This is a genomic window from Rhizobium leguminosarum (assembly GCF_002953715.1).
Lineage (GTDB): Bacteria > Pseudomonadota > Alphaproteobacteria > Rhizobiales > Rhizobiaceae > Rhizobium > Rhizobium leguminosarum_V.
On record NZ_CP025013.1, the window covers coordinates 285164 to 514106 of the forward strand.

At 59.9% G+C, this 228943-nt stretch carries 216 protein-coding genes and 7 pseudogenes (2 of these 223 cut by a window edge); 116 read left to right on the forward strand and 107 right to left on the reverse strand.

All coding sequences use genetic code 11. The features are described 5' to 3' along the window. The 6 genes from CUJ84_RS25625 to CUJ84_RS25650 all read left to right on the forward strand — a co-directional run. Window positions 1-695, forward strand: the 3' portion of a protein-coding gene (locus CUJ84_RS25625) for a hydrolase (protein WP_105008517.1). The gene continues 160 nt to the left of window position 1, outside the view; only the last 695 of its 855 coding nucleotides appear in the window; its start codon lies off the left edge, out of view; it ends in the stop codon at window positions 693-695. Beyond that, on the forward strand, window positions 692-2302 hold the full coding sequence (gene ggt, locus CUJ84_RS25630; RefSeq protein WP_105008518.1) for a gamma-glutamyltransferase: 1611 nt from the start codon (window positions 692-694) through the stop codon (window positions 2300-2302). The genes CUJ84_RS25625 and ggt overlap by 4 nt, the downstream gene beginning before the upstream one ends. A gap of 130 nt (window positions 2303-2432) precedes the next feature. Beyond that, window positions 2433-3407 (forward strand): ABC transporter permease, encoded by a 975-nt coding sequence (locus CUJ84_RS25635; RefSeq protein ID WP_105008519.1) that lies wholly within the window; start codon window positions 2433-2435, stop codon window positions 3405-3407. Window positions 3408-3411: 4 nt separating this feature from the next. Continuing rightward, the gene (locus CUJ84_RS25640) at window positions 3412-4326 is read left to right on the forward strand and encodes an ABC transporter permease (protein WP_105008520.1); all 915 of its coding nucleotides are present in this window, start codon (window positions 3412-3414) and stop codon (window positions 4324-4326) included. Beyond that, window positions 4323-5300 (forward strand): ABC transporter ATP-binding protein, encoded by a 978-nt coding sequence (locus tag CUJ84_RS25645; RefSeq protein ID WP_105008521.1) that lies wholly within the window; start codon window positions 4323-4325, stop codon window positions 5298-5300. The genes CUJ84_RS25640 and CUJ84_RS25645 overlap by 4 nt, the downstream gene beginning before the upstream one ends. Continuing rightward, window positions 5297-6304, forward strand: a complete 1008-nt coding sequence (locus tag CUJ84_RS25650) for an ABC transporter ATP-binding protein (protein ID WP_199788851.1) — start codon at window positions 5297-5299, stop codon at window positions 6302-6304. Before CUJ84_RS25645 ends, CUJ84_RS25650 begins: the two co-directional genes overlap by 4 nt. 50 nt (window positions 6305-6354) lie before the next feature. Here CUJ84_RS25650 and CUJ84_RS25655 read toward each other — a convergent pair whose 3' ends face one another. Next, window positions 6355-6780: a CBS domain-containing protein gene (locus CUJ84_RS25655; protein ID WP_017957358.1), complete on the reverse strand. Its 426-nt coding sequence runs from the start codon at window positions 6778-6780 to the stop codon at window positions 6355-6357. A gap of 332 nt (window positions 6781-7112) precedes the next feature. After that, window positions 7113-8162, reverse strand: a complete 1050-nt coding sequence (locus CUJ84_RS25665) for an AI-2E family transporter (protein WP_105008522.1) — start codon at window positions 8160-8162, stop codon at window positions 7113-7115. Window positions 8163-8693: 531 nt separating this feature from the next. Here CUJ84_RS25665 and CUJ84_RS25675 point away from each other — a divergent pair. Then, complete coding sequence (locus tag CUJ84_RS25675) at window positions 8694-9368, forward strand: L,D-transpeptidase (RefSeq protein WP_024321578.1); 675 nt, start codon at window positions 8694-8696, stop codon at window positions 9366-9368. 14 nt (window positions 9369-9382) lie between these two features. Beyond that, complete coding sequence (locus tag CUJ84_RS25680) at window positions 9383-9919, forward strand: OmpA family protein (protein ID WP_105009164.1); 537 nt, start codon at window positions 9383-9385, stop codon at window positions 9917-9919. Between the two features lie 94 nt (window positions 9920-10013). On the opposite strand, the gene CUJ84_RS25685 is transcribed toward CUJ84_RS25680, so the two are convergent. Next, window positions 10014-12476, reverse strand: coding sequence for a beta-glucosidase (locus CUJ84_RS25685; protein WP_105008523.1), 2463 nt, complete (start codon window positions 12474-12476; stop codon window positions 10014-10016). A 203-nt stretch (window positions 12477-12679) separates the two neighbouring features. On the opposite strand from CUJ84_RS25685, the gene CUJ84_RS25690 reads away from it, so the two are divergent. Then, the gene (locus CUJ84_RS25690) at window positions 12680-13318 is read left to right on the forward strand and encodes a TetR/AcrR family transcriptional regulator (protein WP_105008524.1); all 639 of its coding nucleotides are present in this window, start codon (window positions 12680-12682) and stop codon (window positions 13316-13318) included. 69 nt (window positions 13319-13387) lie between these two features. On the opposite strand, the gene CUJ84_RS25695 is transcribed toward CUJ84_RS25690, so the two are convergent. Further along, window positions 13388-16414, reverse strand: coding sequence for an alpha-mannosidase (locus CUJ84_RS25695; RefSeq protein WP_105008525.1), 3027 nt, complete (start codon window positions 16412-16414; stop codon window positions 13388-13390). 237 nt (window positions 16415-16651) lie between these two features. Between CUJ84_RS25695 and CUJ84_RS25700 the strand changes: the two genes are divergently transcribed. Continuing rightward, window positions 16652-17791 carry an ROK family transcriptional regulator gene (locus tag CUJ84_RS25700; RefSeq protein WP_105008526.1) on the forward strand — a complete coding sequence of 380 codons (1140 nt, stop codon included), beginning with the start codon at window positions 16652-16654 and terminating at the stop codon, window positions 17789-17791. Window positions 17792-17802: 11 nt separating this feature from the next. Here CUJ84_RS25700 and CUJ84_RS25705 read toward each other — a convergent pair whose 3' ends face one another. Next, complete coding sequence (locus tag CUJ84_RS25705) at window positions 17803-18849, reverse strand: Gfo/Idh/MocA family protein (RefSeq protein ID WP_105009165.1); 1047 nt, start codon at window positions 18847-18849, stop codon at window positions 17803-17805. Between the two features lie 364 nt (window positions 18850-19213). On the opposite strand from CUJ84_RS25705, the gene CUJ84_RS25710 reads away from it, so the two are divergent. The 6 genes from CUJ84_RS25710 (at window position 19214) to CUJ84_RS25735 (ending at window position 25705) form a co-directional block, all read left to right on the forward strand. Continuing rightward, window positions 19214-20512, forward strand: a complete 1299-nt coding sequence (locus CUJ84_RS25710) for an extracellular solute-binding protein (protein WP_105008527.1) — start codon at window positions 19214-19216, stop codon at window positions 20510-20512. 147 nt (window positions 20513-20659) lie between these two features. Then, window positions 20660-21589 (forward strand): carbohydrate ABC transporter permease, encoded by a 930-nt coding sequence (locus CUJ84_RS25715; protein ID WP_020047456.1) that lies wholly within the window; start codon window positions 20660-20662, stop codon window positions 21587-21589. Beyond that, window positions 21586-22428 carry a carbohydrate ABC transporter permease gene (locus CUJ84_RS25720; protein WP_003562327.1) on the forward strand — a complete coding sequence of 281 codons (843 nt, stop codon included), beginning with the start codon at window positions 21586-21588 and terminating at the stop codon, window positions 22426-22428. Before CUJ84_RS25715 ends, CUJ84_RS25720 begins: the two co-directional genes overlap by 4 nt. A 35-nt stretch (window positions 22429-22463) precedes the next feature. Next, window positions 22464-23702 carry an ROK family transcriptional regulator gene (locus CUJ84_RS25725; RefSeq protein WP_105008528.1) on the forward strand — a complete coding sequence of 413 codons (1239 nt, stop codon included), beginning with the start codon at window positions 22464-22466 and terminating at the stop codon, window positions 23700-23702. A gap of 64 nt (window positions 23703-23766) precedes the next feature. After that, on the forward strand, window positions 23767-24621 hold the full coding sequence (locus tag CUJ84_RS25730; RefSeq protein ID WP_105008529.1) for a sugar phosphate isomerase/epimerase family protein: 855 nt from the start codon (window positions 23767-23769) through the stop codon (window positions 24619-24621). 22 nt (window positions 24622-24643) lie between these two features. Next, window positions 24644-25705 carry an ABC transporter ATP-binding protein gene (locus CUJ84_RS25735; RefSeq protein ID WP_105008530.1) on the forward strand — a complete coding sequence of 354 codons (1062 nt, stop codon included), beginning with the start codon at window positions 24644-24646 and terminating at the stop codon, window positions 25703-25705. A gap of 107 nt (window positions 25706-25812) precedes the next feature. On the opposite strand, the gene CUJ84_RS25740 is transcribed toward CUJ84_RS25735, so the two are convergent. From CUJ84_RS25740 to CUJ84_RS25750, 3 genes are all read right to left on the reverse strand, one after another. Then, window positions 25813-27618: a methyl-accepting chemotaxis protein gene (locus CUJ84_RS25740; RefSeq protein WP_105008531.1), complete on the reverse strand. Its 1806-nt coding sequence runs from the start codon at window positions 27616-27618 to the stop codon at window positions 25813-25815. A gap of 10 nt (window positions 27619-27628) precedes the next feature. Continuing rightward, window positions 27629-28615 carry a cytochrome-c peroxidase gene (locus tag CUJ84_RS25745; protein WP_105008532.1) on the reverse strand — a complete coding sequence of 329 codons (987 nt, stop codon included), beginning with the start codon at window positions 28613-28615 and terminating at the stop codon, window positions 27629-27631. A gap of 376 nt (window positions 28616-28991) precedes the next feature. Continuing rightward, window positions 28992-29465, reverse strand: a complete 474-nt coding sequence (locus tag CUJ84_RS25750) for a ProQ/FINO family protein (RefSeq protein ID WP_105008533.1) — start codon at window positions 29463-29465, stop codon at window positions 28992-28994. Between the two features lie 277 nt (window positions 29466-29742). On the opposite strand from CUJ84_RS25750, the gene panC reads away from it, so the two are divergent. Together panC and panB are read left to right on the forward strand one after the other, a co-directional pair. Further along, window positions 29743-30618, forward strand: coding sequence for a pantoate--beta-alanine ligase (gene panC / locus CUJ84_RS25755; protein WP_105008534.1), 876 nt, complete (start codon window positions 29743-29745; stop codon window positions 30616-30618). After that, complete coding sequence (gene panB / locus CUJ84_RS25760; RefSeq protein ID WP_105008535.1) at window positions 30615-31436, forward strand: 3-methyl-2-oxobutanoate hydroxymethyltransferase; 822 nt, start codon at window positions 30615-30617, stop codon at window positions 31434-31436. Before panC ends, panB begins: the two co-directional genes overlap by 4 nt. Window positions 31437-31457: 21 nt before the next feature. Here the strand turns inward: panB and CUJ84_RS25765 are convergent, their stop codons facing one another. Beyond that, window positions 31458-32372 (reverse strand): hydrogen peroxide-inducible genes activator, encoded by a 915-nt coding sequence (locus CUJ84_RS25765; protein WP_105008536.1) that lies wholly within the window; start codon window positions 32370-32372, stop codon window positions 31458-31460. 143 nt (window positions 32373-32515) lie between these two features. Here CUJ84_RS25765 and katG point away from each other — a divergent pair, with 143 nt between their 5' ends. Next, a complete protein-coding gene (gene katG / locus CUJ84_RS25770) occupies window positions 32516-34705 on the forward strand; it encodes a catalase/peroxidase HPI (protein ID WP_105008537.1) in 2190 nt (729 codons plus the stop codon). 261 nt (window positions 34706-34966) lie between these two features. On the opposite strand, the gene CUJ84_RS25775 is transcribed toward katG, so the two are convergent. Continuing rightward, the gene (locus tag CUJ84_RS25775; RefSeq protein WP_105008538.1) at window positions 34967-35524 is read right to left on the reverse strand and encodes a DUF3299 domain-containing protein; all 558 of its coding nucleotides are present in this window, start codon (window positions 35522-35524) and stop codon (window positions 34967-34969) included. Window positions 35525-35795: 271 nt separating this feature from the next. Then, a complete protein-coding gene (locus tag CUJ84_RS25780) occupies window positions 35796-36254 on the reverse strand; it encodes an SgcJ/EcaC family oxidoreductase (RefSeq protein ID WP_105008539.1) in 459 nt (152 codons plus the stop codon). 192 nt (window positions 36255-36446) lie between these two features. Here CUJ84_RS25780 and CUJ84_RS25785 point away from each other — a divergent pair, with 192 nt between their 5' ends. From CUJ84_RS25785 to CUJ84_RS25800, 4 genes are all read left to right on the forward strand, one after another. Continuing rightward, window positions 36447-37574, forward strand: a complete 1128-nt coding sequence (locus CUJ84_RS25785; protein WP_105009166.1) for a sensor histidine kinase — start codon at window positions 36447-36449, stop codon at window positions 37572-37574. Beyond that, window positions 37571-38233: a response regulator gene (locus tag CUJ84_RS25790; RefSeq protein ID WP_105008540.1), complete on the forward strand. Its 663-nt coding sequence runs from the start codon at window positions 37571-37573 to the stop codon at window positions 38231-38233. The genes CUJ84_RS25785 and CUJ84_RS25790 overlap by 4 nt, the downstream gene beginning before the upstream one ends. Next, window positions 38230-40182 (forward strand): sensor histidine kinase, encoded by a 1953-nt coding sequence (locus CUJ84_RS25795; protein ID WP_105008541.1) that lies wholly within the window; start codon window positions 38230-38232, stop codon window positions 40180-40182. Before CUJ84_RS25790 ends, CUJ84_RS25795 begins: the two co-directional genes overlap by 4 nt. Window positions 40183-40249: 67 nt before the next feature. Beyond that, complete coding sequence (locus CUJ84_RS25800; RefSeq protein ID WP_105008542.1) at window positions 40250-40717, forward strand: response regulator; 468 nt, start codon at window positions 40250-40252, stop codon at window positions 40715-40717. Window positions 40718-40879: 162 nt separating this feature from the next. Here the strand turns inward: CUJ84_RS25800 and CUJ84_RS25805 are convergent, their stop codons facing one another. Beyond that, entirely contained in the window at window positions 40880-41347 is a 468-nt protein-coding gene (locus tag CUJ84_RS25805; RefSeq protein WP_105008543.1) for a nuclear transport factor 2 family protein, read from the reverse strand. Between the two features lie 137 nt (window positions 41348-41484). On the opposite strand from CUJ84_RS25805, the gene CUJ84_RS25810 reads away from it, so the two are divergent. Then, window positions 41485-41856 (forward strand): winged helix-turn-helix transcriptional regulator, encoded by a 372-nt coding sequence (locus CUJ84_RS25810; protein WP_105008544.1) that lies wholly within the window; start codon window positions 41485-41487, stop codon window positions 41854-41856. Between the two features lie 12 nt (window positions 41857-41868). Here the strand turns inward: CUJ84_RS25810 and CUJ84_RS25815 are convergent, their stop codons facing one another. Next, window positions 41869-42843 (reverse strand): zinc-dependent alcohol dehydrogenase family protein, encoded by a 975-nt coding sequence (locus CUJ84_RS25815; protein ID WP_105008545.1) that lies wholly within the window; start codon window positions 42841-42843, stop codon window positions 41869-41871. Window positions 42844-42896: 53 nt separating this feature from the next. On the opposite strand from CUJ84_RS25815, the gene CUJ84_RS25820 reads away from it, so the two are divergent. From CUJ84_RS25820 to CUJ84_RS25830, 3 genes are read left to right on the forward strand one after another with little or no spacing between them, the layout of a single operon-like run. Next, the gene (locus tag CUJ84_RS25820; RefSeq protein WP_105008546.1) at window positions 42897-43313 is read left to right on the forward strand and encodes an acyl-CoA thioesterase; all 417 of its coding nucleotides are present in this window, start codon (window positions 42897-42899) and stop codon (window positions 43311-43313) included. A gap of 29 nt (window positions 43314-43342) precedes the next feature. Beyond that, window positions 43343-44872, forward strand: coding sequence for a class I adenylate-forming enzyme family protein (locus CUJ84_RS25825; protein ID WP_105008547.1), 1530 nt, complete (start codon window positions 43343-43345; stop codon window positions 44870-44872). Then, a complete protein-coding gene (locus tag CUJ84_RS25830; protein ID WP_105008548.1) occupies window positions 44850-46052 on the forward strand; it encodes a thiolase family protein in 1203 nt (400 codons plus the stop codon). Before CUJ84_RS25825 ends, CUJ84_RS25830 begins: the two co-directional genes overlap by 23 nt. A 20-nt stretch (window positions 46053-46072) precedes the next feature. On the opposite strand, the gene CUJ84_RS25835 is transcribed toward CUJ84_RS25830, so the two are convergent. Continuing rightward, on the reverse strand, window positions 46073-46531 hold the full coding sequence (locus CUJ84_RS25835) for a carboxymuconolactone decarboxylase family protein (RefSeq protein WP_033183044.1): 459 nt from the start codon (window positions 46529-46531) through the stop codon (window positions 46073-46075). 395 nt (window positions 46532-46926) lie between these two features. On the opposite strand from CUJ84_RS25835, the gene CUJ84_RS25840 reads away from it, so the two are divergent. Both CUJ84_RS25840 and CUJ84_RS25845 read left to right on the forward strand, forming a co-directional pair. Continuing rightward, the gene (locus tag CUJ84_RS25840) at window positions 46927-47691 is read left to right on the forward strand and encodes an SDR family oxidoreductase (RefSeq protein ID WP_105008549.1); all 765 of its coding nucleotides are present in this window, start codon (window positions 46927-46929) and stop codon (window positions 47689-47691) included. Window positions 47692-47734: 43 nt separating this feature from the next. Continuing rightward, window positions 47735-48148: a cupin domain-containing protein gene (locus CUJ84_RS25845; RefSeq protein ID WP_105008550.1), complete on the forward strand. Its 414-nt coding sequence runs from the start codon at window positions 47735-47737 to the stop codon at window positions 48146-48148. 49 nt (window positions 48149-48197) lie between these two features. Here CUJ84_RS25845 and CUJ84_RS25850 read toward each other — a convergent pair whose 3' ends face one another. The 20 genes from CUJ84_RS25850 to oiaX all read right to left on the reverse strand — a co-directional run bounded on the left by CUJ84_RS25850 (window position 48198) and on the right by oiaX (window position 74174). Next, complete coding sequence (locus tag CUJ84_RS25850; RefSeq protein ID WP_105008551.1) at window positions 48198-49481, reverse strand: cystathionine gamma-synthase family protein; 1284 nt, start codon at window positions 49479-49481, stop codon at window positions 48198-48200. A 73-nt stretch (window positions 49482-49554) separates the two neighbouring features. After that, window positions 49555-50634, reverse strand: a complete 1080-nt coding sequence (locus CUJ84_RS25855) for a YihY/virulence factor BrkB family protein (RefSeq protein WP_105009167.1) — start codon at window positions 50632-50634, stop codon at window positions 49555-49557. A gap of 3280 nt (window positions 50635-53914) precedes the next feature. Further along, complete coding sequence (locus CUJ84_RS25870; protein WP_105008554.1) at window positions 53915-54826, reverse strand: protein-L-isoaspartate O-methyltransferase family protein; 912 nt, start codon at window positions 54824-54826, stop codon at window positions 53915-53917. 258 nt (window positions 54827-55084) lie between these two features. After that, window positions 55085-55594 carry a GNAT family N-acetyltransferase gene (locus tag CUJ84_RS25875; RefSeq protein ID WP_105008555.1) on the reverse strand — a complete coding sequence of 170 codons (510 nt, stop codon included), beginning with the start codon at window positions 55592-55594 and terminating at the stop codon, window positions 55085-55087. A gap of 123 nt (window positions 55595-55717) precedes the next feature. Further along, on the reverse strand, window positions 55718-56788 hold the full coding sequence (locus CUJ84_RS25880; protein WP_105008556.1) for an ABC transporter ATP-binding protein: 1071 nt from the start codon (window positions 56786-56788) through the stop codon (window positions 55718-55720). A gap of 20 nt (window positions 56789-56808) precedes the next feature. After that, on the reverse strand, window positions 56809-58329 hold the full coding sequence (locus CUJ84_RS25885; RefSeq protein WP_105008557.1) for a DUF5060 domain-containing protein: 1521 nt from the start codon (window positions 58327-58329) through the stop codon (window positions 56809-56811). A gap of 33 nt (window positions 58330-58362) precedes the next feature. Next, on the reverse strand, window positions 58363-59247 hold the full coding sequence (locus tag CUJ84_RS25890) for a carbohydrate ABC transporter permease (RefSeq protein WP_199788852.1): 885 nt from the start codon (window positions 59245-59247) through the stop codon (window positions 58363-58365). Beyond that, the gene (locus tag CUJ84_RS25895; RefSeq protein ID WP_027686177.1) at window positions 59244-60143 is read right to left on the reverse strand and encodes a carbohydrate ABC transporter permease; all 900 of its coding nucleotides are present in this window, start codon (window positions 60141-60143) and stop codon (window positions 59244-59246) included. Before CUJ84_RS25895 ends, CUJ84_RS25890 begins: the two co-directional genes overlap by 4 nt. Window positions 60144-60336: 193 nt before the next feature. Further along, a complete protein-coding gene (locus CUJ84_RS25900) occupies window positions 60337-61590 on the reverse strand; it encodes an ABC transporter substrate-binding protein (RefSeq protein ID WP_105008558.1) in 1254 nt (417 codons plus the stop codon). A gap of 71 nt (window positions 61591-61661) precedes the next feature. Continuing rightward, window positions 61662-62306, reverse strand: a complete 645-nt coding sequence (gene dhaL, locus CUJ84_RS25905) for a dihydroxyacetone kinase subunit DhaL (protein ID WP_105008559.1) — start codon at window positions 62304-62306, stop codon at window positions 61662-61664. 3 nt (window positions 62307-62309) lie between these two features. Continuing rightward, window positions 62310-63314 (reverse strand): dihydroxyacetone kinase subunit DhaK, encoded by a 1005-nt coding sequence (locus CUJ84_RS25910; RefSeq protein WP_105009169.1) that lies wholly within the window; start codon window positions 63312-63314, stop codon window positions 62310-62312. A gap of 56 nt (window positions 63315-63370) precedes the next feature. Further along, window positions 63371-65251, reverse strand: coding sequence for a D-apionate lactonase (gene apnL / locus CUJ84_RS25915; RefSeq protein ID WP_105008560.1), 1881 nt, complete (start codon window positions 65249-65251; stop codon window positions 63371-63373). Then, window positions 65248-66282 carry a Gfo/Idh/MocA family protein gene (locus CUJ84_RS25920; protein WP_105008561.1) on the reverse strand — a complete coding sequence of 345 codons (1035 nt, stop codon included), beginning with the start codon at window positions 66280-66282 and terminating at the stop codon, window positions 65248-65250. Before CUJ84_RS25920 ends, apnL begins: the two co-directional genes overlap by 4 nt. Window position 66283: 1 nt before the next feature. After that, complete coding sequence (locus CUJ84_RS25925) at window positions 66284-67348, reverse strand: ABC transporter permease (protein ID WP_105008562.1); 1065 nt, start codon at window positions 67346-67348, stop codon at window positions 66284-66286. Continuing rightward, the gene (locus CUJ84_RS25930; RefSeq protein ID WP_105008563.1) at window positions 67345-68895 is read right to left on the reverse strand and encodes a sugar ABC transporter ATP-binding protein; all 1551 of its coding nucleotides are present in this window, start codon (window positions 68893-68895) and stop codon (window positions 67345-67347) included. The genes CUJ84_RS25925 and CUJ84_RS25930 overlap by 4 nt, the downstream gene beginning before the upstream one ends. Further along, window positions 68892-69536 (reverse strand): DUF2291 family protein, encoded by a 645-nt coding sequence (locus CUJ84_RS25935; protein ID WP_105008564.1) that lies wholly within the window; start codon window positions 69534-69536, stop codon window positions 68892-68894. Before CUJ84_RS25935 ends, CUJ84_RS25930 begins: the two co-directional genes overlap by 4 nt. A 73-nt stretch (window positions 69537-69609) precedes the next feature. Next, window positions 69610-70551, reverse strand: coding sequence for a D-ribose ABC transporter substrate-binding protein (locus tag CUJ84_RS25940; protein WP_105009170.1), 942 nt, complete (start codon window positions 70549-70551; stop codon window positions 69610-69612). 75 nt (window positions 70552-70626) lie between these two features. Then, complete coding sequence (locus CUJ84_RS25945; RefSeq protein WP_025396970.1) at window positions 70627-71454, reverse strand: phosphogluconate dehydrogenase C-terminal domain-containing protein; 828 nt, start codon at window positions 71452-71454, stop codon at window positions 70627-70629. Between the two features lie 120 nt (window positions 71455-71574). Continuing rightward, the gene (locus tag CUJ84_RS25950; protein WP_105009171.1) at window positions 71575-72912 is read right to left on the reverse strand and encodes a four-carbon acid sugar kinase family protein; all 1338 of its coding nucleotides are present in this window, start codon (window positions 72910-72912) and stop codon (window positions 71575-71577) included. A 5-nt stretch (window positions 72913-72917) separates the two neighbouring features. Beyond that, window positions 72918-74174 (reverse strand): 3-oxo-isoapionate-4-phosphate decarboxylase OiaX, encoded by a 1257-nt coding sequence (oiaX, locus tag CUJ84_RS25955; RefSeq protein ID WP_105008565.1) that lies wholly within the window; start codon window positions 74172-74174, stop codon window positions 72918-72920. Window positions 74175-74352: 178 nt separating this feature from the next. Between oiaX and CUJ84_RS25960 the strand changes: the two genes are divergently transcribed. Both CUJ84_RS25960 and CUJ84_RS25965 read left to right on the forward strand, forming a co-directional pair. Beyond that, entirely contained in the window at window positions 74353-75057 is a 705-nt protein-coding gene (locus CUJ84_RS25960; protein ID WP_105008566.1) for a transcriptional regulator NanR, read from the forward strand. Window positions 75058-75224: 167 nt separating this feature from the next. Next, window positions 75225-75545 carry a hypothetical protein gene (locus tag CUJ84_RS25965; RefSeq protein WP_105008567.1) on the forward strand — a complete coding sequence of 107 codons (321 nt, stop codon included), beginning with the start codon at window positions 75225-75227 and terminating at the stop codon, window positions 75543-75545. 57 nt (window positions 75546-75602) lie between these two features. Here the strand turns inward: CUJ84_RS25965 and CUJ84_RS39395 are convergent. Then, a pseudogene (locus tag CUJ84_RS39395) lies at window positions 75603-76076 on the reverse strand (transposase). 366 nt (window positions 76077-76442) lie between these two features. Between CUJ84_RS39395 and CUJ84_RS25975 the strand changes: the two are divergent. From CUJ84_RS25975 to CUJ84_RS26015, 9 genes are all read left to right on the forward strand, one after another. Further along, entirely contained in the window at window positions 76443-77516 is a 1074-nt protein-coding gene (locus CUJ84_RS25975) for a nucleotidyltransferase family protein (protein ID WP_105008569.1), read from the forward strand. 403 nt (window positions 77517-77919) lie between these two features. Next, window positions 77920-78678 (forward strand): FadR/GntR family transcriptional regulator, encoded by a 759-nt coding sequence (locus tag CUJ84_RS25980; RefSeq protein WP_105008570.1) that lies wholly within the window; start codon window positions 77920-77922, stop codon window positions 78676-78678. A gap of 23 nt (window positions 78679-78701) precedes the next feature. Beyond that, window positions 78702-79676, forward strand: a complete 975-nt coding sequence (locus CUJ84_RS25985; RefSeq protein WP_105008571.1) for a sialic acid TRAP transporter substrate-binding protein SiaP — start codon at window positions 78702-78704, stop codon at window positions 79674-79676. A gap of 117 nt (window positions 79677-79793) precedes the next feature. After that, window positions 79794-80366 carry a TRAP transporter small permease gene (locus CUJ84_RS25990; protein ID WP_105008572.1) on the forward strand — a complete coding sequence of 191 codons (573 nt, stop codon included), beginning with the start codon at window positions 79794-79796 and terminating at the stop codon, window positions 80364-80366. A gap of 4 nt (window positions 80367-80370) precedes the next feature. Continuing rightward, window positions 80371-81777, forward strand: a complete 1407-nt coding sequence (locus tag CUJ84_RS25995) for a TRAP transporter large permease (RefSeq protein ID WP_024322044.1) — start codon at window positions 80371-80373, stop codon at window positions 81775-81777. A gap of 10 nt (window positions 81778-81787) precedes the next feature. Beyond that, window positions 81788-82822 carry an L-idonate 5-dehydrogenase gene (locus CUJ84_RS26000; RefSeq protein WP_105009172.1) on the forward strand — a complete coding sequence of 345 codons (1035 nt, stop codon included), beginning with the start codon at window positions 81788-81790 and terminating at the stop codon, window positions 82820-82822. A gap of 221 nt (window positions 82823-83043) precedes the next feature. Beyond that, window positions 83044-83751 (forward strand): GntR family transcriptional regulator, encoded by a 708-nt coding sequence (locus tag CUJ84_RS26005; RefSeq protein ID WP_105008573.1) that lies wholly within the window; start codon window positions 83044-83046, stop codon window positions 83749-83751. A gap of 48 nt (window positions 83752-83799) precedes the next feature. Continuing rightward, a complete protein-coding gene (locus CUJ84_RS26010) occupies window positions 83800-84687 on the forward strand; it encodes a dihydrodipicolinate synthase family protein (RefSeq protein WP_105008574.1) in 888 nt (295 codons plus the stop codon). 1 nt (window position 84688) lies between these two features. After that, on the forward strand, window positions 84689-86035 hold the full coding sequence (locus CUJ84_RS26015; protein ID WP_105008575.1) for an NAD(P)/FAD-dependent oxidoreductase: 1347 nt from the start codon (window positions 84689-84691) through the stop codon (window positions 86033-86035). 94 nt (window positions 86036-86129) lie between these two features. Here the strand turns inward: CUJ84_RS26015 and CUJ84_RS26020 are convergent, their stop codons facing one another. Further along, complete coding sequence (locus CUJ84_RS26020) at window positions 86130-86594, reverse strand: Lrp/AsnC family transcriptional regulator (RefSeq protein ID WP_003550368.1); 465 nt, start codon at window positions 86592-86594, stop codon at window positions 86130-86132. A 128-nt stretch (window positions 86595-86722) separates the two neighbouring features. Here CUJ84_RS26020 and alr point away from each other — a divergent pair, with 128 nt between their 5' ends. The 3 genes from alr to CUJ84_RS26035 all read left to right on the forward strand — a co-directional run bounded on the left by alr (window position 86723) and on the right by CUJ84_RS26035 (window position 90236). Continuing rightward, window positions 86723-87856 carry an alanine racemase gene (alr, locus tag CUJ84_RS26025; protein WP_105008576.1) on the forward strand — a complete coding sequence of 378 codons (1134 nt, stop codon included), beginning with the start codon at window positions 86723-86725 and terminating at the stop codon, window positions 87854-87856. Between the two features lie 29 nt (window positions 87857-87885). After that, complete coding sequence (locus tag CUJ84_RS26030; RefSeq protein WP_105008577.1) at window positions 87886-89136, forward strand: D-amino acid dehydrogenase; 1251 nt, start codon at window positions 87886-87888, stop codon at window positions 89134-89136. Window positions 89137-89213: 77 nt separating this feature from the next. After that, window positions 89214-90236, forward strand: coding sequence for a helix-turn-helix transcriptional regulator (locus CUJ84_RS26035; protein WP_105008578.1), 1023 nt, complete (start codon window positions 89214-89216; stop codon window positions 90234-90236). A gap of 21 nt (window positions 90237-90257) precedes the next feature. Here CUJ84_RS26035 and CUJ84_RS26040 read toward each other — a convergent pair whose 3' ends face one another. From CUJ84_RS26040 to CUJ84_RS26050, 3 genes are read right to left on the reverse strand one after another with little or no spacing between them, the layout of a single operon-like run. Beyond that, on the reverse strand, window positions 90258-91418 hold the full coding sequence (locus CUJ84_RS26040; RefSeq protein ID WP_105008579.1) for a M20 aminoacylase family protein: 1161 nt from the start codon (window positions 91416-91418) through the stop codon (window positions 90258-90260). Next, window positions 91415-92662, reverse strand: coding sequence for a Zn-dependent hydrolase (locus CUJ84_RS26045; RefSeq protein ID WP_105008580.1), 1248 nt, complete (start codon window positions 92660-92662; stop codon window positions 91415-91417). Before CUJ84_RS26045 ends, CUJ84_RS26040 begins: the two co-directional genes overlap by 4 nt. Next, the gene (locus tag CUJ84_RS26050) at window positions 92659-93870 is read right to left on the reverse strand and encodes a diaminopropionate ammonia-lyase (protein ID WP_105008581.1); all 1212 of its coding nucleotides are present in this window, start codon (window positions 93868-93870) and stop codon (window positions 92659-92661) included. The genes CUJ84_RS26045 and CUJ84_RS26050 overlap by 4 nt, the downstream gene beginning before the upstream one ends. A gap of 180 nt (window positions 93871-94050) precedes the next feature. Here CUJ84_RS26050 and CUJ84_RS26055 point away from each other — a divergent pair, with 180 nt between their 5' ends. Further along, complete coding sequence (locus tag CUJ84_RS26055) at window positions 94051-94458, forward strand: Lrp/AsnC family transcriptional regulator (protein ID WP_245457600.1); 408 nt, start codon at window positions 94051-94053, stop codon at window positions 94456-94458. Window positions 94459-94499: 41 nt separating this feature from the next. Here CUJ84_RS26055 and CUJ84_RS26060 read toward each other — a convergent pair whose 3' ends face one another. Beyond that, window positions 94500-95834, reverse strand: a complete 1335-nt coding sequence (locus CUJ84_RS26060; RefSeq protein ID WP_105008583.1) for an aspartate aminotransferase family protein — start codon at window positions 95832-95834, stop codon at window positions 94500-94502. Between the two features lie 143 nt (window positions 95835-95977). Here CUJ84_RS26060 and CUJ84_RS26065 point away from each other — a divergent pair, with 143 nt between their 5' ends. Then, window positions 95978-96526 carry a cupin domain-containing protein gene (locus CUJ84_RS26065; protein WP_105008584.1) on the forward strand — a complete coding sequence of 183 codons (549 nt, stop codon included), beginning with the start codon at window positions 95978-95980 and terminating at the stop codon, window positions 96524-96526. Here the strand turns inward: CUJ84_RS26065 and CUJ84_RS26070 are convergent. Both CUJ84_RS26070 and CUJ84_RS26075 read right to left on the reverse strand, forming a co-directional pair. Beyond that, on the reverse strand, window positions 96523-97305 hold the full coding sequence (locus CUJ84_RS26070) for a pyrroline-5-carboxylate reductase (protein WP_105008585.1): 783 nt from the start codon (window positions 97303-97305) through the stop codon (window positions 96523-96525). The two genes, CUJ84_RS26065 and CUJ84_RS26070, sit on opposite strands and share 4 nt — an antisense overlap. 4 nt (window positions 97306-97309) lie before the next feature. Next, window positions 97310-98029 carry a GntR family transcriptional regulator gene (locus CUJ84_RS26075; protein ID WP_105008586.1) on the reverse strand — a complete coding sequence of 240 codons (720 nt, stop codon included), beginning with the start codon at window positions 98027-98029 and terminating at the stop codon, window positions 97310-97312. 198 nt (window positions 98030-98227) lie between these two features. Here CUJ84_RS26075 and CUJ84_RS26080 point away from each other — a divergent pair, with 198 nt between their 5' ends. From CUJ84_RS26080 to CUJ84_RS26125, 10 genes are all read left to right on the forward strand, one after another. Further along, window positions 98228-99061 carry a substrate-binding periplasmic protein gene (locus tag CUJ84_RS26080; RefSeq protein ID WP_105009173.1) on the forward strand — a complete coding sequence of 278 codons (834 nt, stop codon included), beginning with the start codon at window positions 98228-98230 and terminating at the stop codon, window positions 99059-99061. A gap of 62 nt (window positions 99062-99123) precedes the next feature. Next, window positions 99124-99906: an amino acid ABC transporter ATP-binding protein gene (locus CUJ84_RS26085; RefSeq protein WP_105008587.1), complete on the forward strand. Its 783-nt coding sequence runs from the start codon at window positions 99124-99126 to the stop codon at window positions 99904-99906. Window positions 99907-99933: 27 nt separating this feature from the next. Then, window positions 99934-100596, forward strand: a complete 663-nt coding sequence (locus tag CUJ84_RS26090; protein WP_105008588.1) for an amino acid ABC transporter permease — start codon at window positions 99934-99936, stop codon at window positions 100594-100596. Between the two features lie 9 nt (window positions 100597-100605). After that, complete coding sequence (locus CUJ84_RS26095; RefSeq protein ID WP_105008589.1) at window positions 100606-101271, forward strand: amino acid ABC transporter permease; 666 nt, start codon at window positions 100606-100608, stop codon at window positions 101269-101271. Window positions 101272-101302: 31 nt separating this feature from the next. Next, the gene (dapA, locus tag CUJ84_RS26100) at window positions 101303-102181 is read left to right on the forward strand and encodes a 4-hydroxy-tetrahydrodipicolinate synthase (RefSeq protein WP_105008590.1); all 879 of its coding nucleotides are present in this window, start codon (window positions 101303-101305) and stop codon (window positions 102179-102181) included. A gap of 70 nt (window positions 102182-102251) precedes the next feature. Continuing rightward, window positions 102252-103490: an NAD(P)/FAD-dependent oxidoreductase gene (locus CUJ84_RS26105; RefSeq protein ID WP_245457586.1), complete on the forward strand. Its 1239-nt coding sequence runs from the start codon at window positions 102252-102254 to the stop codon at window positions 103488-103490. Window positions 103491-103523: 33 nt separating this feature from the next. Then, window positions 103524-105014 (forward strand): aldehyde dehydrogenase family protein, encoded by a 1491-nt coding sequence (locus CUJ84_RS26110; protein ID WP_105008592.1) that lies wholly within the window; start codon window positions 103524-103526, stop codon window positions 105012-105014. Continuing rightward, a complete protein-coding gene (locus CUJ84_RS26115) occupies window positions 105011-106045 on the forward strand; it encodes a proline racemase family protein (RefSeq protein WP_105008593.1) in 1035 nt (344 codons plus the stop codon). The genes CUJ84_RS26110 and CUJ84_RS26115 overlap by 4 nt, the downstream gene beginning before the upstream one ends. 9 nt (window positions 106046-106054) lie before the next feature. Beyond that, the gene (locus CUJ84_RS26120) at window positions 106055-106819 is read left to right on the forward strand and encodes an SDR family NAD(P)-dependent oxidoreductase (protein WP_105008594.1); all 765 of its coding nucleotides are present in this window, start codon (window positions 106055-106057) and stop codon (window positions 106817-106819) included. Window positions 106820-106890: 71 nt separating this feature from the next. Next, complete coding sequence (locus CUJ84_RS26125; RefSeq protein WP_105008595.1) at window positions 106891-107646, forward strand: SDR family NAD(P)-dependent oxidoreductase; 756 nt, start codon at window positions 106891-106893, stop codon at window positions 107644-107646. A gap of 103 nt (window positions 107647-107749) precedes the next feature. Here CUJ84_RS26125 and CUJ84_RS26130 read toward each other — a convergent pair whose 3' ends face one another. From CUJ84_RS26130 to CUJ84_RS26140, 3 genes are read right to left on the reverse strand one after another with little or no spacing between them, the layout of a single operon-like run. Beyond that, the gene (locus CUJ84_RS26130) at window positions 107750-108334 is read right to left on the reverse strand and encodes a TadE/TadG family type IV pilus assembly protein (RefSeq protein ID WP_105008596.1); all 585 of its coding nucleotides are present in this window, start codon (window positions 108332-108334) and stop codon (window positions 107750-107752) included. 1 nt (window position 108335) lies between these two features. Further along, entirely contained in the window at window positions 108336-108866 is a 531-nt protein-coding gene (locus tag CUJ84_RS26135) for a TadE/TadG family type IV pilus assembly protein (RefSeq protein ID WP_105008597.1), read from the reverse strand. Then, entirely contained in the window at window positions 108863-110224 is a 1362-nt protein-coding gene (locus tag CUJ84_RS26140; protein WP_105008598.1) for a TadE/TadG family type IV pilus assembly protein, read from the reverse strand. Before CUJ84_RS26140 ends, CUJ84_RS26135 begins: the two co-directional genes overlap by 4 nt. A gap of 548 nt (window positions 110225-110772) precedes the next feature. On the opposite strand from CUJ84_RS26140, the gene CUJ84_RS26145 reads away from it, so the two are divergent. Beyond that, window positions 110773-111771, forward strand: coding sequence for an ABC transporter substrate-binding protein (locus CUJ84_RS26145; protein WP_105008599.1), 999 nt, complete (start codon window positions 110773-110775; stop codon window positions 111769-111771). A gap of 7 nt (window positions 111772-111778) precedes the next feature. Continuing rightward, window positions 111779-113530 carry an adenylate/guanylate cyclase domain-containing protein gene (locus tag CUJ84_RS26150; RefSeq protein ID WP_105008600.1) on the forward strand — a complete coding sequence of 584 codons (1752 nt, stop codon included), beginning with the start codon at window positions 111779-111781 and terminating at the stop codon, window positions 113528-113530. A gap of 172 nt (window positions 113531-113702) precedes the next feature. Here CUJ84_RS26150 and CUJ84_RS26155 read toward each other — a convergent pair whose 3' ends face one another. After that, window positions 113703-114056, reverse strand: a complete 354-nt coding sequence (locus CUJ84_RS26155; protein WP_105008601.1) for a MarR family transcriptional regulator — start codon at window positions 114054-114056, stop codon at window positions 113703-113705. Between the two features lie 91 nt (window positions 114057-114147). Between CUJ84_RS26155 and CUJ84_RS26160 the strand changes: the two genes are divergently transcribed. From CUJ84_RS26160 to virB11, 13 genes are read left to right on the forward strand one after another with little or no spacing between them, the layout of a single operon-like run. Next, window positions 114148-114687 carry a hypothetical protein gene (locus CUJ84_RS26160; protein WP_105008602.1) on the forward strand — a complete coding sequence of 180 codons (540 nt, stop codon included), beginning with the start codon at window positions 114148-114150 and terminating at the stop codon, window positions 114685-114687. Between the two features lie 3 nt (window positions 114688-114690). Beyond that, complete coding sequence (locus CUJ84_RS26165) at window positions 114691-115353, forward strand: lytic transglycosylase domain-containing protein (RefSeq protein ID WP_105008603.1); 663 nt, start codon at window positions 114691-114693, stop codon at window positions 115351-115353. Beyond that, entirely contained in the window at window positions 115350-115649 is a 300-nt protein-coding gene (locus CUJ84_RS26170) for a TrbC/VirB2 family protein (protein ID WP_105008604.1), read from the forward strand. The genes CUJ84_RS26165 and CUJ84_RS26170 overlap by 4 nt, the downstream gene beginning before the upstream one ends. Window positions 115650-115654: 5 nt before the next feature. Beyond that, window positions 115655-115993, forward strand: coding sequence for a type IV secretion system protein VirB3 (locus CUJ84_RS26175; RefSeq protein WP_105008605.1), 339 nt, complete (start codon window positions 115655-115657; stop codon window positions 115991-115993). Beyond that, complete coding sequence (locus CUJ84_RS26180) at window positions 115986-118352, forward strand: VirB4 family type IV secretion/conjugal transfer ATPase (protein ID WP_105008606.1); 2367 nt, start codon at window positions 115986-115988, stop codon at window positions 118350-118352. Before CUJ84_RS26175 ends, CUJ84_RS26180 begins: the two co-directional genes overlap by 8 nt. Next, window positions 118352-119050: a P-type DNA transfer protein VirB5 gene (gene virB5 / locus CUJ84_RS26185; RefSeq protein ID WP_105008607.1), complete on the forward strand. Its 699-nt coding sequence runs from the start codon at window positions 118352-118354 to the stop codon at window positions 119048-119050. The genes CUJ84_RS26180 and virB5 overlap by 1 nt, the downstream gene beginning before the upstream one ends. Next, window positions 119047-119280 carry an EexN family lipoprotein gene (locus CUJ84_RS26190; RefSeq protein ID WP_105008608.1) on the forward strand — a complete coding sequence of 78 codons (234 nt, stop codon included), beginning with the start codon at window positions 119047-119049 and terminating at the stop codon, window positions 119278-119280. The genes virB5 and CUJ84_RS26190 overlap by 4 nt, the downstream gene beginning before the upstream one ends. 3 nt (window positions 119281-119283) lie before the next feature. Beyond that, window positions 119284-120204 (forward strand): type IV secretion system protein, encoded by a 921-nt coding sequence (locus CUJ84_RS26195; RefSeq protein ID WP_105008609.1) that lies wholly within the window; start codon window positions 119284-119286, stop codon window positions 120202-120204. A 52-nt stretch (window positions 120205-120256) separates the two neighbouring features. Further along, window positions 120257-120538 carry a hypothetical protein gene (locus tag CUJ84_RS26200; RefSeq protein WP_105008610.1) on the forward strand — a complete coding sequence of 94 codons (282 nt, stop codon included), beginning with the start codon at window positions 120257-120259 and terminating at the stop codon, window positions 120536-120538. A 1-nt stretch (window position 120539) separates the two neighbouring features. Next, the gene (locus CUJ84_RS26205; RefSeq protein ID WP_105008611.1) at window positions 120540-121211 is read left to right on the forward strand and encodes a virB8 family protein; all 672 of its coding nucleotides are present in this window, start codon (window positions 120540-120542) and stop codon (window positions 121209-121211) included. Window positions 121212-121237: 26 nt separating this feature from the next. Beyond that, complete coding sequence (gene virB9, locus CUJ84_RS26210) at window positions 121238-122065, forward strand: P-type conjugative transfer protein VirB9 (RefSeq protein WP_432444920.1); 828 nt, start codon at window positions 121238-121240, stop codon at window positions 122063-122065. A 9-nt stretch (window positions 122066-122074) separates the two neighbouring features. Then, window positions 122075-123247, forward strand: a complete 1173-nt coding sequence (gene virB10, locus CUJ84_RS26215; RefSeq protein WP_105008613.1) for a type IV secretion system protein VirB10 — start codon at window positions 122075-122077, stop codon at window positions 123245-123247. 8 nt (window positions 123248-123255) lie between these two features. Further along, complete coding sequence (gene virB11, locus CUJ84_RS26220) at window positions 123256-124296, forward strand: P-type DNA transfer ATPase VirB11 (RefSeq protein ID WP_105008614.1); 1041 nt, start codon at window positions 123256-123258, stop codon at window positions 124294-124296. 187 nt (window positions 124297-124483) lie between these two features. Here the strand turns inward: virB11 and CUJ84_RS26230 are convergent, their stop codons facing one another. After that, window positions 124484-125515: a hypothetical protein gene (locus tag CUJ84_RS26230; protein WP_105008616.1), complete on the reverse strand. Its 1032-nt coding sequence runs from the start codon at window positions 125513-125515 to the stop codon at window positions 124484-124486. Further along, window positions 125505-127169, reverse strand: a complete 1665-nt coding sequence (locus tag CUJ84_RS26235) for an HsdM family class I SAM-dependent methyltransferase (RefSeq protein WP_105008617.1) — start codon at window positions 127167-127169, stop codon at window positions 125505-125507. Before CUJ84_RS26235 ends, CUJ84_RS26230 begins: the two co-directional genes overlap by 11 nt. Before the next feature lie 285 nt (window positions 127170-127454). On the opposite strand from CUJ84_RS26235, the pseudogene CUJ84_RS26240 reads away from it, so the two are divergent. Continuing rightward, window positions 127455-127985 (forward strand): annotated as a pseudogene (locus CUJ84_RS26240) (ATPase, T2SS/T4P/T4SS family); the annotation flags it as partial. Between the two features lie 141 nt (window positions 127986-128126). On the opposite strand, the gene CUJ84_RS26245 reads toward CUJ84_RS26240, so the two are convergent. Next, complete coding sequence (locus tag CUJ84_RS26245; protein ID WP_105008618.1) at window positions 128127-129053, reverse strand: nucleotidyltransferase and HEPN domain-containing protein; 927 nt, start codon at window positions 129051-129053, stop codon at window positions 128127-128129. A gap of 365 nt (window positions 129054-129418) precedes the next feature. On the opposite strand from CUJ84_RS26245, the gene CUJ84_RS26250 reads away from it, so the two are divergent. The 3 genes from CUJ84_RS26250 (at window position 129419) to CUJ84_RS26260 (ending at window position 135230) form a co-directional block, all read left to right on the forward strand. Next, entirely contained in the window at window positions 129419-130558 is a 1140-nt protein-coding gene (locus CUJ84_RS26250) for an RHE_PE00001 family protein (RefSeq protein WP_105008619.1), read from the forward strand. 655 nt (window positions 130559-131213) lie between these two features. Then, window positions 131214-131609, forward strand: a complete 396-nt coding sequence (locus tag CUJ84_RS38845; RefSeq protein WP_245457587.1) for a hypothetical protein — start codon at window positions 131214-131216, stop codon at window positions 131607-131609. 243 nt (window positions 131610-131852) lie between these two features. Then, window positions 131853-135230 carry a DEAD/DEAH box helicase gene (locus CUJ84_RS26260; RefSeq protein ID WP_105009174.1) on the forward strand — a complete coding sequence of 1126 codons (3378 nt, stop codon included), beginning with the start codon at window positions 131853-131855 and terminating at the stop codon, window positions 135228-135230. A gap of 211 nt (window positions 135231-135441) precedes the next feature. On the opposite strand, the gene CUJ84_RS26265 is transcribed toward CUJ84_RS26260, so the two are convergent. From CUJ84_RS26265 to CUJ84_RS26290, 6 genes are all read right to left on the reverse strand, one after another. Next, window positions 135442-136434, reverse strand: coding sequence for a hypothetical protein (locus CUJ84_RS26265; protein ID WP_158686961.1), 993 nt, complete (start codon window positions 136432-136434; stop codon window positions 135442-135444). Window positions 136435-136552: 118 nt separating this feature from the next. Beyond that, window positions 136553-137278 (reverse strand): WbqC family protein, encoded by a 726-nt coding sequence (locus CUJ84_RS26270; RefSeq protein ID WP_105008621.1) that lies wholly within the window; start codon window positions 137276-137278, stop codon window positions 136553-136555. Window positions 137279-137298: 20 nt separating this feature from the next. Further along, the gene (locus tag CUJ84_RS26275; protein ID WP_158686963.1) at window positions 137299-137958 is read right to left on the reverse strand and encodes a class I SAM-dependent methyltransferase; all 660 of its coding nucleotides are present in this window, start codon (window positions 137956-137958) and stop codon (window positions 137299-137301) included. Next, on the reverse strand, window positions 137955-138707 hold the full coding sequence (locus tag CUJ84_RS38035; protein WP_130773849.1) for an alpha/beta hydrolase: 753 nt from the start codon (window positions 138705-138707) through the stop codon (window positions 137955-137957). Before CUJ84_RS38035 ends, CUJ84_RS26275 begins: the two co-directional genes overlap by 4 nt. Before the next feature lie 27 nt (window positions 138708-138734). Next, the gene (locus tag CUJ84_RS26285; RefSeq protein WP_105008624.1) at window positions 138735-139559 is read right to left on the reverse strand and encodes a hypothetical protein; all 825 of its coding nucleotides are present in this window, start codon (window positions 139557-139559) and stop codon (window positions 138735-138737) included. Between the two features lie 141 nt (window positions 139560-139700). After that, window positions 139701-140456 (reverse strand): sugar phosphate nucleotidyltransferase, encoded by a 756-nt coding sequence (locus tag CUJ84_RS26290; RefSeq protein ID WP_158686964.1) that lies wholly within the window; start codon window positions 140454-140456, stop codon window positions 139701-139703. 181 nt (window positions 140457-140637) lie between these two features. On the opposite strand from CUJ84_RS26290, the gene CUJ84_RS26295 reads away from it, so the two are divergent. The 11 genes and pseudogenes from CUJ84_RS26295 to CUJ84_RS26340 all read left to right on the forward strand — a co-directional run bounded on the left by CUJ84_RS26295 (window position 140638) and on the right by CUJ84_RS26340 (window position 150129). Beyond that, window positions 140638-141105, forward strand: coding sequence for an NUDIX hydrolase (locus tag CUJ84_RS26295; RefSeq protein ID WP_105008626.1), 468 nt, complete (start codon window positions 140638-140640; stop codon window positions 141103-141105). A 237-nt stretch (window positions 141106-141342) separates the two neighbouring features. Continuing rightward, window positions 141343-142407, forward strand: a complete 1065-nt coding sequence (locus tag CUJ84_RS26300; RefSeq protein WP_158686965.1) for a DEAD/DEAH box helicase — start codon at window positions 141343-141345, stop codon at window positions 142405-142407. 43 nt (window positions 142408-142450) lie between these two features. After that, window positions 142451-143529: pseudogene (locus CUJ84_RS26305) on the forward strand (IS3-like element ISRle4 family transposase); the annotation flags it as partial. Between the two features lie 7 nt (window positions 143530-143536). Continuing rightward, a complete protein-coding gene (locus CUJ84_RS38850; protein WP_105008628.1) occupies window positions 143537-143977 on the forward strand; it encodes an RHS repeat-associated core domain-containing protein in 441 nt (146 codons plus the stop codon). Further along, complete coding sequence (locus tag CUJ84_RS26315) at window positions 143974-144918, forward strand: transglutaminase family protein (RefSeq protein ID WP_105008629.1); 945 nt, start codon at window positions 143974-143976, stop codon at window positions 144916-144918. The genes CUJ84_RS38850 and CUJ84_RS26315 overlap by 4 nt, the downstream gene beginning before the upstream one ends. A gap of 27 nt (window positions 144919-144945) precedes the next feature. Continuing rightward, the gene (locus tag CUJ84_RS26320) at window positions 144946-145728 is read left to right on the forward strand and encodes a hypothetical protein (protein WP_105008630.1); all 783 of its coding nucleotides are present in this window, start codon (window positions 144946-144948) and stop codon (window positions 145726-145728) included. Between the two features lie 20 nt (window positions 145729-145748). Next, entirely contained in the window at window positions 145749-146288 is a 540-nt protein-coding gene (locus CUJ84_RS26325) for a hypothetical protein (protein ID WP_105008631.1), read from the forward strand. 154 nt (window positions 146289-146442) lie between these two features. Continuing rightward, on the forward strand, window positions 146443-146979 hold the full coding sequence (locus tag CUJ84_RS38415) for a hypothetical protein (RefSeq protein WP_199788854.1): 537 nt from the start codon (window positions 146443-146445) through the stop codon (window positions 146977-146979). After that, complete coding sequence (locus tag CUJ84_RS38045; protein ID WP_158686966.1) at window positions 146976-147125, forward strand: hypothetical protein; 150 nt, start codon at window positions 146976-146978, stop codon at window positions 147123-147125. The genes CUJ84_RS38415 and CUJ84_RS38045 overlap by 4 nt, the downstream gene beginning before the upstream one ends. 90 nt (window positions 147126-147215) lie before the next feature. After that, window positions 147216-149666: an RHS repeat-associated core domain-containing protein gene (locus tag CUJ84_RS26335; RefSeq protein ID WP_105008633.1), complete on the forward strand. Its 2451-nt coding sequence runs from the start codon at window positions 147216-147218 to the stop codon at window positions 149664-149666. 1 nt (window position 149667) lies between these two features. Then, window positions 149668-150129 (forward strand): hypothetical protein, encoded by a 462-nt coding sequence (locus CUJ84_RS26340; RefSeq protein WP_105008634.1) that lies wholly within the window; start codon window positions 149668-149670, stop codon window positions 150127-150129. Between the two features lie 199 nt (window positions 150130-150328). Here the strand turns inward: CUJ84_RS26340 and CUJ84_RS39400 are convergent. Both CUJ84_RS39400 and CUJ84_RS26345 read right to left on the reverse strand, forming a co-directional pair. Beyond that, window positions 150329-150405: pseudogene (locus CUJ84_RS39400) on the reverse strand (IS6 family transposase); the annotation flags it as partial. Between the two features lie 309 nt (window positions 150406-150714). After that, entirely contained in the window at window positions 150715-151779 is a 1065-nt protein-coding gene (locus CUJ84_RS26345; RefSeq protein WP_105008635.1) for a LacI family DNA-binding transcriptional regulator, read from the reverse strand. A 159-nt stretch (window positions 151780-151938) separates the two neighbouring features. Between CUJ84_RS26345 and CUJ84_RS26350 the strand changes: the two genes are divergently transcribed. From CUJ84_RS26350 to CUJ84_RS26395, 10 genes are all read left to right on the forward strand, one after another. Continuing rightward, window positions 151939-153189, forward strand: coding sequence for an ABC transporter substrate-binding protein (locus CUJ84_RS26350; RefSeq protein WP_105008636.1), 1251 nt, complete (start codon window positions 151939-151941; stop codon window positions 153187-153189). Between the two features lie 3 nt (window positions 153190-153192). Beyond that, window positions 153193-154104: a carbohydrate ABC transporter permease gene (locus CUJ84_RS26355; RefSeq protein WP_245457588.1), complete on the forward strand. Its 912-nt coding sequence runs from the start codon at window positions 153193-153195 to the stop codon at window positions 154102-154104. Continuing rightward, a complete protein-coding gene (locus CUJ84_RS26360; RefSeq protein WP_105008637.1) occupies window positions 154104-154934 on the forward strand; it encodes a carbohydrate ABC transporter permease in 831 nt (276 codons plus the stop codon). The genes CUJ84_RS26355 and CUJ84_RS26360 overlap by 1 nt, the downstream gene beginning before the upstream one ends. Before the next feature lie 11 nt (window positions 154935-154945). Then, window positions 154946-156019 (forward strand): Gfo/Idh/MocA family protein, encoded by a 1074-nt coding sequence (locus CUJ84_RS26365; protein WP_105008638.1) that lies wholly within the window; start codon window positions 154946-154948, stop codon window positions 156017-156019. A 7-nt stretch (window positions 156020-156026) separates the two neighbouring features. After that, window positions 156027-157109, forward strand: a complete 1083-nt coding sequence (locus CUJ84_RS26370) for an ABC transporter ATP-binding protein (RefSeq protein WP_105008639.1) — start codon at window positions 156027-156029, stop codon at window positions 157107-157109. Beyond that, window positions 157106-157864 (forward strand): sugar phosphate isomerase/epimerase family protein, encoded by a 759-nt coding sequence (locus CUJ84_RS26375; RefSeq protein ID WP_105008640.1) that lies wholly within the window; start codon window positions 157106-157108, stop codon window positions 157862-157864. Before CUJ84_RS26370 ends, CUJ84_RS26375 begins: the two co-directional genes overlap by 4 nt. A 79-nt stretch (window positions 157865-157943) precedes the next feature. Further along, window positions 157944-158996: a sugar phosphate isomerase/epimerase family protein gene (locus CUJ84_RS26380; protein ID WP_105008641.1), complete on the forward strand. Its 1053-nt coding sequence runs from the start codon at window positions 157944-157946 to the stop codon at window positions 158994-158996. A gap of 194 nt (window positions 158997-159190) precedes the next feature. Continuing rightward, on the forward strand, window positions 159191-160378 hold the full coding sequence (locus tag CUJ84_RS26385) for a Gfo/Idh/MocA family protein (RefSeq protein WP_105008642.1): 1188 nt from the start codon (window positions 159191-159193) through the stop codon (window positions 160376-160378). Between the two features lie 177 nt (window positions 160379-160555). Further along, window positions 160556-160864, forward strand: a complete 309-nt coding sequence (locus CUJ84_RS26390) for a type II toxin-antitoxin system RelB/DinJ family antitoxin (RefSeq protein WP_062578764.1) — start codon at window positions 160556-160558, stop codon at window positions 160862-160864. Continuing rightward, complete coding sequence (locus tag CUJ84_RS26395; protein WP_081929559.1) at window positions 160861-161154, forward strand: type II toxin-antitoxin system mRNA interferase toxin, RelE/StbE family; 294 nt, start codon at window positions 160861-160863, stop codon at window positions 161152-161154. Before CUJ84_RS26390 ends, CUJ84_RS26395 begins: the two co-directional genes overlap by 4 nt. A 73-nt stretch (window positions 161155-161227) precedes the next feature. On the opposite strand, the gene CUJ84_RS26400 is transcribed toward CUJ84_RS26395, so the two are convergent. The 4 genes and pseudogenes from CUJ84_RS26400 to CUJ84_RS38855 all read right to left on the reverse strand — a co-directional run. After that, window positions 161228-161836, reverse strand: coding sequence for a J domain-containing protein (locus CUJ84_RS26400; RefSeq protein WP_105008643.1), 609 nt, complete (start codon window positions 161834-161836; stop codon window positions 161228-161230). Between the two features lie 160 nt (window positions 161837-161996). Beyond that, entirely contained in the window at window positions 161997-162176 is a 180-nt protein-coding gene (locus CUJ84_RS26405; RefSeq protein WP_105008644.1) for a hypothetical protein, read from the reverse strand. Window positions 162177-162327: 151 nt separating this feature from the next. Continuing rightward, complete coding sequence (locus CUJ84_RS26410) at window positions 162328-162783, reverse strand: GNAT family N-acetyltransferase (protein WP_105008645.1); 456 nt, start codon at window positions 162781-162783, stop codon at window positions 162328-162330. A 151-nt stretch (window positions 162784-162934) separates the two neighbouring features. Beyond that, window positions 162935-163159: pseudogene (locus CUJ84_RS38855) on the reverse strand (carbon-nitrogen hydrolase family protein); the annotation flags it as partial. A gap of 228 nt (window positions 163160-163387) precedes the next feature. Between CUJ84_RS38855 and CUJ84_RS26420 the strand changes: the two are divergent. Beyond that, entirely contained in the window at window positions 163388-163687 is a 300-nt protein-coding gene (locus CUJ84_RS26420) for a RidA family protein (protein WP_233943358.1), read from the forward strand. Window positions 163688-163820: 133 nt separating this feature from the next. On the opposite strand, the gene CUJ84_RS26425 is transcribed toward CUJ84_RS26420, so the two are convergent. Next, a complete protein-coding gene (locus CUJ84_RS26425) occupies window positions 163821-164624 on the reverse strand; it encodes an AraC family transcriptional regulator (RefSeq protein WP_105008647.1) in 804 nt (267 codons plus the stop codon). A gap of 203 nt (window positions 164625-164827) precedes the next feature. On the opposite strand from CUJ84_RS26425, the gene CUJ84_RS26430 reads away from it, so the two are divergent. The 3 genes from CUJ84_RS26430 to CUJ84_RS26445 all read left to right on the forward strand — a co-directional run bounded on the left by CUJ84_RS26430 (window position 164828) and on the right by CUJ84_RS26445 (window position 168881). Further along, window positions 164828-165895: an IS110 family transposase gene (locus CUJ84_RS26430; protein WP_105009176.1), complete on the forward strand. Its 1068-nt coding sequence runs from the start codon at window positions 164828-164830 to the stop codon at window positions 165893-165895. 273 nt (window positions 165896-166168) lie between these two features. After that, complete coding sequence (locus CUJ84_RS26440; RefSeq protein WP_105008648.1) at window positions 166169-167113, forward strand: NmrA family NAD(P)-binding protein; 945 nt, start codon at window positions 166169-166171, stop codon at window positions 167111-167113. Between the two features lie 580 nt (window positions 167114-167693). Continuing rightward, window positions 167694-168881: a Fic family protein gene (locus CUJ84_RS26445; protein WP_202033030.1), complete on the forward strand. Its 1188-nt coding sequence runs from the start codon at window positions 167694-167696 to the stop codon at window positions 168879-168881. A gap of 192 nt (window positions 168882-169073) precedes the next feature. On the opposite strand, the pseudogene CUJ84_RS38860 reads toward CUJ84_RS26445, so the two are convergent. The 12 genes and pseudogenes from CUJ84_RS38860 to CUJ84_RS26510 all read right to left on the reverse strand — a co-directional run. After that, window positions 169074-169325 (reverse strand): annotated as a pseudogene (locus CUJ84_RS38860) (SDR family NAD(P)-dependent oxidoreductase); the annotation flags it as partial. Window positions 169326-169401: 76 nt separating this feature from the next. Further along, window positions 169402-169782: pseudogene (locus CUJ84_RS38865) on the reverse strand (LysR family transcriptional regulator); the annotation flags it as partial. Window positions 169783-169805: 23 nt separating this feature from the next. Continuing rightward, window positions 169806-170579 carry an SDR family oxidoreductase gene (locus tag CUJ84_RS26465; RefSeq protein ID WP_105008649.1) on the reverse strand — a complete coding sequence of 258 codons (774 nt, stop codon included), beginning with the start codon at window positions 170577-170579 and terminating at the stop codon, window positions 169806-169808. Between the two features lie 34 nt (window positions 170580-170613). Then, complete coding sequence (locus CUJ84_RS26470) at window positions 170614-171408, reverse strand: SDR family NAD(P)-dependent oxidoreductase (protein WP_105008650.1); 795 nt, start codon at window positions 171406-171408, stop codon at window positions 170614-170616. A gap of 164 nt (window positions 171409-171572) precedes the next feature. Then, the gene (locus tag CUJ84_RS26475; protein WP_105008651.1) at window positions 171573-172463 is read right to left on the reverse strand and encodes a LysR family transcriptional regulator; all 891 of its coding nucleotides are present in this window, start codon (window positions 172461-172463) and stop codon (window positions 171573-171575) included. Window positions 172464-172578: 115 nt separating this feature from the next. Continuing rightward, window positions 172579-173283, reverse strand: coding sequence for an IS6 family transposase (locus tag CUJ84_RS26480; protein ID WP_105008652.1), 705 nt, complete (start codon window positions 173281-173283; stop codon window positions 172579-172581). A gap of 70 nt (window positions 173284-173353) precedes the next feature. Then, a complete protein-coding gene (locus CUJ84_RS26485; RefSeq protein ID WP_105008653.1) occupies window positions 173354-173605 on the reverse strand; it encodes an ROK family protein in 252 nt (83 codons plus the stop codon). Window positions 173606-173627: 22 nt separating this feature from the next. Then, window positions 173628-174431: an ABC transporter permease gene (locus CUJ84_RS26490; protein ID WP_245457589.1), complete on the reverse strand. Its 804-nt coding sequence runs from the start codon at window positions 174429-174431 to the stop codon at window positions 173628-173630. Between the two features lie 9 nt (window positions 174432-174440). Beyond that, window positions 174441-175628, reverse strand: a complete 1188-nt coding sequence (locus CUJ84_RS26495) for an ABC transporter permease (RefSeq protein WP_105008654.1) — start codon at window positions 175626-175628, stop codon at window positions 174441-174443. 71 nt (window positions 175629-175699) lie between these two features. Continuing rightward, window positions 175700-176740: an ABC transporter substrate-binding protein gene (locus CUJ84_RS26500; protein WP_105009179.1), complete on the reverse strand. Its 1041-nt coding sequence runs from the start codon at window positions 176738-176740 to the stop codon at window positions 175700-175702. 37 nt (window positions 176741-176777) lie between these two features. Continuing rightward, a complete protein-coding gene (locus CUJ84_RS26505) occupies window positions 176778-177884 on the reverse strand; it encodes an ABC transporter ATP-binding protein (protein WP_105008655.1) in 1107 nt (368 codons plus the stop codon). After that, window positions 177884-179254 (reverse strand): aminotransferase, encoded by a 1371-nt coding sequence (locus tag CUJ84_RS26510; protein WP_245457590.1) that lies wholly within the window; start codon window positions 179252-179254, stop codon window positions 177884-177886. The genes CUJ84_RS26505 and CUJ84_RS26510 overlap by 1 nt, the downstream gene beginning before the upstream one ends. Window positions 179255-179448: 194 nt before the next feature. On the opposite strand from CUJ84_RS26510, the gene CUJ84_RS26515 reads away from it, so the two are divergent. Continuing rightward, window positions 179449-180249, forward strand: coding sequence for an IclR family transcriptional regulator (locus CUJ84_RS26515; RefSeq protein WP_105008657.1), 801 nt, complete (start codon window positions 179449-179451; stop codon window positions 180247-180249). Between the two features lie 40 nt (window positions 180250-180289). Here the strand turns inward: CUJ84_RS26515 and CUJ84_RS26520 are convergent, their stop codons facing one another. The 17 genes from CUJ84_RS26520 to CUJ84_RS26600 form a co-directional block, all read right to left on the reverse strand. Then, entirely contained in the window at window positions 180290-181159 is an 870-nt protein-coding gene (locus CUJ84_RS26520) for an amidohydrolase family protein (RefSeq protein ID WP_105008658.1), read from the reverse strand. A 62-nt stretch (window positions 181160-181221) separates the two neighbouring features. Further along, a complete protein-coding gene (locus CUJ84_RS26525) occupies window positions 181222-181566 on the reverse strand; it encodes a RidA family protein (RefSeq protein WP_105008659.1) in 345 nt (114 codons plus the stop codon). A gap of 17 nt (window positions 181567-181583) precedes the next feature. Beyond that, window positions 181584-181907, reverse strand: a complete 324-nt coding sequence (locus tag CUJ84_RS26530) for a hypothetical protein (RefSeq protein WP_105008660.1) — start codon at window positions 181905-181907, stop codon at window positions 181584-181586. 55 nt (window positions 181908-181962) lie between these two features. Then, the gene (locus tag CUJ84_RS26535; protein ID WP_105008661.1) at window positions 181963-183390 is read right to left on the reverse strand and encodes an NAD-dependent succinate-semialdehyde dehydrogenase; all 1428 of its coding nucleotides are present in this window, start codon (window positions 183388-183390) and stop codon (window positions 181963-181965) included. Between the two features lie 29 nt (window positions 183391-183419). Further along, on the reverse strand, window positions 183420-183752 hold the full coding sequence (locus CUJ84_RS26540; RefSeq protein ID WP_105009180.1) for a cupin domain-containing protein: 333 nt from the start codon (window positions 183750-183752) through the stop codon (window positions 183420-183422). Between the two features lie 22 nt (window positions 183753-183774). Then, the gene (locus CUJ84_RS26545) at window positions 183775-184470 is read right to left on the reverse strand and encodes an HpcH/HpaI aldolase family protein (RefSeq protein ID WP_245457591.1); all 696 of its coding nucleotides are present in this window, start codon (window positions 184468-184470) and stop codon (window positions 183775-183777) included. Window positions 184471-184526: 56 nt separating this feature from the next. Then, on the reverse strand, window positions 184527-185444 hold the full coding sequence (locus CUJ84_RS26550; protein ID WP_105008663.1) for a DUF6282 family protein: 918 nt from the start codon (window positions 185442-185444) through the stop codon (window positions 184527-184529). A gap of 23 nt (window positions 185445-185467) precedes the next feature. Next, window positions 185468-186511 carry a dihydroorotate dehydrogenase gene (locus tag CUJ84_RS26555; protein WP_105008664.1) on the reverse strand — a complete coding sequence of 348 codons (1044 nt, stop codon included), beginning with the start codon at window positions 186509-186511 and terminating at the stop codon, window positions 185468-185470. Window positions 186512-186834: 323 nt separating this feature from the next. Further along, entirely contained in the window at window positions 186835-187959 is a 1125-nt protein-coding gene (locus CUJ84_RS26560) for an ABC transporter substrate-binding protein (protein ID WP_105008665.1), read from the reverse strand. A 166-nt stretch (window positions 187960-188125) separates the two neighbouring features. Continuing rightward, window positions 188126-188704 carry a YceI family protein gene (locus tag CUJ84_RS26565; RefSeq protein ID WP_105008666.1) on the reverse strand — a complete coding sequence of 193 codons (579 nt, stop codon included), beginning with the start codon at window positions 188702-188704 and terminating at the stop codon, window positions 188126-188128. A 44-nt stretch (window positions 188705-188748) separates the two neighbouring features. Then, a complete protein-coding gene (locus CUJ84_RS26570; protein ID WP_245457592.1) occupies window positions 188749-189804 on the reverse strand; it encodes a hypothetical protein in 1056 nt (351 codons plus the stop codon). A 65-nt stretch (window positions 189805-189869) separates the two neighbouring features. Then, a complete protein-coding gene (locus CUJ84_RS26575; RefSeq protein ID WP_105008668.1) occupies window positions 189870-190679 on the reverse strand; it encodes an ABC transporter permease in 810 nt (269 codons plus the stop codon). A gap of 9 nt (window positions 190680-190688) precedes the next feature. After that, window positions 190689-191894, reverse strand: a complete 1206-nt coding sequence (locus tag CUJ84_RS26580) for an ABC transporter permease (RefSeq protein ID WP_105008669.1) — start codon at window positions 191892-191894, stop codon at window positions 190689-190691. Between the two features lie 112 nt (window positions 191895-192006). Beyond that, a complete protein-coding gene (locus CUJ84_RS26585) occupies window positions 192007-193047 on the reverse strand; it encodes an ABC transporter substrate-binding protein (protein WP_105008670.1) in 1041 nt (346 codons plus the stop codon). Between the two features lie 76 nt (window positions 193048-193123). Then, entirely contained in the window at window positions 193124-194239 is a 1116-nt protein-coding gene (locus tag CUJ84_RS26590; RefSeq protein WP_105008671.1) for an ABC transporter ATP-binding protein, read from the reverse strand. Between the two features lie 112 nt (window positions 194240-194351). After that, a complete protein-coding gene (locus tag CUJ84_RS26595) occupies window positions 194352-194735 on the reverse strand; it encodes a carboxymuconolactone decarboxylase family protein (protein WP_003577023.1) in 384 nt (127 codons plus the stop codon). Next, on the reverse strand, window positions 194735-195658 hold the full coding sequence (locus CUJ84_RS26600) for a fumarylacetoacetate hydrolase family protein (RefSeq protein WP_105008672.1): 924 nt from the start codon (window positions 195656-195658) through the stop codon (window positions 194735-194737). Before CUJ84_RS26600 ends, CUJ84_RS26595 begins: the two co-directional genes overlap by 1 nt. A 179-nt stretch (window positions 195659-195837) precedes the next feature. On the opposite strand from CUJ84_RS26600, the gene CUJ84_RS26605 reads away from it, so the two are divergent. Next, on the forward strand, window positions 195838-196542 hold the full coding sequence (locus tag CUJ84_RS26605; RefSeq protein ID WP_245457594.1) for an IclR family transcriptional regulator: 705 nt from the start codon (window positions 195838-195840) through the stop codon (window positions 196540-196542). A gap of 47 nt (window positions 196543-196589) precedes the next feature. On the opposite strand, the gene CUJ84_RS26610 is transcribed toward CUJ84_RS26605, so the two are convergent. Then, a complete protein-coding gene (locus tag CUJ84_RS26610; RefSeq protein ID WP_003577030.1) occupies window positions 196590-197177 on the reverse strand; it encodes a VOC family protein in 588 nt (195 codons plus the stop codon). 126 nt (window positions 197178-197303) lie between these two features. Between CUJ84_RS26610 and CUJ84_RS26615 the strand changes: the two genes are divergently transcribed. Continuing rightward, window positions 197304-197867, forward strand: a complete 564-nt coding sequence (locus CUJ84_RS26615; protein ID WP_105008674.1) for an NADPH-dependent FMN reductase — start codon at window positions 197304-197306, stop codon at window positions 197865-197867. Between the two features lie 99 nt (window positions 197868-197966). Here CUJ84_RS26615 and hpaI read toward each other — a convergent pair whose 3' ends face one another. The 7 genes from hpaI to CUJ84_RS26650 all read right to left on the reverse strand — a co-directional run bounded on the left by hpaI (window position 197967) and on the right by CUJ84_RS26650 (window position 204979). Next, a complete protein-coding gene (gene hpaI / locus CUJ84_RS26620; RefSeq protein WP_105008675.1) occupies window positions 197967-198779 on the reverse strand; it encodes a 4-hydroxy-2-oxoheptanedioate aldolase in 813 nt (270 codons plus the stop codon). Window positions 198780-198790: 11 nt separating this feature from the next. Then, window positions 198791-199594: a 2-oxo-hept-4-ene-1,7-dioate hydratase gene (gene hpaH, locus CUJ84_RS26625; protein ID WP_003577036.1), complete on the reverse strand. Its 804-nt coding sequence runs from the start codon at window positions 199592-199594 to the stop codon at window positions 198791-198793. Window positions 199595-199596: 2 nt separating this feature from the next. Then, window positions 199597-200466 (reverse strand): fumarylacetoacetate hydrolase family protein, encoded by an 870-nt coding sequence (locus CUJ84_RS26630; protein WP_105008676.1) that lies wholly within the window; start codon window positions 200464-200466, stop codon window positions 199597-199599. Window positions 200467-200486: 20 nt separating this feature from the next. Continuing rightward, complete coding sequence (gabD, locus tag CUJ84_RS26635; RefSeq protein ID WP_105008677.1) at window positions 200487-201941, reverse strand: NADP-dependent succinate-semialdehyde dehydrogenase; 1455 nt, start codon at window positions 201939-201941, stop codon at window positions 200487-200489. Between the two features lie 65 nt (window positions 201942-202006). After that, window positions 202007-202987 carry a 3,4-dihydroxyphenylacetate 2,3-dioxygenase gene (gene hpaD, locus CUJ84_RS26640; RefSeq protein WP_105008678.1) on the reverse strand — a complete coding sequence of 327 codons (981 nt, stop codon included), beginning with the start codon at window positions 202985-202987 and terminating at the stop codon, window positions 202007-202009. 38 nt (window positions 202988-203025) lie between these two features. Continuing rightward, entirely contained in the window at window positions 203026-204543 is a 1518-nt protein-coding gene (hpaE, locus tag CUJ84_RS26645; RefSeq protein ID WP_105008679.1) for a 5-carboxymethyl-2-hydroxymuconate semialdehyde dehydrogenase, read from the reverse strand. 43 nt (window positions 204544-204586) lie between these two features. Then, window positions 204587-204979 (reverse strand): 5-carboxymethyl-2-hydroxymuconate Delta-isomerase, encoded by a 393-nt coding sequence (locus CUJ84_RS26650; protein ID WP_018073566.1) that lies wholly within the window; start codon window positions 204977-204979, stop codon window positions 204587-204589. 122 nt (window positions 204980-205101) lie between these two features. Between CUJ84_RS26650 and hpaR the strand changes: the two genes are divergently transcribed. After that, a complete protein-coding gene (gene hpaR, locus CUJ84_RS26655) occupies window positions 205102-205575 on the forward strand; it encodes a homoprotocatechuate degradation operon regulator HpaR (RefSeq protein ID WP_020397623.1) in 474 nt (157 codons plus the stop codon). Between the two features lie 14 nt (window positions 205576-205589). Here hpaR and CUJ84_RS26660 read toward each other — a convergent pair whose 3' ends face one another. From CUJ84_RS26660 to CUJ84_RS26685, 6 genes are read right to left on the reverse strand one after another with little or no spacing between them, the layout of a single operon-like run. Continuing rightward, on the reverse strand, window positions 205590-206603 hold the full coding sequence (locus CUJ84_RS26660; RefSeq protein WP_105009181.1) for a phosphotransferase enzyme family protein: 1014 nt from the start codon (window positions 206601-206603) through the stop codon (window positions 205590-205592). Window positions 206604-206611: 8 nt separating this feature from the next. Next, a complete protein-coding gene (locus tag CUJ84_RS26665) occupies window positions 206612-207895 on the reverse strand; it encodes an aspartate aminotransferase family protein (protein ID WP_105008680.1) in 1284 nt (427 codons plus the stop codon). Window position 207896: 1 nt separating this feature from the next. After that, window positions 207897-209258, reverse strand: a complete 1362-nt coding sequence (locus CUJ84_RS26670; RefSeq protein ID WP_105008681.1) for an aspartate aminotransferase family protein — start codon at window positions 209256-209258, stop codon at window positions 207897-207899. 17 nt (window positions 209259-209275) lie between these two features. Further along, entirely contained in the window at window positions 209276-209926 is a 651-nt protein-coding gene (locus tag CUJ84_RS26675; protein ID WP_105008682.1) for an HAD family hydrolase, read from the reverse strand. After that, complete coding sequence (locus CUJ84_RS26680) at window positions 209923-211194, reverse strand: Tm-1-like ATP-binding domain-containing protein (RefSeq protein WP_105008683.1); 1272 nt, start codon at window positions 211192-211194, stop codon at window positions 209923-209925. The genes CUJ84_RS26675 and CUJ84_RS26680 overlap by 4 nt, the downstream gene beginning before the upstream one ends. Next, a complete protein-coding gene (locus CUJ84_RS26685; protein ID WP_105008684.1) occupies window positions 211195-211980 on the reverse strand; it encodes an IclR family transcriptional regulator in 786 nt (261 codons plus the stop codon). 323 nt (window positions 211981-212303) lie between these two features. On the opposite strand from CUJ84_RS26685, the gene CUJ84_RS26690 reads away from it, so the two are divergent. After that, window positions 212304-213755, forward strand: a complete 1452-nt coding sequence (locus tag CUJ84_RS26690) for an APC family permease (RefSeq protein ID WP_105008685.1) — start codon at window positions 212304-212306, stop codon at window positions 213753-213755. Between the two features lie 58 nt (window positions 213756-213813). Continuing rightward, window positions 213814-215292, forward strand: coding sequence for an aldehyde dehydrogenase (locus tag CUJ84_RS26695; protein WP_105008686.1), 1479 nt, complete (start codon window positions 213814-213816; stop codon window positions 215290-215292). A gap of 121 nt (window positions 215293-215413) precedes the next feature. On the opposite strand, the gene CUJ84_RS26700 is transcribed toward CUJ84_RS26695, so the two are convergent. Further along, window positions 215414-215926: a flavin reductase gene (locus tag CUJ84_RS26700; protein WP_105008687.1), complete on the reverse strand. Its 513-nt coding sequence runs from the start codon at window positions 215924-215926 to the stop codon at window positions 215414-215416. Window positions 215927-215935: 9 nt separating this feature from the next. Continuing rightward, window positions 215936-217498: a 4-hydroxyphenylacetate 3-hydroxylase N-terminal domain-containing protein gene (locus tag CUJ84_RS26705; protein WP_105008688.1), complete on the reverse strand. Its 1563-nt coding sequence runs from the start codon at window positions 217496-217498 to the stop codon at window positions 215936-215938. Between the two features lie 53 nt (window positions 217499-217551). Between CUJ84_RS26705 and CUJ84_RS26710 the strand changes: the two genes are divergently transcribed. The 11 genes from CUJ84_RS26710 to CUJ84_RS26760 all read left to right on the forward strand — a co-directional run. After that, window positions 217552-218487: a helix-turn-helix domain-containing protein gene (locus CUJ84_RS26710; protein ID WP_105008689.1), complete on the forward strand. Its 936-nt coding sequence runs from the start codon at window positions 217552-217554 to the stop codon at window positions 218485-218487. Between the two features lie 170 nt (window positions 218488-218657). Then, window positions 218658-219602, forward strand: coding sequence for a helix-turn-helix domain-containing protein (locus CUJ84_RS26715; protein WP_432444921.1), 945 nt, complete (start codon window positions 218658-218660; stop codon window positions 219600-219602). 126 nt (window positions 219603-219728) lie between these two features. Further along, on the forward strand, window positions 219729-221135 hold the full coding sequence (locus tag CUJ84_RS26720; protein ID WP_105008691.1) for an aldehyde dehydrogenase family protein: 1407 nt from the start codon (window positions 219729-219731) through the stop codon (window positions 221133-221135). Between the two features lie 3 nt (window positions 221136-221138). Continuing rightward, window positions 221139-222734, forward strand: coding sequence for a GMC family oxidoreductase (locus CUJ84_RS26725; RefSeq protein WP_105008692.1), 1596 nt, complete (start codon window positions 221139-221141; stop codon window positions 222732-222734). 69 nt (window positions 222735-222803) lie between these two features. Beyond that, window positions 222804-224060, forward strand: a complete 1257-nt coding sequence (locus CUJ84_RS26730) for an ABC transporter substrate-binding protein (protein WP_105008693.1) — start codon at window positions 222804-222806, stop codon at window positions 224058-224060. Window positions 224061-224144: 84 nt separating this feature from the next. Next, window positions 224145-225011: a branched-chain amino acid ABC transporter permease gene (locus CUJ84_RS26735; RefSeq protein WP_105008694.1), complete on the forward strand. Its 867-nt coding sequence runs from the start codon at window positions 224145-224147 to the stop codon at window positions 225009-225011. After that, window positions 225008-226045, forward strand: a complete 1038-nt coding sequence (locus CUJ84_RS26740) for a branched-chain amino acid ABC transporter permease (protein WP_199788855.1) — start codon at window positions 225008-225010, stop codon at window positions 226043-226045. Before CUJ84_RS26735 ends, CUJ84_RS26740 begins: the two co-directional genes overlap by 4 nt. Continuing rightward, the gene (locus tag CUJ84_RS26745; RefSeq protein WP_105008695.1) at window positions 226042-226746 is read left to right on the forward strand and encodes an ABC transporter ATP-binding protein; all 705 of its coding nucleotides are present in this window, start codon (window positions 226042-226044) and stop codon (window positions 226744-226746) included. The genes CUJ84_RS26740 and CUJ84_RS26745 overlap by 4 nt, the downstream gene beginning before the upstream one ends. Next, on the forward strand, window positions 226746-227465 hold the full coding sequence (locus CUJ84_RS26750; RefSeq protein WP_105008696.1) for an ABC transporter ATP-binding protein: 720 nt from the start codon (window positions 226746-226748) through the stop codon (window positions 227463-227465). Before CUJ84_RS26745 ends, CUJ84_RS26750 begins: the two co-directional genes overlap by 1 nt. A 15-nt stretch (window positions 227466-227480) precedes the next feature. Then, window positions 227481-228197: an SDR family NAD(P)-dependent oxidoreductase gene (locus CUJ84_RS26755; protein ID WP_105008697.1), complete on the forward strand. Its 717-nt coding sequence runs from the start codon at window positions 227481-227483 to the stop codon at window positions 228195-228197. A 10-nt stretch (window positions 228198-228207) separates the two neighbouring features. Then, window positions 228208-228943, forward strand: partial view of a helix-turn-helix domain-containing protein gene (locus CUJ84_RS26760; protein ID WP_105008698.1) — the 5' portion only. It continues 203 nt past the right edge of the window; only the first 736 of its 939 coding nucleotides appear in the window; its start codon is at window positions 228208-228210; its stop codon lies off the right edge, out of view.

Sequence of the window (228943 nt, forward strand, 5' to 3'; positions counted from 1 at the left end):
CGGTCCACGGCACCGGGCGCACATCGGCCATCGACTTCCGCGACGGTTTTGCCGAATTCGGGCTCTACAACGACTGCGCCGTCCTTTGCCCGATTTTCCCGGTTGGCGTTCTCGGCGATGGTGCGCGTTCAGGCTACAAGTTTCTTGAGGAAGGCGACATCCGTTACGATCAGGTCGTCCTTGCCATGGTCGCGGAGATGGCCGACAAATACCGCCAGGACTGGTCCAAATTCGCCATGTTCGGCTTCTCCGGCGGCGGGCATTTCGTGCACCGTTTCACCATCCTGCATTCGGAAAAGCTCTGGGCGGCATCGATCGGCGCACCTGGTTCCGTCACCCTTCTGGATCCGACGCGCGACTGGTGGGTTGGCATTCGGGATCTGGAGGCGCGCTTCGGCAAGGCCTTCCGGCCCGAAGACCTCGCCAAGGTGCCGGTGCACATGATCGTCGGCGATGCCGATCTGGAGACCTGGGAAATCACCCACAAGCCGGGTGGCAAATATTATATGGATGGCGCAAACGACGCCGGCAAAACGCGGCCGGAGCGTCTTGCCGCCCTGGCGAGCTCATTCCGCAATGCGGGTGTCGATGTGACGTTCGATCGTGTTCCGGGCGTCTCTCACGACCGGATGAAAGTTCTGGGCTACGTCAAGGCCTTCCTGGCAAAGGTGCTGGAGGGCCGTCGCGCGAAATGAGAAATGCAACGATCGTAGCGCCTCAGCCGGAGGCAGTCGAAGCCGGCGCGGAAGTTCTCGAACGCGGCGGCAATGCCATCGACGCAGCACTCGCCTGCGCTTTCGTCCAAGGGGTGGTCGACCCGCAGATGGCCGGCATCGGCGGCTTCGGCTCGATGCATGTCTACATGCCGAAAAAGGGCGTGCACGAGATCCTCGAATTTTATGCGCGCGCGCCGTTGAAGGCTGCGCCTGACATGTGGCTCGACAAGATCAAGCACCAGAGCCGCGACGGCTTCGGCTACGTGCTTGAAGGCAATATTTCCGATATCGGCTATCTTGCCGTCTGCACCCCCGGCTCGCTCAAGGGCTATGAGACCGCGCTGCGCGACTACGGCACCTTCGATTGGGCCGATCTCATCAAGCCGGCTATCCGCCCTGCCCGCAACGGTTTCATGATCCGAAACCACATGCACTGGTATTGGGCCAAGGACCAGTCGAATGACGGTTTTGCCAACACGCTCGACAAGCTGCGATTTTCTGAAACGGGCCGGAGAACCTATTTCCACGACGACGGCACGCTCAAGAATGTCGGCGATCTGCTCGTCAACAAGGACATGGCAGAGACCCTCGAACGCATCGCGCGAAGTGGCGGCTCGGACATCTTCTATCACGGCGAACTGGCCGAACAGATCGCCGACGATTTCAAGACACATGGCGGCCTGATCGATCGGCAGGATCTGGCGCGTTACGAATTGTCGAAGGTAGAGCCGGTTTGGGGCGACTACCGCGACAACCGCATCGCCACCTCACCTCCGCCAGGCTCGGGCTTCCCGATGCTGGAACTCCTGCATATCATGGAGCAGTTCGATGTCGGCTCGCTGCAGCATGGCAGCGCCGAACATGTTCGCATCCTGTTCGAAGCCATGAAGCGGATGACGATCGACAAGGACGCGCATATGGGCGATCCCGCCTATGTCGACGTGCCCTATGAAAAGCTGCTGTCGAAAGAGCATGCAAAGGCGCATGCCCGCGCGATCAAGGCGGGCGAGATCGCCAACGTATCGCGGCTTGATGGGTCGCAGCGCGACACAACCCACATCTCGGTGATCGACAAGGACGGCAATGCCGTCGCGATGACCCACACCCTCGGCAGTCCCTCGGGCGCGATCACGGACGGCCTCGGCTTCATGTATAATGGCACGATGAGCCGCTTTAATCCGCTTCCGGGCAAGCCCGGCTCCATCGCGCCCGGCAAGCGGCGTCCCAGCTCGGCGGCTCCGACGATCGTCTTCAAGGGTGACGAGCCCAGCATCGTCATCGGAGCGCCAGGCGGCAGCTATATCGCGCCGGCCGTTGCGCAATGCCTGATGAACATGATCGATTTCGACATGTCCGTGCTCGAAGCCGTCTCGGCGCCGAGGATCGTAGGGGTGTCAAACACGATCGACATCTGCAATCGCATTCGACACTCTGTCGAAGACGATCTGCGGGCGCAGGGCTACCAGGTGGCGCGGTCGCCGCAGACATATGCGTTCGCCGCAGTCCACGCGATCAAGATTGAAGGCGGCATCTCGAAAGGCGCGGCCGATCCGCAGCGCGACGGCATGGCGATCTCCGTCGCCTAAAGCATGTCGCGCAAAAGTGCGCAGCGGTTTTGCGACAACGACATGCGTAAAAACAAAGACGTCGATTCAAAATGTTACAGTGTCCTTTGCGGCTCTCGAAAAGACGCACGGCGCTGTAGGGAGAGGTTCAATGGTCACATCCATTATCAGGCGGTTGATACAGGCGCTGTTCGTCGTTGTCGCGATGACGATCATTGTCTTCATCGGCGTCAATGTGATCGGCAACCCGGTCGACATCCTCATCAACCCGGACGCCAATCAGGCGGAGCGGGCACTCGTCATCGCACATTACGGTCTGGATCAGCCGCTGTGGAAACAGTATCTGCTGTTTCTCCAGGGACTTCTGCACGGGGACTTCGGCAACAGCTTCGTTTATGGGCGGCCGGCGCTGGGTCTGATCCTCGAACGTCTCCCGGCGACGCTCGAACTGGCGATCACGGCTCTTGTCATTGCGCTGCTGTTCGGCTTGCCGCTTGGGCTGTATGCAGGGCTCTACCCCAATCGGATCTCCTCCAAGCTCATCATGAGCGGCTCAATTCTGGGCTTCTCGCTTCCGACCTTCTGGGTCGGTCTCATGCTGATCATGGTGTTTTCCGTCGAGCTCGGCTGGTTGCCGACAAATGGCCGCGGCCCAACGCGGGAACTGCTTGGCGCACAATGGTCGTTTCTGACCGGGGACGGCATCAGGCATCTTCTATTGCCGGCCTTCAACCTGGCTCTGTTCAAGACGTCACTCATTCTTCGGCTGACCCGCGCCGGTGTACAGGAGGTCCTTCCCCAGGACTATGTGAAGTTTGCCCGCGCCAAGGGATTGCGAGAGCGGCGGATCATTTCCGTGCACGTTCTCAAGAACCTGATGATCCCGGTGGTGACCATCATCGGGCTCGAGTTCGGCTCACTGATCGCCTTTTCGGTCGTCACCGAAAGCATCTTTGCGTGGCCGGGCATGGGCAAGCTCATCATCGACTCGATCAACCTTCTCGATCGCCCGGTCATCGTCGCCTACCTGATGATGATGGTGCTGCTCTTCGTCGTCCTCAATTTCATCATCGATATTTGTTATACCCTTCTGGATCCGCGGGTCCGGCTGGAAGGAAAGGCTTGACCCCATGGCCGAACCACAAACGCAAGACACCAGCGCTCCAGCGCCCGAACCCAGTCGTCTGTCGAAAGGGATCGCGGATTTCTTCAGCTCTCCGGCAGCCGCGATCGCCTTCCTCACGCTGGTGATCATCTGTTGCCTCGCGCTGTTTGCGCCATGGATCTCTCCGCAAAATCCCTATGACTTGATGCAGCTCGACATCATGGATGGACGGCTGCCGCCGGGGTCCGAATCCATGACCGGGCTCGTCTATCACCTCGGTACCGACAGCCAGGGCCGCGATATCCTGTCCGGCATCCTCTATGGCCTGCGCACCTCTTTGCTGGTGGGCGTTCTGTCGGCTTTCGCTGCTGCCATCATCGGAACCTCAGCCGGATTGTTTGCGGCTTACGTGGGAGGGCGCACGGAAACCGCGATGATGCGGCTCGTCGATCTGCAGCTCTCGTTTCCCACCATATTGATGGCGCTCATGATGCTCGCCGTGCTCGGCAAGGGCGTACCCAACGTCGTGATCGCACTGATCATCGCCGAATGGGCGACCTATGCCCGCACGGTGCGCGGCACCGCTCTGGTCGAGCGCGAGAAGGAATATATCGAGGCGGCCCGGATGCTGCGCCTGCCCGGATGGCGCATCCTCTTCAGGCACCTGCTACCGAATTGTCTTGCGCCGGTCATCGTCATCGCCACGATGCAGATCGCCCGGGCAATCGGCCTCGAAGCAACCTTGTCCTTCCTCGGTCTCGGTGCATCCGTGACCGAACCCTCGCTCGGCATGCTGATCTCGACGGGCTACCAGTATCTTCTGACAGGCCTTTACTGGATCAGCTTCTTCCCCGGCATTGCGCTTCTGGTCACGATCGCGGCGATCAATCTCGTCGGCGACCGGCTGCGCGATGTCCTCAACCCGAGGAACATGTCATGACCCCATTGCTGCAAGTGAGCAATCTCGTCACCGAATTCGGCGGCGGCAGGGGACGCCCCAGCCTTTGCGCCGTCAACGATGTGTCGTTCACGGTGGAGCGCGGCAAGGTCCTTGGTCTTGTGGGAGAATCCGGATCCGGAAAGTCGGTGACCGGCTTCTCGATCATGCGGCTCCTCGACAAGCCCGGCCGGGTTGTCGGCGGCAGGGTCATCTTCGACGGCGCCGACATCGCGAGATATTCGGACGAAGAGATGCGGCAGCTGCGCGGCAAGCGGATCGCCATGGTATTCCAGGATCCGATGATGACGCTCAATCCGGTCCTGACGGTCGGAACGCAGATGGTGGAAGCCGTCCAGGCGCACGAGCGAGTCTCGAAGGATGCCGCCCGGCAGCGGGCGCGGGATGCTTTGGCGCTGGTCGGAATACCAAGCCCTGAAGAAAGGCTTGCCGCCTATCCGCATCAGTTTTCCGGCGGAATGCGCCAGCGCGTGGCGATTGCCATCGCGCTTCTTCACAAACCGGACCTCATCATCGCCGATGAACCGACAACGGCGCTTGATGTGACGATCCAGAGCCAGATTATTTCCGAATTCCAGAAGCTCACCGAAGAGGGAAATACGGCGGTGATCTGGATCACCCACGATCTGGCGATCGTCTCAAGATTGGCCGACGAGATCGCCGTCATGTATGCCGGCCGCCTCGTCGAGACCGGACCGGTGGGCAAGGTTCTGACCGATCCTCACCATCCCTACACGGCCGGTCTGATCGCTTCCGTTCCTTCGCAAAACAGACGCGGAGAGCCCCTTCACCAGATCCGCGGCATGACGCCGGCGATCAACCGCCTCCCACAGGGATGCAGTTTTCGTACGCGCTGTGATCGGGCAACCGATGGCTGTCTGGTCATGCCGGCGCTCATGCCGGAAGGCGATCGCTCCTTCCGCTGCATTCATCCCGTAACGAAAGAGATAGCATGATGACCACGACCGCCATGCCCCTGATCGAAGCGAGGAACGTGTCGCAGCGCTTCGGAGCCAAACCCGACCTCGCCGCCAAGATCGCGCTCAAGCTCAAGCTGGCCAAACCGGCGCCTGTCGTTCACGCGCTTGATAATGTCAGCCTCAGCATCCGGCCCGGAGAGGTTGTCGGCCTTGTCGGTGAAAGCGGCTGCGGGAAGTCGACGCTCGGCCGCGCCATTGCAGGGATCACCTCGCCAAGCCAGGGCCACATTCTCTGGAAGGGGATGGACCGAAGCGCCATGTCGAAAGGCGAGCAGCATCAGTTTGGTCTCGCCAGCCAGATGATTTTCCAGAATGCGATGGCGGCTCTCAATCCGAGGATGACCGTCGAGCAGCTTATTTGGGAGGCGCCTCGAACGCATGGGCTTGCCCGCTCGACGGAACGCGATGCCTATGTCGACAGATATTTGATGCTGGCCGGTTTCGACCCGGCCATGAAAAAGCGATACCCGCACCAGTTTTCCGGTGGCCAGCGGCAGCGTGTCAATATTGCCCGCGCGCTCGCCGTGCAGCCGAAATTCCTCGTCTGTGACGAAAGCGTCGCCGCACTCGACGTTTCCATCCAGGCCCAGGTCATCAACCTGTTCATGGAACTTCGTGACAAGCTCGACCTGACCTATTTGTTCGTCAGCCATGATCTCGGCGTCGTGGAACATATTTCCGACCGCGTTGCGATCATGTATCTCGGCCGCATCGTCGAAGAAGCACCCGTCGAGGAGGTTTTCAGGCGGCCCAATCATCCTTACACGAAAGCGCTCTTGGCCGAGGTGCCGCGCATCGAACCCGGCAAGCGACAGTTCAAACCCGTCGATGGCGAACTCCCCAGCCCGATAAACCCGCCCAAAGGCTGTCACTTCCATCCGAGATGCCCGTTTGCGATGGACCGCTGTTATATGGAAGCGCCGGTGAAAAAGGAAATTGCACCGGGGCACTTGTCGGCTTGCCACCTCAACGATGAATGATCTCAAACGATAGGATCGCTGATTGCTTCAGGCCTAAAATCATCCCTGTTCTAATGTGCATGAGCGCCGCCCGGACGGGACACTTTTTTCAACCCGGCTCCCGCTGCAGCGGTGTCCGCCAGGGACGCATCGCCGAGCGAGATGACGCCGGTTAGGCGTTTGTCACGATTGACGACGGGAAGGCGGCGGACCTGGACCTGCCCCATATTGCGGGTCACGTCGTCGACATCTTCGTCTTCGAAACAATATTTGACATCGCGCGACATGACTTCGCGCACCTTTGCATCGCCCCCGAGTCCGTCGGCAAGCCCGCGCACGACGAGATCGCGGTCGGTGATCGTTCCGACGAGCCGGTCGTTGTCGCCGACCGGCAGGAAGCCGATCTGCCTGTCGGCCATGCATCTCGCGATTTCGGCTATCGTCTGATTAGGGTTGGCGATTTCTACATCGCGCGACATGATCTCTGACACTTTCATGGTCTTTCCTCCTGCTTGTGCGGTTAGCGGAACGTCAAACGTTGCGGTGAGAGTCGTTCCGAAAGGAGGCGGCTCCATTTATGCCCGCTCCTCCTGGTCACTCCTCGACCCATCTTCAACGGGGCTTATCAGGATCCGACCTGAGGGCCTGGACTTCTGCCGGCAGTCCGTGGCGCACTTTCCGCACCTTGCTCGGATCACTATAGTAACATAGGCCCCGAAAACCGACCTTACGGTTGGCGTCGATTGAACATGATGATGGTTCGAATCTATCAAACCAGCCAGGGAGACGAAAGTTCCGGAAGCCATCGTTAATTGCTCCGGCCGCATCGTCAGGAATCCGACGTGCCCTCCTCCTCCACGAATATCCCCCAAGCGGCGATGAAGAGAGCGGCTATCAGCGGCCCGATCACGAAACCATTGATGCCTAGTAGAGAAATGCCGCCAATGGTGGAAATGAGGACAACATAGTCGGGAAGCTTGGTCTCCCTGCCGACCAGGCGCGGCCGCAGAAGATTATCGACAAGACCGATGACGAGGGCGCCGACCGCAACCAGCACAATCGCCTTCACCCAAAAGCCGGCCAGGGCCAGGTAAATGGCCGTGGGCACCCAGATCAATGCAGCGCCGACCGCAGGCAGCAGCGACAGGAAGCTCATCAGTACGCCCCAAAGAAGGGCTGGCTCGACGCCGAGGGCCCAAAAGGCGATCCCGCCGATCGAACCCTGGATGATGGCGATGATAATATTGCCTCGCACGGTCGCGTGAACGACCGAAGTGAATTTGGAGGTGAAGCGAAGGGTATGGGCATCGCTGAGAGGCAGCGCTCGTCTGATGGCGCGGGCAACGGCGCGCCCATCCCGGAACATGAAGAATAGGAGATAGAGCATCACGCCGAAGGTGACGAAGAACCGCAGGGTGTTCTGACCGAGGCTCAAGGCGCGTCCGGCAAAAAAACCGCCGCCCTGCATCAATGCCGAGGAAACGCGGTCCTGAAACGTATCGACGCCATTCAGCTCGATGCTCCGGAGCCAGTCGCGGAGGAACAAGGGCAATGCTTCCTGCAGATTATGAATAAAGCTCCGGACGTCGATCTCGCCGCTGTCCATACGTTGATAGAGATGGTTGCCCTGCTGGACGAGTGAACTGAGGACGATCAGCCCGGGAATGATCACGACGCAGAGACAGATCAACACAGAGAGCGCTGCAGCAAGGTTTCCCCGCCCACCCAGCCGAGCCTCCATACGGGCGTGAAGCGGGAAGAAGATGATAGCGAGGACGACTGCCCAGAATATCGCCGAATAGAACGGTAGCACGACGGCGACGAACGCAATGGTCACGAGGACCAGAAGCACATAGAAACTGACACGCTGAAGGAGCATTCGATCGTTCCGCTTCGAGACCGCGATGATGGTAGCACAGATGCGGCGGCAGCGCGGGGCCTCCCCTCCACCCTAACGGCGCGATAACGCAGGCGCCGTCTCGCGTGATTTCACCGAACTGGCATATCGATTGGCTTTGCAGGAAGCATCCGGGGCGATCGTCAGATTGCTGAAAGGTGTCGGGCATTTGCCCCATCATGTGGTCCCTGCCGTGGCGCGACGGATGCTTGGTGATCTTGTGGAGGCATCCGCACAAGAAACGGAACTCCCGCGTGTGAGGAGCATCGGCTCGTAGGCGGTTGCGGAAGCGCCATCTCGCAAAGAGTACATGCCGGACTTCAGAGGAGATGAATCCCCGGCCCTTTAATTCGAAGCGCCGCGGCATTCCAGAGCAACGATGGGGCAATACCAGACACAGGAGGCCCGCGACCCGATCTCTGCCTTTAGGGTGGAGATGATTTTTCTATTGTGGCAAATGAAAAATCTGATTTACTGACGCTTCGCTGCTTGGCTTTAAGGGGGATATTGCCGATGCCGTGGACACGCAGAAATATTGTGCTTGGTGGATTGGCGTTACTTGGCGCCGGTGCAGTCCGGAAACCGGCATTCGCCGCCGCGTCTTCCTTTTTCGACGGCACCATCGTCGACAATGGCGTGACGTTCCGAAGAACCAACTTCGCCAAGATCGACAAGAAGTGGCACCGCCAGGTCGTCAAATATTTCAGCAGCGAGCCGATCGGCACCGTCGTCGTCGATACGAGGCACCATTTCCTCTACGTGATCATGGAGAACAAGACGGCCATCCGCTACGGCGTCGGCGTCGGCCGCGAGGGCTTCAAATGGTTTGGCCGCGCGACGATCGACAGCAAATCGCTTTGGCCGCGCTGGACGCCGCCGCCTGAGATGCGCAAGCGCCATCCCGAACTGCCCGAATTCGTGGCGGGAGGCTCACCGAAAAATCCACTCGGTCCCCGCGCCATGTATCTGCATCGCGACGGCGTCGACACCGGCTATCGCTTCCACGGCACGCTGGAGCCGTGGAGCATCGGCAAGGATGCGTCGAGCGGCTGTATCCGCATGTTCAATGAAGACGCCATCGATCTTTACCAGCGTTGCCCGATCGGCACCGCGGTGCAGGTTCTGCCGCATATTGCCGATCAGGCTGAGAATGCCGCGCAGGTCAGCCAAACAACTCCGGTCGAATGAGGAATATCACCCTGATGTCTGCTCCGACCGGATATGTGAGGCGCCTTGCCGGCGCAGCCATGCTCCTGGCGCTCGCCGCCTGCAGCACCACCGATATCGCCTCCGTGGAAGAACCTGCTGCGGCGCCGATGACCGGCCAGACCAACGATCCGGCGCCTGGTTTCGAGAATGTTGCGATGGGCAGCGAAGAGGATTTCATCCTCAATGTCGGCCGGCGGATCTACTTCAAGCAGGATTCCGCAACACTCGATTCTGTCGCCATGGCAACATTGGATAACCAAGCCGCCTGGCTCAACAAGAACCCGTCCTGGCTGCTCAAGCTGCAGGGATTTGCCGACGATTCCGGCTCCGCATCCAAGATGGAGACGCTGTCGCAGAAGCGCGCCGATGCCGCGATGGCCTATCTCGCCTCGAAGGGCGTGGAGGCCAGGCGCATGTGGGCCAAGGGCTACGGCAACGACCGCGAAGTCCGCGATTGCACGGAGCGCTCTTGCAAGGTCCAGAACAGGCGCGTCGTCTCCAATCTGCGCGCTCAGCCCGACGCGGTCTGATCGCAGATCGAACCACTCAACGCTTGGCGCGGACGCGCCAAGCGCTATCGGCCGGGCTCAGCTCGAATACGACATGGATCTCGCTAGCCTGCGTTTAATACGAAGGTGGCAGTACATATTCGAGTGGTGACGGCAGATCGATGATGAACCTGATATCCGCGGCATTCGACGCCACAATCAGCTGGTAATCGCCGGGTTCGGCGCGGAAGGCCCCGGCCTCGATGTCGAAATAAGCGAGATCGCGCGGCAGGATCTTCATTTCGGCCGTCCCAGTCTCACCGGGCAGCAGCGAAAGCTTTGCGAAGGCGCGCAGTTCCTTGTCCGGCCGCTCCACCCTGGATTTTGGCGAACGCACATAGAGCTGGACCAGTTCCGATCCGGCCCGATCACCGATATTGGTCAGATCGATGCTGACAGTCAGGCCCTCGGTACCCATGTCGCTCGCCGACAGGCGCGGCTCACCCCAGCTGAAGCGCGTATATCCAAGGCCGAAACCGAAGGGGAAGAGCGGCTCGACAGCGCGTGTATCGTGGTGACGGTAGCCGACGAACACGCCTTCGGCATAGCGCACATGCCCATCCTTGCCGGGATAAACGGCTGTATCGCCCGTCATGGCGGAATTGTCGGCAAGCGCCTTCGGGAATGTCTGCGGCAGGCGCCCACCGGGCTCGACATCGCCGAACAGGACATCGGCAACGGCATTGCCCAGCTCCTGCCCGGGATACCAGATCTGTAGCACGGCGCGAACCTTGCCGAGCCAGGGCATTTCTAGCGGACCGCCGGTCTGCAGCACGACCACGGTGTTGGCGTTGACGGCCGCAACCCGCTCGATCAGTTCCTCCTGCCGGCCCGGAAGCCGCATGTCGGGCAGGTCCAAGCCCTCGGTGTCCCATTCGCCGTCGCGGCCGACGAAGAGAAGCGCCACATCGGCATTCAGCGCCGTTTCGACGGCGTCCTCGATATCGGCCTCGCCCAAGGGCTTTTCGACGCCGAACCGAATGGCCGTGAGGTTGATCCCCTCCCCGTTCGCCACCGGCGGATCGTACTCGACGGTGACGGCATGGGCTCGGCCCGCATCGAGCGCCACCGTGCCGCGCTGTTCGTCATTGGCCGTGCCGAAATAGTTTTCGCCGCGTGTCCAGCGGTCATGGCCGTCGACGGTGAGCCTGCCATCGACGAAGAGCCGGGCCAGTCCGGCATTGGTCATGCCGAAGACATGATCGCCGCTCTCCTCCGGCACGAATTGCATCGTCATCCGTGCCGAGAAATCGGTGGGGTCGAGCTCGGTCGACGGCAGCTCGAACCAGAAGAACTCACCCTTGTCGACGGTCTCGACATGAAGCGGATTGCCCCGGCAACCGCGCCCCTTGAAATATTCGACGGTGATCTTTCCCTTGGCCACCTCGATCAGACGGTTATGGCGGCAGCCGACGGCGTGGCTGACGCTGTTGGCATTGGAAAGGGCGGCTCGAATGCCTTCGAGTGGGCTGACCGTATAATGCGCCGCGATCTGCGCGCTGCCGCCGCCCATGACACGCGCGCTCGCGGCGTTGGGTCCGATGACGGCGATCCGGTCGAGCGATGCCTTGGCAAGCGGCAGCATGCCATCGTTCTTCAAAAGGACCGCGCCTTCCGCGCCGAGACGCCGGATCAGCGCTCGGTCTTCCGGCAGGTCGACCGCCTGCTCCGTGAGGTCGGGCCTCTTCTCGAACGCGCCGACCCGCTCGAGCAGCAGCAGGATCCGCCGCGCCGCCGCCCGCACCGTGGCGGCTTCGACGCTGCCCTCGCGCACGGCCGCAACCAGCTTCTCGCCGCGCTCGCGCGCCGGGCCGGGCATTTCGAGATCGAGACCGGCATTGATCGTCTCGGCCGTCGAATGCGAACCGAACCAGTCGGACATGACGATCCCGTCGAATCCCCATTCCTCGCGCAGCACCTTGGTCAGCAGCCACTCATGCTCGCTGGTATAGGTGCCGTTGAGGCGGTTATAGGAGGACATGACGGCCATCACGCCAGCGCGCCGGACGGCCTGTTCGAAGGGCGGAAAGTAGATTTCGCGCAGCGTCCGCTCGTCGATATCGGAAGACATGGTCTGCCGCTCGATCTCGGATTCGTTGCCGGCGAAGTGCTTGATCGTCGCCGCGATCCCCTGGCTCTGCACGCCTTTGATATAGGCGACCGCGAGTTCCGCGGTCAGCATCGGATCCTCGGAATAACATTCGAAATTTCGCCCGTTGAGCCCGGAACGATGGATATTCACCGTGGGCGCGAGCAGTACGGCGGCACCCTTGCTCTTCGCTTGGCGGGCAAGCGCCACACCCATGCGCTCGACCAGGTCGGGATTCCATGTGGCGCCGAGCGCTATGGCAGTGGGAAAGCAGGTCGCCTTGACGCCGCCGACCAGCGAACCCGCGCCGCGGGCGCCATTCGGGCCGTCCGTCACCTTGATCTTCGGCACATCAAGACGCTCAACGGGAACCGTCGTCCAGAAGTCGGCGCCGGACAGCAGGGAGACCTGCTCCTCGAGCGTCATCTTGTCGAGAATGGAATCGATCATGCAAACCTCCCCTTCAATCGAATTTCGGGTGCCGCGAAGTATTGCCGGAGCGTGCGCGGTGCTAACTCCTCCGGCGGCAAACGCGAACTTCTCAGCGCGTAAGGCAGCTCTTAAACCTACCGATTACTCGGTATTTTTAAGATGTCAACTGGCGAAGCCTGATGTATGGATAAAGAGCGCCGGAGAAACCGGCGGGAGAGACGATGGCAGAGTTTTCCGAATCGATGACCGGACAGGACGAAAAGCGACGACGCAGATCCCGCAAGGGCGAGGCGCGCCGCGCGGAGATCCTGACGGCTGCGATGCGGCGCTTCGCCGAAGACGGCTACCAGAATGCCGCCATCGGCGATGTGGCCCGCGACGTCGGCCTGTCGCTGCCCGGCCTGCTGCACCATTTCCCGACCAAGGTCGATCTGCTGCTCGCCATTCTGGACAAGCGCGATCTCGAAAGCGAAAGCTTCATCGGGCCCTATCGTTCCGATCTCCGCGGCCTGCTCAAGGGCATGGTCGAGGTCTTCCGCCGCAACGCGGAAATGGTCGAGGTCATCAGGGCTTTCGCCATCCTGAATGCCGAGAGCCTCATGAAGGATCACCCGGCCAAGGCATGGTTTCTCGATCGCGCCACTCAGCTGCAGAATGACATCGCCGCGACCTTCGAAGAGGCCGTCGCCGATGACTCGATCGACGGCGAGATTGATGGCAGGGCGATGGCGGCCGAACTGATCGCCGTGATGGACGGCCTTCAGATGCTCTGGCTGCGCGATCCCGCCCGCTTCGATATGGTCGGCGGGTTGGAAGCCTATATCAGCCGCCTGCTGGTGAGCCTTGGTTTAGAGGGCTGAATTGAGTTGAGCGCCGCGGATCATTCCGCGGCACCGAAGTGAAAGAGAGCCGTCGGCCAAGACATAGCCTCAGGCTTTCTTCAGCTTCCAGGTCCGGATTTCGAACGGCATGATGTCGGCAGGTCCCTTTCGCTCCATCGGCTCTTCGAGAATGTTCAGCGGCTGGGATGCTGCCCATCCGGAAGGCAGGCCGAGGGAGAGGTTACCGCGCCGGCCGGCCGGTTCGTAAAGGCGCAGGATGAGACCATCGCCCTCTTCCGCCGGCTTCAGGCCTGAGAACGCGACGGGGATGCCGGTGACCGCAAGCGGCGCAAAAGTGCCGGCGGAGAGGCCGCTGGCTTCGGCTGAGACGAGCGGTTGGTTGAGATCGATCGCCTCGTCGAGAACGCCGCCTTCATGCCAGGTGCCTTCATGCGGCATCAGTGCATAGGTGAAGCTCTGTTCACCTTCGTCGGCCAGCGGATCCGGATAGATCGGCCCGCGCACGAGGCTCATGCCGATCACATTGCCACGGGCGCTATGGCCGTATTTGGCATTGTTGAGCAGCGCGACCCCGAAGTCCGGCTCGCTGATATCGACGAAGCGATGCGCGACGGCCTCGAACATCGCCTGCTCCCAGGACGTATTCGTGTGCGTTGCCCGCTCGACGATGCCGAAGGCGCATTCGAAGGTCGCCTTGCGGGCCTGCGCGGCGACCGGGTTCAGGGTTCGAAGCAGTGTGCGGCGATCATGCCAGTCGATCGTCGTTTCGATGTCGAGCCGCCTGGCGTTGGCCGTCAGCACATAGGTCTGCGTAACGCTCGAATTCCGGTAGCGGTAAACGACGCGGATCGCCGCGCGGTGCGGCCCGTCTTCAACGAGGGTGATACTCTCAGGCGCATCGAGGCGGACGGCCTTTTCGGCATAATCCGCATCGATGTCCCAGGCGTCCCAGTTGCGCGGCTTGTCGGCCGGATAGACCCAGAGCTGATTTGCCGAGCCGTCGACCGCTTCCCGGCCCGTTGCCTTGTGAAGCAGGCTCGAAACCGCCCCGTCCTTGCCGATGGCGACCGAGAGGTGGTCGTTTTCGAGACGGTCGGGGCCTGCCTTCAGCCCGCCTGCCGGCCTGAGCGAGCCCTTGTCGAAGACCGCGACGGACAAGGGGGCAACGAGATCCGCGGCCGCGACGACCGTGCCGTCGGAGAGCGTTGCGCTGAGCGGCCTGGCCGCAAGAGACGGATTGACGACGACGAGGGCATCGCCAACCCCGCCCTTCGGTAGCTTGGCCGACAGCGCCTGCAATGATTTTGCCTGCTCGGCCTTGGCATGGTCGATGACGCCGCCCAGTTCCTGCTCTGCATCCTGATAGACTTCACGGATGCTCGAGCCCGGCAGAATGTCGTGAAATTCGTTCTTCAGCACCACGCGCCAATCCGCTTCGAGGTTTCGGGGCCTGTCTGCTCCAAGCATATGCGCCAGCGAAGCGATGGTTTCGGCGGTGATCAGCGCACGTTCGGCCTGGCGATGTTTGCGCTTGACGCCGCTTTGCGACGTCAGCGTGGCGCGGTGCAGTTCGAGATAGATTTCACCGTCCCACACCGGAAGGTTCTTTTCCCCAGCGGTGCGGTGCGCCTGCTCGTAATAGCTTTTGACGGTGCCCCAGCGTGCCTGCGGGATCGCCGGGAAATCGCGCAACTGCACCTCGCGCTCGACCATTTCCGGCGTGACGCCGCCGCCGCCATCGCCGTAACCGACGGCCAGCAGCGAGGTATCGTGTTGCGTCTTGCCGCGGAAATTCTTCCATGTCGGCACGTAGCAATCGGCTTGCACGAAGCCGTTGTAACCCTGCATCGGATTGTCGAACGTATGGGTCAGCACCTGGCTGCCATCGAGACCCTTCCACCAGAAGAGATCGGAGGGGATATGGTTGGTCTCGCTCCAGTTGACCTTGATCGTGAAGAAGCTGTCGATGCCACCCTGTCTCAGGATCTGAGGCAGCGCGCCGGAGAAGCCGAAGCAATCCGGCAGCCAGCAGACCGTATGGCGCGTCCCGAAGGTCTTTTCGAAATAACGCTGGCCATAGAGAACCTGACGGGCGAGGCTTTCGCCGGTCGGCATGTTCGTGTCGGGCTCCACCCACATGCCGCCGACGGTTTCCCACTTTCCGTCCGTGACCTTCTTCTTGATGCGATCGAGAAGCTTCGGGTCTTCCTCTTCCATCTGCGCGTAATAATGGGCGGTCGATTGATTGAAGCGGAAATCGTCAGAACGCTCCATCAGCGAGAGGGCCGTATTGAAGGTGCGCCGCATTTTCCGCCGCGTCTCGCGATAGGGCCAAAGCCAGGCGAGATCGATATGCGCATGGCCCGTCAGCAGCAGTTCTCCATTCGGCGGGAAGCGCTTCTGCAGCTCCTTCAACCGCGCCGTCAGAGCCTCGAAGGCCGTGGCTGCCGAGCCGCTCTGCTCTTCCGTGAGGCCCGCCGGATTTGCCTCAAGCTCCGGCAGTTCCCAGATCTTCTGCTGCATGACGGCGCCGGATGTGCGGGAGATATAAGCCGCCGTATCCGACGGCCAATCGAGACTGCGCAACGCGTGCTCGGCGGCATCCATCAGATGCGGCACGACTTCATGCTCGCCGAGCACCTCGATTGCCTCGGCAACCTGCTTCAACAGAAGATGCAGGCGGTGAGCGGGACCGTCGAGCCAGATAAACCGGGCCTTGTTGAGCCTCGGAGCGCGATTGGGCTCGCCGAACGGAAACCGGGCGACGGTTTCCGTTGCGATCGAAAAGCGGTGACCCTTCACCGGGAATTCTTGATGATAGGGATCGAGACCGAATGTTTCGGTCTCACCGTCGGGATAGCTCAGCGTAATCAGGCTCTCGCCGCCGAGATCGAGCTGCAGGCGAATATCTGCCAGAGGCCACGCCTCCGGCGCTTCAGCGGTCACGGCGAATTGCACCATCCCCTGGCGGTGCGGCCAATTCTGCTGATGTGCGATCGGCTCGCCCTCGAAAGTCCAGCCGTCGATCGCAGCGCTTTGTCGATCTCGCCAATGAGCCAACTCGGCAATGCGAACTTTGAGACGATCGAGGCGCTGGGCAATGGTCAGAGGCATGGCTTATCCTGTTTAAAATCGACGGCTGACAATTTTGTCGTCAAGCTTTTGGGGCCGTGGTCATGGTTTTGGGGGAGATGACGCGACCGACATCGCGACTTGCCCGGTCCCGCTCCTCCAACAGTCCCGATGCTCTTAGATTAAGTAACTTTGATTTGGCGTCAAGTCCGTAAGAAATTCATTGCGGCAGACGATGGCGTGATACAAAAGCGTCGTATAGCTCTAAGGACGGCGACTATGCGGTATCTTCGATCAGGGCCGCGTCGGCTTCAAACCCAGGACACAGGCGCTCCGCGCGCCAAAACAGTCGGCCTGCGGTCCGGTGAAATCGCCGATCGAAATATTCGCGTCATTTTGGAAGCCATCCGCCGCCACGGCCCGCTGACGCGGATGGAGCTTGGCCGGCATTGCGGCCTGACCGGCCCGGGGATTACCAATATTCTTCGTCGATTGGCCGAAGAGAAGCTTGTCACCTCCAACCGCCGCAACGGGCTCAGCGGCGGTGCGAGCGCCTCCGAGTTTGCCTTGCGCCCGGAAGGCGCTTTCTCGATCGGCGTCAAGCTTCGCCAGAGGCGCGGCGAGGCCGTGCTCATCGATCTCAGCGGCCAGGTGCATGACCGGGTCTATTTCGGCCTGGACCCCGCAGACAAGGTCAAGCTGGTGCACACGGCCGTCAGGGACATGGTCGATCGCCATGCCGCCATGCCGATCATCGGCCTTGGCATCGCCGCCAACGACTGGACGGACGCTCAAAGCGATCAGATCGCCGCGATGTCGACGATCGCGCGTCCTTATGTCGAGAACGAGTGTACGGCGAGCCTTCTCGCCGAACGCACGATCGGCAGCTCCGGCAGGGAAGGCGGGCTTGCGATGATCATTATCGACGACGACGTTCAGGCAGGCTTTCTCATTCGCGGTATTCCCTATTCCGGCGTGCATGGTCGGGCAGGCAGCATCGGCGAAATGCTGACCGGCCCGGACAATGTCCAGCTGAACACCGTCGTTGGTTTCGAGTCGCTGCGATCACGGATCGGCGACCAGGCATTCACCGACCTGCTGAAGGGCGAGGAAATCTCCTCGCCGTCACTGTCGCAATGGATACGGGAAGCCGCTGGCCATCTGCTCGACCCGATCATCGCCATGGCTGGATTCCTCGCTCCGAGCGTCGTCATGATCGGCAGCGATCTGCCGCAGGGCGTGATCGAAGCGCTGATCCATCAGCTTTCCATCGAGCGGCGCGACACGTCGACGAGACCGTTGCTGACCCCCTGGATTTCGCCGATGAAACCCGCGAGCTTCAGCGGTGGCGGCGTTGCGCTCGGCGCCGCCCTCCTGCCCTTCCTCAACACTTTGCTGCTGCCGCCAGCTTCGGCTTAATGCATGTTGCCTCAGCCGAGCGCTTCATCGGTGTGGCTGAGATCGGAGGCCAACGCCTTGTCCAGGACTTTCTGGATATTGGCCGCCCGCCGGAACGAGGGTTCCTGGGTCCTGCCCGCCCGCACGGCCTGGACGAAACGCTGATAGTTCGTCTCGACCGGATCGAAGGGGACGTCACGCCACGTCGCGGTGTGCACGTCTTCTCCAAGGCAGGCGCGAAGTGTCGATTTTCCGGTATCGTAGATCATCTCGATCGAGCCGGTTTCGCCATAGACCCTGAGGCGCAGCTGATCCATCTGTCCGGCCGCCGTGCGCGTCGCCTGGATCGTCCCGATCGCTCCGCCGGTGAAATCGACATTCATCGTAAAGCTGTCATTCGCATCAAGATCATATTCGCCGATCTTGTGTCCGGGCGCCTTGTCGAAGGTCTTCAGCCGCGCGAAGACATGAGCAACGTCGAGGCCGGAGCCGTAGGATGCGAAATCGACGATGTGAATTCCGATATCGCCGAGCGCGCCGTTGGATCCATGCTTCTTGCTCAGCCGCCACAGCCATTTGCTTTCGCTCTTCCAGTCGCCCCAGTGACGACCGACCAGCCAGCTTTGCAGATGCGACGCCTCGACATGGCGCACTTGCCCGATTTCGCCGGCGAGAACCATCTGCCGGCCTTTCTGAAGGGCAGGCGAATTGCGATAGGTGAAATTGACCATGCCGACCTTGCCGGATCGCTCGATGGCCTCGGTCATTTCCATGGCCTTGATCGCATCGGTGGCGAGCGGTTTCTCGCAGAAGACGTGCTTGCCGGCTGCGATCGCCTGTAGCGTCGTCGGGTGGTGAATGCGGTCCGGCGTGACATTTGCGACAGCGTCGAATTCGCCCCAGGCGAGAGCTTCCTCAAGGGTCGTGAAATGGTTGGCGATGCCATGTTCGGTGCAAAAGGCCGCGAGCCTTTCCGGGACGACATCGACGCCGCCCACGACGCTGACGCCTTCAATCGCCTTGAAGTTGGCGGCATGCTGGTTGGCCATGCCGCCGGTACCGAGAATGAGTAAACGCATCTTATCCTCCATAGAATTAACTCCCCCGCCGCAGTTCAGCCAGGGCAAAACCGCACTCACGCCACCGCGGCCATCCGCGATTGCCTCGTGCTCTTCTTCAGGAAAATTGCGGTGGGTGCGCCGCGCGGGACGCTCCATCACTTTCATGGCGCAGATCCTTTTCCGGAAATCGATCTCGATTTTCCGGAACTGTGCGCTAGCTGCTGTTGATTGTCGCCAGCATCTCAACCTCCCAGGTCTGGCCTTCCAAGCTGTGGCTTGACATCAAATCAAAGTAACTTAATCTAATTAATGCAGCACGGAAATGAGGAGAGGTCAACCGACCGCCAGGCTGTATCCGTTCAAAATGGGGAGGAGACCCATCATGAAGAGCGCCACCGTCAGCGCATTTGCGCTGAGCACCATGTTATTTTCAGCATCTACTTCATTTGCCCAGGAACTTGCCACGAAGGACAGGATCGGCCTTGCCGATGCGCCGAAGTCCCTCGTCGTCCGTTTGACGAACGACAGTCCCAACAATTCGGATCCGGCGATCGCCGAGGGCTATCAGAAGCTCTTCGTCGATTTCATCAAGAAGCATCCGGACTGGAAATTGCAGATGCAATTCATGTCCTCTGACATCGGCACCGAACAGGCCAAGATGCTGGAGCAGGCCAAGGCCGGCAACGCGCCTGACTGCGCTGCTGTCGACTCCTTCGTCCTCTCGCAGTTCATGGTCAATCATGTTCTTGCGGACTTCACGCCGTATTTTTCGAAGGAGGAAGTGGATGACCTTTTCCCCTTCATCCGCAGCGGCATCACGGATAAGGACCAGACGGTCCGTGCCTGGTGGTGGGATACGGACCTTCGCGTGCTCTACCGCAACAAGTCGATCGTTGCGGAGGCGCCGCAGACATGGGACGACCTGAAAAAGGCCGCGCTCGCCTCCACCAAGGAAGGCATGGAGGGCGTTCTCTTCAATGGTGGGCGCTGGGAAGGGACGACATTCGACTGGCTCGCGAATTATTGGGCGCTCGGCGGCAAGCTCGTCGACGACTCGGGCAAGCCAGTATTCGGCGAAGGCGAGAACAAGGAGAAATTCCTGAAGGCGCTGAATTATTTCAAGGATCTCGTCGATTCCGGCGCCGCGCCCAAGCGCGTCAGCACGATCGCGAATTACGACGATATGAACGCTGCGGCCGCAGCGGCGACGACGGCTCTCTTCATCGGCGGCAATTGGCAATATGCGCAGCTGAAGGCCACGCTCGACGAGGACGAGTTCAACAACTGGACCTTCTCGCCGATCCCCGGCCCCAGCGCCGATCAGCGTTCGACCGGCACCGGCGGCTGGACGATCGCCTCCTTCAGCAAGGACAAGGACAAGGTCGAGATGTGCGCCAACCTCGCCCGCGAGGTCTATATGGGGCCGGCAAACGCGCTGCAGCAGCAGTTGCCGACCAGGAAATCGCTGTTCGACAAATATGAGGTCTTTTCCACCGAAGCCAACAAGACCTTCGCCAAGGCTCTGGTCGACGGACAGGCACGCCCGGGTGTGCCGATCTATCCTGAAATCTCCAACCAGATCCAGATCATGATGGGCGACGTGCTTTCGGGGACCAAAAAGCCGGAAGACGCTTTGAATGCTGCCTTCAACGCGGCGCTGGAGGCTTACAAGCGTCTCTAGTGCTTCTGAGCGTGACGGCGCCTGCTCCCAGGCGCCGTCGACCTACAGTGCCGCGCGTCTCTTCAGACGCGCAAAGGACGCTGTAAGACTTTGAATCTGCGCATCGTGCTTTCCGATGCGCTAGCGAAACCCCGGACAGAGAAGCTAATGAGCCCCATTGCCATCGAGGCCGACAGCCCGCCTCAAAGCAGAACGTTCATGCGCCGTTTTGCCGGTGCGCCCCTGCCCTGGATCATGCCTGTGATCGTCGTCATCGGCATCTTCTATCTTTATCCTGTCATCGACGTTTTCAGGCTTTCATTCACCAATGCCACGCTGATCGGCGACAACCAGGATTATACGCTGGGGTCGATCACCAATGCGTTGAGCTCGCCGCAGCTGCCCGACATTTTATGGGCGACCCTCATCTTTGTCGGCGGCAGCGTCATCGGTCAGCAGATCTTAGGTCTTGCGGTGGCTGTTGTGGTCATCCGCGGCGAAAAGCGCGGCCTGTTCGGCACCACCATCCTCAGAACGACGGCGCTGGTTGCCTGGGTCGTCCCCGGAATTGCCGGCGGCATCATCTGGCAGATGCTCTTTTCCGAAGCGCCTTATGGCGCGCTGAACAGCATTCTCAGGCTGATGCACATGCCGACGGTCGCGTGGCTCTCGGACCCTGCTATTGCGCCGTGGTCCACCCTCATCTCCAACATATGGCGCGGCACCGCATTTTCGATGGTCGTCATGTATGCGGCGCTGAAGTCGATCGATCCCTCGCTCTATGAAGCGGCCGAGGTCGACGGCGCGACGGCATCGCAGCAGTTTTTCTTCGTCACGCTTCCGCAACTGCGCGCGGCGATCCTGGTCAATATGATCCTCATTACGATCCAGACGGTGAATACCTTCGATGCGATCATCACGCTGACGGGCGGCGGTCCGGGGCGTGCGACCGAGGTCATCTCACTCTACGTCTTCAATATCGTCTTTAGAAACTACGACCTGTCCGGCGGCAGCGTGCTCTCCGTGCTCATGCTGATCATCAGCCTCGGGCTTGCCTTCATCTACGCGTCGTTCCTGCCGAAGGAGGAAGAGCAATGAGCGGACGGACCGGAACGCGGCTCGGCGATGCGATGAGCTATCTGTTCATGCTGATAATGTTCGTGTTCTTCGCCGGCCCCCTCACCTATCTCCTGTCGATGGCAATGCGTGACAAGCGCGAGATCTATCGCGGCGCTGCGCGATATATTCCAAACAATCCCACCATCGATAACTTCATCACCGTTTTGAACAACAGCTACTTTCCGATCTATCTCTGGAACGGTCTCAAGCTTGCCGCCCTCAGCGGACTGGGCGTCCTGATCGTCGCACTGCCCGCGGCTTACGCCTTTTCCCGATTTCAGTTCCGGGGCAAGGGCCTGTCGATGATGGGGCTGCTTCTCTTCCAGATGATCTCGCCGCTCGTCATCATGGTGCCGCTCTATCGCTACATGAACCGACTCGGCCTGCTGGATACGCATTTTGCCGTCGTTATGGTCTACATCGCGCTGGGCGTTCCGCTGGCGACCTGGCTGTTGAAGAGCACGGTCGACGGCATCCCGCGCAGCCTCGACGAAGCGGCCATGATCGACGGCTGCAACAGGTTTTCCGTCTTCTGGCGCATCGTTCTACCATTGTCGGCGCCGGGCATAGCCTCGGTCTTCATCATCACGGTGATTGCCGGCTGGTCGCAATTTCTGGTGCCTTTTCTGTTGCTCACGAAAAATGATCTGATGCCGATCGGCGTCGGGATCTTTAACTTCCGCGGCATGCAAACCGACTCGTCCATACAGCTGCTTGCCGCCGCCTGCCTGATCGCGGTCGTTCCGGCGATCGTCGCCTTCCTGTCACTCCAGCGGCTGATCCTCGGTGCGATGACCAGCGGCGCGGTCAAGGGATGAGCGGTTCAGTCTATGCGCACGGAAGGATTTCGAGCATGAACCAGACACTCGGCGCCAGGCTGTCCCCGGATCTGACCGGCGCCAATGTCGAAGATGCAGGCGAGCACAACAGGGCCGTCGTCCTGCGCTGCATTCATCGCCAGGCGCCGATTTCGCGCGCCGAAATTGCCAGGCGGACGGGTTTTACCAAACCGGCAATCGCCCGGATCGTCGATCGCCTGCTGGACGAGGGGCTGATCATGGAAGCCCGCCGGCGGCACGGGTTGAGAGGCCAGCCGGCAATCGAACTCGAAATCAATCCGGATGCCTGTTTTGCCATCGGCATCAACATCGATCGCGACCATCTGACAATCCTGGCCGTCGATGCCGTCGGCAATGTCCGCGCCCGCGTGCATCACGAGAAACGTTTCATCCTGCCGACGGAATTCCTGCAGCTCACGGCCGATGCTATTTCGCATTTCCAGCGCAGCCGGCTCATCGACGACGCGCGCCTCGCCGGCATCGGTCTGGCGATGCCGGATTGGCTTGGCGAGATTTCGCTCCTCGGCAAGCCCAAGACCTATCAGGAGTGGACGGCATTCGATGTGCGCGCAGCACTGGAAAACCTGACGCAGCATCCCGTCTTCATCGAAAACGAAGCCAATGCCGCCGCCCTTGCCGAACTCGATTACGGACTGGGCGCTGAAAGCAGCAGCTTCTTCTACATCGCCATCAATCCTTGCCCGGGTGGCGGCCTCGTGCTCGACGGCAACGGTCATCGTGGCGCCATGGGCCTCAGCGGCGAAATCGGCTGGCTTCCGATCGCCGACGGCGGGGACGGCAAGGCCCATAAGGTCCAGCTCCTCGGCGAGATATTCTCGCTGTTCTTCCTCTATGATTTCCTCGCGCAGCACGGCGTCGAGGTGAGTGTTCCGCACGATCTCCTGACGTTGGATGCGCATGGCAGGCGCCTCGTTTCGCAGTGGCTGAAGGAAATGAGCGCGCATCTGGCAGTCGCCGTCAAGCATATCGGCATGATCGTCGACCCCGACGCCGTCCTCGTCGGCGGCAGACTGCCGATCCGCATTGTCGATGAATTGCTTCGCTACGTGCACGAGCATCTGGATGCCGAGGATACCAGTCTCCCCTCGCTTCATCGCGCTTCGCTCGGAGAGGATGCCTCGGCCATGGGGGCGGCGGCCATGCCGATGGCAGCAGCCCTGATGCTCGCATCGGCGGACGCTGCGCAGCGCACACGTTCGCCACTCAAGAACATGGATCGCCTGAACAGTTGAAACGGCCGGCAAGGCCCACGGATTTTGGTGAAGAACGGATTTTGGTGAAGATGGGAGGATTTTGGTGAGGATCGGCTTTTACACCTCGACATTCAACGATCGCCCCCTGGAGGAAGTGGTGGATTTCGCCGCATCGGCAGGTTTCGACGCAATCGAGATCGATGTCGGCGGCCATATCAAGACGCCCGATCGGGTGGAGGCCGCCGTTGCGCTCGCACGCAGCCGCGACCTCTTCGTGTCGTCGATCACCTATTTCGGCAATCAGCTCGATGCTGACCGCGCAAAGCGTGAGGCACTTCGGGCGAAGACCGCCGAGTTTGCCGGCGCGATCGGTGAGGCGGGTGTGCCAATCTTTGTGATCTTCCCAGGCCGGGACGACACCGCAAGCGACGAAGCCAACTATGATGACTTCGCCGATTTCGCCAACGGGCTGATCGCGCAGACACAATCCCAAGGCCTGACCTTTGCAATCGAGAACTGGCCGGGTCCGAAGGATAATTTCATTGGGACGACGCCAAGAGGCTGGCAGGAGCTCTTTCAGAGGATCAAGGATCCTCGCTTCGGGCTGGAATTCGATCCCTCGCATCTCATTCGCATTGGCGTCGATCCCTACCAGGCGATGGAGGCGGTGAAGGATCGCATTGCCATCCTTCACGCCAAGGACACTGCAATCGATCCGGAGAGCTTGCAGGCCGTCGGCTATCACAGCAAGGGCTGGTGGCAGTACAAGCTGCCGGGGCTCGGCCTGATCGATTGGCCGCGTTTCCTGCGCCAGGCTCGCGGGGCTGGCTTCGACGGTACGCTGTCGATCGAACATGAGGATGCCGCCTATGGCTGGCCGGGCAAGGACTTAGCCGCGCGCAAACAGGGCGAGCGCCTCGGCCTCGATTATTTGAGAAATGTCCTGAGCGGACTTTGATAGCGATTTCGGGAGGACTGTAATGGCCCATGTTTCGGTCAACAATGCGCGCAAGGATTACGGCGCGTTCAAAGCCATCAAAGGCGTATCAGTCGACATCGGTGACGGCGAGTTCGTCGTTCTGGTCGGCCCCTCGGGCTGCGGCAAATCCACGCTTTTGAGGATGATTGCGGGCCTCGAGGGCATCACCTCGGGGCAGATCCAGATTGGCAAGCATATTGTCAACGAGCTTGCGCCCAAGGACCGGGACATCGCCATGGTGTTCCAGAATTATGCGCTCTACCCGCATATGACAGTTGCGAAGAACATGGGGTTTTCGCTGCGGCTGAAACGAATGCCGCGGACGGAGATCGATCAGCGGGTCGGCAACGCCGCGAAGATTCTCGGCCTCGAAAGTCTCCTGGAGAGATATCCGAAGCAGCTATCGGGCGGCCAGAGACAGCGCGTGGCGATGGGGCGGGCAATCGTGCGGGACCCGGCCGTCTTTCTCTTCGACGAGCCCCTGTCGAACCTCGATGCCAAGCTCAGGGTGCAGATGCGCTCGGAGATCAAGGAACTGCATCAACGGCTGCAGACGACGACCATCTATGTCACTCACGACCAGATCGAAGCCATGACCATGGCCGACAAGATCGTCGTCATGAAGGACGGTCTGATCGAGCAGTCGGGTTCTCCGTTGGAATTGTACGATCGTCCGAACAACCTTTTCGTCGCCGGATTTATCGGCTCTCCGGCAATGAATTTCATCAGCGGCACCATGACGGAAGATGGGTTTCGAACCGCCGATGGCCTGCTCCTGCCGAGCGAGCGCCGTCCGCCTGAAGCCGTGACCTACGGTATTCGTCCCGAGCATCTCCGGTTGGACCCGGGCGGTATCGAGGTAACAACGGTGGTCGTCGAGCCCACCGGTTCGGAAACGCTGCTCATCGCCCGGCTGGGAACGCAGACGCTCACTTGCGTTTTCAGGGACCGGATCAGGGCAGCCCCCGGCGAGGTGCTGAGGATCGCGCCAATCCACGATGCGGTTCATCTGTTTGCCGGAGACGAGCAGCGGATCACATCAGGCGAAGCCCCGTTGAACTGACCCGGCCGATTGCCCCTCCCCTTCGGCCGGCGCCAGCCGGGGGCGCGTTTTCCGCGCCCCCGGCCCCGAAAGCTCTCAGTCCTGCACGGCCGGTTTTCGCGCTCAGTTCAGGCTGCGTCGCGATACGTTCGGGTGTCGGGCTGCGCCACGCCCAATTCGAACTGCGTGACCAGTTCGCGCAGGCGCTCGGCCTCGCTGGCGAGCGTGATGCTGGCTGCTGTGGTTTCCTCCACCATCGAGGCGTTCTGCTGGGTCACCTGGTCGAGCTGGCCCATCGCCGAATTGACCTCCGACAGGTTCGTCGCCTGTTCCCGCGCCGAGGCCGCCAGCGCTTCCATGCGCTGATTGATATCGGTGATGAAGCGGCCGATGTCGCCAAGTGCAGCGCCGGTGTGGCTGACCAGTTCGACGCCGCTGGCGACGTTGGCGGATGCCCGTCCGATCAGGTCCTTGATCTCCCTGGCGGCCTGGGCCGAGCGTTGGGCGAGTTCCCGCACTTCCTGGGCGACGACGGCGAAACCCTTGCCGGCTTCGCCGGCGCGGGCGGCCTCGACGCCGGCATTGAGCGCCAGCAAATTGGTCTGGAAGGCAATTTGATCGATGACGCCGATGATGTTGTTGATCTGCTTGGAGGATTCCTGGATCTGATCCATGGCCTCGACCGTCTGGGCCACCACCTTGCCTGATGCCATGGCGCTGCGATTGGCGTCGTCGGCGACGCCGCGAGCCTCTTTGGCGATCTCGAAAGCTTCCGTGACTTTGGCGGTGACGGCGCTCAGCGCCGCGGCGGTCTGTTCGAGTGTCGCCGCCTGTCGCTCGGTGCGACCGGAGAGTTCGTTGGAGCCGTTGCTGATCTCGCGAGTGCCTGAATTGATGATCGATACACTTTCGGAAACGGAAAGGAGCGTGTCGCCGAGTTGCTTGACGGAGGCGTTGAAGTCATGCCTGAGTGGTTCGAATTCCGGTGCGAACGCGTCTGCCAACTTGACGGCGAGATCGCCCTGGGCGAGCCGCTTCAGCCCGGCGGCAAGGCCCGACGTGGCGACCGTCAGCCGCTCTGCCGCGCTTAGCTCTGCCTGCTCCTGGTCTGCCAACCGGTTTGCTTCCGCCAGGCGACGGTTCTCCTCGGCCTCGCTTTCGAGCTGGGCGCGGGCGATGGCGTTCTGACGGAAGACTTCCACCGAACCGGCCATCAGGCCGATTTCGTCGCGGCGCCCGGCATAGGGGATCACCTTATCCGTCTCGCCGGCTGCGAGTTCCTGCATGGACTGGGTGATACGCTGGATCGGGCGCGACACATGCCGGGCGATGGCGATGAGAATGCCGAGGCCGACGATCGCGGCAATGCCTGCCAATGCCAATTCAGTTTCGATCTTCGATTCCAGCGCGCTGCCGGCGGCGGCGACGCTCTCGGTTGCTATTTTGTCGACAATCGCGTTGACGGCGGCAATCCCGGTCAGGATCGCCTGCTGCGAGCGCGCCAGCTTTTCGGTTGTCGGGACTTCGTCCGCCTGTTGCAGCCCGAGACTGATCCTGACGTCTTTTTCCCAGGCATCATGGGCCTGGCGGAGCGACCGCACGCCGTCGGTCAGCGAACCGGCGAGATCGACGCTGCCAAGCTCGTTGAGCGACTGCACCAGCGCGCCGTTGCTCTCTTCGAACTCAGCCTTGATCTCAGCCGCCGGGACGAAGTTCGTCATCGACAGCACCCGGTCCACCACGGAGGTCGCTTCCTTGAACTGCTGTTCGATATGGGCGGAGGCTATCTTGGCGTTCACCGCCTCCTGCACCACCACTGCGACCTGGGTCTGGCCGACGATCGCCTGGTAGCCGATCAGGAATGCGCTGCCGAAGCCGACGACGATCGTGACCACCATCGGAGCGAGAATCTGCATGCGTATGGAGAGTTTCATTGCCTGCACCTCAGTTCGGCAGCGTCGGCAGGGGGATGTCTTGCTTTTCGGCGGTCAGAGTTCCCAAGAACGCGATCAGATCTTTGCTCTCCTGGTCCGTCAGCAAGAAGGGCGACATCGCCCGATCGAGCGACGGACGGCTGACGCCGCCGCTTTCATAATGGACGATCACCTCGTCCATGCTCTTCAGGCTGCCGTCATGCATATAGGGGCCGCGGTAGAGCGTGTTGCGCAGGCCCGGCGTCTTGAATGCATATTTGTTGTCAGGGCTGCTTGCATCGATCTTGTAGCGGCCGATATCGTCGCTCGGCAAGCCAATGTCATGGAACTTGTTGTCGGTGAAGTTCCAGCCCGTGTGGCAGGAGGAACAGCCGGCGGTGCCGGTGAACAGCTCGAAGCCCCGTTTGGCGCTGTCGGAGACCGCCTTCTCGTCGCCGTCCACCCAGCGGTCGAAAGGCGACCAGTTGGAAACCACTGTCCGCTCATAGGTGGCGATCGCCGTCAGCATCGTCTCCTTGGTGACACCCTTGTCAGGGAATACCTCGTCGAACCACTTCTTGTAGTCAGGTATACCCTGCATTTCGGTCACGGCGGTGTCGAGCTTGCCGTTCATTTCGGCGGCAGCCGTGATCGGACCTGCTGCCTGCTCCTCCAGGTTCGGCGCGCGGCCATCCCAGAAGAAGGGCGAGACCCAGGCAACATTCAGGACCGTCGGCGCCTGACGCGCGAGCGCGGTATTGGCCGCGCCGATCGGCGTCGTCACCGGTGTCTCAAAGCCGAAGGAAGGGTTATGACAGCTGGCGCAGGTCATGTTCTTGTTGCCGGAAAGCCGCGGGTCGAAGAACAGCATCTTGCCGAGCGTCGCCAACTGAGGGGAGTAGGCTGTCACGCCCTCGAAAGGGACTGTCAGCGGCCGCTTATACGCGGAAAGATCGGCGGCCGCGCCAGGCTGGACGACGGCCAATGCGAGTAAGGAAGCTGCAATCAGGAAACGCATCGTTCTAGCAAGTCCGAACTTGGTTCTGGATTATGCTAAAATTAGCGTCATTACGTTAATTCTATGTAAAGCAATCAATACTTGAGTTATGCGCGAAAGTTTGAGAGCTAACGTGACGCGGGCGGATATTAATCGCTGCGAAGTACAATATAGGGCTCCTATTAAATTGCCCTCGTGGATGACGATCACGGTACCGGCCTTGCTTGGCGCACTCACGAACGGCCGAGCAAATGTCGAAATATGAGGCTTTGAGGAGATCGACCAGCTGGAACCAACGAAACGGTCTATGGCGAACCCGGAAAGTTCTTCGAACCATCACGCAGCAGGATTGTGCAAACGACTTCAAGGTTGCTGGTGAGCAAAACTCATCCCCGCTCTAGCTGACGGCGTTCCTTTTGCCGAGGAGGGCTGCGCGGATCTGTTCGCTTTTGCTCAACGAGGGAGGAGGGACCGGTGGTGTCGGCTCTGGCGCGTCGGCTTTGCCGGTGGTCTGCTTGAGGCTCAGGAAGCGCTTTTGCGCGACCAGCCGGTCTTCGGACGACAGTGGTTCGACGGGTTCGCCGTCAAGGCCGTGGCGCATGGAATCGGGCTGGGCGCTGGCGAAATAGTAGCGTCGGCCGTGGACATAGGCCGCGGTCGCCCGCCGCAGCGTCGTGACGCCGGCATCGGGCTTCAGGAGCGGGCGGAGTTCATTGAAAAGGCCGACGGCAAAAGGAAGGACCGGATCCCCCGCCTTGGCCGGAAGGACGCCGACCGGCCGGATCAACAGCATGTTGATCGCGTTTGCCTTTTCCACGTCGAGCTCGGTTGCCGCAATCGGTCCGCGGCTGATCTTCCAGGGCTTGTCCATGCGTCCTCCATGTAACGTCCATAGCGACCGACTGTGATGGTATCTTGACGGACAGCGCGAGTAACGGAAGTCGCATATCGTCGGTTCCACTGCAAGCCGGTGGGACGCGGTACTGCCGCCGTGTGGCAAAAAGCCGTTACCCCCAGCGCTGCTACAGCCCGGCGTCCTCGGCTGCCGTCGCATCTAATCGTTTTTATCGAGAAATATGCATTGACCTGCCGCATCGATTACACTTCATATCCGCGCCCAAGATGGAGTGACCGGCCGGGGAGGATATATGCGGGTTTTCTCGAGCATTGACGAGCTGCGCCATACGCTCGATGCACTGAGGCGGCAGGGGCGGACCGTCGGCCTCGTCCCGACGATGGGCTATCTCCATGCCGGTCACATGGAACTTGTCTCGCGCGCTCGCGCCGAAAACGACATTGTCGTCGTCTCGATTTTCGTCAATCCATTGCAGTTCGGCCCAGCGGAAGACCTCAGCAAATATCCGCGCGATCTGGAACGCGACGCCGCCATGCTGAGGCAAGCCGGCGTCAATTTCCTTTTTTCGCCTGGCGTCGAGGACATGTATTCCCGCCCGATGCTTGCTGTCGTTGACGTTCCCGATCTCGGGCGCGAACTCGAAGGGGCGGTACGGCCGGGGCATTTTGCCGGCGTCGCCACTGTCGTCTGCAAGCTTTTCAACATCGTCCAGCCGCAGACCGCCTATTTCGGAGAGAAGGATTACCAGCAAGTCGTCATCATCAAGCGCATGGTGGACGATCTGGCTGTGCCGGTGCGCGTGATAGCAGTGCCGACGGTCAGGGATAGCGACGGTCTCGCATTGTCGTCGCGCAACGTCTATCTCAGCGAGGCGGAGCGGCGTGCCGCGGTGATCGTCCCTCAGACGCTTGACGAGGCGGAGCGTCTGGTTGCCGGCGGCCTTACCGATCCGGGGGAACTCGAGGCAAAGCTCACGGCATTTCTCAATCGCGAACCTCTGGCAAAGCCGGAGGTCGTCGCTGTCAGGGATGCTTCGACGCTGCAGCCGGTCACTTCGATCGCAGACCCTGTCGTTGTGGCGCTCTTCGTTCGGGTTGGCTCGACACGGCTTCTCGACAATAGGGTTATCGGCGGGCGGGGCTTGCCAGGAAAGGGAGTGATCAGATGAGCGCGGCCGGAATTCAGAAGCGCCTGACACCAGCGCGCATCTCAGCCATGAAGGGCGGCAAGCCGATCGTCTGCCTGACCGCCTATACGACGCCGATGGCGCGGCTGCTCGATGAGCATTGCGACCTCCTGCTGGTCGGGGACTCGCTCGGCATGGTGCTCTACGGGATGGAGAGCACCATCGGCGTCACGCTCGATATGATGATCGCGCACGGTAAGGCGGTGATGCGCGGCGTCGACAAGGCCTGCGTCGTTGTCGACATGCCGTTCGGCACCTATCAGGAATCGAAGGAGATCGCGTTCCGCAACGCTGTCCGCATCCTGCAGGAAACCGGCTGCGATGCCATCAAGCTCGAGGGCGGCGAGGAGATGGCCGAGACCATTGCCTTTCTGACGAAGCGGGGGGTCCCGGTCATGGGGCATATCGGTTTGATGCCGCAGCAGGTCCAAACCGCAGGCGGCTATCGTTCCGTCGGTCATTCCGAGCACGAGACGTCGAAGATCCGGCGGGACGCGCATGCTATCGGCGGCTCTGGCGCCTTTGCCGTCGTCATCGAGGGAACAGTGGAGCCGCTCGCCCGCGAGGTGACGGCCGCGATGCACATCCCGACCATCGGTATCGGCGCCTCTTCCGCCTGCGACGGTCAGGTTCTGGTCTCCGACGACATTCTGGGGCTCTTCAACGATTTCATCCCGCGTTTCGTCAAGCGCTACGACGAACTCGGCAAGAGGATTTCGGCCGCCGCCGCCGCTTACGCCGGCGAGGTCCGGTCGCGACAGTTTCCGGCAGCGGAGCATACGTTCAAGCGGCGATCCTGAGGCGAGGCGATGTCAGGTCCATCACCGCGCGATATACTGTTCGCGCATGCTGTCGGCTGAGCGGCGAACCGCCTCGGAAACCTGCACGAGCTGTTTGGCCATGGGCGTCGAATGGCGCCAGATCATCCCGATCGTTCGCGACGGCTGCGGAGATTGGAACCGCGAAATCGAAACATGCGCCGAGCGCGTTTCGAGGGGAACAGCCATCTCGGGAATTAACGTGATGCCGATCCCGGCGCTGACCATCTGAACCAGGGTGGATAAAGAGCTGCCTTCCATGACTTCCCGGGGGCGGGCCGGCCCTATCTTGCAGAACGACAAGGCCTGATCGCGAAAGCAATGGCCTTCCTCGAGCAGCAGCAACCGCATTTCGCGCAGCGCCTCGCGTTCGGGCACCGGCTTGCCCTCGTCTTCGGGCCGCCGGACCAGCACGAATTCTTCCTTGAAGAGCTCGAGCTCGGTCAGCGAGGGCTCGGACACCGGCAAGGCAACGATTGCCGTGTCCAGCTGGCCTTGCGCCAGCTCGTGAACCAGCTTCGACGTCTGGGTCTCGCGCACCTCGATCTGGATGCCGGCAAAGCTCCTGTTCAGATCGTTGATGATCGCTGGCAACAGATAGGGCGCGATCGTCGGGATGATGCCGATGCGCAGCCGCGTCAGGAATGGATCGCGCGCGGCACGCGCCAGATCCGCCAGCTCGTCGACGCCACGCAGGATATCGCGGATCCTGAGTGCGACGCTTTGGCCGAAAGCGGTCAGCTTCACCTCACGCGCGTTGCGCTCGAAAAGCTCACCGCCCAATTCTTGCTCAAGTTCTTTGATCTGCATTGACAATGCCGGCTGGGAGATCGCACAGGCGTCGGCGGCACGTCGGAAGCGGCCATCTCTAGCCAGTGCTTCAAAATAACGTAGCTGTTTCAGGGTAAGGTTCTTCATAAGTTCAGCTTATCGCAACGATCAGTAAATCCAACTTAAATTTATTACATGCTTCCGATATGAAGACTGCAAGGGGAGAGTGGGGCACCAGCTCGGCTCATCTTTTTTACGCGCAGACAGATCAAGCAATGAAGGAGACGATCATGGACAACCCCACTGACAGCGCAGGCAAATGTCCTGTGCCACACGGCAATACGCCTCGCAGCAGCCGATCCAACCGCGACTGGTGGCCGGACCAGTTGAACGTGCAGATTCTTCACCAGAATTCCGGCCGCGCCGACCCGCTCGGCCAAGCCTTCGACTATGCCGAGGAGTTCAAGAAGCTCGATCTCGACGGCCTGAAGAAGGATCTTCACGCGCTGATGACGGATTCGCAGGATTGGTGGCCGGCCGATTTCGGTCACTATGGCGGCCTGTTCATCCGCATGGCCTGGCACAGCGCCGGCACATACCGCATCACCGATGGCCGCGGCGGCGCCGGGGCTGGCCAGCAGCGTTTTGCGCCGCTCAACAGCTGGCCTGACAACGTGAACCTCGACAAGGCCCGCCGCCTGCTGTGGCCTATCAAGCAGAAATACGGCAACCGTATCTCCTGGGCTGACCTGTTGATCCTCACCGGCAACGTCGCGCTCGAATCCATGGGTTTCAAAACCTTCGGTTTCGCCGGCGGCCGCGCCGACGTCTGGGAGCCGGAAGAACTTTACTGGGGTCCTGAGGGAACCTGGCTGGGTGACGAACGCTACAGTGGCGAACGCGAACTGGCAGAGCCGCTTGGCGCCGTGCAGATGGGCCTTATCTATGTCAACCCGGAAGGCCCGAACGGCACTCCGGATCCGCTGGCATCCGCCCGCGACATCCGCGAAACCTTCGCCCGTATGGCGATGAACGACGAAGAAACCGTGGCGCTGATCGCCGGCGGGCATACCTTCGGCAAGACCCATGGCGCTGGCGATCCGTCGTTTGTCGGTGTCGACCCGGAAGGCGGCGAGCTCGAAGCTCAGGGCCTGGGCTGGACCAGCAAGTTCAACACCGGCGTCGGTCGCGATGCCATCGGCAGCGGCCTCGAAGTGACCTGGACCCAGACGCCGACCCAGTGGAGCAACTACTTCTTCGAAAACCTGTTCGCTTTCGAATGGGAGCTGACCAAGAGCCCGGGCGGCGCGCATCAGTGGAGCGCAAAGAACGCTGAAGCCTCCATCCCGGATGCCTATGATGCGTCGAAAAAGCATCTTCCGACCATGCTGACCAGCGACCTGGCGCTGCGTTTCGATCCTGTTTACGAGAAGATCTCGCGCCGCTTCCTGGAAAACCCTGCCGAGTTCGCCGATGCCTTCGCCCGCGCATGGTTCAAGCTGACCCATCGCGATATGGGACCGAAGGTGCGCTACCTCGGCCCAGAAGTTCCGGCCGAAGACCTGATCTGGCAGGACGTGATCCCGGCCGTCGATCATCCGCTCGTCGACGACAAGGATATCGCCGACCTCAAGGCAAAGGTGCTGGCAACCGGCCTCACCGTGCAGGAACTGGTCTCGACCGCCTGGGCGTCCGCCTCGACCTTCCGCGGCTCCGACAAGCGCGGCGGCGCCAATGGCGCGCGCATCCGCCTTGCCCCGCAGAAGGACTGGGACGCCAACCAGCCGGCGCAGCTCGCCAAGGTGCTCGGTGTTCTCGAAGGCATCCAGAAGGACTTCAACGCTGCCCAGACCGGGGCGAAGAAGATCTCGCTGGCCGACCTGATCGTTCTCGCCGGTGCAGCCGGCGTCGAGAAGGCGGCGGCAGAGGGCGGCAACGCTGTCAGCGTGCCCTTCACGCCAGGCCGTACGGATGCCTCCGAGGCACAGACCGACGCGCATTCCTTCGCAGCGCTCGAGCCGCGTATCGACGGCTTCCGCAACTACGTGAACGGCAAGCGCCATCAGTTCATGAAGCCGGAAGAAGCGCTCGTCGACCGCGCCCAGTTGCTGACGCTGACCGGACCTGAAATGACCGTTCTTGTCGGCGGTCTGCGTGTGCTGAAGGCCGGCGCGCCTGAGCATGGCGTCTTCACGTCTCGTCCGGAAACGCTGACGAACGACTTCTTCGTCAACCTGCTCGACATGGCCACGCAGTGGGTGCCTGCCGCCGGCAAGGAAGGCGTCTATGAAGGCCGCGACCGCAAGACCGGCACTGCCAAATGGACCGGCACCCGCGTCGACCTGATCTTCGGCTCGCACTCGCAGCTTCGCGCCTTCGCCGAAGTCTACGGCCAGGCCGACGCCAAGGGGAAGTTCGTCAAGGACTTCGTCGCCGCCTGGAACAAGGTCATGAACGCCGACCGCTTCGACCTCGTCTGATCGGCAGCATTTTCCCCGGGCGCAGTCTCGGCTGCGCCCGGGCATTTTCTATTTTCATCGTCTTGCGCTTCCACCGCATCGCTTCTTCTCCCTCATCTCTGTGCTTGTTGTCACAGAGATCCAGTGCGCCCAAGTCCTTGGGCGCGGGAGACTTCCTTGCTTTGATAGGAGTCATTCACCGCGCAGAAGCGCGGTAGCTGGATTCCTATGACAGGCATAGGAAGTGACGAGCGCCGGGTGGCGTCGCATGATCGCAGCACTTTAGCGAGGCAGAATGCCGAAAGGCGAAAGTGACAGCAGATCGGGATCAGTCGTCGCCGTTACTGTCGCTACCTGGGCATGGTTTATGCTGTAGCCGTAGGTGAGGACGCGGTCACCGTCGATCATGAAGAATTGCGCCCGATCCAGGCCGGGCCGCAGAGTACCCGTCACGGTGACGGTCTCGTACATTCTTGCCAGGTGCAAAGGCTCTTCCGGAACGACACGAACCAGTTGGTTGGGCGGAGGGGACGGCATGTGGCTGCAGGCTCCGGCCCAAGGCACCAGCATGAATTCGTAGACAAGATCGCCGTCCTGGTCGATCGGCAGAACGAAGCCCGTCAATTCGATCGGATGCGCCTCGCCATGCCAGGCGAGTGTTTCGCCCTGTGGGCCGCTCACCGCCTTGCCCGACAGCGGAACTGTCGCTTTGGGCTGATCGGCCGGCCGTAAAGCGTTCCAGAAGATAGGCTGAGCTGCAGCGAAGGCGTTGGAAATTGGCCATGCGGAACCAAATGCCAGCGCCGCGAACGTCAGGAGGAAAGGTTTGTGTTTCATCATTGCATCTCCACCGGGCCGGCCGCTTTGACTACCTTGCCGCTGCCGCGTGGATGCTACTCTCGATCCCGTTCGGCCGTCAAAGCTTCCGGCGCGCTCGAGTCCGTCCTGGACGGCAGTGCCGAGGATCTGTTGCGCATCGACCGGAGGCAGATGCTTGGGGCACAGGCCCGAGCATGACGAAAGAGACGTCGGCGTGCTTCGTCAGCAGTCAAGAGACCCCGCGTGGGGTGAACACGGGGTCTCCCTGCCGGACCAACAGAACGATGAGGCCTTACGTCTCCGGCATCATCGAAGAGTGGTGCGAGGTGATCAGCCAGTTCCCGTCCTTGAACTCATAGGTATAGGTGTAGCGGGCGGGAACCTTCGAGCCGTCCTTCAGGCTGAAGGTGTAGGTGCCGACGTCGACGGCCCAGTTGCAGCCGATCTGGATGTCGCGGCTGTCGATGTGGCCTTTGGGCTCATTCGCCAGGAAATGCTCGAAATAATCGATCCGCTCCGCCTGGGTCAGGCGAGGCTTGTCCGACAAGGTCGCGAGAAGCACTGAGTCCTCGCTGTAATTCTTGGCGACTTCCTGCGGGCTGAGAGATGCAAGCGAGGTATTCCAGCGGTCAAAGAGCTTTGCGATCTCCTGCTCGCTGACCGGCGCGCAGGTTGTTGCTGTTTCGGCCGCTGCGGCGGATTGGACCTGAACGAAACCGAGGGCGAGGGCGGCGGCAATGATGGTACGCATTTTGACTTTCCTATGTGGCGGTTCCGGCGGACATCGCATCGGTCAACCGCATGACCAGCAATTTAAGTGTCCTATGCTGCCGCCACATCTGCCGGCTGGCTTCGATCCGATCTGCCAAACGGCATAGATGACATTCCCGCCGGAATGACTATCGTGCCGGCGTCATTCATTTTCGGAGCAGTCCTGTTGGGCATGGAGCACGATACAAGTTCGACGCATTCGCCAAACGTTGCGGAACTGCGGGCCCTTTACCGGGCGGCGGAAGCGCGGGCGGCTCGTCTGCGTTTCATCATCGAAGTGCAGAACCTGCTCGATGCCGCTGCATTCGAAACGGCTGCCCTGGAAGTTCTGTCCCGGCTTGCAGACTTCGCGGGAGCATCGCTTGCCAGGCTCGTTTTTCCGTCGTTCCAGGGAAAAGCGCCCGTGCAGCTGACGGTGGGCAAGTCGACGAGCCCCGAAAGCGATAACATCTTGTTTGCCTCGCAGGACGGCTCCGATCTCCGTTTGACGATCATCGGATCTTCGAAAGCGCGCGCCATCGATGCCGACGACCGGCAGACATTGGAGGTGGTGGCGGGGCAGCTCGCCGACGCCTACAATCTTAACCGGCAGGCGGCAGAAAATCAGGCGCTACTCGGCGATCTCCAGCGGCAGCGAAGTGAACTCGCGGCCCTTGTCGCGCAACTGATCCAGGCGCAGGAGCAGGAACGGCAGCGGGTGGCGCTCGATCTTCACGACGGCTCGGCGCAGCTGGCGGCAGGCCTCAGCTATCGCCTGCAGGACCTTGCGGCCCGCATCGGCGAGGCGCATGCCCTAAAGCCTGAGATCGACCAGCTCGCGACGCTCGCGCGCCATTCCGTTGCCGATCTCAGGGCAGCCATCGCCGATCTTCGCCCGCCCGAGCTCGATGATCTCGGCGTCGCCGCGGCCCTGCGCACGCGTCTCGATGCGATCGATGACCTCGAGGTGATCGCCGATCTCGATGCCGCCGCCGATCGCTGGCCGGCATCGACGGGGATCATCTTCTATCGTGTCGCGCAGGAAGCGATCACCAATGTGATCAAGCACGCTGAGGCGAGCCGGCTGGTCGTCCGTCTCTTTGAGGATGGCGCGGGCGAAGCGCATCTCGAAGTGATCGATGATGGCAAAGGCATCGGCGAGGTGCGCCATCCCCAGATGCGGGGCGGGCGGCTCGGCATCGTCGGGATGCGTGAACGGCTGGCGCTGCTCGGCGGCCGGATCGAGATCAGCGCGGGGTCTTCAGGGGGCACACATGTCCGCGCCGCGGCCCCGCTTGCGCGGGAGACGACATCAGAATGACGGCATCGATCCTTGTCGCCGACGATCATGACATCGCCCGCGCAGGCCTTATCGCCATGATCGGCGGTGAAGACGATTTTCATGTCGCCTGGGACGTGCGCGACGGCGTGGAAGCGGTGGAGGCCTGTAGGCTGCACAAGCCGGATCTCGCTCTCCTCGACATCCGCATGCCGCGCCTGGACGGCCTCGCCGCGACGAGGGAGATCCGGCGCGTGTCGCCGGGAACACGCGTCATGATCATCACCATGCATGACAGTCTCGACTACCTGGAAGCGGCGATCGAGGCAGGCGCTACGGGCTATCTGCTCAAGGACGCCAGCCGGGAAGACATTCTCCGCACGATCCGGCGGGTCCTTCAGGGCGATGCCTTCTTCGACGGCCCGCTCGTCGCAAAACTATTGCGCCGCGCCGCCACCAAGCCGCAGACCAACAGCAGCGCTCTGGAGACGCTGACGATCCGGGAGCGCGAAGTCCTGTCGAAGGTGGCCGAGGGCCTGACCAACAAGGAGATCGCCAGGATACTGAAGATCTCGCCCGGTACCGTGAAGATCCACGTCGAGCGCATTATCGGCAAGCTGGGCGCCGGGGATCGGACGCAGGCTGCAGTCATGGCCGTTCGCGGCGGGCTCGTCGAAACATCGAAAGAGCAGCCACAATGACCCCGACAGGACGTCTGACGGGGTGGCGTTTCGCCGACCTTCCCCTTCGAGCGAAGGGCATCGTCATCATCACGGTGCCGCTGGCGCTGCTGCTCGCAGCCCTCGCCTCGGTGTTCGTGGCCGACCGGCAAAGCCGGATTGCCGAGGATCAGGTGCGAGTCACGCTCGAGATCCAGTCGGGCATTCAGGAGATCCATGCCTCGATCGCCGAGGCCGCCACCGCAATGCGGGGTTATCTGTTGACCGGCAGAACCGATTTTCTTGATCCCTTCAACCGGGCCGAAGACAGGCTGCCCGTCGTGCTCGACGAAGTCGGTCGCCGGTTGCGGGATGAAGAGCAAAAGAACCGTCTCGAATGCATCCGCACCCTCGTCGTCGCGAAAGTCGATCGTCTCCAACTCCTGAAACAGGCCGACATCCTGCGCGCCGGCGGACGCGAGGACCTTGCGGCCAAACTCATCGAAGGCAAGCAGGTCCTCGATGTGCTGAGACAGGAAATCGACGCGATGAGCCGGCGGGAGGCGGATCTGCTTCACGCGAGGACCGAGGCCGCGGACCGGGTTCGCACTCTATCGCGAAGCCTGATGATCGCAGCCGGCTTTCTTGGTTTTGCCGGCGCGCTCGTCGCCGTCTTCCTGTTTTCGGCAAGCATTGTCCGCCGTGTACATGCGCTGAAAGCCGAGGCGCATCGGCTGTCGCAGGGCGAGGTCGTGACGGTGGCGGATCCCTTCCGCGATGAACTCGGCAGTCTCGGACAGGCGCTCGAAGATGCGAGCGTGCTTCTGAAAAAGCGCGAGGCCGATCTGACCGAAAGCGAGGAGCGCTTTCGGCAACTGGTTGAAGGCGTCAGCGACTACGGCATCTTCGGGCTCGATACTTCAGGACGGGTGATAAGCTGGAATGCAGGTGCCGAGCGGATCACCGGTTATGGCGCCGAGGAGATCGTCGGGCAGCATTTTTCCCGCTTCTATCCCACGGAAACCAGGGACACATTTCCGGCAGAAGAGCTTGCCAAAGCAGCCCTTCACGGACGAGCCGAGGCGGAAGGCTGGCGCGTTCGCAAGGACGGGTCTCGATTCTGGTCTCACGTCGTGGTAACCGCCCTGCATGATGAGACGGGCCGCCTGCGCGGCTTTTCCAAAATCACGCGAGATATTACCGAGCGCAAGCAAATCGAAGAGGCCCTGCTTGCCGCCCGCGAGGATGCGGTTCGCGCAAGCAACGCCAAGAGCGAATTCCTGTCGCGCATGAGCCACGAACTGCGCACGCCGCTGAATTCCGTGCTCGGTTTCGCGCAGCTTCTGGAAATGGACGTCACCGATACCGAGTCCAGGGAGAGCGTCGCGCAGATCTTGAGGGCCGGCCGGCATTTGCTCAGCCTCATCGACGAGGTTCTCGACATGGCGAGGATCGAGGCCGGGCACATGGATCTTGCCATCGAACCGCAACGCGTCGCCGATGTGATTGATGAAGCGGTGTCGCTTGCGAGGCCGCTCTGCGGCAAGCAGCAGATCCGGATAGAGGTCCTCGAGCCCGAGCGAGATCTGTCGGTCCTGGCTGACCGGCGGCGTCTCCTCCAGGTGTTCTTGAACCTTCTCTCCAATGCGGTGAAATACAATCGTCAGCTCGGAAGCGTGACCGTCAGCCACCGCGAGATTGGCGACGACACTATTCGGATCGAGGTCAGCGATACCGGCCCCGGCATCCCGGCGGAACGCGTTTCCCGGCTCTTCACCCCATTCGATCGGCTGGGAGCAGAACGTATCGGTCAAGAAGGGACCGGTCTCGGGCTCGCGCTGTCGCGGCATCTGATCGACGCCATGGGCGGCGCGCTCGGCTTCAGCAACCGTCCGGAAGGTGGCGCCACCTTCCATGTCGATTTGCCGCGCCCGCCCGCGTCGGCGCAGGAAACCCGAAGACGAGGCCTCTCCGTCGAAAGTCCGCCATAGAAGACGTTGCCTATGATTTGATTGCGCGCTTGATATCCTCCAACGCCTTAGACGAAATGTTTGGCCCATGACAGACCCCACCGACATCGTGCGACGATCGACGATCCTGATCGTCGACGACGAGCCCGCAAATGTTTCGCTGCTGGAGCGCATACTCAAACGCGAAGGCTTCAAGGAACTCATCAGCACCACCGAGCCACGCGAGGCGTTGCGGCTCTTTCGCGAACATCCGGTGGATCTCGTTCTTCTCGACCTGATGATGCCCGATCTCGATGGCTTCGCTCTGCTGGAGACCTTCGCAAGACTTATTCCTGAAAACAGCTATCTGCCGATCCTGGTTCTGACCGCCGATGCAACATTGCCGACGCGCCGGCGGGCGCTTTCTCTCGGTGCGAAGGATTTTCTGACGAAGCCGTTCGATGCGATCGAGGCCATCCTACGCATCTTCAACCTTCTCGAAACCCGTATCCTGACCCTGGAGCTTGCCAAACACGGGCTGGCAACGCCGAAATCAGAGCGTCCCCGGATTGATTGATCGGGATCGATTGATGGCACCAGCCATCTTGGCGCATGGGCGTTGGGCCATCGGCAAAATCGACCGCGCAGTGCGGCGGAAATCGGCCGCAACGAGAGAGACGGCGGTACCAAGCGCGCTGCGCCGATAGTGGGGCCAGCGAGGAAACCGGCCCCACTCAACTCAGAACATGGTGTTCTTGTTTGCCGCCTCTTTCGGAACGGCCTGGATCACGTCCCAGTGCTCGACGATCTTGCCGTCCTTGACGCGGAAAATATCGACGATCGCCTGGCCGAGGTCGCCTGCGCCGTTCGTCGCGTGCACATGCAGCCAGACCAGATCGCCATCGGCGGCGCTGCGGACGATCTCGGCCCGCGATTGGGCATTGTCCTTGAAGAAGCCGGTGAAGAAGGAAATCAAAGGCTTCTTCCCATCGGGAACTTGAGGATTGTGCTGCCGGTAGTCGTCGGCGACGACCGAAGCGGCGACGATATCGTGCTTGTTGAAGAACCGATCGTAGAACTCCACAACCAGCTTCCGGTTGGCTTCCTCGATCTTCAAATCCCGCGAGGCCGATTCAGCAAAAGCGCCGGCTGGCGCGGCGACGCCCGCCAAAATGACGAGTGCGAAAAGCGATTTCCCGAATTTCATGCATCAAGCTCCTTGGTATGGATTCGCGATCTAGTCTAGAAAGCAGACTATGAGAGCTGGTCTATGAAACCTCGACATGCCTAGCAAGAAGGCACGTTTTAGTGGCGAGGTCAGCCGACGATGACCGAGGATGGAGCATGCCCAAGGAAATGGACGAGCCGAAACAACAGCCCGGAGCGGGATGCCCGATCAGAGGCGTGCTCGATCGTATTGGCGATCAATGGAGCCTGCTCACCCTGGAGGCATTGGAAGACGGAAAGAAGCGCTTCAACGAGCTGATGCGCGAGATCGGGGACATATCGAAACAGATGCTGTCCAAGACGTTGAGGCATCTGGAGCAGGACGGCTTCGTGCGGCGCACCGTCTATCCGCAGGTTCCGCCTCGCGTGGAATATGAGCTGACGGAACTGGGGCAATCCTTCCTCATTCCCATGAAAACCCTGATCGGATGGGCCGAGCAGAACCAGCAGGCAATCATTAGCGCGCGGCAACGACACGAAAACGCCTAGTGGCCGTGTTCGTCAGGCCAGCAGAACCTTGCCGCCCGTTCGGAAGGGAAGCGCGGACTGCAGGGCTTGCCGGACATTTTCTAAAGGAAACACCTCCCGTATCTCGGTCGCGATGACCTTCGAAACGATGTGCGCCGCGACCTCGGAATAGGCCTGTTGGACGTCGCCCATAGCTTCGGAATGAACCCATTCCCGCAGGTGAAAATAGGAAAAGGCGATATCGGGATGGGACGCCCAGAATGAATTCGGGATGCTCTGCCCCGAGAGCAGACCGTAATGCACGAAGCGTCCGCCCGGCCGCAGCGCACCGGCGAGGGTCGCGGCGCGCGCACCTCCGACGCAATCGAGCACCGCGTCGAGCCCATGCCGGCCGGCGAGCCCGGCAACCAGATCGCTTTCGCTTTCTTCCCTATCGATGATAACAGCCTCGACCCGGCCGCGCAGGCGCTCAAGTGATCCTTCGCTGCGGACGATCGCCACCGGCTCCACGCCCGCGGCATTGGCGAGGCCGATCAATATTGCTCCGATCGAAGAGGCGGCGGCATTGATGGCGATACGCATGCCGGGCCTCAGCCCGATCTTGGCATGCAGCATCAACCAGGCCGTCATCGGATTGACGTAGCTCGTCGCAGCCTCGAAGTCGGTGAGCTCGTCAGGAACACGAAGGCACCAGCCGGGATCGGTATCCTTGAATTCCTGCCAGCCGCCGGCGCTGCGAACCGGCAGCACGCGTGTTCCCGGGGAAAGCCCATGAACCTCTTCACCGCACTGTTCGACCACGCCGAACGCTTCGAAGCCGGGAATGAAGGGCAATGTCGTGCGCCCGCTATAGGCTCCCGATATGGTTATGATATCGGACGGATTGATCGCCCGTGCCAGCAGACGCACCCTCACCTCGTCGCGCCGCAGCGGCGGCAGCGCAGCCTGCTCGAGTTCGACGACATCCTGAGCCGGGCCGAATTTTCGCACGACTGCCTGATATTGCATTGCATCCCCCACACACTGCGGTTAGATCACCCCGTCGAATTTTCGGTGATCGAATGAGCGTTGACGACAGGCCTTTAGCATCGTTCCGGGTCTCGATGCGAGACATCGACATCTATGGTCATGTCCACAATTCCCGTTATCTCGATTATTGCGAGGATGCGGTCGTCGAGTTTCTGCGACAACGGCAAATTCTCAGCCATTTCCGTCACACCTCCTCCGGCGTCGCCTATCACGTGAAGAAGGCGGAGATCACCTTTCACAGCCCGATCGATCTCGACGATGTCGTCGAGGCGAAGGTGGACGTGGAGAAAATCGGGCGCACGAGCCTGTCCTTTGCCATAGAACTCTTTCGCCAGCGCGATGGCGCTCATTGCGCATCGGCGCATTTCGTCTGGGTCTGCGTCGGCCTCACCGACAGCCGCCCGACGCCGATTCCGGAAGCGACCAGAGCCGCTCTGTCTCCAGGCTGACGGCCGATCCATTCAACCCGCGGGTGTCCATGCCGATTCATGCGCAGCTTCTTCGACATGCAACGGAGACACCGGACAAGCCGGCGCTGGTGATCGACGGGCACTCGCTCAGCTATGGCGAGCTCTATGTGCGCGCCAAGGCAATCTATCGGTTTCTCCAAGATCTCCCTCGCTCGAAGCGCCGCATGCTCGATCTGCCCGGTGTGGAGAAGCTTGCCGCTCTCAGCCTTGGCAACCATATCGGCTTTGCCGAATATTTTGCGGCGGCCACCGCTTTCCCGAATGCTTGCGCGGTCATCGACCCGATGATGCCGGCGGAAAGGATCGAACGCATCATCGAGCGGCTGGCGCCTGATATCTTGATCGCCGACGACAATGCCGGGCCGAGCGCTGAAATTGCCCGGAGACTCGGCATTCCAGTGGTCGCCGCCGGAGCGGAGGCCTTCGACCTCGCCTCGACGGAAGGTGAAGTCGAGCTGCCGGTCGATGCCGACAAGATCTTTCTGATCGGCTTCACGTCAGGGACCACCGCCGAGCCGAAAGCCTATTATCGCTCGCGCGAACAATGGCGCCGCAGCCTCGATCGCGGACGCGTCGTTTTCGAGCTCGAAGACGCGCCGTCGACAATGTGCCCGGGAGCCCTCGCGCATGGCCTGGCGCTTTATGCATTGGTCGAAGCTTTCGATGCCGGGGCAACCTTTCATTCAGTCCGGAAATGGGATCCCGTCGCGGTGGCACGCACGCTCTCCTCCGGGCAAGTCGAACGGCTGGTTGCCGTGCCCACCCATATAGCCGGAATTGCAAGGGCCTGGGCAGGCGAACCCGCTCTGACCTCCCTGCTCGACGTTCTGACCGCCGGCGCAAAGCTCGACAGGAACGGGGTCGAGTCCATGCGCCGACTGTTTCCGAATGCCCGTATCCGCGAATACTACGGCGCGTCCGAGCTGGGTTTCATGACGGTCTCGACCCTTGTCGGCGGCGAGATCGATTTTCCGATCGACCGGGTGGGACAAGCCTATCCCGGCGTGGCAATCTCCATTCGCGATCCCGATGAAAACGATGTCGGGACCGATGTGCCGGGAACTATATTCATCGACAGCGACCTGATCGCGGATGGATATCTCTGGGGCGATGACGGTCAGGCGTTCCGGGTCACAGAAGCTGGAGCGACGGTCGGAGATCTCGGCGAACTCGATGCCAATGGCATGCTGCGGGTGATCGGTAGGGCGGGCGGCATGATGATATCAGGCGGCAACAACGTTTATCCCGCCGAAGTCGAGAGTGCGCTCAAGGCCTGCCCCGGGGTAGAGGATGCCGTTGTCTTCGGGCTGCCGGACGCCTATTTCGGTCAGCGGATCGTCGCCGTCGTCTCGGGAGAGACGATGGACCCGAAAATCCTGGCCGGTCATTGCGCGCAGATGCTTGGGAAGTACAAGATCCCCAAGCAATTCTACCATATAAAGTCCTGGCCGATGACGAGCAGCGGGAAGATCTCGAGGGGGCAAGTGGAGCGGGCCGTGGTTTCTGGAGACGATCTTGTCCTACGCCTTTCAGCCTGACGAGGATTGGCAGCCAGTCGTGGTTGCAGCCTACCGGTCGCCGATCGGCCGGGCTTTCGGGTCGCTTGCGACTGTCGCGGCGGAAGACCTGCTTGTGCCGATCATTCATCGGATCCTTTCGGAAACCGGAATTGCACCCGACACCATAGACGACGTTCTGGTGGGTAACGCCGCAGGCGGCGGCGGAAACATCGCGCGGCTGGCAGCCCTCACCGCAGGTCTGCCCATGGCGGTTCCGGGCGTGACCATCGATCGGCAATGCGGTTCGGGCCTGGAAGCGATCATCACGGCAGCCCGGCTGATCCAGGCGAAAGCCGGTTCGTGCTTTCTGGCCGGCGGCGTGGAGAGCGTCAGCACCGCGCCATGGCGCGTCGAAAGACCAAAGGCGAATGGGATGCCGCCGCGATTTTACGGGCGCGCCCGGTTTTCTCCTGAAACGATCGGCGATCCGGAAATGGGAATTGCCGCCGAAAACGTTGCGCGTCAATTCGGCATATTGCGCCAGAGACAGGATGAATTCGCCCTGCGCAGCCACCGGCTCGCCGTGCAGGCGGCCGAGGCGGGCATCTTTCGGCCCGAGACTGTCGAAATTTCCACCGGCCGTGGTCTGGTCGAACGGGACGAGTGCCCACGCGTCTCCACATCTCTTGAGGCTCTCGCAAACCTCCGGCCGGTTTTCATGGCCGATGGTTCGGTGACAGCAGGCAATGCCTGCCCGCTGAACGACGGCGCCTGCCTGGTGCTTGTCATGAGCCGCGCAATGGCGAGAAGCATGGGCATCGAAAAGGGTCTTGCCTTCATCGACAGCGCCGCTGCCGGTGTGGATCCCAATCTGCTCGGCATCGGGCCGGTCGCTTCGACCAGGAAGCTGCTGCAGCGTCAACCCGGGCTCTCGCTTTCCGACATCAATGCCATCGAATTCAACGAGGCCTTCGCGGCCCAGGTTCTGGCATCGCTGGATCAGCTCGAGATCCCTGCCGACACGATCAACAGGAACGGCGGAGCAATTGCCTTGGGCCATCCGTTCGGCGCCTCCGGCGCAATCCTCGTTACCCGACTATACAGCCAGCTGATCCGCGACCTCAGCGGATGGGCGCCGGGCACGACCGGCCTGGCGATGATCGGTATCGGCGGAGGCATCGGGCTGACTGCCATGTTCGAGGCTACCCAGCTTTCCTGATCCGCCGAAGGCGCAGACAGTCAGGCGGCGGCGCGTTTGTGATCTGCCGGATGCTGAAGCCGAAAGCCGATCGCCAGCCTGTTCCACGCGTTGATCATCGCAACACCGATCGAAAGGGCCACGAGCTCGTCATCCGAGAAGTTGGCGTGCGCCTCTTCATAAACATCATCCGGCGCATGGCTTTTCGCGATCTGAGTGAGAGCCTCGGCCCAGGCGAGTGCGGCCCGCTCCCGAGTGGTGAAGAGCTGCGACTCCCGCCACGCGTTCAGAAGCAGCAGCCGGTCATCCGTTTCGCCGAGCTTCAGCGCGTCCTGGCGGTGCATGTGCAGGCAGTGAGCGCATCCATTCATCTGGGAAACGCGCACTTTGACGAGTTCGAGTAGCTTCGGATCGAAGCTTTTGGCAATCCAGCCTTCAACGGCCACGAGGCCGTCGATGCCGCTGTTCTTATGGGCCATGAAATTCAGACGCTTGATCATTCTTATCTCCATCGTGAGAGGATTGATGACGCAAGCCTCGGCTTGCAGGCCAGTGAATACGCCTCGCCTTCCGGGTCGACTATCTGCCCCAACGGTACATCAGGCCGATGCCTGTCGACGTGATGTTCCGCCATTTCGGCCGACTGCCTCGACCGCAGAGCCAGCTGGCCTACTACGTTCGCATAGGGTGACAGCGACCGAGGAAGAATAGTTTGGGGCCGCGATCCGGCGCATCCTCCTGCCCATCGGTTACATCGGCCGCACCGGCGACGGTCCCGATGAAGTCGCTTCGCTCATCGAGGACGGTGGGCATGCCGAGCAGTTGCCTGCTCGCTTTCAAGTCAACAACGGCAAGTCACCAGAGGACATCCTCGTAAAGGACAAGGAGACTACCCATGAAAATCGTCGTTATCGGCGGCACCGGCCTCATCGGCTCAAAGACCGTGGAAAGATTGCGCAACAAGGGGCACGAGGTGTTGGCGGCTTCGCCGAACTCGGGTGTGGACACGATCACCGGCAAAGGCCTGGCGGAAGCGCTCGCCGGGGCACAGGTGGTTCTCGATCTCGCAAACTCGCCCTCGTTCGAGGACAAGGCCGTCCTGGAATTCTTCCAGACGTCGGGCCGCAATCTGCTCAAGGCAGGGGCTGCCGCCGGCGTCAAGCATCACATCGCTCTGTCGATCGTCGGCATGGAGCGGCTGCAGGGCAGCGGCTACATGCGCGCCAAGATGGCCCAGGAAGAGCTGATCAAGAGCTCCGGCATACCCTACACCATCGTGCACTCCACCCAGTTCCATGAATTCATGGCTGGCATCGCCCAGTCGGGTACCGTCGGCCAGACCGTGCATCTGTCGCCTGCCTACGTGCAGCCGATCGCCTCGGACGACGTCGCCGACGTCATGGCCGAGGTGGCGCTCGGCAAGCCTGTGAACGGCACGATCGAGATCGGCGGGCCGGAGAAAGTCCGCCTCACCGAAATCGTGACTCGTCTCTTCAAGGCGACGAACGATCCGCGGCAAGTGGTGGCGGATCCGCACGCCCGCTATTTCGGCGTGGAGCTCGAGGATAATTCGCTCGTGACCGGCGCCAAGGCGCGGCTTGGCCAGATCCGCTTCGACGATTGGCTGAGCCGGCAGCCGCCTCAGAAAAAGAGCGCCTGATACCGGGCGCCCGACCCATTCCCATCAACGCAGGAGACCAGACATGCTCAGAAAAATCATCTCGGCGGCGGCGCTCGCCATTGTCCTTGCCGCCGGCACTCAGGCTCACGCCGCGGGCGGCGACGCGAAAGTAAGCGTCGTTTTCGACCAGAAGCTTCCGAATGTTCCCGGCAAGAGCATGCGGGGGGTGCTCGTCGAATATGCGCCGGGCGGCTCCTCGCCCGGTCATACGCACCCGGCTTCGGCCTTCATCTATGCCACTGTCCTCGAAGGGGCGATCACCAGCAAGGTGAATGACGGGCCGGAGAAGATCTACAAGGCCGGCGAAAGCTTTCCCGAATTTCCTGGCGATCATCACAGCGTCAGCAAAAACGCCAGCAAGACAAAGCGGGCGCGCCTGCTTGCGGTGTTCGTGCTGGATACCGACGAGACGGAACTGACGATCGACGACAAGTGACGCCATGCTCGATGCCCGGCGACGCCGGGCATCGATTTCCCGCCGTGTTTCAGGCCGCCTGCAGCGCAAGTTCCAGGTCGGCGATCAGATCGTCCGGATGCTCGATGCCGATCGAAAGGCGGATGGTCGATTCCAGAACGCCGATGCGCTGGCGGACATCGGCGGGCACGCCGGAATGCGTCATCGTGGCCGGATGGCTCGCAAGCGATTCCGTGCCGCCGAGGCTGACTGCGAGCTTGAAGATCTGCAGCGCATTCAGGAATTTGAACGAGGCGGGCTGGCCGCCGCGGATGTCGAAAGAGAAGGTGGAGCCGGCACCGGTGCATTGCGCGACGAAGGTCCGGCCGGCCGGCGATTCCGGATCGTGGTAGGGCAGGTAGTGAACCTTCTCGACTTTCGGGTGATCGCGCAGATAGTCGGCGACGGCACGCGCGTTGCTGTTTGCCCGCTCCATGCGCAGTTGCAGCGTTTCCAGCGAACGGCCGAGCATCCAGCAGGAATGTGGATCGAGCTGGGTGCCGATCGCGCCGCGCAGGGCCTTGATCTGCTTGATCACCGCCTTTCGACCGAGAACGGCGCCGGCGATCAGATCCGAATGACCACCGACATATTTCGTCAGCGAATAGAGCGAGATATCGGCGCCGTGCTCGATCGGCCGCTGGAAGACTGGTCCGAGCAGGGTGTTGTCGCAGACGATGATCGGCATATGGCCCTGTCTTGCACCAATCATGTCGGCCACGCGTCGGATCATTGCGACATCGACCAGACTGTTGGTGGGATTGGCAGGCGTCTCGATCAGGATGACGGAGACGCGGCCCTTGGCCATCGCCTCTTCTGCCGCCTTTTGCACCGATCCTTCGCTGACGCCGTCGGCAAATCCAATGGCGGCGACGCCGAAGTTCAGAAAAGTCTTTGCCAGCAACGTTTCGGTTCCCCCGTAGAGCGGCTGCGAATGCAGGATCGCATCCCCCGGCCGGACGAAGGCGAACAGAGTGGTGGCGATCGCCGCCATGCCGGATGAAAACAGCACGCCGCTTTCCGTCCGTTCGTAGACGGCGAGCCTATCTTCGACGATCTCGCTGTTTGGATGGTTGAATCGCGAGTAGACGAGGCCTGCCCCCTTCCCCTCGGGCGGCTCGCGACGGCCCGACACGTAATCGAAGAAGTCGCGTCCATCCTCGGCTGTCTTGAACACGAAAGTGGAGGTGAGAAAAACCGGTGGCTTGACCGCCCCTTCCGAAAGTTCGGGATCGTAGCCGTAGTTCAGCATCTGCGTCTCGGGATGCAGCGCATGATTGCCGATATGAGTTTTGGAAGGATGCGGGGCGGTCATCATCGTCTCCTGTGTCGGGACTGCAGAAATGCCAGAATACATCAAAACCATATGAGGGGAGCAATCATCGCGGTCAGCTCATAGTCTTGCCCAGAGTGTCGGCGACATGGGCCCCGCGCGATCCCATCGGCAGCGGCGCTCCCGTCGTCGTGTCCTTCGCGGTCTGATGCTCCAGTTCGGCGTTAAGCTCTCCTCCGATGATGAGAATGACGACGGAAAGCCAGATCCAGATGAGGAAGCCGATCAGTGCGCCGAGCGTGCCGTATGTCGCGTTGTAATTGGCGAAATGATCCAGATAGTAGGAGAAGCCGAGGGACATGGCGGTCCAGGCGACCGTGGTTAGAGCAGCGCCCCACGTCATCCACCGCAGCTTGGCAGGCTCCCGGCTGGGCCCGAAGCGGTAGACTGATGTAACGGCCACCGCGACGACCAGCAGAAGCAGCGGCCATCGCATGAGAAGGGCCATGTGCTCCTTGAATTGATCGAGCCAGAGATAGGAGAGGACAATGGGCATGATCCCGACGAGCGCCACCATGACCACCGTCAAAAGCACCGCGCATAAGGTGAAGCAGAGGCCGATCAGGTTCAATCGGATAAGCCCCCGCTTCTCCTCCTCCTCATAGGCCACGTTCATCGCGTCGAAGATCGCCAGCGTGCCGCTATGCGTGCTCCAGAGGGCGATGCCAAGACCGACGAAGAAGGTGATGCCGAGCGTAGCGTCGCGCCGATTGACGAGTTCCTTGATCTGGTTGGCAAGAAGATCGAACGCTCCTGATGGCAGGAGGCCGGCCAATTCGCGAAGATGTTCGGATATGGTGGCCGGATCTGCAACCAGCCCGTAGAGTGATACCAAAGCCGCCATGGCTGGAAACAGCGCCAGCAGCAGATAAAAGGTTACGCCCGCGGCAATCAGCGTGACCCGGTCGGCGAGGACCTCGTGGAAGACGCGCCAGAACACGTCGCGAAGGCCGCTGAGAGGGATGGCCTCGGGCGTGCTGGCGCTGCGGCCATGATCGTCACCTGCGCGGCCGGTATCCGCAGAAGGAGCGACCAACCTGCGCTCAGTTGCCTGCATCAAGACAAATACGCCAATCGCGGCGGCCATCATTGTCGCCGCAATGGGGAATTTCTTGAGGTGAAGTACATCTGGCATGAGGATGTTCTCCGATCTGGTGCGGAGATAACGCAGGGTGCCGCTAAAGGATGCAAGCCCTTGCTTTCCTGCGGACATTTAAGCCGGAGCCCGAGATCAGTCCGCTTCCCCCCGGTCGAGTCAGGCGGCAGGGATTTAAGGGTGATTGAGGGCTCGTCAAGCCGCGCCGCCACTGCGGTCAGTATCGCCTAAATCAAAGGATCTTAAGTAGCTCTAAAAATTATAACTCATTGATATAATGACGATCGTCTCCTGCTACGGAAGCGAACCTGGACTTTAGTTTCGTTACTGCGTTGCTGGGTGTTTTTTTCACAAGTCTACCGATAAGGCGGCTTGGCGGCCGCGAGGCGGTAGATTGGTTGCGCGACTCATATCGGAGACGCGACTTGGACCCGAATTCCACCTGCTGCCATCCGATACCAGCGCCTGTCGGCGACCGCCACCTGCGGCCGACGCGCTGTGCAGCAAGCCCGCTAAAACAATAGCGCCGGTGACAATGGCGTGCAATAGCCGTTTACGTTATCAACGGGCAAATGCCAGGTTTGCCCCTGCGAGCCGATTGCACTCGCTCGCCGCGCCTCATGGCTAAGCGTCGTCGAGACCGAGACCGAGACCGAGACCGAGACCGAGACAGTGCCCTGCCCGCGGGCGCGATCTCGATGGCCACGGTGGTTGCTTGATAGCGTCTCGGTAATCGGCAGAACGCGCATCGCGACCGCCAAGTCGCCACGCGATAGCAACTGTGTGGCAAGGCGGTGGCGACAGGATGCGCGCTGCTCCGGACGTCGGTCAGCCCGCAGCCTGGCGTTACGTGCCATCGGCGCCCCTCCCCGACTGTCACTGGCAGCGCTGCTCCGGCAGTTCATTGCCGGGTATCTCCAGCACCCCTTTGTAAGGCGCAGGATCATCTCCTGCCATAGCAGATCGGCGATGGTCGGCGCTGGGTCATGTGCGCTGACGGACTGCCGGTCGATATCAGCGGCCACCCGTTCGCAATGAGCTGATGCGTCGGAAAGCCTCGGCTGTGACCTGCCGATCCCGTAGGTCGCAAGGCAGCCCCTCCCCTGGCGCGTGATCCTTCCGCTCGGTCGCATGAAGAGCCGAATGCGGTGGCAGCGAGACAGCCGTCCTGTCGATCGGCTATCGCGCGGAAGGCGCAGCTTCAATGACGTGAGGACAGTCGACTCTCCGGTCTTCCCTCTGGCGATTACGTGAATCCTTGCAGGCCGAATGTGGCCTGACCGTACCGTTGTCCGCGGACAACCGGATGATCAACCTGGTGGCTGTCAGGTCGCTTGCACCCGAGCCGATCTCCGCAGCAATTGGTTCGCGCGGCCAGGAGAATATCCCTGATATCGCCCTGCTGATGGATGCCATGGACTTGCGGCAATACGGACGCCTCGATGGCTCTGCCCGGTATTGTAGGGCAGCGGTCCCATGCGCCTTGCCGAACAGGCGTGGCGCATTTGGCTCCAAGAGTTTCGAGGATCTCTGTCGGGTCTGCGGACAGGTCCGCGATACCAAGAACTTGCCCGGCGTTTAGGGAGGAGCAGAACATTGCCAATTCGAAGAGATGCGGGCTGCGGCTTCGGTCACCGAAAGGGATTCGCGGCAAGGATGGCATGGCGCCGCGGTGGCGTCATCCTTGTCGCTCTTGCGCCTCCTTGATTAGGCGGTAATCGAGGCCGCCCGTCGCCCGGCCGAGGTTGTTTGGCCAAGCCTCGGCCGCAACGCCGGGGCAAATCGGGCAAGCGGGGCGGCGGTCAGCACTGTCCTTCGAGGCCTCTGGGGCTGGAGAGAGGGCGGTAGGTGACGGCGGCGAAATCAGCAGCGTGTCAGCCCGCGGGGCATCGATCGGTTTGTCCGTCCAAGCCTGCCGATGGGTCCTCCTTCCTGAACTTTGCAGGTCAAAGGCCGAGGCCTCGAATGATGCAGCGGATGGCGGAAAGCCGGTGGCGGCATCCGCATGTGGTGGGCGGATGGTCGGATGTTCTGGTCGTCGTTGGTCGTTGACGCCAGATCGCCCAGCGTAGCGATTGCCTTGTTCGATATCTCGGTCAATTCGAGTTCAGTCAGATGGAGACAAGCGAGGCCACGCTCGGAGCGGGCGAAGGGTTGGGCAAGTGGATTCCAGGGCGGATCGTCGTCGATCATCGAGGCAATCTCCATTCGCTCGTCCGGGTTCTTGGCGGACCAGCAGTGCTGTCCCCTGCCCTCATCGATCAATTCGTGTGGAGCAGGTCGGCCCGCTGAAAGCTGTTGAACTCCCTCCGCCGCATCACTGGCAGCAAGTTGTCCGCGGACAACCCCTCGTCTAGCCCTGATCGCGTGCGAGTTAGGGCGGTACTTACCTGACCCTTCGTCTGCGACATCCGCGCAGCCGCCAGGCTTGAATTTGCCGCATTGCGACATTACCTCGTGATGGACCGAAGCGCTTTCCCCTCCTAGCCGCTTCGGTCCGACGGACAGTACGTCTCCTCCCAGGCTGTCGGTCACTTTCGAAGCCCGGCGCATCTCTCCCGCGCCGGGCTTTTGTCATTCTGGCAACTCGCCGTCGGACAGGCAGCCATCCTCACCTTCCATTCGTGCAGATCCGACCTCGCGAGATGTGTCGAGATCAGGGACGCTCGGGCCGGCGATTGGTTGTCTGTGCCGCCGATTTGTGCCGCGGCCTCCGTATCGCCTCCAGCAGGAGGGCCGCGCGTGGTGCCTTGTGAGGTCGCTGGCGAGCAAGCCGCGCGTCTAGAGCGCCGCCGACCGACGATGGCGCGGTCGCCGCGCTTGCTGATCTCAGCCGCCGAGTGCGTTAGCCAGGGTCGCGCCAGCCTATTGGAATCGATCAAGTCAGCTGTTGTGCGCCATATCTGACGCATGTTGGCCACAGCATTTCAACACGCCGTCGACGCCCAATCCGATCTCGATCTCAGTCGGTATAACGTGGCTCCGATCCTTGCCGCGCGCTTGCTGGCACCGAGAGATGATGGATGTTGATTCCATGCCCTCCAGCACTGGGCAGGGTAGGGTGCCGCTGGTTCGACTAGACTAGGTTTCGAGATGGCTGGATTCGAGGGTGGGGCTCTGAGCGCGTTGTCGCCCATGCCTTGCGCCGGTTGTTGGGCGTTGCGACGTCATCGTCGGTCAGAAGTACGGCTAGCTGATTGCGTCGGTCGAAGGAAGGATGGCGTCGGGGACGTCAAGCTCTTCAGTGCCGCGGCGCGCTACGGCACTCCCGTTCCCCGCAGTGATGGGCGGTCGGTATTGCGGAAGCGGCGCTGATGGCTCAGGCGTCGTCATAGCAGAGCGCCCATTGGTCGCCGATATGCCAGCAGCGCCCTATCCGCGGCTCCGTCTTCCAGAGCAGGCTTTTGACGAACTCGATGCCGCCGCGCCTGAAGGCGGCGGTCAGCGCTTCGATCTCGCTATCGTCGATTGCCAATCCACCGTTGGCGCAGACGAAATAGGCTGTGCCGATCCAACGCGCCGGAAATCCACCCTCACCGCGCTCAATACGAAGTGCAGCGCCATGGGACGCATGACGGCCGCCTTTCGGCGGTCGGTCCTGGCGCGGTACGCCGAGTGGCAGCACCAGACGCCCTCCAGGTCGCAGCCTTTCGATCCAGGGTGCCGCGGGGCGCGCGACGGCGAAATTCACATAGATCGCATCCACCTCTTGCTGCGGCCATTGACTGCCGTCGGCGTTAACGACGCTGATATTGGCCCGATCAGCAAGCGCTGCTTGAGCGTGGGCAGCCAGATCGGGATCCATCTCGACGGCATAGACGTGACCGGAAGTGCCGACAAGCTCCGAAAGAATGGCGCTGTAATAGCCGGTGCCGGCACCGATATGGGCGATGCGATCGCCGATTCGTATGTCCAGCTCTGCCAGGAGTCGGGCATGCAGTGAGGGACTGCCATTGTTGACACCATTGTGGGGCTGCAGGGCGAATAGCACGTCCTGATAGGCCAGAACCAAGTCGGAGGAGGGGAGGGGGCGATATCCTCCGCCCAGGTTGGCGATCTGCCATGGCGGCGCCCCGAGGAATTTTTCGCGCGGGACGGTGGCAAAGGCAGCTTCGATCCGCGGGTTCGTCGTTGCGGCGGTTGCCACCACCTGATGGGCGTAAGCGCGGCGGATCACCGCCAGTTCGTCGGCCGTGAACATCGCAGTCGGCATGGGCAAATCTCCCGGCATGCTTTGACCTGTTCCTTTTTTACGTCTTTGCGGCTCCAATTCCATCACTATCCCGATGCTTGATCTCTATGCGTGGTGGATAGCCTTCTCGGAGAGGGAAACTCGTGACGGAAGCTAGTCGCTAATTCGCTTCCATTACAGAAAAGTATGCTGTTTCTTCATGAGGTTAATATTCCCCCGGCTGCGAATTGGACCGGGCGACGCTGAACCGGTCCAGCCCTTGGATGCCAAGCACTCCCACAGCGCCATCGACACGTTTCAGGCGTCGGGTTTCTTGTGGTGCCCAGCCTCTACTCTGTAACGCTTCTTGATCCTATCGACGGGCGTCCCGTCCCGAAGCGGAACCTGGACCAGCCGATCATAGGTCTCGAAGCCCATCTTTGCGTAATAGCCAAGGCCGCTGACGTTGTCGGCGCGAATGGTGGCATTGATGAATTCGAGCCCGAATTCTTCCGCTGCCGCTCGGGTTGCGGGGAAGAGAGCGGTGCCGACGCCCGCGGCCCTTGGGTTCATGCGGGCAAAGGTCGCGATGTCGGCGAAACCTTTCGGCGGGTCGCCGTATAAGCTCAGCGACTGAAAACCGACGAGCGACTGATCGTGCTCTGCAACATGGCAGGTCAGAGGAAACTCGCCATCGATGAACCAGTCCGCGAACTCGGCAGCTGAAAGCGGTGTCTCGAGTGCGGTCGTTCCGCCGGCTCGGATGATCTCGTTCAGGAGACTGCTCAGCTTCTCCGCGTCGGCGGAGACGGCTCTTCGAATGTGCATGTCTCGGCTACCTCGTCTTCGACCAACAGCCTGGTGGCGAGGCTAGAGAGTATAAGTCAGCGTTTCGTCTGCAAGGGCAAATTCCGGTTCCGCGTTCGACGGACTACTCCGGGCGTGTCGTCTTCAGGCGTTCAGGCGCTGCTGCGTCTCCCGGTCGAAGAAATGAACCTTGGCGGTTTCGAAAGAGAGCTTCACCCGCTGCTCCGGAGCCAGTTCGACACGTTCGCGAACGACCCATGTCAGCTCCCTGCCTTCGAGCTCCACGGCGACATGGGTTTCCGATCCCGTCGGTTCGACCACCTTGACGACTGCATCCACGCCGTTCTCACCGCCGAAGGTGATGTCTTCGGGACGAATACCCAGCGTCAGCGGTCTGTTGGCGGAATTGGCCGGAGCCCGCGAGAGGGGTACACGGGAACCGCCCGGCAGCGACAATAGAGGCGTCCCGACACCGTCAATCGTCCCCTCGAGAAAGTTCATCGCGGGGGAACCGAGGAAACCTGCGACAAAGATGTTGCGTGGTCGGTCGTAGAGTTCGAGTGGACTGCCGATCTGTTCGACGCGACCGCCGTGGAGCACGACGATCTTGTCAGCCATGGTCATGGCTTCGATCTGGTCGTGGGTGACGTAAACGATTGTGGTCTTCAGGCGCTGGTGCAGAGCCTTGATCTCCGCTCTCATCTTCACGCGCAGTTTCGCATCCAGATTGGAGAGTGGTTCGTCGAAGAGAAAGACTTTCGGATCTCGCACGATGGCGCGGCCCATCGCGACGCGCTGTCGCTGTCCGCCCGACAGCTGAGCCGGCTTTCGATCGAGAAGCGGCTGCAATCCGAGAATTGCTGCGGCCTCACCGACCTTCTGTTCGATTTCCGGTCGCTTGACCCCGGCGAGCTCGAGCGCAAATCCCATGTTCTGGGAGACCGTCATCTGCGGGTACAACGCATAGTTCTGGAAGACCATCGCGATATCGCGATCCTTCGGCTGCAGATTGTTCACGACCCGGCCGTCGATGCTGATTTGACCGGCGGTGATATCCTCGAGCCCCGCAATCATGCGCAGCAATGTCGACTTGCCGCAGCCGGAGGGACCGACGAGAATGGTAAATTCACCATCGGCGATCTCGACGTCGACGCCATGAATGATGTCGACCGTGCCGAAGGACTTCTTGACGTTTCTGATGCTCAAGCCAGACATTTCGTACCCCTTGCCATCTTCTAGCGCTTCCTGCGCACGCGCAGCGCCTGGTACGGCTTGCGCGGGATCTTGACGCCGAAGGCAGCGTCCGGCTTGCCGCCGCGCACGACCGAGCCATGGCGCGTCGGATGCGGAATGGGAGCCGCCACCTTCTCGACCGGCGTGATCGTCATCTCCCACGTGTCGATGAGATCGACATCATAATCGTCGCCGTCGACCGGCAGGCCCGTGGACCAGATCACCGGCTGATGCTCGCCGAAATAGATCAGGCGAAAATCGCCGTCGCCGTCGCGGGCGCCCGACACGCGAGACCAGGGCCATTCGCCGATGATGCCGAGCGGCTCGAGGCCGTGCCTGACATCGGCTTCCAGGAGCTCCCGGAGGAAGGCGATGCGCTTCCACGCTTCGCCGCGCAGTTCTCCGCCCTTGGCCCACCAGATCAGATCCTCAGGATGGGAATAGGTTTCCCCATGACCGGCATAGCCGCCACGCGCCATGGTGATCCAGAAGCGATGCACGAGCTCTTGCGCGTTGAGATTGCCCCATGACTGCAGGATGTCGCCCTCATATTCCGGCTCGTCATTGACGACGGGCTTGCCGTAGGCGTCGCGCCATTCCTGCGTCCGCTTGACGTCAGGGTTCTGAATGCAGGTGTGCGTCACCCATGGCTTGCGATGGTCGAAATTCGCCGTCACGTCGCCATTATGGATGGAGCGAAGGTGCTGGTAAGGGTCGTTCTCTTCCAGAATGTGGAAGAAGCGATCCCACTGCTCCATCGGCTTCGTATCGATGAGGAAATCATATTCATTGGCAAGCGACCACCAGACGTTCCGGTAAGCGGCGAGACGAGCGGCCAGATATTCGACATAGCGAAAATCCTGTTCGGCCGACATGTCGGCATAGCCCCACCGGTCATAGGGGTGGAAGATGATGATATCGGCTTCGATCCCCAGCTGGCAGAGTGCTGCGACCTGCTTCTCGAAGTGCTGGAACGAGGCGGGGTTCGGGCGGTCGAAGTCTTCCTTCCCGTCCGCTCCGCGTTCGAAGCAGGCGTGCAGCGGCTCGTTGACGTTATAGGGATAATCCTTCGGAAACACGCCCATCCGCATCTTGTTGAAGCGGGCCTTCTTGAGGGTTTCGAGGGTCTGCTTCTGCATGTCGAGCGGCTGGTGCGTCCAAGCGTAGCAGGTCGTTCCGAAGGACAGGAACGGGGTGCCGTCGGCATAGGCGAAGTGGAATTTGTTGCGCACGCGCACCGGGCCGTGATTGCCGGCCGAAGGCACGGTCGCAGTCAATGCACCGGCCTTGCCGTCGAGTGCAGCAGTCTTGGAACGGGTCAGGAACGACCATTCGCCCTCGCTATCCGGCATGAAGCGGATGCGGTAGGTGCCATTGCCGTCATAGAAGCCCGGCACGCGGACTTCGCGGCTCTTGTGGGTGAACACGGCATCGAATGCCACGTCGAGATAGGGATTTCCGCCGGAGGGTCCATCAAAGGAGGCCTCGAACACGCCCCATTTTTCGACTGTTGCATCAGACATAGAATATTCTCCTCGTGAATGCTTTTGTGGTCGCTAGCCTTTGACGGCGCCGGAGGTCAGGCCAGAGACGAAGTAACGCTGGAAGATGAGATAGACGATCGTCGCCGGCAGGACGGTCATCACGATGGCCGCATTGAGCTGGCCGTAATTGCTCGAGAACTGCCCCTGAAACGACATCAGGCCGAGCGGTAAGGTCCACATGTGCTGATCCTGGAGCAGCACCAGCGCCATGGCGAATTCGTTCCAGGTGGAGACGAAGTCGAGGATGAGCAGTGCGGCAAGCACGGGCAGGCACACCGGCAGAAAGATCCGTCTGAAGATGATGAAGTGGCTGGCACCGTCGATCAGTGCTGCTTCCGACAGCTCCTTGGGAATGCTCTTGAAGAAGCCGTGCAGGATGAAGACCTGATAGGGAACGCCGAAGGCGATGTAGGGAAGGATGACGCCGGGGTAGGTGTCGATCAGGCCGAGGGAATTCACCAGGGTAAAGAGCGGCGCAAGCATCACCTGGAAGGGGATCATCGTGCCGAACACCACAAGCAGCAGCAGGGCCTTGGTGATCTTCAGCTTGATCTTGGCAAGGGCATAGGCGGCCATCGCCGAAAGGAACAGCCCGAGCGGCACCTTGATGATCGTTATAATGACGCTGTTGAAGAAGGAGCTTGCGAAGTTGCCGCGGCTCCATGCAGCGCTGTAGTTTTCGAAAGCGAGATCGGTTGGCGGCACGAAGGCGCCCGTGCCCGTCACCGCCGCCGGCGTCTTCAACGAGGTGAAGACGATGAAGACGAATGGCGCGACCCAGACCAGCGCCACGATAACAAGCGTGATCCAGAGGCCGATCAGAATGGGATCCCGCTTCATCGACGATGGTTCGACCTGCAAATGCACTGCGGTCTGGTCGCTCGGCACTGCTGTCACGATTCAACCTCCTCGTGCTTCTGGGTCCATCTCAGATAGGGAATGACGACGGCCATGGTGATCAGCAGCAGCACGACAGAAATTGCCGCACCTCGTCCGAAATCGAAGATCTGCATGGCCTGCGTGAACGCCCAGAGCGCCAGCATCTGAGTAGACTGCGCCGGCCCGCCGCCCGTCAGACCGTAGACGATGTCGAAAGCCTTCAGGGAGGAGATGACGGAAAGAACGAGGACGATCGTGATCGTCGGGCGCAATGCCGGCAATGTCACATGCTTGAACACCGCCCAGCGGCCGGCGCCATCGATGCGCGCGGCCTCCACGAGTGTCTGAGAGACATTCTGCAGGCCCGCCAGGAACAGGACCATCGAGAAGCCGACCGTCTGCCAGAGATAGGCGACGAAGACCGAATAAAGGGCGATATCCCTGTTGCCCAGCCAGTCCTTGATCCAGCCCTGCATGCCCCACGAGGTGAGCAACTGGCTGAAAAGGCCGAAGAAGGGATCGTACATCCACTTCCACATGGTGGCCACCGCGATCGGCGCGATGATGACGGGCAGATAGAAGATGGCCCTGAGGCCATTGCGGCCGAATATCTTCTGGTTGAGACTGAGCGCCAGCAGCAGTCCCACCATCGGCGGAAAGATCAAGCTCATCACGGTCCAGATTACGGTGTTGCGGAAGGCAACCCAGAAAACCGGATCTCTCGTGAAAATCGCCGAGTAGTTTGCAAGCCCTACAAATTGCCGCTGCGGATCCAGCCCGTTCCACTTCTGGAAGCTCAGGATGACGACATTGAGCATCGGATAGAGGGCGAACACGGCATAAATTGCCAGGGCCGGAACGAGCAGGATGAGCGCTTGCACGCGCGGATCATGTGTCGACTGTCGAAGTGACATGCTTTCCTCCCAGAGCGCCGTGCGTCCTCTCGGACGCATAAAGGACGCTCCAACTCTTTGAACCTAGGCATCGTGCTTTCCGAAAATAGATTCCGATTTCGGGCCGATGCGCTGGCAGTGAAGCCGCCGCCAGCTCATGAAAAGGTGTGCCAGCCGCCGACACGAGGATCGGCTGACTGGCGCCTTGGAGGAATCAGGTTCTGCTTGCGATGAAACTCTGCAGCTGCTTGGCCGCGTCGGCCGGCTCGGTGTTTCCGGAGGCAACGTCGTTGATGACGCGGAAATACTCCGTCGTGACGTCGAGCGGGAACGCCTGATCGCCGTTCATGTACACCTTGCCATACTTCTGGAAGATGCCCAGCCATTCCGCCTCGAGCGGCTTCTGGTTGGCATATTGTACATTCTTGTTGACGGAGGTCGAACTCAGCTGGCCGAGCAGATCCTGCTGCACCTTGGTCGAGAGGAAATAGTCGAGAAACTTCGCGGCTACGTCAGGGCTCTTGCTCTTGGTGCTGATGTAATTGTACTCGGCAAAGCCATAGAGACGGTCGGTATTGGTCGGGAAGGGGAAAATGCCGTAGTCGTCGAGATTGGCGCCGGAGCCGTCGAGCTGACTGACCAGCCAGTCGCCTTCGAGCATCATTGCCGCACGACCGGCGGTGAAGAGGCTGTAGGACTGTTTGTTGTCGATGCCCATGAATGGCTGCAGCGTATAGTCCTTCGCCCACTTGGCGAACTCCGCGAAGGATTCCGCCGCGCAGGGTTCCTTGGTCCAATCCAGCGTCATCGCCTTCAGCGCATCATGCTTTTCAGCACCGCACTTCGTTTCGAGGATGACGTCCATGAGACGCATGACGTGCCAGTTGACCGTGCCACCGAACGTGAAGGCAGGAATGCCTGCGGCCTTCAGCTTATCGGCCGCGGCAAGCAGTTCCTCGTAGGTCTTCGGCTCTTCCTTGATGCCGGCCTGTTCGAAAAGCTTCTTGTTGTAGTAGACGGCCTCACCCTTGAAGGTGAAGGGAACGCCATGCTTGCCGCCGGGATAAAGGTCGGCGAAAGCCGCCGCTGAGGGCAACAATTCGTCTTTCCACTTATACTCGGCATAGTACTTGTCGAGGGGCAGGGACAGGCCGGCCTTCACATATTCGCCGCCGAGGCCGAGGCCCGCCCAGCTGAAGTAAATGTCTGGCCCCTTGTCGGAGCCTGCAGCGACGCGCAGGGCCGTCTTGTGCTCGTCGACGGCGCGCTGGACGATCTCGACATGCGTTCCGGGGTTTGCGGCTTCGAAATCGGTGGCCACCTTTTTCAAGGCCGTATTGGCGGCATTATTGTCGAAGTTGAGGGTCCAGAGCGTGATGTCTTCAGCAAGAACCGGCGTGGCCGATAGTGACGCCACGGCGATCGCAACGAGGCTGGCAGTCTTCAATTTCGCAGAAAGGGTCAGCATTACCGTCCTCCTCTTGTAAAGCCGGGCCCCTTGTTGCAGATAGTCATCGACATGTCAACTGGTATGACGAGCTAACCATCACGACGCTGAGCAAATTTGGCCATGGCGGCGATGATGATGACGGCGGACGCGGCGCCGGGATCGATGTGGCCGATCACGCGGTCTCCCAATCGCGAAGCCCGTCCCTTGGCCGCCGTCATGTTGCTGGTCGCTTCACAGCCTGCCCGCGCTGCCCGCTCGGCGGCCTCAAAACATTGGGGGAGGGGCTTTCCCGACCGCCAGGCATCGAGTGCCGCGTCAGCCGCGGGTTTCCAGGCGTCAACCATCGTCTTTTCACCGGGCTCGGCCTTTCCGCGCTCCTGGATTCCCTGCGCCATTGCCGCAAAGACGCTGAGGAAGTCGTCATCGCTCAATGTCTGCTTGTCTTTGGCGGCCGCTCCGGCGCGCATGAAGGCCGTGGCATATAGCGGGCCGGACGAAGCGCCGACCGCATTCAGGAACGCCTTTGCCGCGATGTTGAATGCGGTTGTCGGGGCAATTCCGGCGTCAAGTTCGCCGACCGCTTTCGCCGCGGCCTGGCAGCCTGCATCCATGGCAAGGCCGTGATCTCCATCGCCGATGGCACCGTCCAGCTCGCAAAGACGATCTCGTTCCGCCGCAATATCCTCGGCAATCCCAGCAAACAAGCGCTGCAGGTCTTCGGTCGTAAACGTCATCGATTACCTCGCAAACATCGCGCAATCACAGGGGTGGTCGATCAATCGCTGAAGTTCGTCGTCAAGATGCACGATTGTGATCGACGCGCCGGCCATTTCGAGCGAGGTGCAGTAATTCCCGACGAGCGACGTATGGAGGATGAGCCCGGCATCGTCGAGCCGGGACTTCACGCGCCGCATCATGATGTAGAGTTCCATCATCGGGGTCGAACCCAGCGAATTGACGAGCACGGCGACACGATCGCCCCGGTCTGCTTTCATTTCGCGAAGAATGCTGTCCATGAGTTCGTCGGTCACCGCGTCGGCCGGCCTCAGCGGCTCGCGCGCCACGCCAGGCTCCCCATGGATGCCCATTCCGATCTCCATCTCCCCCTCGCCGATCAGGAAATTTGGCCGGAGGGTCTGGGGCAGCGAACAGGGGGAAAGCGCCACACCCATCGTATAGGTTCGCGCATTGGCATGGCGGGCGACACGCTCGACGTCGTCAAACGAGTAGAGAAGATCGCAGGCTGCGCCGGCGGCCTTGAAGATGAAGACGTTGCCTGCCACGCCCCGTCGTCTTTCCCTCTGATCAGGAGGGGCGGACGCCACGTCATCCGTGGTCAGGACGGTACGTACCTCGATCTCGTCAAGCGCCAGCATCTCGGCAGCCATGTCGAAGTTCATCACGTCGCCGGCATAATTGCCATACATGAACAGGACACCGGCGCCGCCGTCGACCGCCATGGCGCAGGCGATGATCGGATCGGGCGGCGGCGACGCGAACACATTGCCGATTGCGGCCGCGTCTGCGAGCCCTTTGCCGACAAACCCCAGAAATGTCGGTTCGTGCCCGGATCCACCGCCGATGACCAGCCCGACCTTTCCCTTGCGCGGCCCGTTTCTGGCAATGATCGCGCGGGGCATGTCCTCTACCGCGTAGAGATGGCGCGGATGCGCCGCCAGGATACCCTGCAGCATCTCATCGACGGCATCTGCGCCGGAATTGATAAGCTTCTTCGTCTTCACATCGATCCTCCCGAGAGCGAGTTCCGATCGCATAGATGCAGCTGCACTGCTGGAGGTCAATCCGCCAGCACGTCGCGCTGCAGCGGCAAGACGGCGACAGCCAATGGGGCAAGCAGCAGATCCCCGCTTGAGTCCTTCCCGGTCGGCCCGCATGCGCTGCAATCGACCTTTCGTTCTTCGCTCGTCAGATTGCCGACATAAAGCCTGGCGCCTGTACTATCCGTTGCAACGAAAGACAGGACCTCGGCAGGAGAGGAGGAGACGCATTCCCGCCAGGTTGCGCCAGCCAATTGACACAGTGTCCGCACGGTTTCGAACAGCGGACGACGCCCGCCTGGTTCGGTCGGTTCCCCCGGACCGGCGATCAGACCGAACGGACCTGATAAGGCTGATAGCGTCAGGCACTCCAGATCTGCATCCAGCACTCGTATCGCATAACCGAGCGCGAAGGCCTGCCCGAAGCGTCCATTGTGGCGCGGGTCGCGGTTGGCCATCGGTATGCGTGCGCCGGACGGATTGTCCATCGTGCGGCTGCCATAGGGGTTCTGCCGCATCGGGATCGTCGATGGACCGATGCGGTAAGGCTTGTCGCCGTAGATCGCACGCACCGACCGCGTGATGAAGGGCAGCGCTTCCAATGTCTGCATGACGCTGAGATCGTCGGCCGCATGCACGATCGGGTTGGTGCAGTGGCTGACGAAGTCGAGCTGTCCCTCCGGGACGCGCTTCCGGTTGAGCTCGGTGAAATAGCTCAGCATGCCGCCGCCGATGCGAATGCCGGGAAAGGCGGCGCGAGCGGCGGCATAGATCTCATCCAAAGGCGGGCAATCCGGCCAGGTGCTGCCGGGCGGCGTCGACTGCCGGTCAACCGAAGGCGAGATCATGATCGCATCGGGCCTGAATTCCGCAAGCTGCATCTGGCGAGCAATCTCGGCCGCCTCGATTGACGGCGACGATTTGCAGGCAAGGGCGATCTCCAGCGTCGAGCGGCCACGATAGGCGGCGGCGAGCATAGCGAACCGCCTGAGCGCGTCGACGCCGTGACCGGCACCCGGGTCGAAATGGAAGAGGAGTTCCTGGGGAGCGATCTCCGTCAGGACGGACTTTGCCGAGAGGGTCGCATCGGCTTCTTCGGGTGTGATGATGACGCCAATATCCGGCATGGTGCCGGTGCGCGCACCGAGTTCAAGTTTTATGGCGCCGCCTGACACCCCAGGAGGATGCCGTGTCGAACCGCTGATATCCCTGATAACAAGCGACGTTTTCTGCCGAACAGGCTGATTGGCGGCAATCTGGTAGGGCCAGGGCAGGGCGAGCGGCCTGACATATGTCTTATAGGATGCGTCCGACCAGTTCCTTTGATCTTCCATTTCAAAAGTGTCGCCCTCCATCCGGCATTCCGCCTGAACGTCAGGCATGACCGCGTGGGTGATGGCTCGCATGTCCTTGAACGGCTGCCAGGGCTCGATGAGATCAGGAAACCGTGTCGCCACGATCTCCCCGTCGACATGCTCGACCGTCGCCGCTGAACCCGCCAAACCGACGATCGGATGCAGGATGCAGAAGCCGCAGCGGTTGGTCTCGAAGCCGCTCGGGGCGATGGCCTCAGCCTCGAAGTCGAGCCGGTCCGCGCTTCCGGCGATACGAACGTCGATGACAAGCCTCGTATCGTCCGGTCCCTCGCAGCGGGCGAGATAGGCGACCTCGAAACGATCGTCATTCTGCTCGATCCGGAGCTCGGTGATTTCAGGGCTGTACGTCCCCCAGTCCCGGTCGCGGACAAGGTAGGAAATCGCTCGCAGCACCTCGGTCCCATCGTAGCGGATGGTGCGGAGGTTGCCGTTGGTGAGATCGGCTTGCAGTTTTCCGGCTCTCAGGCGAACGGGCGACGGATCGACGAGACGAGTGCCGTAGAGCTGGAACGCATCGACCGTCATCGCAGCATCGCTCCGACATCGATCGCCTGTCCCCTGGCCGCACTGTCATAGGCGGCCTCGACGAGCGCGAAAGTTTTCAGATTGTCGGCGCCTGACGTCGAGTGTTCCGCGCCGCGCGCCAACTGGTCGACCCAATGCTGCTGGATCGCGTAGACGCTCTCCTGGATGTTGTGCCAGGGCCGCGAGGCCCATGACAGCAGCCTCGGAGACACGTCCGTGGTCGTGGTGCCCTTGGCGTTGGTGACCTGAAGGCCGTAGCCCTGGGTCAGGCGGATGGTGCCCTCCGAACCGTCGAGCTCGATCAAGGTCTCGGGAAACGGTTCCCTGGAAAGCTTGGTGGCGTAGCTGACGTCGACGACCGACGTGGCGCCGTTTTCATGGTCGAGCAGAATGGTCGCGACATCCTCGCCCTTGATGGCGGGATTGACTCGCTTGGTGCGGGCCGTGAGCGATCGAACGTCGCCAAGGATATAGCGGGCGATATCGAGCGTATGGATGCCGAGGTCTTCGATGATGAACCGCTCGCCCTCGGCCAGATAGGGCTGGCCGGAGAAGACGTCGTAGGCTGAGCGGAAGGAGAAGCGGCCCCAGAAGGGCGTGCCGATGGCATCCGCCTCCAGCGCGTTGCGCACCGCCTGGATCGGCGTCTGCCAGCGAAAGTTCTCGTGCACCATAAGGGGTATGCCGGCATTGCGACACGCCTCGACCATCGCCTTCGCGTCCGACAAGGTCTTGGCGAATGGCTTCTGGCAGATGGCCGGCACCTTGTTTCGAGCCGCCATTTCGACGAGGGTGCGGTGGCTTTGGACGGTCGTAGCAATATCGACGAAATCAAAACCGCCATCGGCGAACAACGCCTCGGCATCGCCATAGCGGCGAGCGATGCCGAACTGATCGCCAACGACCTTCAGCCGTTCCGGGTCGCGATCGCAGATCGCGACGATGCCGGCACCCCGAACGTCGTTCCAGGCATGCATCTGGTTGACCGCAAAGAAGCCGCAACCGATCAAAGCCCCTTTCAATTCCGTCATCTCAACCTGCCTTTGCCATCTGCATGAGGGTAACGCGCTGCTGCAGGCGGCGCTGCGCCTGGTCGACGACGACGGCAATGATGATGACGAGGCCCTTGATGACCATCTGCCAGAAGGAGGAAACGCCCATCATCACCAATCCGTCGGAGAGGATACCGATGACGAAGGCGCCAATGATCGTGCCGCCGATCGTGCCGCGGCCGCCCGACATCGAGGTGCCGCCGAGCACGGCTGCGGCGATCGCATTGAGTTCGAAGCTTTCGCCGGTCGCGGGATGAGCTGCCATCAGTTCGGAGGAGATGACGACGCCGACGATAGCGGCGCACAGTCCGGAGAACATATAGACGAAGATCTTGACGACATCGACCCGGATACCCGACATGCGCGCGGCCCGCTCATTGCCGCCGACGGCGAAGATATGACGGCCGATCGGTGTCGAGCGGGCGACATAGGCAGCCAGCAGGGCAAGCACGATCAGAATCCAGATCGAAACCGGCAGGCCGAGGATGCGCCCCGCGCCGAAGAAATCGAAGCCAGTCGTTGCGTATTCAGGCCGGCCGACAAGGTTCGGAAATGTCTGGCCGTCCGACGACAGCAGGGCGAGACCGCGGGCGATATAGAGCGTGCCGAGCGTGGCGATGAAGGGAGCGACGTTGAGCTTGGTGATCAGCAGACCGTTGATCAGACCGATGAGCAGGCCGATCGACAAGGTGATCAGCACGATCTCGAAGAGGTTGAAAAAGATGGTGTAGCCGATCGGCAATTCGATGCCGTAAAGGATCAGGCCGCCGGCGACCATGCCGCAAAGCCCGACGATCGATCCGACCGAGAGATCGATGCCGCCGGTGATGATGACGAAGGTCATGCCCATCGCCAGGAAGGCGTTGAGCGCCACATGCTTCGACATCAGGATCATGTTCGCCGTCGAGGTGAAGTTCGGAGCGAAGATCGCGAAGAAGATGATGACCGCGAATAACGCGATGAACGTCCTGAGCTTCATCAGCGTCAGCAGCGCCGAGCCGTTGGCGCCCTTTGGCGCGAGAGTGGTTGATGTAGCCGCGATCATGACGCGAGTTTCCCTTGATGTCCGTGTCCCTTGGCAGAAGCCGCAATGATGGCTTCTTCGGTGGCCTCGTTCCGGTCGAAGACGGCGACCAACTGGCCGTTGCTCAAAACCGCGATGCGATCGGAAAGCGCCATGACCTCTTCGAGGTCTGAAGTCGAAAATAGAATAGCGAGCCCGTTTGCCGCCAGCCGCCGCATGGTGCGGAAGACATCGGCCTTGGCGCCGACATCGATGCCGCGGCTCGGCTCGTCCATCAGAAGCACCTTCGGATTGGTCATCAACGCCTTACCGATGACGACCTTCTGTTGATTGCCGCCGGACATCGATGTCACCTCGAAATCCGGGTTCGGCGCCTTGATCGAGAGATCGCGGATCGCATCACGAATGGCGTTCTTCTCCGCACCTCTGTCGATATGGAAGAGCCGGGTGAAGCGGCCAAGGCTCGCCAGCGTCAAGTTGGAGGCGATGGAAAGCACCTGGACCAGACCTTCGCGCTGCCGATCTTCCGGAATGAGCGCAAGGCCGCGGCGGATGCGCCGCGTGGTGTCGCGGGCGCGAACATGCTTGCCGTCGATGAAGATCTTGCCGGTCGAGTGTGTGTGACGGCCGATCACGCATTCGAAGAATTCGCTGCGCCCGGCGCCCATCAGACCGTAGATGCCGAGGATTTCGCCTGCCTTGACCGACAGGGAGACATTGTTGACCGAAAGCCCGCCTGTCGGCCGCGGCAGGCTGATATTTTCGGCGCGAAAGACCTCAGCTCCCACGGCGTGGTCCACGGATTTTGCAAAATCCTTGGCATCCGAGCCGATCATGGAGCGCACGATCCAGCGCGTGTCGATGTCGCGGACCATCGCCGCGCCGGTGACCTGGCCGTCACGCAGCACCGTGATGTAGTCGCCGATCCGCATCAGCTCTTCGAGCCGGTGCGAGATGTAGACGATCGCCACACCCTGGGCCTTCAGTTCCGCGATCACCTTGAACAGAATCTCGACTTCGGCCGCCGAAAGCGCCGACGTCGGCTCGTCCATGATCAGGATACGGGCATTCAACGACATCGCCTTGGCGATCTCGACGAGCTGCTGCTGGCCGATCGGCAAATCCTCGACCATCGTATCGGCCTCGATGCCGGCATCGAGACGCTTCAAAAACGCATTGGCTTGTTGCACCTGTGCCTTGTGATCGATGCCGAGGATGCCGCGGGTGATCTCACGCCTGGCGAAGATGTTCTCGGCGACCGACATGTTGGCGAAGAGATTGAGCTCCTGGAAGATCATGCCGATGCCATTCGCCTGCGCGTCGGCAGGGCTGTCGAAGGATACGGGCTTGCCATCCAGGATGATGCGGCCGAGCGTCGGACGCTCGACACCGGCGATGATCTTCATCAGGGTCGACTTGCCTGCACCATTTTCGCCGACGAGGACGTTTACCGCCCCGCGGCGCAGCTCAAGATTGGCGCGCTTGACCGCAACGATACCCGAATAGACCTTCGACACCTCGTCGAGGCGCAGGATGATGTCGTCCTGTTGTGCCTCTGCCGCCGTCATGAGCCGACCTTCAGTTCCGAAGGTGTTATGAGCGGAAGCTCACCGCTTTTCGGCAGCGGAAAGGCGCCGATCGCGGTCACCGTCTTGCCGACCAGACCTTCGCGCGGGACGGCCGACAGAAAGGCTGTATTGGCCTTTTCGTTGAAGGCCTTGCCGAATTGCGCCCACTCGATCTGGTTCTTGAATTCGTTGAAATTGACGAAATCCAGCGTGTCGCGCAGGGCCGTGCCGCGCAGCGCCGGCCCGATTTGGACCTTGGCGTCGGCCTTGCCGTCGCCATCGGCGTCGACATCGAGCGTTGCCGCGCGCGAGGCCGTATCGGCCGCGACGACCTTGCCGGTGATCTTCACCGCATAGGTCCATGGCGAGCTGCTCTGCTTGCGGGGATTGCCATATTTCTCGCCGGCGGCGTCGGGGCTGGAGGCGGAAAGCTGCATGACGTCTTTGAGGTCACCGGCGCGCTTTTCGAAGTAGGGCACTGCCTCGGACTGCCAGATCGCTTCGACCTTTGCATTCGGGTCGAAGGCGGTCTTGGCCGCTGCCGCAGCTTTTTCCTCAGCCGTCGGCGTCTTGATGATCTTGCAACCGGGCAAAGCTGCCGCCACGACGGCAGCGAGCAGGGCGCCCTTCATTCTCAACATACAGTGAACCTCGACGTCTTGCGAAATGCATTGCGGAGGGCGCAGCGCTGCGCCCTCCGCAATTCGCGGCTGATCAGTTCGTCAGGGCGAAGGTTTCGAGTTTGCCGGCATTGTCGGCATTGATGAGAACGCAATCCATCAACTGCTTCTCTTCCTTTGGTGTCGTCTTGTTCTTGATGTAGGCGTCGGCCTGTTCCACCGCCAACTGAGCCTGCGCATAAGCGGGCTGCAGGACCGTTGCCTTGATGCCGCCCGACTTGATGGAGTCGCGCACGTCGTTGGAGCCATCGAAGCCGACGACGATCACGTCCTTGCGGCCGGCCGCCTGCAGCGCTGCGATCGCGCCCATGGCCATGGTGTCGTTGCCTGAAATGACGCCCTTGATGTCGGGATTTGCCTGGAGGATGGTTTCCATCTTCGAATAGGCTTCCGTCTGGCTCCAGTTGGCCGACTGCTTGGCGACGGACTTCAGGTCCGGATAGTCGTCGATGACATCATGATAGCCTTGCGAGCGGATGCTGGCATTGGTGTCGGACTCCTTGCCCACCAGCTCGACGTAATTGCCCTTCTCGCCCATCAGCTTGACGAATTCCTGCGCCCCGAGCTGGGCGCCCTGATAGTTGTTCGAGACGATCTGGGCGACGGCAACGCCGGTCGCGTTGATTTCGCGGTCGATCAGGAAGGAAGGGATGCCTGCATCCTTCGCCTTCTTGACGGCGGCGACGGAGGCATCGGCTCCGGCATTGTCGAGGATGATCGCCTTAGCGCCGCGCCCGATTGCCGTATCGATCATTTCGGACTGCTTGTTGGCGTCGTCGTCATGCGTCATGAGCAGCGTCTCGTAGCCAAGCTCCTTCGCCTTGGCTTCGGCGCCGACGGCTTCGGCCTTGAAGAAGGGATTGTCATGCGCCGGCGTGATGATGGCGATGAGATCGGCCGAAAAGGCCGGAAGAGCCGTTCCGAGCGCCAGTGCGCCGGCAAAAGCTGCAAGTGTCAGTCTGCGCGTCAGTTTCATATTTTCCTCCCTGTTGTACATGAAGCCCCTTCTCCCTGGGGCGGTTGAGGGGAGGGCTTACCTCCCCAAGCCGGTTCAGGTGATGCGCCGGATGCTTTCGGCGATCTCCTGCGGTTCGAATACTTTTTTCCAGTCGTCGCGCATCAGCGCCGGGATGCCGAACTCGATCGCCTTGTTGCAGGCATCCGAGAATACGCCGTCGACTTCCTTGAAGATGACCGCGCCGAGCACGTTCATATGGCCGAGCAGAAAGTCGCGGGCCGCCTGTTCAGGCACACCACGTGCCACGCATTCGTCCATGGCCTGTCGCATGACAACGAGCAGCGATGCGCAGACGGTTTCCGACAAGCCCGGTTCGAGCATTGCAAGTTGATCGACCGTGACCCGGTGCGAGCGCATGACCGGGGCCCAGATCAGCTTGGCGATTTCCTCACCGAGCGCATAGGCGCTTTCGGGACCCTGCATTAGCGCCGAAACGATATGCTGCTTGGCGAAGAGGCCGCCGAAGTGGTCCTTTTTTGCCTGCATGTCCGTCTCGTCATTGAAGATCGGCGGATGGCAGGGATGGGTGACGAAATAGGTAAGATCATCACGCTTCGGCAGATGACCGGCAAAGGGAGCCGCAGCATCCAGCGCGATCACCATAGTGCCTGACGTGAGTTTGTCGACGATGCCTGCCGCAACCTTGCCGATCGCCGTGTCCGGCACGGCAAGTATCACCACCTCGGCGCCGTCGAGCCCGATATCGACGGGCACGCAATCGACCCCGAGATCATTCTTCAAACGGGCCTTGCCTGCGTCGCTCACCTCGATATGGCGGACCTCGAAACGCGAGCCTTTGAGATTTTTGGCAAGCCGGTATCCCATTTTTCCGCCTGCGCCGAAGAGGGCAATCTTAGTCATGTTTCCTCACCTTTTCCGTTTCTGGATAGGATCATATACTGGTATGATGAGTCAATCACCATATCACTTAATTCATATGATCCACACGTTTTTCTGCGCCAAGCCGGATCGGGGAAACCATTAGTGTTTCCTTCCATCGCGGATCTGCGTGAAATAGCCATCGGTCCCAACCTGCCCGCCTTTGAGGGCGATCTGCAGGCCGTTGGTCGGCTGATAATCGCCATGCGCAAGGCAAAGCGGAGAACCCGGCGTCTGGGGCAGCGGCAGAAGCGTCGTCAGCGCGTCGATCTTCAACTGCCTGAGGGCGTGACTGGACGTGTCGCCGCCGGCGACGACCGCACGTGAAAGCCCTTCATTCTCGATCAGGCGGCGCAAGATCGTGCCGAGCGCGCTGCCGAGACGGTGACGAGCGCCCGGAAGCCGGTCGATGTCGGCGCCGCGGTCTGCAGACGGTCCAAGCGCGGTGTAGAGGATGATGCTCTTGCCTTGCTTGAGCTTCTCGGTTCCCGCCTCTACCGCAGCACTCACCGCGCCTTCGCCATGCTCCGAGACCAGTGCCAGCGGATCGAGCGCGATGTTCTCGAAGCCGTTCTCGACTGCCGTCCGGATCTGGCGCTCGGTCGTCGGCGATACGCTGCCCGACACGACGGCAAGGCGGTCGACCGGGCCGACATCGGGAAACTCGGCTTTGCTTTCGCCGATGAAGCCGCTCCGCCGCCATGCGCTGAGCAGGGCATATTCGACCCCCGAAGAGCCGGCGACGAAGCTTCCCGAACGGCCGGTGACACGAAGCAGTTGTCGGCCCGCGGCCTCCTGCGTCGCGTCGGAGTCGACATCGATGAGCAGGATCCCCTCGGAACCCGACGCCAGTTCGTCGATCCGCGCATCGGCGTCGGCGCCGGTGATCGCGACGAGATCGGCGACCAAGACGGGGAGGTGGGTCTGCTTCGACAGGTGGACCGCAAGGTCCGCCTCGTCCATCGGGGTGACCGGATGGCGGCTCATGACGGGATGGCGGTCGATGCGAAAGATCCGGCCCTGGTAAGTGGCAAAGAGGTTGCCGAATGCCGTATAGCGCTTCAGTTGCGGCGCGCCGACGATGACGGGCACGACGGATTGCCCAAACACCGAGCGGCCGATTTCTATCGCCTTGCCGATATTGCCGATTTCGGGGCTGGAATCGAAGGTCGAGCAGACCTTGTAGTGGCAGATGTCAGCGCCAAGCGAATTCAGCCACTCGAAAGCGCGCGCAAGGTGTTCTTGCATCCATGCGGGGGTCTCGCTGCGGCTTGTCCCGGCAATGCCGATTGCGCGGCAATCCCTAAAGCGCGCAAGCAGTTCCGGCGTCGGAACGTCGAGGAAGAGCACGGTCGACACGCCGTTCGAGGCTAAGGCCTCCATGACATCGGTGGAGCCGGTGAAGTCATCCCCGTAATAGCTGACGAGAGGTCCATCCATCGCGGTCACGCGCCCTTGCCGTCGCTGAATTTTGCAATCGAAGCGGCGAGCTCCGGATGATCTTTCGCATAGGTCTCCAACGGGATGTCCGCGACCGCGGCCTGCCAGGCCTGCTGCACGGCCCGAACGCCGGCCGCCGGGCCGCCGGGGTGGCTGACGATACCCCCGCCGCAGAGATAGAGAAGATCGACTGTCCGGCCGGTCCGCTTGTAGGTCTCAGGCGCTTGTCCTCCCCACTGACCCGAGCCGGCAACCGGAAGCGGGCAATCGGAGGCATTAAACAGCGGCGTGCTGACGGCCTTGAAGGACGAGACGAAACTGTCGTCCGGTTCCCAATATTTGACCCTGATACCGTTGATCTGAAACTGGTCGACCCCGAGCAGCCGCCAGAATTGCTGATAGACCTTGAAGTCCATGCCGGCGCCCGGGTCGCGCGTCAGCACGTCCCAACCGTTTCGATGCGCGTGCAGCACCAGATTGGAGCGCTTGCGCAGAAAGCTCATGCCGCCGAAACCGATCGAGTTGATATTGACGACGGCGCAGTTGCCGCCGGCCTTGGCGACGATGTCGTGGTTGCGCATCATCTCGTCGGGGTCGGCATGAGAGATACCGAAGGCATACATGACCTTCTTGCCGGTCTTCTGCTCGTGATCGAGAATGCGCGGCATGATCGCCGCAACGCGGTCCTTGAGCGGCGAATAGGCCGGGCTCATCAGTTTTTCGTCATCCTTGATGAAGTCTACGCCGGATGAGATCAGCTCGCCGACGAGTTCCGCCGTCTCGTGCGGTCTGAGGCCAAGCGCAGGCTTGACGATCGTTCCGATGATGGGCCGGCCTTCGACGCCGGTGAGGCGGCGGCTTCCAGGGATGCCGAACTGCGGTCCGGGATGGGCGCTTTTGAAGGCGTTGGGCAGCGTCATGTCGACGATGCGGATGCCGGTCATGCCCTTGATGGAATAGACGCCGCCGATTGCAATGGTCATCAGTGCGGAGAGATCGGTTCCGATCGCCTCCAACGGAAAGGCAATGTCGACGTCGGCGCGATTGAGCAGCGTGCCGGGGGCGACCTCGGGCCAGGTCGGATGACGCGCATCTTCGAGTGGGCGGATCGCCAGCACACGGGCGGCAACACGGGACTTCAGCTCTTCGGTTTCACCGGGAACGGGCACGAAGGTGCCGGTCGACTGGTCGCTCGCGATCTTTTCCGCCATCGCCTCGACGCTGCCGGGCGTTTCGATACGGTAGGTCAGGGTAATCATCATGAAACGGACGGTTGCTCCTCTCGCCCGGCAGATTGCCATGGCGTCAACTCATGATCTGGTATAATGAGTATTCCAACTTATGAAAAGTAGAATCTTCGGATCCGCAAATTTTCGCCGACAGCTTTGTTCTCGACCCGGAAAACTGTTAGGAGGAGACATTTTGAGCCAGCGAGATGTGATGACCCAGCCCCTCGAACAAATCGTCCGCCGGAAACTCTCTGACGAAGTGTTTGATCGACTTGAGCGAATGATCACCTCGGGTGAGCTTCAGCCCGGCGACGAAATGCCCTCCGAGCGCGTGCTGATGGAACGCTTCGGCGTCGGCCGGCCGGCGATCAGGGAGGCCATGCAGTCCCTTGCCAACAAAGGTCTTGTCAGCATTTCGCACGGCGAGCGGGCGAAGGTCCTCAGGCTGACGGCAAAATCGATATTCCGCCAGGTCGATCTCACTGCCAAGATCATGCTGTCGCAATCGTCGGACTCGCTGGAATACCTCAAGAGCGCCCGCATCTTCTTCGAGCGGGGCATGGCACGCGAGGCCGCGCAGCGCGCCTCTGCAAGCGATATCGCCGATCTCAGGAACATTATCGAGCGCCAGCGCATGTCGCTTGGGCGGGCCGAAGAGTTTATCGATGCGGACATGGAGTTTCACACCCGCATCGCGCAGATATCAGGCAACCCCATCTACGTCGCCGTCAGCGAAGCGATGCTTGCCTGGCTGAAAGAATATCATACCGAGATGCTGATCTGGACCGGCAAGGAAAAATTCACGCTCGCCGAACACGACGAAATCGTCGACCGCCTGGCCGCAAACGACGTGGATGGCTCGGAAACGGCACTCCTCAAGCATCTCGAGCGGTCGCGAGCGCTTTACGCGAAATAGCTCGCGTGTGACCCTCACCTCGTTTCCCGGCTCCTTTTCACGCGTTCAACTCTCGGCTCCGTCTGGGGCTCGGGGGCGTAAGACATATTAGCAATGGCTGGGGAACAATGGTGTGTCGGCGAGGTTGTGGATAGGCAATCACGCAAGATCCCAAGGAGGACATCAGGATGCGTATGAAACTTGTAGCAGCTTCGCTTTTCGCTATCGGCATGGCCACATCAGCTTTTGCCCAATCGAATCCTGCGCCGGCTGGCGCGACGATGGACAAAAATCAGGCGGATCAAGGCGGCGGCGCCGCCAGCGACACGAAGGCCAAAAAGCCGATGGCAACGGACTCCACCACGACGAATTCCACCACCAGCGGCACGATGAAGATGGACAAGACGAAGTGCCCGAATCCGGTTAACAACTCCGCCAAACTCCAGACACAAGGCGGCACGAGCAACGCAACCCCGATGGATGAGGCCTGCGCCGCGCATAATAATTGATCGGCCACCGCCGCAAAGAACCCCCGCTTTTGAACTGACCCCGTAAAGTTGGACGGTTTACAGACTGGGAGGATTTAAGGGCTGAGTCCTGTATCGTACCGGGCTCAGCCCTTTGAGTTTCAGCCCGGTGTGCGGTCGTTGTTATCACAGCGGATATAGTCCTCAACCCCTCTTTCAGACCTCCCGATGCTGTCGAAGCGACTGGAGTTGAAAAACTCGGATTTGAGGATGGCGAACGTCGAGGCAATGGCCCTTGCGTGACATGCTCTGGGCGATGTTGCGGCTTTCGAGCATGCGGTTCCCGGCCGGCATCCGATCGTGCCATCCCTGATCGGAATGCAGGATCGGCTTCTCACTGTCGTCTATCTGATGCAGCCTTTGTCGGCATGTTCTGGACCAATTTGAAGATCGGTCGTCTCGCCGTTTCGAGGCGACGATTTCGCCGTTGTAGAGGTCGATGACCGGCGGTAGGTAGAGCTTCTCGCCGGCCACGTTGAACTCGGTGGCATCTGTCGTCCATTTCTGATTCATGCGCTCGGCGGTGAACTGTCGCTGGAGGAGGTCTGGTGCCACACGTCCGGGACTGGCCTTTGTAGGAACTGCTTGAACGATAGGCTGTACTTGGACATGAAAACCGCCGCGGCTGGATGTCCAACTTTCGGGGGTCAGTTCATCTCTGCGGGGTTTCGTGTCGGCCGAAATGAGCACGCCCTGGTTATAAGGCCTTGGCAGAGACTTATAACTTGACAGCGACAAGCGGAGTTATAAGGTCTTGGCAGAGACTTATAACGGGGATGAGCGAAGACGACTTCCTTCGCAGAAGGCGGGCGCGCCTCAAAGAGGCGATGGCCGAACTTGCCGACCAGGGCCGCCGGGCTCGAGAAGGAGATGCCAAGGATGAAAGAGATCGACATCAGTTATCGGACGATGTTCGCGGAGTTGGCGCAGCGGACGCTCGATGCCCAATTCGCGGCGGACTTCCCCTTGGAGGGATGGTTCGTGACCGTGACCGTCAAGAATCGCGACTATTGGTATTTCGATCTCCCTACCCCCGAGGGCAAGGACAAGCGAAGCTATGTCGGCCCCGCGAGCGACGAGGCGATCACGGAGCGGGTGAAGGCTCACAAGGAGATCAAAGACAATATCCGGGAGCGGAGACGCATGGTTAGCACGCTGCGCCGCGCGGGCCTCCCCGGTCCCGATCCATTCGCGGGTGACGTCACAAAAGCCTTAGCCGACGCCGGATTGTTCCGGCTGCGGGCCGTCCTGATCGGGTCGGTGGCATTCAGCACCTACGCGGGGATGCTCGGCGTCCGGCTGCCCTCGGCGGCAATGCAAACAGGCGACGCAGATTTCGCGCAGGACTTCGCGATCTCGGCGGGTGTCCAAGACAGCCTGCCGCCGATCGTCGAAATCCTCCAATCGGTCGATCCCGAATTCCGAGCGGTTCCGCACCAGGCGGACAAAACCAAGGTGGTCGCCTTCGTGAACAGCAAGGGCTACCGGGTGGAATTCCTGACCGGAAACCGGGGATCGGACGAATACACGGGCAAGCCCTCTCCCATGCCCGCTCTCGGCGGTGCGGCGGCGGAAAACCTGCGGTTTCTCGATTACCTGATCTACGAGCCTGTCCGCACGGTGCTTCTCTTCCGCGAAGGCGTGAACGTCCTTGTCCCGGCTCCAGAGAGGTATGCCGTCCACAAGCTGATCGTATCGTCCAGAAGGCTCACAGACACGCTAGGACGCGTGAAAGCGGACAAAGACCTATCGCAGGCATCCTTGCTCTTTGAAGCGCTTGTAGAGACGCGTCACGACAGCGAGCTGGCGGATGCTTGGGAAGAGGCATGGGATCGCGGAGATTCGTGGCGAGAAGGGCTTTGCAACGGCCTCTTGAGGCTGCCTAACAGCGGCGTGAAAGCGCTCGGAAAGGCTCTCGGCTCCGATGTGATGGAAAACCTTATGAAAAGGTGATCGGGCACGTGTCCAGCCCAGTTCCCTCTCAGAAGACAGCTTTCGGCTACATTCCTATAAGGAAATGATTCGCCGCGCCCACCGATAGCGCACTCCAGGTTCTAGGATCGCAAATCGTACGATTGTGCCTCCCGCCGAATTGCTTTTCACCAGATCGGGACACAGCTTCGCTTTGTGGATGCAATCCCGCTCCATGAGAAACGACACCATTTGTCGTCCTCGTAAGGCTCCGAAGGTCCGTCGCTGCCTTTCATGCAGCCCATAAAATGTAGAGTGGGCTACTCTCCTTATGAGTTTATGCGGCGGATTGACGCACAACTCAAGCAATGTTATTCAGGTGCTAATTGGTCAGGCCAGTTGACCAGCTGCGCGGCTTGAGGAGAAGCCGCCGGGGAGGCCCACGATGTTTTCGCCTGTTGAATCACGCCGTCTTTATAGACAGGTTGCGGATCAGATTCGATTGATGATCGCGAGCGGCGAGCTTGCCGTCGGCCAGCGGCTGCCGGCTGAGCGCGACCTCGCGGAGCAACTGTCGGTCTCACGCCCGACCGTCCGCGAGGCGCTGATCGTCCTGGAGGTCGAGGGCCTCGTCAACATCCGCATGGGATCCGGCATCTATGTGGTGCGCCAGCATGCTGCGACCGTCACTGGGGCCGAGCGCGAGCCGGTGGAGGGGCCTTTCGAACTGCTGCAGGCGCGGGCCCTCATCGAATGCGCCATCGCCGAAGAAGCTGCCGGTCGCGCCAAACCGGACGATATCGCTCTGCTCGATGAAGCTCTGACGCGCATGGGTGGTGTGGTCAACGATGCAATCGCAGTACTCGATGCCGATCGCGCCTTCCACACCGGCATTGCCGCCATCATTGGGAATGCGACATTGATCCGTGTGACGGGCGAGATGTTCGACATGCGCATGACCCCTTATTTCGCAAGGCTCGCCAGCCACTTCGAGGGGCCTACGACATGGCGTAGCGCCCTGAACGAGCATCGGGCCATTCGCGACGCGATCGCCGCCGGCGATGCCGCTGGCGCCAAGGCGGCCATGCGCGCCCATCTCACAATGTCGCAGAAGAGGTTTTCCGAGAGCTTCGGGGAGGAGTTCTCGGGGGAAGAGGAGCGCGGACGCAACAAGCGGCCGTCGAAAGGAACGACCAAGACTTAACCCAAGCTCGGGAGGAGAGAGCAATGAAAAGCAGACTGGCAACGATACTTTGCACTGCAGCCGCGATCATGGCGAGCAGCGCGATCGCGCAGGCCCAGACAGTGCTGAAATGGGCGCATGTCTATGAAACGTCGGAGCCCTTCCACACGGATTCCGTATGGGCCGCAGAAGAGATCAACAAGCGCACCGATGGGCGCTACAAGATCGAGGTCTATCCCGCGTCTCAGCTCGGCAAGGAAGCCGATATCAACCAGGGCCTCAAGCTCGGGACGGTCGACATCATCATTTCGGGATCGAGCTTCGCGGCCCGTGACTACAAGCCGATCGGCGTGACTTACTTCCCCTATATCTTCCGCGGTCCCGATCACCTGATCGCCTACACCAAGAGCGATGTCTTCAAGCGTCTTGCCAAAGGCTATGAAGACAAGACCGGCAACCACATTGCCGCCGTCAGCTATTACGGCACGCGCCATACGACATCAAACAAGCCGATTGCCAAATGCGCCGATATGCAGGGCTTGAAGATCCGGGTGCCTGACGTCCCGGCCTATCTCGCCATGCCGCGCGCCTGCGGTGCCAACACCACGCCGATCGCCTTTGCCGAAGTCTATCTCGCTTTGCAGAACGGCACGGTTGAGGCACAGGAAAACCCGCTGACGACAATCGAGGCGAAGAAGTTCTACGAAGTCCAGAAGAACATCATCCTCACCGGCCACATCGTCGATCACCTCAACACCGTGATCTCGAAGACGCGGTGGGCGAGCCTTTCCGACGAGGACAAGAAGATCTTCGGCGAGGTCATGCAGGAGGCGGCCGAGCGCACGAGCAAGACGATCGCCGGCAAGGAAAATAGCCTCATTGCGACCTTCAAGGAAAAGGGCCTGAATGTCACCGAGGTCGACAAGGCCGATTTCGAAAAGACCGTGATGGAAAAGGTCAACTTCGAGGATTTCGGCTACGAGAAAGCCGATTGGGAAGCAATCCGCGCGATCCAGTAAACTCCGCGGCGCGGCGCCTGACAGCGCCGCGCGTCTTTCAGACGCGCAAGGACGCTGTAACACTTTGGTTGCTGCAGACGCCGCGCTCCTTCATTCCGAACTGGAACAGGGCCGATCATGTCGCAAGAAATTCATACGCAAATCACGGCCGAAGACATCGGTCACGAGTTCGAAGGCCACGCGCCGACCGCAAACGTCTCAGATTACGCCATCGAGGACTGGATCACGCTGCTCGTCTTCTGGCTGATGGCCGGTTGCGTCTTCCTGCAGTTCTTCACGCGCTATGTGCTGAACGACAGCTACGCATGGACCGAGGAGATCGCGATCAATTGTCTGATCGGTGTCGTCTTTCTCGGTTCCGTCATGTGCGTGCGCACGTCGCGGCATATCCAGGTGGACGTGTTCTATCACTACATGCCTGCAGGCCTGGCGCGCGTGCTCGCCACTTTCGTCGATATCGTCCGCATCGGCTTCTTCGCCTATGGCTGCCATCTGATGTGGCGCTACGTCGACATCGTGGCGGACGAGCAGATGGTCACCGTCGACCTGCCGCGCAACATCGTCTTCTACGCCGTTCTCGTCGCCTTCGTGCTGATGTTGATCCGCGCGGTCGTCGTCTTTATCGCCAACATGCGCCGCGGCTACTCCGTTCTGGAGCGCCCCGAAGAATTCCAGACCATCGAGGATTGATCTGATGCTGCTGCTTCTTGGCTCGTTTCTGGTGCTGATGCTGGTCGGGGTGCCCGTTGCCATCTCTATGGCCGTCGCATCCGTGCTCTACATCGTCCTTTATGGCGTCGCGCCCGACATCATCGTCGCCCAGCGCATGATCGCCGGCGTCGAAAGCTTCCCGCTGCTCGCCGTGCCGTTCTTCATCCTCGCGGGCAACCTGATGAACTCGGCCGGTGTCACCGGACGCATCTATTCCTTTGCTGTTGCTCTCGTCGGCTGGATGAAGGGCGGTCTCGCGCAAGTCAACATCATCGGTTCGGTGATCTTCTCCGGCATGTCGGGCACAGCGCTCGCCGACGCAGCCGGTATCGGCACGATCGAGATCAAGGCGATGAAGGATCACGGCTATCCGGTCGAGGCCGCGGTCGGCGTGACGGCGGCTTCGGCAACGCTCGGCCCGATCTTCCCGCCGTCGCTGCCTTTCGTGATCTACGGCATGATGGCGAACGTCTCGATCGGCGCCCTTTTCATGGCGGGCATCCTGCCCGGCATTGTCATGACGCTCCTGATGATGATCACCGTCGCCGCCTTTGCCTATTGGAAGCGTTGGGGCTCCGACGCGCCGTTCGATGTGAGGCAGCTGCTGTCGGCAGGGATGGAAATCGTCGTCGTCCTGGCGGTGCCGCTGGCCATCTATCTGCTGATGCAGGCGGGCGTATCGATGAATGTTGCGGCGGGCATTGCCCTTGCCCTGCTTCTCGCGCTCGACTGGTATTTCCGCTTCTCCGCCGTCATGGCGCTGATGACACCCGTCATCCTGATCGGCGGCATGACGATGGGCTGGTTCACGCCGACGGAGGCCGCCGTCGCAGCTGTCCTCTGGTCTCTGTTCCTCGGTCTGGTGCGCTACCGCACGATGACGCCCTCGACGCTCGCAAAGGCAAGTTTCGATACGATCGAGACGACGGCATCCGTTCTCTTCATCGTCACCGCGGCATCGGTCTTCGCATGGCTGCTGACGGTGAGTCAGGCGGCGCAGTTGCTGTCCGATGCGATCCTGTCGATCACCGACAATAAATGGGTTTTCCTGATCCTCGTGAACCTGCTGATGCTCTTCGTCGGCTGCTTCCTGGACACGATCGCGGCCATTACCATCCTCGTGCCGATCCTTCTGCCGATCGTCCTGAAATTCGGGATCGATCCCGTCCAGTTCGGTCTCATCATGACGCTGAACCTGATGATCGGCCTGCTGCACCCGCCGCTCGGCATGGTGCTGTTCGTGCTGTCGAGGGTCGCGAAACTCTCCGTCGAACGCACGACCATGGCGATCCTGCCCTGGCTGGTGCCGCTCTTCCTGGCGCTGATCCTGATCACCTTCGTCCCGGCGATATCGCTGTGGCTGCCGCAGCAGCTTGGACTGTTGAGATAGGATGGACACGATGCGGACACGTCTGGCACGGCTTTACCAAAAGGGCGATCTCAGGATCGAGACCGATACGGTTGCGGCCCCTGGTCCCGGCGAGGTGCTTCTCAAAATGGCGACCGCAGGTATCTGCGGTTCCGACCTGCATTACTACCAGGATGGAGGCTTCGGGCCGGTCAGGGTGCGCGAGCCGATCATACCCGGCCACGAGGCCTCGGGGACCGTCAGCCAAGTGGGCGAGGGGGTCGATCTGAAGGCTGGGACGCTGGTGGCGGTCAATCCCAGCCAACCCTGCGGGCATTGCGAATATTGTGAGAAAAACATGCCGATCCACTGCCTGGAAATGCGCTTCATGGGCAGCGCGATGCGCCTGCCGCATGAGCAGGGCATGTTCCGGGAATGGCTGGTGGTGCCGGCCAGGCAGTGCTTTGAGGTCGGAGTTGCGACAACTGCTGCAGAAGCGGCCTGCAGCGAGCCGCTATCCGTCTGCCTGCACGCGGCATCGCGCGCAGGGGATATCACAGGCAAACGCGTGCTGGTCACCGGAGCCGGCCCGATCGGCGCCCTAGCGGTTGCCGTCGCAGCTTATTATGGGGCTAACGAGATCGTGGTGACCGATCTCGCGGATGCCGCGCTGGACAGGGCAAAAGCGATGGGCGCCACCCGCACGATCGATGTTTCCAAGCATGCCCCTGCGCTTGCGGAATACGAGGCGGGAAAGGGCTATTTCGATCTCGTCTTCGAATGCTCGGCCGCCGCTCCGGCAATCCGCGGCGCAATTGCCGCTATCAGGCCACGCGGAACGATCGTGCAGGTCGGCGTCACAGGAGACGTCCCGATCCCTCTCAACGCCATCGTCGGCAAGGAGCTTCAACTCCACGGAACGCAGCGCTTCCACGAGGAGTTCGGTACCGCCGTCGACCTGATCTCCAGCCGCAAGATCGATGTGCGGCCGATCATCAGCCACAGCCTGCCGCTCGAAGAAGCCACCGCAGCCTTCATTCTCGCCGGTGACCGTACGGCGGCCTGCAAGGTGCAACTGACCTTTTAGAGCGCGTCGCCGAACTCATACCTGTTGCCCGGTGGCCCGATGAGTGATCGGAGGTCTCCGGTCGACTTGCCGACGCAGCATTCGCTGCGCCGTGCGGCAGCAACTTTTCCTGACCCGAACCTGCTTTCTCGCTGACTGGGCGAGCGGATTCGATTCCGGATCTCAAGAAGTTCTTGACGTTTATCTTATGTCTACATAATGTCTTTCAAAAGGATTATGAGATGGACGATGGCATTGCCTCCGAGATCGGCAACCCCGATCGTAAAACGAATCTGAGCCTGACGCTTCGCAGACGCATCCTGACGATGGAGCTGCCGCCGGGTGCGGTGTTGGACGAAGTGGCGCTGAGCGAGGAGTTTGGACTGTCTCGTCCGCCGGTTCGCGAGCTGATGCGGCAGATGGCTGGCGAAGGTTATATCGACCTGGAAGCCAACCGGGCGGCGCGTGTCAGTTCGATGAGTTACCAGTCGCTGCGCGACTTCTTTCTTCTTGCGCCGATGATCTACATCACCGCCAACAAGCTGGCGGCCGAGAATGGAACTCGCGGGCAGCTCGACGTGCTCAAGCAGATGCAGCAGTCATTTCGAAAGGCCGTCGACAATTGCGACGTCGAGGGGCGCGTCTTCTACAACGACCAGTTCCACCGCCAGATCGGCGAGATGGCGCACAACGTCTATCTGGTTCCGAGCCTGCGTCGACTGCAGATCGACCATGCACGCATCGGCAAGGTCTTCTACAAGCACCCGAACACGCCTCGCATGCAGGAAGAGCTCGAACTCGCCGCGCAACAACATGACGAGATGATCGACGCCATCGGGAAGCGCGATCCCGATGCAGCCGGAGAACTGGCGCGGCTTCACCTCGAGCTTTCACGACGAAACATGGCCATGTACGCGGCCCCAGAGGGTCTGGAGACGCCGACCCTCTAGGACCATTTGGCTCGACCCTTCGGCAGCGTAACGCGGAACACAAAACGAATGTCTGAATTCCAATTTGCAGGCCTAAATCTTGCCATCACGACGCCGTTCGACCATGCCGGACGCATCGACTACGGCAGGCTCGAACACAATGTCGAGCGCTACCTCGCAGCAGGCGTCAGGAGCTTCCTGTTCAGCTCTGGCACCGGCATGCACGTCTACCTTTCCAAGGACGACTCCGAGGAACTGATCCGACGCGGAGTGCGGATCGTCAATGGTCGGGCGAAGGTGATTGCACAGACTTCCGCGCTTCTGGTGGAGGACGTCGTCGAGCGTACCACTCGCGCGCGAGACGCTGGCGCCGAAGGTGTCATGGTTCTTCCGCCCTTCTTCGAAGGGCCGACGGACGACCAAGGCATCGTCGATTTCTATAGCGAGGTTGCGAAGGCCGGTCTGCCGGTGATCGGCTACAACGTTCCCCAAGCGGTCGGCGTCGCAGTCACGCCCGAACTTCTCGACAAGCTGAGCGAAATCCCCGGCTTCTGCGCCGTCAAGGATAGCAGCGGCGATCTTGGAAAGCAGGCAGCACTTATCCGCACCGGCCGTCTCGTCATGAACGGCGCTGACCCTCTCGTTCCCTACGCGCTCTATGCCGGATGCGACGGCCTGATCTGGGGTGGGGCGAACTTCGCTCCGAGAACCTGTGTCGCCCTCGTCGAGGCCGCCGCCAAGCACAAGTGGGACGAGGTTCGCGCGCTGTGGAAAATCTTGGAGCCGTCGATGGGGCTGATCTGGCAAGGCGATTACGTGCAGTCCGTCTATGCGGCGGCAGATCTGGTGGGCTACGGCGCCGGCGTTCCGCGAAAACCGCTGCGCGGGCTTGCCCCAGAAAAGCTTCCGGCCATCCGGCGCTCCCTCGAAACGCTCATGGAGCGTGAAGCGATTTAACGTGATCCAGGCCGCAAAAAACGTTTTCATTGCATCCAAGCTTCCGAAACGCGCAGGCGTTTCGGGCTGGGTGGCCACACTTGCGCCGCGTACGCCACAGCCCGCGCTGAACGGACCGGTCATTGCGGATGTCACGATCATCGGCGGTGGTTTCGCGGGCCTCTCCGCAGCCCGGCGTATCTCACGCCTGGACCCGAACGCACGGGTCGCCGTCCTCGAAGCGGGTATCGTCGGCGAGGGGCCGGCGGGCGCGAACTCGGGCTTCATCATCGACCTCCCGCACGAGGTCTCGTCCGACGACTTCAGCGGAGAGTCGGAGGCCAAATTCAGGCAGTCCGTCCTCATACAGCGCTCGGCCATCGCTCTGGCGACCGAGATGGCGACCGAAAACGGTTGGGGTAAGGACGTGTTTGATCCCTGTGGTCGATACAGCGTCGCCATCAGCGCGGAAGGCGACAGGCACCTCGAGGACTATGCGCAGCAGCTCTCGAAAATGGGCGAAGATCATCGGCTCCTGAGCGCCAGCGAGATCGACGCCGTGACGGGATCGCCGGTCTACACCTCCGGTCTGTTCATGCCCGGCACGGTCATCGTGCAGCCCGCCGCCTACATTCGCGGGGTCGCCGACTGCCTGAAGGAGCCGGTCACCCTTTACGAGCGGTCGCCAGCCCTCTCGTTCGAGCGCCTCGGTACGGGATGGCTCGTCAAGACGCCGCAGGGTTCCGTGCAGGCGGCAAAGATCATCATGGCAAACAACGGACATGCGGAGAGCTTCGGCTTCTTCCGTGGGCGTCTGCTCCATGTCTTCACTTATGCCTCCCTCACCGAGGAGTTCGACCCCTCGCGCCTCGGCGGAGAACGGAAGTGGGCCGCCACTCCCGCCCTGCCGATGGGAACAACTGTCCGCCGCATCAGCACCGGCGCGGGCGACCGAATCCTGGTGCGCTCGCGCTACAGCTATAATCCTAGCATCGCAGTCAGCGACGCCGCGATCCAGCGAGCCGGCCGCCTCCACGACGGCAAGTTCTCCAATCGCTTTCCCACCCTTGGTGGCGTCGGGTTGCAGTACCGCTGGGCCGGCGCGATGGCACTCACACGCAATCATGTTCCGGCATTCGGTGAGATCGAGCGCGGCGTATTCGCGGCATGCGGCTGCAACGGCCTTGGAGCGTCGAACTCGACAGCGTCAGGGATCGCGGCTGCGGAACTGGCGCTCGGACACGATTCCGAACTCGGCCGCGTCTACGCGCGCCTGGCTGCCCCGACGGCATTGCCGCCGCAGCCGTTCACGACGATCGGAGCAAAGATCCACCTCGCCTATCGCGAGTGGAGTGCAGGATCCGAGTGATAGGCGGGTTCTCCAATCTGCGCCAGCGGCGCAGTTGACGATACAGCGAGGCTTGCCATGCGCGATGTGGATGGATGCGCGGGTGGTTCGCGGTTCAGCGCCTGCCCCTCGTGCGCGTCGCTAGAACATTGCGGATCGAGAAGCTGGAATGGATCCTGAGGACGCCGGGCAAGGTCGACAGGATCTCTTTATGGATCCGCTCGAACTCGCCCGCATTGGCAACCTCCACGCGCAGCAGATAGTCGGAACCGCCCGTCATCAGAAAACATTCCCGGATCTCGGGATGCCGGCGAACCGCCGCCTCAAGGCGGTCGAGATAGTCCTCCGTTTGTCGCTCTAGGGTGATGTTGATGATCACGGCGATCATCTCATCCGCATTGCCGGTGTCGACCAGCACCGTATAGCCGCGGATCACGCCTGATTTTTCCATGATCTTGATGCGCCTGAGGCAGGCCGAGGGAGAAAGACCGATCTCGGCGGCGAGCTTGGCATTGCTCATGCGGGCATCGAGGCGCAGTAGCCTCAGGATATTGCGATCGATGGCGTCGAGAGCGGGCATGATAGATCGTTCCAAATTTTTATCGATTATGCGGCTAATAAGCAAATCAAGCAATAATCGACTGCTGAATGATAGGCAATTTCGCTCATTATTTCATAAACTCCCTGAGATCAAAAAAAGGGGTGGACATGGATAGCGACATTTTGGTTTCCCGCACACGAACTGCCACGACCACGCAGGGAGCCACGGGCTATCTGACGATCGATCTTGCCGCCATCGGCCGTAACTATCGCAAGCTCGTTTCGATGCTGGCGCCGGTCCGCGCGGGCGCCGTCGTCAAGGCCGACGCCTATGGCCTCGGCGCCGAGCGGGTTGCGAGAACGCTTTACAGGGAAGGTTGCAGGCATTTCTTCGTCGCCCAATTTGTCGAGGCCGTGAGGCTTCGGCCGGCCCTTGCGCAGGACGCTCAGATTTTCGTGTTGAACGGATTGCAGCCGGGTAACGAGATCGCCTGCGCCGAGATGGGCATTGTCCCGGTTCTCAATTCGCTGGCGCAGTGGCGGCAATGGTCGGCGGCTGCGCGCGTTCTGAAGCGCAGCCTGCCAGCCGTCCTGCAATTCGACACCGGCATGTCGCGGCTCGGTTTTCCCAGGGAAGAGCGAGCAGAGCTGGCGGCGGCTCTTCGCGATGGCACCAATGTCGAAATCCTGTTCATCATGAGCCATCTGGCTTCGGCCGATGACATCGACAGTGAGCAGAACGGCGAGCAGTTTGCCGAGATGTCCCGCATTGCCGACAAATTTCCGGGGTTCGATATTTCCTTCGCCAATTCCGGCGGCGTTTTCCTGGGTGAGGCCTATCACGGCGTGCTCGCCCGCCCGGGCATCGCGCTCTATGGCGGCGCTCCGAACGCCGGCGAGAAGAACCCTATGGAGCCGGTGGTCAGCCTCAATGTCGCCGTCGTGCAGACGCGCACCGTGCCGGCGGGGGCGAAAGTCGGTTATGGCGGCGCGCATGTCACGCAACGGGAAACCCGTCTCGCCACCATTGCCGCCGGCTATGCGGATGGCCTGCCGCGATGCCTGAGCGACCGCGGCGCCGTCTATTTCAAGGGCACACGCCTGCCGATCGTCGGCCGTGTGTCGATGGACAGTGCGACCGTCGACATCACAGCGCTGCCCGAAGGGGCGCTGGCCTTTGGCAGCCTTGTCGAAGTGCTTGGCCGCCATCAGACGCTCGAGGACGTTGCCCGCGACGCCGGCACCATTTCTTACGAAATCCTAACCGGCCTGGGCGATCGTTACGACAGGCAATATCGCTAAGAGCCGGCGGCTCCATCATTGGGAACATCATGAAGGTCATCGTTCTAGGAGCCGGCATCGTCGGCGTCACATCCGCTTATCAACTGGCCAAGGCCGGCCATGACGTCACGGTCGTTGACCGGCAGTCGGGCCCGGCGCTGGAGACGAGCTTTGCCAATGCCGGAGAAGTCTCCTTCGGCTATTGCTCGCCATGGGCAGCGCCCGGCATTCCCATGAAGGCCATGAAGTGGCTGTTCATGAAGCACGCGCCGCTCATCCTGCGCCCGAAACTCGACATGGCCATGCTCTCCTGGATGGCAAGGATGCTGTCGAACTGCACCTCCGAGCGCTATGCGATCAACAAAAGCCGCATGCTGCGCCTTGCAGACTACAGCCGCATCGCGCTGGCCGATCTTCGCGCCGAGACCGGCATCGCCTATGACGAACGCATGCAGGGAACCCTGCAGCTGTTCCGCACGCAGCAGCAGCTCGAGTCCTCGGCAAAGGATGTCAAGGCACTGGCTGCCGACGGCATTCCCTATGAGGTGCTGGATCGGGACGGATGTGTCCGCTTCGAACCAGCATTGAGGCACGTGCGCGACAAGATTGTCGGCGGTCTGCTGACGCCGAAGGACGAAACCGGCGACTGCTTCAAGTTCACCAATGCGCTGGCGGCCAAAGCTGCGGCGCTCGGTGTCCGTTTTGCTTACGGGACGACGATCAAGGCGCTGGATGTCGAGGCCGGCCGGGTGCGCGGGGTCATCACCGATCGTGAGCGGATGAGCGCGGAGGCCGTGGTGGTCGCGCTCGGCAGCTATTCGCCACTGTTGCTCAAGCCGCTCGGCATCCGGCTGCCGGTCTATCCGGTCAAGGGCTATTCGCTCACCATCCCGATCACCGATGCGTCACGCGCGCCGGAATCGACCGTGATGGACGAGACCTACAAGATTGCGATTACCCGGCTCGGCGACCGCATTCGCGTCGGCGGCATGGCTGAAATATCAGGCTATACCAACGATCTCGGCCTGGCCCGCCGCAGCACGCTGGAACACTCGGTCACCGATCTTTTCCCCGGCGGCGATATTTCCAAGGCCTCCTTCTGGTCCGGCCTGCGGCCGATGACGCCGGATGGCACGCCGGTCATCGGCCCGACAAAGATCGCGGGCCTCTTCCTCAATACCGGTCACGGCACGCTCGGCTGGACCATGAGCACCGGTTCGGCGCGGCTCATCGGCGATCTCGTCGGCGGCCGCCAGCCGGAAATCGACGCGAGGGATCTCGCAATCAGCCGCTACGGCTGAAACGCCCGGGCAAAAAGAGATGAACATGATTGCACAAATCCATTATCACTTGTGTACATCGTCTACCGAGGTCACGGATGTCCGTTAATTCTCATATACATAACAATGGCGGCCTCACCGGAAATCTGGCGGCGCCGAGCATGCTATTTCGGGAAACGGCGCACAGCGGAACAGACCCGGACGAACTCTCGGAAATATTGTCGACGCCAAACTCCCCGATCAAGGTTGCGGCGGAAGGCAATATGCCGATTGCATACCGCTGCAATTTTGTCTCCGTGGGAGAAGAGGTAACCGTAGCCGACTGCACCTACGAAGGCACAATCTTGATCAGGCGGGAGGCGCCCAGCGACAGGATGATCGTTTTTCTACCGTTGGAAGGGAACGCGTCCTTCGACGGCATGCGGGAGCAAATATATTCGGTTCCCGCTCGTGGTACGATCCTTGAGGCAGGTCGTGCCGCAGGTGCCCGCCTGTTTGGGCCTCGCCGTCATTTCGGCCTGTTCGTCGATCAGGCGAAGATCGTCAGCCACCTCACGCATATGTTCGAACGAACGATCAGCGGCGACATCGATTTTCATCCTCACATCGATCTGACGACCGGTCCGGGGCTTGTATTGCAGCAACTTGTCTCGAGCCTCCATCGCGGCCTCAGCGGCAACGGACCGCTGCAACGGTCGCCGCTGGCAGCCAACTCGCTCTGCGACGCGGCGATCTATCTGCTTCTGGAGGCCTGCCCCAATCGCTATTCGAACGAGCTTGCGCTCCCTGCTCCGACACCGGCCCCACGCCATGTGAAGTGGGCGATCGACTTCATGCAGGAACACATCGCCGAGCCGATTTCGCTCAACGATATCGCGATGGCCGCCAAGATCAGCGTTCGGACTTTGCAACAGGGTTTCCGGCAGTTCAGGGATACGACCCCGATGGCCTACCTGCAGGAACTTCGGATGGTTGCCGCCCATCGCGATTTGCTCGCGTCTGACGCGAAGCAGGGCATTGCTGACGTCGCGCTCAGATGGGGATTTACGCATCTGGGGCGATTTGCAGCCGAATACAGGAAGCGCTTCGGCCAGCTGCCGTCACAGACTTTGAAGCGCTGAGCGCTCACCGGGTCTCACAGATCAGCCTGTCTGGAGCCGTCGACGAACAATCCCTGCGTGGAAGTTTGCTCCATGCGAGAGGCCGGCGTCGTTGAAGTCATAGGTCGGGTTATGGAGCGGCGGCGAGTGCTCGCCATTGCCCAGGAATACGAAACAGCCCGGCACCCGCGAGAGGAACTGCGCGAAGTCTTCGGATCCGGTCATCGGCTTGCGTGCAATGACGACATTCGAAGCACCGTAGAGATCGCGTGCCACAGTCAGGGCCTCCTCCGTCAAGGCAGGGTCGTTCATGAGAGGCACGAATTCCCTGGTGTAGACGACATCGGCCTTGACGTTGTAGGTCATGGCCGTGCCCTCAGCGATCAGACGCATCTGCTTCTCGATCGTCTCGCTGATCTCCGAACGGAAGCTGCGGGCATCGCCCAGAATGCGGGCGAGGCCAGGGAGCGCATTCCTCGTGCCGTCGGTGATCAGTTCCGTGACGGACACGACGCCGATATCGGCCGGATCCAGCCGCCTGGAGACGATGGTCTGCAGGTTGGTCACGAGCGCGCAGGCCGCGACGAGCACCTCGTTGCCCCAGTGCGGTCGTGCGGCATGGCCGCCGACGCCCGTTAGCGTAATCTCGAAATTGTCCTCGGCCGACATGATCTCGTCAGGACGCGTTTGGAAGCTGCCGACGCCGATCCCCGGCATGTTGTGGATGCCGTAGATTTCGTCGAACGGGAATCTTTCGAAGAGCCCGTCGGCGATCATCGCCAGCGCGCCTTTGCCCCATTCTTCGGCCGGTTGGAAGATGAAGTGCACGGTGCCGTCGAAACCGCCTTCACCGGCCAGGATCTTTGCTGCGCCGAGCAGCATCGTGGTGTGGCCGTCGTGACCGCAGGCATGCATGATGCCCGGATTTTGAGACCGGTGCGGGGTGTTCGTCTGTTCGTTGATCCTGAGCGCATCCATATCGGCGCGCAGGGCAACGGCGCGATTGCCGCTGCCACGCTTCAGCGTTGCGACGACTCCTGTGCCGCCGACGCCCTCGACGACCTCGTCGAGCCCGAATTCCCGCAGCTTGGCGGCGACGAAGGCCGACGTCCGCTGCTCCTCGAAGCCGAACTCGGGGTGAGTGTGAAGATCGTGTCTCCACGCCGTCATTTCCGCATGAAGCGCGTGCCTGTCGATGGTCATGCCGGCAATCCTTCCGTGGCAAGCCGGCGAACGACGTCAAGCAGGATATTCGTGCCTGCGAGGAGATCGTGGTCGGCGGTATATTCCTTGGGATTATGGCTGATGCCGCCGATGCTCGGCACGAAGATCATCGCCGACGGGGCGATCCTGGCGATCATCTGCGCATCGTGGCCGGCCCCGGAGGTCATCCGCCGGCAGGCGAGACCGCGGTCCCGTGCCGCGTTTTCGACCAGCCTCACGATCCCCTGATCGAACTTCACAGGCTCGAACCTGGCAAGCCTTTCCACCGATACGCCGACCTGTTCCTCGGCGGATAGCCCGGTCAGGAATGCTGCGAGCGCGGCTTCCTCTTCCTTCAGCCGCTCCTCGTCCGGGTCGCGGAGATCGACCGTGAACGTCGCCCGCGATGGGATCACGTTGATGACATCAGGTTCGAACCGCATGCAACCGACCGTCGCGACCGTCGGCGTGTTCGATGCGTTCGCCCGGTCGCGCAGGAAGGTGACGACCCGTGCGGCGGCATGGCCCGCGTCGCGGCGCATGGAGATCGGCGTCGTTCCGGCATGATTGGCGTCCCCCGTGATGACAACCCTCTGCCAGGAAATGCCTTGCAGATGTTCCACGGCGCCGACGGGAATGCCCTCGCGTTCGAGGATCGGCCCCTGCTCGATATGCAGCTCGATATAGGCATGCGGTCTGAGGAACCCCGGTTGATGCTCGCCGGCATAGCCTATCCGCTCGAGTTCATCGCCGAGCATCGTTCCATCGGTGCCGATGGTGGCAAGCGCCGTATCGACATGCAGGCCGCCCGCATAGACCAGGGATCCCATCATATCGGGTGCGTAGCGCACGCCCTCCTCGTTGGTGAAGGCCGCAACGACGATCGGACGAGATGGCGTCAAGCCTTCCGCCTTCAGCGTTTCGATCACTTCGAGCCCGGAAAGGGTGCCGTAGCAGCCGTCGTAAATGCCGGCGCCGATGACCGTGTCGATATGCGAGCCAAGCATGAGGGGCGCGGCGTCAACGGTACCTTCAGGCTTCCAGATGCCGAAGATATTGCCGATGCGATCGACGGCGACCTCAAGTCCTGCGCCCTCGATCCAGCCGACGAACCGGTCGCGGCCGAGCTTCTCCGTATCGGAAGCCGCCAGCCGGATCAGCCGGCCGTCGGCATCCCGGCCGATCTCGCCGAGCGTCCGGATCCGTCCGAGCAGACGCGCCGCATCGATCGATTGTCCGGTCATGTCAGCGCTCCTTCACGGTTCTTGGCAACGACTGCTGCGGGCGACAGTCCGACGATCTCTTGATATTTGCCCGGATCGGTCGCGCCTTCCGTATTCACGACGAAGATACGGGAGCGGCCGTCGATCGACAGGGCGGCCCTGACCGCCGGATCGGCGACGGCCTTCATGGCCCCTGCGAGGCCGACACCACCGCTTTCGCCGGCGACGACCGCGGGATCACCGGAGACCGGGTGGGCAAGGCGCATCATGACGTCGGTCGCATCTGCCTCGTCCACCGTCATGAAGGCGTCGGCGGCGCGGGAGAGAACCCGCCAAGCGACGAGAGAGGGTTCGTAACATTCGAGCATGGCCATGACGGTCGGTTCGCCATGGGCGATCGTGACCGGACGTCCGGCGCGCGCCGTCTCGAACAGGCATGCAGCGCGGGCGGGATCGACGACCGTGAAGAGGGGACGACTTTCGCCGAGTGCAATTGCTAGGTGGCCGGCCACCGCTGCGGCAATTCCCCCGACGCCGGACTGGATGAACACATGGGTCGGCGGCTCCGGCATCTGCCTGAGAGCTTCCCTGACGAGGGCGGTATAACCTTGCATAACCAGACCGGGGATCCGCTCATAGCCCGGCCAGGACGTATCCGAAACGATGATCCAGCCGTTCGCCTCGGCCACGCGGGCCGCCTCCCGGACGGAGTCGTCATAGGTTCCCTGGACACGGATCATCTCGGCGCCGAGGCGGGCGATGGCGGCGACGCGTTCGTCGCTGACGCCTGAGTGTACGAAGATTGCCGCGCGCGCACCGACCAGCTGCGCGCCTTGGGCCACCGAACGGCCATGGTTGCCGTCGGTTGCGCAGGCGACCGTCATCGCCTGCGCAACGGCGCGGGTATCAGGCGAATGCAGCTCCGCCATGTCGACGACGCGGCCGAGCCGCTGCTCGGCCTGTTCGAGGACAAGGCGGATCACCGCATAGGCTCCCCCGAGCGCCTTGAAACTTCCAAGTCCGAGGCGATGGCCTTCGTCCTTGACGTGGATCGCGGCGACGCCGATTTCGCTCGCCAATCCGGGCAAAGCCACGAGCGGCGTTACCCTATGGTCCCTCCGGCAAGCGAGGTGGCGTTCCACCTCCACGGCGGCGGAGGCGTCGAGCGTTTTCTCATCTCTCGGGTCAAGTGCCAGACGATAGTCCGCTGTGGTGTTCAAAAGAAACATCGCGCACCTTTATGTGTGGTTTCGCTGAACTCTATTGCAGCACTGACGAAAAAGGCGCTGATATTTGACCGTTCATTTGCAATTTTGTTTCATTGGAGCATCGATTTGCGCAGCCCCATTCACCAGCCGCATCTCGACGATTTCGACCGGAAGATCCTCGCCATTCTCCAGCGGGACAATATGACCCCGCAGCGAACGATCGGCGATGCGGTGAACCTTTCCGCGCCGGCCGTTCAGCGACGGATCAAGCGCATGCGGGAGGAGGGGGTCATCCGGGCGGATGTTTCGATCATCGAGCCGCAGGCGCTTGGACAATCCATCACGATCTTCGTGGAGGTGGAGGTCATCAGCGAAACCGCCGAGCAGATCGAGCAGGCAAAGACTGAGTTCGCGGCCGCAGCCGAAATCCAGCAATGTTACTACGTCACCGGCGAAGCGGATTTCATTCTGGTCATCATCGTGCCGTCGATGGCCGACTACGAGGCTCTGACGCGCAGGCTGTTCTTCGGGAACAACAACGTCAAACGCTTCCGGACCTTCGTCGCCATGGATAGGGTCAAGGTCGGGCTTGGCGTACCTGTGGGATAGGAGGATGCGGCGGCTGGTTTACCGCCGCATCGGGAGCGGGCCTATGCGGCGCGCTTCAGCGCATCACTGAGCGTCGAGACGATCGTGTCGATCTGAGTTTTCTCGATAATGAGCGGCGGGGAGAGGGCGATAATGTCGCCGGTCACCCGGATCAGCAGGCCCTTGTTGAAGCAGTCGACGAAGATTTCGTAGGCGCGGGTTCCCGGCGCGCCGTCACGAGGAGCCAGTTCGACTGCGCCGACCAGCCCGAGATTGCGGATGTCGACGACATGAGGCAGGCCCTTCAGTGAATGGAGCGCGTCCTGCCAGTACTCGGCCAAATCGGCTGCGCGGGTCAGCAGGCCTTCCTCCTCGTAGATCTCCAGAGTAGCGAGCCCGGCGGCGCAGGCGACCGGATGGCCGGAATAGGTGTAGCCATGGAAGAGTTCGATCGCGTTATCAGGTCCGACCATCAGGCCGTCATAGACCTTGCGGCTGGCAAAGACCGCGCCCATCGGGATCGTGCCATTGGTGATGCCTTTTGCCGTAGTGATCAGGTCGGGCACGACGCCGAAGTAGTCGGTCGCGAAAGGGGTGCCGAGACGCCCGAAGCCGGTGATGACCTCGTCGAAGATTAGCAGAATCCCGTGCTTGTCGGCGGTTGCGCGCAGTTTCTCCAGATAGCCCTTCGGAGGCAGGACTACGCCTGCCGATCCCGACATCGGCTCGACGATGACGGCTGCGATGGTTTCGGCGCCGTGCAGCTGCACCAGGCGCTCGAGATCATCCGCCAGTTCCACGCCGTGAGGGGGAAGGCCCTTTGAAAATGCATTGCGCCCGATGTCGAGCGTATGGCGCATATGGTCGGCCGGTATTTGCGGGAAGACCCGCCGGTTGTTGACGAGACCGCCAACGGAAATGCCGCCGAACCCGACGCCATGATATCCCTTCTCACGCCCGATGATCCGCGTGCGGGTGCCCTGACCGATCGCCCGCTGATAGGCGATGGCGATCTTGAGCGCGGTATCGACCGATTCCGAGCCCGAGCCGGTGAAGAAGATCCTGTCGAGCTTGGCTTGCGGGCCGCCCGGCGCGTTCGCAGCCAATTTCGAGGCGAAGTCGAAGGCGATCGGATGCCCCATCTGAAAGGTCGGTGCAAAGTCCAGTGTTGCAAGCTGTCGTTCGACGGCCTGGGCGATCTTCTTGCGGCCGTGGCCGGCGTTGCAGCACCAGAGCCCGGCCGTGCCGTCAAGCACCTGATTTCCATCGATGTCGGTGTAATACATGCCCTCGGCTGCTGCGAGAAGCCTCGGCGTGGCCTTGAATTGCCGGTTCGCGGTGAACGGCATCCAGAAATTTTCAAGTACGGGCGCGTTCGTTTTGCTGAGCTGGTCCATCCTGGCCTCCTTTGGGATGGCGCCGAGAATGGCAATTTCTCTCTTTCAAACAAGTCCTTTTCTTTGTCGGTGCAAGCTATTGAAATTGAATGGGCGTGAAGGTATGATTTTAGATATTCTGGACAACACAAACGAACCGCATCATGTCCGTCGATATCGGCAACCGCCTTCGCCATCTCCGCATCGCCCATAAGCTTTCCCAGCGTGAGCTCGCCAAGCGCACCGGAGTGCCCAATTCGACGATCTCGCTGATCGAATCGAACGCCTCCAATCCCTCGGTCGGGGCCTTGAAGCGAATTCTGGACGGCATCCCAATCGGCCTGGCGGAGTTCTTCGCCTTCGAGCCCGAGCGTCCAAGGAAGGCCTTCCATGCGGCCGAGGAGTTGGTGGAGATCGGCAAGGGCGCCATCTCCTACAGGCAGGTTGGGGAAAACCTGTTCGGGCGGAGCCTGCAAATACTCAAGGAATGCTACCAGCCGGGCGCCGACACCGGAAAGGTTCCCCTTGTTCACGAGGGGGAGGAAGGCGGGATCGTGCTATCAGGAAGGCTCGAGGTGACGGTCGATGACGAGCGGCGGATCCTTGGGCCCGGTGACGCCTACTATTTCGAAAGCAGGCGCCCTCATCGCTTCCGCTGCGTCGGACCGGTGCCCTGCGAGGTCATCAGCGCCTGCACGCCGCCGACGTTCTAGTTCCTGCCCTCGATCCGGGCAAGGACGCCGTCGAGTGCGGCGCTCAATGCGGCAAGGCCGCCCTTCTTCTCGAAGTCTGAGAAAACCTGCTCGTTCAGCCCGCCCTTGGTGGCGAATTCGCGGCTCAGCGCGCTGAACGGTTCGTTGCCGGGGCTGTTCGCTTTCTGCGCAAGGCTTGCAAAGAGCGGGGCAATGTAGGCCTGTCCCTTCGCCTTTTCGAGGCCGCTTCTCTCCAGCCAGACGGCAATCTGCTCCATGATGCCGAAATAGGTCGACATCATTGCGCTCGCTGCTGCGAGTAGATCATATTCCTTCCTCGACTGGCATTGGACAGCCGTTCCGAGCGCATCGAAAAGCGCTGCGACGGCGGTATCGGGCGGATAGATGGCAGTGACGCCTTGCCGGCCTGCGACGAAGGGCAGAGGAATCGCCTGCGCGAGATGCACGTCGGCGGCGATCCATTCGGAGAGGGCCTGGCGCTCCGTCGCCGCAACGAGGCTGACGACCATTTGCCCATCCCTGAACGATAGCGCACGCACGACCTCCTCGGCGACCTGCGGCCGTATCGCCAGGAACACCATGTCGCTGCGCTCGACGACGTCCTGATTGTCCTTGGCAATTCTCACGGCGGCGAATTCGTCTGCCAGAGTCGCGGCGATATGAGCGCTTCGTGGAGACACGTGGATCTCGGAGGCATAGGCCGGCTCAGTGAGAATCCCGCGAACCATCGCTTCGGTAATCGCGCCGGTGCCGACGAATCCGATATTGTTGATTTTCATTTGATTACTCCGCAGCCCGCAACGGCCCCAACGCGACATCCGTCGTGTAGTTCTCGCGCATGAAATTGATGAAATTGTCCTGGAACTGGCGCGTATGGGCGTGGGCGAGTTCGTCGGCGAGATCCACGTTCTTGTCCCTGACGGCATTGAGCATGAGCGTGTGCTCGTCGGTCAGGAGATAGCCCTCGTGGGTTCGTTCCAGATATTCGAAATGCAGGTGGAGCATGCGTTGCCCCTGCGACAGCAGCTTCTCGTAGAATGAGGCGAGATACTGGTTTTTCCCGGCCTGGGCGATTGCCATGTGGAATTCCTTGTTGGCTTCCGACATGGCGAGGTGATTGCCGGTTCTAACAGCCGCCTCGAACGACTTCAGCCGCTTGGCGATGATCTTCAGGTCCGCCTCGGTCCTGAGCGCGGCGGCAAGCCGCGTATTCATGCGCTGCGCGATGTCGAGCGCCTCCACATATTTGGGAAACGTCGCCACTTCGATCGGCGCTACGATCGTGCTCCGGTTCGAGAGTGTGACGACCAACTCGTCAGCGCCGAGCCGGATCAGGGCTTCGCGCACCGGCGAGCGCGACATGTCGAAGCGTTCGGCAAGCGTCATCTCATCGAGAAGCTGACCGGGCGGCAGAGTGAGCGCCAGGATCTCGTTGCGAAGCGTTTCGTAGACGTTCTTCCAGCCAGTCCCGCGGATTCGTTTCACTTCCGATTCTTCAGACACTTAGGTCCCTTTCTCCCGACGCGGGTCGCATTGGGCCAGAAAAGCAGCGTGTCGGCAATGTAATTTTTTCGCTTGACTTTGTCGACACGCTGTTGACATATCATTCTCAGTCGACACGCAGCCGACAAGAAAATAACAGAAACGGCTAGAGCCGACGAGTGGAACCGCGCGCTTCGCGCACAGCAAAGAGGAATGCCGATGCTTTCGAAGTTGATAACGTCCGCCTTGCGGGCGCTGCCCGCGCTCGCTCTCATGGGAGGTCTCTCCGCCACCGCCGCACAGGCTGAGACCGCTGAGGGATATTGGCAGGGTGTGCAGAAGGCGGGCGTGTTGCGCTGCGGCGCAGCCGTTGCCCCGCCCTATGTCATGCGCGATCCGGCGACCGGAGAATATTCCGGCTTCTTCGCCGATCTGTGCAAGGAATTTGCCGAAGTCCTGAAGGTGAAACCCGAATTCGTCGATACGACCTGGGACAATATCGTCGCCGGCCTGCAGGCCGGCAAATGGGACCTTTCGCTGGCGCTGAACCGGACGCCGACGCGCGCCATGGCCGTGCAGTTCTCGATCCCGGCGATGGAGTACCAGATCTCGCTCGCCTATAACAAAAACAATCCGAAAATTACGGCCGGTGCCGCCTCGGTGGCGGATATCGACAAAGCAGGCGTGACGCTTGCGGTCATGTCCGGCACGGCGCAGGACAAGGCAATTTCCGCATCGGTGAAGAACGCCACGATCATGCGTCTTCCCGGCAACGACGAGACCCGCCTGGCGGTAACCTCGAAGCGCGCCGACATTCTGGTCGACGCCTCCGACACCAACCAGCTCTTCACCCAGTCGAACCCCGACTGGGCGGTGGCGCTCAACCCGACGCCGGCGCTCGCCAAGCAGGGCGTCGCTTTCGGCCTGCCGCACAATCTTTCGGCTGCTGACGTCGAAGTGGTCGATATCTTCCTCGAAGAAAAGGTCGCGACCGGTCACGTCGATGAGCTGATCAAGAAGGCGGTCGACGAAGTCCTCAAGGGCGCAAAGTAACCTCGCCGGGCCGGTGCGAGGATCGCGCCGGCCCTCTCCAGCTTCGATCATCGGAGATTGGCATGACCACGTCCTTCAGCCTTCCCCTCGTGAAAATGCAGGCGCTCCACAAAAGCTATGGCAACGGAGCCATTCAGGTGCTGAAAGGCATCGACATCGAAATGAAGCCCGGCGAACGCGTCGTCGTCATCGGTCCGAGCGGCGGCGGTAAGAGCACGCTGCTGAGAGTGATGATGGGGCTGGAGCAGATCGACAGCGGGTCGGTCAATTTCGATGGAAAGCCTTATATTTCTTCCGAAGCCGTGGGCCGGAAGACCCAGATCGACACCAATGTCCGCCGTTCGATCGGCATGGTCTTTCAGCACTACACGCTGTTTCCGCATCTCAACGTCATTCAGAACCTGGTTCTCGCTCCCTGCAAGGTGCGTGGAGAAGCCAAGGCGAAGGCTGTGGCCCGAGCCCAGGCGCTGCTTGAGCGGTTCGGGCTTGGCGCCAAGTCCAATGCCTATCCGGCCCAGCTTTCCGGCGGACAGAAGCAGCGCGTCGCGATCGCCCGCGCGCTGATGCTCGACCCGAAGCTGATGCTGTTCGACGAGGTCACTTCGGCTCTGGACCCGGAACTTGTCAGCGAGGTGGAGCAGGTCATCCTGCAACTCGCCGCCCAGGACATGCCGATGATGATCGTGACGCATGACATGTGGTTCGCCAAGAACATCGCCTCCCGCGTCATCTTCTGCGCGGGCGGCGTGGTCGTCGAGGACGGCCCTCCCGAGCAGGTGCTCGGCGCCCCACGCGAGGAGCGGACGAAGGAATTCATCGACCGCGTCTTCCACATCAAGCAGTAGGCCACATCAAGCAGCCGGGAGAGCATCGTGAACTATACGTTCGACTTCAATGCAGTATCCATCGCTCCGCTTCTGCAGGGGCTGTGGGTTTCGCTGGAGCTGACGGCTGCGGCGAACGTCATCGGCATCGTGCTCGGCTTCGCGCTCGCCCTTCTGATCATGAGCCCCTACCGGGTGGTGCGGCTGCCGTTCATGCTGTTCGTCGAATTCTTTCGCTGCACGCCGGCCATCGTCCAGATTGTCTGGATATTCTACTGCGTGCCGATGCTGTTCGACGTCTTCCTCGACCCGGTGACGATGGGCATCCTGGCGCTTGGGCTCAATCTGATGGCGTTTAACGCCGAGGCCTACCGGGCGTCCATCCAGACGGTTCCACGCGAACAGCTTGACGCCGGCATAGCGCTCGGCCTCAATCCGCTGCAGCGGGTGCTCTACATCGTGTTCCCGACGGCATTCCGAGCATCGATCCCCGTGCTTCTGACCAACGGTATCGTCATCTTCCAGCAGAGCGCGCTGGTTGCGATCGTGGCCATCCAGGACCTGATGTACCAGGGCAAGACGCTGGCCACCGAGACCTACCGCCCCATCGAAACCTTTACCGTCGTGGCTCTCATCTATTTTGCCGTGTCCTTCCCGATAACCCAGATCGTCGGCCTGCTCGAGCGCCGCCGTCAAATCCTTGTCAGCTAGGAGGCCAGAATGACACTCGACTTCTCGATCCTGCTGCGCTTCGAACACGCACTCCTGCTCGGCCTGTGGATGACGATCAAACTGACGGTCATCTGCATCGTGCTCGGATGCACTCTCGGCTTTCTCGTCGGTCTCCTCAGGACGTCGCGCAACCTCGCACTTCGCGCGATCTCCAGCATATATGTCGAATTCTTCCGCGGCACGCCGGTGCTAATCCAGCTCTTCTGGATATTCTTCTGCCTGCCGCTCATCCTTGGTGTCGAACTCTCGAACCTGGCGTCGGGGGTCATCGCACTGACGCTCTATATGGGTGCGATCACCAGCGAGACCTTCCGGGCGAGCCTCAAGTCCATCGGCCAGGAGCAGTTGGACGCCTGCGTCGCCCTCGGCCTGCCGCGCAGGAGCCAGGTGGTGAACGTCGTGCTGCCGCAGGCCGTGCTGCGCGCAATCCCGACGCTGCTGTCGAACTGCGTCAGCCTCTTCAAGGAGAGCGCCCTGGTCTCTGCCGTCGGCATGGCGGATCTGATGTTCGTCGGCCAGAACATCTCCAACAACACGGCCCGTCCCGTCGAAGTACTGACGGTCGTCGCCCTCATTTACTTCGTGATCGCCTTTCCTCTGACGCGGGCCGTCTCGCTCGTGGAAGGCCGGATCCTGAAGAAACTCGCAATCTGAAGATAGTCGTTCCCAGACAGGAGAATTCCCCATGAAACTTTCCGGCGTCATGCCCGCGCTCATCACTCCCTTCGGCGCGAACAACAAGATCGACTTCAAGGCGTTCGAAAAGCACCTGACGGCGCTGCGTGCGGCGGGCGTCACGGGCTGGGTTCCGATGGGTTCGACCGGCGAATACTTCTCCCTCTCGAACGAGGAGCGCGACGAGGTGCTCAAGTTCGTCAAGGACTTCGCCAATGACGACGAGATACTGATCGCCGGCACCAACGCGCCTGCCACCCGCGAGGTGATCGAGAACACGACGCGCGCCAGGGAAATCGGCTATGACACGGTTCTGCTCGCCACACCCTTCTACACACGTCCGACGCAGGACGAACTGCTCGCACACTACCGCGCCGTACTTGACGCCACTGATGTCAATCTCATCCTCTACAACTATCCTCCGAAGGACGGCATCGAGATTTCGTTCGACCTGATGGATGCGCTCGCCGACGATCCGCGGGTGATCGGCATCAAGGAGAGCTCGGGCGTTCTGCAGCGCGCCGTCGACATCCACGCGCGCTATAGGGGTCGCATCGACCTCGTCTCGGGTTCCGATGATATCGCCCTCGACTTCATGTTCTGGGGCGCGGATTCCTGGATCTGCGGTCCGGCCAACTGCATGGCGAAAGCGTGCTGCGACCTCGACCGGACGTTCCGTTCCGGCGACCTCGAAAAGGCGCGCGAGATGATGACGGTTCTCTACAGAGCGCTGAACATCCTCGAGAGCGGCAAGTTCGTCCAGAAGATCAAATATGGCTGCGAGCTCCAGGGCACGCCGGTCGGTACCTGCCGCGCGCCGCTCGGCGAACTGACCGAGCAGGAGAAGGCCGAATTCAAGGCGGCGATGCAGCCGATCCTCAACTGGTAACAGGCCTCGAATGATAACAGTTACGGGGCGGGCCAGCCGCCCTGAAACCATTGAAATTGCGAGGTTGGCCGTGTCATCCATCGTGGTCGTCGGCGCCGGCATTATCGGCACCACAATCGCCTATGAACTGCAGCGCCGGGGAAAAGCCGTCACCTTGCTCGACAAGGCGGCGCCGGGCCGCGGCGCTTCCTATGGCAATATGGCGAGCATCGCCGTCACCGAATTCATGCCGGCCTCGCGTCCGGGCATCTGGGCGCAGATGCCGAAATGGCTGCTCGATCCGGAGGGTCCGGTCCGCATCCGCCCCGGCTATCTGCCGAGACTGGTGCCCTGGTTCCTGCGGTTTCTGGCTGCAAGCCGTCCCTCGAAGCTGCGGGAACTGGAGGCAGCCGGCGCCGTGCTTTGCCGACGCGTCTACGAAGACCTGGACGCGCTCCTGAAGGAAACCGGCCTCGGACACATGCTGACCGCCGAGGGATGCCTCAGCCTCTATGCCGATGACGCCGAGTTCAAAGCCGATCGGGAGCATATGGAAATCCTGGAGCGTTTCGGCTTCAGGCACGAAATCCTTGGCGGCAACGCCATCCGGGACCTTGAGCCTGTTTTGACGACGAAGATCGGCAAGGCGGTCCTCTTTCCCGACAACCGGTCGATTACCGATCCCTACAGGCTTGTCTTCGCGCTGTCGGAAAGGTTCGGGCGGCTCGGCGGCAGGATCGTTCAGGGTAATGTCGTCGATTTCGAGCAGGGCGACGCGGGCGTCTGCGCGCTTCGGTTGGCGGATGGGCGCACCATTGCGGCCGACAAGGTGGTGCTCGCGGCCGGGGCTTTCACCGCCCGGCTTTCCGCCCTGTTGCGAGAGCATATCCCGCTCGAAACCGAACGCGGCTACCACACGCAGATCATGGAGCCCGGCATTTCGATGCGTCATTCGATCATCTGGCCGGCGCGCGCCTTCATGGTCACGCCGACGGCAGGCGGCATCCGCGTCGGCGGCACGGTCGAGATGGCCGGTCTCGACGCACCGCCCGATTATCGGCGCGCGAAGATCCTGGTGAAGCGGGCTCAGGAGGCATTGCCGGATCTGCAGGTCCGGCAGGCGACGGAGTGGATGGGGCATCGCCCGGCACTGCCCGACACCGTGCCGGTCATGGGGCCTTCCGCCAAGCGCCGCAACGTTTGGTACGCGACCGGCCACGGACATCTCGGCCTCACCTATGCGGCGACGACCGGCCGCCTGATGGCCGATCTCATCACGGGCGTCCAACCGCCCGTGGACATGAAACCCTATCGCGTCGACCGCTTCTGAGAGCGGCGTCGGCGCAAGGCGAAGGGAGTGACTATGCGAAGCGAACTCTATATCGACGGACAATGGGTGAAGCCGGCCAAGGGCGGAACCTGCGAGGTGATCAATCCGGCGACCGAAGAGGTGATCCACAGGATCGCCGCCGCAACGGCCGAAGACGTCGACCTCGCCGTGAAGGCCGCGCGCCGCGCCTTTGACAAGGACGGCTGGCCGAAGCTGACCGGAGCCCGGCGCGCCGGATATCTCCGGGCCATTGCGGCCGGCATCCGCGCCCGTCAGGCCGAAATCGCCCGCCTCGAAGTCCTCGACAACGGCAAGCCGTTTCCGGAGGCCGACTGGGACGTCGCCGATGCGGCGGGCTGCTTCGATTTCTATGCGGGTCTGGCCGAACAGCTCGACAACAATCCCGAGGAGGCGATCGCGCTTCCCGATGCACGGTTCACATCAAAGGCGGTTCGCGAGCCGATCGGTGTGGCCGGCGCGATCATTCCCTGGAACTATCCGTTGCTGATGGCGGCATGGAAGGTCGCCCCCGCGCTTGCCGCCGGCTGCACCATCGTGCTCAAGCCCGCCGAACTGACATCGCTGACGGCGCTCGAGCTCGCGGCAATCGCAGACGAAGCCGGGCTGCCTCCAGGCGTCCTCAATATCGTAACGGGCGCTGGCTCGGTCGCCGGACAGGCAATCATCGATCACAGGCAGGTTGACAAGCTAGCATTTACCGGCTCCGGACCGGTCGGCTCGAAGATCATGGCTGCGGCTGCCCGTGACATCAAGCGCGTCAGCCTGGAGCTCGGCGGCAAGTCGCCCTTCGTCGTCTTCGAGGACGCCGATATCGACAAGGCCGTCGAGTGGCTCATGTTCGGCATCTTCTGGAACCAGGGCCAGGTCTGCTCGGCGACTTCAAGAGTCCTCGTGCAGGACACCCTCTACGAACGGTTGCTCGCGCGTCTGATCGAGGAAACGAAAAAGATCAAAATCGGCAACGGCCTGGACGAGGGCGTCCTCCTGGGGCCGCTGGTTTCCAAGCGCCAGCACGAGCAGGTCGTTGCGGCGATCGAAAAGGCCCAGCAAGCCGGCGCTACGGTCGCCTGCGGCGGAGTGCGCCCTGAAGGATTCGACAAGGGCTACTACCTTCAGCCGACCGTTCTGACCGACGTTCCGCTCGACAGCGCCGCCTGGGTGGAGGAGATCTTCGGGCCTGTCGTCTGCATCCGGCCCTTCAAGACCGAAGAGGAGGCGGTCGAGCTCGCCAATGACTCCCGCTTCGGCCTGGCCGCTGCCGTGATGTCGAAGGACGAGGCCCGCGCCGAACGGGTGGCGGCGGCCTTCCGCGCCGGCATCGTCTGGATCAACTGCTCGCAGCCCACATTCACCGAAGCGCCCTGGGGCGGCTACAAGGAATCCGGCATCGGCCGCGAACTCGGACGCTGGGGCCTCGACAACTACCTCGAGACCAAGCAGATCACCCGCTTCACCAGCGAGGATCCCTGGGGCTGGTACATCAAGCCGGAGGCGGCCAAATGAACTGGAACCGGACCCTCGATCTGCTGCAGGTCCACTGCCAGGGCGAGATCGGCAAGATCATCGTGGCAGGAGCGCCTGAAATACCTGGCGCGACGATGCTGGACAAAATGAACCACCTCAACACGGTCGACGACAATCTGCGCCGCTTCGTCACCTTCGAGCCACGCGCCAACGTCGCCATGTCCGTGAACCTGCTGGTCGCGCCGACCCGCAGCGATGCGGATGCCGGCTTCATCGTCCTCCAGGCCGACCGTGCCCACCCGATGTCCGGCAGCAACTGCATCTGCGTGGTCACAGCACTTCTCGAGAGCGGGCGGGTGCCGATGTCGGAGCCGGAGACGGTCGTCCGCCTGGACACGCCCGCGGGCCTCATCGTCGCGCGTGCCGCCTGCCGCGACGGCCAGTGCCTGTTCGTCAGCCTCGACAACGTGCCGAGCTTTGCCGAAGCGCTGGACAAGGAGGTGGAAACGCCAAAATGGGGCCGCATCAAGATCGACGTCGCCTTCGGCGGCGTCTATTACGCGCTCGTGGACGTCGGGCAGATCGGCCTCGATATTGCGCCTGCCAATGCCCGGCTGCTCGCGGAAGCCGGTATCGAGCTGAAGTCGCTCCTCGCCGGGCAGGTCTCGGTCGCCCATCCCGTGCTTAGCGGTATCGATGAGATCGCTTACGTGATGTTTCGCGGATACGAGGCCGATGGGGCAGTGCGGACCTGCACGACGCTGCAGCCCGGCCGCGTCGACCGCTCGCCCTGTGGGACTGGTAGCTCGGCGAACCTTGCTGTGCTCTACGCCCGCGGAGAAGTCTCGGTCGGAGACCGCAGGACGTCGCGGTCGATCATCGGCGGCGAATTCCTGGCGGAGGCAATCGGCGAGACCGAGGTGGGCGGCCGCCGCGCCGTGCTGCCGCGAATAACCGGCCGGGCCTATGTCTACGGTCGCGAACAGCTCCGCATGTCCGACGACGATCCCTTCGCAGCAGGATTTGCCCTGTCCGACACCTGGGGTCCCCAGGTCGGCCTACTCGGTTAGGAGCCCGACATGTCTCATGTTCAACCATTGGCCGGTCAGACCGTCCTCGTCACCGGGGCGTCGGGCGGTATCGGCGCAGCCATCGCCGAGCGTCTGTCTGCCGAAGGAGCCCGGCCCATCATCCATTACGGGCGCGACAGGCAGCGCGCAGAAGCTTTGCTTCGCAAGCTCGGCGGAAACGGCCTGATCGTCCAGGCCGATCTCTCCCGTCCGGACGGCGCCTTCACACTATGGCGCGAAGCCCTCGCGGTGGCGGGACGCATCCACGCCGTCGTCAACAATGCCGGCATCCGCAACGAGATCTCGATCGACGCCGATCCGTCCGAATGGCGGACCGCCTGGCAGAAGGAGTTCCAGGTGAACTTCTTTGCGGCGGCGGATCTCTGCAAGGAAGCGCTCTTGCATTTCCGGCAGAATGGCGGCGGGCGGATCGTCAACTTGGCAAGCCGGGCCGGCCAGCGCGGCTACGCGGCCGACGCCATGCCATACGGGGCGACGAAGGCGGCACTGATCAATCTCACAAAGTCGATTGCGCGCAGCTTCGGGCGTGACGGGGTCGTCGCCGTCTCCATCGCGCCGGGCTGGGTGCGGACCGATATGGCCGAAGACTTCGTGGCGAGACACGGAAAGGATGCGGCGGTCGGCGACATTCCGATCGGCGAGATGGCCGAGACGGCGGAGATCGCCGAGTTGGTGGCGTTCCTGCTTCGCCCTTCGCAGGCCTCGATCAACGGGGCGACGTTCGACGTGAACGGCGGCAGTTACATCAGATAGAGCATTCCAGCAAAAGCGCGCAGCGATTTTGCGTCCGGAATTGTGTGAAGACAAAGGGAAGAGGTTCCGAGATGAAAAGATTCGTCAACAAAGTCGCGGTCGTGACGGGCGGCGGAGGGGGCATAGGATCAGCCATCTCCAGGCGGCTTGCCGAGGAAGGCGCCTTCGTGGTGGTGACCGATGCCAACATGCAGGCGGCAAGCGAAGTCGCCTCGCTGATAGAAGCAAAGGGCGGAAGCGCAACCGCCATCGCGGCTGACATCTCCCGAAAGCCGGAATGTGTAGACCTCGTCGCTAAAGCCTTTGCGATCAGGGGACGCTTGGACGTGCTGGTCAACAATGCCGGTATAAACCGGCGCGGAAACCTGCTGTCGCTCTCGGATGAAGACTGGCAGACGAGCTTTGCGGTCAATCTGGATTCGATGTTCCATCTCTGCCGCGCGGCCCTGCCGCATATGATCGCTGCCGGCGGCGGCGCGATCGTCAATACCGCCTCGCAATGGGGACTTTACCCCGCGCCGAACCACATCGCCTACAACACGACCAAGGCGGCGGTTGCCGCCTTCACCCAGAACCTCGCCCGCGACTATGCGCCCGACAAGGTCCGGGTCAATGCCGTCTGCCCCGGCGAAATCCATACGCCGATGCTCGAAGCAGGTGTTACGCGCGCTGGCCGGACGATCGCCGATCTCGACAAACTCGTCCCTTACGGCCGTATCGGCAGGCCGGAGGAGGTGGCAGCGCTCGTTGCTTTCCTCGCATCGGATGAAGCGGCCTTCATGTGCGGCTCGCTCGTGGAAATCACCGGCGCGCAAGCCGTGGCTTGAAAGCGTCGGTCGAGTTCGGTGACGGCATGTCGGACGCACAATCCTGCGTTCGTTTCGGATTTCATCCGTTTATGAGGCGAGAAGGCCGTGAACGATCTCCGGCTTATTTGTAAGTGATCGTGTCGCCGACCCTCGGGCGATTGAAGTAATGGCGATCGAAGCTGTAGCCATTCTGCCCGGTGAAGTTTGAAAAGAACGCCGAGACCGGCGTCGTCAATGTATATTGCACCCTGGTCAACACCACCTGCACGCCGTCATCCTGGATCTCCGAAGGGACCTCGATTGTGCTCGCGGCGCCGGAATTAAGTGCGGAGGTGTTGAGTGCTGCAGACCAGTTGACCGTGGCACTGCCGCTTTTGGCGATATCGTCCACCGCGACGGTGATCGTCAGCCCTGTCGTCTCATAGGGCTGCAGGATGAAACTGGCGCCGGAGAGAAGCTTGGCGACGTCGGACTTCGTCCAGGCGCCCTGCTGTGAAATCATGTCGCCTGTGGAAGAGGCGATCTCGTCTATCTTTCGGCTGACCGTGAGCGCATGGCCGAGATCCACGGTGCCGAACAGGAGCATCACCAGGATCGGCAACACCAGCGCGAATTCCACGCCCGAAGCCGCCGACCGGTCGCGCATGAGATGACGGGCGCGGGATCGGGCAAAGCGGAAAAAGGACTGGCTCCGTTTCATGATCATGTCAGAAAGGCTCGTTGCGGAACAGAACGGAAGATCCGAGCAGGTAGCGGCCGTCGGAAAGCTTGGCGCTCGACAGGCTGAAGAAATTGACGACGGCTGTCCATGGCAGGAACGTCTGAACCAGGATGTAGTCGCTGCCCTTGCCGATATCATAGGTCTCGGTGACTGTGAGATTGCCGCTGTCGTCGATGGGGTCGGTGCTGGCGGCGGACGAGAGGTCGGAAAGCACGATCACCTTGACCAGGAGGTCGCTGGAGCAACTGAACGAGAGAAGCATGTCGTTGCAAATTCTGGCCTTGAAATCGGCCAGCGTGACCTTGGAGGACGCAACCTCGCCGGTGCGGATCATCCGGGAGATCTTGTGAACCGAAGCGTCCAGCGCCGAGTTGACGAAGAACATCAGCGACACTTCGATAATGCCGAATATCATGATGAAGAGCGGCAGGGCCAGGATCGCAAATTCGATCGCAGCGACCCCTTTGCGATCGCCAAGCAGGCGGTGCAACGATGCGAAGCGTTTCCCTCTCCTCATTGGGTCAGCCGGACAGATGCGAGATATTGGGTGAATAGCGCCGACAGGCCTGCCGTGATCTCCGCCGACGACGAGGCTGATAGGAACAAGCTCTTGGACGATGCGCAGTCGGAAAGCGCATAGGGGATGTAGTCGCGCCTTGTGATGCTGGTCGACACGCCACTTTGCATGGTGCCACCATAGGTGCCTTTCCAGTTGGCGCTTGCCATGGTCGAGCCGACGGTGGCGTTGTAGCCCCAATCCGAAGTGAGCGGCAGGTATTCGGTATAAAGAACCGCCATGGTGGCGGACTGGTTTTTGACGTAGCCGCACCAGTCCGGATTGAGAGGCGCCACCTTGTTCCAGTATGCCCCCGAAATTGCCTTGTTGTTCGACCATGTGACCTTGTCGGTCACCCATTCGCGCTGCGACTGGACGCCATCCGTCAGCAAGAGAACCAGCTTGAGCGGCGAGTTCGAGGAGGTTCCGTCCCCGCCGGTCCCGACCTTCTGCTTGAGCGTCGCAAGCGACACGTCAAAATAGGTGGCTGCCTTCGAGGTCGCGCTGGTTAGGCCGTAGCTTGAGTTTGTCAGGCGGTTGCGCGCCGTGTCCGTGCTCAGCGTCGGGGCCAGGACTTCCGTGAGGGTATCGCCGAGACTATATAATCCGACCTTGATGCGTTGATGATTGCTGTCTGAGGTGTCGATCAGGGCAAGCACGTCCTTGACGGCGTCGCCGGCGACATCGGCGCGCAGCTTTATGCTCTTGGCCGTGCTGTATTCATAGTTGTTGTTATATGTCTTGTTGCCGATTTTGTGCGCATCGCCCGTGTGGCAGGCGAACTGGCAGCCGATGCCGGAATACATGGTCGACTGGCCGGCCGTTGTTGCCGCCAGAAGCATCGACGGCGACGTGTCGATGACGATATAGACGTTAAGATAGGAGGTGGCCGGGCCCTTGACGGCGCTTGCCACGCTGACGGGAACGGTGTCGATGTTGGCGATCTTCATCAAAGTCGTCGGAACCGTGCCGCTCGCCGTCGCCGTGATCTTATGGTTTGATGTATCGATGTCGATGTCGCCAAGCGTATAGCTGTTTTCCACCTGCGCGTGGAACCAGTCGGAAACCTTTTGCTTGAGAGCGACGGCGTCGTCGGTATCGATCTCCTTGACTGCGGCGATCAGGGCTGTGTCGAGGTCGCTCTGCATCCTTTGGCGGACATTGTACGTACGAATATAGTCGAAGCTTGCGCCAACTGCGACGATCATCGGCACCAGGGTAAGGGCAACGACGATCGCGACATTGCCGCCCCTGTCCCTTCCGAGACCGCGAAGGGTTTTTAAGACCCGATCAAGTGAATATGAAAGACCCGAGCGCAAAAAAGACCACCGTCAATAAGTCATACTAATGTGCAAGAAGTATCCAAATTGCTTAAGGCTTTGTTAATTCCTGCGTTTTCCGATAGAATGCGGACCGCCGACGAATGGATTCCTGCGCAAATTGTATATGTTTGCGAATTATGGATATCCGCGAGATAATATATCCAAGGTGGCTGAACCTGCTTGGCTGGCATATGTTGTCCGGTCTGTCTGCGTTCGCGGAGTGGCCCGCTAACGCGGCGATCAGCGCATCGATCGGCCGCTGGAGCGGTCACCCTTACGAAAATTGCCCACAGGCAGCCGCATCTCCATTTGTTCTTATCGCAATCAAAGCCAACAGATCTTACGGAATTCCAGCAACCGCCGAGCAGGCTGCCCGTGCTACCAATCCGCGCCAATTTCGACTATACTTTGGTCCACCGAATATGTTGGCTTGTTCGTCGGTCGTTCCTTCGGGAGAAGGGCGCTTCGAAATGTGAGTTTGCAGCAATTAGCCGGATCTCATCATCCCACCCGTTATATGCCGTGGGTCAGCGAGGGGTGTTCGGATGAAACCGAAACGACGTCCCTTCCTCAAACTTGCAGTCGCGCTGGCGATGAGCTTTCCTGCTATCGCCGCCGCGCAGCAGACGTCGGCCAAGGCGCCACGGATCGGCCTTCTCGCCTGGTGGCCTTGCGGTATGCCGTATGCGAGCGAAACCAGTGAGTTCGGCATGTTCATGCAAGGGCTTCACGACCTGGGCTACACGCTGCACGAACTCAGCTTCGAATGCCGGAGCGCGAGTAAGCAAGACAGTCGCCTTGCGGCCGCGGCGAGGGACCTGGTGCAGCTCCCCGTGGATGTGATCGTGACGTCGTCTCAGCCGGCGGCGCATGCTGCCCAAGGAGCGACCGATGCGATTCCAATCGTGACCATCATCAGCGGTGACCCAGTTGCGGCAGGCTTGGCGAGAAGCCTCGCAAAACCTGGGGGCAATCTCACGGGCGTCACTTATTACGCCACCGAACTAGCCGCCAAACGGCTGCAGCTTTTGATGGAGGCCATACCGGGGCTTGCCACTGTCGGCGTGCTGGCAAACCCGGTGGTGTCATATCTCCCCTTCGAAACGGACACCAAGCAAGCTGCTCGCCACCTCGGAGTGGCTTTGAGCCTCCAGCAAGTCAGCGAGCCGGGCGAACTCGATGCTGCGTTCTCGCGCATGAAGGCCGATGGCGCTCAAGCTGCCTTGGTGCTTCCAGACCTCATGCTGGCCGACCAGTCGTCGCGAATCGCCGCCTTGGCGATCGAGCATCACCTGCCGATCATGGCTTGGGGCTCGTGGTACGTCGCAGACGGCTGCCTGATGGCCTATTCGGCGGACTATGGTGTAATGCAACATCGGCTCGCCTATTATGTCGATCGCATTTTGAAAGGAACCAAGCCAGGGGAGTTGCCGATCGAGCAGCCGACGAAGTTCGACTTGTCGGTCAATCTGAAGACGGCAAATGCACTCGGGATCGAGCTGCCGCAGACGGTTTTGCTGATGGCTGATGAAGTCATCGAGTGAGGATGGTGTGCGGCGTTCGGTCCAGCTTCAAGCCGCCCCGATGCGCCGATCGCTGTTCCGGAAGTACTTCCTCGCCTTCTTCGCTGCGGTCATTGTTCCGCTGGCTGTTAGCGGCATCGGCGACGCCTGGTTCGGCTATCGCGACCAGCGTGCAATGCTCAGCGCTCTATTGCGGGTGGAGGCCACATCGGCGGCCGGCAAAATTCAGAGCTTTCTCGACGGCATCAAGGATCAACTGGGTTGGACGGTCCAGCAAGCCTGGACCGCTGATGCCGAGGGACGCCATCGGCTCGATGCACTGCGGGTGATGCGCCAAGCCCCGGCGATCGTCAGCATCACCCTTGTTGACGCTGTCGGCGTCGAACGGCTGCATGTCTCCCGTATCGACTTGAACAGGATGGAAGGCGGATTGGATCGCTCTGGCGATCCTGCTGTCGTGGGAGTTCGTTCGAATGGCACATGGTTCGGACCAGTCACTTTTCGCGACGGCTCCGAACCGTTCATGACCATGGCCATGGCCGGAAACCGCAAGGCAGGTGGCATCGTCGTCGCCGAAATCAACCTGAAGCTTGTCTGGACGGTTGTTTCGGAAATTCGCGTCGGTAGTCGTGGCCGGGCGTTTGTTCTCGATCGGACCGGCCGGCTCATCGCCCACCCGGACATCAGCAAGGTGTTGCAGGGCACGGACGAGAAGACAGCGGCGGCCCTCACCAGATTGCGGGACGAGATCGCCGCCGCAGGCGGAGAGGCGACCACGGCGCGCAACGCCGAGAACGAACCGGTTGTGACCGCCATGGCGGCGATCCCCAATCTCGGTTGGACCGTGTTCGTGGAGCAGGCGCAGGCCGAGGCTTTCGCACCGCTGTATGCGTCATTGTGGCGGACGGGTGGCCTGCTGCTCGCCGCTGCCGTCTTCGCATCGGCGCTTGCCTACTGGCTTGCCAGGCGGATGACCGGACCAATCCGCCTGCTGGAGGAAGGCACCGAAAAAATCGGTGCGGGACAGTTCGAGCACCGGATCGACATCGCTACAGGAGACGAATTCGAACGGCTGGCGGACCGGTTCAATGAAATGGCGCAAGAACTCGCCGTATCGCGGGATCGTTCAGAGCGAATTGCACGGCTGAAGCGTTTTCTGGCGCCGCAGGTCGCGGAACTCGTCGAAAAGTCCGGCGACGAGAGCGTGCTCGCCGGACAGCGCGCAGAAGTCGTCGCTGTATTCTGCGATTTACGTGGCTTCACCGCTTTTTCGGCGCACGCCGAACCCGAGGAGATCATGCAGGTCTTGCGCGAGTACTATGAGGCGCTCGGCACGATCATCACACGCTACGAGGCCACGCTGACCAACTTCGCGGCAGACGGTTTGATGGTGCTCGTCAACGCCCCGGTACCGTGCGCAGACCCGGCACTTCGTGCTGTTGAGATGGCGATCGACATGCAAGACGCCATCCAGCGCCTGATCGCCGAATGGCGTCTGCGCAGTCATGCGATTGGCTTCGGCATAGGACTGGCGATGGGATGGGCGACAGTCGGCCGAATTGGTTACGAAGCCCGTGTTGACTACACCGCGATCGGACATGTCGTGAACCTGGCATCGCGACTCTGTTCGTCCGCCGATGATCGGCAAATCCTCGTGGATCACGCCGTGGCGCAATCCGTGCTTGGAAAAATTCTATTGGTCGCTCTCGGCCCGCGGCAGCTCAAAGGTTTCGACGAGCAAATACCTGCTTGGAAGGTCGGAACGCGACAGGGAGAGTGACCCCAGCGATCTTTCCGGTTTCTTGTCGTGGCCGGCGAAATGGCGATCGAGCGCCCAATGTGCCCGGCACGCGTCTCACCCTTCGCCCTGGATGCCGTGCCCTGGATTGGGGTGTCAACCGACTTGCCCTTGATAATTGATACGCAACTAAAATCGTCACTTAAAACCGTTGTCATCCGGCTCCGAACGAGGTCAGTTTCTCCAGAAGCCCTTCTGAAATCTCGAACTGGCGCGCTGTTCCGCGCCCCATCGAGTTCTTGACGATCGTCTCGTCCAACATTCCTCGTCTCACCAGAAGATCCACCGTCTCCTTGACGCCAGTGCGCGTGAGAGCCGTAATTTCCATGATACTGGAAAGGGTTAGCTTTTGATGAGCCTGGTTCATGCTGTAGAGGACCGTCATCATGCCGACCTGCTTCAGCCTTGCCTGAGGCGTCTCGTCTTCGAGGGGATGATCGAGGATCTCGTGCAGGATGAGACCTGAGAAAGCCAGATTCCGCCATTGGGTCGTGAGTGCTCTTGTCATGTTATTTTACTATGTTATATAATTCAGTATAAGTTGGTCTACAGACAAACCACCTCTTCCACAATGGGATGTCCGTTGAAGGGTCGTGCTCATGAAAAACCTTCTGTTCAACTCAGTCGTGGCGGCCTGCTGCATGTTGCCACCCTACCTTACTTCACCTGGCAGGGCGCAAGCAAATGATTGGGGTTGCGAGGTTATCCTGTGCCTCTCCAACCCTGGAGGCCCGACGCAGTTCGCGGAATGCCGGCCGCCGATCCAGAAGCTGTGGCGCGAGCTTGCCGAGGGGCATTCGTTCCCGACATGCAGCGGCGCCACCTTCCACAGTTCGCGCCCGGGCTATGAGCCGTACTACTGCGAATCCGGATACCGGCTGGAAAGCGATTATGCTCCGCGCGGGCAGGAAACAACCTGCGTGTCGATAGCCCTCCAGCCGGTGAGCGATGCATCCTGCCCTCATGTTGGGGACGGGTATAATTTCAGCAACGGTTCGGTTCAGTCCCCGCGATGGCAGCTGCTGGATGGACGGCGCCAATGCATGGGCTACCCGACGGCCCGCCCGAACGTCAGATCGCAGCCCCACTATGTCGACGTCACAATCGACGGGGCGGCGACGCAGCGGGTCTGGTACTGATCGATGGTCGTCGCTTTCATGGACCTCGCCCAGAGCTGCGCACCCATGGTGGACGTCAGGACGCTCGCCGCCGTCATCAGTCTCGAGAGCGGTTTCAGCCCCTTCGCCATTCGTATCAACAGCGGCCCACCGCTTGAGCGCCAGCCTGTGTCGAAGGCCGAAGCGATCGAAATTACGACCGCCCTTGTTGCCGATCGACAGGACATCCAGATCGGGCTCGGCGGCGTTGGCGAGGCGGAGTTGCGCAGGCTCAAGCTTTCGATTTCGGATGCGTTCGATCCCTGCCTGAACCTCAAGGCGACGGGCACTCTGCTCGACGGCTATTATCGCCTGGCCCTGCGCGCCGGCGCCGATGCGAAGCAGGCCGAAAAGGTGATGCTTCAGTCCTACTACGGACGTGACGATCCGTCCGTTGGCGAAATGATCAAATATGACGAGCAGGTTCGCCAGGAAATGGTCCGCCTGCCTTCCGACCTGGCATCTCTCGCTATCGCCGAGCCTCGTGAAGATGCCCCTCGCGCGGACCGGCCCGCCAGCCGGGAGACATCCCCGGCCGAACAATTCCTTCCCCAATCCAGTGAAGCCGCATCGTGGGACGTCTTCAACGCCCGGCGGTCATCCCAGGTTCTCGTTTTTCAGAACGAACGATCGGAGCAACGTAAATGATCTCAAAAGCAGCACTTCGCCCAGTCGCGGCCTCTCTCCTGATGGCAGCAGCCATCGTTGTCTGCCTGGTGGAGCCGGCCTTCGCCCAGGCAGCCGGGGTCGAAACCGTCCTGCAGAACATCGTCGACATGCTGACCGGCAACATCGCCCGGCTGCTTGCGGTCATCGCCGTCATCATCATCTGCATCGCCTGGATGTTCGGCTACATGGATCTGCGCCGCGCCGGCTTCTGGATCATCGGCATCGGCGGGATTTTCGGCGCGACAGAACTCGTCAATACGATCGTTGGAAGCTGATCATCATGCCGACAGCCGTCGCTATCGAGGAAGATTTCCTGTTCCTTGCCTGCACCCGCCCGGCGATGATCGCCGGCGTGACGATGGAGGCGGTGGGCGTGAACGTCATGCTGACGACGATCCTCTACATCACCGCGGGATCGATCGCCTACGCGCTTGTCGGCGTGGTGTTCCATCTCATATTCCGCACGCTCGTCAAGCACGACCATAACATGTTTCGGGTCCTGATCGCCTGGATCGAGACGCGCGGCCGGTCACGTAACGCCGCCTATTGGGGTGGCTCCACACTCTCACCCTTGATCCTCATCCGGCGCTATGACGAAAGGGATTTGAGCCTTGCCTAGCATCGCAACGCTTCGCTCGCGTGAACTCGGGCCGGAAACCTTCATTCCGCACGTCCGTCACGTCGACGAGACAACGATTGCGCTCGAATCCAGGGCGCTGATGGTGATGCTCGCGCTCGATGGCATATCCTTCGAGACTGCCGATGTCCTGGATCTCAACAGTCTGCACCGCGACCTCAATACGCTCTACCGCAACATCGCCGACGAACGCCTGGCGCTCTGGACACATGTCATTCGCCGCCGCGACAACGACTATCCGGACGGAGAGTTCGCCAATCGTTTTTCGCAGGGGCTGAATGCAAGATACCGCGAACGCATGATCGGAGAGGATCTGTTTCGAAACGATCTGTACCTCTCGCTTGTCTGGCATCCGGGCCGGGATCCGGCCGAAAAAGCAGCCAACCTTCTTTCGCGCCTGCGCAGGGCGCGCCGCACCGGCGTCGAAGTCGACGAGGATGCCCTGAAGCACCTGCAGGACAAAGTGTCGGACGTGACCGCCGGGCTGAAACGCTTCGAGCCTCGGGTGCTCTCCCTCTACCAGCAGGACGACATCATCTTCTCCGAACCGAGCGAGGTCCTGCATCAGATCGTCGGCGGCCGACGGGAGCGCATTCCGCTGACGGAGGGCAGGATCTCCTCGGCGATCTACTCGGATCGGGTGATCTTCGGGCGCGAGACCATCGAGATCCGTCATGAGGCCGAAAGCCGCTATGCCGGCATATTCGGGTTCAAGGAATATCCGGCGACCACCCGCAGCGGCATGCTCGACGGCATTTTGACGGCGCCGTTCGAGCTCATCCTGACGCAGTCTTTCTCCTTCGTCTCGAAAGCCGATGCGCGCACGATCATGGGACGCAAACAGAACCAGATGGTAAGCGCCGGCGACAAGGCGGCGTCGCAGATCGAAGAACTCGGCGATGCCATGGACGACCTGGAATCGAACCGCTTTGTGCTTGGAGAGCACCATCTGGCGCTGTCGGTCTTTGCGCCTTCGGTGAAGGAGCTGACCGATCATATGGCGAAAGCACGGGCGTACCTCACCAACGGCGGCGCGGTCGTTGCCCGCGAGGATCTCGGGCTCGAGGCGGCCTGGTGGGGGCAGCTGCCGGGCAATTTCCGCTATCGCGCAAGATCGGGCGCGATCACCTCGCGAAATTTCGCGGCGCTTGCCCCCTATCATTCCTATCCCACCGGTAAAAAGGACGGCAATGAATGGGGACCGGCCGTCGCCATGCTGAAGACTGCCTCCGGCTCGCCCTTCTATTTCAATTTCCATCACAGCGACCTTGGCAACACCTTCGTCTGCGGCCCGTCTGGCACCGGCAAGACGGTGCTCTTGAACTTCATGCTCTCCCAACTCGAAAAACATGATCCCCACATGGTCTTCTTCGACAAGGATCGGGGAGCCGACCTCTTCGTCCGGGCCGCGGGCGGCACTTACCTGCCGCTTCGAAACGGTGTTGCCACCGGCTGCGCGCCGTTGAAGGCGCTTGAACTCACGCCCGAGAACAAGGTGTTCCTCGCCCGCTGGGTCGGCCAGCTGGTCGGATCGGCAAAGCGCGAGCTGACCGTCTTGGAGCTACGCGACATCGCCTTGGCCATCGATGGCCTGGCCGACCTGCCGGTCGAAAGACGCTCGATCGGCGCCTTGCGCACCTTCCTCAACAACACCGACCCCGAAGGCATCGCCTCGCGGCTCAGGCGGTGGGAGAGGGGAGGGCCGCTCGGCTGGGTGTTCGACAACGGGAGCGACGACATCGGAATCGGCGCCAAGTTCATCGGATACGACATGACCGACTTCCTCGACAATGAGGAAATCCGCACCCCGTTGATGGCCTACCTGTTCTTTCGCATCGAGCAGCTGATCGACGGGCGGCGCATCATCATCGTCATCGACGAGTTCTGGAAGGCCTTGCAGGATGAAGGCTTTCGCGACCTCGCGCAGAACAAACTGAAGACGATCCGCAAACAGAACGGACTGATGTTGTTTGCGACCCAAAGCCCGCGCGACGCGATCGTCTCGCCGATCGCCCACACGATCATCGAGCAGTGCCCGACGCAGATCTTCCTTCCCAATCCGCGCGGCGACCATGCCGATTACGTCGACGGGTTCAAACTGACGGCGCGCGAGTTCGAACTTCTCTCCCGCGAGCTTTCGGTCGAGAGCCGCCGTTTCATCGTCAAGCAGGGTCACAACAGCGTCGTCGCCGAACTGAACCTCAGGGGCTTCGCTGACGAGCTCGACATCCTGTCCGGCCGCACCGCGAACGTCGAACGTGCCGAGGCGATCCGGGCGGAGGTCGGCGACCGGCTCGAAGACTGGCTACCGGTGTTTCAGCAAAGAGGGAGAACGGATTGATGGAAAGGGTCAGAATAGTGTTTGCGCTCGCGGCGATGGCTGCGCTGTTGCCTGTTGGAACCGCATTCGCACAGGGAATTCCGGTCATCGATGAGACGGCGATCGCCAAGCAGATCGAGAGCATCACCCAGCTGAAATCTCAGCTCGACACGCTCAATCGACAGCTTCAACAGGCGCAGCAGCTTTACGCATCGCTGAACAAGATCACCAACATGGCCGATGTCGCCAGCCTGCTGAACGATCCGTCGATCCGCAAGGCATTGCCGCAGGATTTCAAAGACATCGAAGGGTTGCTCAAGGGAGCGGGCACCGGTGTCTTCGGCAATTCCGCTTCGCAATTCCTTGAAGAGAATTCGACCTATCGCACCGATGCCAATGATTTCTATGCGCAGGAATTGGCCCGCGCCCAGAACCAGAATGCCGGCCAGATGAGCCTCGGCCAGCAGATCTACGATGCCGCCACCAAACGCATCGACGGCATCGATGAGCTGCGCCAGCAGATCTCAGGTGCCGCGGATGCCAAGGATATCGCCGACCTTCAGGCACGGCTGCAGGCCGAAACCGCCTTCCTGCAAACCGATGTGCTGCGCATGCAGGCTCTCCAGATGGTCCAGCAGGCACAGGTTCAGGTCGACGACCAGCGCAAGGCCGAGGATTGGCGCAAGCGCCTCGATGCCATGGGAGAGGCGCTCAAATGAAACATCTCCTGCTTGGCATCGTCATGCTCACCCTTCCTGGCTGCTTCGGCGAGGGCGACAAGATCCATACCGTCGACGAACTCATGGCTGATGAGGTCCTTCTGGCGAAGATCACAAGTGAATGCCGCAACAACCCGGGCGCCTTGCGTCAGACGCCCAATTGCCAAAACGCGGAGGCGGCGGACTGGAAGCTGCGCCTTGAACGCATGAACAGGTCGCTTGGAGGCTGAGCCATGTACCAGGTCTTCAGCTTCGTCGACGGCCAGTTCAAGGCGCCGCTAGAGAATTTCATCTCGTCGGGCACGTCAAACATCGCCAGCTGGATCAGCGGCCCGCTGACCGCGGCGCTGACGCTCTATGTCGTGCTCTATGGCTATCTTGTCCTGCGGGGCTCGGTCCAGGAGCCCATTCTCGAATTCGCGTTCCGGGCGATGAAGCTTGCGATCATCGTGATGCTGGTGCGCAACGCCAGCGACTATCAGACCTACGTCACCAACATTTTCTTCAAGACGCTGCCGCGCGAGATCTCGCAGGCGCTGAACTCGGGGACGGCACCCAGCGCTTCCACCTTCGACAGCCTGCTCGACAAGGGCCAGAAATGCGCCCAGGAAATCTGGGCGCGGGCGACCTGGCCGGCCGACATCGTCACCGGCATCGGCGGGATGATGGCCATCGGCGCGAGCTTCACCGTGGCGGCGATCGGCTATATCGTCTCCCTCTATGCCCGGCTGGCGCTCGCCATCGTGCTGGCGATCGGCCCGATCTTCGTCGCGCTTGCGATGTTCCAGTCCACCCGTCGTTTCACCGAATCCTGGATCGGTCAGCTCGCCAATTTCGTCATTCTCCAGGTCCTGGTCGTTGCCATCGGTTCACTACTGATCAGCTGCATCGACACGACCTTCACTGCAATCGAAAGCTATACGGATGTCATGATGCGTCCGGTCGCCCTTTGCGCGATCTGCCTTGCCGCTCTCTACGTCTTCTACCAGCTGCCCGGCATTGCCTCGGCGCTCGCGGCGGGCGGGGCGTCGCTGACCTACGGCTATGGTGCCAGCCGAGACGCCCATGAAAGCACGCTCGCCTGGGCCGCCTCGCACGGCACCAGAGCAGTTGGGCGGGGCGCCCATTTCGTCAGCCGCCGCCTCAGGTCTTGAGCGACCGGACGCTGCATTCTCCACGACAAACGTTTCAGAGGTTTGCATTTCAATGATCCGCATTATCGTCTCGCTCCTCCTTGCCATAGAGCTCACCGGCTGCGCATCGAGGTCCCACCCTTTGCCCAAATGCGATGGCTATTCGCGCCGGCCGCTCAACCGCGCCATGTGGCAGTGGGAGGATAACAAGCCCGCCAGGCACGGCGGCAATGACGCAGTCTCGGCGACGGCGACCGGCCAGGTGTCTTATCTGGAAGAGCCGCTGATGGAGAAACCTGCCGCCTTCGCGCATTTTGACGTCGTGGCCTCCTATCGGCCATGCCAGGAGGGGTGAGATGGTCAGTCCGGACAATCTGAAGAGCTATTTCGACAAGGCTCGCCGCTTCGATCAGGATCGGCTTATCCAGGTGGAGCGGTCGGCGCGCATCGCCTGGTCCATCGCGATCGCCGCAAGCGTGCTTGCCGCCACTTCGATCGTCGCCGTTGCCGGCCTCACACCCTTGAAAACGGTCGAGCCCTTTGTGATCCGCGTCGACAATTCGACCGGCATCGTCGACGTCGTCTCGGCGCTGACTTCGACGGCCGGCAGCTATGACGAGGCGGTGACCAAGTATTTTGCCGCCAAGTATGTGCGTGCGCGGGAAGCCTATGTCTGGAGCGAGGCCGAGGACAATTTTCGCACCGTCGCCCTGCTCTCGACACAGCCGGAGCAGGCGCGTTTTGCGGCGATCTACCGAGGCGGCAATCCGGACTCTCCGCAGAATATCTATGGCCGCGGTGCGACGTCCCGCATCAATGTCGTCTCGATCTCGCTGATCAACGCGAACGTGGCTTCGGTGCGCTATATCAGAACCGTCACCCGCGGTGACGACGTCAGGACCACCCACTGGGTGGCAACGCTCACCTTTTCCTATGTCAACGCGCCGATGTCCTCGACCGACCGGCTGACCAATCCGCTTGGTTTCGCCGTCAGCGAATATCGCGCCGATCCGGAGGCCATCAATTGAAGCAGAGTGTCCTGATCGCCCTGGCCATGGTCGCCGGCCTCTCCACGACGGCGCTAGCACTCGATATTCCGCGCGGCGCATCCCAGGATAGCCGCGTCCGTTTCATCGACTACCAGCCCTACAACATCACGAAGATCGTCGGCACCTTGCGGTCCTCGGTGCAGATCGAGTTTGCCGCCGACGAGGAGATCGCCCACGTCGCGCTCGGCAACAGCGTCGCATGGGAAGTGGCGCCGGCCGGCAATATCCTGTTCCTGAAACCCCGTGAAAACCAGCCGGTGACCAACATCTCGGTCGTGACGACCAGGCGGGACGGCTCGACACGCAGCTACCAGATGGAACTGACGGTGCGCGACGGCACGGTCGAGGCCGGGCAGAACACCTACTTCTATGTGAAGTATCGCTATCCCGCCGACGAGGCCGAACGTCGGAGGCTGGAGACTGCCGCCCGGGCGCAAGCGGCCCAAGCCGGCGAAGCGGACAAGGTTCTCGCCCTTCACGAAGCCTATGGCCCACGCAACTGGCGCTATTCGGCTCAAGGGTCCGCGGCACTCGAACCGCAGGCCGTCTACGACAACGGCAAGGTCACCACATTCGCCTTTGCCGGCAACCAGGAAATGCCGGCGATCTACATGGAAAATTCCGACGGCAGCGAGAGCCTCGTGCCGAAGTCCGTCGACAACAACCTGGTGCTGGTGCACGCGATCAGCCGCAAGTTCATCCTGCGCAGGGGAGGCGACGTGCTGTGCGTCTTCAACGAGGCCTATGATCGTATCGGCATCAATCCCGATACGAATACGACCTCACCCTCTGTCGAGCGCGTCGTGAAGACGCAGGCTGCGAGTGGACAATAGGAGGACGTCATGGCCGAGGAAGACAGCCCCCACATCCCAGGTGAGCGCGCGGAGACGACGACCCGCCGCGGCCTCGACAGTAATCCGACGGTGAGACGTGGTGCGGTGGCGCTGGCAATCATCGCCTTCGTCGGCTTTGCGCTCTGGTCGATGCGTGGCCAGGATAAGCCCGCCGACGGGGTCCAGCCCGAACGCGTCGTCATCCGGCAGACATCCGATTTCGAGCCGGCAAAGGAGCCGGTCCAACCCGTCGCCACGCCGCCGGAAACCATCCTGCCGACGCCCGGCATGCCCGAGCAGGCGGGCGAGGATGAGAAGCTCCTGGACGCTGCCCGCCGCGCGCCGGTCATCGCCTATGGTGGTGAAAAATCTCCCCAGTCTCATCCCCGAGACCAGAATGCCAGCACCGATGCCGCTTCGAACTACGTTCCCCTCGGGAATAATCCGGGCGGTCTCGGTGCCCAGGCGGAAAACGAGGACCAGCGCTTCAATCGGATGCTGACGCCGACACAACTGCAGGGCTCGCGCGCCGGAACCCTTGGAAATCGGGACTTCATCGTTGCCATGGGCACCTCCATTCCATGCGTCCTGGAGACAGCCCTTTCCTCCGACCAGCCCGGGTTCACGAGCTGTGTCATCAACCGCGACGTCCTGTCGGACAACGGCCGCGTCGTGCTGATGGAAAAGGGCACGCAGGTCGTCGGCGAATATCGGGGCGGCCTTCGCCGCGGTCAGAAACGCCTTTTTGTTCTCTGGAATCGGGCAAAGACGCCGAAGGGGGTGATCATCACCCTGGCGTCACTGGCAACCGATGCCCTTGGGCGTGCCGGTGTCGACGGCTATGTCGATACCCATTGGTGGGAACGTTTCGGCAGCGCGATCCTGTTGTCCATCGTCGGCGACGCCACCTCCTACGCCAACAGCCAGCTGCAGGATAGCGATGTCGAGGCAGACAACACGACGAGCGCCGGCAAGCAAGCCGCGACCATCGCCGTCGAGCAGTCGATCAATATTCCGCCGACGCTGTTGAAGCATCAAGGCGAGCTGGTCTCGATCTTCGTGGCACGTGATCTCGATTTCTCGAGCGTCTATCGGCTTCGCGTGAGCGAACCGCGCAATCGCATCTACGATCGGGCGGTTCTTGGCGACTTCCGTCCAGCCTCGACCCTGGTCACGAAATAGGCCCGCTCATGACGGAGGGAGCCGACTCCGGCGTCGTGCGCGAGTTGCTGGTACCGCTGTCGCCCTTCCTGCGCGACAAGTCTCTATTTGAGATCATCGTCAACTGGCCGACGCAGGTGGTCACCGAGGGGACGGCCGGGTGGCAAACCCACGATCTGCCGGAGCTGTCGTTCGACAAGCTGATGCGTCTCGCACGCGCTGTCGCCAGCTATTCCAACCAGGCAATCGACGAAACCAGACCCATCCTCTCGGCAACGTTGCCGGGCGACGAGCGCATCCAGATCGTCATCCCGCCGGCCACGACAAAGGGAACCGTCAGCATCACGATCAGAAAGCCGTCGTCGGTGTCTCTGAGCCTGAACGATCTTGATCAAGGCGGCTTGTTCGCCGAGGTGGCAAGGGAAGAGGCGGACGTCTCTGCAATCGACCGTACGCTCCTGGACCTCCATCGAACCGGGTCATACCAGGCATTTCTTCGAGAGGCTGTCCATGCGCGCAAGAACATCATCATCTCCGGGGCGACAGGATCCGGCAAGACGACGCTTTCGAAGGCGTTGATCCGCCATATTCCTTCCAGCGAACGCATCATCTCCATCGAAGACACGCCCGAGCTCGTCATCCCGCAGCCGAACCACGTCCGTCTCTTCTATTCCAAAGGCGGCCAAGGGCTGGCGAAAGTCGGGGCGAAGGACCTGCTCGAATCCTGCCTGCGCATGCGGCCGGATCGCATTCTTCTCCAGGAACTGCGTGACGGCACAGCGTTCTATTACATTCGCAACGTTAACTCAGGACATCCCGGTTCGATCACCACCGTCCACGCCGACTCGGCCGGGCTTGCATTCGAACAGCTGACACTGCTGGTTAAGGAATCGGACGGCGGGCGGGATCTGGAGCGGAACGACATACGCGAGATGCTGAAGATAGCGATCGACGTCATCGTCCAATGCAAACGCATCGATGGTCGGTTTCGGGTGACTGAAATCTACTATCGGGCCACCGCGGAAACCAAGGTCGATGATCTTGCGCGCTGCGATCGTTGTGATCGTTAACGCCGAAAGTCCTTTGGCAGCCAAGACTCACGACGCTGTGGGGGAATGGATCGCGATTCTGGATCAATTGCCGCGCATGTGGTTGGAGATCAGACGGAGCGAGATTCCCATCAAGGCGCTAGATAAATGTGCGCATGTGAAAGCCATCGTCATGCGATCAGGCAACTTTAAAAAACCGCTTGGGCTTCTATTTCCTCGGTAAGATAGAAGCGCGGCGCCGCCTCGCCTCTTCATGCATGTTGACAGGCGTAGTCGCGAGAACGCGCGTAATCAACGACGTCAGAAAACGGGCCGGCGAAAGGTCATCTGGGGTTCGCTCTTCGAGGATCGATACCTTGGGCAGGGCCTTGACGATGCTCTCGACCGTGCTTTCCGCAAGGTGCGCGATCTCATCGTCGGCTGGATCCGTTATCGGCTGCGGGCCTGGCTCCAATATGCCGTCGCTGGGTTCTTCCTCATCGGTTGTCGGTAGTATTGGATCAGTTGAATATTCCATCAAAACCAGGCATGTGGAGTGATACGCATCGTCCTCACGGCCAAGCTTGGACAAAAGGTCGAATAACCACTCTGCCGTCTTGGGTTCCTTTTCCAGGATGTCAGACCGCAGGCCGAACAAGAACCCCAGAGCCGCCAGTGGGTGGCGCAAGCGAAGATTCTTGGCGTCGCCATAGGATTCCTCGATGCGGTTCGGCGCATTCTTTCCATAGGACGAATCCATTCGCTTCGTCGAAATCAACAATTCCGGGCCGGTCACCCAATCGGCGATGATCACATCTACCTGTTTCAGGTAGTTTTTGCCGAGAATCGAAGCAGAGGAGGAGGTAACGCTGGGAATGGACGTGTTCGATATCAGATGGGTTTGGGCCTTGGCTCGAATCGCAATGGGAAGTGACTTGACGAATGCCGCGACAGGCGCGGGAAGAACGCGAGGGTTCACCGGCCTTGGCCAGACTTGGTCCGTGCCGAAACCAGCCCTGCGAAGCTCATAGCTGAGCCAGACATCAAGGGCGAGGGCGGGCACTCCCGTCTGCGTCCCCACTTTCAGGTGGAGCGGAACGCCGAGCAGCAGCGCGAGGGTCTTGTAGTCGGGCCGGAAGGACGGCTGGCCGTCTGATCCAAGAACCCACGGATTGCTGTGTTTCCCGCCAGGTGCGGCAGATGCGACGATGTGGTCGAAGATTTCCCAGGCTTCCGCTTTCGAACTTGGTTTAGCGGCCACTTGCTGCCCTCAAATTGCGGCGGTTCGCGAGTTCCGCGCGTGCATTCCGCACGGCTGCCATTTGCACCGCCGAAACCTCGCCGTCGACCAGCAGTACCTCGTCAACGAGCTTGACGGCATCGAGCAGCCGCCCTTTGTCCAGGAGCTTCCCAACGCTTCGCTTGGCCTTGCGAAGCTCATCGGCTCTGGAGGCAACCAGGGTCGGGGAAGGCATGGCCCAAACGTCGGCCTCCTTTGGCTCGATCTTCAGGATTCCGCCTCCGTAGGCGCGGCCGACCATTTCGGCATGCAACAAGGAAATTGAGTTCAAGCTGGCGACAGGGAGGAGCTCGCGGCCCAGGAGCGTATATGCCTCGTTCAGGTAAACCCCATGCACCGAATTAAGGTGACGGGCCTTGGCCGCGTTTTCCGTGATGCGGGGCGTGTCCGCATTCATGCATGTCAGCAAAAGGTCCGCGGGAGAAATGAGTGGCACCCGGTACCAGGTCTTGCGGACTCGGCATTTATAGGCGGTGTCGACGCCTGTCCTGTGGCCGTCGGCAATATATGCCGCAGCAGCCTTGGAAGGCGGGTCATTCGGATAGAACAGATGGATTGCGTTGCCCTCTTCACCGAGCTTCTTCAGCTGGGCATTCGAAAGCGAGAGGCCCCGCAAATGGGAGCTTCCGGGCGGTGAAAGGCTGAGCAACTCGTCCGGGCGTAGTCCGAGCTCGGCTACGCGCTGGGGGGGAAGCGTGAAGTATTTGTTGTTTCCAGTTACCATTCCGAGCGTCGTGTCGCCCCAGGTTTCCAGGTTCGTGTAGAGGCCAGCTGCCGAGAGAGCGTGCAAAACATGCACCGCGTCGACATCGACGAGACTGCTGGTCCACTTGCCCGCTGGGTCGGCCGGTGTCCAGCTCTGTCCCGGGCCTAAAGTGTCGAGCGTTGCAGCGTTCTTTGTTTGGCGGATCGTTGCGAAATCCGCCGGCCCCTCAAGGTAGCCATCAGCAAGGAGAAGCACGACGTCCGCTTCCGCCTCCGGGAACACTTGTTCGTCGAACAATACGAGTTGCACGTCGCGGAATCGACTGAACAGGAATTTGCGGACGGGAGCCGCATAGTTCACCGAGAGCAGTTCGGCGGGCAAGACGAAGGCCAGGCGGCCACCTTTCTTCAGGAACAACGCCGAGTGCACGGTGAATGCGGCCCAACTCGACGCGAGCCCCGTCAAGGAAATGCCGCCCCTGATGGCCGCCTCCCGGGCCCGGGCCCGGGCTTCCCCGGTAAAGTCCTGGTATCGAATATAGGGAGGATTTCCGATGACGGCGTCGAACGCTGGGTCAGGCGTGACGGCAAAGAAGTCGGACAGTTGAATATCGGCCTTGCCCCCGGCGTCAGCGACCCGCTTGCGGGAAACATCAGCGCTGTGGGCGTGTATCTCCACGCCATGAACCATCGGAGACGAGCGCCTGCGGGGAGCGAGTTCACGAAGGCGATCGACCGCGGAAACCAAGAATGCAGCGTCGCCAGCGGCAGGCTCGAGTACGCGATCCTCAGGCGCGCGAATGGCCCATTTGGAAATGAAACGGGTAATTTCCGGAGGCGTGAAGAACGCGCCTCTCTCCTTGCGGAGGACGGGAGTGTCGATAGGGTCGCGATGGGTAACGAAAGTCACGGCTAGCTCCCGAATCGTGCACGCATGGGTTCGCTGTCTTGCCGCTTACCTATCCTATAGAGATGAATTTCTGTCTACTCTTTGTTCTTATTTTCAAGCTGCCGATCCAGCGGAAAATTGTGGAAAGCCATTGCGTAGCATGGTCTACTTTCATCCAGAACTTTAGCCTTTGGGTCGGTGATCCTATTGCATTGAGATCAGGCGCTTTGCTTTGCGGGTCGATGGTTCGGATCCTTTCAAGGCGACCAAAATTCTGTCGGCGTTGTCACATATGGCGCGACCCTGGCGACAGGATCCGGCAAGATGACGCGCTCGAAGGCCTTGATCCGCCATATCCCTTCGAGCGAACGCATCATCTCCATCGAAGACACGCCCGAGCTCGTCATCCCGCAGCCGAACCACGTCCGTCTCTTCTATTCCAAGGGCGGCCAAGGGCTGGCGAAGGTCGGGGCGAAGGATCTGCTCGAATCCTGCCTGCGCATGCGACCGGATCGCATTCTTCTGCAGGAGCTGCGCGACGGCACCGCCTTCTACTACATTCGCAATGTGAACTCAGGTCATCCGGGTTCGATCACCACCGTCCATGCCGGCTCGGCCAGGCTTGCATTCGAACAGCTGATACTGCTGGTGAGGGAATCCGACGGCGGGTGGGACCTGGAGCGAAACGACATACGCGAAATGCTGAAGATCGCGATCGACGTCATCATCCAGTGCAAACGCATCGATAGTCGGTTTCGGGTGACTGAAATCTACTATCGCGCCGCTGCGGGAACCAAGGTGGATGGCCTTGCTCGGGGCGATCGTCACGCTGGTTAACGGTATACGTCCGTTGCACGCAAAAACTCACGCCGAGGGTCTGATGACAGCCCATGAGTCTGGATCAGATTGCTGCCCAACAAGACGTTTTCGAAGGTGAGCCAAGCAGGTTGGAAGCAGCACGATCCCCCCTTCTGGTTCCTAGTCGCTGTTGCGTTTCAGCTTTTCCAGATGCTCGGAGCAAACTGTCTCGACCAGATCGAGCAGCACTGTCGTTCGCTCACCAAGCCAGCCGAGTGCCTCCTCGCTGATCTCATAATGTTTCGAATAGCGCGCCTTCACATAGGCCTCGTTCAATGTGTTGAACCAGGCGCGTTCCTTGTGCTGATCACGCGGAAAGGCTTCGGCCAGGCGACGGTCCTGCTCCTCGGCGAGGGAGCGCAGAAATTTGATATTGTGCGACGGAGGGCCGTAGTTGGTGAGGCTCAATAGGACGCAAGAATACGCTTGTTCGAGTGACTGATGCAGGCTGAATGCGGACAGGTTTGACCAGGCATCGCCGATCCTCTCCGACTTGTTGAGCTGGAATTCAGCTGTTCCAAGAAAAGCGCTGGCTTCAGTAAACCTTTGCTCAAAATGCTCCTTCGCGACGCGGAGCCGATCATCCATCGAAAGTGGTTCGGGCTCAGCCAGCGGCTCATCGTCCAGCTCATAGAGAACAATGCCATCCTTGCGGATGTCGGAGAAGAAATACTGCCCCTCCTTGAGGTAGGTGTTCACCTCGCGCCTGGAATGGACGATGAAACTCACCGGCGTTTCGATCAAGGCGTCGTGGATCAGCCGGTCGGCGGCCTTGTACCAGTATTCGGCAAACTCGCAGAGCTTGCGGTTGTTGACGATGATCAGCAGATCGAAATCGGAACGGTACCCCTTCATGGTGAAAGGTTCATCGACCCATCCGCCCTTTGCGTAGGAACCGAACAGGATGATCTTCAGGATCCTGCCGCGCTTCTTGAAATCAGCGGTGCCTTCTTTCAGCGCATCCTCGAATTCCTCGTGGAGGATCTCGAGAACGCGGCCGAGTTCTCGCTGCTTGCGAAGCGGCATATGTTCAAGCGACGATTTCATAAGAAATCGATAGGCGAAAGATCTCGTACCGTCTACTCGCAGTTTTGAGAGGGAATCTGTAGGACTTAATCACATCTGAGATCACGTTTTTTCGAGGAGCGCGTTAATCGAAGACGACCGTGAACGCTGGTTCCAGGCAGGTCTTCGCATTCAGTAGGAACGGGAAGGAATGAACCGGCACCCGACGCGTTGGATTAGGTAATGCTGGAAAGTGAGATGGCCTCGCGTCTCCAAACGCGATTTGGCCAAAAGTGATCGTCTACCATCGATAAGCGATAGTTATCGATGGTTAGATCCTCGACCGGTAATGATACCACGTGAGGAATAGTAACTTTATATAGAGTTCGTTTAGTAAATCATTTACCATGATTTCAATGGCTTATGATCTCGCGAAAATCAGCATGACAGCCCTGATACGGCCCGCTTTCGACGCCGGTCTCGCGCTGACGCGTCTGGACGAGCGGATTGCGCGTTCGCCGGTCGGCACGGGTTGGATCGAACGGTCCCATTTCACCGACGCCTGCGCCTCGCTGTGGATCGACGGCGAACTCGTCCACCTGGAAGACCTCGTCCTCCATGACGCCACCCGCGATACTCGCACACCCACCCATGAGCTGACAATCGCCCACGACGTGTTGCGCACCCGCAGACGCGTCGCGGCCCAGTCACCGGACTGGGCGCTGTCCGCCGACGGTTTGCGGACGCTGCGCAAGACGGCGGAGATCGCGGCGGTTGGCACTGACCAGGTGGAGGCGGCGGGTGCCACTCGGCGCGCGATTGCGGACGATATGGAAGGGGAGGGGGGAAATGTCGACGACATCGAAAATCTTCCCGGATTGGACTATGCCGCCATCGACGCAGTGCTGGCCCGCTCCGAAGCTGCGATCGAGAACGCGACCCGGCCCGGCCGTGGCGGCGCGGCGGAAAAAGATCCGCTCGTCTATGATCTCGACTGGGACGAAGATTCCAGGCTTGAAGAATGGCGGGGCGTGCTGCGGGAGGCTGAAAACTTGCCGGTAATGCTGCAGGTCATCGTCGCTCTTGATGCCTGGAACGAATTGTCTGTCCTTCAGCATGCTCCCTGGCTCGGCCGGCTGCTTTGCGCATCAATCCTATGCCGGGGCGGTATCACTACCGGCGCTCATCTGGCCGCCTTCAATCTCGGCCTGAAAACCATTCCCGTTGACCGGCGCCGTCATCGCGATCGCGAAACCCGGCTGCTCGCCATCGCCCACGGGCTTTTGGCGGCCGCAGAGATCGGGCTGAAAGAACATGACCGGCTGACGTTGGCGAAAACAATGTTCGAGCGAAAACTGGAGGGGCGCCGGACGTCGTCTAAACTGCCGGAGCTAGTCGAGCTCGTCATGGCGAAGCCATTGGTGTCGGCCGGGATGGTGGCGAAGGCGCTGGATGTGACGCCGCAGGCTGCGCGGCGGATTGTTTTGGAGCTTGGCCTGCGCGAGATGACGGGGAGGGGGAGGTTTCGGGCGTGGGGGGTGATGTAATTACCATGTCCAGTGCACGCTCCGGCGTCTTTCATGCCGGCTTGGTTGTGGAGTTTGTGGCGGTTCTCGTGTAACTCCACAGTGCAACCTCCTGCCGAGACATCATGCACAAGCAAGCGCCGCCAAACGCCACAGTGAACAAATGGCTCATCAGCTATCCCGCGTTGATGAAGGGCTACGGTCACATTCTGCTGGAACAGATTGCTCCCGGCGATGCAACAATAAGAGAGGGCCTGCGTCCTTATTTCGAGTCTGCACATTCTGATGCACGCGATTACTTTCACGCCTACGCGGGAATGAGCCTCCATCCAGATGCTGGTGCCCCGGGGTTCAACGCGAAATATCCGAACTGCCTTCCTTCTAAGGCGAGACGGGGCGTGTTCGGCGAGGTGATGTCGGGGCTTATGACTGAGGCGCTGGACTTCGTCGGCCATCACCAATGGGTCGTCCCGGTCTTTCTCTTTCGCAACCAGGAAGACGCAAGGCAATATATCTATGTTCTCTCGCGTGACCCTCTCGCACGAGAGAGATCCTTGGCCGCAAGGGCGACGATTTTATCGGCATCGTCGTCAACGACGATGGCTCGGTCAGTCGTTTCATTGCCGGAGAAGCCAAATGGCGCAAGCAATGGATACCATCCATTCTCGACGAGGTCATGCTTGGCAAGAAGGTCGAGATACCGAAAAACTCGGGCAACCTTGTCCATGACGGCAAGGGCGTCTGGTTCGAGATCAACCGCGCCCTCGATGTGCCGATTGGCGTCAAACAGCTGCAGGACATCCTCCAGGAATTGGCGCCCGATGAATACGCCGACGTTATCCTCTCCCTGGACAGGATCCAGCAGCTGGAAAATCCGGGGCCGTCCCAGCGCACCGATCTCATTCTCCTGGTCGGGGGCAGCGCGGCTGGGCGCAGCCCGGGACAACCGCTGCTGGAGCGCGCACACAAACCCGCCCAGCACGAGAAGAACAGAGACCTTCAGGTCGTCGAAATCATCCTGTCCGACGGCGATGCCCTGATCGACGCGCTTTATGATAGCCTGTGGCCTTGAGGGACATTCATGCCCGTAACAGATCCAGAACGCATAGCCATCGCCACACGGACACGAAACGCGATTGGCCAGGATCAACTCCTTACACCGAGGCAGGCGAGGGCATTCGTCAGGGCGATACAGACCACATGGGAGGTTGAGACCATCCAGTGGTCGCAAAACGATTCCCAGGAAACCCTTGGGGAGGCATACAGGCTCGTCCATGCCGGCGGGGTGCTGCAGTCGGTCGCGGGCGGAAACCAGGTGGACGCGAGCCTTGCCTTCCGCCGGGCCGGCGAGCTGTTCGAATGGCTGGCCCGTTCGAACGACAGCCTGGCTGAAGTCGTGCCGCTGGCTCTTTTTGCGGCGGGATCCTATCAACTGGGCGGGCTGCCTGCGATGGCGGCGGGGCTTCTACGGCAGGTAAAGTCGAAGGACGATGGCATTCTCCTCTTCGCCGACTTCCTTAGTGGAGATTTCGATCGCGTGCTGGAAAGGGTTGCAGGCTTCTGGCACGCCAATCCTCAAGCGACCGTGCCGGATGCCTCGAACGCGTTTTTCAAAGAGGACGTCGACTCCGATCTCGCATGGTTGACGACGCTCGAACTCATCCGCTCGGTCGGGCTCGCCGCGGACAGTCTGCGGCGGGGTCAGGCCGACAGGCTGGAAGCTGCCATGACCCACCTACGTCAGGTAGAGCGATTTCTGATGCGTCTTGCCCCTGAAGATGTTGCGACCTTGGCCTTCTTTATCCGCTCCGCCTGCGAGCGCTATGCCAAGGCGACGATCTATCAACCTCTTCGGCGACTAGCCGCAGCCCGTCCGGGGCACCTGGCCTACCTGGACGGTTTTGCCAGGCGACAGTATGCCCGAGGGCGCGGCGTTCTCTGGCAGTCACAGCATCAGGGGATCGAGCGTCTGCTTCAGAACTCCTCTTTCGCGCTTTGCACACCGACCGGATCGGGAAAGACGCTCGTCGCAAACCTCGCGATCGTAAAAGAGCTTCTGCTGATAGGTGACGGCCTTCTGGCGCCACTTGCGCTCTACATCGTTCCCTCCCGCGCGCTTGCCGGCGAGGTAGAAGCTAAACTTGCCGTCGAACTCGGTCGGGAATTCATTGTTACCGGCTTGTACGGGGGCGCCGACTGGGGCATCACGGATGCGTGGTTAACTGCCGATATGCCGACCGTGCTCATAGCCACTGTCGAAAAGGCCGACGCCCTTATGCGCTATCTCGGTCCGATGCTGCTTGCGCGGTTGAAGCTCCTCGTGGTGGATGAGGCCCATCAGGTCGTCGTTGACGATACGGTTTATTCCCAGGAATCACTGGCGGGACATACGAGCCGAGCGGCGCGGCTCGAGGCCTTCATTTCAAGGCTCCTCGCCCGCAAGCCGGAGGTCGTCAGGATTGCCCTGACAGCCGTCGCGGGCGGGGCAGCCGATCCGGTTGCCCGATGGATCGAGGGAGATCACGCCGCAGAGGCAGTCGGTTCGTATTACCGCAGCACAAGACAGGCGATCGGCACATTCGAAGTTCGCCCGGGCGCTGCCCCGGAAATCCTCTTCGACATGCTCAACGACCGTGCCCTCGCGGTGAGAGGCCGGGCTGCGAATGTGTATATGCGACTTCGAATTGCGCCAATGCCTCAGGCACCGCCAACTGTCAGAGGTAGCCTCAACCGCAATACCCAACTGGCAGTCTTATGGACGGCACTTCACCTGACTGACGGCGACCGGCGTATTCTTGTCTCCGTTTCGCAAAGCCCGGAAGATACGATCAAATGGTACGCAGAAGCTTTTGCACTGAAGGGGTGGGACACAGTGCCCGCATTCGTGCCACCAGCCGAGGGCCGGGAAGCTGAGCTGTTTCAGTCTGCTAGAATGGTCTGCGCCGACTATTGCGGCCTGGATTCCCATGAGTTGAAATTGCTCGAGAGAGGGATAGCGACCAATCACGGTCAGATGCCGCAGCGCCTGAGGCGAATGATGGTGGCCCTGATCGAATCCTCGATCTGCCGGATCACCGTGGCAACGGCCACCTTGACCGAAGGCGTCAACCTTCCCTTCGATCTTATCTTCCTGCCGTCGGTGATGAGGAGTTCCTTCGACCCCGCCACGCGAACGCGGGCCGAACATCCGATGTCGACGGGGGAGTTTCGCAATCTCGCTGGCCGCGCCGGCCGCCCTGGCGCCGCCAAGGGAATGGAAGGCATGATTCTTGTTGCGCTTCCAGTGACGGAATCGACCACGGCACCCGGTCAGCGCCAGACGCAGCGTGATCAGATCAATGCGCGTCGGGCCGAATACGACCATCTCCTCGGCAGGTTGATTGCGGACGCTGCGGGCGGCGGCGAGCATCATAGTCCGCTCGCCGTGCTGATGCGTTCGATATGGCAGCGAGCGTTGCAGCTCGGCCTTGCGACGCCTGCCGACTTTATGAACTGGCTGGAAGCCACCCTGCCGCAGGAACTGTCCGGCGAGGCCGGGACCGCCTCGCCATCGCCGACTGCTCGACTGGCAGATAGCATTGACGAGCTGGATGGCATCATTCTGTCCGCGATCGAAGAGCTGCAGGCGATCGACCCGACCCGGCTGACACAAGCACAGATCGAAGCGGCTTTGGCCAAGGTGTGGCAGAACACATTTGCGCGGGTCGCTTCTGCGTACGAAGATTGGATGGAAGTGGCCTTCATCCAAAGGGGCAGAGGTCTTGTCGCGACGGTCTATCCAGACGCTGCGGAGCGAAAGGTTCTCTACAGCTTCGGCTATACGCCCTGCATTGGCCGGCGCTTTCGTCCCGCGGCTGAAAGGCTGCTGGACATACTGCACTATGCCGACAGCTACGGTAGCATGCAGGACGACGATCGCCTGGCCTTGTTCCGGCAGATGGGAGACGTCATTGCCGCTGACAGAGGTTTTGGCTTTGCCGTGCGCGACACAGTGATCGGCCGCGCGCTCTACGCCCGATGGTATGAGGTTCTTGCATGGTGGATGTCGGCTACCGGTGCTTCGCAGCCGCCGGTCGATGATCTCCGTGCGTGGCAGACATTTGTCGCCGACAATCTCGAATTCCGGCTGGGCGTTGCAATTGGGGCGGTCGTTGCACAGCGTTGGACCGAGGAAAACCGCGATCCCTTCGCGACCCCGGCCCTCGATACCTGGAAAGAGACGGCCGATCTCCCGTGGTTTGCATTCTGGGCGAAGGAATTGCTGCGCTGGGGGACGCTCGACCCGTTTGTGGCGTTTACCTTGTCGCAGGGAATTGCCCGCTCCCGCGATGACGCCACCCCGCTGAAACAGAACTTTCTGGATTGGATGGACGATCGCGAAGAGCCTGTAGGAGGCGACGAGGATCTGATCGATCCGCGGAATTTCCTCAAATGGTCGCGGGGCAGGCGAACAAGCCCGACGGAACGGGTAGTGGCCCGATCGTTACGGGCGTCCCTTTCCGGTACCGCTGGCGCCAGGGGAAAATATTCAGTCATCCCGATCCGGGATACCGGCGGCCTGCGCTGGATCGATCCGGCCGGCTTCGAACTGGCGGTATCAGCAGACAACCCGACCATGCTTGGCTCAACCATGTATGGCCAGGATTTCGATCTGCTGACCAGCGGAGGGCCGGAGATCGTCAGAGCCCTTTAGATCATTTTACAAAGATCGCCGGTGTGCCGGCACGCAGGTTCGCCAGGCGCCGATTATCACCAGCACGTTGTGCGGATGTATGGACGGGGCGGTTCACTTGCAGTTCGGTGATTGCGTGACCGGATCAGCACTGATGCAATCTGCGAGCGATGTATGCCGAATGTACTTATCGAGATCCCCATATTCCATAGGTGGTTAGGCGCGTAACTCGTCAACTTGGGAATTGTCCGGCTCTCCCTGGCACTCCCGACAGTACGATTTGCATGAAGTGATTCATTAGCCCGGCTATGCCCGCGCCGACGAAGTGCACTTTACCGTTGACATGATCAGCGACCATCGCCTTCAGAGCGGTAGGTACTTCATTTCCCAAGCCGTCAGCAATTCGCACGACCGTTTGCCTCAACCATAAAACAGGACGCACCGTGCGGCCAGCGAAAATGAGCTCCCAGTCACTTACGTCCCGATCCTTCGCTGCGGCATTAATAAGCCCTTGAATCTCGTTCGGCAGCGCGGTTTGTGCGGCTTGCAAGTCAGGCATCAATGTGCCGTATAGCTTCGCGTGGTCGAGTGCATCTCGTGTGTTTATCACGACCATGCCAACGTTCGCTTTGCATTGAGGCGAATCTATCTGTCGGCTGCCCTCGGCGATCCGTTCAAAAATCGTCTGTCCTTGTTTTGAGCGAATGGTCTTAATGGCAAGAGCCCACCGTAGCGGCGGATGGTTTTCGATCCCAGGCTCGTATGTGAACATAACGTCCGGATTGTCACCTTTGGAATTTGTTGGATGATCGAGTGAGATCTCACTCGCGAAGTGCGATACCAACGCAGCAATGTAAAGCTCGACCATCTTTCGGCCGGTATCATCATTGTATTGGCCTGGTGCCAGTTGACCTAGTGAGGCGACATCGAGCTTCTTCCCCGCAATCAAACCTAGGTGCGCGACGAACTGGTCGAACTCATCGATACCTTCAACAGCCAGGATCTTGGCCGCCATGTCGTGGACACCGGCCGCCGCTGCTAGGAGCGCTGCCTTGCGAGCGCCCGTTGCAAGGCTTGGGGTTTTTGTTACGTCGAGAAGTTCGACAAGCGAGAGGAGTTCTCCCTCCAGCATTGATCCGTTAGCCGGGTTAATCGAATGGCGCCGCAGCAAATCTAGAAAACGATCTGCAACTTTCTCCGCATGTGCGAATGGTACGATTGGCATTCTGGTTCTCGCTTCCCGACTCGGATAACTGCACTTGGTCATCGTCAGATGCACGGCTTAGCGTTTGCAATCGAATGTAACGGCAACATTTGCGGTTACTCCTGCCGGGCTTGCACCCTCAATTTCGCAGACAATGCACTGCCTGTCGCACTAGGTCTCGGGTACTTTCAACCCCGCTGGTCAGAATCGAATGCACGCAGGACGTTTTAACGAAAAGTTCGTCGACGATGCCGATTTCGGCAAGGTTCTTGGAAATGGAAATTTCAATCCCGGCAGAGCGGAATTCGGACACGTAAGGATCTTCGGAAAGTATCTGCGCTTCGACGATTCCGGCGCGATAGACCTTTGCGCCAAGAAGTAGCGCAAGCTCGGTTCTATGCGAATTCGTATGGGCGATGCCAAATTCGCTCTGAAACCTCGGAAGCGGTACATCCGGAGCCAAGAGTTGCAGTAGGTGACACAGGATATTGTAGTTCAGGCTAATCAAAGATCCGGTGCAGGAGCGCAGTATCTCGTCCAGACTAGCGATAAAGCCAGGCGCTATATCGTTATGGTTCGGATAAAAATGGCTGAGCATTTGGATATGCTTCCTTCTCCATAGCCGCTCCCCTTCGGAAATAAGGATACCACAGACGACCTGACCGCGTTCCCTGTTTATTGGGACAGTTATCCAGTGTCTGTTTAATGTTCGCTGATCGACGATTGTATTTCTGTTTATGAACGAGTTTCTATTGCGGTCGGGGGTCGGCGTAAGGTCAAGTATTATGCATTGATCAACCTCGGCGATTCTAGAAATATGGCTTAGATTTGGAAGATATCTCGTCGTCACGCATGAAATTATCATAAAATCCGCCACGCTTGATCTTAAGATCGGGGTGTACCGACGATATACATCCAGTCTGCTTGGCTTCCCCGCTTGTCCTTCATGAGAAAAACCACGTTGAAGCCAGCTTTTTCCACTTCAGCGCAAAACTCACTCGCAGTGGATCGGTAGTTGCTCACCTCGACCCCGTGATAATCTTCCACAATGTATCCGCTGCTCATGCCCGAATGCAGAAGATGGGACGAGCAAACCAAAATACCGCGCGGCGAAAGGGAAGCGCGTGCCATCTCCAAGACAATTCCACGTCTGGCAAATGGGCACAGGCTATCGATGACGTTGTGCATGAGGAGGACGGCGTCAACACTCGCCGGTGCAATCGTTAGGCCTGCGATATCGGCGACCTCGAATTCGCAGGCGGGATGCTTCGATCTCGCGGCCGCGATCATTTCGGGAGAGCCGTCAACTCCAGAATATGATCCAAACCGGTCACCAAACACATCAACCATCCGCCCTGCTCCACAGCCAAGGTCTAAGACCCTGGCATCGTCAGGCAGGTAGCGGTCGATCGCAAAATCTTCAGCTTCCGAAGTTGTTCCCCATTGCGCGTAGGCAGATACAATTTTAGCACGCGACATCGCTGCAATATAGGCGGTCTCGCGCGCGTCGGGGACGCCTTCCAGACTACGTGTTCCAACCGTCACAATTTTTCCTTCATGAAGTCGGCCAAATTGTCCGCCATTTGCTCCCATTCGTCACCCTCAGCGTACCAATGATCGGCGCCGTCGATTTCATGAATCGTTGCGTTCGGCATCAGTTTAACCAGATCTCTTGCATGTCTTATCGGTACGGCGGAATCTGCGGTTCCATGAACGAACCTGACCGGCGCTTGAATTTTGCTGGCGCGCTCGAAAGTGTTGTGCATCAGGGAATCCAAGACCGCCGAATAGTTCAGGCCAATCTCTTCCGAGAAGCCTTCTCTAGCCCACTTGTCCACCTCTGCGGCCCCATATTGGGCTACGTATCCCTCCGGCAAAAAAGCGCTAGCGGACTTTAAACCGATAGCTTTCACTGCTGGATAGTCCGCTCCCTCAAGTAGGATTACGTTACCACCGTAGCTGCTTCCAATCGCCCCTACGCGATTATGGTCATGGTCGCCGGCCTTCAGGAACTCCATTACGCCCCTGAAATTCAGGCAACCTGTTGAAAGGGTCAACTCCCTGTAGACACCTGGAGAGTTTCCCAAGCCGGAAAAATCGAAAAGGAACGTGGCAAGCCCTCGGTCGTTTAATTTCTTTGTTAAATTCGGCCACGTGCTGCTTTTGCTCCCATTTGGTCCATCACCAGTAAGAAGCACTACGAGAGGGCAATCTCTGACGGAATTCGGATAATGGTACCTGCCATAGAGCTTGTTAGTTCCGTCTGAGAATTCCAAAAGATTATCGTCAGCCAAGTCTTATATCTCCCATGAGTTTCGGTTTTATGGAGAAAGAAGTTTGATTTTGGACTCTGTTCGTTTTGCCTTTTCGGCCAGGGCCGACTCAACCACTCTCTTTAGAGTCTCCATTGAAGGAGCGAGAAGCTTTCCGTCCGCGATATGATGCGCGAGAAAACTGTGCGCTCGCCGAAAATAATATAGGCCGTAGTCACCGAGCAGAATCGCGAGAAGGGAGGAGACCCCCCCCATAGATACAATCGCCCAATTTCCTAAATTCATGGCATAAGCACTGGCGCATGCAGCGAGAGGGAGCATGAGTGCGGTACCCAATCTAATCTCTCCTTCCGAGCGGAACTGATCGTAGGGCGCCTGCAGCGGTGTGCCAGCTAATTTGCCGTCGAGCCACAGCACTTCGCGCAGAACCTGATCAACGAAAGCGTCTTTTGGTGGGAGTTGATAAGCCGAGTTAGCACCGATATCGGGTGAAAACTCCAGGTAGAAACGCTCGGCTTCTATCCGGATACGCTTCCGTGCGGATTCGCTAAACGGAGTAAACGAAAATACAATTCTTCGTACAACAGGAGATTTTATGTCTTCAAGTTTTACCGCTACATAATTTCTATGTAGCGTATCGACGACACCCTCAAGTCCCGTCATGAATAGAGAGCCAATAAGTACACAAGAAAGCGCCACCAGCAGAATTGGCATATATTGTGTCAGATGTACTATCTCTAGGGCAGAATCTTTAAGTTTTACATCATAAAATGATCCGTGGCCGAAAATGATATACAGGGAACCGAGTAGCAAACTTCCGATTAGGAGTGCGACGCGGAGATTTCGTAGGCCAGGAAGAAGAGCAGATGACATTCATTTCTCGACAATCTACACGTCAGCGTACTGTTGATATTTAATTGCAGGCGGTACTTACCCTTGTCAAGAGACGTTCGATGCTCGGGATGCGTGCCGTTCACGTTTGATTCTGCTGGATTGTGGCGATTGTGAAGAACGCTATTTGTTGGTCGAGACGGGCACCGATCCTTGGATCTGAATATACGATTCGGGCATTCCCAAGTCCTCGCATTCGTAAGCTTTATTGATGACGAAGGCTGCAACTTTCCTGCGTTTATAAAGCCATTCCGGAAACCTGCCTGGGGAGTCCGGGTTACCGCCTTCGGAGAGGTAATCGTAGACAAGTTTGAGAGTGGCGGCCTCGTATATATAAAAAGGCAATGCTCCCAGATCTGAGCTAGGTTTTGCGGGTTTTTCTTCCATATAGGTGATCCGCTCGTCCGTATCGATTTCAATCACGGCTGCATCAACGAGAACTGACGGGTCGCTCTCCCTTGCTGCGGCGATCCAGTTCCCACCTTTTTTCAAAAACCGTTCATACATATCTTTTAGAGGGAAGGTAAAATAGCAATCACTTGCAGCGACAAATATTGCGCTTGAGATCCCGCACTCGCGAACGGCGAACGCGAGATCTCCGATTGCCCCTAACCGCTTTTCAACGGATCGCGTCCCATTATTGATGATTTCTATTTTTCTTCCGTTGGTGTTTCTTTGCTCGGCCCACAGCGCGAATTTCGAAAAGAAAAGGTCGTTCGACACAATTTTTATTTCGCGGACTGAGGGCAATGTTTCAAGTTCGTCGCATAGTCGATCAAGAAGAGTTTCTCCTCGAACTTCTATCAGCGCTTTCGGAAACGTGCCAATCAGGGGGAGTATTCTCGTGCCGTAGCCTGCGGCTAATATTATCGCAATCATGTAGGCCATTCTCCAAAAAAAGCGATTTCCTTATCGTGATCAGTTTCGGGTCCACAACTACCCGTGATCACATAACAAATAATACCGAGCCCGATGTTGCGGGTCCAGTATTGGACCAGCTACAATCCCTCCGATTCCGCAACATCAAGCACTAGAACACAGTTTTCCAAGGAGTGTCATTGTGATCGATCAATCAGCCATCGCAGAAATCGGCGACGATACTGCTCCTGCCGATGAGCGGCTTTGGGTGAGTGTCGGTGCAGCCGTATACGACCAGATGGCTGATGCTTTCTTGCTGATCCAGAGAGAGGATAATGGCCGTTGGGAGCTTCCGGGTGGCTTGGTGGAAGCCGGTGAGCGGCTAACCGATGCTGTCATACGTGAGACGAAGGAAGAGACTGGAGCCGATGTTATTGTTGTTCGGCCAAGTGGACTCTACGAAAGCCCCTCACACCGGGTTATTTCAGTAGTGTTCGCATGCACATACATTGGCGGCGCTCTACAAACTTCCAGCGAGACGAGGGCGGTAAAATGGGTTCCGTCAGGAGAAATAGAGTCCCTGGTTAACGGGGCGTACAGTTGCAGGCTGCTCGATTTTTTCGCTAAGGAATTCGAGCTGAGAACAACTGATGAAGTGCGGCTCCTATGATGAGGCAGTCCAAAAAGACTGCGCTCTAAAAAATCACCATGGTGCGTTAGGATTGTCAACATGAGCATTGGCGGGCTGTACAATATGTTGGCAAATTGGTTGTTGCCCCGTCGCACGGTGGTTTCGGGCAATTAGATGCCTGAGCGGCGTCGGTCAGTCTCCTTCATCGTCTTGTCAAGAAGAAACGTGACGGCGTGAAGTTCGTCATGCTAAATGTACAACTCTATGGGGCAGGACTTGAACGATTCGACGGAGGTTAGCGACGATTGGCTTGGCCAGTCGCGCGATGTCTGTCGCGCGCGGATGTTGCGTTCGCACGGGGCTGATCGGATGGCCTTGCTGCGCAGCTACATCCGGCTGAATGATGGTCGAATTAGCCTTGGGGACGTAGGTTTAGACCTCTCTAGCGAGGAACTCGCGACGGCAAGCCGTTTCGGGATCCAGGTTGCCAATGGAACGGCCAGGCTTACCGTTGAAGAGTGGAAGGACAGTTGCGGGAACTTCCGACCGCTCATTGACCTAGACTCGCACCTGCGCCGCAACGACGAGAGCTGTCCTGCAGACGCCGTTCTTCTACGACACACAACCCATTCGGGGTATCGTTCAAGCACTCAGAAATCCGCTGTACGGGCAATGCTTACCATGCCAGACGCAAGCAGTCTGATGGTCTGCATGCCAACCGGCGCTGGAAAAAGCCTCCTTTTCCAATTGGCCGCTCTCGTGGAGCGGGCAGCAGATCCAGGTGCCTGCGTTCTCGTTATCACCCCGACCATTTCGCTCGCCCTTGATCACCAGCGCACCTTGCACGGGATTCCGGGGCTGGAAAATGCTCGCGCACTTGTCGGCGTATCAACCGCGGCCGAGAGAAACGCTCGCCTTGAGACGTTGAACGCTCTCCGTCGAGGCGAAGTCCCCGTCCTCTTCCTGTCGCCAGAACTCGCGCTCGGTGACGCTCGCGCTGATCTTCTTGATGCCGCTGCCTCAGGCGATGAAAAATTGTCGCGGCTTGCAGGCCGGATCACGTCCGTCTTTATTGACGAAGCTCATATCGTCGAGAGTTGGGGCCGAACGTTCCGGCCGGACTTTCAGCGACTTCCGTCTCTTTTTTCTGATCTCAGGCGCAGGCAACCGAAACTGAAGACCGTTCTGCTTTCGGCAACGCTTCCGCCGACCGCTCGAAAGGTCCTCCATCAGGCTTATGCGAGCGCCGGCGAGTGGCTGGAGATCGACGCGCGTGTGCCGCGCCGTGAGTTCGACATCGCGATCAAGTCTTTTCCCAATGACCTTGCCCCGTTGAAATAATCCATTTTGAAGTAAGCTCTGGCCCATTTGAGAGGACCAGAGGATGAAGCGCAATCGTTTCACAGACGAACAGATCATCGGCATATTGAAGGAGCACGAGGCAGGCACGCCGGTCTCGGAGCTTTGCCGCAAGCATGGCGTCAGCGATGCCAGCATCTATAAATGGAAGGCCAAGTTCGGCGGCATGGAGGTGTCCGAGGCCAAGCGGCTGAAGACGCTTGAGGACGAGAACACGAAGCTGAAGCGGCTTCTGGCGGATGCGATGCTCGACAATGCTGCCTTGAAAGACCTTCTGGGAAAGAAGTGGTGACGCCCGCGGCCAAGCGGAAAGCTGTCGCGCATCTGATGAGCCATCATGAGATGAGCGAACGGCGGGCGTGTAAAGCCATTGGTTTTTGCCGAATGACGGTCCGTTACGAGACCAGGCGCGACGATGATCATGAGCTTCGCGAGCGAATGAAGGCGTTGGCGCATGAACGTCGCCGCTTCGGATATCGACGCATTCATGTGCTGCTCCGGCGGGAGGGTCACCTCGTGAACCACAAGAGGCTCTTCCGGCTCTATCGGGAGGAGAAACTGACGGTGCGCAAGCGCGGCGGTCGCAAGCGAGCGATAGGCACGCGAGCGCCGATGCTGGTGCCGATGGTGGCCAATGATCGTTGGTCGCTAGACTTCGTGTCGGATCAGTTCACCGATGGGCGCAGGTTGCGGATTCTGACCGTCGTCGATGATTGCACGAGGGAGTGCCTGGCGCTCGTCTCCGATACATCGCTTTCCGGTCTTCGCGTCGCACGGGAGCTTGACCGGATTATCGAGGAGCGCGGCAAGCCGAGGATGATCGTCAGCGACAACGGCAGCGAGTTCACCAGCAACGCGATCCTGCAATGGGCGGACCGGACCAAAGTTGACTGGCATTACATTGCGCCTGGCAAGCCTATCCAGAACGCTTTTATCGAAAGCTTCAACGGGCGGCTGCGAGACGAGTTCTTGAATGAAACTCTGTTCTCGTCGCTTGCTCACGCCCGGTCCGCGCTTTCAAACTGGCGTAGCGATTACAACGATCAACGCCCGCATTCAGGCCTTGGCTGGCTGACACCGGCCGAATTCGCTCACCCAGAACGGCGCCACGGTGACCTTCGCCTATGGACCGGACGGATCACGGGTGAAGAAGAGCTGGGCCTTCGGTACGACGCTTTATCCCGACGCAAATGTCGAGATCGACCGAACGACGCCTGGCACGGACATCTACACCATGTATCCGCATCCCGACGTCAAGATCGTCATGACCAACGGCAGTGGGACGTCGGCAAACTTCTTCCTGCACCGCGACCATCTGGCCTCGGTGCGCCAGGTGACGAACGAAGGCGGCTATCGTGTCGAGCAGACCGGCTACGCCGCCTATGGCGAAGCCACCAACACCACGATGCAGGCCAAGAAGGGCTATATCGGCGAACGCTTCGATCCCGAAACCGGGCTGATGTATCTCAATGCCAGGTACTACGACCCGGCCTTCGGGCGATTTCTCCCCAGGGATGATCAAGGTCCTGCAACTGCGTCGGACTCGCGATGAAACAGCTTCGCTTTGCCATCATCGCCGTCGCAGTGCTCGGCCTGTTTGGAGCGGCGGCAGAGGCAGTCGCTGCTGACCTGCCTGCCGCTACCATCGAGGCATTATTTGCGCCTGGGCGCGATCTCGCGGATGTTAAACTCACCGTTGACCATCTGGTCGATGCCTCGGTGAATATCGAGACAGGTATTGCGATTATCGATCGAATGGCCGGGGAAGTAAGATCCATGCTGCCCGAAAACGCCGGTGGGGCGGAAGCGCTCGCGGCTCTGCGCCGCTACCTCTACAAACCCGGAGACTGGAACGGGGGCTTGGCGTTCAGCTATGATCAGGCTGATCCGCTCGGCACAAACCCCGTGAATCGCAAGCTGTCGCGCTATCTCGAAACGCGGCGCGGCAACTGCATCACCATGCCGATGCTGATGTTGTTCGTTGGAAAGCGCCTCGGCCTGAACATGACGCTGGCGCAAGCGCCTTTGCATCTGTTCATCAAGTATACCGATGACGACGGCAAGATCTGGAGCCTCGAAGCGACGAGCGGTGGCGGCTTTACGCGCGATGTCTGGTATCGCCAGAAATTGCCGATGTCTGACGAGGCTGTGTCGAACGGTGTCTATCTCAGGCCTCTGTCGCATGACGAGGCGGTAGCGGTCATCGGTTCGACTTTGGTTGAGCATGCGCTGGAAACGGGCAACTACGAAAACGCGATTGCGATCTCCAATGTGCTTCTCAAGCATTATCCGAACTTCGCATATCTGCTTGCCAAGACAGGCAGTGCCTATGGCGGGCTGCTGCACCGCGATCTGGCAGGCAAGTACACACACATGGAAGATATCCCGGTCGAGCTCAAGGCCAAGGCCGACGAATGGTACCGGCTGAACGGTGAGATCTTCGCCAGGGCCGAGGCACTCGGCTGGCGGCCAGACGATGGCCAGATTCAATAACGAATAGATTTAAGCGGGGGCTTATTCATGAGATTTTTTTCCAATGGGTTTCTGACCCGGGCTCTCAGTCTGATGCTCGTTTGCAGCATGCTGTCGGTATCGTTCGGATCGGGGGCGAATGCACGGTTTATTTCACCGGACGACTGGAATCCTACCAAAAAGGGCGTTGGTACCAATCGTTATGCCTATGCCGAGAACGATCCAATTAACAAAAGTGACGCTAATGGCCATGTAGCCATTGTTGATGACGCAATAGGGGTCGGGCTCGCGACGCTGGCGGTAGCAGCACTTTCCTATACCTATGCTGATGCCGCGGACGACGGCAAGTTGAATGGTTCGGTTGGCGATGGTCTCGGGGTCGCAATTACCGACAGCTTTAGTGGGTTAAGCGATCGCTTATTCGGCATTGCAAAGGTGGAGGCGGAAGACTCGGGCAGCAAAACGAAATCACCGCCTAATCCCAATGGAGCGAAGGGTAGGGAGGATCACCAACAAAAAGTCAAGGAGCTAGCGGAGCAAGCCCAGGAAGAAGCGTTACCGGGGCAAACCGTCGTTGTTGAGGGAAAAATCAGTGCTGATGGATCAAATCGCCGTCCTGATGTTCAAATTCAAGACGAAACTGGTGCAACCATTTCCGTGAAAGAAGCCGAGAGAAACCCCAATGGAAAAAGGAACAGAAATCGCGAAGCGGAGTATGATCGCCTTGGCATCAAAAATGAGACTTTTGGTGTGGGAAAAGGCGAGGGCAAAGGAAAAAGTGACAACAACGGTCGCGATTACGAAACGCAGCAAAAAAATCCGCGTCACTAACTAATTAACTGGATACCTGAATGGCTGAGACACAGTTGGTTGTTACAGAAGAACGCTTAAACGAACTCATGGCTTTGATTTTTGCTCGATGCCAGGTTGCTGTAGACGGTGAGAGCAAAGTTATTCCGAACTTTGATGAAATACGGCATAGCGTCATGAATCGTATGGTACAGTTATTCGTTAAAAATTCCGTATTTTCTAAAGACGATTTTACGTTTCGGGTCACTTCCAATAATGCTGCGAATCCAGGAGGCTATTTTGTAGATCAGTTTGCAGGTGGCGGTCACATCAAGATTCTGACGCTTCCACTTTTCCTTGAAGAGAGGATTATATTTAGACTGGCGATTGCTTACCAAAGCTTTTATATTGATAGAAATGGGAAACATGTCGAACCTTCGAGGGAACTCAAAGAGTTCTACAATTTTCTAGTCAGTTTGTCAGGAAAAATGACCAAGAGAACGAAGATATTCGAAAATAGGTTTATGAAAGTACAGGTTGTCTTGTTGAATGACGAGCGTAAATTGGTTGAAGCTGTAAAATGTTCATTCAAGAGACCCTAGCCGTTCTTTGGCTAATCGTGAGCTGCAGGGATCTCTATTTTAATTATAAATTTCGACTAAAAATTGTGGAAATTGCAAACATTTGGGAAGAGCGGGATGCACTCTGACAATCAGTAACGTATTATTTGCGTACAAGAAATGCGCGAGTCTTTCCATGAAATCTGTGGTGCCTGTTTGTCTGCTCGGCTTGCTGTTGCTTGCCGCCTGTAGCTCTACGGATTCTGTTGAGGATGTCCTCGCAGTAAAACTGAATGAGTTGGATTCCACCGGCAAACCTCTTCCGGTGTCTCGTTATTCCTCACGAGTGATCGGCGGATCGCCTTCCGACCAGAGCTTCAACGGCGCCATCCATCAAGGCAGTGGGACTTTCGTATCCTATGGTGGTCCGCCGGTCTCGGTCGGGCAGCTTGCCAAAGGCGGAGACGGTTACAGTCTCAATCTCGTTGGAGCATCGGTTGCCGCCGCGGCCAAAAGCGTGTTGGGAGACACGCTTGGTCTGAACTACGTTGTGGATCCACGCGTTTCGGGAGCGGTGACGCTGCAGACGACAAACCCCGTTTCGCGGGAGGCCTTGCTGGATATCTTCGAGGCGGCGCTGTCGGTCAATGGCGCCGTGGTCGTCAAGCGGAACGACAGCTATCAGATCGTTCCGTCACCTATGACGCCTACTGCCGGCCCTATGGCTATGTGAATGCCGGATCAGGCAATTACGTCAACACCCGCTACGAGAACGAGGGCAGCCCGACGACGCAGGCAGTGGTGACCTATTCGCCGAGGACCAACGCAACGGGAGACGTCTTCAGCCGCACTTATTATGACGGGCTCGGCCGACCCTAGGAGGTGGAGACGCCCGGCGCTTCTGCCACCGGCCCGGTTCGCATCACCGACACGGTGTATGACGCACGCGGAAACGTGCAGAAGACGTCATTGGTACGGTTCAAAGGCGAGACGGAGCAATGGACGGTCAACAGCTATGATTGGCTGGATCGAGTGGTGAAGTCGGTCAATCCCGACAACAGTCAAAAACTCTACCAATACGCGGCGCAGTCTGCTCTCGTCGCCGACGTCACCAGGCTGCCGGTTTCCCTGGCGGTGATGACCGACGAGGAAAACCATCCGCATCGCAGCTATGCCGACGCGGACGGCAATGTCATTGCGCTGCAGTCGCAGCTCGGCGCAAATTGGGTCACGGAAAACCGCAGCTATGACGTGCTTGGCCGTCTGCTGGGAGTGCGTGATCCCAAAGGCGCGCAATGGACCTACACCTACGATCTGCTCGGCAATCGTCTGACGGCAAGCGATCCGGATCTCGGCAACTGGTCCTATGCCTATGACGATGCCAACCGGCTGATCAGTCAGACGGATGCCCGCGGTGCCGTGACGACGATGGCCTATGACCAGATGGGACGTCTGATCCGCAAGGAGGTGACGGAACCGGGTGCGACGGCGGCAACGCTCATTGCCCAGAACAGCTATGACGAGCCCGCCGCCACCGGCTCATCGCACAATGCCGGCATGCTGACCAAGGCCGAGAATGGCAATGCGACGGTGACCTTCACCCGCTTTTATAACGGCGCCGGCGACAAGGTCACCACCCGCACGGTCATCGACGGCCTGGCGAGTTCGACCGCCGTCGAGCATGGGCCGACCGGCAAGACCACGGCGATGAGCTATATGCCGACCACCCTCGTCGTCGGCAAGAGGACCTTGCCCTGGCTTTATAACGACGCCGATCTGCTTTCCAGGATCCCCGGACTGATCGACTCGACCAGCTACGAGGTCGACGGCCAGACGAAGACAATCACCTACATCAACGGCGTGACGACCACCTTCACCTATTCGCCTGCCAGGCGCTGGCTGGACCGGGTGACGACGGCGAAGGGGACGACGGTGCTGATGGACAATCAGTACACTCGCGACCTGCTCGGCCGGATCAAGACGATCACCGGTCTGACAGCCAACGACAACTGGACCTACGGCTATGACGATCTCTCTCGTCTGACCGGCGCCGACAATGCCGGCGACAACACGCTCGACGAAACCTACAGCTACGACACCAATCACAATCTTCTCTCGCGCACCCGGATCGGCGCCTATGTCTATCCGACGGCTCCGACGGCGGTGCGTCCACATGCGGCAACGCAGATCGGCGCCAAGACCATCGACTATGACGCCAACGGCAACATGGTCTCGGACGGCACCCGCACGCTAAGCTGGGATGCGTCCAACCGGCTGTCGACGGTCACCCAGAACGGCGCCACGGTGACCTTCGCCTATGGACCGGACGGATCACGGGTGAAGAAGAGCTGGGCCTTCGGTACGACGCTTTATCCCGACGCAAATGTCGAGATCGACCGGACGACGCCTGGCACGGACATCTACACCATGTATCCGCATCCCGACGTCAAGATCGTCATGACCAACGGCAGCGGAACGTCGGCGAACTTCTTCCTGCATCGCGACCATCTGGCCTCGGTGCGTCAGGTGACGAACCAAAGCGGATATCGGGTCGAGCAGACCGGCTATGCCGCCTATGGCGAAGCCACCAACACCACCTTCCAGACCAAGAAGAGCTATATCGGCGAGCGTTTCGATGCCGAAACCGGGCTGATGTATCTCAATGCGAGATACTATGATCCGGCATTCGGGCGCTTCATCTCGCCGGACGATTGGGACCCGACCAAGGAGGGCGTCGGCACAAACCGGTACAGCTACTCCCAAAACGATCCGGTGAATAAGTCCGATCCAAACGGGCACGCATCGAACGGCTGGGGTCAACTCAGCGGAAATGGCTTCTTTAGCGATTTCATCGGCAGCCTTTATGGTCAAAATCCGCACAGTCGGCAAAGTGATCAAGTGCTGGCTGGCCGGGCCGGGAAAGACGTGAATGCAGCAACGATGAGAGTCGGGAAGGCAGTTGCAGACGAAACAGGTTTACCAGATATCTATGATGGAATACGCCAAAGGGATCCATGGCGGGTAGGTGTCGGTGTTCTCACAGCTGCTTCACTTGTTGGCGGACCAGAAGGTAAGGTCGCTGGAAAGGTGGTGCTCGAGGCCGGTGAGAATCTTGTTTATCGCGCGGTGGATGCCGCTGGAGTGATGAGGTATGTCGGCATCACGAACAATTTTGAACGACGCGCCGCCGAGCACTTGAGTTCAAAAGGCATTGCTATTGATGCGATCCCGGGATTAAGTAATCTGTCTCGCGCAGATGCAAAGGCGGTCGAGCAAGTTCTCATTGAGAAGTTCGGCTTGTTCAAGGATGGCGGAATGATAAATAAAATCAATAGCATCGCTAAATCGAATCCCGCATATTCCGGAGCACTGGATCGCGGGGGTGAGCTATTGAAACAGGTTGGTTATCCAGGGTACTGAAATGGCGAAGCTGAAGATAGGGGATGTTATAGAGATCAAAACCGTGAAAGGACTGGCCTACGCGCACTACGCGCATAAACATAAGCAATATGGAGCGTTGCTGCGCGTATTTGGAAGGCTCTTTCGTTCTCGGCCTGATAGCTTCACCGATCTAGTAAGCCAGCAACCGGCATTTATGTGTTTCTTTCCGTTAAACGCAGCGGTTGATCAGTCTATTGTGACAATTGTTGACAATGTCGCGCTGTCATCTGATGCCAAGGAATTCCCCACGTTCCGAACCGGTATTGTGGACCCCGCTACGCGAAAGGTGGGTGCATGGTGGCTTTGGGATGGTGAGAAGGAATGGCGAATAGGGCAGCTACCTGCCGAACTGCGTCACCTTCCCATTCGTGGTGTGTGGAACGATACGTTATTGATCGAGCGAATTGAATCTGGGTGGACTCCTGAAATAGACCCGACGTAGCGTGATGATGGGTGGATAAATTTAGGCAAGACCCTCGCGCCCAAGCCGCTAAAATCGCTGGTCTTTCTTGGGCACTTTCATGACCTGAATTGCGACCCAGTTCCATAAATCAACGTTACGCCGCGAAACTCGACTTACCAAGCACTTAGCTGATCTGCGTGGGATGTCGTCGGTTCCAATCCCTTCAAGGCGAGCGATAGACGCCAATTCCGCGCTCCAGCTGCATTTCCTCGACCAGCCGCGGGCTTAAGAAAATCGAAAATACAGCCACCCGCGCGAGCAATAGTCTGCGCCGGAAGCTATGGTTCCTATAGCTGATCGTGCGCGTGCTCATCTCGCCGCCACTATCCAACAGCCGTTAAGCCAACGACAACGTGACAGCGCCCTAATATGAGCGTCACATCACTGGGTTTTAGCGAAGAGGAATTTGCCGAGGCTCTTCTCAAGGTTTCGACGGTCGGCGCTGGACCCGTGGATGCAGTTGAACATCTTCTGGCACAGACACTTGCCGAAAATCTATCTGGGAAGAAGATGTGATCCTGCTGCAGACCGGGTTCGGTCGCTATTACAACCCATGTGAAGAACCTAAAAGCTTCCAGGGGCAGGTCCAATGGAATCCCGCAATACCAATGAAGTCGACACCGATCGCTCTCGAGTCTTCGCACTACTCGTATCTTGACCCACGGCCTCTTCAACAAATGCCATGACGGAATCGCCGATTGCCAGATAGGGCTGGGCGATCGAACTCAGAGCAGGCGATAGAAACTGGGCGATGCTGTCATCGTAGCCAATGAGGGAGATGTCCGACGGCACCTTCAAGCCACGCTCGTACAAAACCTGAAGAATACCAGCAGCCAGGATATCTGATCCGGCGATGATTGCGGTGACGGCGCAACGGTGATCGTCCAGTAACATGGTTGCGAGCCGGCGGCCCGGGAGGATATCATTCGGAGATCGGGGAAAATATTCGCCGAGCACGACCGGGCAGTCTTGTTCGTCAAGTCCGTACAACGAGACCGCTTGTTGAAACGCTTCGGCTCGTCGTTGTTCGGCGTGGCCAGGACCGCCGTCCTTTAAGCCGGTCGCGCGGGCACCGATGAAGGCAACTCTTCTGTGGCCTTCATCGGCCAGGGTCTTAACCGCTGCACGCATCCCTGGGTCTGGATCAATGGCGACGAAATATGCCTGTTCGATATCGTGGCGCTCGACCTGAATGACCGGGATACCCGCCTGGATCAAGGGCTGGATGTTCTGATTTTCTAGTGCATGGCAAAGAATCGTCGCATCAACTCCGTGCTCAAGGAACTGTTTTATCCCATTGACCTCCGCTTCGGGGGAGTAGCTGTGATTAACCGTCAGCATCGAGAAACCACGGTCGCTGGCGGCTGTGCGGATAGCGTGAGAAATGTGCGTGTAAAAAGGATTCTCACGCGCCGAAGAGAGCACCAGCCCAAGAGAATAGCTCCTTTGCATTCTCAAAGAGCGAGCCTGCAGATTAGGGCGGTACCCTGTGCTCTCAACCGCTTCTAAGACGCGTTTACGGTTCTCGTCCGAGACATAACCTCTGTTGTGGATGACACGGGCCGCCGTTGTTGGCGAAACCTGGGCTTCTCTTGCCACGTCCGCCATTGTCGCCGTTTGGGAACGCATCTCATCTCCTTCGAAATCTTTGTAGTCTCACTTGCATTACTCATATCAGTATGCAATGTGGTGACGTCACCACATGGCGTTTTAATTGATTATTGGCTGTGTAGCCCCGATTTCGCCGCCTAGGAGGGCGGCGCGGGAAGATCAATGGGAGGAGATTCCGTGCGAAACTTTTTACGCATTCTGCCGCTTGCCGCATTGCTTGCTGGAGCCGCTTCGAGCGCCCAGGCTCAAGTCGAGCTAAACTTCTGGGACCAGGTTTGGGGACCGGGATCCTACTCACAGCGCGCCCAGCAGCTCGTCGACGACTTTAACAAAAGTCAGGACGACATCCACGTGACCTACCGGTCGGTGCCATGGGCGAACTGGTATGAAACTTACGTGACAGCGATCGCGTCTGGTTCCGCTCCTGACATTTCGACCGGCGCTGGATTTCAAGCCGTCCAGTTTTACAGCATGGACGCCATCTACCCGGTTGATGATCTCGTCAAGGAAATGGAAGCTGACGGCAGCGCGAAGGATTTTGCCCCGGGTACATTGGAAGCAATGAAATACGACGGCCACTATGTGGCCTTGCCGTGGGCCATCGATCTTCGCGCGCTCTTCTACCGCAAAGACGTTCTCGAAGCCGCCGGGCAGAAGGTTCCAACCAATTGGGACGAATTCCTTGCCGTCAGCAAGGCGGTGACGAAAGACGGTATCTACGGCGTCGTTTCCTCAGGCGATGCGACAGGAATGCATTGGATATTGTCGGCGATGATCAACAACGGCGGGGGCCTGTTCGACGCAGACAAGAAGCCAAACCTCACCGGCGAAAAATCACTTGCAGCGCTCAATTTTCTGTCCAGCTTCGCGACCGAAAAAGTGCTTAACCCGGCGTCGGCCGGCTATACGAACGACGACGCGCTGGGAAGTTTCAACGCTGGCAAGGCGGCGTTTTACCTGTCGAGCCCGAGTACCGCAGACCAAGCAGGAAAAGAGAAGGACAAGGTCGGGGTCGCGCCGCCGCTTACATCGACTTCCGGCGAGAAGGGGACGATTGGCTGGATCAACAACATCATGGTCTACAAGCAGACCGAGCACCCGGAAGAGACCTTGAAATTCCTGCGTTGGTGGTCCGAAAACCAGAAGGTTCTTTGGACAGAGGGTAAGGCTGGAGGCATTCCGGCACGCGTCTCGTTCCAGCAAGATCCGTATTTCACTGAAAACGATCAAGTCAGCTTCGTGATCAAAAACTATCTGCCGATCGTCAAGCCGATGTCGGCTACCGCCGGTGGTACCTTTCCGCAGCTAAACGAGATCGACGGTGATGGTTTCATGATGAGCCTTGTTCAGAAGCTCTGGCAGGGTCAACCGGCGGGCGAGGTCGTTACGCCTGCTCAGGACCATCTTCAAGAAATTATGGAACAGTAACCGATGACGGCCTCGCTCGTGAAGCGAACTGTCTGGCGCTCCAGCGCCAGACAGTTTCTGACCCCTGACCTGCGCATGACGTTGCTCTTGCTTCTCCCGTCCCTGATCCTGATGCTCGTGGTCATCGGATACCCTATGATCCAAGGCTTCTGGTACAGCTTTACAAACGGCTCGCTGCTCAAGGCCGGCAAGTTCGTCGGCCTGAGAAACTACGGCAAGCTTCTGACCGACCCGTCGTTCTGGCATGCGCTTCGGTTTTCGCTGTACTTCGCCGTCGCCAATATCGTGGGTTGCTACAGCTTGGGACTCGGCCTGGCGCTTCTTCTGCAGAAGGATTTTCCAGGGCGCGGGCTGTTTCGCGTTCTGCTTCTGTTGCCATGGATCGTCCCGTCGCTCGTCGCGATCGTATCCTGGCGGTGGATGATCAACGACGACAAGGCTCTCTTCAACCAGATCATCGTATTTTTCGGGGGAGACCCCGTGTACTTCCTGTCCAGCTCCAATTGGACGATCGCAATGGTTATCGTCATCAAGATCTGGCGCTCATTTCCATTCATGCTGCTATCGCTTCTTGCGGCACTTCAGACGATCGACCGCACGCTTTATGAAGCGGCAGACATCGACGGTGCAACGAAGTGGCAAAGCTTCCGGCATGTCACCATGCCGGCGATAAGCGGCATCTCTGTCGTCCTTTGCCTTCTCATGACGGTCTGGACAGTCAACGACTTCGATACACCTTGGCTCCTTGCTCAAGGAGGACCTGCAAACGCCACCGAGAACCTGGTCGTCCTTGCGTACCGTTACACGTTTGCCCGCAACGATGTCGGCATGGGAGCGGCTGTTTCTTTCGTTACCCTCGCCATTTTGATGGTCATTTTCACTGTCGTCCTGCGTCTGCAAAGGGAGAAGCGCTGATGGCACGTAGACGAATGCATAAAAACTGGGCTCTGACCGGAACGATGACGTTGATTGCCATGGTCATCAACCTGCCCATCATCCTCATGGTTCTCAATTCGTTTCAACCAACTGAAGCAATCGTGGCCCGTCTGACGATCATTCCTCGCGACCCATCATTGCAAAACTATCTGTTCCTCATGGAGGAGACACCATTTCTCAGCTATCTCAGGAACTCTGTCGTGACGGCGCTTGGTGCTACCGTATTTTCCCTGTTTTGCGCCGTCTTCGCGGGCTATGCACTCTCCCGCTTCAAAAACCGCCTGCTGGATGTCTATTCTACCGGCTTGTTTGCAGTTCAGATGTTTCCAATCATCCTGGCTCTGATTCCACTGTTCCTGCTTTTCCGTCCCCTCGGGCTTATCGACACGCCTCTGTCTGTGATCATCGTATACGGGGTGATCAATCTGCCGTTCGTCACGTGGATGGCGCGAAGCTATTTTGACACCATTCCGCGGGAACTGGAGGAAGCAGCACTGATCGACGGCTGTGGTCACTTCGGCGCGTTTTTTCGGGTCGTGTTGCCACTTTCCGGGCCGGGGCTTGCTGCAGTTTCGATCTTTGCTTTCTTGCTCGCATACAACGAGTTTTTTGTTGCGAACGTGTTCCTTCGCACTAAGGCCGCAATGACACTTCCTGTCGGCATACAGATGTTCCTGCAGCAATTCTCGACCGATTGGGGAAGCCTCACGGCCGCGGCATCCGTGACCATGCTTCCAACCCTCATCCTCTTTCTTTTCGTGCAGAAATTCATCACCCACGGCGCGATTGCCGGCGGCGTGAAGGGTTGATCGGAGTCATTATGTCAAAAATCATCAACGTCGGCATCATCGGGTGCGGCGAGGCCTCGCAGATACTTCACATCCCGACGCTGCGCGAACTGTCAGACCGCTTTGCAATCACCGCTCTATGCGATCCCTCCCCAACTGTTCTCAAGGGCGTCGGCGCGGTCGTTCCGGGAGCGTCTCTCTACGATGACGGTTCGTCCCTGCTCGACGATCCTTCGGTTGACGCGGTACTTGTTGCCAACCCGAACACCTTCCACGCTCCGACGGCCATCGAAGCAATTCAGAAGGGCAAGCATGTCCTAATCGAAAAGCCGATGTGTATGACCTTGACAGAGGCCGACGCTCTTGCGGCCGCCGAGGCCGAAACCGGAATGACAGTTCAGATCGGCTACATGCGCCGTCACGCACCCGCCTTTGAGGATGCGGTCAAAATCGTCGCGGGTATAAGAGAACAGATCAACTTCGCGCGCGTCCACGCAATTATCGGACCCAATTCATCTTTCGTAGAGCCGACGTCATCAGTAGTTCGAGGCGATGACATCCCCCAGTCGGTGATCGATCGAACCCGGAGAGATACTGATGCCAAACTGATAGAGGCGATCGGCACCAGCGAACGTCCGCGCGCAATGGTCTACAATCTCCTGCTAGGACTTTCCTCGCACGACGTTTCGGCGATGCGGGAGCTTATCGGTATGCCCAAGCGCGTCCTCCATGCTGGCTTCCGTCGGGAAGGCATGTTTATCACCGCGGCGTTCGATTACGGAGATTTTATCTGCCATTTCGAAACAGGCATTGACGCAATCGCTCGTTTTGATGCGCATCTTGAGGTGTACGCGCAGGATAAGATCGTCCGCGTCGACTATGACACACCCTACATCCGACACCAGCCTGCGCGTCTGACCGTCACCACGCCAAACACGGCATTCGGCGTCACATCGTGCAGTGGCCACCAGACACGAGGCGATGCCTTTGTCGTGGAATGGAAACGTTTTCACGACGCCATCACTCTGGGGCTTCCCGCGAAGACGACGATTGCCGATGCGCGGCAAGATCTCGAAATCTTTCAACAGATGATGCAGGAGATGTGAAGGCGCCATGGCAAACGTTTCAATAGACCACGTCACAAAATCTTACGGCGCGCTTCACGTGATGCATGGCGTCACGCTCGACATTGAAGATGGCGAATTCATCATTCTCGTTGGTCCCTCTGGGTGCGGCAAGTCAACGCTGCTCAGAATGGTCGCTGGATTAGAGGAAATCACTACTGGCACCGTCTCGATCGGCGATAAGGTCGTCAACGACGCGCGACCAAAAGACCGAAACATAGCGATGGTATTCCAGTCCTACGCTCTTTATCCCCATAAAACCGTCGCCCAGAATATGGGTTTTGCTCTCATGCTGGCCGGCAGGCCGCAAAAAGAGATTGACGATCGGGTCGGGGCAGCGGCGGAGATACTCGATCTCGTCCCGCTTCTGGAACGCCTGCCGAAGCAGCTGTCCGGCGGCCAGCGTCAGCGAGTAGCCATGGGACGGGCGATCGTGCGCGATCCCGAAGTATTTCTGTTCGACGAGCCGCTGTCCAATCTCGACGCAAAGTTGCGTGTGCAGATGCGTACGGAAATCAAGGCGCTTCATCAGCGTCTCAAGACCACGATCATCTACGTCACGCACGATCAGGTCGAAGCGATGACCATGGCCGATCGGATCGTCATCATGAATGGCGGCAGGATTGAGCAGGTTGGGAAACCTCTCGACCTCTACGACAATCCAAACAGTCTTTTTGTCGCCGGGTTCCTGGGCTCGCCGTCCATGAATTTCATCAACGGTCGTGTCGAAGGCGGCCTATTTCAGACTGAACGTGGATTGACGTTTGCTTTGCCGCCGGGCTTGGCAAGCGCGGCCGACGGTCGGCCGCTCGTTGCAGGTATCAGACCGGAGCACATCGAACTTGCCAGTGAAGGAAAGCCCGCGATGGATGCCACAGTCATAGTCGACGAGCCGACTGGGGCGGAGACCCAGATAGCCTTGCGACTTCAAGGCGAAGAATTCCTCGCGACGTTCCGTGATAGGTTGGCGGTCAGGGCAGGAGACACTTTGCCTGTCCATCTTCCCCTCGAAAGACTTTACCTTTTTGACAAGGCCACCGGCCTTCGCATCTCATCAGGAGATAAGCTATGAAGACACTTGTTCAACTTTATTCCGCGCGCAACTTCACGCCGTGGGATAGAATCCTCGATCAGGTCAAGTCATCCGCATACGACGGAGTAGAAGGCTTTTTCGCTAACTACGAAGACCCGGCTGCGTTTCGGAGGCTGCTCGATGAGCGCGGTCTCATTATGCCTCAGGGACACTTCGGCCTCGACCTTCTCGAAAGCAACTTCGAAAAGGCGATTTCGATTGCTCGCACGCTTGGCATAGACACTGTGATTGCGCCATGGCTTGCCCCTGAAGACCGGCCTGCCGACCTTGCAGGATGGAAGATATTAGCGGCAAGGCTGGACTTACTCGACCACAAAGTTCGAGGCGAAGGATTCGACTTCGCGTGGCACAATCACGATTTTGAGTTTGTACCGGTCGAAAATGGACTTATTCCAATGGACATTCTGCTCGACGCTGCGCCTGAGATGAATTGGGAAGCAGACCTCGGCTGGATCTTGAGAGCTGGCGGCGATCCGTTGGATTGGCTCAGGGCTCGGGCAGAACGCGTCGTCGCGGTCCATCTCAAGGACGTCCAGCCCAACCACGCCACTGCCCTCGAAGACGGCTGGGCCGATCTTGGACATGGCGTGAGTGACTGGCGTCCGATCTTCGAGGAGTTCGAAAAACTTCCGTACCTCAAGGCTCATGTGGCCGAGCATGATAATCCCGTCGATTTGGATCGTTTCCTGCGTCGCTGGTCGCAAAGTTTCAAGACCCTTGCCTCCCAGAAATAGCGTTCTGACCCTGTGAGCGAGCTTATAAGGCCGCTGCTTAGGTTGTGGCTCAAACATTATCCAAAACAGGATCAACGACATGAAGACGATCAAAGGCCCGGGCCTTTTCCTTGGCCAGTTCGCGGGCGATACTGCTCCTTTCAACTCGTGGGACGCGATTACCAAATGGGCCGCCGATATCGGTTACAAGGGCGTCCAGGTGCCGACCTGGGCCAGCCAGCTGATCGATCTGAAAAAGGCTGCCACGTCCAAGGATTATTGCGACGAATTCGCCGGCAAGGCTCGCGAAAACGGCATCGAGATCACCGAACTCTCCACCCATCTGCAAGGCCAGCTCGTCGCTGTTCACCCGGCCTATGACGAAGCCTTCGACGGGTTTGCTGCACCGGAGGTGCGCGGCAATCCGAAAGCGCGTCAGGAATGGGCGGTCGAGCAGGTCAAGATGGCGCTGACGGCATCCAAGAACCTCGGGCTCAAGGCGCATGCGACCTTCTCCGGCGCGCTTGCCTGGCCCTTCATCTATCCCTGGCCGCAGCGTCCTGCCGGTCTGGTCGAGACTGCCTTCGACGAACTCGCCCGCCGCTGGACGCCGATCCTCAACCATGCGGACGAGAACGGTATCGACGTCTGCTACGAGATCCACCCGGGCGAAGACCTGCATGACGGCATCACCTTCGAGATGTTCCTGGAGCGGGTGAAGAACCATCCTCGCGCCAACATGCTCTACGATCCCTCGCACTACGTCCTGCAGGGCCTCGATTATCTCGACAATATCGACATCTACAAAGACCGCATCAAGATGTTCCACGTCAAGGATGCTGAGTTCAATCCGACCGGGCGCCAGGGCGTCTACGGTGGGTATCAGGGCTGGGTCGAACGCGCCGGCCGGTTCCGTTCGCTCGGCGACGGTCAGGTCGATTTCGGCGCGGTGTTCTCGAAGATGACGGCGAATAATTTCGACGGCTGGGCCGTGGTCGAATGGGAATGCGCGCTGAAGCATCCGGAAGACGGTGCCCGCGAAGGCGCCGAATTCGTTGCCGCGCATATTATTCGCGTCACCGAGAAAGCCTTCGACGATTTCGCCGGCAGCGGCACGGACCAGGCGGCGAACCGGCGGATGCTGGGGCTCTAACGCATAGGGGTGCTGTGATGCTGCCCCTCACCCTAACCCTCTCCCCGTAAACGGGGCGAGGGGACTTGCCCGACCAAACGTCGAGAGCGGAAAAGACGCCGCGGCATACCCGTTCTCCCCGAGAGCGGGGAGAAGGTGGCGGCAGCCGGATGAGGGGCCATATCCGCACTAAGTTTAAATTCCAGGAGGAATCAATGGCAATCGAAGCATCATCCGAACAGACACGCGAGCCGCGCATCCGGCTCGGCATGGTGGGCGGCGGCGCGGGCGCGTTTATCGGCGCGGTGCACCGTATCGCGGCACGCATTGATGATCAGTACGATCTCATCGCCGGCGCGCTGTCGGCTTCGCCCGAAAAGGCGATCGCATCCGGCCGCGACCTCGGCCTCGATCCGTCGCGGACCTATTCCAGCTATCGCGAGATGGCGATCCGCGAGGCGAAGTTGAAGAACGGCATCGAGGCGGTGGCGATCGTCACGCCGAACCATGTTCACTACGATGCAGCCAAGGAATTCCTGAAGCGCGGCATTCATGTGATCTGCGACAAGCCGCTGACATCCAACCTTGCCGATGCGAAGAAGCTGAAGAAGATCGCCGACGAGAGCGGGGCACTCTTCGTGCTGACGCATAATTACACCGGCTATCCGATGGTCCGTCAGGCGCGCGAGATGATCGCGAATGGCGAACTCGGTGACATCCGTGTCGTCCAGGCCGAATATCCGCAGGACTGGCTGACGGAAGCGGTCGAGCAAACCGGCCAGAAGCAGGCCGCCTGGCGCACCGATCCGGCGCAGTCCGGCGTCGGCGGCTCGACCGGCGATATCGGCACGCATGCCTATAATCTCGCCGCCTTCATCACTGGCCTGGAACTCGACAGCCTCGCCGCCGATCTCGACAGTTTCGTTCCCGGCCGCCGGCTGGACGATAATGCGCATGTCATGCTGCGCTTCAAGGCGAAGGGCTCGGAGAAGCCGGCCAAGGGTATGCTCTGGTGCAGCCAGGTGGCGCCCGGCCATGAAAACGGCCTGATGGTGCGTGTCTACGGCACCAAGGGCGGGCTGGAATGGACCCAGAAGGACCCGAACTACCTGTGGTACACACCTTTCGGCGAGCCGAAGCGGCTGATCACTCGGGGCGGCGCCGGTTCAGGCGCTGCTGCCGGCCGTGTCACGCGCGTGCCGTCAGGGCATCCGGAAGGTTATCTCGAAGCCTTTGCGACGATCTATACCGAAGCCGCGCATGCGATCAACGCCCGCAAAAAGAGCAAGGCCGTCGACAAGGCAGTGGTCTACCCCACAGTCGATGACGGCGTGAAGGGTGTGGCTTTCGTCGAAGCCTGCGTCGCGTCTTCGAAGAGGAACGGCGCCTGGGTCAAGGTTTAGAGACACGCCGTGTGGTTCCATAAATATGGGTTATCCCACACGATTGAGATCGCGCTCGTCGCTTCAGATACATTCAAGAGCAACTAAAGGAACGAGAACGGGCGAAGGCGGTCCTAAAAGCACTATGGCGTTTGTCATTCATTTGCATTATCATCTCGCCGAAAAGTGGAGATCGCTATGGCTGCAAATGCACTGGTACAAACTCGTATCGATGCCGAGGTTCGGGATCGTGCCTCCGCAGTGCTTGGAAATATGGGGCTGACCGTATCTGATGCGGTTCGTATCTTACTCACCCGAACGGCCAACGAAGGTGCGCTGCCGCTGGAGCTTCTTTCCGGCAGCGAGGCCCATGACGCTTGGTTTCGCACCAAGGTACTTGAAGCGCTGAACGATACTCGACCGGACGTCTCAGATGATGAAGTCGAGGCGCATTTCGCTGAACGTCGAGCGGCAGCCCGCCTTAACGCGGGTGCGCGCAAATCGTGAAGCTTACCTGGTCTGCGTTCGCGTTATCGGATCGCGACGCCATTTTCACATACATAGAAGCAGAAAATCCGTCAGCCGCCATACTGGTCGACGAACGGATCGTTGCTGCAGTCCGTAGGTTAGTAGATTTTCCCGCGAGCGGTCGTGTTGGCAGAATTGCTGGCACCCGCGAACTGGTAATTAACGGCACGCCGTACGTCGCGGCGTATGCAATTACCGAAACAGCGGTTCGTATTCTTCGCGTCCTCCATGGTGCGCAGGAATGGCCAGACACTTTGCCAACGCGCTAGGCTTTGTTCTCGATGCTGAGTATCAACGGGTCGGTGGTTCGAATCTTTTCAAGGCGGCCAGTGTGTATCGCACCTAACAGAAGCCATTGAGCTTCAGGATTTTATAGGCATCGATCGTCGCCTGCAGAATCTCCTCTGACGCGCGATCTCCATCGTTTGCGTCGGGATGGTGCATCTTAAGCTTCAGCTTGTACCGGCTTCTAATTTCATCCGGCGTTGCGTCCGGTGAGAGAGCGAGCGTTTCGAATGCTTTTGCTTCTAGCACCTTAAGTTTGCGGGATTGAAGGGCCACTCTTGCCGCTTGCCTTTGCGTGGCGTTTTTTCTTGCATTGATCGTCTTCGCGGTCCCGGAGCGAATTGAGGAGGGGAGGGGCGTTCCAGAAGAGTGATCGACTCTAACTCCCCAGCTTGGGCGGCTCCCACTTGCCGCTTCCCTCTGATAGCGGGCCGTGACGGGGTTCGACAGCTTCGTCACGTAATTGTAGCCTTCGCTATACTCTTTTGCGTGGCTACGGCAAAACAGCAGGTAAAGTCCCTCAGCATCCGCTCCCACGGGCGCGCGATGCATGCCTTGTTTGTCGCATCCGTCCCATTGGCATCTCGGGCCACTTGTTTCGCGATGTTCAGCCGGTTTGTTTCGGGTCGGTCTCAGGCGGACAAAAATCTTTGAATCAGACGTCATGGCGCGTTATACGACTTTGCTGCCGGACACGACAAGATTGCAGACGCCGATCCTTTGACCATCAGCAGCTCATGCTAGGCACGCACGTTTAGTCGACTGCGGCAAGTCCGCTCTTCGCAACAATCATCCGCATCAAAAAATCAGAAATTTTGCAGAAGCGCTATTTGTCGTTTGCGGCTGACACATGGTTTTCCTTGGTGAGAAAACGAATGCTAGTATCGAGTGTCTTAACAACCAAATCTTTGATGTTCTGGGCGCGTTCCGATGAGCAGCCATCGGGGCCAATTCCCTCAAGTGCGTGCTGCAATCTGCTGAGAAGTTCTTGATCGTCTATCGTCATTGCCGGTTCTCCTTTCGGGGGAGAGTACCGGCCCTTGGTATGGTCGCAACTGATTTCATCTTCAATCCGCGATGTCCACAAGGCGCGAACAAGCGAAGTCAAAACTGCGAAATGTATCCAAAATCACAAGTTGTGCGACACGCCATGGGGCTTATATACCGCGACGGAAGACATGGGTCGTATTCTCGCGCTCAATTGGGCCAAATCCAAGTGTTGGCCAGAACACTTCCGCCTCAGGACCATCGGCATAGAGTGCGATCTGGCGATCAAATGGTTTTGCATGTTCAAGGACGTAAAGCGCAATCTGTCGACCAACCCCACGCCTGCGGTAGGCTGGCCGAACGTAGAACCGCCTCATACGCAACCAACTGCTATCGACAAAATCCTGCGTGATGCCACCGATGCCGGCAATTTCATCATGGATGGTGGCTAGCGCTAGTATTTCGCCGGAGCGTTCGAAGCGGTTAGACCCGTCGAACCACTCGTTCTGAAGCGCGGACATGGTGTCGAAGCCCTCGGCATCGGCTTCAACAAGGAATTGATCAAAGTGGTCCGGCAACTCAATGATCCGCCTAACCACAACACCATTACCACTGTCACTCACCATCAGAACTCCACTTCCCGTCGCTCCCCGTCGCAAAAAATCCCGACATTTGCTTGATTTTCATAGCTGCCTTTTGCGGCGTCTGAAATTCGGGATTTCCGCGATATAAACATGTTGTCGGGGCCGAAGGCCGGCCCCGATCGCTGATGATCAACTAAAATAGGTTTCTGCCATCACTTCTTGGATCACCTTCTATGTGAAGAGTTGCGTAAAGATCGCTGCGAGCCTTTCTCCGCCACGGCCGCGCAAGACTCTCCGGGTTGTTTTTGATATCCGCGACAGCAATAGCGGGTAACCCGTTCTTAGGGCACTGCACCGCCCACTGGCCATCCGCCGAAGCGATCCCCGAGGGAGCGGCCGTGCTCTGGGGGGCGAGGGTGAGCAATGCCGCAATGTCCGGTGTCGGCGCAATGCGTCCATGGCGGCAGTCGGCGTAAGCAGCATTTTGGATTTTGATCCCCGTCGCCTAGTCTGGTACATATGATCTTGCGCCTCCAATAGTGCTGCGTTTTCTTCTGGAGCATCGATGTTACGAACGATTATTGCTAGCAGCTCCGCCCCAGCGGCCCCAGCGTCCTACAGCCAAGCGGTAAAGGCGGCCGGGCTAGTGTTCGTATCGGGTACCGCGCCGATCGACCCTGCTACGGGAAAAATTGTCGAGGGGCCGGTTCAGGCGCAGGTCGCGCAGTGCCTTACCAACATCGCGGCGATACTAGAGGAAGCCGGAAGCAGTTTGGCCCAAGCGGTGAGCGCCACACTCATCATCGCTGATGAGGAGGATTTTGCGCCCGCCAGTGAAGAGTGGGAACGCTGGTTCCCGACCGACCCGCCGGCGAGGCAAGGCGCTAAGATGCCAGTCCGCGTCCCCGGCATGAAGGTGTCGATTGCGATGATCGCCTTAGCCTGATCTGGTTTTAACGGCAGCAGTGCGCCCAAGGGCGAATAACGTCCTGCAAACGAAAGACAGAATTTGGCCCATTGCAGTCATGGCACGTGCCGCAAAGGCCGACCAGCGTTGCCGAATTCGGCCACTCGGCAAATCATCTCGCGAAGTAGCGTGTGGGTGTTGTGCCCAATGCCTTCTTGAACATTACGATGAAGGCGGTAGCCGATTCGTATCCCAAGTCGCTCGACACCCTCTGGACCGTCGCGCCGCTGGCCAGTTCGCGCAATGCGATGATTAGGTGCAGTTGCCGTCGCCATCGGCCGAAGGTCAGTCCCGTTTCCTGGACCATCAGCCGCTTCAAGGATCGCTCACTCATTGCAACGTGTGCCGCCCATTCTACGAGGGTGCGACGGTCGCTCGGCTCCGCCATCAGGGCAGCGGTGATCGCGGCGATTTTCGGATGGCTGGACGCGGGTAATTCCAGGCCCTGTATCGGCATTTGCGCGAGTTCATCCAGCAAGACCCGCACCATACGGCCGACATGGTCGTCTGGAGCATAGTTGACCGATACATCTGCCAGTCGCAGGATCATCTCGCGGAGCATCGGCGACACAGACAAAGTGCAGCATTCCTGCGGCAGCGTCGCGGCGCCTGGTTGAACGAACAGATAGGACAGGCGCGCGTTGGACGTGACCTGGTTGCTGTGGGGCACGCCGCCGGGTATCCAGACCCCGCAGTCCGGTGGGACAATCCAGAGGCCATTTTCCGTCTTGCAGGTGACCGCCCCGTGGAGGGCCAAAATGAGCTGCCCTTGCTGATGCTGGTGCTGGGGCACTTCAGCTTCATAGTCACTGAAGTCGAGGCGGACAGCGAAGGCCGGGCGATCTGACCAGTCGGGATCGAAGTCGTCGTGGCAGGAGCGCAGCAGTTTTGCGGATTGACCCGATTTGGAGATCATTTGGCATTATCTCCAGATTCGTGCGCACTGCAATAGTCTACTATCGGGCGATCAACAACCGAAAGGAGGTGGCATGAAAGAGGCCGCGCCCGTTGAGAGAACGGATCACTGAGATGCAGATGATGATCGAGGGACAGTCACACTTCCAGCCTTTCGGCTTATCCTATTGGGGTTTCGAAGATCTCAATAAGGGAGTTGGAAGCATGACTGCCTCTTATGAATACCATATCGGGGTCGACTATCACAAATCCTACAGCCACCTGGTGGTTCAGGACAGCAGCGGCAAGACGCTGAGATCCGGCCGGGTGAAGAACGACCGACAGTCGCTGGGCGGGTTTCTCGAACGCTATCGCGAGAACTCGCATGCGGTTGTCGAGGCGACGCGCAACTGGATGGTGATGTACGACTGGCTCGACGACATTTGTGATGATGTCGTTCTCGTCCATCCGCTGAAGGTCAAGGCGATCGCCGACGCCAAGATCAAGACCGACAAGATCGATGCGACAGTCTTGGCACATCTGCTCAGAGCCGATCTGGTACCCGAAGCCTGGGCGCCAAGCGAGAGATCGCGGGACCTTCGCGTCGCGCTACGCGAGCGGATGTTTTACGTGCGCCTGCGCACGATGACGAAAAACCGGATCGTCACGGTGTTCGACCGCTATCCGGAGCAGACGGCGCAATTGAAGAAGCTCGGTGACCTGTTTGGCAAGGCCGGCCGCGTCCAGCTGGCTCAAGTGAACGTCTCTGAGATCGACCGCATCCAGATTGACCGTGGTCTCGCCTTCATCGGCGACATCGACATGCGGATCAAACAGTCGGAAGCAACGATCCGGGCGATGACCAAGGCCAATGCCAACGTCAAGCTGTTGAAGACGATCCCCGGCATCGGCGAGTTCTTCGCCCGGCTGATCGATGCGGAGATCGACGACATATCGCGGTTCCGCCACTCGAAGAAGCTTGCCGCTTATGCCGGGCTTGTGCCCTCGACGTATTCCTCCGGCGGCAAGACCTTCCACGGCAAGATCATCAAGCAGGGCAACAAGTGGCTGCGCTGGGCCTTCGTCGAAGCCGTCGCTCCTGCCATCGCCAGCGATCCACAGCTGCGCGCCCAATACGAGCATCTGAAGATCAAAGGAATAAACAAGGCGCGGGTGGCGATTGCGCGCAAGCTTTTGACGATCACCTTCCAGATCCTGCGTGACCAGCGCGCCTACGAGCCGCGCGGCACCGCCACCATGGAAGGCGCGTCGACGATATCCCGGTTGTCCTGATGGCAGTCTAGCGAGCTCGGCAGGACTGGGCTGCGCTCCTCTAGGAGAATGGGAAACCGGGAGCCGAACGCCACTCTGTGACCGAAGCCAGAAGCGGCATCAGGTCACGCATTGGAGAATGGTTCAAGAACCGAAGGACGGAAACAACCTGTCCAGCGGAAGGAAGAGACTTTAGCCGATCGGCACGAACGCCGGTCAAGAACCAACCGAACCCAAGGAAAAGCCGCCAAATGCAGGTGTTTTGCCCCTTGAGTTCTTTCATTGGAGACTGTTATGCGAATTTCTGTCGTCGGTGCAACGGGACGAGTTGGCGCCAAGCTGACCCGGACTCTGCTGGGCGCCGGGCATCAGGTCAGAGCGTTGTCGAGAGGTGGCCCAGCGCTCGACGCACTGGTCGAGCTCGGAGCAGAGCCGTTCCTGGGAAGCTTTGACACAGGAGCGGGAGACCTTGACCAATTTTTCCAGGACGCAGATGCTGCGTTCCTGATGGTGAAGACCGATTGGAACAACATCGAGGGACACTACCCCGTTGTTGCCCAGCGCTTCGTCGATGCGCTCGAAAAATCCTCCGTCAAACTGGCCGTAAGCCTAACGGCCATGGGTTCGGACGTGAGAGGGAAGACGGGCCATTTCGAGTGCTTTCACCATCTGGACGAAAAGCTCAACGAACTCGACAATATCAATTTGGTCCACTTGCGCGCCGCCTGGTTCATGGAGGATGTGTCGGCGTGGACGGGGCCGGTTGCCAAATACGGTCGAATTGCCTGGTTCTGCAAACCTGATTTAAAGATGCCCTGGGTGGCGACCGATGACATCGCATGGCTGGCAGCGAAGGAACTGGCCAATCCGAGGGGCAGATACCGCGTCTATCTCGAAGTCGGCTCGGAAGAGGTCTCGATGAACGAACTGGCCGTGATCATTGGCAAGGAGATCGGCAGGCCGGTGGAGTACCGATACATCGAGACGACCCGCAAAGACGTGGAAGCTGAATTTCTGGCGCGGTTCGGGACGCTGGAGAAATGGCAGGACGACACCCTCAGTGCTGACGCTTTGAACAGTGGCATCGTAAAGTTCCATGGGGAGCACGAGTATCGTCCGAAATTGCCCACGACGATGGAAGTGTTCATTGGTGACGTTTGGAAGCCGCGTTACCTGGAGTCGGTCAGAGAGGGAGACGAACGAGAGACGTTTGCAATGTGGACCGCCAAAGACTACTAGATTTCGTGTTGGTTCTTTCGAATCATTCCAGCAATCTCCAGTCTTTATTGGGTGCTGCCGCAATTTAAGAATTGCGGCAGACCGCAATTGGCGCGTTTTTGCCATCAATGTTTTAGCGGTACCTCGGGAATGCTTTAGCGCTCTTGGTCAACGTTGGCCAGAGGAGAGTAATCCCGATGAAACGAAACGGTGAGCGATAACGCCATTGGACTCCCGCCATCTCCAGCCGTTGTTAAATATCGGAAATCATTGTTGAGCGGACGACATCTCCCACCGTGTCGACGGTTCGAATCCGTTCAAAGCGACATAACCGGTGTCTGTTGCGGATTTTGCTGACGGGAAAACACAGAAGAATCCAGTGGTTCTTATATCGGTGATTAGCTTGAAGTTTGTGGGCCTCTGCTCATAGCCTGTCGAGGCTTTTGCCGGATACCGCCGGACAGAACCTTAAAAAATTCGGACTCCCTTTATATCGCCATAAACCGGCATGTAAACCGGCAAAACATGGTCAGCTATATACTCATACAGGCTTGATTTTGATCACTTTACAAGCGGCACAGAAACCGGCATTAAATGCGGTATGGATATTGCATTTATGGAGCCGATGGTGCCCTCGGACGACAAGGGCGCCCTTGGAGATAAAGTTTTAACGCTGGTCGGCGAGGCCAATCAGCTGGCTGGTCGTGTTCACCCGATTTTGGCTGGTTCGATTGGTGACCTCGTACGTTCCATGAACTGTTATTATTCGAATCTTATTGAAGGGCACGACACGCACCCACGCGACATCGATCGAGCACTCGCGAACGATTTCTCGGAGGAGCCTGAGCGGCGAGAGCTTCAGCAGGAAGCGGTCGCCCATATCCATGTCCAGAAATTGATCGATATCGGCGACGATCCAGACGTGTGGCCGGCTTCTGCCGCCTATGCATCATGGCTCCATGAAGAGTTTTGCTCGCGCCTTCCCCCAGAGATGCTTTGGGTGTCCAATCGCACGACCGGAGAACGTGTGCCAATCATTCCTGGAGAGTGGCGAAACCGGGACGTCCAAGTTGGCCGCCATCTGCCACCCGAGCCAATTGATTTACCGCGTTTCATGGTCCGCTTCGATAAGGCATATCAGCATCCTCCATTAACCCGGTCTCAGCAGCTCCAATCTGTGGGTGCCGTCCATCATCGCTTTCTTTGGATACATCCTTTCCTCGATGGCAACGGCCGTGTGGCGCGTCTGATGTCGCACGCGCTCTTGAAGCGCCTTGGCGTCGGGACGAGCCTCTGGTCGGTTGCCCGGGGTCTCGCGCGAGAGGAAAAGAAATATAAGGCGCTACTCATGGCTGCCGACGGTCCGCGTGCTGGCGATCGCGACGGAAGAGGTAATCTCACCCATCGGGGGCTGGTCGCTTTCTGTGACTTCTTCCTTGACCAGGCGATCGACCAGATCCGGTTTATGAGCGGCCTAATTGAGACCGACAAGCTGCTCATGCGCATCGAAATCCACATCGAGGAAGAAATTCGCGCCAAGAAGCTCCCCAAGGGCAGTTTCCAGGTCCTTCGCGAGGCTGTTCTGGCTGGCGAGGTGGAGCGCTCGAAAATTCAAATGATTACCGGCTACGAGGAGAGGGCGGCGCGTAACGTCACATCGGCGCTCGTCGAGCGGGGGATGCTTTCCGCTACCTCGCATAGGTCACCGCTTCGCCTCGCCTTCTCGGCGGACACGGCCGAGCGGTGGTTTCCAAACCTCTATCCAGCCAATGCGGGGTCAGGCAAATGAAGGATCAGACAGTCATCCTCGTCAACCCGGCTCTGGTCTGGGTCTTGCCATCGTGTCGGAGATTGCAGCGGTGTACGATCTGACGCTCACGTTGGAAAACCGCGTGGAAGGTGGCTTCCGTGCGAAGGTCGTCTTCCCTGACGCCGTCGCCTCTCAAACGCTCTTTTCCGGACAACCGGCGGCGACATAACATATTCCTAGGGGATTGACGCCATCTGTCCGCGTCTGCGTCATGCCGAGCAGTCCAGACTTCGAAGAGCCATAGGGCACGGCGGTCGGGATGCGGACGTAGGAGGTAAGCGAGCAGAGCTTTATAATGCTTCAGCCTCCAGGCTGATTTGACATCCAACGTGCTGCGCCTTGCGACCAGAAGAACGCGCCCTTGAGGTTGGTCCCGATGATCTTATCCCAGAGTTCGTCGACATCGAGCGATGGAGATACCTGTCACATCCTGGGCGCTCGTGATGCAGGTCCTGCCAAGGGCCTCGATCGCCAGCTAGCGAGTGTTTGGTCAGCCACGCTATAACGGCATTCTCGCAAGTAGCTGCGTGTACGCGGCGATCCTACGGGATATAAACTCGGTGAAGATCCACACGCGCGTTGTCTTGCGGGTCTCGCCTTGCGTGAGAAGCCAGAGCGTTCCCTATTGGTGCAGGTCGCTGCCTGGCACCCTCACCAGTAGCGGATCGGCGTCTCCGACAAAGCACGGCAACGCCGTGATGCCGATCCCTTGTCGTACGCCGAAATCTGAGAATCGAAGTCCGTGGTCCTGAACGAAACCCCGTTGTACGAGCCTCACCCTCGCTGGCCCAGCCCGGAACTCTATGCCCGCTTACGGCGATCCATCTGGGATCGGGAGCACCCGCACGCCAGGCGGCAGGAGATCGCGGGACAGGTACGGCAAGCTGAATGCACGGGCGCTGCTCAGAACTGCCAATCGACGAGCGTCTCGCCGCCGGAGACCTCAAGCACCGTGCCCGTGACGTAGGGATTGGTCATCAGGAACACAGCCGCATGGCCGACATCGGCGGGATACCCAATCCTGCGGGCCGGGAAATTATCGCGCACCCTCTCACGGACGTCCGCCGCATCTGTTGGAGATAAGAAGTTCCATAGGTCGGTGTCGATGAACCCGGGACGAATGGCATTCACCCTGATGGGTCCGAGTTCGAGTGCCAGCGAGCGGGCCAGCGCCTCCACAGCGGCAAAAGTCGATGTGACGGCCGTCATGCCAATCTTCGGGCGTGCTGCGATCCCTCCTGTAAGAAAGGTGATGGATCCTTCGGAGGAAAGTTTTGGGGCTGCATAGCGTGCACATGCCCAGGAGCCGAGAAACTTACTATCGGCATAGCTGCGCACACCTCGCATGTCTTCGTCCATGAATGCACCCCAGCTGCCGTCGGTCGGGCCCGCAGCGACGAGCAAATGATCCAGACGGCCGATAGCGCCAAAGGTAGCCCGAACCGCATCCTCGTCGCCGATGTCTAGTACCAGCTGCTCGAAAGGCGCGAGCTCCGGGTGGTTGGCTACAGAGGGCGAGCGCCGGCTGGCGACTGTTACACTCGCTCCCGCCGCGTGAGCGGCCTGAGCCATGCCGAGCCCTATTCCTGTTTTTCCGCCGACGACGACCACGCGTTTTCCGGTGAGATCATAGGAAGGTGAATGTGGACGCTTCAATTCGTTCTGTGATGTGGTCATAGTAAGTTTCCTAACAGCTACGGTTCTGGATGGATCAGGCGATCTGCCTAAGCACGCCACCGTCAACGCGCATGGCGGACCCGGTCGTACCGGATGCTTGCTCCGAGCAAAGATAGACGACCATGTTGGCTACCTCTTCCGTGCTGGTGAACCGATTGATGAGGGTTGTCGGGCGCATTGCCTTCAGGAATTGCTGTTCTGCCTCTTCCTGGGTGATCCCCTGTTCACGGGCGGTCCCTGCCATCCAGTTCGACATGATTTCTGAATTCGTCGGACCCGGAAGTACCGAGTTGACAGTTACGCCCGTCCCGGCAACGGTTTCCGCAAGCCCTCGCGAAATCGCCAGCTGGGCAGTCTTGGTCATACCGTAGTCGATCATATCCTTCGGAATGGCGAGTGCGGATTCGCTGCTGATGAACACGACGCGGCCCCAGCCACGCTCGGTCATCTTCGGCAAATAATGACGTGCCGCGCGAACGCCGCTCATAACATTGAGCTGAAATAGACCCAGCCAGTCTTCGTCAGTGAGATCCGAGAAGGGTTTGGGGTTGGCTGTGCCCGCGTTGTTGATGAGGATATCAGTATTGGGGGCTTTGGCAGCGAGAACCGCGCTGCCCTCCTTGGTGGCCAGATCCGCAACGACGCCGGTGATCTCGACGTCCGGGAAGAGCGCCTTGACCTCAGCCACCGCGGTGGCGACCCGGCCCTCGCTACGGCCATTGACAACGACTGACGCGCCAGCGCGCGCCAAGCCCTCTGCAATCGCCCGACCAATGCCGGCAGTGGATCCGGTGACGACTGCTTTGCGCCCTGCAAGTGAAATGTTCATGATCGTTCTTTCTGATTGCGACGATCATTCTTCATAGCGCATGCTAGAAACAGCGATAATAAGCCAAATCAACATGATATTGATATTTTAATGGAATAAATGACGACCATGCTTCGTCTACGAGCGTAGCGATTACCGGACTTCTCACAGGGCGTTATGATAAGTCAGAACAGCCCTTCCAGCGATGCGGCTAAAAAGTCAGTTACGCGTCGGACCCGCGCGGAAACCAACCGACGTTTGGGCCAGATAAAGCTGACGTCTCTGGTGTCCCGGACATAGTCGGTGAGGATTGTCACCACGTCGGGATGCGAAAGCTCTTCGACGAGGGACGCCTTGGTGAACATGCCGATGCCGACGCCGGCAAGCACACCCGCACGGATCGTCTCCATGCTGTTGGAGGTGAGGTTTCCGCGCACAGCCACGCTAAAATGACCTTTCGGGCCGACGAATGGCCAATTCGCCGACTCCTCGAAGCCGCCGTAAACGAGACAATTATGACGTGCAAGCTCGGCAGGCTCTAAAGGGACACCGTGCTTTTCGAAGTATCGGCGCGAGCCTACGCACACGAGAGGGGTCTTTGCCACGCGCCTGACGACGGCATCGGGCTCCTCGACAGCTCCCACTCTTATCACCAGATCGATCCGATCCTCGACCATGTCCCGCCGAAGATCCGATAAAACTAGATCCACTTGGAGATTAGGATATTCGGCCAGCAAATTCGGAACGACGGGCAGAATATGAAGTCGACCGAACGTGGTGGGTACCGCAATGCGGATCGATCCCGACATGTCGGCGCCGCTGCCCATGGCTTCTCGATTGGTGTCTTCGATCTCCTCGAGCAAAGGTTTCATTCTGTCGAAGTATCTTCGTCCCTGATCAGTCAAGGTAACGTTTCGGGTGCTGCGATTAAAGAGTGCAACGCCCAGACGATTTTCGAGCGTACCGATCGCTTTGCTCACTGCCGGCTGTGACGTGCCGGTTCTCCGGGCGGCTGCCGTGAAACCGCCCGTCTCGACGACTGCAAGGAACACCTCGAGCTCGGAAAGCCGATCCATCTTATTACCTTACGATATAGAAGGTCGCCAGACCTCCGACCATTCGAGCATATAATTTTACACGGAGTTGTCACGTTATCGAGCGTGAGCGGTGTTTGTCGCAAGCCGTCTGCAATCAAGCGGTAGCGCCGGTGACGGCCTTCCAGTGCGCTATTGCGCGGATGCGATGAATGTGGGTGGACAGCGCGGATCGTTTATGACTTGGGGGGACGAAGAGATTTCGAAGCGCGGAGAAGATCGAGATGAAGCGCTGCAGACTTCCCGGTGATCGGAAGCCTTGCATCGTCCTCTCCCGCTTCCGCAGTGGCAGATGGGAATTTTCCGCTCGATTATTGAGACCCTTGTGGGATCGGTGCTCGACAGCCGGCATAACTTCTCGCTTGGCCGCGCCATACGAGCGGAGCTTGTCGGTGATGATCCGCTTGGGCGGCATGCCTGCTTTCTTCAATAGCCTGACGAGCAATCGCTTGGCGGACTTCGTATCGCGTCGGCTCTGAACAATCTCGTCGAGAACATAGCCATCTTGATCAACGGCACGCCAAAGCCAGTGCTTCTTGCCTGCGATGGAAATCACCACCTCGTCCAGATGCCAGACATCCCGGCGCGACGGCCGCCTGCGACGGAGTAGCTTTGCGTATGCCGGTCCGAATTTCCGACCCCATCGCCGGATCGTTTCATACGAAACGACAACTCCGCGCTCCAGCAGCATCTCCTCGACAAGGCGTAAGGTCAGCGGAAACCTGAAATACAGCCAGACCGTGTTCGAGACGATCTGTTGCGGGAAACGGTGGCGCTTGTAGCTGACGGCAGGACTCTTCATTCCACCGTCTCTATGTCCAATTCACTGACGCCGCGTTTATGTGACAACACCCCTCGACGGCATCGATCTTTCAGTCGCAGCGGGCGAAGTCGTGGTTATTCTGGGCGCCTAACTGGGCACGGCGGTCTTTCACTGGTGCCTTGCATGGCACCACCTTCACGTCCTTGAAGGGACCCATGGCATCGCGTCTGATGACGGTATGAATGCGTTCCGAAAGCAGGTCGAACGCTTTCGACACTCCGCCGCCCATCACCACGATGTCGGGGCTGAAAATGTGGATCAGGCCCGTGAAGCCGACACCGAGGTAGTGCAAGAATGTCATTTGCCGATGCCGATTCCTTTCCTCACTTCAGCTTGCGTTTGAATAATGTGGAGGCCGACAGCAGGAGCATCGAGCAGACAACGACGATAGTTGCCGCCGCTGCGATCGTCGGCGTCAATGTATCGCGGGCTGCTGTGAACATTTCGCGAGGCAGCGTCCGCTGCCCCGGACCTGCTAAAAATACGGTAACAACCACCTCATCCAGCGACGTTGCAAATGCGAAAACGGCACCGGAGGCAACACCCGGCAGGATGATTGGCAAAGTCACCTTGCGGAAAGCGAGTAGGGGTTTTGCCCCCATGCTCGAAGCTGCCCAGAGTAATCGGCGATCGAGCGATGTCAGCACTGCCGAGACACTGACAACGACGAACGGCACCGCGAGGGCGGTGTGGGCCAGCACAAGTCCCGTATAAGTGGCTGTGAGCCCCAGCGTCGAGAACAGGAAATACATACCAACGCCGACGATAACGACCGGAGCGATCATCGGGATCAGCAATAGAGCACCGATGAGCCGCTTTCCCGGGAGTTGAGGCGTTGCGAGGCCCAGCGCTGCCATGGTTCCGAGCGGCGTTGCGATCGCAGTCGTTGCAATCGCCAGCATAACACTGTGATAGAAAGCGTCTGTCCATGTATCCGTTGTTAGAAATTGCGCATACCAGTGAAGAGAAAGGCCCTTGATCGGATAGGTGAAATCGCCGCCTGCGTTAAACGAAAACATCACGATCACGATTAGCGGGGCGATCAAAAATGCAAGTATAAGCGTGGAGAAAATCCCCAGGCTCAGGCGGCACGCGATGCTTGCAGCTTTAGGGGGAGTTCTGCCCACTGGTCTCTCCTAGCTTTTGCTCGAGCCGCCGCGCACCATAAGGTTTTGCAGCGTATAGAGAGCGAGTGTCAGGGACAAAAGGATCAGGCCAAGTGAGGAGGCAAGCCCCCAATTCAGAGTGCTGGTGGTGAAGAGCGCGATATAATAGCTGATCATCTGGTCGCCGGGCCCGCCGACGAGCATGGGCGTGATGTAAAAACCAAGAGAAACCACGAAAACCATGAGCATCCCGGCCATCATGCCGGGCAATACCTGCGGGATATACACACGGCGGAAAGCATAGAGCGGACGAGCACCTAGAGAAAGGGCTGCACGGTATAACCGCGGATCGATCGACCGCATCGAACCGAGCAACGGAAAAATCATGAAAGGCAGCATGACATGGACCATCGCTATGATCACTCCAACGCGATTATACAGCAGTTTCAGCGGGCTATCGATAATCCCCATATCCATTAGCAGCGAGTTGATGACGCCACGGTCCTGAAGCAGCGCAAGCCATGCCGTCGTCCGCACGAGAATGGAGGTCCAGAACGGCAACAGTACGAAAAGCAACAATACATTGTGGATCTTTGGGGTCTGCCGCAGCAGGAATATGCACAACGGGAAGGCAAGCACGAGAGTGATGATGGCCGTGCTGAAGGCTATGATGAAGGTGCGAAGAATGATCGATCGGTAAAGCGTACCATCCGGACGGAGGGAGCCGAGCCCTTTTTCGTAGTCGTACTTTAGATCGACAGCCGACAGAAGGTGGTAGGCGCCAATGGGCCCCGCGGCTCGTTTCATCGCCTGCCAAGTGGAATTTTCCGACCATTTTGATTGTATTGCCACCAGCGAGCCTGCCGCACCAGAATCGATCTGGCGTTTTGTCGTCTGCAGCAGCGCCCGAAAGCCAGCATCCTCATAGGACAGGCGCCGACTGAGCGAGGCAAGTTTTGCCCTGTCGACACTCTTAAGATCGGCAATAAGCGCCGGCTCGGCCTCGTCGGGCAACCCGCGGCCATTCCAGTTTGCAAGAACCGAAGCCGTCAGCGGCAAGGCTGCCCCTAGCTCAGGATCGGCAACGCTGCGCCATAGCAGCATGCCGGTCGGCACGACGAATGTGGAGAGCAAAAACAGAAACAGCGGGGCAATCAGCGCATAGCCGCGCCACATGGAACCTTTCGCACTGCGCAAGGGGTTGAATGTTGCCGTCATGTCGAGCCTCGAACTTCATTTGGACCAGGGAAGCCCCCGCGTCACCTGATGGCGTCGGGGGCTGGCGCGACTTACTTGGCGGCCCATTCAGCCCAGCGGGCGGTCAAAGCATCGATGTTGTCGATCCAGAATGCATCATCGATTTTCAGGACATTCTTCGCGTTTTCCGGTGCAGTCGGAAGATCGGCGCGCAGCTTGGGATCGATCATGTCGAAAGCCTTTGCCGATGTAATACCGATCGGCTGCACTTCGGGTAGGTGGCTTTGCGGCTCGGCCTCGCCGGCATATTTCAGAAGGTCATAGGCCGCATCCACATTGGGAGAAGTCTTCAAGATGACCCAACTGTCGACTGTCTGCAGGGACTGATCCCAGACAATCCCAAATGGCTTCTTGTCCTTGTTGATGGCATTCGTCGCCCGCCCGTTGAAGGACGAGGTCATCACCACTTCGCCGGAAGCCAGGAGCTGCATCGGCTGTCCGCCCGATGACCAGAATACAAGCGACGACTTGATGGTATCCAGCTTTGCAAAGGCGCGGTCTACACCTTCGGAGTGAGAGAGAGTCTTGTAGACATCCGCAGGCGCCACGCCGTCGGCGAGGAGGGCGAACTCAAGGTTGGTCTTCGGCGACTGGCGTAGTGCGCGCTTTCCCGGATATTTTGCGAGATCGAAGAAGTCGGCCCATGTGGGTGCTGTTTGAACCTTGGTCTTGTCGTAGGCAAGAACGTGGTTGTAGATGGCAGCGCCAACGCCACATTCACTGACAGCGCCCGGTACGTAATTGTCCTTACTACCAAGCCGGTTGATGTCGAGCGGCAGCACGAGCCCTTCCTGGCAAGCGATCTGCAGTTCCTCGCTTTCGGCGATCACGATATCCCAACCGCTGTCGCCGGCTTCCACCTTGGTGCGGAGAACACCAATACCGTTATCCCAGGTGTCCTCGACGACCTTTTTTCCGGTCTTCTTTTCATACGGTGCAAAGATCGAGTCATGTTGCGCCTGCTGAAACGTCCCGCCGTTGGAGACGATCACCAGGTCCCGGGCGGAGGCCTGAGTGAACGGCATTCCGCCGACGAGTAGAGCGGTCATCAAAAGTCCAGTTTTCTTCGACATGCAATTCCCCTTTTTCGTTTTTAGATAGGCTGTCATTTCAGAGGAGGATCAATGCGTCCTCTTCCTGAATCGTCATCGCAACTGTCTCGCCCGATTGCCGCAGTTCGGCGCCTTCCTGGGGTTTGACCTTGAGCTGGAGCGCCTGCCCACCATCAAGGGCGACATGCAGGCGGATATGATCTCCGTGGAAATGCTGATCGACCAGCCGACCCCTGAGGCCGTTGCCGGGTCCACCTTTCACGCCGATTGATTCCGGGCGCACCATCAACGCCGCCTTTGCGCCGCTGACGACGCCCTCACCAGCGCGGCCTCGCAAGATGGAGCCGCAGCTGAGCTGGATGTCGGCAAATCCTTCAGCACATTGGGTGACCAGACCTTCAAGGGTATTGGTCTCGCCCAGAAACGTCGCTACGAAGCGGTTTCTCGGCCGCTTGTAGATTTCGACCGGAGAGGTGATCTGCTGGATCTTGCCTTGATGGAACACGGCAACTCGATCCGACATGGTCAGCGCCTCGTCCTGATCATGGGTCACATAGACGAAGGTGATACCCATTTGCTGGTGGATCTGCTTGATCTCAAGCTGCATCTGTTCTCGTAGCGCCTTGTCGAGCGCACCGAGCGGCTCGTCCATCAAGACCATCCGCGGCCGATAGACCAGCGAACGCGCAAGGGCCACACGCTGTTGTTGCCCGCCGGAGAGCTGTATCGGATAGCGATTTGCGTAGCTGCCGAGATGGACGAGATCCAGAGCCTCCGCCACGCGTCGGCGTCTCTCCTCCGGCGCTATTTTGCGCACTGCCAGTGGAAACTCGATGTTCTCAGCGATCGTCATGTGCGGAAATAGCGCGTAGCTCTGGAACACCACGCCCATATCGCGCAGGTAGGGTGGCAGACCGGTAATATCATCGCCATCCATCAGGATATTGCCCGATGTCGGCCATTCGAAACCTGCCAGCATCATCAAGGTTGTCGTCTTGCCTGAACCGCTCGGCCCGAGAAGGGTCAGAAATTCCCCTCTGACAATATCCAGATCGAGGTCGTCGACGACCAGACTATTGGAATCATACCGCTTCGACACCGAACGAAAGGATGCAATCGGTTGCGATCCAACAGCATTGTCCGGGTTGCGGTTTACTTGGTTCATCAGTCAATCAGCTCCTGTATGAAGGCGACGCTATCGGCCACCGCAGCCACGATCTCACGGATGTCGGCTTCGGTCGCGATCAGCGGCGGTGAAAGCACGAGGCTTGGCCCCAGCGCACGCAACAGCACGCCGCGCTCCTTGATGGCGTTCGCGATGCGGCCGGCAACATTCGCTTCCATGGGGAAGGGAAGGCGGGCGGATTTGTCACTGACAAATTCGACCGCCGCCATCAGGCCGACGCCACGAACATTACCGACGATGGGCATATCACCGAGCGACCGCAAGCCATCTTGCAACAACGGCGCCAGCGAACGCACGCGGGCGCAGATGTCCATCTCATCATAGATGCGCAGCGTTTCCATCGCGACAGCAGCACCTACAGGATGTCCACCATAGGTATAACCATGGCCGAAACCATTGAATTGCTGTGTGAAGTCCGCGATCGCCTGATATACCCGGTCATTGATCATCAGTGCGGAGATGGGAAAATAGGCAGATGACAAGCCCTTGGCGCAGGTCAGCATGTCGGGTTCGAGCCCGTAGAGCTGCGAGCCCCAATACTGGCCTGTCCTGCCAAAACCACAGATCACCTCGTCTGCGACAAGCAGAATCTCGTGCTTGCGGAGGACCTTCTGCACGGCATCGAAATAGCCCTCGGGCGGGACCATGACACCGCCGGTGCCCATCACAGGCTCGGCGAAAAAGGCAGCGATCGTTTCCGGATCTTCTTTGATGATCAGCGCCTCCAGCTCACCGGCAAGCCGCTCGGAATAGGCAGCCTCGGTCTCACCTTCCTGCATGCCGCGATAGGTGTCGGGGCATGAAACATGAAGGAAGCCCGGGAGTGGTAAGCCGTATCCATTGTGCATGTTCGGCAGACCAGTCAGGCTGGCAGCAGCAATCGTGGTGCCATGATAAGCTTTGGTTCGTCCGATGATTTTGCGCTTTTCAGGCTTTCCAATTGCAGCAAAATAATACCAGGCGAGTTTGATCGCCGTATCCACAGCCTCGGAACCTGAGGACTGAAACATAACTTTTGACATGGGCGATGGTGCGCGCTGCAGCAGCGCCTCAGCCAGATCAATCACCGGTTCGCTAGTGCGGTGCGCGAAGGTCTGCGTGTAGGGAAGTTTGCGCATCTGGCGGCAAGCCGCGTCGATCAGGCGTTGCTCGGAAAAGCCGAGTGAAGTGCACCACAAGCCCGCCATTCCGTCGATGAAATCTCTTCCATTGTCATCGCGTATGCGAACGCCGTTTCCGCTGTCGATAATCATCGGGCCGATTTGTTCATGGGCCCGGAAATTGGTTTGCGGGTGAGCATGGGACTGGATATCCCTGCTGTGTGGTGAGTTATCCAAGTTAGAAAGCACTAGAATTCTCCCGTTGTCGTTTTGTTGTACGAAATGATGTTTCGCATTGCAAGACAAAACTTGAGGAATTATGCTGCACTGATATCGACCGCGGAGATCACGGTCACGCTTGTGTCGAGCCGACCGAATCGATACCAATGCAATTAGAGATGTGCTTGTGGATCGCTGCGGCATAGCTTCAGGAAAACGGACAAATGGATATCAAAACCCGCTCGGATGGCAGCGTAAAATCGGTTCAACTGGCTTTCGACGTGCTCGAGGCCGTGGCTGCATCGCAGGAAGAGGTCGGCGTCAGTGAACTGGCGGCTCATCTCGGCACCACAAAGGGCACGGTGTTCCGCCACCTGCAAACGCTAATGGAACGCGGATATGTCGACCAGAACCAGACATCGTCGCGTTACAAGCTCGGTATGCGATCTTATTTTATCGGCCAGACGGCGGCTGCGCGCATCGAGATCCTGTCGGCCTCGACGGAAGCCGTTTCGGCGCTTCGCGACGAGATCGGCGAGACGGTGGTCGTGTCCGCGCTGCGCGGGACATCGCTGATCGTCCTGCGCACGGTCTTTGGCAAATCCACGCTTGAGATCGGTGTGCGCGAGGGCAGCGAACTCGTCCTCCATGGCACCGCGCAGGGTAAGATTGCGCTGGCCTTCAGCCGCAAGCCGCTCTTGCAGGGCGTGCTGCGCAAGGGACTGGAGCCGATCACGGAACACACGATCACAGATCCGGCCGCATTCGACAAAGAGCTGCAGCTCGCCCGCGCGCAGGGGTATGTCACCGCGGCAAACCAGGAGACCTTCGGCATAAACGCTCTTGCTGCGCCTATCCTTGACCAGACGGGCGATCTGGTGGGCACAATTGCGATTGTCGGTTCGGTCCAGAATATCAAGCATGACCCTAGTCACAAGCAGGTCGAAGCCCTGCTGAAGGCGAGCCTGCGCATTTCCTGGAACCTAGGCTACGACAAGATGACGGTCTCCGGTCGCCAGCCTTGATATAGCTGGTGACGGGCCACCCGACAGTTCCCATGCCGGTTCAAAAGCCGAACAAGTGTGCCGGATTGTCCACCAAAATGCGCCGTGCGGTCGTTTCGTCGCCTGCGTAGCGAAACAGCAGGTCCATCAGGTCTCCATCATTCGGCGGCTGCGTCTTCGAGAGTGGATGCGGCCAGTCGCTGGCCCAGATCACTCTCTCGGATGCTGCGTCTATATAGGACCGGGCGATCGGCACGATGTCATTCCATGGCGTTCCTGTTAGTGACAGCTTGTGCCCATTCGACAGCATGACCCAGACATTGCCGCGCCGGAGAAGGTCTCGCACCTTGCAAACAGTCGGCCCGTCCACACCCTGGATAAGATCAGGGCGGCCCATGTGGTCGATCACCACGGGGATATCGAGGTTCTGATAGAGCGCCACATGATCCAGAATGCCGCTCTCGCCTGGCTGGATCTTGATGTACCAACCGAGTTCAGCCGCCCGTGCCACGGCGCGCGCGAATTTCTGCGGGTCCGGGGCCAGATTGACGGCTTTGAGGAAATTGAAGCGGGCACCGCGAATACCGGCATCGTGCAATGTTTGCAGCACCGCATCGCTTGCCTCGTTCAGCACCGCACCGATCGCGCAACCCCGGTAGTTGCCGCCGGAAGCAGAAAGTGAATCCAGCAATGCGCTGTGGTCCATGCCATAGGTGGTTGCCTGCACGATGACGCCGCGTTCGATGTGAAGGGCCTTGTGCATGCGGCGCGCCTCGGCAAATGTCGCCTGCGGCATCGTGTAGGTGGCACCCGGGCGCGAGGCATACCGCGCTTCCGGCCCAAATACATGGAACTGACTGTCAATCGCACCCGAGGGCACAGCAAACGATGGCGGCCGGGGATCGGCATCGAAAGGGAAATAGCCGGTCAAGTTTGGGCTTCCCCTGCCGCTCCGGTGCGGAGCACCGCCGTAAAATCGCACTGGATTTCGATTTACCCTTCAAGCTGCGCCTGGAGGCTGTGGCGCGCAGGTCTGCTGGTTTCATCGGGAAACAGCGCCAGCCATTCGCGATTGAGTGCCTCGCGGTTGGAGCGATCCCGCATCCATACGGTCACCTTCAGAATGTCATTTGTCGATCCGCCGGCGGCCTCGACGATGGCGCGCATATGACCGAACATGAAAAAGGTCTGGGCGTCGATCCCTTCGGCAATCGTTCCGGCTTCGGGATCGACACCATTGATTATGCCAGACATCACGATATCGCCGATGCGGGACGCATTCGGGATCGGGTTCTTGTGGCGAAATCCCTGAATATGGACCGACCTTCGATCTGTCATCTGAATGCTCCTTCACATTACCGCGTATAGAGTTCCAGTGCGCCGATCAGGATCAGCGCGCCAACAACGATCCAAGTGACAGCCCGGATGATTGTCCGGTCGTGATGAACGCTTATGTCGCGCTGCCGCACCATGGCGAGCGCAAGCTCAAGTGCTGCTTCGTCCGGAATGTCGAATCTCTGGATCTTATCCTTCAACACGAGGTCGATGTAGGCCCGGTTCGCCTGCCGACCGACGACACAGCCGGTTGCACCGGTGAGCCAATGCGCGAACATATCCGTCTCGTCTACCGTAAAGCGCAGGGCGGGCCGGGCATTGACGGAAAGATGCGCATACTCCAAACCCGCCTCCCTTGCCCGCCTTGCCCGCCTTGCCCGCCTCGCCCGTTCTGCCTGTTCAGGCGCCCACTTGGCTGATAAACTTTGTGGCCAGATAGGCCTGCAGGCCCTCGGAGCCGCCCTCGCTTCCATGGCCGCTGTCCTTGATGCCGCCAAAGGGCGTTTCGGGAGCGGCAAGGCCGAAATGGTTGATGGAGATCATCCCGGATTCCACATCGTCGGAAATGCGTGCGATGTTGGCGCTTGACCTGGTGAACGCATAGGCCCCGAGCCCGTAGGGCAGGCGGTTGGCCTCGGTGATCATGTCGGGCAGCGAGGTGAACCGGTTGATGACAGCGACAGGGCCGAAGGGCTCCTCATGCATGATACGGGCCGAAAGTGGCACATCGGCAAGCACCGTCGGAGCGTAGAAAGTACCCTCGTTGCCGATGCGCTTACCGCCAGTCACCAGCGTTGCGCCCTGCTCGATGGCATCGCGGATAAGACCGTCGACGGCATCGATCCGGCGGGCGTGGGCAAGCGGGCCCATTTGGGTTTCCGCTTCACTGCCATTGCCAACCACCAGCTTGCCCGCGATATCCGCAAAGCGGGTGACGAAATCCGCATGCAGGGGGGCCGCCACCAAAAAGCGGGTGGGAGATGTGCATATCTGTCCGGCGTTGCGAAACTTCATGCCAGCGCCGAGCGTGCTGACGGCGGCAGGATCCGCATCGTCGCAAACGATGAATGGCGCGTGGCCGCCAAGCTCCATCGTCGTGCGCTTCAGATACTGGCCTGCCAGTGACGCGAGATGACGACCGACCGGCACGGACCCGGTAAACGAGATCTTGCGGATGATCGGAGAAGGGATGAGATGGCTGGAGATTTCGGCGGGTATGCCGAACACGAGATTGAGCACGCCTGGAGGCAAACCGGCTTCCTCGAAGCATTCAACCAGTGCGATGACGGAGCTCGGGGTTTCCTCCGGTGCCTTGGCGATAATCGTGCAGCCTGCCGCCAGCGCTGCGGCTATCTTGCGGACGAGCTGCCCGCAGGGGAAATTCCACGGGCTGAAGGCGGCGACCGGACCGACGGGCTCCTGAATTGCCATTTGCCGGGCGCCCGGCAGGCGAGAAGGGATGACCCGGCCATAGGCCCGGCGCGCTTCTTCCGCATACCATTCGATGATATCGGCAGTCGCGCTGGCTTCCAGTCGTGCCTCCGCCAGCGGTTTTCCCTGTTCGCGGGTGATGGCGGCCGTGATGGCTTCACCGCGCGCGCGAACCAGAGCTGCGGCCTTCAGCAGCAGACGCGAGCGTTCATAGGCGGTGGTCTTGCGCCAGGTGGCAAAGCTGCGACCGGCCGCCTCCAGCGCCGTATCGAGATCGGCCACCTCGGCAATGGCGACCTCGCCGGTCTGCTGCGATCTGGCCGGATCCATGACCCTGCCGCGGCGTGTGCCGCTTCCGGCCGTCCAGACACCATTGATGAAGAGGGATTTGGTCATGGTAAGCTCCTTAACGAGACAGGCGGCAATCAGGCATATTCCGGCCGGGCCGGCGTGAAGATATCGAGGTTGAGAACGGGCTGGTCGCCGATGACTTCGGCATAGTGGATGACATCACCGGGGATCTTCGCCACACCACCAGGCCCCAGCCGAACCACGCTGTCGCCGATATGAAAATCGACAAGACCGGACATGATGTAGACGATCTGCTCGTGCGGGTGGGAATGGGGCCGGGTTTCATGCCCGGGCTGAAGCAGATGCAGGGCCAGCGTCGCGCCGTCTCCCGAAAAAGCCTTGCGCTGAATTCCAGGGCGCACGGGCGTCCATTCCATCTTTTCCCAATCGACACTGTGAACATCCATGATCATTCCTCCTGAAGAAGCCTCAGCCGGCAAAGGCCGAGCGTTTGACACGACGCGCCTCGGCAAGCAGGAAGCTCTGGTCCGAGCCGCAAATAAAGACGGAGATGCCCAGCGCGCGGTAAGCAGCAATGGCTTCGACGGAACCGACGAAAATACCGACTGCTCGTCCGTGCCGTTGCCCGGCCTTAGCAATGGTGGTAATCGCGTCTTGAAGACGCGGATCGTCCGCGCCCGAGCAGCCGAGCGAAAGGGCAAGATCGGCTGGGCCGATAAAGAGGACATCGATGTCGTCGATCGACGCAATCGCGTCCAGTTGTTCCAAGGCTTCGCCGTCTTCGATCTGAACGAAAAGCACGCGTTCCTTGTCGGCGCGGCTGCGAAACGCTTCGACATTATCCGTTCCGAAACGGCCGGCCCGTACCGAGGGTGAAAAGCCGCGCGAGCCCCTGGCAAAATCCGCAGCGTCCAACACGGCCACGGCATCGTCGGCACTCCGCACATGCGGCACCACGACGCCGGTGGCGCCAAGGTCCAGCACCGATGCAATAGGCATGGGATCATTGCCGGGAACGCGGACAAGCACAGGCAACACCCCGGCAACCGCAACCATGTTGTCGACCTGGCCATTGTCGATCGGCGCATGTTCGGCATCAGCCACCACAAAATCCAGCCCGGCAATCCCAAGCAGCTCGATGATATGGAAGGCCGGCGTCTTCACGAATGTGCCGATAAGAGGCTCTCGCCTGCGTATGCGTTCCCGGAAATGGTCGGAGGTCATGTGTCACCAATGAAGCGGGCGGCATTTCCCGCAACCATCTTGCGAACGTCATCTTCGGCATAATCGAGATCGAGCAGCAGTCGGATAATCTGCCGGAACCCCTCGATCGGGGTTGGATTGTTCTTCTGCCCGAGATCCGAACCGAAGAACGTGTTGTCGACACCAGCGGCAGCGATCGCCTTACGCAGGTGGTCGTGATCAAACAGATAGAAGGTCGAGGGGATGAACATGCAAATGGAATGCTCGATCATCACCCCCATGCGGACAAGCTGTCCGATATCTTCGAACGTGCCGTCGTTCACATAGGTTGGATGGTTCAGGAACATTCGTCTTACGCCGCGCGCCTTCGCCTCCTCGTAAAACGGCCAGAGTTCGTCGATGTGATGATGGCCGCCAGAGACAGCTGCATCGGCCTCGGCGATCAGATCCAGAATAAGCTTCACATCATCTGTGACAGCGCCGGCGGCATCGACCAGGCGGCAGCCGATGGATGCGACGGTCTTTTTGCTGTTGACCGGAAACTTGTTTTTAAAATCGGCATCCTTCTTGTCATGGTCCAGATGGTTCTGCGCATGCGCTGTCGCCATCCAGACGACCCGGGCGCCCTGCTTCAGCGCATAATCAACCGCGCTGGGGTTAAGTCCGCCGAGTGGATTGTTGAGAACGATCGCACCAAGCGTCTTCACGTCGGACGGATAATGTTTGTTGATCAGATGGGCGATGGGCATCGTCGGATAGTAGTGATCCTTGAGCAGGATAGCCGCCATGCCGGCATCTGCAGCCTGCCGGACCACTTCGATATGATCCACCGCGCGCGGCATCAGCGATGGCCCGCTATGCACGTGCAGGTCGACGGCACCTTTCATCAGGCGATCGATCTGGGCGTTGCTTGTGGCATCAGCGGTGTTGGTCATCGTCCATCTCCCAAAATTTCGGCTTACGAAGCGGGTATGAAGTCTCGCCAGTGGTCATGGCGCAGCGGCATCTCGGCAAAGGTCTTGCGCCGGTCTGCGGCAACGCCCACGGCGGCGGTTGCAGTGAGCCCCTTGGTCAGTAGCCAGCTATCGAGTTCGGCCACGCTGCGGCTGATCACATCATAGCCGCGCAGCATCACGGCGGAGGTCATGCCGACAGCCGAGGCGCCGGCGAGAAGCATGCGTGCGGCATCGAGCCCATTCTGTGCGCCATTGATGCCGATGAGCGGGTGACCAGCGCCGAGGCGCGTGCGGGTCAAGGCCAGCCATTGGCAGGTCAGCGGCAGGTTCCAGAATCCACCAACCGCGAGGCTCGTACCGAGGTATGGCTCTAGCGTTTCGATATCCGGAACAAATCCCAAAAGCCGTCCGGCCATCACGACCGAGTCGGCCCCGTTTGCGAAGGCGGCTTCCGCCAGATCCGGAACACGCTCGCTCTGGCCCGTCAGCTTTATCCAGATTGGGATGGAGACTGACGAACGGACTGCCGCCACGATTGCGGCGACCCTTTCGGGCAGCAGCTCGGTCGAAACGGCACCTTTGGCTGCCTGGCTCGCATAGGGCGTGCCGATATTGAACTCCAGAACGCGCAAACCCGCCTGTTCGACTGCGCGCGCCAATATGAGGGCATGATCGAGATCCGCCAAAATCAGACTGGCGACTAAAAGACAGTCATGTTTCCTGGCAATTTTGTCCAGCGCCACGGCCTGCGCCAACCATTCTTCGAAGCTTTGCGGTGTTAAACCGGACCGGCTGGCGATCGTCGCGTCACGCGGGGCGGATGCCCATCGCACCGGGCACCAGTCAGCATCGAGAGCTATATATTGAGCACGGCGGAGTTGGTCGCGAGCGGCCTCTGATTCGTTGGTGGATTTGACGACAACAGCACCAGCCCCGGCCGCGATCGCCCGCTCGACACCGCTCATGTCAATCATATGCTCGCCGGAAGCGGCGATCACCGGGTTCTTGAGGTCGACGTTGCCGATCTTACAGTGAAGCCTGGACATGCAGCATTTCCGTTCCCATTCACGCATTAACGTTTTATAATACAAAACATCGTATCTTAATACAGGACGGATTTACGCCTGTCAAATTCCAGCCGGCCTCACGGGCACGCTATTGCCGTGCGAACGCGGTTTGCTCTGCTCTCGGAGCTCAACGAATGCGTGATTTCGGGAAATGGGTGGCGCTACGGCCAATTGGCTCTTCTCGGGAAGAGCCTTCCCAAGCGCCGGGCAATATAACCGACGGGCTGATGCCCGCCGGCCTCGTTCTTATCTATTTTCTGCCGCGTCTATCGGAATTCGTAGATCGCGGGCTTTATAGCCGTTCAGTGCGGAAGGGCTTTTTCCGGGTAGAGACCGGGACGGCCGGGAGAGGGTTCGCCCTTGGTTTCACCGAGATAGAGACCGATCTGCGCGCGGAAGCGCTCCACAGCGCCCCGATCCGCAAGGAAACGACCAAAGGCGGTCGGATCGCCATTGCTATATTCCCAGATCGGCTTGTAGCCCGCCGGCGGGGCCACATCCGTGCGCACCGACCACATGTACCAGACGTTTTTCTGGGTGTCCTTGTCCAGCAGCCAGCTGAGATAAAGCTTGGCTGCGTCGGGATGCGGAGCGCCCTTCAGGATTGCGGCTTGCTGTGGCCATGCGACAAAAGGATCTTCCTTGGGCAGCACAAAACGGGAGACCGTGCCGTCGAATGGCACCAGACCGCCGTCGGTGGAGAAGGTCGCGGTTGCAGCGCCGCTTTCCACCATGTCTGCCGGAGCCTGCGTGCCACGCACATAAATCGGCTCCTGCTTCGCTAGCGCCTCGACATAATCCCAGCCGTATTTGTCGACGACCTGCTTGAACCAGAAGAGCACGGCGTCATCGTCGGTGGGATAGGTCAGAACCAGCTTGCCCTTGAATTCAGGGCGGAGGTAATCCTTGGCTTCGCGTGGCCAGGTTTTTTCATCCGGCATGAGCTTCGAATTGACCACATTCGAAAACGCATCAACAAACACGCCCGTATAGGCGCCATCCGGATCGCGGAATTTTGCATAGACCTTGTCCCAGCCGGTGGGCTTGTAGGGCACCAAAATGCCTTCCGCCTTCCAGCGAGGGAAGTTCTGCAGGGTCTGGATCTGGATGACGTCGGCAACGTGCTTGCCGGTCGCGACCTGGTTGTCGATGCGGGCCTCGTGGAACTTGCTGTAGTCTACGACCACGTCCAGTGTGACGCCCGGAAAGCGTGTTTCAAAGGCCTTCTTTATGCCGTCCTGCTGGCCGGGCGTGTCGCCGCCCGCATAGACGATCACGCGGCCACCTTCCTTCAGGGCTGCCTTATAGAGGTCATCAAGACCTCGTGTCTCTGTCGCCTTGGAATTTGCCGCTTGTGAAACAGCAGCGCTGCCCGCCAGCGTTGCTGCTGCGGTGAATGCCAATACGGTTCTTCGGGTCAGTTTCATTACATGTCCTTGCTGATGTTCTTGCAGCCTTGCACGGTGTCTGGCCGGGAGAGGGGGCTGCGAAGGAGCGCCGTCATTTCCATGAATGCGGCGACCTTCGCGGGACGAAGCGGGCCGCCGGGATGCGCATCCCGGCGGCTCTCGGTAAAATCCAAGAAGAATTTCGTTACTTCTTGATGGCCTCGATATCGATGTCGAGCGCAAGGTCCGGACCGAGGCCGAAATCCGTAAGTTTCTTCAGGCCGAAATCCAGCCCGTTGAACTTGCCTGTGGCGGAGCACCCGGTCTTGACGGTCTTGGCATCCCAGGGAAGCGGAGACTCGGCATTCCAGACGACATCCAGGGTGACCGGCTTGACGGTGCCGGCAAGCGACAGGTCGCCGGTGACCTTGGCGGTCTTGTCACCGGTCTTTTCGATCTTCGTGCTGGTGAAGGTGACATCGGGAAATTCCTCGACATTGAGGAAATCGGGGCTCTTCAGGTCGGCATCACGCTGATCGAAGTTCGTGTCGATGCTGTTGGCATCGAGCTTCAGCGAGATCGAGCTTTTCGCAATGTCTTCCTTGTCGAAGGAGATCGTGCCCCCAACGGTCTTGAAGATCCCGTGGGCATTCGACCAGCCGGCATGATTGATCTTGAACGAGACCCAAGCGTGAGTCGGGTCAACATCATAAGTATCTGCGGCAAAAGCAGATCCTGCAAAAAGCGCGCCGGTCAGCGCCGCGACCAGAGCTGCGAATTTCATTGGTACTCTCCTTTGATTGGGCCGGCCGGTCCTGGGTCGAATGTTCATCCCTGAAAGAGGACGGCGGCGATGGTGATGGCGATGGTGGCCGGAACCGCGGTGGCAATGCCGGCAGCAATGGGTCGAAGGAACCGCGGAAGGCGATGGAAAGCGATGCCTCCGAGAAGAATGAAAGCGGCGACGACAAGGGGCAAAACCGCGAATATGATTGCGGCGGGCGCCGCCTTCGGCGCAAAGAGTGCTGTCATAATCAAATGCACCGAGATCACGGCGGCAAAGGCAAGCCCCTCGAAACCGCGCAGTGCGAGCGCATGGTCGTCGCCCCTGAAATAGCTGACATAGTTGACCAGCAGCCAGCCGCCGGTGAGCGCCGCAAGCGCACCATCGATTTGGGCCATGCCGACGAACGCGCCTAACGCGGCCGAAAGCGCAGCCGCGATGGAAACGCTAAGCAACGCAGTCGCCAACGCCGATGGCTCCCCGCGGCGAGCACCGGCCGGCTTTGCGATCGCTGGGCCGATCGCGGCGGTCGTGACCACAAACACGGCGAGAACGACGATGGATTTGGTGGAATTGGCAACGAGCACGTTCTTGCCCAGCAACCAGCCTGACAGGGCGAGCGCGACGCCAACCAGCATCGTGCTGACCGCCACCGGAAGCGGCCTGCGCACAAGTGCCGGGATCGCAAAGATGCCGGCGCCGAAGAGCAGAATTATCGGGAGCTTCTGCTTTGCGGAAACGGGAGGAAGCACCGGCATACCTTCGAGCATCAAGTGGATGACAACAGCAGCCAGCGGGATCAGCAGGGCGATGATGAACCCGCGCCTGGCTGGAAACACCATCGAGGCCAACGCAACGGCCATGCCGAGAAAAAACGGCACGCCGACAGTCGTCAACAGAAGCTGCTTCATCATGGTTGTATTTCCCCGAAGCCGGATCAAGATTATCGGTCGGCACGCTATAAGCGCCATTTTATTTAACAAGTGTACTATCTGGGCGAGGCAACACAAATTCGTGATCAAATCCGAAACAAAAGGCGGCAAACTGTTCAAAAATAGTGAACGAATAAACCCGTACTCGCCGATGCTGGGGAGGCCCAATCGACTCCCCTCGCGACTGGAACTGGCGATGAGGTAAATGCTTGAACGGGGCTCTGTCAGATCACCTATTTGTCCTTGTCGATCAGCCTGTTGCCACGCTGCTGAAGGGCGGTGAAAACCAGAAGCAGGATGACCGACAGCGTAATCAAGAGTGTTGCCACGGCCATGACCGTCGGGTCGAGGTTCTCGCGCGTGCCGCTTAACAGTTCGCGCGGCAGGGTGCGTTGTTCGGGGCCGGTCAGCAGGATTGCTACCACCACCTCGTCAAAGGATGTGGTGAAGGCAAAGATTGCGCCCGAAACGATACCGGGCATGATCAATGGCATGGTCACGCGCCGGAAGGTCGTCAGCCCGCCGGCGCCAAGGCTGGCGGATGCCCGCAACAACACCCGGTCAAGCTGGCTCAGCGAGGCGCTGACGGTGATCACCACCAAGGGCACGGCAAGGGCTGTATGGGCGAGCACCAGTCCAGTCAGGCTGTTGGCGAGGCCAAGCCGCGAGAAGAGGAAATAGATGCCGACGGCGGTAATCACCGTCGGAACGATCATGGGCGACATGAAGCTCGCGATGAGGAAGGACTTACCGCGAAAGCTGGAGATGGACAGCCCGAGCGCTGCCAACGTGCCGAGTGGCGTGGCGATGCAGACGGTCGCGGTCCCGACAATCAGGCTGTTTTTGATGGCGATCCACCAGCGCGGGTCAGCGAAGAACTTAGCGTACCATTTGAACGAGAAGCCCTCCAGCGGATAGGCGAGAATGCTCGACGTGTTGAAGGAAAGCGGGATGATCGCAATGATCGGTGCGATCAGGAAAAGCAAGACGATGAAGCCAAATGTCCTGCCCGCTAGTTTCCACCAATATGTGCTGTCGGTCATGACGGGCTCCTATCCCAATCCGATGCGCTGGACGCCGACCAGCCGGATATAGGCCGCGTAGAGCAGGAAAGTCGCAGCCAGCAGTACGGAGCCGAGCGCGGCAGCAAGGCCCCAGTTGACGGTCTGGGTGGTGTTGAACGCGATGTAGTAGGGCAGCAACTGATCGCCCGCACCGCCGAGAAGCAGGGGGGTGATGTAGTAGCCGAGTGAAAGAATGAAGACGAGAAGTCCACCAGCGGAAATGCCCGGCAGGATTTGAGGCAGGTAGACGGAGAAGAAGGTTCTGAGCGGGCCGGCGCCAAGCGAGTTCGCCGCCAGCGTCTGGTTTCTGGGAACGTTGCGCATCGCGCCGAGGATCGGCAGAACCGCATAGGGCAGGAGAATATGGGTCAGCGCGATCAGCACGCCCGTCCGATTGTAGATCAGCTCCAGCGGCTGCCCGATCAGGCCGATGTTGATGAGCAGCGTATTGATGAGCCCATTTTTTTGCAGGATCACCATCCAGGCGGCAGAGCGCACCAGAACGGAGGTCCACAGGGGCAGCAGCAGGACGATCATCAGCAGGCTGGACACGCCAGCACCGGTCGACATCAACAGAAAAGCGGCCGGCAGGGCAAGGACGATGCAGATGACCGTGACGGTGAAGGCAATGGTGAAGGTGCGGATCAACACATCGACATAGAGGCCCCCTTCATCCCGCGCCGCGTGGAGGCGGCCGGCGGGGTCACGGCGCAGGTCGAAGGCAGAGAGCAGATAGAAATCACTCCATGGTCCTCGTGCCCGGGCGATTGCCTGCCAAATCTCGGGCCTGCCCCAAGCCGGGTCGATGACGGGCAGTTCCGCCGCCCAGTCGGTTCCGGTGCCGGCTGTTTCCGGCAGGCTGCGCACTGTTGCGGTGATAACGGTGCGCAGCGAGGGAGTATCGTAGTTGAGCCGTCTTGCTGCGACCCCTGCGGTGCGTGTCTTCTTGGCAGCTATCAAATCCAATGCAACCGCGTCGTAGACAGCCGGTGCCGGCAGGCCGGTTCCATCCCATCGCTTTATCGCCTCCGCCGTCACAGGCATGACACTGGACAGATCCCTATCCTCTATCGACAGCCGTAACATTCCTGCCAGCGGCACGAAGAACACTGCCAGCAAAAACAGAACAAGCGGCAGGACGAGGAAGAGGCCCGCAGCCTTGATGGAAAACCCGGTAGTCGTCGTCTCGCTCATGTCATCGGCTGCTTCTGTTGCAAGGGAATGGCCGGAAGGCAGCTCCGGGACAAGGAGCCTATTTGCCGTATGGAAAGCCCCCGGGCTCTGGACGTGCCAGGGGGCCTCGCGTTTACTTCGCTGCCCAGGCGGAGAAGCGCTCGGTCAACTGGTCGATATGGTTGACCCAGAAGCCGGCATCGAGCGTGATGGAGGCTGCCAGATTTTCCGGTGCCGTCGGTAGGTTTGCTGCGAGTTCTGCAGGCACCAGCTTCTGTGCCTCGGTAACACCGACACCGTAGTTCAGCTTGGCCGGCCAATTGGCCTGCACGGCGGGCTTGGCCATGAATTCGATCAGCTTGTAGGCGCTGTCGGCATTGGGCGAGCCTTTCATGATGACCCAGCTGTCGACGTTCAGCATCGCGCCTGGCCACATGATCTTGAAGTTGCGCTTGTCTGCAGCGTTGGCTGCGGGAATGCGGCCATTGTAGGAAGTGGTCATGGCGACTTCGCCCGAGCCCAGCAGTTGCATCGGCTGATTTCCAGAGGTCCACCAGACGATATTAGGCTTCAGCGCGTCGAGTTTGGCGAAGGCGCGATTGACGCCCTCAGGCGTTGCCAGCGTTTCATAGACCTTGTTTGCAGCAACGCCATCGGCCATCAGCGCGAATTCGAGATTCATCTTCGGACCGCTGCGCAGCGCGCGCTTGCCCGGAAATTTCTTCACATCCCAGAAGTCGGCCCAGCTTTTCGGACCATTGGCGAACTTTTCGCCGTCATAGGCAACCGCGATGCTGAAGATGTTGGCCGGAACACCGCACTCCGATGCCGTGCCCGGAAGGTATTTCTCCGCGCCACCGAACTTTGCGGGATCGAGGACCTCGAACAGGCCTTCCTCGCAGCCTATCGTCAGCTCTTCCGCCTCTACCTCGACAAGATCCCAGGTGTTGCTGTCGCCAGCCTGGGCCTTGGAGCGCAACACACCGACGCCACCATCCCAGCTGTCTTCTGAAAGCGGCGCCTTGGTTTCCGTCTTGAACGGCGTGAAGAACACGTCACGCTGCGCGTCTTGAAAGATCCCACCCCAGGACACAATGGTAAGGTCACGCGCAGCGGCCATCCCAGGTAAGGCAAGTGCGGCCGCCAGTGCGGCCAGATGGACTATTTTTTTCATGTTGGCATTCCCCTTGTTTTTAGGTTCGTTTTCACACTTGAGATCGCACGGCACCGGTGACCGGTTGTCGCCATGCCTATTCCTTCGGCAGGACCCGGCAGGCGCCGGCCGAGAGTTCGATGTCGATCCGCTCTCCTTGCGCGATCGGCTTTTCGCCGCCAGCACTCGTCTTGAAGGCCAGCCGGCCGATGCCGTCGGCCTCGACGAGGATGCGCCTCTGGTCACCGAGATAGACGATGTCGATGACAGCGGCGGAGACGTGCTGGCCGGCATCGGCTGACGCACGGCGAATGTTTTCCGGTCGGATGCTGAGGATGATTTCGTCGCCGTACCTGCACGAAGTCTGGCACCGAGCCTGCAACAGGCCTCCGCCTGCGAAACGGATCGCAACCTCATCGCCGTCCTTGGCTTCAATACGGCCCGGCAGCATGTTGTTCTCGCCGATGAAGGAGGCGACGAAAGGTGTCGCAGGCCGTTCATAGAGAGCTTCCGGGGTGTCTATCTGCTCGATCCGTCCCTTGTTGAATACGGCGACCCGGTCGGAGAGCGTCAGGGCCTCGGATTGATCGTGGGTGACGAACACCATGGTCGTGCCGAGGTCGCGGTGGAGCGCCTTCAGTTCCGCCTGCAAGTGCTCGCGCAGATTTTTGTCGAGCGCGCCGAGCGGTTCGTCGAGAACGATCAGGCGCGGCTTGAAGATGATGGCGCGAGCAAGCGCCACGCGCTGTTGCTGTCCGCCGGACAGCTGCACCGGCTTGCGGTCGCCCAACCCTTCCAGATGCACTATGGCCAGCGCCGCATCCACCCGGCTTCGAATGTCTGCGGCCTCCACCCGGCGTACGCTGAGCGGAAAAGCCAGATTGTCGCGCACCGACATATGCGGAAAGAGCGCGTAATTTTGAAAGACAACACCAATGTTGCGTTTGTGTGCCGGCAGCCTCTCGATGCGGCGTCCATCCATCTCGATTGTGCCTTCGCTCGGCGTTTCGAACCCGGCCAGCATCATCAGCGTCGTGGTCTTGCCCGATCCCGACGGGCCTAGAAACGTGATGAACTCGCCCGGCACAATATCGAGATCGATCCCGTCGATGGCCTGGTAGATTCCATAGTTCTTGGAGACACCGCTGAAGCGGACGATCGGGCTCGCCGTTGCAATGGCCATCAGCGCGACCTCCGGCTCGCGGCAATCCATGCGGACGGCCGGCCCTCCCGCTGAACTCTGGCTTCACGCATTTTCATAGGCGGTGCCCTCTTGGGGGTTAGTGGTCTGTTCGGTCTGCCATCCAGTGCCTGGCGTCAGATGATCATTCGGCGGCCTCGATCTCGGCGAAGACTTCACGGGCCAGGCGAAATGCCTCCACACCGGCCGGTATGCCGGCATAGATGGCGAGTTGGATAAGCGTGTCCTTGATTTCGTCCCGGCTGCAGCCGTTCGTCAGCGCACCTTTCAGGTGCAGCTTGAACTCCGTGCTCCGGTTGAGCGCGCCGAGCATGACCAGGTTCAGCAGGCTTTTGTCGCGCAGACTGAGCGCGGTGCGCCCCCAGCCGGCGCCCCAGCAATATTCCGTGACGAGATTCTGGAAGTCACGGTTGAAATCATCGGCCGCGTCTAGCGATTTCTCGACATAGGCCGCGCCCAGCACTGCCTTGCGAATATCGAGGCCACGTTCGAAGACGTCCTGTCCCATTACGCAGTTCCTTCATCGATAACGGGGTTCGACAGCGTGCCGATACCGGGGATTTCAACGGTGATCCGGTCTCCATGTTTCAGAAAGATCGGTGGCTTGCGCTTGAAGCCGACACCGGCCGGCGTCCCCGTCGGGATCACATCGCCCGCTTCCAGATCGATGAAGTCGGAAATGTGCTCGAGGATCGTCGGAATGTCGTAGATCATCGTTTCGGTGTTGGCGAATTGCATCACTTCGCCGTTCAGCGTCGTGCGGATGTCAAGCTTGTGCGGATCTGCAATCTCGTCTGCCGTGACGATCACCGGACCGAAAGGTCCGGAGGCGCGGAAGTTCTTGCCCGCCGTGTATTGGGTAACCCGGAACTGATAGTCGCGCACGGTCACGTCGTTGAAGATGGAGTAGCCGAAGACGTAGTCCATGGCCTCTTCCTTTTTCAGGCGGCGACCATTGGTATTTTTGCCGATGATGATGGCCAGCTCGCCTTCCCAATCGAGATGGGTTGAGACAGACGGCACGATGACCGGGCCGCCGTCAGCGACAAAGGTGTTGGCGAAGCGCGCGAAGATGATCGGAATCGGTGAGATTTCGAGGCCGGCTTCCTTGGCGTGCTCAGCGTAATTGCGCGCTACGCAGATGATCTTGGGCGGGCGGCCGATCGGCGGCAGCAACTTCACGTCCGAACGCAGCTTCGAGATCGCATCGTTCGCAACGTGGTCCCCTTCGAAACGAGCGATGACTGCACGCGCCGATTCAGAGAAAACAGCCGGCTCCTCGAAGAACGTCTCGATGCGCGAAGGGATGATTTCGATCGTCTCGTCGTCCGCGGCGTAAAGTTCACTGGCGCCTGCAAGGTCGATCACACGATCGCCACAGAGGGCGCCAAAGCGTGGGGTGCCATTTTCATCGTAACTGACGAGTTTCATTTTTTCGTTCCGTTATTTGAACATTTATGTTCGTATTTAGATCATATTGTGCGATACTCGTCAATGATCCGCTTGCTACAAAAACGGTGTCGAAGTAGTAGTATTCTGATCATTTCCGGCCAGAAACCGGTATGACCTACGCAGCGGAACGGGCGGCTCGACCTTCACAGGAGTTGAAATTGGCGGAAATCTCATCGACGGGAGACCAGATGCTGACCGTTCTCGAAACGGTGGCGGGGCAGGGGCCTGTCAGCGCGTCCGACGTGGCGCGAATGTGCGACATCAACCGCACGGTGGCCCATCGTCTGCTCGTGACGCTGGCGCAACGCGCTTATGTCCGCCGAAGCGACGAGGGCTATATCGTCGGGCCTGCCGTCTTCAGTCTTGCACGACAGACCGGCACGGATCTGCGCAGCGTCGCCAAACCCGTGATGCAGAGACTGGCGGCGGAAATAGGCGAGACTGTCGTTCTGCACGGGCTGGACAATTGGGAGGCCGTCGTCATCGACCAGGCCGTCGGCCAGCGGCATCTGGTGCGCGTCGAACACAGTCCCGGTTCGCGCCACCCGCTCTACAAAGGAGCCAGCGGCTGGTCTATCCTGGCGTTCCAGGGCGAAAAAGCGATCACTCGTATCCTGAAGAAAACCGACGACCCGGTTGCGGCCCTTGCACGGATCGAAACGACGAAGGCTGATGGCTGCTCCATTTCTTATGACGAGCTGCAGATGGGCGTTCACGGGATCGCCGCGCCCCTTCTCGAAAAGAACGGGCGCTGCGAAGCAAGCCTTGGCGTTCTTGTGCCAAGTACGCGTGCCCATTTGCTTTTGTCGGTACAAAAGCCGCTCCTCGAGGCGGCCGCGGAGATCATGAAAGGCCTCAACTGACCGATTGAAGATGCGCATCATCGCGTTGAGGCCCTTCTGTTCAGTTGTCAGGTGTTGAGACCGGAGCGAATGCCCTTGCGTGCCTCGGCTGCATCACGTTCGCGCCGGTCGACATAGGCTTCGAAATCGAAGTTGAGGAGGTCGATTTCCTCGATCGGGTCGTATGCGCGCGATGCGCCTTCCCAGCCGATCTTGTCGATGCCCCAGTAGAATTCCAGCAGATTGCCGTCGGGGTCGCGGGCATAGAAGCGCGGCTGGTTGCCGGGTCCGCCTTTGCGGCTGTTGACGATCTCGACGCCCCCGTCCCGCATCTTCTTGAAGAGCCCTTTCAGATCTTCCGGCGTATTCAGCTCAAACGCGATATGGTGCAGTCCGAAACCATAGCGCGGCGCATCCGGCGCATCGGCGGCGAGAATGTCGCGGCGCATCCGGAAGATCGACATTTCGTGATGCGTGACGTCACAGCGCAGGAAAGCGCCCGCGGCCACGGCCACGCCATGGCCGATCTTCTCTTCCGGATATTCGAACTTTTCCGTCAGACGCATACCCAGATAAGTCGAATAGAAATCGATCGTACGATCGATATCCCTGACCGTGAGCCCAACATGACCGAGCCTGACAACGCGAACCTCCATTCGATGATCCTCCTTTACAATATCCGTTAATTGAACATATATGTTCTTTATACGAACGTGACCGTTCGCGCAAGAGGCGTGAAACAGGCAATGTCATCGCTGACAGTTGAATAAGAACGAGGGAAAATGACCGATACAATCAGCATCGCGGTAATCTGCGGAAGTCTTCGCCAAGGATCGTTCAATGCGGCGATCGCGCGGGAATTTTCGACACTTGCGCCAACCGGGATCTCCTTCCGCCCGCTGGACGGCATGGAAAGTATTCCTCACTACAATGCGGATATTCAGTCTCAGGGCTGCCCCGCCATCGTACGCGACTGGGCCGAGATCATCCGGTCTTCGGATGCCGTTGTGTTCGTCACACCGGAATACAATTACTCGATCCCCGGCGTTTTGAAGAATGCGCTCGATTGGCTATCACGGCTGTCTCCGCCGCCGTTCTCAGGCAAGCCGGTCGCGATCCAGACGGCTTCGGTCGGCATGCTCGGCGGTGCGCGGGCGCAATACCACCTGAGACAGGTGCTGCTTTATCTCGATGCATTCGTGCTGAACAAGCCGGAGATCATGATCGCAGATGCAGCCAGCAAGATCTCGGCGCAGGGCGAGCTTACTGACGAGACGACACGGCGGCTGATCGCAGAACAGCTCGCCGCGCTTCAGGGGCTTATCCAGAGGGTAGCAGCATCTTGAGCATACCCCGCAAAACTGTGCAGCAGTTTTGCGACCACGACATGGGGGAAACCAAAGATCTAAAGCGTCAGTAGCGAAGCTGAAAGAATGCGACGCGCATTAGTAAACCTTTGCCGTGCCCGAACTTCTGGCGGTGGTCGCGCCAGCGTTCCGAAAATCGGTGAGCTGGCGTGAAGCACCGTTTGCCAAAAGGCCAACATCGTTGCCGATGGCGACGAAGGTGGCGCCAAGTTCCACATAGCGCTTGGCCAATGCCTGATCAGCCGTGAGGATGCCCGCGGCCTTGCCGTGCGACTGGATGCGGATCAGCGCCGCTTCAACTGCCTGCTGCACCTCGGCATCGCCAGGCCTGCCGAGATGGCCCATGTCGGCGGCAAGATCGGCTGGTCCAATAAAAACACCGTCGACGCCGGCGGTGGTGGCGATGTCATCGAGTGCGGCCAATCCGGCACGGCTTTCGATCTGCAGCAGCAGGCAAATCTCCTCATTGGCCGTCTGCAGATAGTCGGGAATGCGGTTGAATGCCGAAGCGCGGGCGAGGGCCGCGCCCACCCCACGCATACCGTGCGGCGGGTAACGCACGGCGCGCACCATTGCCTTCGCCTGGTCGCCGCTCTCGACCATTGGCACCAACACGGTTTGCGCGCCGATATCGAGGATCTGCTTCAAAAGCCAGGGCTCGCCGATCGGCGCCCGGATGATCGGATGGCTCGGCGAACCCTTGAGCGCTTGCAACTGCGCCATCATCAGAGGGATATCGTTCGGGGCATGCTCACCATCGATCAGCAACCAGTCATAGCCCGCGCCTGCGCAGATTTCGGCCGTATAGGGGTTGGCGAGCGCCAGCCAGAGGCCGATCTGCGGACGCTTCTCCGTCAAGGCCGCCTTGAATATGTTTTTTGGCGCCGGCATGGGCATCTCTCCTATGCGAAATAGCTGCTAACGGTACCGTAGGGTCCGAAATCGGCAACGATCGTATCGCCGTGGCGTGCTTCGACCGGGCGAATGAAGGAACCGGCAAGGACGATCTGGCCCGCCTCGATGCCGTCGCCATATTCAGCCAGCCGATTGGCAAGCCAGGCAACGCCGCGCGCCGGCTGGTTGAGAACTCCGGCCCCCAGACCGGTTTCCTCGACCTCGGAGTTGCGACTGACAATTGCGCCCATCCAGCGCATGTCGACAGTGTCGGGTCGCACCATGCGTCCGCCGAGCACGATGCCGGCATTGGCCGCATTGTCGGAAATCGTGTCGACGATGGTACGGGCCTTCTTCGTGTCCGGATCGACACGCAGGATCCGCGTATCGAGAATTTCCAGCGCCGGCGTCACATAGTCGGTGGCATTGAGCACGTCGAAGACCGTGGCGTTGGGCCCCTTCAACGGCGCCTTCATGATGAAGGCGATTTCCGCCTCGATGCGTGGCTGGATAAAGCGATCCTTCGCAATCGTCTCGCCGTCCTCGAACATCATGTCGTCGAACAGGACGCCGGAGTCGGGAATGTCGATGTTCAGCGCATACTGCATCGCCTTGGAGGTCAGGCCAATCTTCCAGCCGATCACCTTGCGACCGGAAGCGACCTTCTTCTTGACCCAGGCCGACTGCACCGCATAGGCGTCGTCCATCGTCATGCCGGCGTACTGCAGCGACAAGAGACCGGTCTGGACGCGTGTCCGCTCTGCGATGTCAAGCCGTTCGGCCGCCTGGCGGATCTCATCGGGTGTCAACATGGTCAAACCTCGTCTGCGATCGTGTTGCGTAAGATGCCGATACCATCGGCCTCGACCTCGACGACATCGCCAGGCTTCAGCCAGATCGGCGGATCGAAGCGGGCACCGGCGCCGGTCGGCGTGCCGGTGACGATCACATCACCGGGAACCAGCGTGGTGAAGGTCGAGATGTAGTTGATGATCTTGCGGAAGGAAAAGATCATCCGGCTGGTGCGGTCGCTCTGGCGAACTTCTCCGTTGACGCGGGTTTCGAGCCTGATGTCGGCGATCTGCGCCTCGTCCGTGAACGGGATCAGCCAGGGGCCGATCGAGCCGGTGCGGTCGAAATTCTTGCCCTGGGTGACGTTGAACTTGGCGTGGCGGACCCAGTCGCGGATCGTGCCCTCATTGCACAGAGACAGCGCCGCGATGTGGGATAGTGCCTCAGCCTCGGGAATGCGCCGGCCGCCCTTGCCGATGATGATGACGATTTCACCTTCGTAGTCGAGCTGCGGGCTTTCCGGCGGTCGGATCAGCGGCTGATCGTGGCCGGTGAAGGAGCGCGGAAAGCGAATGAACAGGGAGGGATTGGAAGGCGCTGCCTGCCCATCCTTGTATTCCTCGTTGCGGTCGGGGAAGTTTACGCCGACGCAGATGATCTTCTCCGGGGCGGGAACAGGGATTTCGTAGCGGATGTCCGACACCGGCAAATCGGGCTCCAAGGCCGCCGCTTCCTCGGCGAGCTTCAGCAGCGCGCCGCCGGCAATCACCTCGCGCAGCGTTGGCCACTTCGTGCCATGGCGGGCGGAAAGGTCAATGATTCCATCTCCGGCAAGAACGCCGTATCCACTGTGGTCGTTGCGGCTAAAGCTGACAAACTTCTGGTGGGACATCGTTTTTCTTCCTATTCAGTTCAGCCGATGCCGCCGAGGCAGACATATTTGATCTCGGTGAATTCCTCGATGCCGTATTTCGAGCCCTCACGGCCGAGACCCGACAGTTTGACGCCGCCAAACGGCGCTTCCGCTGTCGAGATCAGGCCGGTATTGACGCCGACCATGCCGTATTCCAACGCCTCGGCCACACGAAATACCCGGGCGAGATCCTTGGCGTAGAAGTAGGAGGCGAGGCCGAACTCGGTGTCATTAGCCTGCTCGATGACGTCGGCTTCGTCCTTGAAACGGAACAGCGGCGCCAGCGGCCCGAAGGTTTCCTCGCGCGCCACCGCCATGTCCTTGGTGACCTCGCCCAAGATGGTCGCCTCGAAGAAGGTGCCGCCCAGCGCATGCCGTTTGCCGCCTTGCACGACGCGCGCACCCTTGCCCACCGCGTCTGCGATATGCTCCTCGACCTTGGCAAGCGCCGCCTTGTCGATCAGCGGTCCGAGGATGACGCCTTCGTCAAAGCCGTTGCCGGTTTTCAGCTTGCCGACGGCCGCCGCCAGCTTCGCGGCGAAGGCGTCATAGACGCTGTCCTGGACATAGATGCGGTTGGCGCAAACACAGGTTTGGCCGTTGTTGCGGTATTTGGCAATCAGCGCGCCTTCGACCGCAGCATCGAGGTCGGCATCGTCAAAGACAATAAACGGCGCATTGCCGCCAAGCTCGAGGCCGAGTTTCTTAATGGTTGGGGCGCTCTGCTTGTAGAGCTCGGTGCCGATTTCGGTCGAACCGGTAAAGGTCAGCTTGCGCACCACCGGGTTCGAGGTCATCTCGGCGCCGATGGCCGCGGCCGAGCCGGTGATGACGCTGAAGAGGCCCTTCGGCAGGCCGGCGCGTTCTGCCAGGATCGCAATCGCGATCGCCGAGAACGGCGTCTGCGATGCGGGCTTCAGCACCATGGCGCAGCCGGCGGCAAAGGCGGGACCGGCCTTGCGGGTGATCATCGCATTGGGGAAGTTCCACGGCGTGATTGCCGCGACGACGCCGATCGGCTGCTTCATCACCATGATGCGCTTGTCGGGCTGGTGGCCGGGGATCAGGTCGCCGTAGATGCGGCGGCCTTCCTCGGCAAACCATTCGATGAAGCTCGCACCATAGACGATTTCACCGGTCGCCTCCGCCAGCGGTTTGCCCTGTTCCAGGGTCAGAATACGGCCAAGATCGTCCTTGTTTTCGATCATCAGCTCGTACCATTTGCGCAGGATCGCGCAGCGTTCCTTGGCAGTGCGCCCAGCCCAGCCCTTCTGGGCCACGCGGGCAGCCTCAATGGCCGTCCTGGTTTCGGCGGCGCCCAGCTTAGGAACCCGGCCGATGATCTCGCCAGTCGCCGGGTTGTTCACCTCGATCGCGTTGTTCGGATCGGCCTCGATCCAATTATCGCCGACAAGAGCGGCTTGGCGGAACAAGGAAGGATCTTGCAATTTCATGGCTGGCTCCTCACCAAGCATTAAAAAAACGGCGGACGCTTTCACGTCCGCCCAGCTGGGGAAATTCAAGGCGCGACGATCGGCTGGGCCTTCAGCACGGAATCACGCATCTCGGTACCGGCAAAGGTGCTGCCTTCCTCGAACCAGGATTTCGGCGCCGGAGCCCCCCAGAGCGTCTGGCGCTGCGGATCCTTGAGATCCCATTTGATCGGCTCGAGATCGGGATCGACCGTCTGATAATCCGAGCAATAGATCTCGATGCGGTGGCCATCCGGATCGCGGATATAGAGGAAGAAGGCATTCGAAATACCGTGACGGCCGGGGCCGCGCTCGATATTGGGCAGCCAACCGGTGGTCGCCATCAGATCGAGCAGGTCGATGATGTTGAGCGGCGTCGGAACCCAGAACGCGGTGTGATGCAAACGCGGACCGCGACCGTTGGTAAACGCGATGTCATGGACGCCACCCTTGCGGTGCGTCCATGCCGCCCAGAGTTTTCCGGTCTCTTCATCGGCGGTGTATTCCGTCACGCGGAAGCCGATCTCATTGTAGAAGGCAACACTTTCGTCGACATTCGGTGAGAAGCAGTTGAAGTGATCGATGCGAAGCGGCTTTACGCCTCTGTAGAGGGCATATTTCTGGTGGATCGGCGGCAGGCGATCCATCTTTGAATAGAATTCCAGCGGAATGCCTTGCGGATCGCGCGTGCGGAACGTGCGCGACTGGTAGGGCCGCTCGACCCATTCGATCGGCAGGCCCTTGCCCTTGAAGAAATGTTCGGCCTTGTCGAGGTCCTCGTCGGAGAACACTTTGAAGCCGAGATCGCGTGCTTCGGCGGCGGCTTCTTTCTTCAGGACGATGCAGTGATGGCCCCGTTCTTCGAGCGCACGCAGATAGATCGTGTCTGCCGTTTCGTCGGTCACCTGCAAGCCGAGCGTGTCGACGTAGAAAGCGCGCGATTTCGCAAGGTCGGTCACGGCAAGCTCGACATGGCTGAGGCGCACGATGTTGAAGGGCGGATAAAGATTGGGTGTGGGCAGGGGCATGGGGTTCTCCTCCAAATTCAATAGGGTGTCCGGTGCTCTCAGCCGCCGAGTTTCTGGATCGCATGCGCCTTGGTGGCGAAAGCAACGTTCTTGGTCTCCATGTAGAAATCGAAGGACCAATCGCCGCCGTCACGGCCGATGCCGGAATTCTTGACGCCGCCGAAAGGGGTCGGCAGATGGCGGACGTTTTCCGAATTCACCCAGATCATCCCGGCCTCCAGGGCATCGGTGAAGCGGAAAGCACGGGTGACGTCCGAGGTCCAGAGATAGCCCGTCAGGCCGTATTGCACGTCGTTGGCAAGAGCCAGGGCATCGGCCTCGTCCTTAAAGGGGATCGCGGTCAGAACAGGCCCGAAGATTTCTTCCTGCGCAATGCGCATTTGGTTGTTGGCGCCGGTGAAGAGGGTGGGGGATACGTAGCATCCGCCACCCGGCCCTTCGAATTTCGCGCCGCCAGCGGCTACCGTTGCGCCGCCGGCTTTGCCGATCTCGATATAGTCCAGAACCTTCTTTTCGTGCACGGGGTGGATCAGCGGGCCGACCACAGTTTCTGGATCGAGGGGGTGGCCGACCTTGATGCGCTTGGCCTTCTCGGCGACCATCGCCGTGAAGCGGTCGTAGATGCTTTCCTCCACCAGCAAGCGAGAGGATGAGGTGCAGCGCTCGCCGTTCAGCGAATAGATCATGAAGACGGCAGCATCAGCTGCGCGCTCCAGATCGGCATCGGCAAAAACGATGACGGGGTTCTTCCCGCCGAGTTCGAAATGTACCCGCTTCAGCGTGTCGGCGCCCTGTTTCATGATCATCGAACCGGTGCGGCTCTCGCCGACGAAGCCGATCGCCTTGATATCAGGATGCTCGGTCAGTGCCTTGCCTGCGTCCTCGCCGAGCCCGTTGACGAGGTTCCAGACCCCCTTCGGCAGACCAGCCTCTTCGGCGATTTCGACCAGCAGCCGCGCAGTCAGCGGCGAGAATTCCGCCGGCTTGTGGACGATCGTGCAGCCGCTGGCGAGCGCCGGTGCAATCTTCCATGTCGACAGCATGAAGGGCGTATTCCATGGCGTAATGACGCCGACCGGGCCGATGGGTGCGCGGGTGGTGATATTGACTTGACCATCCGCACGCAGCGTTTTGCCGTCACGGGCTTCCACGGCGCGATCGGCGAAGAAGCGGAAGTTCTCGGCTCCGCGAAGGGCTGCCTTCGCCATGAATTTCAGCGATTGACCGGTGTCCATGCATTCGACGAACGCGATCTCTTCGGAACGCGCTACGATCGCATCGGCAATCTTATGGAGAAGTTTCTTGCGCGCGTCGCCCGACATCGCCGCCCAGGCAGGAAAGGCGGCTTTTGCGGCTTGTGCCGCCCGGTCCACATCCGCCGCCTTGCCGTGTGCCACCTTTGCCAAAACCTTCAGGTCGACCGGAGAGATGATGTCGAACGTGGTGCCATCGGCTGCTGGCATGGCCTCGCCAGCGATATGGTTCAATACGCCGTCTTTGCGAAAGCGGGCCAAATAGGCTTCGGCCTTTGCGATGTTTTCTTCAAGTGTCGACATGCTTTTCTCCGATGTGTCCTGCTTGCGATCACTCGCTGCGGCGCTAACCGTTTGTCTTGCGCAGGCGCGGGTGGATGGCGTTTTTCTTCCAGCTCAGCGCCGGGTCGATTTCGCGGATTTCGAGGGTGAGGGCGAAGTGCGGCGTCTCGAACAACTTACCGAGGTGTTCCGTGACGGCGGCAAAGATCGCTTCGCCGGTGCGCCGCTTATCCTCCTGGCTACGACCTTCGCCGATGCGAAAGGACATATCGATGAAGGCATTTTCATCAAGCAGATCGGCAATCGCATAGGCTTCGCAACGGATGGCGCGCACCCGCACGGCACCGGTCTCGAACAGGCCCGTGCCGAGAATCTCGGCGTGGACGACACGGCACAGCGCGCCGAAGTCCACTTTTCCGTCGAGATTAGCCGAATAATCCATGGTGAAATGCGGCATCGTTCCTCCCCGCGCCACGACCTCAGTATATTTAACATGTTAAATATTTTGTCGGCTCTGTCAAGGGCATCGTGTCTGCCGGCCACGTTGCGCGGTTCAAGAAATTGATCCATAGAACCCTTATGACCAAACAATCCCCTGACAATAACGGCATAATGCAGGATGCCCTGCTGCCCCGCGATACGCGCCGCTCGCTGCCGATTGCGTTGCTTCGGGCGCGTGAAGCGGTGATGGGGCACTTCCGGCCCATGCTGGCGCTGCATGATGTGACGGAACAGCAATGGCGCGTCATTCGCATTCTGGCAGAGGCCGGAACACTGGATGCTTCGGAAATGTCGGAGCGGGCCTTTATCCTTGCTCCGAGCCTGACGCGGATCATTCGGTCTCTCGAGGAGCGCGGCTTCATCACCAAGAGCAAGGATGCTGAAGACGGCCGCCGGATACTGTTGCAGATCACGGCCGCGGGACTGAAGATCATCAACGAGGTCAGTCCCGACAGTCGGATGATTTATACCGCGCTTGAGCAGCGGTTCGGCCGCGAGCGCATCGATACCTTGCTCGACATGCTCGACGAACTGGCGACGCTGAACAAATAGCACGGCCTGCGCTCCTATCTGCTGGCGCCGGTTTGGAGGCTGTCTGCCAGCGCCAGAGCATCGGCTACATAGCGGTGAAGCCGCTCTGCCGCATCAGGCGTCCCAATTCGCTCACCGATCCAGCCGATATAAGTGATGCTGCGCAGAACCATGAAGAGTGGCAGGGTTTCAAGGGCGCTGTCCGGTAGCGACCGCACGCCGCGATATCCATCGATCAAAGCTGCCTTGATGAGTTCGTAGTGCGGCTCGCCGCGATTCTTGAACAAGGCTGTGGCGATGTCGAACATCCGCCAGCCGTAGCCTCCATCATCAAAGTCGATCAATTCGACATGATCGCCGTCTATGAGCACGTTTTCCCGAACGAGATCGGCATGGATGAGACCATAGTCGAGATGGCGGAGTGCATCGGTTTTCTCCCGCAGGAAAAGCCTGAGATCCGATAATTGCATCGCCTGATTCGGCGACAGTCCCGCACAATCCCAGAATCGGCCCCAAAGCGGCTGCCTGCCAAGCAAACCATCGCCGTCCCATGTCGGGCGGTGGAAGTCGGCCGGTGGTCTCCAGGCATCGGTGGCTGCGTGCATCCGGGCTATCGCTTCACCCAGCAGGCGGAAAATAACGACGAGGCGCTCCCTGGAATGCGCGAGAAGAACACCTGATTGGCCGAGCGGGCTGCCGGTCATCCAGCTGACAATGTCGGCGTATTGCTCACCGAACTCAGGATTTGCCGCAAGTGCAACGGTTTGGCGTCCGTCCGGCGTGGAAACAGGTGCCGGAACGCGCAGGCCCGCCTCGCGTAAGGCTGCCATCCAGGAGAGTTCCGAGACCAATGCACTTTTATTGTGATAGCCAGGCCGGTGCAGCCGCAGGGCTGCAGGCTCGCCGCTCCTGAGCGTCACCCGGAATACCGCATTCTCCCGGTATTTCAGTAGCTGGGGTATCTGGGCGCCGAGCTCCCAGCTGGCAAGCGCTTCGCATGCCCGCGCACTCAGCGCCTCCATGAAAGAGGTGGTTTCATGTTCCGACATGGCCACCGTCACAATCCGGACAGAACGTCGTCGAGCGTGGAAAGCATCAAATCGGCATTCTCCTTCGAAAATGGCATGGGTGGCCGGATCTTGGTCGCGCATTGATGCACCCCGATTTTGCCCATCAGAACGCCGCGCGCGCGCATGTCATTGATGACCTTTGTGGCGATGTCCGGCGCCGGGGTCTTTCTCTCGCGGTCGAGAACAAGCTCCGCCCCGAAGAACAGGCCGCTGCCACGCACGTTGCCGATGACGTCATGTTTCTCGGACAGGCGCTTGAGTCCGTCTTGCGCATAGGCACCGACGGTCCGGGCGTTTTCCATTAGCCCTTCATCTTCGATCACATCGAGAACCGCCAAGGCCGCAGCACAGGAAACCGGATTGCCGCCAAAGGTATTGAAATAGCGAAAGGCCTTGCGGAAGGCGTTCAGCGTGTCGGCATTGGCGACGACGCCGCCGACCGGATGGCCGTTGGCCATCGGCTTGCCGAGCGTCACCACGTCGGGCACGAAGCCTGCGCGCTGGTGGCCCCACATATGGCCGCCAGTGCGCCCGAAACCCGGCTGCACCTCGTCGGATATGACAAGCCCTCCCGCCTTGCGCACGGCAGTGATTACCTTGTCGAGAAAGCCCGTGGGCAGGTCGGGAAATCCCTCATTGGCAAAGAACGGGCAGATGATGAGCGCCGAAAAGCCGTGCGGGCTGCTCTGTAGCGAAGCGATCGCTTTTTCCACTTCAGCGGCGAAAGCCTCGGCAAAGGCTTCGCCGGGCATGCCACCCAGTGGCCGATAGCTGTCGGGCGCCGGCACGTGGCGGACATGACCGCCGAAGCCGCCGACGGGGGGCATACGGGTAGAGAGCTGCGACACGGCCGCGGTATTGCCGTGGTAGGTGTGGTTGGTCGCGATAACACCGGTCTTTCCCGTGACCGCCTGTGCCATGCGCAACGCGATGTCATTGGCTTCGCTGCCGGTGCAGGTCATGATCGCAGTATTGAGGCTCTTGTCGAACGTCGATGTCAGCCGCTCGACATAGTCGAGGATGCCCTCATGCAGGTATCGCGTGTGGGTATTCAGCGTCGACGCTTGCCGGGTGATCGCGTCCACCACGCGCGGGTGGCAATGGCCGACGTGCGGCACATTGTTGTAGCAATCGAGATATTTCCGGCCGTCCGCGTCCCACAGCCAGACACCTTCTCCACGCACCAGTTGCACGGGTTCGTCATAAAAGGTGGACATGTTTCGGCCAAGAAGGCGCTCGCGACGGGCGAGAAGTGCTGCGTTTTCGGCCATGTCATTTGCCTCCCGTGGCAGCTGTCAGGCCTGCCTCGAGTGCGGCGAGGATCCGATCTACACCGGCCGTGGTGATGATAAGCGGCGGCGAGATGATCACGTTGGAGCCGGAGGTACGCACCATCACGCCGGCGTCGTAGGCCGCGTCTTGCAGGCGCTGGACCACATCCTTCGGCGCGCCGGTCTTTGTCGCGCGATCCGTCACCAGTTCCAGCGCGCACATCAGCCCTTTGCCGCGCACGTCGCCGACCAGTTCGTGTTTTTCCTTCAGTCTGTTCAGACCGGCCAGCAGTTCGTTGCCGCGCGCGCCTGCATTGGCGGCCACGTTGAGGCGCTTGGTTTCCTTGAGCGTCGCCAGCGCCGCCGCTGCACCCACAGGGTGGCCGGAATAGGTGTAGCCATGGCCGATGGTGCCGACGGTGTTCTTGTTTGCCTCGAAGGCTTCCGCGATCTTGTCGGAAATCATTACCGCACCGAAGGGATAATAGCCGTTGGTAATCGCCTTGGCGGTCGACATCAGGTCGGGCCTGGTGCCCCACAGGCGTGATCCCGTCCAGGCGCCGGTGCGGCCAAAGGCCGTGATGACCTCGTCGGCGATCAGAAGAATGCCGTTCCTGTCGCAGATGGTACGCATCAGCGGCATGAAGGTTTCGTGCGGCACCATGATGCCGCCGGCACCCAGAACTGGCTCCATGATGAAGGCGGCGATCGTATCGGCGCCCTGGAAGGCGATCTCGTCTTCGAACTGACGACCGATGGCCGTGGCGATTTCAGCCGGATCGTCGGTGCCGAAGGGATTGCGGTAGCCATAGGGAGCCGCCAGGTGCGAAACGCCCGGGAGCAGCGGCTCGTAGTTGCGACGGTTGTTGGCATTGCCGTTGACGGAGGCGCCGCCGAAATGGGTCCCATGATAGCCTTTCTTCAGCGCCACGAATTTGGTGCGCTCCGGCTGGCCGTTCACCTTGTGATATTGGCGGGCAAGCCGCAGGCACGTCTCCACGGAATCCGAGCCGCCCGAGGTGAAGAAGGATCGGCTGAGGCCGTCTTCCTTGAACCACTCGGCCAGTTCGTAAGACAGTTCGATCAGCGGCGGATTGGTAGTGCCGCGAAAGGCGGAATAATAAGGGAGTTCCTCGAGTTGGTCACGGATGGCCTGTTTGATCGGATCGCAGGAATAGCCGAGGTTGACGTTCCAGAGCCCCCCGACGCCATCGAGCACCGTCTTGCCGTCGATATCAGTGATTTCGACACCGGAAGCCGCCCTGATGATGCGCGGCGGGTTGGCCAACATGTCGGCCGGGTGCGCCATCGGGTGCCAGACATGACGGGCGTTGTTTTCGGTCAAAAAATTGGTTTCGCGCATATCGCAGTCCTCTTCGTTCAAAGTCCAAGCATGGAAAGGGCGCGGGCATAGCCGTCCGCGGGGCGAGTAACGTCGAAATGGACGTTGGGAAGTTTGACGGCGGTGGCGCCCTCTATGTTCTTCGGCTGATCGTCGACGAAGACGCAGGCCTCGCGCGGAAGCCCGACTTCGGCGATCACCTGTTCATAGGCGCGCGGATCCGGTTTCAGGATCTTCGTGTAGGTGGCATCGACGATAACGTCGAAGAGATCGATCAGCGTGAAGCGCTTGCGGAATTCGACACCGTAGAAAAGATCGAGTTCATTCGACAGGATGGCGAGCCGCAGGCCAGCGGCCTTGGCGCGGGTGATGGCATCTCGCGCCTCCGGACGCAGCACGAGATCGGCATCGGCGCCGCGCGCCCGCTGGACGAAGGTCTTCATGTCGGTCCACTCTTCGCCGACCAGCCGGCCAACTTCCGCGGTCCGTGTCATCCAGTAGTCGCGTTCGGTGATCTCGCGGCTCTGCATCGACACCCAGAGCGGATCGGTCGTCGTGTCGAACGGACCGCGCCAGGTGAGCGTGCCGGCGGCAAGGCCAAGCGCCCGCTCGGTGACGTCGTGCGTTTCGAACAGCGTGCGGGTCACGACGCCGCCGAAATCGAGAATGAGTGCGCGATCACCTGTCATGGTCTGCCTTCCGGGATGATGCCCTGTGCAACCCACGCATCGAATACGGCGAGGGCTTTTGTGGAGAATTGGGGGGAGTTGATGTGACCATCGACCTCATGCAAGACGACGGATGGGGGGAGGGCCAGGCGCATCGCGTCGATAAAGGCTGAAAGGCCTTCCGGATCATGCAATGATTCGCCTGGCTGGTCCCATTCCTGTATGCCTGCAAGCGGCAGGATCAGGGCGACCGGCGCCTGCGCTCCGCCAAGTTTTTCTCCGATCAGCGCAGCCGTCGCCCGGCGTCCTTCCGGCGAGGTGGTGACGGAGCCGATCAGCCGGTTGTGTGCGTGATAAGGTCGGTCGGCAAGTGCCGCCGGCAGCGGCTGCCATGCGGGCAGGTCCACCATATCGACCGCGCCGGGCGCAACGATCTGCGGTATGCCTGCGCGGCCCGCATTTTCCATGCGGTCCGGACCAGAGGTGACAACGGTGCCATTCTGGTGGTTGACGACTTCCTGCATGCAGAAGTCGAACACCGCGGCAAAGCCTTTCTGCGCGGCGATCGCCTCGAAGGCCCGTCCGCCCATGCCGGTCGAGTGGAATACTGCGACCTCATAGCCGCGCTTTTCAAGCTCCGGCTTCAAATGTTTCATATATTTGAGGCAGGTGGAACCGAGGGAGGTCATTCCGATCAACGGCCGGTCCGCCTTGGGCTTCATGCTGGAGCGGGCAGCCCCGACGACGGCGCCGCAGGCCTGGGAAAGCACGGCGCGGCAAATATCGTTCAATCCGTAAAGTCCGCCGGCCCAGAGTATCATCATCAGGTCCGGGGAGATGCGCTCCGGCGGCACGAGATGCGAATAGGCAATCGTCGAGACCACGAATTTGGGAACGCCGAGCGGCAGGGCCGCCGCCACGTCAAGCGCAAGGTCCGTGCCCATCGAGCCGCCGAGAACAATGATGCCATCCGCCTTTCCGCTCGCATGCAACGTTCCGACGAGAGCCGCAGCGCCGGTCGACATCAGCGCCATCGCTGAATTTTCGTCGCCGCTGTCAATGATCGCTTCGATCGAGGTTCCCGCCGATTTGGCGATGTCGTGCCGGGAAAAATCCGGTGTGTAAGGCGGATCTGACAAGATACTGACGTCGACCATGAGCGGTTTTGCGCCTGCACCGCGGATGATGCCCGCCATGAACTGAAGCTCGTCGGATTTGGTGTCACCGGTTCCAATCACAAGGATGCTGGGCGGGCGTGTTTGCTCTGGCGAAGGCTCTGCTGGGCTCATTCAACCGGTCCTCTTTGTTTGCGTTTTTGTTCCCGAAGGCCGCTCCGGCCCGTAGTATTTTTCTGAAATGCGTTTGGCTGTGTCGACGACGGCTGCGCCGAAGCTCGCCAGAGTGGCGGCGCGCGCGCGTGCGAGCGGCGCGGCGATGGTGATGGAACCGATCGGTTGACCTGCCGGCGAAAGAATGGGAGCTCCGGTGCTGACGACGCCGACCTCGAGACCCTGGCTGCTGATCGAAAATCCGCGCGCGACCGTTTCGTCTATCATTTTGCGGACGGCCGCCGGATCGGTCACGGTGTGTTCGGTAAAGGCTTCCAGTGGCTGCGACAGGGCCGACTCCATGTATTTCTTATTGGAGAAGGCCAGATAGGCGAGGCCTGATGCCGTAGCGTGGAAAGGCAGGCGCGTGCCGATCTCGACGATGACCCGGTGCGCGCGCGGTGAGTCCTCGACATGGATCGTTGAAAGTGTGCTGCCGCTGAATTCGGCGAGATGAACAGTTTCCTCGGACTTTTCAGCGAGCTCCCTTACGAAGGGGATAGCGACCCGCAGGAACGGATAGCGCGCCTCGCGAATCCGCGCCAGGCGAACCGGAGCTGAACCGATCCGGTATCTGCGCGTCTCCGGATCCTGCTCGACGAAGCCATGCTTTTCCAACTCGACAAGCAGGCGGCGGGCCGTCGCCTTGTCGAGGTCGCAGAGACGGGCGATGTCCGTCAGTCCCGCTTCGTGGTTGAGTTGCGACAGGCTGTCCAGCAAGGACAGCGCTTTTCCGACGGTGCTCATGCAGTTTCCTTTTTTGCCCGGTCGTCGTTCGATACCGGTCGGTGTTACGGACACCTGTCTGGGTCATCACCGTCGATGCCTGGTCCTCTATGCCGGCATAAACTACTTAACATGCGAAATAACTTGACAGGTGTAGCCATTATTTGCAAGTCTATATTTGAAGCACTGGTTCAATATGTGAACCATATGCGCTGACCTGCGCGCGGCCAAGAGCAAAAGAAAAAACGCGGCAGATTAGTCCGGTTCGAAATGACGGCGATTTTGGGAGGACGCGTTTTCCCGGAGCGCAATCGGATAGATGCAACAAGGGGAACTTGAGCAAAATGGACAATCAAATCTCAACAGGCGCAGGTGAAAACCAGCTGCGCAAAAACAGTCTCGGCGTCGGCGCCGTGACATTTCTGGTGGTTTCGGCCGCAGCGCCGCTCACGGCGGTCGCCGGCGGTGTGCCTCTGTCGATGATGCTCGGCAACGGCGCGGGCATCCCGCTGACCTTCCTGCTGGTCACGGCGATCCTGGTGCTGTTCGCGGTCGGCTACGTCGCCATGGCCCGCCACATCCGCAATGCCGGTGCCTTTTATGCCTATACCGCCCAGGGTCTCGGCGGCATGATGGGCGGTGCCGCCGCCCTCATCGCCATCCTTGCCTACAATGCCATGCAGATTGGCGTTTTCGGTCTCTTCGGTGCGGCAACCGCGGGGTTCTTCGCGGGCATCGGCCTTGAATTGCCCTGGTGGGTCTGGACCTATATCGGCATCGCCGTCGTCGCGGTCTTCGGCTATCGGCGCGTTGATCTCTCGGCCAAGGTATTGACCGTCCTTGTCATTCTTGAATATGTCGTCGTGCTGGTCATCGACGCGGCTATCTTCCTAAAGGGCGGTGACAGCGGCATCTCGGCCGCACCCTTCACGCCCGCCGCCTTCATGAGCGGAACGCCGGCAATCGGGATTCTCTTCTGCTTTGCAGCGTTCATCGGCTTCGAAGCCACCACGATATACAGCGAAGAAGCCCGCGAGCCGCACAAGACTGTGCCGCGCGCGACCTATATTTCTGTCCTTATCATCGGCCTCTTCTACATGCTGACCTCTTGGCTGATGGTCAATGGCGCCGGCGCCGACAAACTCGTTCCCGAACTGCAGGGCCTTGCCGATCCGACGACGTTCCTCTTCGGCCTTGCCGAACGCTATGTCGGCCACTGGATCGTCCCAGTCATGAACGTGCTTTTCATCACCAGCCTGTTTGCCGGCGTGCTCGCCTTCCACAACGGTGTCGCCCGCTACATGTATGTCGCCGGCCGCGAAGGTCTGCTGCCGAAATCCGTCGGCGTCACCCACCCCGTATTCCAGAGCCCGCATGTCGGTTCGGTGATCCAGACGATTATCGCCGTTCTCGTCATCGCGCTCTTCGCCTTTACCGGCCAGGATCCGGTGCTTGCCCTCTTCTCCTGGCTCACCAACGTCGGCACGCTTGCCATCATCCTGCTGATGGCCTTTACCGCATTCGCCATCGTCGCCTTCTTCAGCCGCAATCCCGGCCTCGAAGGCAACGTTCTGGTGACCAAGGTCCTCCCGGTGATCACCGGCATCATCCTTCTGGGACTAGTCTACTATATCACCGTGAATTTCGGCGCGATCGCCGGCGCAAGCGGTGTGCTCGCCGTGCTTCTGCCGGGCTTGGTGGTGATTGCCGCCATTTTCGGCTTGATGGCAGCTGCCCGTCTGAAGTCGGAAGATGCTGCCGGTTTTGCCCGGCTCGGCGCCGGACAGGAAGCCTGACATATCTGGATCATGATGGCGGACGCTGGTCCGCCATTTCTTTCGTGAGGAGATTGAGATGCAGGACAAGATCGACAAACTCCGCTCAGACGTCGTCTCGCCGCAGTCGCTGTTCATTGGCGGCGAGTGGCGCGTACCTCAGAGCGGTGCGACCATGGATGTCATCTCGCCGATCGACGGCGTGAAATTGACGACCATTGGCGATGCCGGTGCAATCGATGTCGATTTGGCCGTCAAGGCTGCGCGCGCCGCTTTCGAGAAAGGCACGTGGTCGAAGGCAGCGCCCGCAGAGCGCAAGAAAATCCTTTTCCGGATCGCCGAGCTGATCGAGCGCGATGCGCTTGAACTGGCGGTGCTCGGCGTGCGCGACAACGGGACGGAAATCAGTATGGCCCTGAAGGCCGAACCCGGCAGCGCGGCCGCCACCTTCCGCTATTACGCCGAAGCCGTCGACAAGGTCTACGGCGAGATTGCCCCCACCTCCGAAAGCGTTCTCGGCCTCATCCACCGCGAACCCGTCGGCGTCGTCGCCGCTATCGTGCCATGGAATTTCCCGATGATGATCGGTGCCTGGAAGATTGCGCCAGCGCTGGCAGCCGGCAACTCCGTGGTGCTGAAGCCCGCCGAAGGCGCATCGCTCAGTCTCCTGAAACTGGCAGCACTGTGTGCGCAAGCGGGCCTGCCGGAAGGTGTACTCAATGTCGTCACCGGCCGCGGCACGGTCGCCGGAGAGGCGATCGGCCTGCATGGCGATATCGATGTTCTCGTCTTCACCGGCTCCGGCGGCGTCGGCCGCCGGCTGCTCGAATATTCGGCGCGCTCCAACCTGAAGCGGGTCTATCTCGAACTGGGCGGCAAATCGCCCAACATCGTCTTCGCGGATGCGCCGGACCTCGAACAGGCCGCCAAGGTCTCGGCATTCGGCATCTTCAGAAACTCGGGGCAGGTTTGCGTTGCCGGATCGAGGCTCCTGGTCGAGCGGTCGATCCACGAAGCCTTCGCAGAACGGATCTCAGCCATTGCCGAAAAGATAAAGGTTGGCGATCCGCTGTTGCTCTCGACGGAATCCGGCGCCATCTCCAGCGAGATCCAACTCGAGAAGGACCTCGGTTTCGCCGCCCAGGCGCTGTCCGAAGGCGCAAGGCTGAGAACCGGCGGCGGGCGCATTCTTCAAGACACCGGCGGTTTCTATATGCAGCCGACCGTTTTCGACGTGACGCCGGAGATGACGCTGGCCAAAGAGGAGGTTTTCGGGCCGATCCTCTCCATCATTCCCTTCGATGACGATGCAGAGGCAATCAGCATTGCCAATGCCACGCCTTATGGTCTCGCTTCAGCCGTGTGGACCGGCAATCTGTCGCGCGCCCATTGCATGGTGCGGGGAGTCAAGGCGGGAGTCGTCCACGTCAACACCTATGGCGGCGCCGACAACACCGTGCCGCTCGGCGGCATCCGCCAGTCGGGCAACGGCCATGACAAGTCGCTGCATGCGATGGACAAGTACCATAATCTCAAGACGGCGTGGATCCAGCTCTAGCTTAGTCGAACACTTTGCTGAGAGCAGGGGCGCAGTTGAAATGTCGGATGCATCTAAAGTTAAAGGCTCCCGCGCGCAGCCCATTCGCTGTCAGCAGCAACGCGGCTGACAGCGAATACCTTCAACCTCCGAAGCTGCCAATTTGCGTCGGGACATGAACGTAATTCCGGTCAAAATACAGTAACGCGTTTCCATCGGGGCGGGATCTGATGCCGGCGATCCGTCCGATGAAGATGTGATGGCTGCCGACAAGTCTTGCCTCGGACAGCTCGCAATCAAACGACACGATCGCGTCGGCGAGAGCATCCGTGCCCGAAGGCATTGCGACCCAATCCGCAGAGGCGTAGCGCGCCTCCATATCGGCGGTTGCTCCGGCGAATTTCCCGGCTAGCTCTCTGTGGTCGTGACTTAATACGTTCACGCAGAACCAGTGGTTTTCCAGAAACAGGGCAGTTTGGGCGGATCGGCTATTCATGCAGACGAGCAGCGTCGGCGGCTCATCCGTGACGCTGCACATGGCCGTGGCGGTGAACCCGCCGCGACCGGCGGGACCATTGGTGGTGATGACGTTGACCGGCGCGCAAACGCGCGCCATGGCGTTGCGGAACTCGGTTTTGGAAAAGGCCTCCTCCATGGTCGCCTCCTATTCAGCAGCGGACTTGAACTGATCTGCATTGCCGATCGGCGGCAACCAGGTGTCACCGGTCCAGCCGTTTTCGTCGTAGTCGCTCATGCAGGTATCGACCAAGGCCTCCATTTCGCGCAACCGTCCGCCACGCTCGGCCCCCTTCAGCACCTGAAGCCGGACTTCTTCCGGCGCTCCGGCATAGTTCAATTCGTAGAGCGCATGCCGTCCGCCAAACTCGGTTCCGGTTGCGTCCCACAACAGCTTCATGATCTTGATGCGTTCGATATGGCCCATATCGTTGGAGCCGCGCACATACTGGCCGAGATAGCGGTCGATCTCCGGATTGCCGAAATCCTTGGCCGAGGACGGCAGGTAGATCAGTCCCGAGGCGACGACCTTGCGGACCGTCTCGATGACGCGGGGATAGGCTTCCGACATGAAGGTACGGTAAGCAAGGGCCGCCTCCAGATTGGGGAGCACCGCGCCGTTCGCCCAAGGGATCGGATTGTAGGCCATGGCGTTGGAGAAGCTCCAGAACATGTGGCGCAATGCGATGACTTCACCAAGTGCGGCCTGATTGCCGCGGAAGGCATCGCCGCCGGTCGCCCGCAAAGCCTTGGCGAGCAGGCCCGCCAGGAAGTCGAGTTTGACGGCGAAACGCGTGCAGCCCTGGAAGCAGTAGCCGTGCATGAAGCCGGAAGCGGGATGGAAGGACAGGATCTTCGGCGCATCGCGCAGGACCAGCACATCCTCCCAGGGGATGAAGACGTTGTCCAGAACCAGGATGGCATCGTTCTCATCGAAGCGGGAAGAGAGCGGGTAGTCGAATGGCGTGCCGACACGATTTGCCGTTTCCTCATAGGAGACCCGGCAGAACATCTTGATGCCGGGCGCATTCATCGGGACGATGAACATCACCGACAGCGACGGGTCTTCCGTGACCGTCGCCGAGCTCTGTGCCAGGAAATTGTAGTGCGTCAAAGCAGAGGACGTCGCCACCACTTTGGCGCCCGAGACGTAGATGCCGGCGTCGGTTTCCTTGGTGATATGAACGAATACGTCTTTTACGGCATCCGCCGGCTTGTGGCGGTCGATCGGCGGGTTCACGATCGCGTGGTTCATGAAGAGAGCCGCTTCCTGGGCACGCTTGTGCCAGGCGAGTGCGTTGTCCTTGAAGGGACCGTACCAGTCGGCATTGGCGCCCAGCGTATTCATCAATGCTGCTTTGTAGTCGGCGGTTCGGCCCATCCATCCATAGGACATGCGGGCCCAGTCGGCGATCGCACCCTGTTGAGCGACGAGATCGGCGGAGGACTTTGCTACACGGAAATATTTGTGGGTGTAGCCCCCAGAGCCGGTGTCGGTGGGCGATGTCAACCGTTCCTTGGTCTTTTCCGCATGTAGCGCATCGTAAAGCCTGGCGAGCGAGCGGGCGGAATTGCGCATCGAGGGATGCACGGTCACGTCCTTGACACGCTCACCATTGATGTACACCTCCCGCCCGTCACGCAGGGATGCCAGATATTCCTCACCGGTGAAGGGCCGCTTGGTATCGGCCCGGAAATCTTCTGATCGCATGTCGTCCTCCCTTGATCTGAGACAAATGCTAGTCCTTGCGTTCGCCTTCCACCATGGACAGAATAGGGAAATCACTTGTACTTTTTACGGCGGCCAGCATGAACGACATCGTCCCAAGTTTCTTTGTCTACGGCGAACCGGATCGCCCTTTGGAGATCGGATTTCTTCATGTCGAAACGGTGATGGCGCGCGCAAATCTCCATTCCGGCCAGGTCCGAGCCCATAAACATGATCGGATGACGCAGGTCACTTTCTGGACCAGCGGCAGCGGATCCTATTTCATAGAAGATCAACGTTTGGACTTTTTGGCGCCTGCCGTCAGCTTCGTGCCGAGCGGCGTCATCCACGGCTTCAACGTCGATCCGCTTGTTTCGGACGCGGTCGTCGTGTCGATCGCAGACAGTCTGCTGCCGTCGATCGCCGGTCAGACGACGCTGCCGCTGGATCGCCCGGTGATGGTGACGGGGCAGGGCGCGGAGGCGTTCTGGGAGAGACTTCGGCGGACCATGCAACTAATTCTGGAGGAGTACGCCGAGGGGAGAGGCCAGGCCGATACGATCCTTTCACCATTGGTTGCCGCCATGCTGACCCAGATCGGACGCCTGGCGTCCGACGCGCCGATGCTGGCACAATCGCCACAACGCCTGCTTGCTGGTGACCTTCGACGGCTGATCGACCGGCATTTTCGTGAGAACTGGCCGGTTGCGCGCTACGTTTCGAGCCTCGGCACCACGCCGCATCTTCTTGCCAAGGCCGGGCACATGGCTTTCGGCCAGGGCGTCAAGGACATGATCGCCGAGCGCCGCCTGCTCGAGGCCAAACGGCTGTTGCTTTTCACCATCCGATCGCTCGAGGACATAGCCTATGAGGTGGGCTTGAAGGATGCCGCTTATTTTTCGCGCTTTTTCCGCGCGCGGACCGGTATGCCGCCCAGTGAATGGCGGCGGCAAAACATAGCTGGTGAGAAGAGTCGGGATGACGGATTCTAGTTAACATGTGAAATAGATTGACAGAGCGATCTATCTTCGACACTCTTTCAGTTTACCGGTCTCAGGTGTTGCCGCCTTTTTGCGCTTGTGGGAGAGTCGCGCGAGACGGACATGTCGTCGACTGACACTGTTGGGAGGCAGAGTTGGAGCTCTTGAACAATCAGGCCCTGATGCAACACGCGTGGGCAACCGTTCCCTATGATCAATGGACCAGTGATCTCCAATCGATCTGCGGCAACTTCAATCCGAAAGCAATGGAGAGCGGCAAGGCCGTAACGGGGGCAGCCCGGCGTATCGATGTCTGCGGTATGGAGTTCGCCCATGTTTCCAATGATCTCGATCGCGTCCATCGAGATTGGGATGACATTCGCCGGGACGCCAACGAACATCTCTTTCTCATCATGCAGCTGGAAGGGTCCTGTGGTCTCGAGCACGTCGGCCTCCAGGCAGTCCTGGATGTCGGTGATTGCATTCTCGTCGACTCGACCCGGCCGACGACATTCCATTTCGGTGGACAGTTCAGCAATCATCTGTCGCTGCATTTGCCACGCCAGATCATGTATGCCGAAAGCCCGATCGATTTTGACATCGCCCGCAAACTCGAGGCCTTTGACCCGATGGCAATGATGCTGCGTGCGCTGGTGGCGAAGATCATGTCCAATTCGGCATCGGATGCCGCGTCTGCCAATCTGCGGCACCTGATGTTCAATGCGACGCGACAGGCCTTCGTCTCAAACGGCGACGCCATGTCGGCTCTCAACGACAGCGCTTCGCGGCGGCTGGAAATGGTCGACATACTGATCGACCGACACCTGACCGAGAGCGATCTCAGCGCCAAGTGGCTGGCGACACGGATCGGGGTATCCATCCGCACGTTGCAGCAGGATTTTCAAGGTATCGGCATGACCTGCACCACGGTCATCCGTGACAAGCGGTTGCGCCTCGTGCGTGAAAAGATCGCGCAGATCAAAGATCAGAGAAGCCCAAGGACGATCGCGGAAGTCGCCTATTCGGCCGGCTTCAATGATATTTCCTATTTCAATCGCAGCTTCAAGGATCTGTTCGACTGCGCGCCGACCGATCTGCTCAGGCCGGTGACATCAATCGCACAATAGTGCGGTTTGAATACTTGATGAGCCGCCGGCCTGTTGCGTTTCAGACCAAGTCGCGGCGCGCTCCTGCCCAAGACGGCATTCTTCTGCCCCGTCATACTCCTTCCAAAGCTCAGGGAGGAGCCAATCGTGAAGCAGTACAGTCTGTTCATCGGCGGAGCACGCATCGAGACCGCAACCTATGCCGAGGTTCGCAACCCATCGACCGGCGAAATCGTCGGTCAGATGCCGCTGGCGACGCCGGCGGATCTCGACCATGCCGTTGCCGCAGCTTCAGTCGCCTTTTGCACTTGGAGCCAGGTGTCGGAAGAAGAGCGCCAGGCCGCCTGTCGCGCCATTGCCGAAAAGATCGCAGCCAATGGCGAGGAACTTGCACGCCTTTTGACGCTGGAGCAGGGCAAGCCTCTCAATGGTCTCGGCTCCCGGTTCGAAATCGGCGGCGCGCTTGCCTGGACACGCCACACGGCCGAACTGAATCTGCCGGTTGAGATCCTGCAGGACGACAATGAGGGCCGTGTCGAATTGCATCGCAAGCCAATTGGCGTCGTCGGTTCGATCACACCCTGGAACTGGCCGGTGATGATCGCATGCTGGCATATCGTGCCGGCGGTGCGGGCCGGCAATACGGTCATCATCAAGCCTTCGCCGCTGACGCCACTGTCGACGATCCGTCTTGTCGAGATCATGAACGAAGTGCTGCCGCCCGGCGTCGTCAATGTCATCACCGGCGAAAACAGCATTGGTGCAGCGCTTTCCGCCCATGACGGTGTCGCCAAGATGACCTTCACGGGCTCGACCGAGACCGGCAAGAAGGTCATGGCCTCGGCTGTCGCGACGTTGAAACGCCTGACGCTCGAGCTTGGCGGCAATGATGCCGGTATCGTGCTTCCCGATGCCGACCCTGCGCAGATCGCCGAGGGCCTGTTCTGGGGAGCCTTCATCAACAACGGCCAGACCTGCGCAGCGCTGAAGCGCCTTTATGTGCACGACAGCATTTATGAAGACGTCTGTGCACGGCTTGCCGACTACGCCGGCAGGATCGTGATCGGCGACGGCCTTGACGAAACCAGCATTCTTGGCCCGGTCCAAAACGAAATGCAGTTCAACAAAGTTCGCGAACTTGTCGATGACGCGCGCGCCAATGGCGGCCGAATTCTCGCCGGCGGCGCGCCGATCGATCGGCCGGGCTATTTCTATCCGATCACGCTTGTTGCCGACGTCGACCATGGCGTGCGTCTCGTCGACGAAGAGCAGTTCGGGCCGGCGCTGCCGATCATTCGCTATACCGATATCGATGAGGTCATCGCCCGCGCCAACACCAATCCCGCCGGGCTTGGCGGCTCGGTCTGGTCGGCGGATGCCGAAAAAGCCAAGCGCTATGCCATGCAGCTCGAATGCGGCTCGGTATGGATCAACAAGCACGGAACGATCCAGCCGAACGCGCCCTTTGGCGGCGTCAAGCAATCGGGCATGGGTGTCGAGTTCGGCGCCGAAGGGCTGAAGGAATTTACCACGATCCAGACGGTGTTGAGCTGAGCCATGACCAACTTCGACTATATTATCGTCGGCGGCGGATCGTCCGGCTGCGTACTGGCAAACCGGCTCTCCGAGAACCCGCAAAATAAGGTTCTGCTGATCGAATCCGGTCGGCGTGACGCCGACCCCTGGATCCATGTTCCGGCGACCTTTTTCAAGGTCCTCGGCAAGGGGGTCGACATTCACCCTTATGCATCCGAGCCGGAGAAGGGCCTCAATGGTCGCCCTTGCATTACCCCGCAAGGAAACGTGCTTGGCGGCGGCAGTTCCGTCAATGCGATGATCTACATCCGTGGCCACAAGAACGACTACGATACCTGGTCGCAGATGGGGTGTCATGGCTGGTCCTACGAAGATGTACTGCCGGCTTTCCGATCGCTCGAGAACAACGAAACCCTCAATGGCGAGTTTCATGGCCGCAGCGGCGGCCTGCACGTCTCGAACCCCCGTCACCGGCACCCGCTGAGCGAAGCCTTCGTTCAGGCAGCCACGCAAGTCGGCATTCCGTATAATCCGGACTTCAACGGCGCCAATCAGGAAGGCGTCGGGTTCTACCAGAGCACGACGTATCGGGGACGTCGTTGGAGTTCCGCGCAGGCGTTTCTGCGCGACGCGGAGACACGGCCGAACGTCACGGTCCTGACCGAACGAAAGGTCGCCCGCATCCTGTTCGAGGGTCGGCGCGCGACGGGTGTCGCGTTGCAGGACGGGACCATATTCACCGCTTCCAAGGAAATCGCCCTGACGGCGGGTGCGATCGCGACACCCAAGATCCTGCAGCTTTCGGGCATTGGCGAGGCAGAGCATCTCCGATCTCACGGCATCAATGTGGTGGCCGACCTGCCGGGTGTCGGCGCAAACTATCAGGATCATCTCGAAGCGCCGGTTCAAGGCGAGACCCACGAGCCGATCTCCATCCTCGGGCATGACAGTGGGATTCGCGCCGCCGGACACATGGCGCGCTACCTGCTGTCGCATCGTGGCCTGCTTTCATCGAACGTCGTCGAATGCGGTGGTTTCGTCGATACGGCCGGTACCGGCCAGCCGGATGTTCAGTTCCATGTCCTGCCGGTTCTTGTGGGCTTCGTCGACCGCGATCCCGAACCCGGTCATGGTCTCAGCATCGGCCCCTGTTACCTTCGGCCGCGCTCGCGCGGCACCATTCGTCTCAGAAGCGCCGACCCGAATGACAGGGCGGAGTTCAACGCCAATCTCCTCTCGGACCCGGCCGACCTCGATACGTTGGTGCGCGGTGTCGAGACAGCGATCCGCATTCTGGATGCGCCAGCACTTGCGAAGCTTATCAAGCGACGCGTCCTGCCGAAACCGGGGGTCGAAAGTGATCCCGCGGCATTGCGCGACTACATCCGCCAGACCGCCAAGACCGTTTTCCATCCGGCGGGCACGGCGCGCATGGGGCGAGCTGACGATCCGATGGCGGTTGTCGGGGCCGATCTGAAAGTGCGCGGAGTCGAGGGTCTGAGGGTATGCGACGCGTCGGTGATGCCGACGCTGGTATCGGGCAACACCAATGCTCCGGTGATGATGATTGCGGCGCGCGGGGCCGCCTTCATGACAGGCAAGGCGATCGCCGGCTGAGGCAGAGATTCCACGATGGAAGACGTTCGCGGGGAGTGCGGACAATAACGGAAACTGGAGGAGGAAACGATGAGAATAGATATGAGGGGGCTGGTGGTCGGCCTCGGCCTGATGCTGCTTTCGGCATTCAGTGCTCATGCCGCTGCGTCCTGCGGCGACAATACCGGCAAAGCCGCGACGGGCGAACCGATTGTCATCGGTGCGATCACCGGCAAAACCGGTCCGGACGATTTTTCGAATTCGACCAGGGCCGCTAAGGCCTATTTCGACTGCTTGAACGCCAATGGCGGCATCAAGGGGCGGCCGGTCAAATATCTGGTCGAAGACGATCAGTGGAATCCTGAGACGGCCGCTCAGCTGGCCGCCAAGCTCGTCAACGACGAGAAGGCGGTGCTGATGGTCGGCAATTCGAGCTTTGTCGAATGCGGCGCAAATGCGGACTTCTACAAGAAATCCGGCATTGTCGTCGTCGCTGGCGTCGGCGTTCCTCGCGAATGCTTCTTTGCCGAAAACTACGCCGCGACGAATGCCGGGCCGCGCGTCTCCACGCTGGGCGCCATGGGCTACGCTTTAGATCAGCTCAAGGCAAAGTCGGTCGTTTGCATCGGTCCGAACATCCCGAATGTCGGTACATGGTCCTGCGACGGCATTAAGTCGCTGGCCAAGGAAAAAGGCTTTACGGCCGAAACGATCCTGATGGATCCCGGTACGGCCGACTCGACCTCGATCATCCTGCAGGCGGCGGCTTCCAAGCCTGATGTCATTATCCTCGGCCTTCCCAAGGGCGTCACAATCCCGCTTCTGACCGCGGCCGAAGAACAGGGGCTCAACCAGACCATCAAGTTCCTCAGTGCCGCATCGGCTTATGACCTTTCGGTGCCCGGCACAATTGGCGCAGGCTGGGATGGAAACTTCTATGTCAACATGGAGTTCAACGATCTTGAGGCCGCGACGCCCGACAATCAGAACTGGCTTGCCGTCATGGACAAATATGGCCAGCCTTCCGATCCGCGCGACACGTTCGCCCAGGCCGGATATCTTGCCGCCCGGATTGCCGAGAAGGCACTGATGTCACTTGATCCCAAGGGCATCACCCGCCAAAGCACCAGTGCCGCTATCCGGCAGGTCAAGGGCTTTGCCAGCGATATTTTCTGCGCGCCTTGGTATTTCGGCGATGGTCAGCCGCGCCACAATGCAAATTCAACGACGCGCATGGCAGTCAGCGAAGGCGGCAAGTGGAAGGTGATTTCCGATTGCGCGCCATCGCCCGATCCGGAGTTGGCCGACATCCGCGCCTTTGAAAAGAGCGCCGGAATAGCTCCGTAAATTGAGGCATCACGCATCATCCCGTGGTCCGAGCCACGGGATACGCTGCCCGCCGTCTCTTCGGCTGCACATCGGAATCCGCTCATGACCTTTTTACCATTTCTGATATCGGGTCTCGGAATTGGGGCCGTCTATGCCCTCTCAGGCGTCGGCCTTGTCATCCTCTTTCGGGCAACCGGGGTCCTTAACTTCGCCTTCGGCGCGTTTGGTGCAATCGGCGCGCATTGCGCCTGGCAGCTTCTCGAATGGAAAATACCGCTTTCCGTGGCCATCCTCGCGGCCGTCGTCGTGTCCACGGCCATCAGCTTTCTTTACGGGCGGATCTTTGCACCTATGCTATCGCATCGCGATACGGTCGTGCGTGCCGTCGGGACCTTGGCGCCGGCCTTGGTGCTGATCGCCCTGATGGGAATTATTTGGGGTGAGCTGCCGCGTCGCCTGCAGTTTCCGACCGACCAGATGTTCGTTTCCCTCTTCGGTGTTCGCCTGACCTATACGCGCATCATCGCCATCCTGCTTGCTGTGGTGATGGTCGGCGCGATCACCCTGCTGCTCAATCGGACGCGCCTGGGCCTTGACATGCGAGCCTTGGCCAACGACCGCGACCTGAGCGCAATTCTCGGTGTTCGCATTCTCTACACAGAAACGGCGGCATGGGTCATTACCGGCATTTTTTCCGGTTTCGCCGGCCTGCTGCTTGCCGACCTCGTCCGCCTCCAGGGCACGTTCCTGACTTTGCTGGTGATCCCAGCGATCGCGGCGGCAATTCTCGGCCAGTTGCGCTCGCTTTGGGAAACGGCTGTCGCTGGGCTTCTGATCGGCATTGCCGAAGCTGCGCTCACCCCGGTCGGCTGGATCTCACCCTATCGCGCGGCCGCACCTTTCATTATCGCGCTCGTCGCGGTCACGATCTTGGGGAGTACGGCCAAGGCCGTGTTGAAGGACCGATGATGACTTCGCAGCAGACCATACAGGCACTACCGGAGCGCGTTCCGGTGGCCCGCTTTCCCAAACAGCTTCTTCAAGTTCCCGCGACGATGGCTCTGTTTGCTGCCGTGGTCACGTGTCTTGCCAATTCCTACTGGCTGTCGGCGGCAACGTCGGCGGTGGCGCTGTCGCTGTCGGTGGCGGGGCTGGCAATCCTCTATGGGCAGCTCGGCCTCGTCTCGCTTTGCCAATTCGCGCTCGTCGGGGTTGGCGGCTGGGTAACGCTTCGTGTCGGCCACGGCTTTCACCCGCCGTTCGAAGTCAGCCTTCTGGCCGGAGGCATCGTCGCTTCCGTGGTCGGCCTTGCCTTCGGCCTGCCGGCGCTGCGCCTGAGAGGGCTCTATCTCGCCCTTGTCACGCTGATGCTCGCGGGCGCTTTTCAGATCATCATCAGCGCCTGGGGCTTTCCCGACGGCGGCGACGGCTTTCTCGGCCGTGCCGACGGTTCCGGCCGCGCCATGCTGCCCCGGCCTGGAATTGCCGAGGGAGCGGTCGCCTATTTTCTCTACGTTTGCCTTGCCGCGACGATCGCTCTGCTAATTGCGCAATGGCACAAGCTGGGGCGACCAGGCCGCGCCTGGGCTTTGATCCGCAAGGGCGAGACGGTCGCCATTGCAAGTGGAGTCAATGTGCTGACCTACAAGGCATGGGCATTCGCGCTCAGCGGCTTCCTCGCGGGCGTTTCTGGTGCACTGCTTGCCGGAAATGTCGGTCAGCTCGATGGTCGTGCGTTTGGCGCCTTCGAAAGCCTGAACCTCTTCGCCCTGGCGATCGTCGGAGGCGTCTACAACTGGTACGGAGCGCTGATTGCCGGGCTGCTGCTGCGGGCGGTGCCGGCGCTGCTGACCGATCTCGGGATCGATGGTTATGTGACCATCGGTATTTTCGGCGTCGCTCTGTTCCAGGCATTGGCGACGGCACCATCCGGCATCGCCGGACAGATCGCCTCGCTGATCGCACGGCTGCGGTTCGGTTCGGCAAAGGAGAGGGCGCGATGATCGCCATCGACAACCTTGTCGTCCAGTTCGGCGGCGTCAAGCCGATCAATGAATTGACTGCGACCCTCGCTGCGCCAATCGCCGGTCTGATTGGCCCGAACGGTGCGGGTAAAACAACCTTGCTCAATGTTCTCTCAGGTTTCGTCAGGCCGGCTCGTGGCAGCGTCGCACTGAATGGCGAACAACTGCTGGACCTTGCACCGCTGCAGCGCGTGCGCGCCGGCCTTCGCCGGTCTTTCCAGACTGAGCAGGTCGTCGAGGATCTGACGGTGTCGGGCAATCTCGCCGCGATTGCGGATCATGTAGTGGCGCCGCTAAATCGCGCCACGGCCATCGATGCCGCTCTTGCTTTTGTCGGCCTCCGACCGGTGACCGATAAGCTCGGCCAGTCGCTCAATCTGTTCCAGCGCCGTCTGGTCGAGCTCGGCAAATGCGTCATCGGCAATCCCAGGCTCATCCTGCTCGATGAACCTGCCGCCGGCCTGACGGAAGAGGAGGGCGACATGTTTCGCGAACTCGTTTTGCGCATCCCCGCCGAAGTCGGGGCGCAAGTGTTGGTGATCGATCACGACGTCGAGCTCATTCGGGCGATGTGCAGCGAGACGATGGTGCTCGATTATGGGAAGCTGCTGGCGCTGGGGCCGACGGAAGCGGTGCTTGCCGACCCGAACGTGCGTCGCGCCTATCTGGGGGAATTCTGATGGCAGCGATCTCATCCGTGGTCGTTGAAAATCTCGCCGTCGAGCGCGGTGGCAAACGGGTCATCCACGATGTCTCCTTTGCCATCAAAAGCGGAGAAATCACCGCGTTGCTGGGTGCCAACGGCGCCGGTAAGTCGAGCACCGTTATGGCGCTTGCTGGCGTCCTACCTATCGCTGGCGGCAGAATGCGGCTCGACGCGACGTCGCTCACCGGGCTTTCTCCCGATCGCATCCGCCGAGCCGGCCTGGCGCTGGTGCCGGAGGGCCATCGGGTGCTGGGCCAGCTGTCGGTGGAAGACAACATTCTCGTTGCTGCCTTCGATGGATCGCCTTCCGCCCGCCGCGAGGGACTCGAAAGAGCCTATGAAATATTTCCCGAACTTGCCCAGCGCAAACGCCAGCTGGCTTCCGATCTCTCGGGGGGCCAGAAGCAGATGGTCGCGATGGCGCAGGCGTTTATCGCCAAGCCAGGCTTCATGGTGGTCGATGAGCTTTCGCTTGGGCTGGCGCCGGCTGTGGTCAAGCGGTTGGCGGAAGCACTAAAGATAGCGGCCCAAAACGGCATCGGCGTGCTCCTGATCGAACAGTTCGCCAACCTTGCTCTCGATCTGGCCAATCACGCGATGGTCATGGAGCGCGGCCGGCTGGTCTATGACGGTGCTTCCGCGACGTTGAGGGCCAATCCCGAAATCCTGCATGGCGCCTATCTCGCCAGCTGATCTCAAGGAGAGACGATGACCTTTGCCAACGATCTTTTTACCGGCCGCACGGTCGTTATCCCCGGCGGAACATCGGGCATTGGGGCTGCGACGGCTGAGCGTTTTGCTGCGCTCGGTGCCCGGGTGGTCTGCTGCGGCCTTGGCGCCGCCGGCGGGCCACGCAGCGAGCGGATCGAGAGCCGGGACATCAACGTCCTTCAGCCCAGCGCTCTCGACGATTTCTTCGCGAGCCTCAATCAGATTGATGTGCTCGTGAATTGCACCGGCGTCAGCCGCGATCGCGACGAATGGAAGAAAGAGAAGTTCGATGAGGTCATAGCAATCAACCTGACGTCGGTCATGGATTGTTGTCGCTTGGGCCGCAGCCGGATGAAATCCGGTTCGTCCATCATCAACATTGCGTCCATGTATTCGACGTTCGGCGCGGCCGATCGGCCAGGTTATTCGGCCAGCAAGGGAGCGATCGTACAACTGACAAAGTCGTTGGCGCAGGAACTTGCGGCGGAGAATATCCGCGTCAACGCCGTCGCGCCAGGCTGGATCGTAACGCCGCTGAGCCGGGCGTTGTTTGCCGATGAAGTCGTTTCGGCGCCGATCAGAAACCGCATACCGGCGGGACGATGGGGCGAGGCGGCGGAAGTCGCCGACGCGATCGTCTTCCTGTCGTCCGAGGCAGCACGCTACATAACCGGCGTCTGCCTGCCGGTCGACGGCGGCTACCTGACTTCATGAGGAAGACAGCATGGAACCGGTTTTCTCATCCGTTAAAGTTGCAGGGGGAAGGGATTTTCCGAGCGTTGCCCGCAGCTTGTTCGGCAACGTGCGGCTCGATTTTCAATCGGGTGACGAAGATCAAAGCCGGCTGTTGTCGGCAATGCTCGGCACCTGCCGCCTGACGCTGCTGGAAGCCGATATGCACACGGTTTTTGGCGAACGCGTGACCCTCGGCTCGGACTCTCCCGATGCCATCAAATTGGTTTTCCAGACACATGGCCTTTCGTCCCTCAACCAAAATGGCCGTAGCGTTCCCGTCGGCGCCGGCGCGAGCATCATGTATGATCCAAGCCGTCCCTATGTGCTGACCAACAGAACGGCTGTCCGCCTGCTTCTCCTGCAATTGCCGCGTCGCGCGCTTCCAGTTCAAGCGGTCAACCGGCTGATGGAGCCGTTTGTCGCCATGCCCGAACATGCGGGGATGCAGCGCATCCTGCTTTCGCTGATGGATTCGACAATCCGGGAGATCGGCAGGTTGGACGACACGGCGCGTGCCAGCCTCGGCCAGACGATGATCGAACTCGTTCGTACCATGATCGGCGATCCGCAGCGGGAACGATCAAGCGCCCATTCCCTTGACCTGCTGCGACGGCGTGTGAAGGACTTTGTCTCGGACCACATCTCGCGGCCCGATCTCGATGTCGGCATGATCGCGCGTCGTATGGGTTGTTCCATTCGCTACGTCTATCGTGCATTTGAGGCCG

Bases quoted from the DNA above. Each gene is read 5' to 3' on its own strand.
- ggt (WP_105008518.1), top strand. From the start codon at position 692: ATGAGAAATGCAACGATCGTAGCGCCTCAGCCGGAGGCAGTCGAAGCC.
- CUJ84_RS25635 (WP_105008519.1), top strand. From the start codon at position 2,433: ATGGTCACATCCATTATCAGGCGGTTGATACAGGCGCTGTTCGTCGTT.
- CUJ84_RS25640 (WP_105008520.1), top strand. From the start codon at position 3,412: ATGGCCGAACCACAAACGCAAGACACCAGCGCTCCAGCGCCCGAACCC.
- CUJ84_RS25645 (WP_105008521.1), top strand. From the start codon at position 4,323: ATGACCCCATTGCTGCAAGTGAGCAATCTCGTCACCGAATTCGGCGGC.
- CUJ84_RS25650 (WP_199788851.1), top strand. From the start codon at position 5,297: ATGATGACCACGACCGCCATGCCCCTGATCGAAGCGAGGAACGTGTCG.
- CUJ84_RS25655 (WP_017957358.1), bottom strand. From the start codon at position 6,780: ATGAAAGTGTCAGAGATCATGTCGCGCGATGTAGAAATCGCCAACCCT.
- CUJ84_RS25665 (WP_105008522.1), bottom strand. From the start codon at position 8,162: ATGCTCCTTCAGCGTGTCAGTTTCTATGTGCTTCTGGTCCTCGTGACC.
- CUJ84_RS25675 (WP_024321578.1), top strand. From the start codon at position 8,694: ATGCCGTGGACACGCAGAAATATTGTGCTTGGTGGATTGGCGTTACTT.
- CUJ84_RS25680 (WP_105009164.1), top strand. From the start codon at position 9,383: ATGTCTGCTCCGACCGGATATGTGAGGCGCCTTGCCGGCGCAGCCATG.
- CUJ84_RS25685 (WP_105008523.1), bottom strand. From the start codon at position 12,476: ATGATCGATTCCATTCTCGACAAGATGACGCTCGAGGAGCAGGTCTCC.
- CUJ84_RS25690 (WP_105008524.1), top strand. From the start codon at position 12,680: ATGGCAGAGTTTTCCGAATCGATGACCGGACAGGACGAAAAGCGACGA.
- CUJ84_RS25695 (WP_105008525.1), bottom strand. From the start codon at position 16,414: ATGCCTCTGACCATTGCCCAGCGCCTCGATCGTCTCAAAGTTCGCATT.
- CUJ84_RS25700 (WP_105008526.1), top strand. From the start codon at position 16,652: ATGCGGTATCTTCGATCAGGGCCGCGTCGGCTTCAAACCCAGGACACA.
- CUJ84_RS25705 (WP_105009165.1), bottom strand. From the start codon at position 18,849: ATGCGTTTACTCATTCTCGGTACCGGCGGCATGGCCAACCAGCATGCC.
- CUJ84_RS25710 (WP_105008527.1), top strand. From the start codon at position 19,214: ATGAAGAGCGCCACCGTCAGCGCATTTGCGCTGAGCACCATGTTATTT.
- CUJ84_RS25715 (WP_020047456.1), top strand. From the start codon at position 20,660: ATGAGCCCCATTGCCATCGAGGCCGACAGCCCGCCTCAAAGCAGAACG.
- CUJ84_RS25720 (WP_003562327.1), top strand. From the start codon at position 21,586: ATGAGCGGACGGACCGGAACGCGGCTCGGCGATGCGATGAGCTATCTG.
- CUJ84_RS25725 (WP_105008528.1), top strand. From the start codon at position 22,464: ATGAACCAGACACTCGGCGCCAGGCTGTCCCCGGATCTGACCGGCGCC.
- CUJ84_RS25735 (WP_105008530.1), top strand. From the start codon at position 24,644: ATGGCCCATGTTTCGGTCAACAATGCGCGCAAGGATTACGGCGCGTTC.
- CUJ84_RS25740 (WP_105008531.1), bottom strand. From the start codon at position 27,618: ATGAAACTCTCCATACGCATGCAGATTCTCGCTCCGATGGTGGTCACG.
- CUJ84_RS25745 (WP_105008532.1), bottom strand. From the start codon at position 28,615: ATGCGTTTCCTGATTGCAGCTTCCTTACTCGCATTGGCCGTCGTCCAG.
- CUJ84_RS25750 (WP_105008533.1), bottom strand. From the start codon at position 29,465: ATGGACAAGCCCTGGAAGATCAGCCGCGGACCGATTGCGGCAACCGAG.
- panC (WP_105008534.1), top strand. From the start codon at position 29,743: ATGCGGGTTTTCTCGAGCATTGACGAGCTGCGCCATACGCTCGATGCA.
- panB (WP_105008535.1), top strand. From the start codon at position 30,615: ATGAGCGCGGCCGGAATTCAGAAGCGCCTGACACCAGCGCGCATCTCA.
- CUJ84_RS25765 (WP_105008536.1), bottom strand. From the start codon at position 32,372: ATGAAGAACCTTACCCTGAAACAGCTACGTTATTTTGAAGCACTGGCT.
- katG (WP_105008537.1), top strand. From the start codon at position 32,516: ATGGACAACCCCACTGACAGCGCAGGCAAATGTCCTGTGCCACACGGC.
- CUJ84_RS25775 (WP_105008538.1), bottom strand. From the start codon at position 35,524: ATGATGAAACACAAACCTTTCCTCCTGACGTTCGCGGCGCTGGCATTT.
- CUJ84_RS25780 (WP_105008539.1), bottom strand. From the start codon at position 36,254: ATGCGTACCATCATTGCCGCCGCCCTCGCCCTCGGTTTCGTTCAGGTC.
- CUJ84_RS25785 (WP_105009166.1), top strand. From the start codon at position 36,447: ATGGAGCACGATACAAGTTCGACGCATTCGCCAAACGTTGCGGAACTG.
- CUJ84_RS25790 (WP_105008540.1), top strand. From the start codon at position 37,571: ATGACGGCATCGATCCTTGTCGCCGACGATCATGACATCGCCCGCGCA.
- CUJ84_RS25795 (WP_105008541.1), top strand. From the start codon at position 38,230: ATGACCCCGACAGGACGTCTGACGGGGTGGCGTTTCGCCGACCTTCCC.
- CUJ84_RS25800 (WP_105008542.1), top strand. From the start codon at position 40,250: ATGACAGACCCCACCGACATCGTGCGACGATCGACGATCCTGATCGTC.
- CUJ84_RS25805 (WP_105008543.1), bottom strand. From the start codon at position 41,347: ATGAAATTCGGGAAATCGCTTTTCGCACTCGTCATTTTGGCGGGCGTC.
- CUJ84_RS25810 (WP_105008544.1), top strand. From the start codon at position 41,485: ATGCCCAAGGAAATGGACGAGCCGAAACAACAGCCCGGAGCGGGATGC.
- CUJ84_RS25815 (WP_105008545.1), bottom strand. From the start codon at position 42,843: ATGCAATATCAGGCAGTCGTGCGAAAATTCGGCCCGGCTCAGGATGTC.
- CUJ84_RS25820 (WP_105008546.1), top strand. From the start codon at position 42,897: ATGAGCGTTGACGACAGGCCTTTAGCATCGTTCCGGGTCTCGATGCGA.
- CUJ84_RS25825 (WP_105008547.1), top strand. From the start codon at position 43,343: ATGCCGATTCATGCGCAGCTTCTTCGACATGCAACGGAGACACCGGAC.
- CUJ84_RS25835 (WP_033183044.1), bottom strand. From the start codon at position 46,531: ATGATCAAGCGTCTGAATTTCATGGCCCATAAGAACAGCGGCATCGAC.
- CUJ84_RS25840 (WP_105008549.1), top strand. From the start codon at position 46,927: ATGAAAATCGTCGTTATCGGCGGCACCGGCCTCATCGGCTCAAAGACC.
- CUJ84_RS25845 (WP_105008550.1), top strand. From the start codon at position 47,735: ATGCTCAGAAAAATCATCTCGGCGGCGGCGCTCGCCATTGTCCTTGCC.
- CUJ84_RS25850 (WP_105008551.1), bottom strand. From the start codon at position 49,481: ATGACCGCCCCGCATCCTTCCAAAACTCATATCGGCAATCATGCGCTG.
- CUJ84_RS25855 (WP_105009167.1), bottom strand. From the start codon at position 50,634: ATGCCAGATGTACTTCACCTCAAGAAATTCCCCATTGCGGCGACAATG.
- CUJ84_RS25870 (WP_105008554.1), bottom strand. From the start codon at position 54,826: ATGCCGGGAGATTTGCCCATGCCGACTGCGATGTTCACGGCCGACGAA.
- CUJ84_RS25875 (WP_105008555.1), bottom strand. From the start codon at position 55,594: ATGCACATTCGAAGAGCCGTCTCCGCCGACGCGGAGAAGCTGAGCAGT.
- CUJ84_RS25880 (WP_105008556.1), bottom strand. From the start codon at position 56,788: ATGTCTGGCTTGAGCATCAGAAACGTCAAGAAGTCCTTCGGCACGGTC.
- CUJ84_RS25885 (WP_105008557.1), bottom strand. From the start codon at position 58,329: ATGTCTGATGCAACAGTCGAAAAATGGGGCGTGTTCGAGGCCTCCTTT.
- CUJ84_RS25895 (WP_027686177.1), bottom strand. From the start codon at position 60,143: ATGTCACTTCGACAGTCGACACATGATCCGCGCGTGCAAGCGCTCATC.
- CUJ84_RS25900 (WP_105008558.1), bottom strand. From the start codon at position 61,590: ATGCTGACCCTTTCTGCGAAATTGAAGACTGCCAGCCTCGTTGCGATC.
- dhaL (WP_105008559.1), bottom strand. From the start codon at position 62,306: ATGACGTTTACGACCGAAGACCTGCAGCGCTTGTTTGCTGGGATTGCC.
- apnL (WP_105008560.1), bottom strand. From the start codon at position 65,251: ATGACGGTCGATGCGTTCCAGCTCTACGGCACTCGTCTCGTCGATCCG.
- CUJ84_RS25920 (WP_105008561.1), bottom strand. From the start codon at position 66,282: ATGACGGAATTGAAAGGGGCTTTGATCGGTTGCGGCTTCTTTGCGGTC.
- CUJ84_RS25925 (WP_105008562.1), bottom strand. From the start codon at position 67,348: ATGATCGCGGCTACATCAACCACTCTCGCGCCAAAGGGCGCCAACGGC.
- CUJ84_RS25930 (WP_105008563.1), bottom strand. From the start codon at position 68,895: ATGACGGCGGCAGAGGCACAACAGGACGACATCATCCTGCGCCTCGAC.
- CUJ84_RS25935 (WP_105008564.1), bottom strand. From the start codon at position 69,536: ATGTTGAGAATGAAGGGCGCCCTGCTCGCTGCCGTCGTGGCGGCAGCT.
- CUJ84_RS25940 (WP_105009170.1), bottom strand. From the start codon at position 70,551: ATGAAACTGACGCGCAGACTGACACTTGCAGCTTTTGCCGGCGCACTG.
- CUJ84_RS25945 (WP_025396970.1), bottom strand. From the start codon at position 71,454: ATGACTAAGATTGCCCTCTTCGGCGCAGGCGGAAAAATGGGATACCGG.
- CUJ84_RS25950 (WP_105009171.1), bottom strand. From the start codon at position 72,912: ATGGATGGACCTCTCGTCAGCTATTACGGGGATGACTTCACCGGCTCC.
- oiaX (WP_105008565.1), bottom strand. From the start codon at position 74,174: ATGATGATTACCCTGACCTACCGTATCGAAACGCCCGGCAGCGTCGAG.
- CUJ84_RS25960 (WP_105008566.1), top strand. From the start codon at position 74,353: ATGACCCAGCCCCTCGAACAAATCGTCCGCCGGAAACTCTCTGACGAA.
- CUJ84_RS25965 (WP_105008567.1), top strand. From the start codon at position 75,225: ATGCGTATGAAACTTGTAGCAGCTTCGCTTTTCGCTATCGGCATGGCC.
- CUJ84_RS25975 (WP_105008569.1), top strand. From the start codon at position 76,443: ATGAAAGAGATCGACATCAGTTATCGGACGATGTTCGCGGAGTTGGCG.
- CUJ84_RS25980 (WP_105008570.1), top strand. From the start codon at position 77,920: ATGTTTTCGCCTGTTGAATCACGCCGTCTTTATAGACAGGTTGCGGAT.
- CUJ84_RS25985 (WP_105008571.1), top strand. From the start codon at position 78,702: ATGAAAAGCAGACTGGCAACGATACTTTGCACTGCAGCCGCGATCATG.
- CUJ84_RS25990 (WP_105008572.1), top strand. From the start codon at position 79,794: ATGTCGCAAGAAATTCATACGCAAATCACGGCCGAAGACATCGGTCAC.
- CUJ84_RS25995 (WP_024322044.1), top strand. From the start codon at position 80,371: ATGCTGCTGCTTCTTGGCTCGTTTCTGGTGCTGATGCTGGTCGGGGTG.
- CUJ84_RS26000 (WP_105009172.1), top strand. From the start codon at position 81,788: ATGCGGACACGTCTGGCACGGCTTTACCAAAAGGGCGATCTCAGGATC.
- CUJ84_RS26005 (WP_105008573.1), top strand. From the start codon at position 83,044: ATGGACGATGGCATTGCCTCCGAGATCGGCAACCCCGATCGTAAAACG.
- CUJ84_RS26010 (WP_105008574.1), top strand. From the start codon at position 83,800: ATGTCTGAATTCCAATTTGCAGGCCTAAATCTTGCCATCACGACGCCG.
- CUJ84_RS26020 (WP_003550368.1), bottom strand. From the start codon at position 86,594: ATGCCCGCTCTCGACGCCATCGATCGCAATATCCTGAGGCTACTGCGC.
- alr (WP_105008576.1), top strand. From the start codon at position 86,723: ATGGATAGCGACATTTTGGTTTCCCGCACACGAACTGCCACGACCACG.
- CUJ84_RS26030 (WP_105008577.1), top strand. From the start codon at position 87,886: ATGAAGGTCATCGTTCTAGGAGCCGGCATCGTCGGCGTCACATCCGCT.
- CUJ84_RS26035 (WP_105008578.1), top strand. From the start codon at position 89,214: ATGTCCGTTAATTCTCATATACATAACAATGGCGGCCTCACCGGAAAT.
- CUJ84_RS26040 (WP_105008579.1), bottom strand. From the start codon at position 91,418: ATGACCATCGACAGGCACGCGCTTCATGCGGAAATGACGGCGTGGAGA.
- CUJ84_RS26045 (WP_105008580.1), bottom strand. From the start codon at position 92,662: ATGACCGGACAATCGATCGATGCGGCGCGTCTGCTCGGACGGATCCGG.
- CUJ84_RS26050 (WP_105008581.1), bottom strand. From the start codon at position 93,870: ATGTTTCTTTTGAACACCACAGCGGACTATCGTCTGGCACTTGACCCG.
- CUJ84_RS26055 (WP_245457600.1), top strand. From the start codon at position 94,051: ATGACCCCGCAGCGAACGATCGGCGATGCGGTGAACCTTTCCGCGCCG.
- CUJ84_RS26060 (WP_105008583.1), bottom strand. From the start codon at position 95,834: ATGGACCAGCTCAGCAAAACGAACGCGCCCGTACTTGAAAATTTCTGG.
- CUJ84_RS26065 (WP_105008584.1), top strand. From the start codon at position 95,978: ATGTCCGTCGATATCGGCAACCGCCTTCGCCATCTCCGCATCGCCCAT.
- CUJ84_RS26070 (WP_105008585.1), bottom strand. From the start codon at position 97,305: ATGAAAATCAACAATATCGGATTCGTCGGCACCGGCGCGATTACCGAA.
- CUJ84_RS26080 (WP_105009173.1), top strand. From the start codon at position 98,228: ATGCTTTCGAAGTTGATAACGTCCGCCTTGCGGGCGCTGCCCGCGCTC.
- CUJ84_RS26085 (WP_105008587.1), top strand. From the start codon at position 99,124: ATGACCACGTCCTTCAGCCTTCCCCTCGTGAAAATGCAGGCGCTCCAC.
- CUJ84_RS26095 (WP_105008589.1), top strand. From the start codon at position 100,606: ATGACACTCGACTTCTCGATCCTGCTGCGCTTCGAACACGCACTCCTG.
- dapA (WP_105008590.1), top strand. From the start codon at position 101,303: ATGAAACTTTCCGGCGTCATGCCCGCGCTCATCACTCCCTTCGGCGCG.
- CUJ84_RS26110 (WP_105008592.1), top strand. From the start codon at position 103,524: ATGCGAAGCGAACTCTATATCGACGGACAATGGGTGAAGCCGGCCAAG.
- CUJ84_RS26115 (WP_105008593.1), top strand. From the start codon at position 105,011: ATGAACTGGAACCGGACCCTCGATCTGCTGCAGGTCCACTGCCAGGGC.
- CUJ84_RS26120 (WP_105008594.1), top strand. From the start codon at position 106,055: ATGTCTCATGTTCAACCATTGGCCGGTCAGACCGTCCTCGTCACCGGG.
- CUJ84_RS26125 (WP_105008595.1), top strand. From the start codon at position 106,891: ATGAAAAGATTCGTCAACAAAGTCGCGGTCGTGACGGGCGGCGGAGGG.
- CUJ84_RS26130 (WP_105008596.1), bottom strand. From the start codon at position 108,334: ATGATCATGAAACGGAGCCAGTCCTTTTTCCGCTTTGCCCGATCCCGC.
- CUJ84_RS26135 (WP_105008597.1), bottom strand. From the start codon at position 108,866: ATGAGGAGAGGGAAACGCTTCGCATCGTTGCACCGCCTGCTTGGCGAT.
- CUJ84_RS26145 (WP_105008599.1), top strand. From the start codon at position 110,773: ATGAAACCGAAACGACGTCCCTTCCTCAAACTTGCAGTCGCGCTGGCG.
- CUJ84_RS26155 (WP_105008601.1), bottom strand. From the start codon at position 114,056: ATGACAAGAGCACTCACGACCCAATGGCGGAATCTGGCTTTCTCAGGT.
- CUJ84_RS26160 (WP_105008602.1), top strand. From the start codon at position 114,148: ATGAAAAACCTTCTGTTCAACTCAGTCGTGGCGGCCTGCTGCATGTTG.
- CUJ84_RS26165 (WP_105008603.1), top strand. From the start codon at position 114,691: ATGGTCGTCGCTTTCATGGACCTCGCCCAGAGCTGCGCACCCATGGTG.
- CUJ84_RS26170 (WP_105008604.1), top strand. From the start codon at position 115,350: ATGATCTCAAAAGCAGCACTTCGCCCAGTCGCGGCCTCTCTCCTGATG.
- CUJ84_RS26175 (WP_105008605.1), top strand. From the start codon at position 115,655: ATGCCGACAGCCGTCGCTATCGAGGAAGATTTCCTGTTCCTTGCCTGC.
- virB5 (WP_105008607.1), top strand. From the start codon at position 118,352: ATGGAAAGGGTCAGAATAGTGTTTGCGCTCGCGGCGATGGCTGCGCTG.
- CUJ84_RS26190 (WP_105008608.1), top strand. From the start codon at position 119,047: ATGAAACATCTCCTGCTTGGCATCGTCATGCTCACCCTTCCTGGCTGC.
- CUJ84_RS26195 (WP_105008609.1), top strand. From the start codon at position 119,284: ATGTACCAGGTCTTCAGCTTCGTCGACGGCCAGTTCAAGGCGCCGCTA.
- CUJ84_RS26200 (WP_105008610.1), top strand. From the start codon at position 120,257: ATGATCCGCATTATCGTCTCGCTCCTCCTTGCCATAGAGCTCACCGGC.
- CUJ84_RS26205 (WP_105008611.1), top strand. From the start codon at position 120,540: ATGGTCAGTCCGGACAATCTGAAGAGCTATTTCGACAAGGCTCGCCGC.
- virB9 (WP_432444920.1), top strand. From the start codon at position 121,238: ATGGTCGCCGGCCTCTCCACGACGGCGCTAGCACTCGATATTCCGCGC.
- virB10 (WP_105008613.1), top strand. From the start codon at position 122,075: ATGGCCGAGGAAGACAGCCCCCACATCCCAGGTGAGCGCGCGGAGACG.
- virB11 (WP_105008614.1), top strand. From the start codon at position 123,256: ATGACGGAGGGAGCCGACTCCGGCGTCGTGCGCGAGTTGCTGGTACCG.
- CUJ84_RS26245 (WP_105008618.1), bottom strand. From the start codon at position 129,053: ATGAAATCGTCGCTTGAACATATGCCGCTTCGCAAGCAGCGAGAACTC.
- CUJ84_RS26250 (WP_105008619.1), top strand. From the start codon at position 129,419: ATGATTTCAATGGCTTATGATCTCGCGAAAATCAGCATGACAGCCCTG.
- CUJ84_RS38845 (WP_245457587.1), top strand. From the start codon at position 131,214: ATGCTTGGCAAGAAGGTCGAGATACCGAAAAACTCGGGCAACCTTGTC.
- CUJ84_RS26265 (WP_158686961.1), bottom strand. From the start codon at position 136,434: ATGCCAATCGTACCATTCGCACATGCGGAGAAAGTTGCAGATCGTTTT.
- CUJ84_RS26270 (WP_105008621.1), bottom strand. From the start codon at position 137,278: ATGATAATTTCATGCGTGACGACGAGATATCTTCCAAATCTAAGCCAT.
- CUJ84_RS26285 (WP_105008624.1), bottom strand. From the start codon at position 139,559: ATGTCATCTGCTCTTCTTCCTGGCCTACGAAATCTCCGCGTCGCACTC.
- CUJ84_RS26290 (WP_158686964.1), bottom strand. From the start codon at position 140,456: ATGATTGCGATAATATTAGCCGCAGGCTACGGCACGAGAATACTCCCC.
- CUJ84_RS26315 (WP_105008629.1), top strand. From the start codon at position 143,974: ATGAAACAGCTTCGCTTTGCCATCATCGCCGTCGCAGTGCTCGGCCTG.
- CUJ84_RS26320 (WP_105008630.1), top strand. From the start codon at position 144,946: ATGAGATTTTTTTCCAATGGGTTTCTGACCCGGGCTCTCAGTCTGATG.
- CUJ84_RS26325 (WP_105008631.1), top strand. From the start codon at position 145,749: ATGGCTGAGACACAGTTGGTTGTTACAGAAGAACGCTTAAACGAACTC.
- CUJ84_RS38415 (WP_199788854.1), top strand. From the start codon at position 146,443: ATGAAATCTGTGGTGCCTGTTTGTCTGCTCGGCTTGCTGTTGCTTGCC.
- CUJ84_RS26340 (WP_105008634.1), top strand. From the start codon at position 149,668: ATGGCGAAGCTGAAGATAGGGGATGTTATAGAGATCAAAACCGTGAAA.
- CUJ84_RS26345 (WP_105008635.1), bottom strand. From the start codon at position 151,779: ATGCGTTCCCAAACGGCGACAATGGCGGACGTGGCAAGAGAAGCCCAG.
- CUJ84_RS26355 (WP_245457588.1), top strand. From the start codon at position 153,193: ATGACGGCCTCGCTCGTGAAGCGAACTGTCTGGCGCTCCAGCGCCAGA.
- CUJ84_RS26360 (WP_105008637.1), top strand. From the start codon at position 154,104: ATGGCACGTAGACGAATGCATAAAAACTGGGCTCTGACCGGAACGATG.
- CUJ84_RS26365 (WP_105008638.1), top strand. From the start codon at position 154,946: ATGTCAAAAATCATCAACGTCGGCATCATCGGGTGCGGCGAGGCCTCG.
- CUJ84_RS26370 (WP_105008639.1), top strand. From the start codon at position 156,027: ATGGCAAACGTTTCAATAGACCACGTCACAAAATCTTACGGCGCGCTT.
- CUJ84_RS26375 (WP_105008640.1), top strand. From the start codon at position 157,106: ATGAAGACACTTGTTCAACTTTATTCCGCGCGCAACTTCACGCCGTGG.
- CUJ84_RS26380 (WP_105008641.1), top strand. From the start codon at position 157,944: ATGAAGACGATCAAAGGCCCGGGCCTTTTCCTTGGCCAGTTCGCGGGC.
- CUJ84_RS26385 (WP_105008642.1), top strand. From the start codon at position 159,191: ATGGCAATCGAAGCATCATCCGAACAGACACGCGAGCCGCGCATCCGG.
- CUJ84_RS26390 (WP_062578764.1), top strand. From the start codon at position 160,556: ATGGCTGCAAATGCACTGGTACAAACTCGTATCGATGCCGAGGTTCGG.
- CUJ84_RS26400 (WP_105008643.1), bottom strand. From the start codon at position 161,836: ATGACGTCTGATTCAAAGATTTTTGTCCGCCTGAGACCGACCCGAAAC.
- CUJ84_RS26405 (WP_105008644.1), bottom strand. From the start codon at position 162,176: ATGACGATAGACGATCAAGAACTTCTCAGCAGATTGCAGCACGCACTT.
- CUJ84_RS26410 (WP_105008645.1), bottom strand. From the start codon at position 162,783: ATGGTGAGTGACAGTGGTAATGGTGTTGTGGTTAGGCGGATCATTGAG.
- CUJ84_RS26425 (WP_105008647.1), bottom strand. From the start codon at position 164,624: ATGATCTCCAAATCGGGTCAATCCGCAAAACTGCTGCGCTCCTGCCAC.
- CUJ84_RS26430 (WP_105009176.1), top strand. From the start codon at position 164,828: ATGACTGCCTCTTATGAATACCATATCGGGGTCGACTATCACAAATCC.
- CUJ84_RS26440 (WP_105008648.1), top strand. From the start codon at position 166,169: ATGCGAATTTCTGTCGTCGGTGCAACGGGACGAGTTGGCGCCAAGCTG.
- CUJ84_RS26445 (WP_202033030.1), top strand. From the start codon at position 167,694: ATGGATATTGCATTTATGGAGCCGATGGTGCCCTCGGACGACAAGGGC.
- CUJ84_RS26465 (WP_105008649.1), bottom strand. From the start codon at position 170,579: ATGACCACATCACAGAACGAATTGAAGCGTCCACATTCACCTTCCTAT.
- CUJ84_RS26470 (WP_105008650.1), bottom strand. From the start codon at position 171,408: ATGAACATTTCACTTGCAGGGCGCAAAGCAGTCGTCACCGGATCCACT.
- CUJ84_RS26475 (WP_105008651.1), bottom strand. From the start codon at position 172,463: ATGGATCGGCTTTCCGAGCTCGAGGTGTTCCTTGCAGTCGTCGAGACG.
- CUJ84_RS26480 (WP_105008652.1), bottom strand. From the start codon at position 173,283: ATGAAGAGTCCTGCCGTCAGCTACAAGCGCCACCGTTTCCCGCAACAG.
- CUJ84_RS26485 (WP_105008653.1), bottom strand. From the start codon at position 173,605: ATGACATTCTTGCACTACCTCGGTGTCGGCTTCACGGGCCTGATCCAC.
- CUJ84_RS26495 (WP_105008654.1), bottom strand. From the start codon at position 175,628: ATGACGGCAACATTCAACCCCTTGCGCAGTGCGAAAGGTTCCATGTGG.
- CUJ84_RS26500 (WP_105009179.1), bottom strand. From the start codon at position 176,740: ATGTCGAAGAAAACTGGACTTTTGATGACCGCTCTACTCGTCGGCGGA.
- CUJ84_RS26505 (WP_105008655.1), bottom strand. From the start codon at position 177,884: ATGAACCAAGTAAACCGCAACCCGGACAATGCTGTTGGATCGCAACCG.
- CUJ84_RS26515 (WP_105008657.1), top strand. From the start codon at position 179,449: ATGGATATCAAAACCCGCTCGGATGGCAGCGTAAAATCGGTTCAACTG.
- CUJ84_RS26525 (WP_105008659.1), bottom strand. From the start codon at position 181,566: ATGACAGATCGAAGGTCGGTCCATATTCAGGGATTTCGCCACAAGAAC.
- CUJ84_RS26535 (WP_105008661.1), bottom strand. From the start codon at position 183,390: ATGACCAAATCCCTCTTCATCAATGGTGTCTGGACGGCCGGAAGCGGC.
- CUJ84_RS26540 (WP_105009180.1), bottom strand. From the start codon at position 183,752: ATGGATGTTCACAGTGTCGATTGGGAAAAGATGGAATGGACGCCCGTG.
- CUJ84_RS26550 (WP_105008663.1), bottom strand. From the start codon at position 185,444: ATGACCAACACCGCTGATGCCACAAGCAACGCCCAGATCGATCGCCTG.
- CUJ84_RS26555 (WP_105008664.1), bottom strand. From the start codon at position 186,511: ATGTCCAGGCTTCACTGTAAGATCGGCAACGTCGACCTCAAGAACCCG.
- CUJ84_RS26560 (WP_105008665.1), bottom strand. From the start codon at position 187,959: ATGAAACTGACCCGAAGAACCGTATTGGCATTCACCGCAGCAGCAACG.
- CUJ84_RS26565 (WP_105008666.1), bottom strand. From the start codon at position 188,704: ATGAAATTCGCAGCTCTGGTCGCGGCGCTGACCGGCGCGCTTTTTGCA.
- CUJ84_RS26575 (WP_105008668.1), bottom strand. From the start codon at position 190,679: ATGACCGACAGCACATATTGGTGGAAACTAGCGGGCAGGACATTTGGC.
- CUJ84_RS26580 (WP_105008669.1), bottom strand. From the start codon at position 191,894: ATGAGCGAGACGACGACTACCGGGTTTTCCATCAAGGCTGCGGGCCTC.
- CUJ84_RS26585 (WP_105008670.1), bottom strand. From the start codon at position 193,047: ATGAAAAAAATAGTCCATCTGGCCGCACTGGCGGCCGCACTTGCCTTA.
- CUJ84_RS26590 (WP_105008671.1), bottom strand. From the start codon at position 194,239: ATGGATTGCCGCGAGCCGGAGGTCGCGCTGATGGCCATTGCAACGGCG.
- CUJ84_RS26595 (WP_003577023.1), bottom strand. From the start codon at position 194,735: ATGGGACAGGACGTCTTCGAACGTGGCCTCGATATTCGCAAGGCAGTG.
- CUJ84_RS26600 (WP_105008672.1), bottom strand. From the start codon at position 195,658: ATGAAACTCGTCAGTTACGATGAAAATGGCACCCCACGCTTTGGCGCC.
- CUJ84_RS26610 (WP_003577030.1), bottom strand. From the start codon at position 197,177: ATGGAGGTTCGCGTTGTCAGGCTCGGTCATGTTGGGCTCACGGTCAGG.
- CUJ84_RS26615 (WP_105008674.1), top strand. From the start codon at position 197,304: ATGACCGATACAATCAGCATCGCGGTAATCTGCGGAAGTCTTCGCCAA.
- hpaI (WP_105008675.1), bottom strand. From the start codon at position 198,779: ATGCCGGCGCCAAAAAACATATTCAAGGCGGCCTTGACGGAGAAGCGT.
- hpaH (WP_003577036.1), bottom strand. From the start codon at position 199,594: ATGTTGACACCCGATGAGATCCGCCAGGCGGCCGAACGGCTTGACATC.
- CUJ84_RS26630 (WP_105008676.1), bottom strand. From the start codon at position 200,466: ATGTCCCACCAGAAGTTTGTCAGCTTTAGCCGCAACGACCACAGTGGA.
- gabD (WP_105008677.1), bottom strand. From the start codon at position 201,941: ATGAAATTGCAAGATCCTTCCTTGTTCCGCCAAGCCGCTCTTGTCGGC.
- hpaD (WP_105008678.1), bottom strand. From the start codon at position 202,987: ATGCCCCTGCCCACACCCAATCTTTATCCGCCCTTCAACATCGTGCGC.
- hpaE (WP_105008679.1), bottom strand. From the start codon at position 204,543: ATGTCGACACTTGAAGAAAACATCGCAAAGGCCGAAGCCTATTTGGCC.
- CUJ84_RS26650 (WP_018073566.1), bottom strand. From the start codon at position 204,979: ATGCCGCATTTCACCATGGATTATTCGGCTAATCTCGACGGAAAAGTG.
- hpaR (WP_020397623.1), top strand. From the start codon at position 205,102: ATGACCAAACAATCCCCTGACAATAACGGCATAATGCAGGATGCCCTG.
- CUJ84_RS26660 (WP_105009181.1), bottom strand. From the start codon at position 206,603: ATGTCGGAACATGAAACCACCTCTTTCATGGAGGCGCTGAGTGCGCGG.
- CUJ84_RS26665 (WP_105008680.1), bottom strand. From the start codon at position 207,895: ATGGCCGAAAACGCAGCACTTCTCGCCCGTCGCGAGCGCCTTCTTGGC.
- CUJ84_RS26670 (WP_105008681.1), bottom strand. From the start codon at position 209,258: ATGCGCGAAACCAATTTTTTGACCGAAAACAACGCCCGTCATGTCTGG.
- CUJ84_RS26675 (WP_105008682.1), bottom strand. From the start codon at position 209,926: ATGACAGGTGATCGCGCACTCATTCTCGATTTCGGCGGCGTCGTGACC.
- CUJ84_RS26680 (WP_105008683.1), bottom strand. From the start codon at position 211,194: ATGAGCCCAGCAGAGCCTTCGCCAGAGCAAACACGCCCGCCCAGCATC.
- CUJ84_RS26685 (WP_105008684.1), bottom strand. From the start codon at position 211,980: ATGAGCACCGTCGGAAAAGCGCTGTCCTTGCTGGACAGCCTGTCGCAA.
- CUJ84_RS26690 (WP_105008685.1), top strand. From the start codon at position 212,304: ATGGACAATCAAATCTCAACAGGCGCAGGTGAAAACCAGCTGCGCAAA.
- CUJ84_RS26695 (WP_105008686.1), top strand. From the start codon at position 213,814: ATGCAGGACAAGATCGACAAACTCCGCTCAGACGTCGTCTCGCCGCAG.
- CUJ84_RS26700 (WP_105008687.1), bottom strand. From the start codon at position 215,926: ATGGAGGAGGCCTTTTCCAAAACCGAGTTCCGCAACGCCATGGCGCGC.
- CUJ84_RS26705 (WP_105008688.1), bottom strand. From the start codon at position 217,498: ATGCGATCAGAAGATTTCCGGGCCGATACCAAGCGGCCCTTCACCGGT.
- CUJ84_RS26710 (WP_105008689.1), top strand. From the start codon at position 217,552: ATGGACAGAATAGGGAAATCACTTGTACTTTTTACGGCGGCCAGCATG.
- CUJ84_RS26715 (WP_432444921.1), top strand. From the start codon at position 218,658: ATGCAACACGCGTGGGCAACCGTTCCCTATGATCAATGGACCAGTGAT.
- CUJ84_RS26725 (WP_105008692.1), top strand. From the start codon at position 221,139: ATGACCAACTTCGACTATATTATCGTCGGCGGCGGATCGTCCGGCTGC.
- CUJ84_RS26730 (WP_105008693.1), top strand. From the start codon at position 222,804: ATGAGAATAGATATGAGGGGGCTGGTGGTCGGCCTCGGCCTGATGCTG.
- CUJ84_RS26735 (WP_105008694.1), top strand. From the start codon at position 224,145: ATGACCTTTTTACCATTTCTGATATCGGGTCTCGGAATTGGGGCCGTC.
- CUJ84_RS26740 (WP_199788855.1), top strand. From the start codon at position 225,008: ATGATGACTTCGCAGCAGACCATACAGGCACTACCGGAGCGCGTTCCG.
- CUJ84_RS26745 (WP_105008695.1), top strand. From the start codon at position 226,042: ATGATCGCCATCGACAACCTTGTCGTCCAGTTCGGCGGCGTCAAGCCG.
- CUJ84_RS26750 (WP_105008696.1), top strand. From the start codon at position 226,746: ATGGCAGCGATCTCATCCGTGGTCGTTGAAAATCTCGCCGTCGAGCGC.
- CUJ84_RS26755 (WP_105008697.1), top strand. From the start codon at position 227,481: ATGACCTTTGCCAACGATCTTTTTACCGGCCGCACGGTCGTTATCCCC.